The organism is Pseudomonas sp. H9, assembly GCF_004353925.1.
Taxonomy (GTDB): Bacteria; Pseudomonadota; Gammaproteobacteria; order Pseudomonadales; family Pseudomonadaceae; genus Aquipseudomonas.
This window is the reverse complement of the sequence record NZ_SMOK01000047.1, coordinates 1-228,905: the sequence shown is the minus strand read 5'-3', so window position 1 is coordinate 228,905 and position 228,905 is coordinate 1. Positions and strand designations below refer to the sequence as shown.

General features: G+C 60.2%; 212 protein-coding genes, 5 tRNA genes, 1 other RNA gene and 1 riboswitch (1 of these 219 running past the window's edge). Of the genes, 134 read left to right on the top strand and 84 right to left on the bottom strand.

The genetic code is table 11. The features are described 5' to 3' along the window. Window positions 1-92, top strand: partial view of an AraC family transcriptional regulator gene (locus tag E1573_RS25910; RefSeq protein ID WP_133217383.1) — the end only. Its footprint begins 1,000 nt before the window's first position; only the last 92 of its 1,092 coding nucleotides appear in the window; the start codon falls outside the window, past its left edge; it ends in the stop codon at window positions 90-92. Here the strand turns inward: E1573_RS25910 and E1573_RS25905 are convergent. Continuing rightward, window positions 49-1,503, bottom strand: a complete 1,455-nt coding sequence (locus E1573_RS25905) for a TrkH family potassium uptake protein (protein ID WP_133217382.1) — start codon at window positions 1,501-1,503, stop codon at window positions 49-51. The two genes, E1573_RS25910 and E1573_RS25905, sit on opposite strands and share 44 nt — an antisense overlap. 100 nt (window positions 1,504-1,603) lie before the next feature. On the opposite strand from E1573_RS25905, the gene E1573_RS25900 reads away from it, so the two are divergent. Beyond that, entirely contained in the window at window positions 1,604-2,158 is a 555-nt protein-coding gene (locus E1573_RS25900; protein WP_133217381.1) for an NAD(P)H nitroreductase, read from the top strand. Window positions 2,159-2,232: 74 nt separating this feature from the next. Here E1573_RS25900 and E1573_RS25895 read toward each other — a convergent pair whose 3' ends face one another. From E1573_RS25895 to E1573_RS25870, 6 genes are all read right to left on the bottom strand, one after another. Continuing rightward, entirely contained in the window at window positions 2,233-3,549 is a 1,317-nt protein-coding gene (locus E1573_RS25895) for a HAMP domain-containing sensor histidine kinase (RefSeq protein ID WP_133217380.1), read from the bottom strand. Between the two features lie 66 nt (window positions 3,550-3,615). Then, the gene (locus E1573_RS25890; RefSeq protein WP_133217379.1) at window positions 3,616-4,029 is read right to left on the bottom strand and encodes a Spy/CpxP family protein refolding chaperone; all 414 of its coding nucleotides are present in this window, start codon (window positions 4,027-4,029) and stop codon (window positions 3,616-3,618) included. 119 nt (window positions 4,030-4,148) lie between these two features. Then, on the bottom strand, window positions 4,149-4,826 hold the full coding sequence (locus E1573_RS25885) for a response regulator transcription factor (protein ID WP_133217378.1): 678 nt from the start codon (window positions 4,824-4,826) through the stop codon (window positions 4,149-4,151). A gap of 7 nt (window positions 4,827-4,833) precedes the next feature. Then, the gene (locus tag E1573_RS25880; RefSeq protein ID WP_133217377.1) at window positions 4,834-5,238 is read right to left on the bottom strand and encodes a translation initiation factor 2; all 405 of its coding nucleotides are present in this window, start codon (window positions 5,236-5,238) and stop codon (window positions 4,834-4,836) included. A gap of 121 nt (window positions 5,239-5,359) precedes the next feature. Next, window positions 5,360-5,659 (bottom strand): YciI family protein, encoded by a 300-nt coding sequence (locus E1573_RS25875; RefSeq protein WP_028944722.1) that lies wholly within the window; start codon window positions 5,657-5,659, stop codon window positions 5,360-5,362. A gap of 1 nt (window position 5,660) precedes the next feature. Beyond that, complete coding sequence (locus E1573_RS25870) at window positions 5,661-6,269, bottom strand: septation protein A (RefSeq protein WP_218568395.1); 609 nt, start codon at window positions 6,267-6,269, stop codon at window positions 5,661-5,663. A 66-nt stretch (window positions 6,270-6,335) separates the two neighbouring features. Here E1573_RS25870 and E1573_RS25865 point away from each other — a divergent pair, with 66 nt between their 5' ends. From E1573_RS25865 to arfB, 7 genes are all read left to right on the top strand, one after another. Beyond that, a complete protein-coding gene (locus E1573_RS25865) occupies window positions 6,336-7,199 on the top strand; it encodes a PHP domain-containing protein (RefSeq protein WP_133217375.1) in 864 nt (287 codons plus the stop codon). Window positions 7,200-7,212: 13 nt separating this feature from the next. Next, window positions 7,213-7,842 (top strand): L-threonylcarbamoyladenylate synthase, encoded by a 630-nt coding sequence (locus E1573_RS25860; RefSeq protein ID WP_133217520.1) that lies wholly within the window; start codon window positions 7,213-7,215, stop codon window positions 7,840-7,842. A gap of 86 nt (window positions 7,843-7,928) precedes the next feature. Continuing rightward, window positions 7,929-8,669, top strand: a complete 741-nt coding sequence (locus E1573_RS25855; protein ID WP_256659635.1) for a ScpA family protein — start codon at window positions 7,929-7,931, stop codon at window positions 8,667-8,669. Between the two features lie 14 nt (window positions 8,670-8,683). Next, the gene (gene scpB / locus E1573_RS25850) at window positions 8,684-9,475 is read left to right on the top strand and encodes an SMC-Scp complex subunit ScpB (RefSeq protein WP_133217374.1); all 792 of its coding nucleotides are present in this window, start codon (window positions 8,684-8,686) and stop codon (window positions 9,473-9,475) included. Window positions 9,476-9,574: 99 nt separating this feature from the next. Then, entirely contained in the window at window positions 9,575-10,642 is a 1,068-nt protein-coding gene (gene rluB, locus E1573_RS25845) for a 23S rRNA pseudouridine(2605) synthase RluB (protein ID WP_133217373.1), read from the top strand. 693 nt (window positions 10,643-11,335) lie between these two features. Beyond that, window positions 11,336-12,754: an amino acid permease gene (locus E1573_RS25840; protein WP_133217372.1), complete on the top strand. Its 1,419-nt coding sequence runs from the start codon at window positions 11,336-11,338 to the stop codon at window positions 12,752-12,754. 84 nt (window positions 12,755-12,838) lie between these two features. Continuing rightward, complete coding sequence (gene arfB / locus E1573_RS25835) at window positions 12,839-13,252, top strand: alternative ribosome rescue aminoacyl-tRNA hydrolase ArfB (protein ID WP_133217371.1); 414 nt, start codon at window positions 12,839-12,841, stop codon at window positions 13,250-13,252. On the opposite strand, the gene E1573_RS25830 is transcribed toward arfB, so the two are convergent. From E1573_RS25830 to phhA, 5 genes are all read right to left on the bottom strand, one after another. Then, window positions 13,246-14,451, bottom strand: coding sequence for an MFS transporter (locus tag E1573_RS25830; protein ID WP_133217370.1), 1,206 nt, complete (start codon window positions 14,449-14,451; stop codon window positions 13,246-13,248). The two genes, arfB and E1573_RS25830, sit on opposite strands and share 7 nt — an antisense overlap. Window positions 14,452-14,550: 99 nt before the next feature. Then, window positions 14,551-14,679: a hypothetical protein gene (locus tag E1573_RS27090; protein WP_256659625.1), complete on the bottom strand. Its 129-nt coding sequence runs from the start codon at window positions 14,677-14,679 to the stop codon at window positions 14,551-14,553. A gap of 233 nt (window positions 14,680-14,912) precedes the next feature. Continuing rightward, window positions 14,913-16,106, bottom strand: coding sequence for an amino acid aminotransferase (locus tag E1573_RS25825; protein ID WP_133217369.1), 1,194 nt, complete (start codon window positions 16,104-16,106; stop codon window positions 14,913-14,915). Further along, window positions 16,106-16,462 (bottom strand): 4a-hydroxytetrahydrobiopterin dehydratase, encoded by a 357-nt coding sequence (locus E1573_RS25820; protein ID WP_133217368.1) that lies wholly within the window; start codon window positions 16,460-16,462, stop codon window positions 16,106-16,108. Before E1573_RS25820 ends, E1573_RS25825 begins: the two co-directional genes overlap by 1 nt. Before the next feature lie 43 nt (window positions 16,463-16,505). Further along, window positions 16,506-17,294 (bottom strand): phenylalanine 4-monooxygenase, encoded by a 789-nt coding sequence (phhA, locus tag E1573_RS25815; protein WP_133217367.1) that lies wholly within the window; start codon window positions 17,292-17,294, stop codon window positions 16,506-16,508. Window positions 17,295-17,586: 292 nt separating this feature from the next. Here phhA and E1573_RS25810 point away from each other — a divergent pair, with 292 nt between their 5' ends. After that, window positions 17,587-19,146: a sigma-54-dependent transcriptional regulator gene (locus tag E1573_RS25810; RefSeq protein ID WP_133217366.1), complete on the top strand. Its 1,560-nt coding sequence runs from the start codon at window positions 17,587-17,589 to the stop codon at window positions 19,144-19,146. 119 nt (window positions 19,147-19,265) lie between these two features. On the opposite strand, the gene E1573_RS25805 is transcribed toward E1573_RS25810, so the two are convergent. Next, on the bottom strand, window positions 19,266-19,526 hold the full coding sequence (locus tag E1573_RS25805) for a DUF2790 domain-containing protein (protein WP_133217365.1): 261 nt from the start codon (window positions 19,524-19,526) through the stop codon (window positions 19,266-19,268). Between the two features lie 403 nt (window positions 19,527-19,929). Here E1573_RS25805 and acs point away from each other — a divergent pair, with 403 nt between their 5' ends. The 13 genes from acs to astE all read left to right on the top strand — a co-directional run bounded on the left by acs (window position 19,930) and on the right by astE (window position 34,522). Continuing rightward, window positions 19,930-21,891, top strand: coding sequence for an acetate--CoA ligase (gene acs, locus E1573_RS25800; protein WP_133217364.1), 1,962 nt, complete (start codon window positions 19,930-19,932; stop codon window positions 21,889-21,891). Window positions 21,892-22,427: 536 nt separating this feature from the next. Further along, window positions 22,428-23,213, top strand: a complete 786-nt coding sequence (locus E1573_RS25795; protein WP_133217363.1) for an ABC transporter substrate-binding protein — start codon at window positions 22,428-22,430, stop codon at window positions 23,211-23,213. Between the two features lie 90 nt (window positions 23,214-23,303). Beyond that, window positions 23,304-23,993 (top strand): ABC transporter permease, encoded by a 690-nt coding sequence (locus tag E1573_RS25790; protein WP_133217362.1) that lies wholly within the window; start codon window positions 23,304-23,306, stop codon window positions 23,991-23,993. Then, window positions 23,990-24,688, top strand: coding sequence for an ABC transporter permease (locus tag E1573_RS25785; RefSeq protein WP_133217361.1), 699 nt, complete (start codon window positions 23,990-23,992; stop codon window positions 24,686-24,688). The genes E1573_RS25790 and E1573_RS25785 overlap by 4 nt, the downstream gene beginning before the upstream one ends. Before the next feature lie 66 nt (window positions 24,689-24,754). Continuing rightward, window positions 24,755-25,519, top strand: a complete 765-nt coding sequence (locus E1573_RS25780; protein ID WP_133217360.1) for an ABC transporter ATP-binding protein — start codon at window positions 24,755-24,757, stop codon at window positions 25,517-25,519. Window positions 25,520-25,617: 98 nt separating this feature from the next. Beyond that, on the top strand, window positions 25,618-26,598 hold the full coding sequence (gene argR, locus E1573_RS25775; RefSeq protein WP_133217359.1) for a transcriptional regulator ArgR: 981 nt from the start codon (window positions 25,618-25,620) through the stop codon (window positions 26,596-26,598). A gap of 290 nt (window positions 26,599-26,888) precedes the next feature. Continuing rightward, a complete protein-coding gene (locus E1573_RS25770) occupies window positions 26,889-28,109 on the top strand; it encodes an aspartate aminotransferase family protein (protein WP_133217358.1) in 1,221 nt (406 codons plus the stop codon). 133 nt (window positions 28,110-28,242) lie between these two features. Then, window positions 28,243-29,262: an arginine/ornithine succinyltransferase subunit alpha gene (aruF, locus tag E1573_RS25765; protein WP_133217357.1), complete on the top strand. Its 1,020-nt coding sequence runs from the start codon at window positions 28,243-28,245 to the stop codon at window positions 29,260-29,262. A gap of 74 nt (window positions 29,263-29,336) precedes the next feature. Next, entirely contained in the window at window positions 29,337-30,362 is a 1,026-nt protein-coding gene (gene astA, locus E1573_RS25760; RefSeq protein WP_133217356.1) for an arginine N-succinyltransferase, read from the top strand. Then, window positions 30,362-31,825, top strand: coding sequence for a succinylglutamate-semialdehyde dehydrogenase (gene astD, locus E1573_RS25755; RefSeq protein WP_133217355.1), 1,464 nt, complete (start codon window positions 30,362-30,364; stop codon window positions 31,823-31,825). The genes astA and astD overlap by 1 nt, the downstream gene beginning before the upstream one ends. A gap of 24 nt (window positions 31,826-31,849) precedes the next feature. Next, on the top strand, window positions 31,850-33,199 hold the full coding sequence (gene astB, locus E1573_RS25750; RefSeq protein WP_133217354.1) for an N-succinylarginine dihydrolase: 1,350 nt from the start codon (window positions 31,850-31,852) through the stop codon (window positions 33,197-33,199). 14 nt (window positions 33,200-33,213) lie between these two features. After that, the gene (locus E1573_RS25745; protein ID WP_010226660.1) at window positions 33,214-33,504 is read left to right on the top strand and encodes a topoisomerase II; all 291 of its coding nucleotides are present in this window, start codon (window positions 33,214-33,216) and stop codon (window positions 33,502-33,504) included. A gap of 10 nt (window positions 33,505-33,514) precedes the next feature. Continuing rightward, window positions 33,515-34,522: a succinylglutamate desuccinylase gene (gene astE / locus E1573_RS25740; protein ID WP_133217353.1), complete on the top strand. Its 1,008-nt coding sequence runs from the start codon at window positions 33,515-33,517 to the stop codon at window positions 34,520-34,522. Between the two features lie 87 nt (window positions 34,523-34,609). On the opposite strand, the gene E1573_RS25735 is transcribed toward astE, so the two are convergent. Continuing rightward, on the bottom strand, window positions 34,610-35,116 hold the full coding sequence (locus E1573_RS25735; RefSeq protein ID WP_133217352.1) for a 6,7-dimethyl-8-ribityllumazine synthase: 507 nt from the start codon (window positions 35,114-35,116) through the stop codon (window positions 34,610-34,612). A 93-nt stretch (window positions 35,117-35,209) separates the two neighbouring features. After that, a riboswitch (FMN riboswitch) is annotated at window positions 35,210-35,362 on the bottom strand. Between the two features lie 293 nt (window positions 35,363-35,655). On the opposite strand from E1573_RS25735, the gene alaS reads away from it, so the two are divergent. The 8 genes from alaS to mgtE all read left to right on the top strand — a co-directional run bounded on the left by alaS (window position 35,656) and on the right by mgtE (window position 42,401). Further along, window positions 35,656-38,274 carry an alanine--tRNA ligase gene (alaS, locus tag E1573_RS25730; protein ID WP_133217351.1) on the top strand — a complete coding sequence of 873 codons (2,619 nt, stop codon included), beginning with the start codon at window positions 35,656-35,658 and terminating at the stop codon, window positions 38,272-38,274. Between the two features lie 88 nt (window positions 38,275-38,362). Next, on the top strand, window positions 38,363-39,598 hold the full coding sequence (locus E1573_RS25725; RefSeq protein ID WP_133217350.1) for an aspartate kinase: 1,236 nt from the start codon (window positions 38,363-38,365) through the stop codon (window positions 39,596-39,598). 183 nt (window positions 39,599-39,781) lie between these two features. Next, a complete protein-coding gene (gene csrA / locus E1573_RS25720) occupies window positions 39,782-39,970 on the top strand; it encodes a carbon storage regulator CsrA (protein WP_133217349.1) in 189 nt (62 codons plus the stop codon). A 72-nt stretch (window positions 39,971-40,042) separates the two neighbouring features. Next, window positions 40,043-40,133, top strand: a tRNA-Ser gene (locus tag E1573_RS25715). A 108-nt stretch (window positions 40,134-40,241) separates the two neighbouring features. Then, window positions 40,242-40,318: transfer RNA gene (locus tag E1573_RS25710), tRNA-Arg, on the top strand. Between the two features lie 77 nt (window positions 40,319-40,395). After that, window positions 40,396-40,472: transfer RNA gene (locus tag E1573_RS25705), tRNA-Arg, on the top strand. Window positions 40,473-40,549: 77 nt separating this feature from the next. Continuing rightward, window positions 40,550-40,626 (top strand) — tRNA-Arg (locus E1573_RS25700). Window positions 40,627-40,958: 332 nt separating this feature from the next. Then, window positions 40,959-42,401, top strand: coding sequence for a magnesium transporter (gene mgtE, locus E1573_RS25695; RefSeq protein ID WP_133217348.1), 1,443 nt, complete (start codon window positions 40,959-40,961; stop codon window positions 42,399-42,401). Window positions 42,402-42,465: 64 nt separating this feature from the next. Here the strand turns inward: mgtE and E1573_RS25690 are convergent, their stop codons facing one another. After that, on the bottom strand, window positions 42,466-42,792 hold the full coding sequence (locus E1573_RS25690; protein ID WP_038616878.1) for an Arc family DNA-binding protein: 327 nt from the start codon (window positions 42,790-42,792) through the stop codon (window positions 42,466-42,468). 341 nt (window positions 42,793-43,133) lie between these two features. Between E1573_RS25690 and phnN the strand changes: the two genes are divergently transcribed. Next, window positions 43,134-43,730: a phosphonate metabolism protein/1,5-bisphosphokinase (PRPP-forming) PhnN gene (gene phnN, locus E1573_RS25685; RefSeq protein ID WP_133217518.1), complete on the top strand. Its 597-nt coding sequence runs from the start codon at window positions 43,134-43,136 to the stop codon at window positions 43,728-43,730. Between the two features lie 4 nt (window positions 43,731-43,734). Here the strand turns inward: phnN and E1573_RS25680 are convergent, their stop codons facing one another. Next, on the bottom strand, window positions 43,735-43,938 hold the full coding sequence (locus E1573_RS25680) for a hypothetical protein (protein WP_133217347.1): 204 nt from the start codon (window positions 43,936-43,938) through the stop codon (window positions 43,735-43,737). 300 nt (window positions 43,939-44,238) lie between these two features. Here E1573_RS25680 and E1573_RS25675 point away from each other — a divergent pair. The 4 genes from E1573_RS25675 to arsH all read left to right on the top strand — a co-directional run bounded on the left by E1573_RS25675 (window position 44,239) and on the right by arsH (window position 46,036). Beyond that, a tRNA-Arg gene (locus E1573_RS25675) sits at window positions 44,239-44,315 on the top strand. A 132-nt stretch (window positions 44,316-44,447) separates the two neighbouring features. Next, entirely contained in the window at window positions 44,448-44,795 is a 348-nt protein-coding gene (locus tag E1573_RS25670; RefSeq protein ID WP_133217346.1) for a metalloregulator ArsR/SmtB family transcription factor, read from the top strand. A 56-nt stretch (window positions 44,796-44,851) separates the two neighbouring features. Continuing rightward, window positions 44,852-45,322 (top strand): arsenate reductase ArsC, encoded by a 471-nt coding sequence (locus E1573_RS25665; RefSeq protein WP_133217345.1) that lies wholly within the window; start codon window positions 44,852-44,854, stop codon window positions 45,320-45,322. Window positions 45,323-45,334: 12 nt separating this feature from the next. Beyond that, complete coding sequence (arsH, locus tag E1573_RS25660; RefSeq protein ID WP_133217344.1) at window positions 45,335-46,036, top strand: arsenical resistance protein ArsH; 702 nt, start codon at window positions 45,335-45,337, stop codon at window positions 46,034-46,036. Window positions 46,037-46,111: 75 nt separating this feature from the next. Here arsH and E1573_RS25655 read toward each other — a convergent pair whose 3' ends face one another. Further along, a complete protein-coding gene (locus E1573_RS25655) occupies window positions 46,112-46,618 on the bottom strand; it encodes a hypothetical protein (protein ID WP_133217343.1) in 507 nt (168 codons plus the stop codon). Window positions 46,619-46,854: 236 nt separating this feature from the next. Here E1573_RS25655 and E1573_RS25650 point away from each other — a divergent pair, with 236 nt between their 5' ends. Further along, the gene (locus tag E1573_RS25650) at window positions 46,855-47,868 is read left to right on the top strand and encodes a diguanylate cyclase domain-containing protein (protein ID WP_133217342.1); all 1,014 of its coding nucleotides are present in this window, start codon (window positions 46,855-46,857) and stop codon (window positions 47,866-47,868) included. A gap of 43 nt (window positions 47,869-47,911) precedes the next feature. On the opposite strand, the gene E1573_RS25645 is transcribed toward E1573_RS25650, so the two are convergent. Together E1573_RS25645 and E1573_RS25640 are read right to left on the bottom strand one after the other, a co-directional pair. Then, the gene (locus E1573_RS25645) at window positions 47,912-48,958 is read right to left on the bottom strand and encodes an LLM class oxidoreductase (RefSeq protein WP_133217341.1); all 1,047 of its coding nucleotides are present in this window, start codon (window positions 48,956-48,958) and stop codon (window positions 47,912-47,914) included. Window positions 48,959-48,983: 25 nt separating this feature from the next. Next, complete coding sequence (locus tag E1573_RS25640) at window positions 48,984-49,619, bottom strand: glutathione S-transferase family protein (protein ID WP_133217340.1); 636 nt, start codon at window positions 49,617-49,619, stop codon at window positions 48,984-48,986. Window positions 49,620-49,731: 112 nt separating this feature from the next. Here E1573_RS25640 and gcvA point away from each other — a divergent pair, with 112 nt between their 5' ends. Beyond that, window positions 49,732-50,664 carry a transcriptional regulator GcvA gene (gene gcvA / locus E1573_RS25635; RefSeq protein ID WP_177494602.1) on the top strand — a complete coding sequence of 311 codons (933 nt, stop codon included), beginning with the start codon at window positions 49,732-49,734 and terminating at the stop codon, window positions 50,662-50,664. A gap of 102 nt (window positions 50,665-50,766) precedes the next feature. Here gcvA and lpdA read toward each other — a convergent pair whose 3' ends face one another. From lpdA to E1573_RS25615, 4 genes are read right to left on the bottom strand one after another with little or no spacing between them, the layout of a single operon-like run. After that, entirely contained in the window at window positions 50,767-52,152 is a 1,386-nt protein-coding gene (gene lpdA / locus E1573_RS25630) for a dihydrolipoyl dehydrogenase (RefSeq protein ID WP_133217338.1), read from the bottom strand. Window positions 52,153-52,154: 2 nt separating this feature from the next. Beyond that, window positions 52,155-53,441 (bottom strand): dihydrolipoamide acetyltransferase family protein, encoded by a 1,287-nt coding sequence (locus E1573_RS25625; protein ID WP_133217337.1) that lies wholly within the window; start codon window positions 53,439-53,441, stop codon window positions 52,155-52,157. Then, a complete protein-coding gene (locus tag E1573_RS25620; protein WP_133217336.1) occupies window positions 53,442-54,500 on the bottom strand; it encodes an alpha-ketoacid dehydrogenase subunit beta in 1,059 nt (352 codons plus the stop codon). It abuts the gene before it with no gap. Between the two features lies 1 nt (window position 54,501). After that, window positions 54,502-55,734 (bottom strand): 3-methyl-2-oxobutanoate dehydrogenase (2-methylpropanoyl-transferring) subunit alpha, encoded by a 1,233-nt coding sequence (locus E1573_RS25615; protein ID WP_133217335.1) that lies wholly within the window; start codon window positions 55,732-55,734, stop codon window positions 54,502-54,504. Between the two features lie 202 nt (window positions 55,735-55,936). Here E1573_RS25615 and bkdR point away from each other — a divergent pair, with 202 nt between their 5' ends. The 3 genes from bkdR to E1573_RS25600 all read left to right on the top strand — a co-directional run bounded on the left by bkdR (window position 55,937) and on the right by E1573_RS25600 (window position 59,346). Continuing rightward, window positions 55,937-56,425 carry a Bkd operon transcriptional regulator BkdR gene (gene bkdR, locus E1573_RS25610; protein WP_133217334.1) on the top strand — a complete coding sequence of 163 codons (489 nt, stop codon included), beginning with the start codon at window positions 55,937-55,939 and terminating at the stop codon, window positions 56,423-56,425. A gap of 263 nt (window positions 56,426-56,688) precedes the next feature. Beyond that, window positions 56,689-57,930, top strand: coding sequence for a glutamine synthetase family protein (locus tag E1573_RS25605; RefSeq protein WP_165957392.1), 1,242 nt, complete (start codon window positions 56,689-56,691; stop codon window positions 57,928-57,930). Between the two features lie 93 nt (window positions 57,931-58,023). Next, window positions 58,024-59,346: an MFS transporter gene (locus tag E1573_RS25600; protein WP_133217332.1), complete on the top strand. Its 1,323-nt coding sequence runs from the start codon at window positions 58,024-58,026 to the stop codon at window positions 59,344-59,346. An 82-nt stretch (window positions 59,347-59,428) separates the two neighbouring features. Here E1573_RS25600 and E1573_RS25595 read toward each other — a convergent pair whose 3' ends face one another. The 4 genes from E1573_RS25595 to flgA all read right to left on the bottom strand — a co-directional run bounded on the left by E1573_RS25595 (window position 59,429) and on the right by flgA (window position 62,000). Beyond that, on the bottom strand, window positions 59,429-60,172 hold the full coding sequence (locus tag E1573_RS25595) for a flagellar brake protein (RefSeq protein ID WP_133217331.1): 744 nt from the start codon (window positions 60,170-60,172) through the stop codon (window positions 59,429-59,431). 80 nt (window positions 60,173-60,252) lie between these two features. Further along, window positions 60,253-60,720 carry a flagella synthesis protein FlgN gene (locus E1573_RS25590; protein ID WP_133217330.1) on the bottom strand — a complete coding sequence of 156 codons (468 nt, stop codon included), beginning with the start codon at window positions 60,718-60,720 and terminating at the stop codon, window positions 60,253-60,255. Between the two features lie 46 nt (window positions 60,721-60,766). Then, complete coding sequence (gene flgM / locus E1573_RS25585; RefSeq protein WP_133217329.1) at window positions 60,767-61,081, bottom strand: flagellar biosynthesis anti-sigma factor FlgM; 315 nt, start codon at window positions 61,079-61,081, stop codon at window positions 60,767-60,769. Window positions 61,082-61,247: 166 nt separating this feature from the next. Further along, entirely contained in the window at window positions 61,248-62,000 is a 753-nt protein-coding gene (gene flgA, locus E1573_RS25580; RefSeq protein ID WP_133217328.1) for a flagellar basal body P-ring formation chaperone FlgA, read from the bottom strand. Between the two features lie 71 nt (window positions 62,001-62,071). Here flgA and E1573_RS25575 point away from each other — a divergent pair, with 71 nt between their 5' ends. The 41 genes from E1573_RS25575 to flhB all read left to right on the top strand — a co-directional run bounded on the left by E1573_RS25575 (window position 62,072) and on the right by flhB (window position 101,669). Beyond that, the gene (locus E1573_RS25575) at window positions 62,072-63,001 is read left to right on the top strand and encodes a chemotaxis protein CheV (RefSeq protein WP_133217327.1); all 930 of its coding nucleotides are present in this window, start codon (window positions 62,072-62,074) and stop codon (window positions 62,999-63,001) included. Between the two features lie 50 nt (window positions 63,002-63,051). Beyond that, window positions 63,052-63,879, top strand: a complete 828-nt coding sequence (cheR, locus tag E1573_RS25570) for a protein-glutamate O-methyltransferase CheR (RefSeq protein ID WP_133217326.1) — start codon at window positions 63,052-63,054, stop codon at window positions 63,877-63,879. Between the two features lie 243 nt (window positions 63,880-64,122). Then, complete coding sequence (gene flgB / locus E1573_RS25565) at window positions 64,123-64,530, top strand: flagellar basal body rod protein FlgB (protein ID WP_133217325.1); 408 nt, start codon at window positions 64,123-64,125, stop codon at window positions 64,528-64,530. A gap of 3 nt (window positions 64,531-64,533) precedes the next feature. Continuing rightward, window positions 64,534-64,977 (top strand): flagellar basal body rod protein FlgC, encoded by a 444-nt coding sequence (flgC, locus tag E1573_RS25560; RefSeq protein WP_045189108.1) that lies wholly within the window; start codon window positions 64,534-64,536, stop codon window positions 64,975-64,977. A gap of 13 nt (window positions 64,978-64,990) precedes the next feature. Beyond that, on the top strand, window positions 64,991-65,695 hold the full coding sequence (locus tag E1573_RS25555) for a flagellar hook assembly protein FlgD (protein WP_133217324.1): 705 nt from the start codon (window positions 64,991-64,993) through the stop codon (window positions 65,693-65,695). A 27-nt stretch (window positions 65,696-65,722) separates the two neighbouring features. Further along, entirely contained in the window at window positions 65,723-67,042 is a 1,320-nt protein-coding gene (gene flgE, locus E1573_RS25550) for a flagellar hook protein FlgE (RefSeq protein WP_133217323.1), read from the top strand. 149 nt (window positions 67,043-67,191) lie between these two features. Continuing rightward, window positions 67,192-67,374 (top strand): hypothetical protein, encoded by a 183-nt coding sequence (locus tag E1573_RS25545; protein WP_133217322.1) that lies wholly within the window; start codon window positions 67,192-67,194, stop codon window positions 67,372-67,374. Window positions 67,375-67,540: 166 nt separating this feature from the next. Next, the gene (locus E1573_RS25540) at window positions 67,541-68,281 is read left to right on the top strand and encodes a flagellar basal body rod protein FlgF (RefSeq protein WP_133217321.1); all 741 of its coding nucleotides are present in this window, start codon (window positions 67,541-67,543) and stop codon (window positions 68,279-68,281) included. A gap of 45 nt (window positions 68,282-68,326) precedes the next feature. Further along, on the top strand, window positions 68,327-69,112 hold the full coding sequence (gene flgG / locus E1573_RS25535) for a flagellar basal-body rod protein FlgG (RefSeq protein ID WP_133217320.1): 786 nt from the start codon (window positions 68,327-68,329) through the stop codon (window positions 69,110-69,112). A gap of 54 nt (window positions 69,113-69,166) precedes the next feature. Continuing rightward, window positions 69,167-69,862, top strand: coding sequence for a flagellar basal body L-ring protein FlgH (gene flgH, locus E1573_RS25530; RefSeq protein ID WP_133217319.1), 696 nt, complete (start codon window positions 69,167-69,169; stop codon window positions 69,860-69,862). Window positions 69,863-69,874: 12 nt separating this feature from the next. Further along, entirely contained in the window at window positions 69,875-70,984 is a 1,110-nt protein-coding gene (locus E1573_RS25525) for a flagellar basal body P-ring protein FlgI (protein ID WP_133217318.1), read from the top strand. Window positions 70,985-70,994: 10 nt separating this feature from the next. Then, on the top strand, window positions 70,995-72,185 hold the full coding sequence (gene flgJ, locus E1573_RS25520; RefSeq protein ID WP_133217317.1) for a flagellar assembly peptidoglycan hydrolase FlgJ: 1,191 nt from the start codon (window positions 70,995-70,997) through the stop codon (window positions 72,183-72,185). 10 nt (window positions 72,186-72,195) lie between these two features. Next, window positions 72,196-74,238 carry a flagellar hook-associated protein FlgK gene (gene flgK, locus E1573_RS25515; protein ID WP_133217316.1) on the top strand — a complete coding sequence of 681 codons (2,043 nt, stop codon included), beginning with the start codon at window positions 72,196-72,198 and terminating at the stop codon, window positions 74,236-74,238. Between the two features lie 13 nt (window positions 74,239-74,251). Continuing rightward, window positions 74,252-75,817 (top strand): flagellar hook-associated protein 3, encoded by a 1,566-nt coding sequence (locus tag E1573_RS25510; RefSeq protein WP_133217315.1) that lies wholly within the window; start codon window positions 74,252-74,254, stop codon window positions 75,815-75,817. A gap of 311 nt (window positions 75,818-76,128) precedes the next feature. Further along, entirely contained in the window at window positions 76,129-77,070 is a 942-nt protein-coding gene (locus E1573_RS25505) for a ketoacyl-ACP synthase III (RefSeq protein ID WP_133217314.1), read from the top strand. A 312-nt stretch (window positions 77,071-77,382) separates the two neighbouring features. Beyond that, a complete protein-coding gene (locus E1573_RS25500) occupies window positions 77,383-79,107 on the top strand; it encodes a flagellin (RefSeq protein ID WP_133217313.1) in 1,725 nt (574 codons plus the stop codon). 74 nt (window positions 79,108-79,181) lie between these two features. Continuing rightward, window positions 79,182-79,526, top strand: a complete 345-nt coding sequence (locus tag E1573_RS25495; protein WP_133217312.1) for a flagellar protein FlaG — start codon at window positions 79,182-79,184, stop codon at window positions 79,524-79,526. A gap of 77 nt (window positions 79,527-79,603) precedes the next feature. Next, window positions 79,604-80,968 carry a flagellar filament capping protein FliD gene (gene fliD, locus E1573_RS25490; RefSeq protein WP_133217311.1) on the top strand — a complete coding sequence of 455 codons (1,365 nt, stop codon included), beginning with the start codon at window positions 79,604-79,606 and terminating at the stop codon, window positions 80,966-80,968. A gap of 169 nt (window positions 80,969-81,137) precedes the next feature. Next, a complete protein-coding gene (gene fliS, locus E1573_RS25485) occupies window positions 81,138-81,527 on the top strand; it encodes a flagellar export chaperone FliS (RefSeq protein ID WP_133217310.1) in 390 nt (129 codons plus the stop codon). A gap of 25 nt (window positions 81,528-81,552) precedes the next feature. Further along, window positions 81,553-81,849: a flagellar protein FliT gene (gene fliT, locus E1573_RS25480; protein WP_133217309.1), complete on the top strand. Its 297-nt coding sequence runs from the start codon at window positions 81,553-81,555 to the stop codon at window positions 81,847-81,849. A 170-nt stretch (window positions 81,850-82,019) separates the two neighbouring features. Next, complete coding sequence (gene fleQ, locus E1573_RS25475; protein WP_133217308.1) at window positions 82,020-83,495, top strand: transcriptional regulator FleQ; 1,476 nt, start codon at window positions 82,020-82,022, stop codon at window positions 83,493-83,495. Window positions 83,496-83,699: 204 nt separating this feature from the next. Further along, the gene (locus E1573_RS25470) at window positions 83,700-84,878 is read left to right on the top strand and encodes a PAS domain-containing sensor histidine kinase (protein WP_133217307.1); all 1,179 of its coding nucleotides are present in this window, start codon (window positions 83,700-83,702) and stop codon (window positions 84,876-84,878) included. Between the two features lie 13 nt (window positions 84,879-84,891). Beyond that, window positions 84,892-86,271 (top strand): sigma-54 dependent transcriptional regulator, encoded by a 1,380-nt coding sequence (locus E1573_RS25465; RefSeq protein ID WP_133217306.1) that lies wholly within the window; start codon window positions 84,892-84,894, stop codon window positions 86,269-86,271. Between the two features lie 120 nt (window positions 86,272-86,391). After that, window positions 86,392-86,718, top strand: coding sequence for a flagellar hook-basal body complex protein FliE (gene fliE / locus E1573_RS25460; protein WP_133217305.1), 327 nt, complete (start codon window positions 86,392-86,394; stop codon window positions 86,716-86,718). A 15-nt stretch (window positions 86,719-86,733) separates the two neighbouring features. Continuing rightward, window positions 86,734-88,515, top strand: a complete 1,782-nt coding sequence (gene fliF / locus E1573_RS25455; RefSeq protein ID WP_133217304.1) for a flagellar basal-body MS-ring/collar protein FliF — start codon at window positions 86,734-86,736, stop codon at window positions 88,513-88,515. Beyond that, the gene (gene fliG, locus E1573_RS25450) at window positions 88,508-89,527 is read left to right on the top strand and encodes a flagellar motor switch protein FliG (RefSeq protein ID WP_133217303.1); all 1,020 of its coding nucleotides are present in this window, start codon (window positions 88,508-88,510) and stop codon (window positions 89,525-89,527) included. The genes fliF and fliG overlap by 8 nt, the downstream gene beginning before the upstream one ends. A gap of 58 nt (window positions 89,528-89,585) precedes the next feature. Next, window positions 89,586-90,359: a flagellar assembly protein FliH gene (fliH, locus tag E1573_RS25445; protein ID WP_133217302.1), complete on the top strand. Its 774-nt coding sequence runs from the start codon at window positions 89,586-89,588 to the stop codon at window positions 90,357-90,359. Next, window positions 90,349-91,716: a flagellar protein export ATPase FliI gene (gene fliI / locus E1573_RS25440; protein WP_133217301.1), complete on the top strand. Its 1,368-nt coding sequence runs from the start codon at window positions 90,349-90,351 to the stop codon at window positions 91,714-91,716. The genes fliH and fliI overlap by 11 nt, the downstream gene beginning before the upstream one ends. 6 nt (window positions 91,717-91,722) lie before the next feature. After that, window positions 91,723-92,172: a flagellar export protein FliJ gene (gene fliJ, locus E1573_RS25435; RefSeq protein ID WP_133217300.1), complete on the top strand. Its 450-nt coding sequence runs from the start codon at window positions 91,723-91,725 to the stop codon at window positions 92,170-92,172. Between the two features lie 91 nt (window positions 92,173-92,263). After that, window positions 92,264-92,560, top strand: coding sequence for an STAS domain-containing protein (locus E1573_RS25430; protein ID WP_133217299.1), 297 nt, complete (start codon window positions 92,264-92,266; stop codon window positions 92,558-92,560). An 8-nt stretch (window positions 92,561-92,568) separates the two neighbouring features. Further along, window positions 92,569-94,269: a fused response regulator/phosphatase gene (locus tag E1573_RS25425; protein WP_133217298.1), complete on the top strand. Its 1,701-nt coding sequence runs from the start codon at window positions 92,569-92,571 to the stop codon at window positions 94,267-94,269. 25 nt (window positions 94,270-94,294) lie between these two features. Continuing rightward, the gene (locus tag E1573_RS25420; protein ID WP_133217297.1) at window positions 94,295-94,642 is read left to right on the top strand and encodes an Hpt domain-containing protein; all 348 of its coding nucleotides are present in this window, start codon (window positions 94,295-94,297) and stop codon (window positions 94,640-94,642) included. Window positions 94,643-94,832: 190 nt separating this feature from the next. After that, complete coding sequence (locus E1573_RS25415) at window positions 94,833-96,101, top strand: flagellar hook-length control protein FliK (protein ID WP_133217296.1); 1,269 nt, start codon at window positions 94,833-94,835, stop codon at window positions 96,099-96,101. A 152-nt stretch (window positions 96,102-96,253) separates the two neighbouring features. After that, window positions 96,254-96,751, top strand: coding sequence for a flagellar basal body-associated protein FliL (fliL, locus tag E1573_RS25410; protein ID WP_133217295.1), 498 nt, complete (start codon window positions 96,254-96,256; stop codon window positions 96,749-96,751). Between the two features lie 9 nt (window positions 96,752-96,760). Then, on the top strand, window positions 96,761-97,729 hold the full coding sequence (gene fliM / locus E1573_RS25405) for a flagellar motor switch protein FliM (RefSeq protein WP_045200301.1): 969 nt from the start codon (window positions 96,761-96,763) through the stop codon (window positions 97,727-97,729). Between the two features lie 48 nt (window positions 97,730-97,777). Next, window positions 97,778-98,248, top strand: coding sequence for a flagellar motor switch protein FliN (gene fliN, locus E1573_RS25400; protein ID WP_133217294.1), 471 nt, complete (start codon window positions 97,778-97,780; stop codon window positions 98,246-98,248). Between the two features lie 54 nt (window positions 98,249-98,302). Continuing rightward, window positions 98,303-98,707, top strand: a complete 405-nt coding sequence (fliO, locus tag E1573_RS25395; RefSeq protein ID WP_133217517.1) for a flagellar biosynthetic protein FliO — start codon at window positions 98,303-98,305, stop codon at window positions 98,705-98,707. After that, window positions 98,707-99,459, top strand: a complete 753-nt coding sequence (gene fliP, locus E1573_RS25390; protein ID WP_133217293.1) for a flagellar type III secretion system pore protein FliP — start codon at window positions 98,707-98,709, stop codon at window positions 99,457-99,459. Before fliO ends, fliP begins: the two co-directional genes overlap by 1 nt. A 20-nt stretch (window positions 99,460-99,479) precedes the next feature. Further along, window positions 99,480-99,749 carry a flagellar biosynthesis protein FliQ gene (gene fliQ / locus E1573_RS25385; protein ID WP_133217292.1) on the top strand — a complete coding sequence of 90 codons (270 nt, stop codon included), beginning with the start codon at window positions 99,480-99,482 and terminating at the stop codon, window positions 99,747-99,749. A gap of 7 nt (window positions 99,750-99,756) precedes the next feature. After that, entirely contained in the window at window positions 99,757-100,533 is a 777-nt protein-coding gene (gene fliR / locus E1573_RS25380; RefSeq protein WP_133217291.1) for a flagellar biosynthetic protein FliR, read from the top strand. 2 nt (window positions 100,534-100,535) lie between these two features. Next, entirely contained in the window at window positions 100,536-101,669 is a 1,134-nt protein-coding gene (flhB, locus tag E1573_RS25375; protein ID WP_133217290.1) for a flagellar biosynthesis protein FlhB, read from the top strand. 69 nt (window positions 101,670-101,738) lie between these two features. Here flhB and E1573_RS25370 read toward each other — a convergent pair whose 3' ends face one another. Next, window positions 101,739-102,008, bottom strand: coding sequence for a DUF6124 family protein (locus tag E1573_RS25370; RefSeq protein ID WP_133217289.1), 270 nt, complete (start codon window positions 102,006-102,008; stop codon window positions 101,739-101,741). A gap of 355 nt (window positions 102,009-102,363) precedes the next feature. On the opposite strand from E1573_RS25370, the gene flhA reads away from it, so the two are divergent. The 14 genes from flhA (at window position 102,364) to E1573_RS25300 (ending at window position 116,459) form a co-directional block, all read left to right on the top strand. Then, window positions 102,364-104,493 carry a flagellar biosynthesis protein FlhA gene (flhA, locus tag E1573_RS25365; protein ID WP_133217288.1) on the top strand — a complete coding sequence of 710 codons (2,130 nt, stop codon included), beginning with the start codon at window positions 102,364-102,366 and terminating at the stop codon, window positions 104,491-104,493. 11 nt (window positions 104,494-104,504) lie between these two features. Next, on the top strand, window positions 104,505-105,815 hold the full coding sequence (flhF, locus tag E1573_RS25360) for a flagellar biosynthesis protein FlhF (RefSeq protein WP_133217287.1): 1,311 nt from the start codon (window positions 104,505-104,507) through the stop codon (window positions 105,813-105,815). Between the two features lie 119 nt (window positions 105,816-105,934). Then, window positions 105,935-106,768: a flagellar synthesis regulator FleN gene (gene fleN / locus E1573_RS25355; RefSeq protein WP_016393812.1), complete on the top strand. Its 834-nt coding sequence runs from the start codon at window positions 105,935-105,937 to the stop codon at window positions 106,766-106,768. Continuing rightward, window positions 106,765-107,505, top strand: coding sequence for an RNA polymerase sigma factor FliA (fliA, locus tag E1573_RS25350; RefSeq protein ID WP_133217286.1), 741 nt, complete (start codon window positions 106,765-106,767; stop codon window positions 107,503-107,505). The genes fleN and fliA overlap by 4 nt, the downstream gene beginning before the upstream one ends. Window positions 107,506-107,609: 104 nt before the next feature. After that, window positions 107,610-107,984, top strand: a complete 375-nt coding sequence (locus tag E1573_RS25345) for a chemotaxis response regulator CheY (protein WP_036990294.1) — start codon at window positions 107,610-107,612, stop codon at window positions 107,982-107,984. Between the two features lie 19 nt (window positions 107,985-108,003). Then, window positions 108,004-108,792, top strand: coding sequence for a protein phosphatase CheZ (locus E1573_RS25340; RefSeq protein WP_133217285.1), 789 nt, complete (start codon window positions 108,004-108,006; stop codon window positions 108,790-108,792). A 12-nt stretch (window positions 108,793-108,804) separates the two neighbouring features. Continuing rightward, window positions 108,805-111,030 carry a chemotaxis protein CheA gene (locus E1573_RS25335; RefSeq protein ID WP_133217284.1) on the top strand — a complete coding sequence of 742 codons (2,226 nt, stop codon included), beginning with the start codon at window positions 108,805-108,807 and terminating at the stop codon, window positions 111,028-111,030. A 45-nt stretch (window positions 111,031-111,075) separates the two neighbouring features. Then, window positions 111,076-112,188, top strand: a complete 1,113-nt coding sequence (locus tag E1573_RS25330; protein WP_133217283.1) for a chemotaxis response regulator protein-glutamate methylesterase — start codon at window positions 111,076-111,078, stop codon at window positions 112,186-112,188. Then, on the top strand, window positions 112,188-112,928 hold the full coding sequence (locus E1573_RS25325; protein ID WP_133217282.1) for a flagellar motor protein: 741 nt from the start codon (window positions 112,188-112,190) through the stop codon (window positions 112,926-112,928). Before E1573_RS25330 ends, E1573_RS25325 begins: the two co-directional genes overlap by 1 nt. Window positions 112,929-112,931: 3 nt before the next feature. Further along, entirely contained in the window at window positions 112,932-113,819 is an 888-nt protein-coding gene (motD, locus tag E1573_RS25320; protein ID WP_133217281.1) for a flagellar motor protein MotD, read from the top strand. Window positions 113,820-113,863: 44 nt separating this feature from the next. Next, complete coding sequence (locus tag E1573_RS25315) at window positions 113,864-114,652, top strand: ParA family protein (RefSeq protein ID WP_133217280.1); 789 nt, start codon at window positions 113,864-113,866, stop codon at window positions 114,650-114,652. After that, window positions 114,652-115,521: a CheW domain-containing protein gene (locus tag E1573_RS25310; protein WP_133217279.1), complete on the top strand. Its 870-nt coding sequence runs from the start codon at window positions 114,652-114,654 to the stop codon at window positions 115,519-115,521. Before E1573_RS25315 ends, E1573_RS25310 begins: the two co-directional genes overlap by 1 nt. 61 nt (window positions 115,522-115,582) lie before the next feature. After that, window positions 115,583-116,062 (top strand): chemotaxis protein CheW, encoded by a 480-nt coding sequence (locus E1573_RS25305; RefSeq protein WP_028945467.1) that lies wholly within the window; start codon window positions 115,583-115,585, stop codon window positions 116,060-116,062. 1 nt (window position 116,063) lies between these two features. Beyond that, window positions 116,064-116,459, top strand: coding sequence for a DUF2802 domain-containing protein (locus E1573_RS25300; RefSeq protein WP_133217278.1), 396 nt, complete (start codon window positions 116,064-116,066; stop codon window positions 116,457-116,459). Between the two features lie 66 nt (window positions 116,460-116,525). Here the strand turns inward: E1573_RS25300 and E1573_RS25295 are convergent, their stop codons facing one another. From E1573_RS25295 to E1573_RS25285, 3 genes are all read right to left on the bottom strand, one after another. Beyond that, window positions 116,526-119,264, bottom strand: a complete 2,739-nt coding sequence (locus E1573_RS25295; protein WP_133217277.1) for a dermonecrotic toxin domain-containing protein — start codon at window positions 119,262-119,264, stop codon at window positions 116,526-116,528. A gap of 106 nt (window positions 119,265-119,370) precedes the next feature. After that, on the bottom strand, window positions 119,371-119,715 hold the full coding sequence (locus E1573_RS25290; protein WP_133217276.1) for an EscU/YscU/HrcU family type III secretion system export apparatus switch protein: 345 nt from the start codon (window positions 119,713-119,715) through the stop codon (window positions 119,371-119,373). Window positions 119,716-119,821: 106 nt separating this feature from the next. Next, window positions 119,822-121,390 (bottom strand): flagellar hook-length control protein FliK, encoded by a 1,569-nt coding sequence (locus tag E1573_RS25285; protein ID WP_133217275.1) that lies wholly within the window; start codon window positions 121,388-121,390, stop codon window positions 119,822-119,824. A 163-nt stretch (window positions 121,391-121,553) separates the two neighbouring features. On the opposite strand from E1573_RS25285, the gene ccmA reads away from it, so the two are divergent. The 11 genes from ccmA (at window position 121,554) to E1573_RS25230 (ending at window position 129,471) form a co-directional block, all read left to right on the top strand. Continuing rightward, the gene (gene ccmA, locus E1573_RS25280; RefSeq protein WP_133217274.1) at window positions 121,554-122,186 is read left to right on the top strand and encodes a cytochrome c biogenesis heme-transporting ATPase CcmA; all 633 of its coding nucleotides are present in this window, start codon (window positions 121,554-121,556) and stop codon (window positions 122,184-122,186) included. Continuing rightward, window positions 122,183-122,851, top strand: a complete 669-nt coding sequence (gene ccmB, locus E1573_RS25275) for a heme exporter protein CcmB (RefSeq protein WP_038616869.1) — start codon at window positions 122,183-122,185, stop codon at window positions 122,849-122,851. Before ccmA ends, ccmB begins: the two co-directional genes overlap by 4 nt. Window positions 122,852-122,894: 43 nt before the next feature. Next, window positions 122,895-123,671, top strand: a complete 777-nt coding sequence (locus E1573_RS25270) for a heme ABC transporter permease (RefSeq protein ID WP_133217273.1) — start codon at window positions 122,895-122,897, stop codon at window positions 123,669-123,671. Further along, window positions 123,668-123,844, top strand: coding sequence for a heme exporter protein CcmD (gene ccmD / locus E1573_RS25265; protein WP_133217272.1), 177 nt, complete (start codon window positions 123,668-123,670; stop codon window positions 123,842-123,844). The genes E1573_RS25270 and ccmD overlap by 4 nt, the downstream gene beginning before the upstream one ends. After that, on the top strand, window positions 123,841-124,296 hold the full coding sequence (gene ccmE / locus E1573_RS25260) for a cytochrome c maturation protein CcmE (RefSeq protein ID WP_133217271.1): 456 nt from the start codon (window positions 123,841-123,843) through the stop codon (window positions 124,294-124,296). Before ccmD ends, ccmE begins: the two co-directional genes overlap by 4 nt. Before the next feature lie 11 nt (window positions 124,297-124,307). Continuing rightward, on the top strand, window positions 124,308-126,281 hold the full coding sequence (locus E1573_RS25255; RefSeq protein ID WP_177494604.1) for a heme lyase CcmF/NrfE family subunit: 1,974 nt from the start codon (window positions 124,308-124,310) through the stop codon (window positions 126,279-126,281). Then, window positions 126,278-126,814 (top strand): DsbE family thiol:disulfide interchange protein, encoded by a 537-nt coding sequence (locus E1573_RS25250; RefSeq protein WP_133217269.1) that lies wholly within the window; start codon window positions 126,278-126,280, stop codon window positions 126,812-126,814. The genes E1573_RS25255 and E1573_RS25250 overlap by 4 nt, the downstream gene beginning before the upstream one ends. Beyond that, window positions 126,811-127,287, top strand: coding sequence for a cytochrome c-type biogenesis protein (locus E1573_RS25245; RefSeq protein ID WP_133217268.1), 477 nt, complete (start codon window positions 126,811-126,813; stop codon window positions 127,285-127,287). The genes E1573_RS25250 and E1573_RS25245 overlap by 4 nt, the downstream gene beginning before the upstream one ends. Further along, complete coding sequence (gene ccmI, locus E1573_RS25240; protein WP_133217267.1) at window positions 127,280-128,500, top strand: c-type cytochrome biogenesis protein CcmI; 1,221 nt, start codon at window positions 127,280-127,282, stop codon at window positions 128,498-128,500. Before E1573_RS25245 ends, ccmI begins: the two co-directional genes overlap by 8 nt. Window positions 128,501-128,510: 10 nt before the next feature. After that, a complete protein-coding gene (locus E1573_RS25235) occupies window positions 128,511-128,927 on the top strand; it encodes a hypothetical protein (RefSeq protein WP_133217266.1) in 417 nt (138 codons plus the stop codon). A gap of 136 nt (window positions 128,928-129,063) precedes the next feature. Further along, window positions 129,064-129,471, top strand: a complete 408-nt coding sequence (locus E1573_RS25230) for a GFA family protein (protein ID WP_133217265.1) — start codon at window positions 129,064-129,066, stop codon at window positions 129,469-129,471. Here the strand turns inward: E1573_RS25230 and E1573_RS25225 are convergent. After that, entirely contained in the window at window positions 129,464-130,357 is an 894-nt protein-coding gene (locus tag E1573_RS25225; RefSeq protein ID WP_133217264.1) for a LysR substrate-binding domain-containing protein, read from the bottom strand. The two genes, E1573_RS25230 and E1573_RS25225, sit on opposite strands and share 8 nt — an antisense overlap. 154 nt (window positions 130,358-130,511) lie before the next feature. Here E1573_RS25225 and E1573_RS25220 point away from each other — a divergent pair, with 154 nt between their 5' ends. The 3 genes from E1573_RS25220 to E1573_RS25210 all read left to right on the top strand — a co-directional run bounded on the left by E1573_RS25220 (window position 130,512) and on the right by E1573_RS25210 (window position 132,711). Continuing rightward, on the top strand, window positions 130,512-131,453 hold the full coding sequence (locus tag E1573_RS25220) for a DMT family transporter (protein WP_133217263.1): 942 nt from the start codon (window positions 130,512-130,514) through the stop codon (window positions 131,451-131,453). A gap of 46 nt (window positions 131,454-131,499) precedes the next feature. Beyond that, a complete protein-coding gene (locus E1573_RS25215; protein WP_133217262.1) occupies window positions 131,500-131,838 on the top strand; it encodes an FKBP-type peptidyl-prolyl cis-trans isomerase in 339 nt (112 codons plus the stop codon). A gap of 210 nt (window positions 131,839-132,048) precedes the next feature. After that, complete coding sequence (locus tag E1573_RS25210; protein ID WP_133217261.1) at window positions 132,049-132,711, top strand: histidine phosphatase family protein; 663 nt, start codon at window positions 132,049-132,051, stop codon at window positions 132,709-132,711. Window positions 132,712-132,809: 98 nt separating this feature from the next. On the opposite strand, the gene E1573_RS25205 is transcribed toward E1573_RS25210, so the two are convergent. Further along, window positions 132,810-133,247, bottom strand: a complete 438-nt coding sequence (locus E1573_RS25205) for an Lrp/AsnC family transcriptional regulator (protein WP_133217260.1) — start codon at window positions 133,245-133,247, stop codon at window positions 132,810-132,812. Between the two features lie 130 nt (window positions 133,248-133,377). Here E1573_RS25205 and E1573_RS25200 point away from each other — a divergent pair, with 130 nt between their 5' ends. After that, complete coding sequence (locus E1573_RS25200) at window positions 133,378-134,283, top strand: DMT family transporter (protein ID WP_133217259.1); 906 nt, start codon at window positions 133,378-133,380, stop codon at window positions 134,281-134,283. Here the strand turns inward: E1573_RS25200 and E1573_RS25195 are convergent. Beyond that, window positions 134,270-134,962 carry an alpha/beta hydrolase gene (locus E1573_RS25195; protein WP_133217258.1) on the bottom strand — a complete coding sequence of 231 codons (693 nt, stop codon included), beginning with the start codon at window positions 134,960-134,962 and terminating at the stop codon, window positions 134,270-134,272. The two genes, E1573_RS25200 and E1573_RS25195, sit on opposite strands and share 14 nt — an antisense overlap. 117 nt (window positions 134,963-135,079) lie before the next feature. Here E1573_RS25195 and E1573_RS25190 point away from each other — a divergent pair, with 117 nt between their 5' ends. Beyond that, on the top strand, window positions 135,080-136,000 hold the full coding sequence (locus tag E1573_RS25190; RefSeq protein WP_133217257.1) for a class I SAM-dependent methyltransferase: 921 nt from the start codon (window positions 135,080-135,082) through the stop codon (window positions 135,998-136,000). A 92-nt stretch (window positions 136,001-136,092) separates the two neighbouring features. Here E1573_RS25190 and E1573_RS25185 read toward each other — a convergent pair whose 3' ends face one another. The 12 genes from E1573_RS25185 to gcl form a co-directional block, all read right to left on the bottom strand. Further along, entirely contained in the window at window positions 136,093-137,556 is a 1,464-nt protein-coding gene (locus E1573_RS25185; RefSeq protein ID WP_133217256.1) for a PepSY domain-containing protein, read from the bottom strand. A gap of 10 nt (window positions 137,557-137,566) precedes the next feature. Next, on the bottom strand, window positions 137,567-139,735 hold the full coding sequence (locus E1573_RS25180) for a TonB-dependent siderophore receptor (protein ID WP_133217255.1): 2,169 nt from the start codon (window positions 139,733-139,735) through the stop codon (window positions 137,567-137,569). 99 nt (window positions 139,736-139,834) lie between these two features. After that, the gene (locus E1573_RS25175) at window positions 139,835-140,221 is read right to left on the bottom strand and encodes a DUF2946 domain-containing protein (protein ID WP_133217254.1); all 387 of its coding nucleotides are present in this window, start codon (window positions 140,219-140,221) and stop codon (window positions 139,835-139,837) included. A 43-nt stretch (window positions 140,222-140,264) separates the two neighbouring features. Further along, window positions 140,265-142,301 (bottom strand): mechanosensitive ion channel family protein, encoded by a 2,037-nt coding sequence (locus tag E1573_RS25170; RefSeq protein ID WP_133217253.1) that lies wholly within the window; start codon window positions 142,299-142,301, stop codon window positions 140,265-140,267. 128 nt (window positions 142,302-142,429) lie between these two features. Next, window positions 142,430-143,431 (bottom strand): sulfate ABC transporter substrate-binding protein, encoded by a 1,002-nt coding sequence (locus E1573_RS25165; protein ID WP_133217252.1) that lies wholly within the window; start codon window positions 143,429-143,431, stop codon window positions 142,430-142,432. A 93-nt stretch (window positions 143,432-143,524) separates the two neighbouring features. Next, complete coding sequence (locus tag E1573_RS25160; RefSeq protein WP_133217251.1) at window positions 143,525-144,349, bottom strand: ion transporter; 825 nt, start codon at window positions 144,347-144,349, stop codon at window positions 143,525-143,527. A gap of 44 nt (window positions 144,350-144,393) precedes the next feature. Beyond that, entirely contained in the window at window positions 144,394-145,281 is an 888-nt protein-coding gene (locus E1573_RS25155; protein ID WP_133217250.1) for an urea transporter, read from the bottom strand. A gap of 154 nt (window positions 145,282-145,435) precedes the next feature. After that, window positions 145,436-146,851 carry a pyruvate kinase gene (pyk, locus tag E1573_RS25150; protein ID WP_133217249.1) on the bottom strand — a complete coding sequence of 472 codons (1,416 nt, stop codon included), beginning with the start codon at window positions 146,849-146,851 and terminating at the stop codon, window positions 145,436-145,438. Further along, on the bottom strand, window positions 146,848-148,122 hold the full coding sequence (locus E1573_RS25145; protein ID WP_133217248.1) for a glycerate kinase: 1,275 nt from the start codon (window positions 148,120-148,122) through the stop codon (window positions 146,848-146,850). The genes pyk and E1573_RS25145 overlap by 4 nt, the downstream gene beginning before the upstream one ends. A gap of 171 nt (window positions 148,123-148,293) precedes the next feature. Next, window positions 148,294-149,187, bottom strand: coding sequence for a 2-hydroxy-3-oxopropionate reductase (locus E1573_RS25140; protein ID WP_133217247.1), 894 nt, complete (start codon window positions 149,185-149,187; stop codon window positions 148,294-148,296). A 107-nt stretch (window positions 149,188-149,294) separates the two neighbouring features. Next, entirely contained in the window at window positions 149,295-150,077 is a 783-nt protein-coding gene (gene hyi, locus E1573_RS25135) for a hydroxypyruvate isomerase (RefSeq protein ID WP_133217246.1), read from the bottom strand. A 57-nt stretch (window positions 150,078-150,134) separates the two neighbouring features. Beyond that, entirely contained in the window at window positions 150,135-151,910 is a 1,776-nt protein-coding gene (gene gcl / locus E1573_RS25130; RefSeq protein WP_133217245.1) for a glyoxylate carboligase, read from the bottom strand. Window positions 151,911-152,166: 256 nt separating this feature from the next. On the opposite strand from gcl, the gene E1573_RS25125 reads away from it, so the two are divergent. Next, entirely contained in the window at window positions 152,167-152,607 is a 441-nt protein-coding gene (locus E1573_RS25125; protein ID WP_133217244.1) for a heme-binding protein, read from the top strand. A gap of 62 nt (window positions 152,608-152,669) precedes the next feature. Here E1573_RS25125 and E1573_RS25120 read toward each other — a convergent pair whose 3' ends face one another. Then, complete coding sequence (locus E1573_RS25120; protein ID WP_133217243.1) at window positions 152,670-153,278, bottom strand: TetR/AcrR family transcriptional regulator; 609 nt, start codon at window positions 153,276-153,278, stop codon at window positions 152,670-152,672. 132 nt (window positions 153,279-153,410) lie between these two features. Beyond that, window positions 153,411-153,848: a DUF3757 domain-containing protein gene (locus tag E1573_RS25115; RefSeq protein WP_133217242.1), complete on the bottom strand. Its 438-nt coding sequence runs from the start codon at window positions 153,846-153,848 to the stop codon at window positions 153,411-153,413. Window positions 153,849-154,056: 208 nt separating this feature from the next. Here E1573_RS25115 and E1573_RS25110 point away from each other — a divergent pair, with 208 nt between their 5' ends. Beyond that, window positions 154,057-154,965 (top strand): DUF808 domain-containing protein, encoded by a 909-nt coding sequence (locus E1573_RS25110; protein WP_133217241.1) that lies wholly within the window; start codon window positions 154,057-154,059, stop codon window positions 154,963-154,965. 71 nt (window positions 154,966-155,036) lie between these two features. On the opposite strand, the gene E1573_RS25105 is transcribed toward E1573_RS25110, so the two are convergent. The 7 genes from E1573_RS25105 to puuE all read right to left on the bottom strand — a co-directional run bounded on the left by E1573_RS25105 (window position 155,037) and on the right by puuE (window position 161,951). Continuing rightward, window positions 155,037-155,825, bottom strand: a complete 789-nt coding sequence (locus E1573_RS25105) for an outer membrane protein OmpK (protein WP_133217240.1) — start codon at window positions 155,823-155,825, stop codon at window positions 155,037-155,039. Between the two features lie 362 nt (window positions 155,826-156,187). Beyond that, window positions 156,188-156,973 carry an outer membrane protein OmpK gene (locus E1573_RS25100; RefSeq protein ID WP_133217239.1) on the bottom strand — a complete coding sequence of 262 codons (786 nt, stop codon included), beginning with the start codon at window positions 156,971-156,973 and terminating at the stop codon, window positions 156,188-156,190. A 132-nt stretch (window positions 156,974-157,105) separates the two neighbouring features. After that, on the bottom strand, window positions 157,106-158,461 hold the full coding sequence (locus tag E1573_RS25095; RefSeq protein WP_133217238.1) for a nucleobase:cation symporter-2 family protein: 1,356 nt from the start codon (window positions 158,459-158,461) through the stop codon (window positions 157,106-157,108). 119 nt (window positions 158,462-158,580) lie between these two features. Then, window positions 158,581-159,906 carry a urate hydroxylase PuuD gene (locus E1573_RS25090; RefSeq protein ID WP_133217237.1) on the bottom strand — a complete coding sequence of 442 codons (1,326 nt, stop codon included), beginning with the start codon at window positions 159,904-159,906 and terminating at the stop codon, window positions 158,581-158,583. A gap of 51 nt (window positions 159,907-159,957) precedes the next feature. Beyond that, on the bottom strand, window positions 159,958-160,461 hold the full coding sequence (locus E1573_RS25085; RefSeq protein WP_128324414.1) for an ureidoglycolate lyase: 504 nt from the start codon (window positions 160,459-160,461) through the stop codon (window positions 159,958-159,960). A 48-nt stretch (window positions 160,462-160,509) separates the two neighbouring features. After that, window positions 160,510-161,025: a 2-oxo-4-hydroxy-4-carboxy-5-ureidoimidazoline decarboxylase gene (gene uraD, locus E1573_RS25080; RefSeq protein WP_133217236.1), complete on the bottom strand. Its 516-nt coding sequence runs from the start codon at window positions 161,023-161,025 to the stop codon at window positions 160,510-160,512. Continuing rightward, window positions 161,025-161,951, bottom strand: coding sequence for an allantoinase PuuE (gene puuE, locus E1573_RS25075; protein ID WP_133217235.1), 927 nt, complete (start codon window positions 161,949-161,951; stop codon window positions 161,025-161,027). Before puuE ends, uraD begins: the two co-directional genes overlap by 1 nt. 384 nt (window positions 161,952-162,335) lie before the next feature. Between puuE and uraH the strand changes: the two genes are divergently transcribed. Next, window positions 162,336-162,689: a hydroxyisourate hydrolase gene (uraH, locus tag E1573_RS25070; protein WP_133217234.1), complete on the top strand. Its 354-nt coding sequence runs from the start codon at window positions 162,336-162,338 to the stop codon at window positions 162,687-162,689. Window positions 162,690-162,952: 263 nt separating this feature from the next. Beyond that, the gene (locus E1573_RS25065; protein WP_133217233.1) at window positions 162,953-163,450 is read left to right on the top strand and encodes a hypothetical protein; all 498 of its coding nucleotides are present in this window, start codon (window positions 162,953-162,955) and stop codon (window positions 163,448-163,450) included. 80 nt (window positions 163,451-163,530) lie between these two features. On the opposite strand, the gene E1573_RS25060 is transcribed toward E1573_RS25065, so the two are convergent. Beyond that, a complete protein-coding gene (locus E1573_RS25060; RefSeq protein ID WP_133217232.1) occupies window positions 163,531-164,880 on the bottom strand; it encodes an NCS2 family permease in 1,350 nt (449 codons plus the stop codon). 358 nt (window positions 164,881-165,238) lie between these two features. Here E1573_RS25060 and E1573_RS25055 point away from each other — a divergent pair, with 358 nt between their 5' ends. Further along, window positions 165,239-166,006, top strand: coding sequence for a GntR family transcriptional regulator (locus tag E1573_RS25055; RefSeq protein WP_133217231.1), 768 nt, complete (start codon window positions 165,239-165,241; stop codon window positions 166,004-166,006). 61 nt (window positions 166,007-166,067) lie between these two features. Here E1573_RS25055 and guaD read toward each other — a convergent pair whose 3' ends face one another. The 4 genes from guaD to xdhA form a co-directional block, all read right to left on the bottom strand. Further along, window positions 166,068-167,372 carry a guanine deaminase gene (gene guaD / locus E1573_RS25050; RefSeq protein WP_133217230.1) on the bottom strand — a complete coding sequence of 435 codons (1,305 nt, stop codon included), beginning with the start codon at window positions 167,370-167,372 and terminating at the stop codon, window positions 166,068-166,070. Between the two features lie 10 nt (window positions 167,373-167,382). Continuing rightward, window positions 167,383-168,228: a xanthine dehydrogenase accessory protein XdhC gene (gene xdhC, locus E1573_RS25045; protein WP_133217229.1), complete on the bottom strand. Its 846-nt coding sequence runs from the start codon at window positions 168,226-168,228 to the stop codon at window positions 167,383-167,385. An 82-nt stretch (window positions 168,229-168,310) separates the two neighbouring features. Next, window positions 168,311-170,707: a xanthine dehydrogenase molybdopterin binding subunit gene (gene xdhB / locus E1573_RS25040; RefSeq protein WP_133217228.1), complete on the bottom strand. Its 2,397-nt coding sequence runs from the start codon at window positions 170,705-170,707 to the stop codon at window positions 168,311-168,313. After that, the gene (gene xdhA, locus E1573_RS25035) at window positions 170,700-172,154 is read right to left on the bottom strand and encodes a xanthine dehydrogenase small subunit (RefSeq protein WP_133217227.1); all 1,455 of its coding nucleotides are present in this window, start codon (window positions 172,152-172,154) and stop codon (window positions 170,700-170,702) included. The genes xdhB and xdhA overlap by 8 nt, the downstream gene beginning before the upstream one ends. Before the next feature lie 271 nt (window positions 172,155-172,425). Between xdhA and E1573_RS25030 the strand changes: the two genes are divergently transcribed. The 6 genes from E1573_RS25030 to ffs all read left to right on the top strand — a co-directional run bounded on the left by E1573_RS25030 (window position 172,426) and on the right by ffs (window position 181,557). Further along, entirely contained in the window at window positions 172,426-173,085 is a 660-nt protein-coding gene (locus tag E1573_RS25030) for a GntR family transcriptional regulator (RefSeq protein ID WP_133217226.1), read from the top strand. Between the two features lie 2 nt (window positions 173,086-173,087). Continuing rightward, a complete protein-coding gene (gene smc, locus E1573_RS25025) occupies window positions 173,088-176,576 on the top strand; it encodes a chromosome segregation protein SMC (protein ID WP_133217225.1) in 3,489 nt (1,162 codons plus the stop codon). A gap of 203 nt (window positions 176,577-176,779) precedes the next feature. Next, window positions 176,780-177,658, top strand: coding sequence for a cell division protein ZipA (gene zipA / locus E1573_RS25020; protein ID WP_133217224.1), 879 nt, complete (start codon window positions 176,780-176,782; stop codon window positions 177,656-177,658). 111 nt (window positions 177,659-177,769) lie between these two features. After that, entirely contained in the window at window positions 177,770-180,124 is a 2,355-nt protein-coding gene (ligA, locus tag E1573_RS25015; RefSeq protein ID WP_133217223.1) for an NAD-dependent DNA ligase LigA, read from the top strand. Between the two features lie 60 nt (window positions 180,125-180,184). Next, entirely contained in the window at window positions 180,185-181,345 is a 1,161-nt protein-coding gene (locus tag E1573_RS25010) for a putative zinc-binding metallopeptidase (protein WP_133217222.1), read from the top strand. Between the two features lie 115 nt (window positions 181,346-181,460). Further along, an RNA gene (gene ffs, locus E1573_RS25005) (signal recognition particle sRNA small type) lies at window positions 181,461-181,557 on the top strand. A gap of 224 nt (window positions 181,558-181,781) precedes the next feature. On the opposite strand, the gene E1573_RS25000 is transcribed toward ffs, so the two are convergent. Beyond that, on the bottom strand, window positions 181,782-182,261 hold the full coding sequence (locus tag E1573_RS25000; protein WP_133217221.1) for a hypothetical protein: 480 nt from the start codon (window positions 182,259-182,261) through the stop codon (window positions 181,782-181,784). A 235-nt stretch (window positions 182,262-182,496) separates the two neighbouring features. On the opposite strand from E1573_RS25000, the gene E1573_RS24995 reads away from it, so the two are divergent. Both E1573_RS24995 and E1573_RS24990 read left to right on the top strand, forming a co-directional pair. Then, window positions 182,497-182,943: a hypothetical protein gene (locus E1573_RS24995; protein WP_133217220.1), complete on the top strand. Its 447-nt coding sequence runs from the start codon at window positions 182,497-182,499 to the stop codon at window positions 182,941-182,943. A 46-nt stretch (window positions 182,944-182,989) separates the two neighbouring features. Continuing rightward, window positions 182,990-184,951 carry a hypothetical protein gene (locus E1573_RS24990; RefSeq protein WP_133217219.1) on the top strand — a complete coding sequence of 654 codons (1,962 nt, stop codon included), beginning with the start codon at window positions 182,990-182,992 and terminating at the stop codon, window positions 184,949-184,951. A 5-nt stretch (window positions 184,952-184,956) separates the two neighbouring features. On the opposite strand, the gene E1573_RS24985 is transcribed toward E1573_RS24990, so the two are convergent. Further along, entirely contained in the window at window positions 184,957-185,724 is a 768-nt protein-coding gene (locus E1573_RS24985) for an ABC transporter substrate-binding protein (RefSeq protein WP_133217218.1), read from the bottom strand. Between the two features lie 130 nt (window positions 185,725-185,854). Between E1573_RS24985 and dnaX the strand changes: the two genes are divergently transcribed. From dnaX to recR, 3 genes are all read left to right on the top strand, one after another. Continuing rightward, window positions 185,855-187,900, top strand: coding sequence for a DNA polymerase III subunit gamma/tau (gene dnaX, locus E1573_RS24980; protein WP_133217217.1), 2,046 nt, complete (start codon window positions 185,855-185,857; stop codon window positions 187,898-187,900). Window positions 187,901-187,963: 63 nt separating this feature from the next. Then, window positions 187,964-188,290, top strand: coding sequence for a YbaB/EbfC family nucleoid-associated protein (locus E1573_RS24975; RefSeq protein ID WP_075802553.1), 327 nt, complete (start codon window positions 187,964-187,966; stop codon window positions 188,288-188,290). Window positions 188,291-188,386: 96 nt separating this feature from the next. After that, on the top strand, window positions 188,387-188,989 hold the full coding sequence (recR, locus tag E1573_RS24970) for a recombination mediator RecR (RefSeq protein ID WP_133217216.1): 603 nt from the start codon (window positions 188,387-188,389) through the stop codon (window positions 188,987-188,989). Between the two features lie 536 nt (window positions 188,990-189,525). Here the strand turns inward: recR and E1573_RS24960 are convergent. The 16 genes from E1573_RS24960 to ccoN (E1573_RS24885) all read right to left on the bottom strand — a co-directional run bounded on the left by E1573_RS24960 (window position 189,526) and on the right by ccoN (E1573_RS24885) (window position 205,188). After that, entirely contained in the window at window positions 189,526-190,074 is a 549-nt protein-coding gene (locus tag E1573_RS24960) for an adenine phosphoribosyltransferase (protein ID WP_133217214.1), read from the bottom strand. Between the two features lie 53 nt (window positions 190,075-190,127). Continuing rightward, window positions 190,128-190,862: a Crp/Fnr family transcriptional regulator FnrA gene (gene fnrA, locus E1573_RS24955; protein ID WP_133217213.1), complete on the bottom strand. Its 735-nt coding sequence runs from the start codon at window positions 190,860-190,862 to the stop codon at window positions 190,128-190,130. 174 nt (window positions 190,863-191,036) lie between these two features. Beyond that, window positions 191,037-192,419: an oxygen-independent coproporphyrinogen III oxidase gene (gene hemN / locus E1573_RS24950; protein ID WP_133217212.1), complete on the bottom strand. Its 1,383-nt coding sequence runs from the start codon at window positions 192,417-192,419 to the stop codon at window positions 191,037-191,039. Between the two features lie 84 nt (window positions 192,420-192,503). Further along, the gene (locus tag E1573_RS24945) at window positions 192,504-193,187 is read right to left on the bottom strand and encodes a sulfite exporter TauE/SafE family protein (protein WP_133217211.1); all 684 of its coding nucleotides are present in this window, start codon (window positions 193,185-193,187) and stop codon (window positions 192,504-192,506) included. Further along, window positions 193,180-193,392: a cbb3-type cytochrome oxidase assembly protein CcoS gene (gene ccoS, locus E1573_RS24940; protein ID WP_028945394.1), complete on the bottom strand. Its 213-nt coding sequence runs from the start codon at window positions 193,390-193,392 to the stop codon at window positions 193,180-193,182. Before ccoS ends, E1573_RS24945 begins: the two co-directional genes overlap by 8 nt. A gap of 12 nt (window positions 193,393-193,404) precedes the next feature. After that, the gene (locus tag E1573_RS24935) at window positions 193,405-195,858 is read right to left on the bottom strand and encodes a heavy metal translocating P-type ATPase (RefSeq protein WP_133217210.1); all 2,454 of its coding nucleotides are present in this window, start codon (window positions 195,856-195,858) and stop codon (window positions 193,405-193,407) included. Window positions 195,859-195,945: 87 nt separating this feature from the next. Beyond that, window positions 195,946-196,485 (bottom strand): FixH family protein, encoded by a 540-nt coding sequence (locus tag E1573_RS24930; RefSeq protein ID WP_133217209.1) that lies wholly within the window; start codon window positions 196,483-196,485, stop codon window positions 195,946-195,948. Between the two features lie 12 nt (window positions 196,486-196,497). Next, entirely contained in the window at window positions 196,498-197,913 is a 1,416-nt protein-coding gene (gene ccoG, locus E1573_RS24925; protein ID WP_133217208.1) for a cytochrome c oxidase accessory protein CcoG, read from the bottom strand. A gap of 359 nt (window positions 197,914-198,272) precedes the next feature. Then, a complete protein-coding gene (ccoP, locus tag E1573_RS24920; protein ID WP_133217206.1) occupies window positions 198,273-199,253 on the bottom strand; it encodes a cytochrome-c oxidase, cbb3-type subunit III in 981 nt (326 codons plus the stop codon). Further along, on the bottom strand, window positions 199,250-199,447 hold the full coding sequence (locus E1573_RS24915; protein ID WP_010225992.1) for a CcoQ/FixQ family Cbb3-type cytochrome c oxidase assembly chaperone: 198 nt from the start codon (window positions 199,445-199,447) through the stop codon (window positions 199,250-199,252). The genes ccoP (E1573_RS24920) and E1573_RS24915 overlap by 4 nt, the downstream gene beginning before the upstream one ends. A gap of 5 nt (window positions 199,448-199,452) precedes the next feature. Further along, window positions 199,453-200,061 (bottom strand): cytochrome-c oxidase, cbb3-type subunit II, encoded by a 609-nt coding sequence (ccoO, locus tag E1573_RS24910; RefSeq protein WP_036994387.1) that lies wholly within the window; start codon window positions 200,059-200,061, stop codon window positions 199,453-199,455. Then, window positions 200,061-201,503 (bottom strand): cytochrome-c oxidase, cbb3-type subunit I, encoded by a 1,443-nt coding sequence (ccoN, locus tag E1573_RS24905; RefSeq protein ID WP_133217204.1) that lies wholly within the window; start codon window positions 201,501-201,503, stop codon window positions 200,061-200,063. Before ccoN (E1573_RS24905) ends, ccoO (E1573_RS24910) begins: the two co-directional genes overlap by 1 nt. Before the next feature lie 488 nt (window positions 201,504-201,991). Next, a complete protein-coding gene (gene ccoP / locus E1573_RS24900; protein WP_133217202.1) occupies window positions 201,992-202,939 on the bottom strand; it encodes a cytochrome-c oxidase, cbb3-type subunit III in 948 nt (315 codons plus the stop codon). Next, the gene (locus E1573_RS24895; RefSeq protein ID WP_133217200.1) at window positions 202,936-203,133 is read right to left on the bottom strand and encodes a cbb3-type cytochrome c oxidase subunit 3; all 198 of its coding nucleotides are present in this window, start codon (window positions 203,131-203,133) and stop codon (window positions 202,936-202,938) included. Before E1573_RS24895 ends, ccoP (E1573_RS24900) begins: the two co-directional genes overlap by 4 nt. A 5-nt stretch (window positions 203,134-203,138) precedes the next feature. Continuing rightward, on the bottom strand, window positions 203,139-203,747 hold the full coding sequence (gene ccoO / locus E1573_RS24890) for a cytochrome-c oxidase, cbb3-type subunit II (protein ID WP_038613174.1): 609 nt from the start codon (window positions 203,745-203,747) through the stop codon (window positions 203,139-203,141). Between the two features lie 10 nt (window positions 203,748-203,757). After that, entirely contained in the window at window positions 203,758-205,188 is a 1,431-nt protein-coding gene (ccoN, locus tag E1573_RS24885; protein WP_133217198.1) for a cytochrome-c oxidase, cbb3-type subunit I, read from the bottom strand. A gap of 49 nt (window positions 205,189-205,237) precedes the next feature. Here ccoN (E1573_RS24885) and E1573_RS24880 point away from each other — a divergent pair, with 49 nt between their 5' ends. Next, complete coding sequence (locus E1573_RS24880; RefSeq protein ID WP_133217516.1) at window positions 205,238-205,927, top strand: alpha/beta family hydrolase; 690 nt, start codon at window positions 205,238-205,240, stop codon at window positions 205,925-205,927. Window positions 205,928-205,997: 70 nt separating this feature from the next. Here the strand turns inward: E1573_RS24880 and E1573_RS24875 are convergent, their stop codons facing one another. Beyond that, complete coding sequence (locus E1573_RS24875) at window positions 205,998-206,282, bottom strand: pyrimidine/purine nucleoside phosphorylase (RefSeq protein WP_010225980.1); 285 nt, start codon at window positions 206,280-206,282, stop codon at window positions 205,998-206,000. Window positions 206,283-206,352: 70 nt separating this feature from the next. Beyond that, window positions 206,353-206,904, bottom strand: coding sequence for an exonuclease domain-containing protein (locus E1573_RS24870; RefSeq protein WP_133217197.1), 552 nt, complete (start codon window positions 206,902-206,904; stop codon window positions 206,353-206,355). Window positions 206,905-207,096: 192 nt separating this feature from the next. Between E1573_RS24870 and E1573_RS24865 the strand changes: the two genes are divergently transcribed. Both E1573_RS24865 and E1573_RS24860 read left to right on the top strand, forming a co-directional pair. Further along, the gene (locus tag E1573_RS24865; protein ID WP_371925234.1) at window positions 207,097-207,873 is read left to right on the top strand and encodes a substrate-binding periplasmic protein; all 777 of its coding nucleotides are present in this window, start codon (window positions 207,097-207,099) and stop codon (window positions 207,871-207,873) included. A 59-nt stretch (window positions 207,874-207,932) separates the two neighbouring features. Beyond that, window positions 207,933-208,946 (top strand): GNAT family N-acetyltransferase, encoded by a 1,014-nt coding sequence (locus E1573_RS24860; RefSeq protein WP_133217194.1) that lies wholly within the window; start codon window positions 207,933-207,935, stop codon window positions 208,944-208,946. Window positions 208,947-209,015: 69 nt separating this feature from the next. Here E1573_RS24860 and E1573_RS24855 read toward each other — a convergent pair whose 3' ends face one another. Beyond that, window positions 209,016-209,546: an RNA polymerase factor sigma-70 gene (locus E1573_RS24855; RefSeq protein WP_133217192.1), complete on the bottom strand. Its 531-nt coding sequence runs from the start codon at window positions 209,544-209,546 to the stop codon at window positions 209,016-209,018. Between the two features lie 416 nt (window positions 209,547-209,962). Here E1573_RS24855 and E1573_RS24850 point away from each other — a divergent pair, with 416 nt between their 5' ends. Further along, window positions 209,963-222,922, top strand: a complete 12,960-nt coding sequence (locus E1573_RS24850; protein WP_133217191.1) for a non-ribosomal peptide synthetase — start codon at window positions 209,963-209,965, stop codon at window positions 222,920-222,922. A 55-nt stretch (window positions 222,923-222,977) separates the two neighbouring features. Here E1573_RS24850 and dsbG read toward each other — a convergent pair whose 3' ends face one another. From dsbG to dsbD, 3 genes are read right to left on the bottom strand one after another with little or no spacing between them, the layout of a single operon-like run. After that, entirely contained in the window at window positions 222,978-223,742 is a 765-nt protein-coding gene (dsbG, locus tag E1573_RS24845) for a thiol:disulfide interchange protein DsbG (RefSeq protein ID WP_133217190.1), read from the bottom strand. Continuing rightward, the gene (locus E1573_RS24840; RefSeq protein WP_133217188.1) at window positions 223,727-224,584 is read right to left on the bottom strand and encodes a prolipoprotein diacylglyceryl transferase family protein; all 858 of its coding nucleotides are present in this window, start codon (window positions 224,582-224,584) and stop codon (window positions 223,727-223,729) included. The genes dsbG and E1573_RS24840 overlap by 16 nt, the downstream gene beginning before the upstream one ends. Beyond that, on the bottom strand, window positions 224,584-226,299 hold the full coding sequence (dsbD, locus tag E1573_RS24835) for a protein-disulfide reductase DsbD (protein WP_133217187.1): 1,716 nt from the start codon (window positions 226,297-226,299) through the stop codon (window positions 224,584-224,586). Before dsbD ends, E1573_RS24840 begins: the two co-directional genes overlap by 1 nt. 172 nt (window positions 226,300-226,471) lie before the next feature. On the opposite strand from dsbD, the gene E1573_RS24830 reads away from it, so the two are divergent. Then, window positions 226,472-227,155 (top strand): response regulator transcription factor, encoded by a 684-nt coding sequence (locus E1573_RS24830; RefSeq protein WP_133217185.1) that lies wholly within the window; start codon window positions 226,472-226,474, stop codon window positions 227,153-227,155. Then, window positions 227,152-228,471: an ATP-binding protein gene (locus E1573_RS24825; RefSeq protein WP_133217183.1), complete on the top strand. Its 1,320-nt coding sequence runs from the start codon at window positions 227,152-227,154 to the stop codon at window positions 228,469-228,471. The genes E1573_RS24830 and E1573_RS24825 overlap by 4 nt, the downstream gene beginning before the upstream one ends. Window positions 228,472-228,905 lie beyond the last annotated feature (434 nt).

Sequence of the window (228,905 nt, the reverse complement as noted above, 5' to 3'; positions counted from 1 at the left end):
GGGAGGGCACTGCCGCGCCAGCGCCCGAGCCGGACGCTGAGGCTGCGGTCAGTGACGCCAGAATGCCGGCATACACAGCACCAGCACCGTAATGATCTCCAGGCGGCCGAGCAGCATGCCGCCTGCCAGAATCCATTTGGCCGCATCAGGCAGCGTGGCGAAGTTACCGGCCGGGCCAATGGTTTCGCCCAGGCCGGGGCCGACACCGGATACCGTACTGGCGGCGCCGGTCAGCGCGGTCATCCAGTCAACCCCGAGCAGCGACAGCAGCAGCGCGATGATGCAGATGGTAATGGCGAAGAAGAACGAGAAGGTCAGAATCGAGCGGACAATCTCTTCGTCCAGGCGGTGACCGTTGTATTTCTGCTTGATCACCGCGCGAGGGTGGATCAGTTGATTAAGGTTGGCCTTCAGCAGGATGTAGGCCACCTGGAAGCGGAAGATTTTGATCCCGCCGGCGGTCGAGCCGGAGCAGCCGCCGACAAAGCCCAAGTAGAAAAACAGCATCAGCGAGAAGTTACCCCACAGGCTGTAGTCGCCCAGGGCAAAACCGGTGGTGGTCACGACCGAGGTAACGTTCAGTGCCACATGGCGCAAGGCTTCAAGCCAATGCAGTTTGGTCGTTGCCCAGTACCAGGTACCCAACACCAGCCAGGTCACCAGCAGCATCAGCAACAGGCCCTGGACCTGTTGGTCCTTGATCAAGGCTTTGCGGTTGCCACGCAAGGTGGAAACGTACAGGGCAAAGGGCAGGCTGCCGAGGATCATCACCACAACGGCGACCCAGTGCACCGCTGGTTGTTGCCATTTGGCCAGCGACTGGTCAGAAGTGGAGAACCCGCCGGTGGAGATCGCCGACATGGCATGGTTGATGGCGTCGAACGCGTTCATCCCTGCCAGCCAGAACGCCAGCCCACCTAGGGCCGTGAAGCCGACGTACACCGCCACGATCGATTTGGCGACCATGTGCGAGCGCGGCATGACCTTTTCAGAGCGGTCCGAGGATTCGGTCTGGAACAGGCGCATACCACCGATGCGCAGCAACGGCAGAATCGCCACGGCCATGGCGATAAAGCCGATACCCCCCAGCCAGTGCAGCAGCGAGCGCCACATCAGGATGCCGGGTGACATGGTGTCCAGGCCGCTGAGTACGGTGGCGCCAGTGGCGGTGATACCGGACATGCTTTCGAAGAAGGCGTCGGTGTAGCTGATGTGTTGCGTGAGCAGGAACGGCAAAGCAGCAAAGATACACACCACCAGCCAGCTGCTGACCGTCAACAGGTACATGTCCCGCGGGCGCAGGTGGACATGCTCGGGGCGCCCTTGCAGTACCAGGGCCAGCCCGGCAACGAAAGTGATCATGCTGGCCCACAGGAACGACGGCAGATCGCCCGTGCGGTCGAAGATCACCAGGGTGGCCATGGGCACGACCATGCTGATCGCCAGGGTGATCAGGAAGATGCCGATGATGAAACCAATCGTCCTTAGGGTCGGCAACGCCATGTGATCTGCTCTGACTCGTTACGGAAGGGCGCCATTCTACCTATGGACCTTTTTAAGTAAACGCTAGAATAGCCGCACATTTCTCTTTAGGGGGTAGCCGATGGAGGCTCTCGACGCATTGCTCAACCGTGTTTCCGTCCCACGCCTGGTGGAACCTGCGCCGAATGCGGCACAGCGCGAGGGGCTGTTCCAGGCTGCCCTGAGGGCGCCCGACCACGGTCAGCTACGGCCTTGGCGCTTTTTGACGATCGAAGGTGAGGGGCGGGTCAAGTTGGGTGAACTGTTTGCCGAGGCGGTCAAGGCCAAAGGCGATGCCAGTGCCGCTGACCTGGACAAAGCCCGGGCCATGCCGTTGCGCGCACCGTTGATGGTGGTGGTGATTGCGCGTTTGCAGGATCACTTCAAAGTGCCCGAGTCGGAGCAGCGTCTGGCGGCGGGCTGCGCGGCTCACGGAATCCTGTTGGCGGCCCATGCTCAGGGTATTGGAGCCGTTTGGCGTACTGGCGATATGGCGTATAACAAGCAAGTTGCTGCGGGCTTGGGGCTGAGTGATAAAGAAGAGATCGTAGCTTTCCTCTACCTGGGTACGCCACAGACCGAGCCGCGCACGGCGCCGATGCTGGCCACGGCAGACTTCGTCACTGCCTGGGGCTGATGGGCCCAATCGCGGGGCAAGCCCGCTCCTACCGGCTCGGTGGGAGCGGGCTTGCCCCACGATACGCTCTCAGATCAGCCACGCAATTCCAGGCGGGCCACAAACCCACCCTGCGGATGATTCTCCAGCGTCAGGCTACCGCCATGACGCTCTGCTGCTTTGCGTGCAATCGCCAGGCCCAGGCCATGACCTGCCGAACTTTGCCCCGGCGCGCGAAAGAACGGTTCGCCCAGCTGCGCCAGGTGTTCTGCAGCCACCCCCGGCCCATGGTCGCGCACCGTCAGCACGATACGCTCGTTGTCTTGCACGGCTGTGATTTCAATCGGCTGTCCGGGCGGGTTGAAGCGCAGGGCATTGCGCAGCAGGTTGTCCACGGCCCGTTCGATCAAGGTTGGCCAGCCTTGCAAGGTCAGGCCGCTTTGCGTGTGCAGTTGTATGTGCTGGTCAGGGGCATTGAGTTGGGTTTCTTTTTGAACAGCCTGCAAAAGCGCATCCAGGTCCACTGTTTCAGCCCGCGCCTGCTCGGCATCGACCCGCGCCAATACCAGAATTTCGCTGATCAGCGCTTCCAGGCGATCACATTCGCGGGTCAGGCGTGGCCAGAGTGCCTGGCGCTGTTCCGGTTCAGCCCGCTCGGCCAGGGCCAGGGCAATTCGCAAGCGCGCCAACGGTGAGCGCAGTTCATGGGAAACGTCGCGCAGCAGTTGGCGCTGGCTGCCGATCAGGCTCTGCAGGCGCGAACCCATACGGTTGAAGTCGTTGGCCAGTACACCGAATTCATCACGCCGGTTGGCCAGGCGCGCCAGGCTGTTTTGCTGGTAACTGGTTTGTCCAAGGTCGTGCACTGCACCGCGCAGACGGCTGAGCGGGCGGGTGATGGACAGCGTGACAAACAGGCTGAACAAGGTCAGCACCACCAGGGCAATCCCCAAGGCACTTAGCGGCCAGAGCAGGCTGTCGCGGTGCCAGGCGTCCAGCTCCGGGTGCGGAATGCGGTAGATCAGCAGGTAGGTGTCGCCGCTGTCGGGGCTGGTGTACTCCTCGGTCAGGCGGCGCCAGGGCAGGCGGCGTTCGTCATTGTGCCGGCGGGCCTCGAAGACTGCTGCCCGTCGTGGAAAGGTGCCGGGCACGACAGCTTCGCCACTGTCGTTGAGCACTTGCACGTCGATGTTGTAGTGGTGTTTGCGCCGCTCCAGAAAACGCTGGGCCGACTCCGGCCCTTGCTGTTCGTAACGCTGGGTCCACTTCGATGCCAGGGTGTTGAGGCCCGGGTGGCGACTGAGAATCCAGGCATCTTGGTTCAACATGTGCCCGAGCAGGATCGACAGGCCCGCGACCAGGGCGATGGCCAGCCAGAAACTGGCAAGGATGCGCCAGAACAATGAACGCAAGGCAGGCTCCTTCAACGACAAAAAGCCCGGCCTGCACAAAGGCAGGCCGGGTGGGTGGCTGACAGCTTACTGGGCCTTGGTGGCTTTTTCAGCTTTCCAGGTTTTGAACTCATCCCATTCGGCACGGCGTTGGTCTTGCTCTTTCTTCAGCTCATCGAACTTCTTCTGCTGATCAGGCTTGAGCAGGGCGCGGATATCGGCCTGGGTTTTGTCCTTCTTGGCTTTCAGCTCTTCTTTCAGGGCTTTCTGGTCGGCTGCCGGGAGCTTTTCCAGGTAGCGCTTGGTGATTTCCTGACGGCTTTTCATCTGCTCGCCCATCAGTTTGCCGATTTGCTGACGCTGTTCGCGGGTCAGGTCCAGCTGGGCGAAAGGCGCTCCACCGCGGTGGTGATCGCCGTGGTGCGGGCCGTCTCCTGGCATGGCCATGGCGACAGTCGGCAGTGCGGCAGCGAACATCAGGGCGATAAGGGTCTTGCGCATGGTCTCTCTCCTTTCAAAGGCCGGTGATAACCGGATGTGCCCAGTGTAGGGAGATCAAGGTCAATGGCGGTCAGGCAAGGGTAAAGCTTGCGTAAAGATGCCCAAGCGCCTTGCTGACATTACAGGCTGTAGTAGTAGCCACGGCTGCGTAGGGCCACGATGCGCGGGCGGCCGTCCGGGTGTGGGCCGATTTTCTTGCGCAGGTTGCTGACGTGCATGTCCAGACTGCGGTCATACAGGGTCAATTTGCGGCCCAGGGCGATTTGCGCCAGTTCTTGTTTATCCAGCGGCTCGCCCGGCTGCTTGAGCAGGGCTTCAAGAATTCGACTCTCGGAGAGGGTCAGGGTCATCTCATGTTCATCGAGGCTGACCACGCCGCGGGCTGGGCTGAACGACAGGTCGCCCACTTCGATCTGGCTCGGCGTGGCGCTGGGGTGGCTACGGCGCAGCACAGCGCGCAGACGCGCGGTCAGCTCGCGCGGATCGCACGGTTTGGCCAGGTAGTCATCGGCGCCCAGTTCAAGGCCCAGAATACGGTCGAGCGGTTCGCCGCGCGCCGACAGCATTACCACCGGCAATTCGGCGTGTTCGTGGCGCAGTTGCTTGAGCAGCTCCAGGCCGCTGCCGTCGGGCAGCATCACATCCAGCACCACCGCCGACGGCGCCTGTTCGGCCAGTGCCTTGCGGGCGCTCTGGCCATCGTGGCAGGCGCGCACCACAAAACCTTCCTGGGTTAGCCAGCTGCCGAGCAGCTCGCACAGTTCCTGGTCATCATCAATCAGTAACAGCTCGCTCATGACTCACTCAATTCAACCATTGCCGACGCTTTCTGTGTCCGCCGCTGGCAAAGATACCGCAGAGTGCGGCCAAGAGGGCAACTGCACCACCAATCAGGAACCATTGTTGCTGGTCGGTGATCAGGCGTTCCGGGGCGTTGGCCTGGAGTTCCTTGAGTGCCAGTTTCAAACGCTGGTTTTCCTGACGCAGGCGAGTGAGCTGGGCGCTTTCACGCTCGCTGTCGGCATTGTGCAGTTGTTGGGTCAGCGCTTCGCGCAGGCGCTCGCTTTCCTGCAGTCGTTGCTGCAATTCAGTGATCTGGCTACCCGCACTGAGTGACAACGGGGTGCTGGCAACGGCAGGTTCTTCGGCCTGGGCAAGCGGGGTCAGCAACAACAGGCACAGCAGCAGGGACAACGGACCTTGACGCATTGGAACTCCTGATTCTTGTCGATTCAGCAGGTTGTCGGCTGGCAGGCGAGAATAATGAGCAGTTGCGTCGGTAAATGCGGGGGGAGCGCGGTGCGCACAGAGGCGCACCGCGTGGAGCGGGTTACGGCAGGACTTGCTTGAACGGCTTGACCACAACCTTGTCGTAAACGCCGGCGGCGATGTACGGGTCGGCATCGGCCCACGCTTGTGCCGCGGCCAACGAGTCGAATTCGGCGACGATCAGGCTGCCCGAAAAACCGGCTGCACCTGGATCATTGCTGTCGATGGCCGGGTGTGGGCCGGCCAGCACTACACGGCCTTGTTCTTTGAGCTGTTGCAGGCGTTCGATATGCGCAGGGCGAGCGGCCAGGCGTTTTTCCAGGGAGTCGGCAACGTCGCTGGCGATGATGGCGTAGAGCATGTCAGTCCTCATGCTTCGGGGTGGAGGGCGGGGTTGTCGGGTCGCTGTCGTGCAGGTGGCGGGACAGGTAGACGCCCTGGCCCACGAGGAACAGTACGGTCATGCCCAGGCTGCCGAACACCTTGAAGTCCACCCAGATCTCCTGGAAGGTGAAGGCGACGAACAGGTTGGCGGCGCCGCAGAACAGGAAAAACCCGATCCACGCCAGGTTCAGACGGGTCCAGACGGCGTCCGGCAGGCTGATGGCGTGGCCCATGATGCGCTTGATCAGCACGCGGTCGCCGATGAAGTGGCTACCGGCGAAGGCGACAGCGAACAACCAGTTGACCACCGGTGCTTTCCACTTAAGGAAGGTTTCGCTGTGGAAGGCCAGGGTCAGGCCGCCGAACACCAGGCAGGCGACCAAAGTCAGCCATTGGCCCTTTTCCAGCTTGCGCTGGCGGATGAACAGCGCGCCGTAGACCACCACCGAGCTGATGATCAGCATCGCTGTGGCACTGAAGATGCCTCCCAGTTCGAAGCTGTGACCGGCGAATTCGACGGCGCGAGGTTCGAGTTTGAAGACAATGAAAAACAGGAGCAGCGGGATGAAATCGATGAATTGTTTCACAGTGGCAGCCAGAAGCAGGATGTGACGGCATAATAACAAACATCAATGACAGCGAAAGCGCCACCTATGAATGTTGATCTGCACTGCCACAGTACGGCCTCCGACGGCGCCTTGTCGCCGACGGCACTGGTTGCCCGGGCCCATGAGCACGGCGTGCGGATGCTCTCGCTGACCGACCACGACACCCTCGAAGGGCAACTGGAGGCCCGCGCAGCGGCCCAGGCCCTGGGAATGCAGTGGGTCAGCGGGATCGAGCTGTCGTGCACCTGGGGTGGGGCAACCATCCATGTGCTGGGCTACAACTTTGCCCTCGATGCTGCACCGTTGCTTGAGGCGGTTGAGGCGTTGCACCGCGGGCGCTGGTTGCGCGCCGAAGAAATCGACCGACGGTTGGCGCTCAAAGGCATGCCCGGCGCGCTGGAGGGCGCGCGGCTCATCCAACAGGAGCTGGGCGACAGCGGAAATGCTCCGGCGCGCCCGCATTTTGCCGAGTTTCTGGTGCGTGCAGGCCACGTGAAAGACCGCTCCGAGGCGTTTCGCAAGTGGTTGGGCGCCGGCAAGCTGGGCGACGTCAAACTGCACTGGCCTACCCTTGATGAAACCGTACAAACCCTGCGCAATGCCGATGCTTGGGTCAGTCTGGCGCACCCGATGCACTACGAATTAACGCGAAGCAAGCGCCGACGCCTGATTGCCGACTATATTCAAGCAGGCGGCCAGGCACTGGAAGTGGTTAATGGGATGATGCCGGCCGAGCAGGTGGGGACAATGTCGATCCTCACCCGTGAGTTCGGTCTGCTGGCCAGTGCTGGCAGTGACTTCCATGGCCCCGGCACCTGGGGCGAGATCGGTGCCTACCGGCCACTGCCAGAGGATCTGCCACCGTTGTGGCGTCGATTCAAACATGAGCAGCCTATCGCGGCCGACTGAACAGGAAGAGCATGTGAGTCAATTTTTCCAGATTCATGCGGAGAATCCGCAACCGCGCCTGATCAAACAGGCCGTGGAAATCATCCGCAAGGGTGGGGTGGTGGTGTATCCCACTGACTCGGCCTATGCCCTGGGGTGTCAGATCGGCGACAAGAACGCCGTGGAGAGAGTGCGTCGCCTGCGCCAGCTGGACAAGACCCACAACTTCACCCTGATGTGCTGTGACATGTCGCAGTTGGGTGTGTTCGCCAAGATCGATACCGGTATTTTCCGTATCCTCAAAGCGCATGTGCCCGGCCCCTACACGTTCATCCTCAACGGTACCCGTGAAGTGCCACGCCTGTTGTTGCACGAAAAGCGCCGCACCATCGGCTTGCGTGTACCGCAGAATCCCATTCTGCTGGCGTTGTTGGCCGAGCTGGGTGAACCCTTGATGAGCGTCAGCCTGATCCTGCCAGGCCACGAAGAGCCGATGACCGACCCTTATGAGATCCGTGAGCAACTTGAGCGTCAGGTCGACCTGATCATCGATGGCGGCTTCGGCGACCTCAAGGCGTCCACGGTGATCGACCTGACCGGCGATGAGCCGGAGGTGATCCGCGTCGGCTGTGGCGATCCAGCACCGTTCATGGTTGAAGCGTGAGCCAGGCTTCAACCACCGAACCCGGTATCGATCCGCAAGCAGGCGCCCAGCAGGAACTGCCGCTGGTATTGGTTTATGGCGAAGCCATGACCGAAATGCCGGTGGACTTGTATATCCCGCCAGACGCCCTCGAAGTGTTTCTGGAGGCCTTTGAAGGCCCGCTGGACCTGCTGCTTTACCTGATCCGCAAGCAGAACATCGACATTCTCGATATCCCGGTGGCGGAAATCACTCGTCAGTACATGGGCTATGTCGAGCTGATGAAGTCGGTGCGTCTGGAGCTGGCGGCCGAGTATCTGGTCATGGCGGCCATGCTGGCAGAGATCAAATCGCGCATGCTGTTGCCGCGTTCAGCTGAGGTCGAGGAAGAAGAGGGTGATCCGCGTGCCGAGTTGATTCGCCGGTTGCAGGAGTACGAGCGCTTCAAAGCCGCCGCCGAGGGCATCGACGGGCTGAGCCGGGTGGGGCGCGAGATCATAGTGCCGCGCCTGGATGCGCCTCAGGCCAAGGCGCGTAAGCTGTTGCCAGAAGTCAGCCTGGAAGAGTTGCTGCTGTCGATGGCCGAGGTCATGCGTCGCGGTGACCTGTTCGAAAGCCATCAGGTCAGCCGCGAGGCGCTATCGACCCGTGAACGCATGAGCGAGGTGCTTGAACGGCTCAAGGGCGGCGGTTTTGTACCGTTCGTCGAGTTGTTCAGCGCAGAAGAGGGCAAGTTGGGCGTTGTGGTCACTTTCATGGCCGTTCTTGAACTGGTGAAGGAATCCTTGATCGAACTGGTGCAAAATGAGCCTTTTGCGCCGATCCACGTCCGCGCCCGGGCCGAGTGACAACGAGCAACGCCATGAACCTGAACGAACCGCGCGACCTGGCGCCCCTGCTTGAGGCCTTTTTGCTGGCCTCGGGAAAACCACAATCGCTGGAGCGGCTGTTCGAACTCTTTGAGGAGGCCGAACGCCCAGAGCCTGCGGTGTTCAAGAAAGCCCTGGAAGTGCTGCGCAAGTCCTGCAATGGTCGTGCGTTCGAACTCAAAGAAGTGGCGTCGGGTTATCGCCTGCAGATTCGTGAAGATTACGCCCCCTGGGTCGGGCGCTTGTGGGAAGAGCGTCCGCAACGTTACTCACGTGCGCTGCTGGAGACCATGGCACTGATTGCCTATCGCCAACCCATTACCCGCGGCGAAATCGAAGATGTGCGGGGTGTGGCGGTGAACAGCAATATCGTCAAAACCCTGCTGGAGCGAGAGTGGATTCGTATTGTCGGCTACCGTGAAGTCCCGGGCCGGCCAGCGATGTTCGCCACCACCAAGGCTTTTCTCGATCACTTCAACCTGAAGAACCTCGACGACCTGCCGGCCTTGGCCGAGTTGCGTGAGATGGAACCAGAGCCGGTCCCCGGGCTTGACGATGATGCGCCGGTACCGGCTCATCTGCAGGCCTTGGCCGATGAAAGCGCCGAACCGCCAGCACCTGCAGAAGAAACCAGTTTCCGCAGCCTGCTGGTCGAGCTCGACGCGATGGAAGAAGGGCTCAAGACCGACTTTGACGACCTGCTTGAAGAAGAGACCGACGCCGAAGACGCCCAGGTGCTCGACCCGGAAGCCGAATCCGCCGCCAGCCTGAAGAATTTAAGCTAGTCTCAGGTGCGCTCGGGGCGTGATCAGCGTATGATTCGCGACCTTTTTGGCGCATGTTCGCCCAATCAGTTTTCAACCATTACACCGGGAGGTGCCCAGATGAGTGATAAAGACCTGCAAGAAACCCAACCCGTGCCACCCTCAGGCGAGAAGCTGCAAAAGGTTCTCGCGCGTATCGGCGTGGGTTCGCGCCGTGATGTCGAGGCCTGGATCAGCCAGGGCCGGATCAAGGTCAACGGTGTAGACGCCACCTTGGGTCAGCGCGTCGACCTGCATGATGCCATTTCTGTCGATGGCCGCCTGATCAAGCGTGAAGAGGCAGCCGAGACTGTACGCCGGGTGATCATGTACAACAAACCCGATGGCGAAATCTGCACCCGTGACGACCCGGAGGGCCGCCCGACGGTGTTCGACCGCCTGCCACGGCCAAAAGAAGGCCGCTGGATCAACATCGGCCGCCTGGACATCAACACCACCGGCTTGCTGATGTTCACCACCGATGGTGAATTGGCCAACCGCCTGATGCACCCGTCTTACGAGATGGACCGTGAGTACGCCGTGCGTGTGCGTGGTGAAGTCGACGAAGACATGATTGCCCGCCTCAAGGCTGGTGTCGTGCTCGAAGACGGCCCGGCACGTTTCACCGATATCCAGGAAGCCCCTGGCGGTGAAGGCTTCAACCACTGGTACCACTGCGTGGTCATGGAAGGTCGCAACCGTGAGGTGCGTCGCTTGTGGGAATCCCAGGGCCTGGTGGTCAGCCGCCTGAAGCGTGTGCGTTTTGGTCCGGTGTTCCTCAACTCCGACCTGCCGATGGGCCGCTGGCGCGAAATGAGCCAGCAGGAAGTGGACATTCTCGCGGCTGAAGTGGGCCTGACGCCGGTTGCGATGCCTGCGTTGAACCACAAGACCAAGGACAAGCTGGAGCGCCTGCAGCGCAAATCCACCCGTCCATTGGGCCGTGGTGAGCGCGTGCGTACCCTGCGCCCGGCGCACGAAGGTGCTGCTGCAACTGAACGTCCGGCTCGCCAGCCGCGTGAAGAAGCACCGCGCAAAGAGGGGGGCCGTGGTCGTAGCACCGTGGCTGAGCGCCCGAGCGAGATGAACAAGCGCGGCAAGCCAGCGCCCAAGCGCCCAGGCAGCACCCGCAACAAGCCTCGCCCCTAACGCTGTAGGAGCGGGCTTGCCCCGCGATGCGATTCTGCAGATAGATCGCCGTCGCGGGGCAAGCACGCTCCCACAGGTGAAAAAGCCAACCTTCGGGTTGGCTTTTTTTGCCTGTAATTTCATTGCCTTACAGCGCTAGCTGTCAGTCATGGAAACTATTTGAACCGCCTTGTAAATAAATCGTTACAAGTTGCCCCGATGTTTATTGGCGTTTTCATCGACTGGCGCAGCTGTAAACAGAACTTGCCGGAAAAATCCGCCAAGCGGCATTTACGCACACGTCAAGTGCTTGCCCGCAAGGCGTTGGGGCGGTGAGATGTGCCCATTGCCGTGTGCAAAGCCGGGCCGGAGAGCCGGGCATTCAATAAGAACAAATGGAGGCGCCATGTACGCCGATTACCTCCCCAGGCTTCACTCTTTCCTCAGGAACGGTGCGTTTTGTCATCAGACATTCACGCAACGTGTTGACCCCTGCGCGTCTGCAGGGGTATACAATGCGCCGCGTTTTACCTGTGACCCCAATGCGTACCGCGCACTCTTGCTGACACCCGGCTGATTCACCCACGGCTTATGCCCTGGAAGGGCAGCAGTTGTCCAAGATCTTCAAGGTAACCACCTTGTTAATTCCGCTGCGCCACGAGCGCGGTGGGTCCGATTCCGTCACAGATAAAAACAACGTAGGTGACTTCGTTCATGAGTGGACAAAACTCGCATTCAGGCGAGCTGAAGCGCGGCCTGAAAAATCGCCATATCCAGTTGATTGCCCTGGGCGGCGCAATTGGTACGGGGCTGTTTCTGGGATCGGCAGGCGTGATGAAGTCGGCGGGCCCGTCGATGATTCTCGGCTACGCGATCTGTGGTTTCATCGCCTTCATGATCATGCGCCAGCTCGGCGAAATGATCGTCGAAGAGCCAGTGGCCGGTTCGTTCAGCCACTTCGCGCATAAATACTGGGGTGGTTTTGCCGGCTTCCTGTCCGGGTGGAACTGCTGGGTGTTGTACATCCTGGTCGGTATGTCGGAACTGACCGCCGTTGGTAAATATGTGCACTACTGGTGGCCGGAGATCCCGACCTGGGCCTCGGCAGCGGCGTTCTTCATCCTCATCAACGCGATCAACCTGGCCAACGTCAAGGTGTTCGGCGAGGCTGAGTTCTGGTTCGCAATCATCAAAGTGGCGGCTATTGTTGGCATGATTGCCCTGGGCAGCTACCTGCTGGTCAGTGGCAGCGGTGGCCCGCAGGCGTCGGTGAGCAACCTGTGGGAGCACGGTGGTTTCTTCCCTAACGGTGTGAGTGGCCTGGTCATGGCGCTGGCCATCATCATGTTCTCGTTCGGTGGCCTGGAAATGCTCGGCTTCACGGCAGCAGAGGCTGACAAGCCGAAAACCGTGATCCCGAAAGCGATCAATCAGGTGATCTACCGCATTCTGATTTTCTACATCGGTGCCCTGGTTGTGCTGCTGTCGCTGACCCCATGGGATAGCCTGGTGAGCAGCCTCGATGCGTCCGGTGGTACCTACGGTGCCAGCCCGTTCGTTCAAGTGTTCTCGCTGCTGGGTAGCGATGTCGCCGCACACATCCTCAACTTCGTGGTACTGACCGCGGCGCTGTCGGTGTACAACAGCGGCACCTATTGCAACGCGCGCATGCTCTACGGCATGGCCGAGCAGGGCGATGCGCCGGCAGGCCTGGCGAAGATCGACAAGCGCGGCGTACCGGTGCGTTCGATTCTGGCGTCGGCGGCTGTAACCCTGGTAGCCGTGCTGCTGAACTACTTCATCCCGCAGCACGCTCTGGAGTTGCTGATGTCGCTGGTGGTCGCGGCGCTGGTAATCAACTGGGCGATGATCAGCTACTCGCACCTCAAGTTCCGCCAGCACTTGAACAAGACCGGCCAGAAGCCGCTGTTCAAGGCGCTGTGGTACCCCTATGGCAACTACATCTGCCTGGCCTTCGTAGTGCTGATCCTGGGCATCATGCTGCAGATCCCGGGCATCCAGGTATCGGTGTATGCGATTCCGGTGTGGCTGGTGGTGATGTATGCCTGCTACGCGCTCAAGGGTAATCGCGCTGCCCGTCGCCTCCCTGAGGCAAACACTGCAACCAAGTAAGCTGCAGTGCGTTGAACAAGCCCGGCCTTGCGCCGGGCTTTTTGTTTTTACGGTATTCTCATGGCCTTATCAGGTCTGTGACGTATGTTGATCATTTCCAATACTGTGCATCTTAGCGATCAGGAGATCGAATTGACGGCTATCCGTGCCCAGGGCGCGGGTGGGCAGAACGTCAACAAGGTTTCCAGTGCCGTGCACCTGCGCTTCGACAGCCAGGCGTCGTCCTTGCCGCCGTTTTACAAAGAGCGTTTGCTGGCCCTGCGTGACAGTCGCATTACCCGTGACGGGGTCATCGTTATCAAGGCTCAGCAGTACCGCACCCAGGAACAGAACCGCGCCGACGCGCTGGAGCGCCTGCGTGAGTTGATTGTGGCGGCAGTGAAGGTCGAGAAGGCGCGCCGACCGACCCGCCCGACCCTCGGCTCGAAAACCCGGCGCCTGGATACCAAGAGCAAGCGTGGGGCGATCAAGGCCGGGCGTGGCAAGGTCGATTACTGAGGGTGTTGTGAGGCGTGGGCGGGGCGTAAGCGTGCCTGACGGTACAGGTAAAGGCTCAGCAGCAGCCCACACAGGGCGGCAATGGCGGCAAACAAAAAGATCGAGGCAAACCCGAAACCTGCAGCAATGGCGCCGGCCAGTGGCCCGGTGATGCCCAGCGACAGGTCGATAAACAGCGAATAGGCTCCCACGGCGGCACCGCGGTTGGCGGCCGGTACCAGGTTCACTGCTTCTACACCCAAAGCAGGGAACACCAGAGAAAAGCCGAAGCCGCTGAGCGCTGCACCAGCCAGCGCCAGTTCGGCGGTAGGGGCCTGCCAGAGCAGGATCAAACCTGCGGTTTCCACCGACAGGCAGGCGATGGCCACCCGGTAGCCGCCAATGCGATTGATCAGGTTGCCGAACAGCAAGCGCGCGCCGATGAAGCAGGCGCCGAACAATGTCAGGCACAGGGCCGCGTTGTTCCAGGCGTGGCTGGCGTAGTACAGGGTGATGAAGGTGGCGATGGTGCCAAAACCGATCGAGCCCAGGGCCAGGCCGGCACCGTGACCGAATACCCGCCCAAGCACATGCAGGAATGGCAGGCGTACGCCCGACACAATAGGTGCGGCGGTCTTGGGCCAAGCCAGTGCCAGGCCAAGCAGGCACAGCAGGATAATACTGGCGCCCATGCTCCATAGCCCCAGCTGCTGCACCAGTACTACGCCTAGCGGTGCGCCAATGGCCAAGGCGCCGTAGCTGGCAATGCCGTTCCAGGAGATTACCTTGGCGGTATGTTCTGCGCCCACCCGGCCGATACCCCAACCAATCGAGCCTGAACCCACCAGGCTTTCAGCGCTGCCCAGTACCAGGCGACCGATCAACAGGCTACCCAGACTCAGCCATGGAGCCTGCTGCAGCCAGGCGGAAAGCAACATGAATACGCCACTCAGGCCGCATCCCGCCAAGCCGTACAGCACTGCGCGCTTGCTGCCGAGGTTGTCGATGATGCGGCTGGCGTATGGGCGGCTGAGTAGAGTGGCCAGGTATTGCACGCTGATGACCAGGCCGGCGACTACAGCGCCAAAGCCCAGATCGTTATGCACATAGCCAGGTAGCACGGCCAAGGGGATGCCGATGTTCAGGTAGCCAATGAAGGTGAAGAGGACGATGGAGACAACTTGCAGGGTAACCGCAAGGGGGCGCGGTGCGTGAGGCATGGGCGGGGTTTCGTCAGTGAGGATTCTTGACGGTGTGAAAACGTGTTAACGGGGTAGTCCCTGCATCAGTCGTTTTCACACAGTCTGACTGTTGCGCAGTTATTCCTGGTCGGCGCTGGAGTTTTCGTCGCCGTCGTGATCAGCCTGGGCTGCTTCGGCGCTGTGAGTGGCAGGTGTCTGCTCTTCTGGGTTCAGGCTTGGGAAGGGAAGATTCGGGATTTCATGCATCTCGTCGTTCCTCGCAAGTGGTGTGGAAAGGCTGCGCAAGGCGCGCGTGGCTTTAAAAAAGCCTGTGCAGGATACAGGAGTCTGGATGACAGAATGAATTTTCCTGCTTAATGGCAGTCTCGGGGCAAGCTCACCCCGCAGGTTGCAGTCAACCTGTGGGGTGAGCGGTGGGGGCGGGCTTGCCCCGCGATTGCGATGTGTCAGATAAACCGCATCGCGGGGCAAGCCCGTTCCTACCGGCAGACGTCAGCGATAGCGGCTGCCAGTGCGCCCAGGCGAGTGGCATCGGCGCCAGCGATGTTCGCCCGGCCTGTGCCGACCATGTACACGCTGTGCCGGTCACGCAGTTGCTTGACCTGCTCCGGCGACAGGCCGGTGTAGGAGAACATGCCACGTTGCGCGGCAATGTGTGCGAAGCGTTCGCTCAAGTCATGAGGTGCCAATGCCTCGACCAAGCCTGTACGCAGCTCGGCAATGCGTTGGCGCATGGCCTCGACTTCTTCAACCCACAGCTGTTTGAGCGCAGCATCGCCGAGAATCAGGGCAACCACCGCTGCACCGTGATCCGGTGGGGTCGACCACAGGTTGCGTGCCAGCAAGGCCAGTTGGCTGCGTACATCCAGCAGCTTCTCGGCATCGTGGCTGCACACCAGCAGCGCACCGGTGCGGTCGCGGTACAGGCCGAAGTTCTTCGAGCAAGAGCTGGTGATCAATAGCTCGGGCAGTTCGGCCGCAAATAGCCGGACGGCCCAGGCGTCTTGTTCCAAACCGTCGCCAAAGCCCTGGTAGGCGAAGTCGATCAGCGGCAGCAGCTCACGGCGGCGAACCACGTCCAGCACCGCGCGCCAGTCATCCTGAGACAGATCGAAGCCGGTCGGGTTGTGGCAGCAGGCATGCAGCAGCACCACGTCGCCCTTGGGGGCGGCTTCCAGAGCGGCCAGCATGCCGCTGACGTCGAGGCGGTTGTCCGCGCCGACGTAAGGGTAGTGGCTGACCTTGAGGCCGGCACCGGCGAAGATGGTTTCGTGAATTGGCCAGGTCGGGTTGCTCAACCAGATACCACGGCCCGGCAGGCAGTGTTCGATGAACTCTGCGGCCAGGCGCAAGGCGCCGGTGCCGCCCGGTGTCTGGGTGGCGCCTGCACGGCGGCTGGTCAGCAATGGCGATTGGCTGCCAAGCACCAGCTCACTGATCAGGCGACCGAAGTCGGCATCGCCATGACCACCGACATAGCTCTTGCTCGACTGTTGGTCGAGCAGGCGCTGTTCGGCGAGTTTGACCGCTGCCGGCACTGGCGTCAGGCCCTGGGCGTCTTTGAATACACCCACGCCCAGGTCGAACTTGTTTGGGTTGCTGTCGTTGGCGTAAGCCTCCATCAGTCCCAGAATCGGATCACCCGGTACGCGCCCAATCGCGTCAAAGTGCATTACTTGCGACCTTCGGCGGTTTTGGCGACCTCGTCGGTGCGGGCGGCCATGATGAAGTCGTTGCGGTGCAGGCCTTTGATCGAGTGGCTCCACCAGGTCACGGTGACTTTGCCCCATTCGGTCAGCAGGCCTGGGTGGTGGCCTTCAGCTTCAGAAATGTCGCCAACAGCGTTGGTGAAGGCCAGGGCGTGCTTGAAATTCTTGAACAGGAAGACTTTTTCCAGCTGCATGATGCCGTCACGGACTTCGATGTTCCAATCCGGGATCTGCTTGATCAGTACCGGCAGTTCTTCGTCGCTGACCTGTGGAGCATCGGCACGGCAGGCTTCGCAGTGGGCTTGGTTCAAGGCGTTCATAAGGTTTTCCGCAAGTGGTTTGTTATTGGTGTGCAAAGGGTGCTCAGGCAGCAACCTTAGGTGGAAATTTCGGTGCGTGCAGGCCCATCTTCATGGCTGTGTGAACCATGCCCATGATGTCTTCGTGGGCCAGGTCGAACAGGCGCTTAAGGTTCGGAAGGGCAAAGTACAGCGGCTGCAGGATGTCGATGCGATACGGCGTGCGCATGGCTTCCAGTGGGTCGAAGGCCTGGTGTTCCGGCTCGTCAGACAGGCAGTAGACCGTTTCTTTTGGCGAAGAAAGAATGCCGCCGCCGTAGATCTTGCGACCGTGCGGGGTATCGACCAGGCCGAACTCGATGGTCATCCAGTAGAGGCGAGCCAGGTACACGCGCTCTTCTTTGGTGGCTTGCAGGCCGAGTTTGCCGTAGGTGTGGGTGAATTCAGCGAACCACGGGTTGGTCAGCAGCGGGCAGTGGCCGAAGATCTCGTGGAAAATATCCGGTTCTTGCAGGTAGTCGAGCTCTTCGCGGGTACGAATGAAGGTCGCCACCGGAAAGCGCTTGCTGGCCAGCAGTTCGAAAAAGGTCTGGAAAGGAATCAGTGCAGGCACGCGGGCGACTTGCCAGCCGGTGGTGGCGCCCAGCACTTTGTTGATTTCGCCCAACTGTGGGATGCGGTCGTGGGGCAGGCCCAGTTGTTCGATGCCGTCCAGGTATTCCTGGCATGCACGGCCCTCGATCACTTTCAGTTGGCGGGTAATCAGGGTATTCCACACCGCGTGTTCTTCTTGCGGGTAGTCGATAAACCCTTGCGCATCGGGCTCGCGGGCCACGTATTGCGTCTGTTTCATACTGCTCTCCTGCTGAGGGCCATTCTTGTTATGTGTTCAAGCCGTTGCTTAAGAGATAACCCGCAGCGTTGCACTTTGCATCGCTACGGCAGGGGGTAGGACTGGCGAAGTGGGGTGTTTTCTGTAACGATTATTTTACGAATTCGGCAGAGGGCTGAAATATCGAGGGGTAATCACCCTCGGCATTAGGCTTTTTGTCACGTAATCTTTACGAAAATTCTGCCGGGTTGGTAAAAAACTGCCAGTCCGGCAGCTGCCACGCCGCGTTCCAGACCTATTTGTAGGACATTTCATGCGTATCAAAGTGCATTGCCAAAACCGCATCGGCATCTTGCGCGACATCCTCAACCTGCTGGTGGAGTACGGTATCAACGTCGCTCGCGGCGAGGTCGGCGGGGAGCACGGCAATGCCATTTATCTGCACTGCCCGAACCTGATCAATCTGCAGTTCCAGGCTTTACGGCCCAAGTTCGAATCCATTGCCGGGGTATTTGGGGTCAAGCGTGTGGGGCTGATGCCCAGCGAGCGACGGCACATGGAGCTCAATGCTTTGCTCGGAGCGCTGGATTTTCCGGTGTTGTCGATTGACATGGGCGGCTCCATCGTCGCGGCCAACCGCGCGGCGGCGCAGTTGCTTGGGGTGAGGGTGGATGAGGTGCCGGGTATTCCGCTGTCGCGCTATGCCGAAGATTTCGACCTGCCGGAGCTGGTGCGCGCCAACAAGTCGCGCATCAATGGCCTGCGGGTCAAGGTCAAGGGGGATGTGTTTCTGGCCGATATTGCGCCACTACAATCCGAACACGACGACAGCGAAGCGCTGGCGGGCGCCGTGTTGACCCTGCACCGTGCCGACCGTATTGGCGAGCGTATCTATAACGTGCGAAAGCAGGAGCTGCGGGGCTTTGACAGCATCTTCCAGAGTTCGCGGGTGATGGCGGCGGTGGTGCGCGAGGCGCGGCGCATGGCGCCGCTGGATGCGCCGTTGTTGATTGAGGGAGAGACCGGCACCGGCAAGGAGTTGCTGGCGCGAGCCTGTCACCTGGCCAGCCCGCGTGGGCAGGCGCCGTTGATGGCGCTCAATTGCGCCGGCCTGCCTGAATCCATGGCCGAGACTGAGTTGTTTGGCTATGGCCCGGGTGCTTTCGAGGGGGCGCGGGCCGAAGGCAAGTTGGGGCTGCTGGAGCTGACGGCCGGAGGCACGCTGTTTCTTGATGGCGTTGGTGAGATGAGCCCGCGCTTGCAGGTCAAGTTGTTGCGCTTTCTGCAAGATGGCTGCTTCCGTCGGGTGGGCAGCGATGAAGAAGTGTATCTGGACGTGCGGGTGATCTGCGCAACCCAGGTCGACCTGTCGGAGCTGTGCGCGCGGGGGGAGTTCCGTCAGGACCTTTACCATCGCCTGAACGTCCTTTCTCTGCATATTCCACCGCTGCGCGAGTGCCTGGATGGCTTGCCGCCGCTGGTTGAGCACTTTCTCGATCAGGCCAGCCGCCAGATCGGCTGCTCATTGCCGCGCCTGGCACCGGCGGCCATGGAGCGTCTGAGCCAGTATCACTGGCCGGGCAATGTGCGTCAGTTGGAAAACGTGTTGTTCCAGGCGGTGTCGCTGTGTGATGGCGGGGTAGTCAAGGCAGAGCATATTCGCTTGCCGGATTATGGTGCGCGTCAACCTTTGGGCGAGTTTTCCCTGGAGGGTGATTTGAGCGAGATTGTCGGGCGCTTCGAAAAGGCGGTGCTGGAACAACTGACGAGTGAATTCCCGAGCAGTCGGGCGTTAGGAAAGCGGCTCGGTGTTTCACATACCACGATCGCCAACAAGTTACGCGAACATGGTGTCGGCAAGTCGGCAGAATAACAGGGATAAAGTTTCAGGCTTATCGGCGGAAGTTGTTGCGGATAACGAGGGGATTCTGATTATTTGAACCGCGCGCCTCGGTCAGAGCGATCGAGGCGCGGCGAGCGGTAATCGTTTGATTATCCGTTGGAGCAACCGTTGCCCATCACACGGTACTCAAGAATATGCCGTTGGCCCTGCGAGTCTTCATAGGTCATGCGCGCAGGCACCACTTCGCAGACGTTCGGGACTTCGCTCATGGAGATGACTTTGGCGATGTCCAGATGTTGCGAGTAACTGTACTGTTCAACCGGAATCTGCTCGGCGTCGCCATTTGCAACTTCGTCGGCCAACGCCACGCTGCAAACACTGCCAAGTGCCAATGCCAGTAAAGCTTTCATTTTCATTTTACCTGTCTAAGGTCGTAAGGGGGTGCGCGGCACTTGTGGCGCCGCGTGTACTACTAAAGTTCAACTATCAGGGGAATCTCGGGATTAACGGCCTTCGTGGGGGCTGTATAACTAGTTAATCGCGATGCCGTTGCTGGCGAAGTGGATTTTAGAGAGGGGCGTGTGTCTTAAACAGATGACGTTTTGATAAACACTTTTAGCAAAAACTGTAACAATCGCTTTCTTGACAATAGGGAAATATATTTTTTGGTGCTGATGCCCGGTCTTGAGCCTGCGGTCAATTGCGCAGGCGCAAATGAGTCTGGTGTTACTACCAACGTCGAATGGTCGACGAGGTCTGGTACAGTTACAACGAGGTCATACAAAAACAACTATTACACCGAGGTAGATAAAGATGAGTGCGGCTCCCCTGTATCCCGTTCGTCCCGAGGTTGCGGCCACCACGCTGACTGATGAGGCGACCTACAAGGCCATGTACCAGCAGTCGGTGATCAACCCGGACGGCTTCTGGCGTGAGCAGGCTCAGCGCCTTGACTGGATCAAGCCTTTTACCAAGGTCAAGCAAACCTCCTTCGACGACCACCATGTCGATATCAAGTGGTTTGCCGACGGCACTCTGAACGTCTCCTACAACTGCCTGGATCGCCACTTGGCCGAGCGTGGTGATCAGGTTGCAATTATCTGGGAAGGTGATGACCCTTCCGAACACCGCAACATTACCTACCGCGAATTGCACGAACAGGTGTGCAAGTTTGCCAACGCCCTGCGTGGTCAGGATGTACACCGTGGTGATGTGGTCACCATTTATATGCCGATGATTCCCGAAGCGGTCGTGGCCATGCTGGCCTGTGCTCGTATCGGTGCGATTCACTCGGTGGTATTCGGTGGTTTCTCCCCTGAAGCACTGGCCGGACGCATCATCGACTGTAAGTCGAAAGTGGTAATCACCGCTGATGAAGGTCTGCGTGGAGGCCGCCGTACGCCGCTCAAGGCCAATGTCGACCTGGCCCTGACCAACCCGGAAACCGCCAGCGTGCAAAAGATCATCGTGTGCAAGCGCACCGGTGGCGACATTGCCTGGCACCAGCATCGCGATATCTGGTACGAAGACCTGATGAAGGTCGCCTCCAGCCATTGCGCACCGAAAGAAATGGGCGCCGAAGAAGCACTGTTCATCCTCTACACCTCGGGTTCTACCGGCAAGCCCAAGGGCGTGTTGCACACCACGGGTGGCTACCTGGTGTATGCCGCGCTGACCCATGAGCGTGTATTCGATTACCGTCCGGGTGAAGTCTACTGGTGCACCGCTGACGTCGGCTGGGTCACCGGTCACAGCTACATTGTCTATGGCCCGCTGGCCAATGGCGCGACTACGGTGCTGTTCGAGGGTGTGCCGAACTATCCGGACATCACTCGTGTGTCGAAGATCATCGACAAGCATAAGGTCAATATTCTCTACACCGCACCAACGGCGATCCGCGCGATGATGGCTGAAGGTCAAGCGGCGGTGGCCGGTGCTGATGGCTCCAGCCTGCGTCTGTTGGGTTCGGTGGGTGAGCCGATCAACCCGGAAGCCTGGAACTGGTACTACCAGACTGTCGGTAAAGAGCGCTGCCCGATCGTCGATACCTGGTGGCAGACTGAAACCGGTGGCGTGCTGATCAGCCCGCTGCCAGGTGCTACCGCGCTGAAGCCAGGTTCGGCGACCCGCCCGTTCTTTGGCGTAGTGCCTGCGTTGGTCGACAACCTGGGGAACCTGATCGATGGCGCTGCCGAAGGTAACCTGGTGATTCTGGATTCCTGGCCGGGCCAGTCGCGTTCGCTGTATGGCGACCACGACCGTTTCGTCGACACCTACTTCAAGACCTTCCGTGGCATGTACTTCACTGGTGACGGTGCGCGTCGCGACGAAGACGGCTACTACTGGATCACCGGTCGCGTGGATGACGTGCTCAACGTTTCCGGGCACCGTATGGGGACCGCTGAAATTGAAAGCGCCATGGTTGCCCATCCGAAGGTGGCCGAAGCTGCAGTGGTTGGTGTGCCGCACGACATCAAGGGGCAGGGCATCTATGTGTACGTCACCCTCAACGGTGGCGAAGAGCCGAGCGAAGCGCTGCGCCTGGAGCTGAAGAATTGGGTGCGCAAGGAAATTGGCCCGATTGCCTCGCCGGACGTCATTCAGTGGGCGCCAGGCCTGCCGAAGACGCGCTCGGGCAAGATCATGCGCCGCATCCTGCGCAAGATTGCCACCGCTGAGTACGATGCGCTGGGTGATATTTCGACCCTGGCTGATCCGAGTGTGGTGCAGCATTTGATTGATACGCACAAGTCGATGAACTTGGCTTCGGCCTAAGCAAGCGTCGCGGGGCAAGCCCGCTCCCACAGTCTGTAGGAGCGGGCTTGCCCCGCGATCAGGTTCAATTGACAAGCCCCGCCTGGCGGGGCTTTGTGCTTTCTGTTACTTCGACAATCATCGGTAACCCTAATTGTCACCGACGATGCCCTGCAACGGGGCCCTGGGAAACGTTTCGCCCGCAAGTGGTGCGTGCGCTCGCCCATTTTAAATCTGCTGAAACGCTACGCTTGCCGGATTAGAAGGCTTTGCCAATAATAGGCCCGCTTATTGCTTCAGTTATTGGTTATTTGTCTTTTTGCTTTTGCATATTCCGTGAAATCTGTCAATATCCCCGCCCCCGCGTTCCTGCGCTTCTGTAACTAGTTGTCGCATTGAAGAAATATCGGCTTCGGAGCTGTCGCTAAAATGCCGATCACTCACTCGTCGTGTTGTCAGAGCTTTCGACTACGCTACGCAGTTCGCGTTGTACCCATTCGCATGTCAGGCAATTGATACCCATTGCCTGGTATTGCCCTTTAACGATGGAGTTCCAGATGAAGAAACTCGCACTGCTTGGCGCACTGGCGCTGTCCGTGTTTTCCCTGGCATCGCTGGCTGATGAGAAACCGCTGAAAATCGGTATCGAGGCCGCCTACCCACCGTTCGCCTCGAAAGCGCCAGACGGCAGTATCGTCGGCTTCGACTACGACATCGGCAACGCCCTGTGTGAAGAGATGAAAGTCAAATGTACCTGGGTTGAGCAAGAGTTCGACGGCCTGATCCCGGCACTGAAAGTTCGCAAGATCGACGCCATCCTGTCGTCCATGTCGATCACTGAAGATCGCAAGAAGTCGGTGGACTTCACCGGCAAGTACTACCTGACCCCAGCGCGTCTGGTGATGAAGGAAGGTACTACTGTCAGCGACAGCCTGGCTGAACTCAGTGGCAAGAAAATCGGCGTGCAGCGCGGTTCGATCCACGACCGCTTTGCCAAGGAAGTGCTGGCTCCTCAAGGCGCCACCATCGTTCCTTACGGCACCCAGAACGAGATCTACCTGGACGTCGCAGCCGGCCGCCTGGATGGCACCGTGGCCGATGCTACGCTGCTTGAAGATGGCTTCCTCAAGACAGACGCCGGCAAAGGCTTTGCCTTCGTTGGCCCTTCGTTCACCGACGTGAAGTACTTCGGTGACGGCGTCGGTATTGCCGTGCGCAAGGGCGACAAAGCCAACCTGGATCGTCTGAATGCTGCCATCGCGGCCATCCGCGCCAATGGCAAGTACAAGCAGATTCAGGACAAGTACTTCAACTTCGACATCTACGGCCCTGAAGCCAAGTAAATCGTCGACGTTTCACCTGTGTAATGGTGCAAGCAGCAGAGACTCTGAGGTTTGCACCATTTTTTCATCCCTAAGGTCGAGGACCTCATCATGTTGAAAGGCTACGGGGCAGTTATCCTCGACGGCGTGTGGCTTACGCTGCAGCTTGCCTTGTCGTCCATGGCCCTGGCCATTGTACTCGGCCTTATCGGTGTGGCCTTGCGCCTGTCGCCAGTGCGCTGGCTGGCCTGGCTGGGCGATCTGTACTCCACGGTAATCCGCGGAATTCCCGATCTGGTGTTGATCCTGCTGATTTTCTACGGCGGTCAAGACTTGCTCAATCGTGTGGCACCGCTGCTCGGTTACGACGATTACATCGATCTCAATCCGCTGATGGCGGGGATCGGTACCCTGGGCTTCATTTTTGGTGCCTACCTTTCGGAAACCTTCCGTGGCGCGTTCATGGCCATTCCCAAGGGGCAGGCCGAAGCCGGTGTGGCCTACGGCATGAGCAACCTGCAGGTGTTCTTCCGGGTCATGGTGCCGCAAATGATTCGCCTGGCGATTCCAGGCTTCACCAACAACTGGCTGGTCCTGACCAAGGCTACGGCACTGATTTCGGTGGTCGGCCTGCAGGACATGATGTTCAAGGCCAAGCAGGCGGCAGATGCCACCCGTGAGCCTTTCACCTTCTTCCTGGCGGTCGCGGCCCTGTACCTGGTCATTACCAGTGTCTCGCTGCTGGCCCTGCGTTACCTTGAGAAGCGCTACTCGGTTGGCGTAAGGGCGGCTGAACTATGATTTTTGACTACAACGTCGTCTGGGAGGCAATGCCGCTGTACCTGAGCGGTTTGCTGACCACGCTCAAGTTGCTGGCGCTGTCGCTGTTCTTCGGATTGCTGACGGCCATTCCGCTGGGGTTGATGCGAGTGTCGAAGCAGCCACTGGTCAACCTGATCGCCTGGCTCTACACCTATGTGATCCGCGGTACACCGATGTTGGTGCAGCTGTTCCTGATCTACTACGGCCTGGCACAGTTCGAGGCGGTGCGGGATAGCTTCCTGTGGCCATGGTTGTCGAGTGCAACCTTCTGTGCGTGCCTGGCCTTTGCCATCAACACCAGTGCCTACACTGCAGAAATCATCGCCGGTAGCCTCAAGGCCACTCCGCATGGCGAGATCGAGGCGGCCAAGGCGGTGGGTATGTCGCGGGTCAAGATGTACCGTCGCATTCTGTTGCCATCGGCGCTGCGCCGCGCGCTGCCGCAGTACAGCAACGAAGTGATCATGATGCTGCAGACCACCAGTCTGGCGTCGATCGTTACCTTGATCGACATCACTGGTGCGGCACGTACGGTCAACGCCCAGTACTACCTGCCGTTCGAAGCCTACATCACCGCCGGCGTGTTCTACCTGTGCCTGACGTTCATTCTGGTGCGCCTGTTCAAGTTGGCCGAGCGTCGCTGGCTCGGCTACATGGCGCCGCGCAAGGCCTGAGGCCTGCGGTAACTTTTTTGCCCTGGGCGTGAGCTCAAGACTGACAGCTTTGTGAGAACCGACAGCATGTACAAACTTCAAGTCCAAGACCTGCATAAACGCTATGGCAGCCACGAAGTGCTCAAGGGCGTGTCCCTGGCGGCGAAAGCGGGCGACGTGATCAGCATCATCGGCTCCAGCGGTTCGGGCAAGAGTACTTTCCTGCGCTGCATCAACCTGCTTGAGCAGCCGCATGCTGGCAAGATTCTGCTCAACAATGAAGAACTCAAGCTGGTGGCAAACAAGGATGGCGCGCTCAAGGCTGCCGATCCCAAGCAGTTGCAGCGCATGCGCTCGCGCCTGTCGATGGTATTCCAGCACTTCAACCTGTGGTCGCACATGACGGCGCTGGAAAACATCATCGAAGCACCGGTTCACGTGCTGGGCATGTCGAAGAAGGATGCGCTGGAAAAAGCCGAGCATTACCTGGCCAAGGTTGGTGTTGCGCATCGTAAAGATGCCTATCCTGGACACATGTCCGGTGGTGAGCAGCAGCGTGTGGCGATTGCCCGCGCACTGGCCATGGAGCCGGAAGTCATGCTGTTCGACGAGCCAACTTCAGCGCTGGACCCCGAACTGGTGGGCGACGTGCTCAAGGTCATGCAGTCGCTGGCTCAGGAAGGTCGGACCATGGTGGTGGTGACCCACGAGATGGGCTTTGCCCGTGAGGTGTCGAACCAGTTGGTGTTCCTGCACAAAGGTCTGGTGGAAGAGAGCGGCAATCCGCGTGAGGTGCTGGTCAATCCGCAATCCGAGCGTCTGCAGCAGTTCCTGTCGGGCAGCCTGAAGTAAGATTGCTGTTTTGCACCAAAATGGGTCATGCTGCGAATCATTCGCAGCATGACCAGGCTTTGTCTTCTTGACTTCTCTCAGGTTCCGGACCGCACCCCATGACCACCCAACGCATCGGTTTTCTCATCTGGCCTAGTACCAAAGCGCTGACCCTGGCGCTGGCCGAAGAGGTCCTGCGGGTAGCCCAGCGCGTGCACCCGGACGTGGTCTACGAGTTGTCGTTCCTGCAGGCCGAGCCTCCGCTCGAGGGTGCCTGGCGCCTGCCGGGTGAGCCATGGGCCGGGCGCCTGGAGGGTTGCCAGAAGCTGCTTTTGCTCGCTGATGAACCGCCGCAGGCCGTGGCGCCAGGGCTGGCCAGTGCGCTCAAGCAATTGGCGCGTGCCGGTTGTGTGGTCGGCGGCCTGTCGGCAGGTGTCTATCCGCTGGCTCAGCTGGGCTTGCTCGACGGTTATCGCGCAGCGGTGCACTGGCGCTGGCAGGATGACTTTGCCGAGCGTTTCCCCAAGGTAATTGCCACCAGTCATCTGTTTGACTGGGATCGTGATCGCCTGACCGCTTGCGGTGGCATGTCGGTGATCGATTTGTTGCTGGCGGTATTGGCCCGCGATCATGGTGCGGAGCTGGCCGGGGCGGTGTCGGAAGAGTTGGTGGTCGAGCGTATTCGTGAAGGCGGCGAGCGTCAGCGCATTCCGCTGCAGAATCGTCTGGGCTCTAGCCACCCGAAACTGACCCAGGCTGTACTGTTGATGGAGGCCAACATTGAAGAGCCGTTGACCACCGATGAAATTGCCCAGCATGTGTGCGTTTCGCGGCGTCAGTTGGAGCGGATCTTCAAGCAGTACCTCAATCGCGTGCCAAGCCAGTATTACCTTGAGCTGCGCTTGAACAAAGCGCGGCAGATGCTGATGCAAACCAGCAAGTCGATCATTCAGATCGGTTTGTCCTGCGGCTTCTCGTCGGGCCCGCATTTCTCCAGTGCCTATCGCAACTTCTTTGGCGCAACGCCACGGGAAGATCGTAATCAGCGACGAAGCAGCAGCCCCTTCGAATTGTCATCGGTGCCTGCCGAGCGCGGTTAATCAGTTGGCGGCACTTCTGTAGGAGCGGGCTTGCCCCGCGATACCGGTGTAATAGATAGATCCCGATCGTGGGGCAAGCCCGCTCCTACAGATAGTTCTGTGCTCGTCTCCCGCACCGTTTAAACTGCGCCTTTGCGACCCTATTTGTCGCATTGCCGAAAGCCTTGGTAAAACAGGGTTGGGCGCTATAACAAGTTGTCGCTTGGCGACAATGTCAGGCGCCGATCTGTCCTTACAATCCCCCCATCGCTCGCCAGTTCCAGGCAGGCGTTCCTCTTCAGGAGACTCCGATGTCCGTTGAGCAAGCTCCGGTGCAACGCGCCGATTTCGACCAGGTAATGGTTCCCAATTACGCACCGGCGGCTTTTATCCCCGTTCGTGGTGCGGGCTCCCGAGTCTGGGATCAGTCGGGCCGCGAGCTGATCGACTTCGCGGGCGGGATTGCCGTGAACGTATTGGGTCATGCACACCCGGCGCTGGTCGGCGCACTGACCGAGCAGGCCAATAAGCTGTGGCACGTGTCGAACGTGTTCACCAACGAGCCGGCCCTGCGCCTGGCCCACAAGCTGGTCGATGCGACCTTCGCTGAGCGTGCATTTTTCTGTAACTCCGGCGCTGAAGCGAACGAAGCTGCTTTCAAGCTGGCCCGTCGTGTTGCCCATGACCGTTTCGGCCCTGAAAAGCACGAGATCATCGCCACCGTTAACAGCTTCCACGGTCGTACCCTGTTCACCGTGAGCGTCGGCGGCCAGCCGAAGTATTCCGATGGTTTCGGCCCGAAGATCACCGGTATCAGCCATGTGCCGTACAACGATCTGGAAGCGCTGAAGGCGCAGATTTCCGACAAGACCTGCGCCGTGGTGATCGAGCCGATTCAGGGCGAGAGCGGTGTGGTTCCGGCCGATGTCGCTTACCTGCAAGGCGCTCGTGAACTGTGCGACAAGCACAACGCGCTGCTGATTTTTGACGAAGTGCAAACCGGCGTAGGCCGTACCGGCGAGCTGTTCGCCTACATGCATTACGGCGTGACCCCAGACATCCTCTCCAGCGCCAAGAGCCTGGGCGGCGGCTTCCCGATTGGCGCGATGCTGACCACCGAAGCCCTGGCCAAGCACCTGACCGTTGGCACCCACGGCACCACCTACGGCGGTAACCCGCTGGCGTGCGCCGTGGCCAATGCGGTCATGGATGTGGTCAACACCCCTGAGGTGCTGGAGGGCGTCAAGGCCAAGCACCAGAAGTTCAAAGCCCGCCTGGAACAGATCGGCGAGAAATACGGCTTGTTCACCCAGGTGCGTGGTATTGGCTTGCTGATTGGTTGCGTGCTGAGCGATGCCTGGAAAGGCAAGGCCAAAGACGTGTTCAACGCCGCCGAGAAAGAAGGCTTGATGGTCCTGCAGGCCGGCCCGGACGTGGTGCGTTTCGCTCCGAGCCTGGTGGTCGAAGATGCCGACATCGACGAAGGCCTGGATCGCTTCGAGCGTGCTGCCGCAACACTGACCCAGGCCTGATTGGCGCCTGTGGTCCTTTCATCGGCCCTGCGGGGCCGGTGAATCCGAATTTCAGAGCACGTGCCCAGCGGGCGCTTGCTGTTTTTTTCTGTGCCAGCAGTGGCTGGCCTGTTTTCCCGAAAGGAGTGACACCATGCTGGTGATGCGCCCCGCGCAAATGGCTGATCTGGGCGAAGTACAGCGTCTGGCAGCGGACAGCCCCATCGGTGTCACGTCCTTGCCGGATGATGCCGGTCGTCTGAGCGACAAGATCGCCGCCTCGGAGACGTCGTTTGCGGCCGAGGTCAGTTTCAATGGTGAAGAAAGCTATTTCTTCGTCCTTGAAGACAGCGACACCGGCAAGTTGGTCGGCTGTTCGGCCATCGTTGCCTCGGCCGGTTATTCCGAGCCGTTCTACAGCTTTCGTAACGAAACCTTTGTGCATGCTTCACGCGAGCTGAAGATCCACAACAAGATCCATGTGCTCTCGCAGTGCCATGACCTGACCGGCAACAGCTTGCTGACCAGTTTCTACGTGCTGCCAGAGCTGGTTGGCACTGGTTGGTCGGAGCTTAACTCCCGTGGTCGCTTGCTGTTTATGGCGGCGCACCCTGAGCGTTTCGCCGATTCGGTGGTCACCGAAATCGTCGGTTACAGCGATGAAAGCGGCGACTCGCCGTTTTGGGATGCTATCGGGCGCAACTTCTTCGACCTCAACTATGCCGAGGCCGAGCGCCTGTGTGGCCTGAAGAGCCGGACCTTCCTGGCCGAGTTGATGCCGCATTACCCGATCTACGTGCCATTGCTGCCGGATGCCGCACAAGAGGCCATGGGCCAGGTTCACCCGCGCGCGCAGATCACCTTCGACATCCTGATGCGCGAAGGCTTCGAGACTGATCATTACATCGATATTTTCGACGGTGGCCCGACCTTGCATGCACGGGTGTCGAGTATCCGCTCCATTGCCCAGAGCCGCGTGGTGCCGGTCAAGCTCGACAGCACGGTGGTCAAGGGCGGGCGGCCTTACCTGGTTTGCAATGGCCAGTTGCAGGACTACCGCGCGGTACTGCTGGAGCTGGACTGGGTGCCGGGTAAGCCGGTAACCCTGAGTCTTGAAGCAGCCGAAGCCCTTGGCGTCGGTGAAGGCGCCAGTGTGCGTCTGGTAGCGGTTTGATCCCTGCGGTTCGATAACCGAGCACCCAGGTCGAGTTTTGCGGCAGGCCAAAGGCCGCCGCCCGAGGAGATAGCATGATCGTTCGTCCCGTACGCAGCAGCGATTTACCTGCGCTGATCGAGTTGGCGCGCAGCACCGGCACCGGCCTGACCACCTTGCCGGCCAACGAGGAGCGCCTGTCGCACCGGGTCGGCTGGGCTGAGAAGACGTTCCGTGGCGAAGCTGAGCGCGGTGACGCAGACTACTTGTTCGTGCTGGAAAACGACGAAGGTGTGGTGGTCGGTATTTCTGCCATCGCCGGTGCCGTCGGCTTGCGTGAGCCTTGGTACAACTACCGGGTGGGCCTGACGGTCAGTGCCTCTCAAGAGTTGAACATCTATCGCGAGATCCCCACGCTGTTTCTGGCCAACGACCTGACCGGCAACTCCGAACTGTGCTCGTTGTTCCTGCGTAGCGACTACCGCACCGGGCTCAATGGTCGCCTGCTGGCCAAGGCACGCCTGTTGTTCATCGCCGAGTTTGCCGAGCTGTTCGGCAACAAGATCATCGCCGAAATGCGGGGCATGTCGGATGAGCAAGGACGCTCGCCGTTCTGGGAAAGCCTGGGGCGACATTTCTTCAAGATGGAATTCAGCCAGGCGGATTACCTGACTGGTGTTGGTAACAAGGCGTTCATCGCTGAGCTGATGCCCAAGTTTCCGCTTTACACCTGCTTCCTTTCCGAAGCCGCGCGCGGCGTGATCGGTCGTGTGCATACCGACACCGAGCCAGCCTTGGCGATGCTCAAAAGCGAAGGCTTCAGCTATCAGGGCTATGTCGACATTTTCGACGCAGGCCCAGCGGTAGAGTGCGAAACCAGCAAGATTCGTGCGGTGCACGACAGCCAGGCGCTGGTGCTGGCGGTCGGCACGCCTGGTGACGATGCCACGCCGTTCATCATTCATAACCGTAAGCGCGAAGAGTGCCGCATTACTGCAGCACCAGCGCGTCTGGCGGCCGGTACCCTGGTGGTTGATCCGTTGACCGCAAAACGCCTGCGCCTCAGTGCTGGTGATCAGGTGCGTGCTGTGCCGCTGTCTGCCGCCCGGGAGGCCAAGTAATGACGACTCACTATATCGCCGGCAATTGGCAGGCAGGGCAGGGCGAAGCGCTGCAGTCGCTGGATCCGGTCAGCCAGAACGTCATCTGGGAAGGCCAGGGTGCTAATGCCGCTCAAGTCGACACCGCCGTTCAGGCAGCGCGTCAGGCCTTTGCTGGTTGGGCCCTGCAATCGCTGGAGGCGCGCATCAGTGTGCTTGAAGCCTTTGCGGCAGCGCTCAAGGCCAACGCTGATGCCTTGGCTCATTGCATCGGTGAAGAGACCGGTAAGCCGCTGTGGGAAGCCGCTACCGAAGTAACCAGCATGGTCAACAAGGTAGCCATCTCGGTGCAGAGCTACCGTGAGCGCACCGGTGAGAAAAGCGGCCCGCTGGCCGATGCCACTGCAGTGCTGCGGCACAAACCGCATGGCGTGGTAGCCGTATTTGGCCCTTACAACTTCCCGGGGCACCTGCCAAACGGCCACATCGTTCCGGCCCTGCTGGCCGGTAACACGGTAGTGTTCAAGCCGAGCGAGCTGACCCCGAAAGTCGCCGAGCTGACCGTCAAGTGCTGGATTGAGGCTGGCCTGCCAGCGGGCGTACTGAACCTGGTTCAGGGGGCACGGGAAACCGGTGTGGCGCTGGCCGCCAACCCGGGTATCGACGGTTTGTTCTTCACCGGCTCCAGCCGTACCGGCAACTTGTTGCATCAACAGTTTGCCGGCCGTCCGGACAAGATCCTGGCGCTGGAAATGGGCGGCAACAACCCGCTGGTGGTTGATGAAGTCAAAGATTTGGATGCCGCGGTCTACACCATCATTCAGTCGGCTTTCATTTCCGCCGGGCAGCGTTGTACCTGTGCCCGTCGTCTGTTGGTGCCGCAAGGTGCCTGGGGCGATGCGCTGCTCAAGCGCCTGGTAGAGGTGTGCAATAACATTTCTGTGGGCGCCTTCAATCAACAGCCTGCACCCTTCATGGGTTCGGTGATTTCGTTGGCAGCGGCCAAGGCCCTGCTGGATGCGCAGGCGCAGTTGCTGGCCAACGGCGGCGTGTCGTTGCTGGCAATGACCCAGCCGCAAGCCACTGCAGCATTGCTGACGCCAGGTATCGTTGATGTAACGGCAGTAGCCGATCGCCCGGACGAAGAGTTCTTTGGCCCACTGCTGCAGGTCATTCGTTACAGCGATTTCGATGCGGCCATCGCCGAAGCCAACAATACCCAGTACGGCCTGGCTGCCGGCCTGTTGTCGGACTCGCATGCTCGCTACCAGTACTTCTGGCTGCAAAGCCGTGCCGGCATCGTCAACTGGAACAAACAGCTGACCGGCGCTGCCAGCAGTGCGCCCTTTGGCGGTGTGGGTGCCAGCGGCAACCACCGTGCCAGCGCCTATTACGCGGCCGACTATTGCGCTTACCCGGTAGCCTCGCTGGAGACCGCCAGCCTGACCCTGCCTGCCACGCTGACGCCAGGCGTCGCCCTATAACAAAAGGTCCACGGAGCCTTGCCGATGAAATCGTTTGAAGTGAATTTTGATGGTCTGGTGGGACCGACGCATAACTACGGCGGGCTGTCCTACGGCAACGTTGCGTCGCAAAGCAACAGCCAGCAGGGGTCCAACCCGCGCGAAGCTGCGCGTCAGGGCCTGGCGAAGATGAAAGCGTTGATGGAAATGGGCTTTCAGCAAGGCGTGCTGGCGCCGCAGGAGCGCCCGGATGTAGGCGCGTTGCGCCGCCTGGGCTTCTCCGGCAGCGATGCCGAGGTGATTCAGCGCGCGGCCAAAGAAGCCATGCCGTTGCTGGTCGCCAGTTGCTCGGCGTCGAGCATGTGGGTGGCCAACGCCGCGACGGTCAGCCCAAGTGCCGATACCGCCGACGGCCGTGTGCATTTCACCGCTGCCAACCTCAATTGCAAGTATCACCGCAGCATCGAGCATCCCACCACCAGCCGCGTGCTGGGCGCGATGTTCGCTGACAACAAGCACTTTGCCCATCACGCGGCGTTGCCTGCGGTGGCGCAGTTCGGTGATGAAGGTGCGGCCAACCACACACGTTTCTGCCGTAGTTACGGCGAGGCGGGGGTAGAGTTCTTCGTCTATGGCCGCAGTGCCTTCGACACCCGTTATCCGGCGCCGCAGAAGTACCCGGCGCGCCAGACCCTTGAGGCTTCCCAAGCCGTCGCTCGCTTGCATGGCCTGAGCGAAGAGGGCGTGGTCTATGCTCAGCAGAACCCTGCGGTAATTGACCAAGGAGTGTTTCACAACGATGTGATCGCAGTGGGCAATGGCGAAGTGCTGTTCTACCACGAAGATGCCTTCCTTGAGACCGAGGCGATGCTTGGCCAACTGCAAGCTAAACTGGCTAAACGGGGCGGCAACTTCAAGGCGATCTGTGTGCCGCGCTCGGCTGTCACGGTAGAGGATGCGGTGCGTTCTTACCTGTTCAACAGCCAACTGTTGTCCCGTGCCGATAGTTCGATGCTGCTGATCGTGCCGGAAGAGTGCCGCAACAACGAGCGGGTCTGGGCCTATCTGTCGACCTTGACCGCTTCGGGCGGCCCGGTCGCTGAGGTTAAAGTCTTCGACCTCAAGCAGAGCATGCAGAACGGTGGTGGCCCGGCGTGCCTGCGGTTGCGCGTCGCACTCAATGAAACTGAACTGGCAGCGGTCAATCCAGGGGTTATCATGACGGCGTCGCTGTACGACACCCTGACCCAGTGGGTCGACAAGCACTACCGCGACCGCCTGAGCGAATCCGACCTGGCGGATCCGCAATTGTTGCTGGAGTGTCGCACGGCACTGGATGAACTGACCCAGATCCTCAAACTGGGTTCGGTCTATCCGTTCCAACTCCAACCTTGAGAGAGAATTCGACTATGTCCGACGCCCTGCAGCTGATCCTTGAAGATGACGATGGTACCCAGCTGGAAACTTCCTGCACCCGCTTTGCGGTGGTCTGGCAAGGCAAGGAGGTATGGATTCAGCAGGATGGCCGTGGTCAGCTGTTGATCGGCGTCGACGTCGAAGAAGACGACACCGAATACGCCAACCTCTTGCTGCGCCCGCTGGCCACTAACCTGGTCAGCCTGCAGCTGGAAATGGAACCGGCCGATGCCGGCGACGATGACGATCACGTCCATGGTCCTGACTGCGGCCACCATCACTAAGGAATAGCCTATGCTCGCCCTCGGCAAACTGCTCGAACTGACCCTGGCCGGTCGTGAACCGGCAGAGAAGACCCAGTTGACTGTCGAAGGCGTGCGCATGCGCTGGCTGGGTGAGGGCGCACTTGAAGTGCGTCCTCCTGAAGCGCGCGACAATGGCATGGACCTGCTGCTGTCGGCGGGTATTCACGGCAATGAAACCGCGCCCATCGAGCTGCTCGATGAGTTGCTGCATGGCATTGCCAACCGGGAAATTAAACCGCGGGCGCGGATCCTGTTTCTGTTTGGCAATCCCGAGGCCATCCGCAAGGGAGAGCGTTACGTCGAGCAGGACGTCAACCGCCTGTTCAACGGTCGGCATGAGCTGTCCAGTGGCTCGGAAGCGTTGCGCGCTTGTGAGCTGGAGCGTTTGGCCACCACCTTTTTCAGTGTTGCCGGGCGTACCCGGTTGCACTATGACCTGCATACCGCCATTCGTGGTTCGAAGATCGAGCAGTTCGCTTTGTATCCGTTCAAGGAAGGCCGCCAGCATTCGCGCCGTGAACTAGCGCGCCTGCGCGCAGCAGGAATGGAAGCGGTACTGTTGCAGAGCAAACCCTCGGTGACCTTCACCGCATTCACCTATGAACAGCTGGAAGCTGAAGCCTTTACCCTGGAACTGGGTAAGGCGCGGCCTTTCGGGCAGAACGCGCAGGTAAACCTTGATCGCCTGAAAGAGCGTCTGACACAAATCATCGAAGGTGCCGAGCCTGACGAACCCGAGGCGCTGGATGGCTTGCAGCTGTTTAGCGTCGCCCGCGAGATCATCAAGCACAGTGACAGCTTCCACCTGCACTTGCCGGCGGACATCGAGAACTTTTCCGAGTTGTCCAAGGGCTATCTGCTCGCCGAAGACCTGAGCAGCACGCGCTGGATTGTCGAGGAAGAGGGCGCGCGCATCATTTTCCCAAACCCTAAGGTCAAGAACGGCTTGCGCGCGGGTATTCTGGTCGTACCAACCACACCAGACCAACTGGCCTGAATCAATTCTGTGGGAGCGGGCTTGCCCCGCGATCGCGATCTGTCAGTTACACCGTATCGCGGGGCAAGCCCGTTCCCACAGCAAGCCTTAGCCTACGCGCTTCTGCGGCAGCTCGTTGCGACGCAGGGCGCGCAGTTTCTGCAGGGTATCGGCACAGGTTTTCGCAGCCTCGGCACCTTTGACCAGGAAGTGCTCAAAGTAGAAGTTCTGATGTTCATCACCGGCGTGGAAATGGTGCGGGGTCAGCACCGCCGAGAACACCGGCACTTCGGTTTCCAGTTGCACCTGCATCAGGCCGCTGATCACTGACTGGGCAACAAACTCATGGCGGTACAGGCCGCCATCGACCACCAGGCCTGCGGCAACAATGCCGGCATAGCGACCGCTGCGAGCCAGCAGCTTGGCGTGCAAAGGGATTTCGAAGGCGCCACCGACTTCAAAGAAGTCGATATCGCTGGCCTGATAGCCCAACACTTCCATTTCCTCGACGAAGGCTTTGCGTGCTTGATCGACAATATCCTTGTGCCAGCAGGCCTGGATAAAAGCGATGCGCTCGTGGGAAGGGTTTTTGCTATCGATAGCGGTAGGTTGCATTGAAACGGACTCCTGTTTGTATGAGAAACAGGGCATCTGGATCGAAAGGGATTTCGCTGCGCAGGTGCGCAACGACAGGCACAGGCGTGCCTATCCCGTTCTCTCTTTATCCGGACTATGACCGTCGGCCCCGGAATCACACCGGGTCTGCTGACCTTGCAAGGCAGGCTTGCAAGCGCTCGCGGGCTATGCGCACTGTGCGCAATTACCGCCGGTGGGGAATTGCACCCCGCCCTGAGAACGTTGCCACCGTAGGTCGGCGGCGGAGAATTATTAGCACATATGTGGAACAAACGTATAGGCTGCTAACGATTTTTTTGCGGATGAATGGCATTTCATCCGGGAGGCCTTGCCAATTTGACGCTGGAACCTCAGTAATAGTGCATCGGCCAAATGTCGAAGACCGTCCAATTGACGGTTTCTATAGCATAAACACACTGCATCCAAGCCTAAGGCCCGATATAATGCGGCCCTTTGCCGTCGTTTCGTCAATTTGACGCAGCATTTGCCTTCAGGCCGCCGTTTCCGTGGAAGAACCTATGAAAAGCGCAGAAATCCGTGAAGCCTTCCTTCGCTTCTTCGAAGAGCAGGGACACACCCGAGTTGCCTCCAGCTCCTTGATTCCGGGCAACGACCCGACCCTGCTGTTCACTAACGCGGGGATGAACCAGTTCAAAGATTGCTTCCTTGGCCAGGAAAAGCGCGCCTACACCCGTGCGACCAGCAGCCAGAAGTGTGTGCGCGCCGGTGGCAAGAACAGCGACCTGGAAAACGTCGGCTACACCGCCCGCCACCACACGTTCTTCGAAATGCTGGGCAACTTCAGCTTCGGTGACTACTTCAAGAAAGACGCCATCACCTACGCCTGGACCTTCCTGACCAAGGTGCTGAACCTGCCAGAAGAAAAGCTCTGGGTTACTGTCTATGCCAGCGATGACGAGGCTTACGACATCTGGACCCAGGAAATCGGCGTTCCGGCCGAGCGTATGGTGCGTATCGGCGACAACAAGGGCGCGCCTTACGCTTCCGACAACTTCTGGACCATGGGTGATACCGGTCCGTGCGGTCCTTGCACCGAGATCTTCTACGACCACGGCCCGGACATCTGGGGCGGCCCGCCCGGCTCGCCGGAAGAAGACGGTGACCGTTACATCGAGATCTGGAACAACGTATTCATGCAGTTCAACCGCACCGCTGATGGTGTGCTGCACCCGCTGCCAGCGCCGTCGGTCGATACCGGTATGGGCCTGGAGCGCATCAGTGCGGTCATGCAGCACGTGCACTCGAACTACGAGATCGATCTGTTCCGCAGCCTGCTCGACGCTTCTGCCGCCGCTATCGGCTGCAAGAACGAAGAGCAGTCCTCGCTCAAAGTGGTGTCTGACCACATCCGTTCCTGTGGCTTCCTGATTGCCGACGGCGTGCTGCCGTCCAACGAAGGCCGCGGTTATGTACTGCGCCGCATCATTCGTCGTGCCTGCCGTCACGGCAACAAGCTGGGCGCTACCGGCAGTTTCTTCTACAAGATCGTCGCGGCGCTGGTCGCCGAGATGGGCGAAGCCTTCCCGGAACTGACCCAACAGCAGGCCAACATCGAGCGCGTGCTCAAGGCCGAAGAAGAGCAGTTCGCCAAGACCCTGGAGCAGGGCCTGAAGATCCTCGAGCAAGACCTGGCCGAGCTCAAGGGCACCGTGGTGCCGGGTGACGTGGTGTTCAAGTTGTACGACACCTACGGCTTCCCGATGGACCTGACTGCCGACATCGCCCGTGAACGTGAGTTGACCATCGACGAAGCAGGCTTCGAGCGTGAAATGGAAGCGCAGCGTGAGCGCGCCCGTTCCGCCAGCGCTTTCGGCCTGGACTACAACACCCTGGTCAAGGTCGATGTGGCCACCGAGTTCACCGGTTACACCAGCACCGAAGGCGAAGCGAGCATCGTTGCGCTGTACAAAGACGGCAAAGTCGTCGAGCAGCTGGCTGAAGGCGAGCAGGGCGTTGTGATCCTTGATCGCACACCGTTCTACGCCGAATCCGGTGGCCAGGTGGGTGACACTGGTTACCTGCAGGCTGGCAACGTGCGTTTCGACGTGCGTGACACCACTAAAACCGGTGGCGCATTCCTGCACCACGGCGTGGTCGCCAGTGGCACCCTGGTGGTCGGTTCCAAGGTGAATGCCAAGGTCGATGCTGATGTCCAGCACGCCACGTCGCTGAACCACTCCGCCACTCACCTGCTGCACGCTGCGTTGCGTCAGGTGCTGGGCGATCACGTACAACAGAAAGGCTCGCTGGTCGATAGCCAGCGTCTGCGTTTCGACTTCAGTCACTTCGAAGCGGTCAAGCCGGAGCAGCTCAAGGCTCTGGAAGACATCGTCAACCGCGAAGTGCGCAAGAACTCCGAGGTGCAAACCGAAGAGACCGATATCGACACCGCCAAGCAGAAGGGCGCGATGGCGCTGTTCGGCGAGAAATACGGCGACAGCGTGCGCGTGCTGAGCATGGGCGGTGACTTCTCCGTCGAGCTGTGCGGTGGTATCCACGCCAAGCGTACCGGTGATATCGGCCTGCTCAAGATCATCAGCGAGGGTGGTGTGGCTTCCGGCGTGCGCCGTATCGAAGCGGTCACTGGTGAAGCAGCACTGGCTTACCTCAACGCTGCCGAAGAGCAACTTAAAGAGGCGGCGCAGCTGGTCAAGGGCAGTCGCGACAACCTGATCGACAAACTGTCGGCCGTGCTGGAGCGCAACCGTCAGCTGGAAAAACAGCTGGAGCAATTGCAGGCCAAGGCTGCCAGTGCCGCCGGTGACGACCTGTCCAACGCGGCGGTTGACGTCAAAGGCGTCAAGGTCCTGGCTGCACGCCTGGACGGCCAGGATGGCAAGGCGCTGCTGGCGCTGGTCGATCAACTGAAGAACAAACTCGGCCGCGCAGTGATCCTGCTCGGCAGTGTCCATGAGGAAAAGGTCGTGCTGGTTGCCGGTGTGACCAAAGACCTGACTGGCCAACTCAAAGCCGGTGATTTGATGAAGCAAGCCGCTGCCGCAGTGGGTGGTAAAGGTGGTGGTCGTCCAGACATGGCGCAAGGTGGTGGCGTTGACACCGCTGCGCTGGACAACGCACTGGCCCTGACCGTGCCATTCGTGGAGCAGGGCGTTTAAGGCGCCATTTGGCCCGTCGTCTAGTGGCGGGCCATGGTGTCGTTTGAATGTTTATTGGGTGCCCTTCATGGGCTGAGGCGGCTTTGAAATGGCGTTGATCGTACAGAAATTTGGCGGCACTTCAGTCGGCACGGTCGAGCGAATCGAACAGGTTGCCGACAAGGTCAAGAAATTCCGCGAGGCCGGCGATGACCTGGTGGTTGTGCTGTCGGCGATGAGTGGCGAAACCAATCGCCTGATCGATCTGGCCAAGCAGATCAGCGATCAGCCAGTTCCGCGTGAGCTGGATGTGATCGTGTCCACTGGTGAGCAGGTAACCATTGCCTTGCTGGCCATGGCGCTGATGAAGCGCGGCATTCCTGCGGTGTCCTACACCGGTAACCAGGTTCGTATCCTCACAGATAGCGCGCACAACAAGGCGCGTATTCTGCAGATCGACGATCAGAAGATCCGTGCTGATATCAAGGCCGGGCGTGTGGTTGTAGTAGCTGGCTTCCAGGGTGTTGACGAGCACGGCAACATCACCACGCTTGGTCGTGGTGGTTCCGACACCACCGGTGTTGCCCTGGCGGCCGCATTGAAGGCTGACGAATGCCAGATATACACCGACGTCGATGGGGTCTATACCACCGATCCGCGCGTGGTATCGCAGGCACAGCGCCTGGACAAGATCACCTTCGAAGAGATGCTGGAAATGGCCAGCCTCGGTTCCAAGGTATTGCAGATCCGTGCCGTCGAGTTCGCCGGCAAGTACAACGTTCCGCTGCGCGTGCTGCACAGCTTCCAGGAGGGTCCGGGTACCCTCATTACTATTGATGAAGAGGAATCCATGGAACAGCCGATCATTTCCGGCATCGCCTTCAATCGCGATGAAGCCAAGCTGACCATTCGTGGCGTACCGGATACTCCGGGCGTTGCCTTCAAGATCCTCGGCCCGATCAGCGCCGCGAACATTGAAGTCGATATGATCGTGCAGAACGTTTCGCACGATAACACCACCGACTTCACCTTCACCGTGCATCGCAACGACTACGACAAGGCCCACAAGGTCCTGGGCAAAACCGCTGAAGAGCTCAATGCTCGCGAAGTGGTTGGTGACACCAACATCGCCAAGGTCTCGATCGTTGGCGTCGGCATGCGTTCGCACGCTGGTGTTGCCAGCCGCATGTTCGAAGCACTGGCTAAAGAAAGCATCAACATCCAGATGATCTCTACCTCCGAAATCAAGGTTTCGGTGGTGATCGAAGAGAAGTACCTGGAGCTTGCGGTGCGCGCCCTGCACACTGCGTTCGAACTGGACGCCCCTGCCCGTCAAGGCGAGTAAGGCGTTGCCTCAAGGGCGCGGCTAAGCCGCGCCCTTCGCGTTTCTGGCTGGTGTGAGAAAGCTGTCGTTTTGCCCGCGCTAGTCAATACTTAGGCATAGGTCGATAGCCGTCATGGGCTAAAGGCTCAAGCCCTTATTTTTGCAGACTGTTATCCCTGAACTGAATTTCGTGAGGAGAAAGATATGTTGATTCTGACTCGCCGGAGCACCGAGAGCCTGATTATTGGCGACGGCGAAATCACTGTGACTGTGCTCGGCGTCAAAGGAAACCAGGTGCGAATCGGCGTAAATGCCCCTAAAGAAGTGGCCGTTCACCGTGAGGAAATCTACCGTCGAATCCAGAAAGAGAAGGACGAAGAACCAAGCCATTAATTTTTATCGATTTTTTTTCAAAAAAGAGTTTGCAAACGGGGAAAGCTCTGGTTATTATACGCCCCGTGTTGCGGAGAGGTGGCCGAGTGGCCGAAGGCGCTCCCCTGCTAAGGGAGTATACCTCACAAGGGTATCGGGGGTTCGAATCCCCCCTTCTCCGCCATTATTCATGTAGGACGCTGTAATCTGCCTGAATCGCGTAAGTCGTTGAAATTAAACGAAAAAGTGGTTGGCAAAAAGATTTAGCGGTCTATAATGCGCGGCAACAAATGCACTCATAGCTCAGCTGGATAGAGTACTCGGCTACGAACCGAGCGGTCGGAGGTTCGAATCCTCCTGAGTGCACCATACGACGAGGCGGTTTTCTTAAAGAAAGTTGCTTCAGCTTCAACCAGAGGTGATCTGGTCCATCAAGCGCCAACCCTGCACTCATAGCTCAGCTGGATAGAGTACTCGGCTACGAACCGAGCGGTCGGAGGTTCGAATCCTCCTGAGTGCACCATACGACGAAGCAGTTTTCTTAATGAAAGTTGCTTCAGCTTCAACCAGAGGTGACCTGGTCCATCAAGCGCCAACCCTGCACTCATAGCTCAGCTGGATAGAGTACTCGGCTACGAACCGAGCGGTCGGAGGTTCGAATCCTCCTGAGTGCACCATACAACAGAAAGCCCGCCTATTAAGGCGGGCTTTTTGCTTTCCGGCGTTCTATCTTTTTCTTACTGACATGTGTTTTTTTTACCGTGGTAACCGTCGCACTGATAGCGGCAGAGGTTGTCATAACAATGTCGCGCAAACGATTGTTCTAACCACGATTTTTTCAGCACCCTGACAGCTCAAGCGGTGTATGATTGCGCCCGTCAGCCCCGCCGGGGCTTGTGGAATACCACCATGGACTTACCCAGTAGTTACTCAATAGCAAGTTTTGCCAATCAAGATCTGACTGATTGATTCTCCCGGCGTGCTCCGCTGCTGGGAGTGGAGTTCGCCTATGACTGAAATCGAAGCAAAAAAGACGCAAGAGAGCTTGCAGGATCGCCTGGCTCAGGTGGTCGAGCTGCTGCAGCGTCAGCGTGTGGTCGAAGACCTGACCCACCGCCAGGAAGGTCACCACCACGACCTGGTTGAAAACCTCGTTCACCGCCAGAACCTCGTCGAGCTGCAGCGCAAGCTTGATGATCTGCACTCTGCCGACGTTGCCTACATTCTCGAGGCCTTGCCGCTGGATGATCGTCTGACCGTCTGGCAGTTGGTCAAGGCCGAGCGCGACGGCGACATCCTCCTGGAAGTATCCGACTCAGTTCGGGAAACCTTGATCGCCGACATGGACGATCACGAGCTGCTTGCCGCCGCCAAGGAGATGGACGCTGACGAGCTGGCCGACCTGGCACCTGAGTTGCCGCGTGACGTTGTCCATGAGTTGATGGAAACCCTCGATGCCCAGCAGCGTGAGCGTGTTCGCTCCGCACTGAGCTATGACGAGGAGCAAGTCGGTGCGCTGATGGACTTCGAGATGGTGACCATCCGTGAAGACGTCAGCCTGGAAGTGGTTCTGCGCTACCTGCGTCGTCTCAAAGAGCTACCAGGCCATACCGACAAGCTGTTCGTAGTCGATTACGACGGCATTCTCAAGGGCGTATTGCCGATCAAGCGCCTGCTGGTCAATGACCCGGAGAAGAAAGTCGCTGAAGTCATGGCTGATGACCCGGTAGTGTTCCACCCGGAAGAAGACGCTTACGACGCTGCTCAGGCCTTTGAGCGTTATGACTTGGTTTCGGCGCCAGTGATCGACAAGAACGATCGCTTGATCGGTCGTTTGACCATCGACGAGATGGTCGACCTGATTCGTGAAGAAAGCGAGACCGAAGTGCTGAACATGGCCGGTCTGCGCGAAGAGGAAGACATCTTTGCTTCGGTCTGGCGTTCGTTGCGCAACCGTTGGGCGTGGCTGGCAATCAACCTGATTACCGCCTTCGTGGCGTCCCGGGTGATCGGCCTGTTCGAGGGCTCGATCGAGAAGTTGGTAGCGCTGGCGGCGCTGATGCCTATCGTGGCGGGTATTGGGGGCAACTCCGGTAACCAGACCATCACCATGATCGTTCGTGCCATGGCGCTCGATCAGGTCAGCCCTGGTAATACCTCACGGCTGATGCGCAAGGAGCTAGCAGTCGCCTTGATCAACGGCCTGGTGTGGGGTGGTGTAATCGGTGCGGTGGCGTATCTGCTGTATGGCAGTTGGTCGCTGGGTGTGGTGATGACCGCAGCAATGACCCTTAACCTGTTGCTCGCAGCGTTGATGGGGGTATTGATTCCCATGACCTTGGCGCGCCTGGGGCGTGATCCGGCCATGGGTGCCAGCGTGATGATCACCGCCATGACCGACAGTGGCGGGTTTTTCATCTTCCTGGGCCTGGCGACCATCTTCCTGTTGTAAGTGCCAGGGTCCAAACGCAAAAAAAGCCAGCGAAAGCTGGCTTTTTTATTCGGGCGGGCAGGGCTCAGGAAGCGTCTGCGGCCATCTCGACATCGTGAGCGATCAGAGCCACCAAGGCGTTCTGCTGGCGGTGTGAAAGTTGGCGAAAGCGTTGCAACAGTTCGCGCTCGTGCAGCGACAGCTCCGGGCTGTCGAGGCGCATGCTCAGCTCATCACCCAGAGCTCCTTCCTGGATCAGGCTCTGTTCCAGGCGGGCGATGATTTCCGAGTTCATGCTGCGGTGATGATGGCGCGCTACCTCGGCGATGCGCTCACGCATTCCGTCGGGGAGGCGGACGACGAATTTGTCAGCGGTGCGGCTTGAGTAAACAGCCTGTTTCATTGGGCGCATATAATTGACCGGTTGTAGTTCAGGGGAAGCGGTTCTCGAAATTGGCCGCACGATCTCAGTACGACCATCACGGCGACAAAATGTTCAACCTGAATTGTGAATGAGGTGTACATCATGCCTCATTGTCGCCGGTTCCTTGGCGTCAATTCTGTGACAAATATTGAGCCGTGTGAAGGCTTTTTGCCAGTACCAATTATCAGAAATGAGCACTGGTTGGAAATTTTTCATTTTTTCATTTAACGCTCCATCGGAGGTTTTACCGCCACCTGTAAGTGGCAGGCGAAAACGCCGCGGAAAGCGCCTAGAATGCGCAGGCTTCCTTACTGATGAGCATAGTGGCTATGCAGCATGACGCAAGAACCGCGCGCCGTACAGTTCTGCCTGGGCGCCTGGTTTATTTGATGGGGCCTTCCGGTGCTGGCAAGGACTCATTGATCGACGCTGCCCGGCCTGCACTCCAGGCGCACAATGTCGCCGTCGCCAGGCGGGTCATCACCCGCTCGGCAGAGGCCAAGGGAGAAGATGCCCTGGGGGTTTCCCATGAGCGCTTTGAGCAGATGTGTGCGGCGGGTGAGTTTGCCTTGCATTGGCAGGCCAATGGCCTGTCTTACGGCATTCCGGTGCAGATTGATCGCTGGCTGGAACAGGGGCGAACAGTACTGATCAACGGCTCGCGCGGGTATTTGCCGTTGGCTCGGCAGCGTTATCCGGATCTACTGCCGGTGTTGCTCAGCGTCGAGCCACAGGTATTGCGCCAACGCTTGCTGGCCCGAGGGCGTGAGAGCCTGGACGATATAGAAAAGCGCCTGGCGCGCAGCCAGCAACTGAGCTTGCCCGAGCAAGGCATCTTCCTGCTGGATAACTCAACCCGCCTTGAAGACGCAGTGGCGCGATTACTCGACTTGCTGCGTGAGCAGGGGCTTCTGATTAGCGGCTGAGTGCTCAGAAAATCAGCCGCTGCTCGCTGCCGGCTTGCTCGCTGGGCGCCGGCGTCGACCCGGCACGGTTACCAAAATCAACCAGCCGTGGGCTCATCACAGAGGGTGTTTGGGCTTGGGCCGATACCTCGGAATTGTCTGGCTGCAGAATCAGGCCGACCAGTACGGCCAATGCCAGCGCATTGAGCAAAAGCAGTGTGCGGTTCATCAGGCATACTCCACAGAGGCAGGGCGGTTGCCGGGCACTTGTGGGTGAAGGTTGCACGCTGCATGCCAGCGGAAAAACGACGTTTAGTCTTTTAAAATCAAATAAATAGGCTGATTTTACAAAGGCTGCCCCGTGCATTCTGCAATAATGGCCCTCTGCCTTGTTGCAAAATGCACGATCTGCGCTGACGCTTGCATAAAAGCTACAGGCAAAAAGCCCCATGGATGACATGACAAATGCCAGCGTGCTGGTTAACATGCACGCCGTCCTCTGTCGCGCAGCGATCGTTGCCGGCTCTATGTCTCAGTAGCTCAATTGGATAGAGCATCCCCCTCCTAAGGGGAAGGTTGGCAGTTCGAACCTGCCCTGGGACACCATCCAACTCCAGTGTTCCTGTGTTTAATTGTCGATTGGCTGCCCCTGCGTTCGCCAGCCTGCATGCATTTCGGCTTGCCTTTTACATATGGAAATCCGTATATTCGTATTTCCATATGTTTTAGGTGTCTTCCATGCTCACTCCCCCAGAGATTTTCAAAAGCCTGGCTGACGAGACGCGAGTCCGAGCCACCTTGCTGATTGCCGACCAAGGAGAGCTCTGTGTGTGCGAGTTGATGTGTGCTCTGGATGACAGTCAGCCCAAGGTAAGCCGCCACCTCGCCCAACTGCGCAGCAGCGGCTTGCTGTTGGATCGCCGCCAAGGTCAATGGGTTTACTACCGCCTCAACCCGAACCTGCCCGACTGGGTAACCGAGATTCTGCAGGTGACGCTTCGGGCCAATGCCGATTGGCTCCACAACAATGCTTCGCGCCTGCAGCACATGGACGGACGCCCTGTTCGTGACACCGCCTGTTGTTGATCCCACTACGACCGAGCTTAAGCCCTAACGTCCGCCCGCAGCGCCAGGAGCCAATCATGCGAGTCTTGTTTATGTGCACGGCCAATAGCTGTCGCAGCATCCTTTCAGAAGCCATGTTCAACCACTTGGCGCCGGAAGGATTCGAAGCTGTGAGTGCCGGGAGTTTTCCCAAAGGCCAGGTGCTGCCACTGAGTTTGAGCACACTTCAGCAGGCCGGTATTTCTATCGAAGGTTTGAGCAGCAAGGGCAACGACGCCTTCAGGGATAACCTGCCAGATATCGTCATTACCGTGTGCGACAAAGCGGCGGGCGAAAGCTGCCCGATTTACTTCGGCCAAGCGCTGAAAGCGCATTGGGGCTTGGAAGATCCCTCTGAGGTGAGCGGAGACGAGGCTGCAATTGAAGCAGCCTTTCACAGCACACTGGCGCGTATTGAGCGGCGCTGTAATGCCTTCTTCAAACTGCCCTTCAACAGCCTTAATCGTGATCAGCTCAAGCGCGAGCTGGATCGAGTCGGCGCACTCTGATCAGGAGGACATATGTCTGCTCAGCTTCCCAACCTTGATACCTCTCTGTTTGAGGGCTCGTCAGCCCTGATTCGGCCGGGTACCCATAAGCCACGTATTTTGCTGTTGTACGGATCAACCCGCGAGCGTTCGTTCAGTCGTTTGTTGGTAGAAGAAGCCGCGCGCCTGTTGGAGCACTTTGGTGCCGAAACCCGAATTTTCGATCCTAGTGCAATGCCACTGCCAGACGATGCTCCCGTAGAGCATCCCAAAGTGCAGGAGTTACGTGAACTGGTGCTGTGGTCGGAGGGGCAGGTCTGGTGTTCGCCTGAACGGCACGGGGCGATGTCGGCAGTCTTCAAAGCGCAAATCGACTGGATTCCCCTGGCACTTGGTGCCATTCGCCCGACGCAAGGCAAGACCTTGGCAGTGATGCAGGTCTGTGGCGGTTCGCAATCGTTCAATGTGGTCAATCAACTGCGGGTGTTGGGTCGCTGGATGCGGATGTTCACCATCCCCAATCAAGCCTCGGTGCCCAAGGCCTACATGGAATTTGACGAAGCAGGTCGCATGAAACCGTCGGCGTACTACGACCGGGTCGTTGACGTAATGGAGGAGCTGGTGAAGTTCACTGTGCTGCTACGTGATCATCAAGAAACACTGGTCGATCGTTATTCGGAGCGCAAGGAGACTGCCGAGCAACTCATGGCCCGGGTCAATCAGCGTTCAATTTGAGGTTTTCGAACGGTTTGACCTGCCGCTCTCTTGAATACCTTCGACAAGGTAGATCGCCAGCAGGCCAAATGCCACTTACGTCAGTTTTGCATCCCGCTCCGCTACCAGGGAAGGTCTTTGAAGGTGAGTGCTCAGGGTCGCCAGGCTGTCGAGCTCCGTCTCTTCCTTCATCTGCTCGGCAATTTTACGTTCGATCTTGTCCTTCTCTTCAGGTGGCAAAGCATCGAATTCTTCTTTGGTCATGCCAAGTTCGTTCAGCAGTTTTTCTTTGATCTTCTCGGCAGGTGACAAGGCCATGTAATCGCGAAACTCCTGCACGGCACTGCTGGCAGGGGTGTCGGCCTCAGTGCCGGTGAACTGCTTGAGTGTTTGCAGCTGCACCTTGAGCTTGGCCATGGCTTCTTCGTATGACTGATCGGTGTTCTGCTGAGCGGTGTTGCCGCGGCTTTGCTGCTGAGGTGCGGCACCACTGCTGGCAACCGGGACGTGGAACTGCGCTTGTCGTTCCGTTATTGCATCTGCGGTGTAGCGTATAGGGTTGCTTGCTAACTGCTGCCAGCCAGCGCTGTTGATGATGTTCACTGGATCGTTCTCCTTGAGCAAATACCAGCCTGCAGTGTCGCAGCCGCAATTCCTGTGCCAGCTGGTTAAAAGCGCTCAAGGTTCTAGTATGTAAAGGCGCGCACGAGTGTGAGACGGCGTACCTTCGGTGCGCTTTTGCCCTGAAAGGGAAATCTTTTGCCGTCGACGGCAACGCCATCCGCATGACAGCGCCAATACAAGGAGGGACGTAGCCGTCCGGGACAAGGGAGAGACCCATGAGCAAAGCATCTGAATCGGCAGCACCGAAAGCGCCATTCATCGCGTTCGAGGACGCTCAACTGCAAACCCTGCTGGATCTGATCAGTGACGGTATCTGGGATTGGAATGCCAACAGTGGTTATGTCTATCGCAACCCAGGCTGGTACAAGATGCTCGGTTATGCCAGCCATTCGCTGGACAACTCGGTATTTACCTGGGAAAGCATTATTCACCCGGAGGATTACCCGCGGGTGATGGCGCACTTTGAAGCCTACATCACCGGGCAGTCTGATCAGTACCGGGTGCAATACCGCTGCAAATGTCAGGATGGCAGCTACCTGTGGATTGAAGACAGCGGTCATATCATCGCGCGCAACCCGGATGGCGCTGTGGCGCGGATGTTGGGTGCGCACCGTAACATCGATGCCAGTAAGCGCTTGCTGCAGCAATTGCAGCAACAAAATTCGTCGCTGGAAGCACTGGTGGCCGAGCGCACGCAGGAACTCTCATGGGTCAATCAACAATTGCAGCGGCAGTTGGATGAGAACCGAGACCTTACAGAGCGCGATACCTTGACGTTGATCGCCAACCGGTACCGTCTGGAAAAAGTCCTGCAGCAAGAATGTGAACGCGCCCGGCGCTTTCGTCAGTCGTTGTCGCTGATTGTGATGGATCTGGATGACTTCAAGCCGATCAATGATCGCTACGGCCATGCCCGGGGTGACAGCGCCCTGATCGACTTGGTGGCGCGGATCAGAAGCTGCCTGCGTGACACCGAGCTGCTTGCTCGTTGGGGAGGTGATGAATTTGTAGTGGTCCTGGTCGACGCATCACTAGCCGATGCTCATCGATTGGCAATCACAATCCGTCAGGCGCTGGAGCAAGCGCCGGCGATTGGCGAGCATCAGTTGACGATGAGCTACGGTGTGGTCGAGCGTCAGGAGGGGGAAGATCAGCAACATTTGCTGGCGCGCGCTGATCAAGCGTTGTATCGGGCCAAAGCGGCAGGCAAGGATCGTATCGCTGAATGAACGCCCACTGCCCTACAGCGTAAGGAAGTGGGCTGGCCTCTGGTTACCAGTGTTGCGCTAGCGGTTGTGGCCCTTCGTGGGCGGGGAACAAGGGCAGGACGTCTTCGCCGAGTTCTTGAATGATCTCGCGTGTTGGGCGGCGGGCCAGATGAATACCGAGCGCGGCGTGATTGACACCGACATCGCGCCACTCGCCGAGGAGATCAATCAGGCCTTTGCGGCCGGTCCTCAATACATAGCCGCCACGCAATGGAGTGCGCGGGTAGTTGGGGTTTTCGTCGAGGTCGATCCATTCATTGGTGACGTGGGGGCGAAAGCCTTGATCTGGAATAAGCTGGCGCCAGGCCCGGATTTTTTCCCCGAGCTGTGCCGGGCCGCTGCTGGTGTGCGTGGCGTGCGGGAAGGTCAGCCAGCCATCGGCCTGTTCGCCGAGCCACTGCATCGATTGGCGTGACGAGCCCGTAACCAACAAGGGAATTTTGCCGGTGACAGGCCTGGGCAATAGCTGCGCGCCGCTGAATTGTCCGAGTGTTGAGCGGATCGCGGGCTCAGGGTCCTGCAGCAGTTGGCGGAAATAATCCACCGCGTTGGCAAAGCGTTCACCGCGTTCACTGTGCTCCAGGCCGTAGGCGGGGAATTCGATGGGGCGGTCGCCGGAAGCGATGCCCATGACCAGACGCCCGCCGGACAATTGATCGATGGTTGTAGCTGCTTTGGCCAGATCAATTGGGTGGCGCAGTGAAAAGATCGCGCTGCCAGTGGCCAGGGCAATGCGTTGGGTTCTGGCCGCCAGATAAGCCAGATAGGTGAAGGGGTCAAACACCTGCCCGGCATCACCAAAGCCCGGGTCAAACAGGGGGACGTCACGTACCCAGGTGGCCGCGAATCCTAGGCGATCAATCTCGCCAACCAGCTCAGTTTGCCCAGCCAGAACGCTCATGTCGCCTTCATAAAAACGCAATGGCAAGAAAATGCCCAGCGTCAGTTGGTTTGCCGCAAACATTCGGTTGTAGCCTGGGTGTCCGATAAACGCTGGCGCGCTGGCGCCACAAGTGATGGCGGAGCGGGTGGGTATCGCTATCTGATTCATGCCAATTCTCTTTTTACGATGGGTGTCACGGGCCGGTTGCAGGCTGCGGCAGGCTGATGCCCCGCTGTACTGCGGGGCGCTGATTAACGCGTTCGTACCAATTGCTCAGATGGTTGAAACGGCTGAAGTCGAAATCAATGATGCGAGCAATGTGTAACCAGCCGAAGTTGGCAATGTCGGCGACGCTGAAAGTGGCGCCGGCCAGCCAGAGGTTGTCTTTGAGCTGGTTATCCAGCGTGCTGAAGGTTTCTTCGGTGAGGCGTCGATAGCGCTCGACTACGGCGTGATCTGCTGAATCTTCGAACAGCTCGTAGTGCACGCGTTGGCCAAGAATCGGGCCCATGCTCGAGGTGTGAAACATCAACCATTTGATCGCTGACCAGCGCGTGGCGGGGTCGCTTGGTAGCAGGCGCCCGGTTTTCTCGGCTAGGTACAGCAAAATTGCCGCTGATTCGAACAGGGTGACACTGGTCGCCGTGTCGACCAGTACGGGGATGCGTCCATGTGGGTTGAGCGCAAGAAATTGCGTACTGCGCTGTTCCCCCAACTCGATGTTCACATGCTTGAGGGTGTAAGGCAGGCCTAGTTCCTCAAGGGCAATGGTGATCTTGAATCCATTAGGTGAGCTATCGCTGTAAAGGATCAGTTCAGGGGTATCCATCTATCGCTTCCCGCCTTGAGTTTGTCTGGCTATCCTAGAAAACCAGTGCAGGCCTGAGAAACGATGATTTCTGGCTTGTATGTTTAGAATTTCTAACTTGAGGTTGCAGCCTGTGGGCGCAGTTTTACCGTTGCTGGCGTTGCGGGCTTTTACCGAGACGGGGCGGCTGGGCAGTTTGAAGGCAGCGGCCGAGCGTCTGGGAGTGACGCCGGGTGCAGTCAGTCAGCAGATTCGTGTGCTGGAAGAGCGCCTGGGGGTTGCGCTATTTGTGCGTGCTCACCATGGGGTGTACCTGACCGAAGCCGGTGCGCGGGTGCACGCCAACCTCATGCGTGGTTTTGAGCTGATCGAAAATGCCTATGCGACGTTGGAAAACCTGAGCGTCGAAAAAAGCCTCACTATCAGCACGGTGCCTTCGTTCGCGGCGACATGGTTGGTGCCAAGAATTGGGCGCTTCAGTGCTTTGCACCCGCAGATCGAAGTGCGTATCGAGGCGGCAGCGACGCTGGTGGATTTCAAGCACGACCGTATTGATGTCGCCCTGCGTCATGGCTTGGGTCATTACCCGGGGCTGGAGTCGATTCGGCTGATGGCGCCAGTGTTGTTGCCGGTGGCTAGTCCACAGCTGCTGGCTCAGGGTGCGGTGATCAGCGAGCCGACCGATTGCCTCAAGTATCCGTTGTTGCAAGACGGCGACCGTGCTGACTGGACGCTCTGGTTACAGGCCCACGGTGTTCAAGTGGGGGATGAGGCGCGGCGTGGAATGAGCTTTGAAGAGGACCTGCTGCTCTTGCGTGCTGCCGCTGCGGGGCAGGGTATTGCTCTGGTGCAGGACACCCATGCGCAAGAGGATATTGAGGCTGGAAAGCTGGTCGTCGCCTTGGACAAGCCCTGGCCGTCGCGATTTGCCTACTACCTGGTCAGCCGTGCCGACACCCTGCAGCGTCCTGAAGTGCGGGCGTTCGTGGACTGGATCAAGGCGGAGGCCGGTAGGAGCGGCGGTGCGGCGACCCGACTTGCCCCGCGATGCGATGAGCCTGAATGACAGCAATCGCGGGGCAAGCCCGCTCCCACTGGCGGCTGGGCAAAAAAATACCCGCTGTGCGTGAGCGCAGCGGGTCAAATCGGCCGTAGCCGCTTCAGTGTGTTACAGGTGCAGCGCGTGACCCAGGGCGCGCAAGGCCGCTTCCTGAACGGCTTCGCCAAGGGTCGGGTGAGCATGGATGGTGCCCGCCACGTCTTCCAGGCAAGCGCCCATTTCCAGTGACTGGGCAAACGCTGTCGACAGTTCCGAGACACCCACGCCGACAGCTTGCCAACCGAGGATCAGGTGATTGTCACGGCGCGCGACCACGCGTACGAAACCGCTTTTCGATTCCAGGGTCATGGCCCGGCCGTTAGCTGCGAACGGGAACTGCGCAACGATGCAGTCCAGGCCTTCTTGCTCGACGTGCTCCGGGGTTTTGCCGACCACCACCAGTTCCGGGTCGGTGAAGCACACTGCGGCAATGGCATTGGGTTCGAAACGACGGGTTTTGCCGGCAATGATTTCCGCGACCATTTCGCCTTGGGCCATGGCCCGGTGGGCGAGCATCGGTTCGCCGCTGAGGTCGCCGATTGCCCAGACGTTGCGCATGCTGGTTTGGCAGCGCTCATCGATGGCGATGGCGGCACCGTTCATTTGCAGCGCCAGGCTTTCCAGATTGAAACCCTGGGTGCGCGGTTTGCGGCCCACAGCGACCAACACTTGATCGGTCGACAGTTGCAGCAGCTCACCGGCAGGGTCACGGACTTGCAGGCGCTGAGCCTCGGTATCGAAACCTTCGACGCTATGCTTGAGGTAAAGCTTGATCCCCAGCTTCTTGATCGACTCGGCCACCGGCGCGGTCAATTCGCTGTCGTAGGTCGGCAGGATGCGTTCGCGTGCTTCAACCACGCTGACTTCGACACCGAGCTTGCGGTAGGCAATGCCCAGTTCCAAGCCAATGTAACCGCCACCAACCACCGTCAGGTGTTTGGGCAGGGCTTTGGGGGCCAAGGCCTCAGTGGAGGAAATCACCGCACCGCCCAATGGCAACATCGGTAGTTCGACGCTGCTGGAACCGGTGGCCAGCAGCAAGTGCTCGCACTGAATGCGCTGGCCATCGACGTCGACACTTTTGCCATCGAGGATCTTTGCCCAGCCGTGGATCACCTTCACCCCATGCTTTTTCAGCAGGGCGGCGACACCACTGGTCAAACGGTCGACGATACCGTCTTTCCAGGCCACGCTCTGGCCGATGTCCAGGCTCGGCGGCGAGACCTTGATGCCGAGATTCGACTGCTGGCTGTGCTGCTGAGTCTGATGGAACTGCTCAGCGACATGAATCAGTGCCTTGGACGGAATGCAGCCGATGTTCAGGCAGGTGCCGCCCAGCGCCTGGCCTTCGACCAGGATAGTGGGAATGCCCAGTTGGCCAGCACGGATGGCTGCAACGTAACCGCCAGGGCCGCCACCGATGATCAGCAGGGTGGTGTTGAGGGTCGCTTGCATGGTCACTCCACAAACAGGCTGGCAGGTTGTTCGAGCAGGCCGCGCACGGCCTGGATGAAGCGTGCGGCGTCCATACCGTCAACCACGCGGTGATCGAACGAGCTGGACAGGTTCATCATCTTGCGAATGACGATTTGCCCATTGATCACCATGGGCCGTTCAACCATGCGGTTGACGCCGACAATCGCCACTTCCGGGGTATTCACCACCGGGGTGGAGACGATGCCGCCCAACGCGCCGAGGCTGGTCAGGGTAATGGTCGAGCCCGACAGTTCTTCACGGCTGGCCTTGTTGCCTCGCGCGGCATTGGCCAGGCGCACGATCTCGCCAGCGTTGCTCCAGAGGCTGCCGGCTTCGGCATGACGCAGTACCGGGACCATCAGGCCGTTGTCGCCTTGGGTGGCGATGCCGACATGCACCGCGCCATGACGGGTGATGACTTGGGCTTCATCGTCGTAGGTGGCGTTGATCTGCGGGAACTCGCGCAAGGCGACGACCATGGCGCGCACCAGGAACGGCAGCAGCGTCAGCTTGCCGCGGCTGTCGCCCCACTTGTTGTTCAGGTGCAGGCGCAGTTCTTCCAGGGCGGTGACGTCGATTTCTTCGACATAGCTGAAATGCGCGACGCGGCGTTTGGCATCTTGCATGCGTTGGGCGATTTTGCGGCGCAGGCCGATGACCGGGATTTGTTCGCTGTCGCTGCGTTTGGCGTAACCGCCTGGTGCGCTTTGCGTGCTGCGGGTCGGCTGGGTGAGGAAGGCATCCAGGTCTTCGTGGAGGATGCGTCCGGCCGGGCCGCTGCCGTGTACGTAACGCAGTTCGATGCCGGCATCCAGGGCGCGTTTGCGCACGGCTGGGGAAGCCAGGGGGCGGTCGCTGGCTTCGCGGGGCGTGATGGCCGCTGGTTGGTGGGTAGAGGGAGTAGGTGTGGCGGGCTTGGTGGCCTCTTCGCGGGGCAAGCCCGCTCCCACTGGTGCTGCAGCTGCAGTTGGAGCCGGGGTAGCGGGTTCGGCGGGTTTTTCCGGGCTGGCCTGGAGGTTGCCGGCGCCTTCGACTTCGATGCGAATCAGTTCGCTGCCCACGGCCATGACTTCGCCGGGCTGGCCGCCCAGAGCGAGGACTTTGCCGCTGACCGGCGAGGGGATTTCGACAGTGGCTTTGTCGGTCATGACATCAGCCACCACTTGGTCTTCAGTGACGGTGTCGCCGACTTTGACGAACCATTCCACCAGTTCTACTTGTGCGATGCCTTCGCCGATGTCTGGCATCTTGATGACGTGCGTGCCCATTCAGACCTCCATAACCCGTTTCAAAGCCGCGCCCACGCGTGAAGGGCCGGGGAAGTACGCCCACTCTTGCGCGTGAGGGTAGGGGGTGTCCCAACCGGTGACGCGTTCGATCGGCGCTTCGAGGTGATGGAAGCAGTGCTCTTGAACCAGCGAGATCAGCTCGGCGCCGAAACCGCAGGTGCGGGTGGCTTCGTGAACCACCACACAGCGACCGGTCTTTTTCACCGAGGCAACGATGGTTTTCAGGTCCAGCGGCCAAAGGCTGCGCAGGTCGATGACTTCGGCGTCGACCCCGGTTTCCTCTGCCGCCACTTGCGACACGTACACGGTAGTGCCGTAGGTGAGTACGGTCACATCATTGCCGGGGCGGGTGATGGCAGCTTTGTCCAGTGGCACGGTGTAGTAACCATCAGGCACGGCGCTGGCCGGGTGTTTCGACCACGGCGTTACCGGGCGGTCGTGGTGGCCGTCGAACGGGCCGTTGTACAGGCGCTTGGGCTCAAGGAAGATCACCGGGTCGTCATTTTCGATCGAGGCAATCAGCAGGCCTTTGGCGTCATAGGGGTTGGACGGCATCACTGTGCGCAAGCCGCAGACCTGGGTGAACATCGCTTCGGGGCTCTGGCTGTGGGTCTGGCCACCGTAGATGCCACCGCCGCAGGGCATGCGCAGGGTCAGTGGGGCGACAAACTCACCGGCCGAGCGGTAACGCAAGCGCGCCATTTCCGAAACGATCTGGTCGGAGGCCGGGTAGAAGTAGTCGGCAAACTGAATCTCGACCACCGGACGCAAGCCGTAGGCGCCCATGCCCACAGCGGTGCCGACGATGCCGCTTTCCGAGATCGGCGCATCGAATACTCGTGACTTGCCGTACTTGGCCTGCAGGCCTTCGGTGCAGCGGAACACGCCGCCAAAGTAGCCGACGTCCTGGCCATAGACGACCACGTTGTCATCGCGCTCAAGCATGATGTCCATGGCCGAGCGCAGGGCCTGGATCATGGTCATGGTGGTAGTCGCCATGGCGGTTTCCAACTGGATAGAGTTGTTGTGATCGTTCATGTCAGATCCCCAGTTCCTGGCGCTGCCGACGCAGGTGCTCCGGCATTTCCTTGTAGACATCCTCGAACATGGACGCGGGGCTTGGCATCTGGCCGCCGGCCAGGGTGCCGTACTGCTCAGCTTCTTTCTGCGCGGAAATGATCTCGGCCTCAAGTTCGGCAGTGACCGCCTGGTGCTCTTCCTCGGACCAGTGGCCGATGGCGATCAGGTGCTGTTTGAGGCGGACAATCGGATCACCCAGCGGGAAGTGGCTCCAGTCATCGGCCGGGCGGTACTTGGACGGGTCATCGGAGGTCGAGTGCGGGCCTGCACGGTAAGTGACCCATTCGATCAGGCTTGGGCCCAAGCCACGGCGGGCGCGTTCAGCGGCCCAGCGCGAGGCGGCATACACGGCGATGAAGTCGTTGCCGTCGACCCGCAACGAAGCGATACCGCAACCCACACCGCGACCGGCGAAGGTGGTCGATTCACCACCAGCGATGGCTTGGAAGGTAGAAATCGCCCACTGGTTGTTAACCACGTTGAGGATCACCGGCGCACGGTAGACGTGAGCGAAGGTCAGGGCGGTGTGGAAGTCGGATTCGGCGGTGGCGCCATCACCGATCCAGGCCGAGGCGATCTTGGTATCGCCCTTGATGGCCGAGGCCATGGCCCAACCCACGGCCTGGACGAACTGGGTCGCCAGGTTGCCGCTGATGGTGAAGAAGCCGGCTTCGCGTACTGAGTACATGATCGGCAATTGGCGGCCCTTGAGCGGGTCGCGCTCGTTGGACAGCAACTGGCAGATCATCTCGACCAGCGACACATTGCGGGCCATCAGGATGCTTTGCTGGCGGTAGGTGGGGAAGCACATGTCGGTGCGGTTCAAGGCCATGGCCTGGCCGCTGCCGATGGCTTCTTCACCCAGGCTCTGCATGTAGAACGACATCTTTTTCTGGCGCTGGGCAACCACCATGCGGCTGTCGAACAGCCGGGTCTTGAGCATGGTGCGCATGCCTTCGCGCAGGATCTCAGGGCTGATGTCTTCGGCCCACGGGCCCAGGGCATTGCCTTTGTCGTCCAGTACACGAATCAAGCTGTAGGCGATATCCGCGGTATCAGCGGCTTCTACATCGACGGGAGGTTTACGGACCGTACCGGCATCGTTCAGACGCAAGTAGGAAAAATCAGTCTGGCAGCCTGGCCGGCCGGTAGGCTCGGGCACATGCAGACGCAGGGGGGCGTACTCGTTCATGCTTTTTTACGCTCGCTCTGTCTTGTGTTTTTGTTGAGCTTTGAAGCGGTCGCTGCTGAAACCCCGGCTTGTGACCAGGAAGTCAGTCTTGTCCTACATGATATGCAAGCACCTGAAGAATATTTCTCTCAAGTTCGTTGCCTTTGTTGGGGGTTGCGGATAAACATTCCCTATAAATAAAAAAAACAGGTGAAATTCTCTCATGCGCAAACTGGATCGTACCGACATCGGTATTCTCAACAGTCTTCAGGAAAATGCCCGGATCACCAATGCCGAGCTGGCACGCTCGGTCAACCTGTCGCCGACACCGTGTTTCAACCGGGTCAAAGCCATGGAAGAGCTGGGGGTGATTCGCCAGCAGGTGACCTTGCTGGCGCCCGAGGTGCTGGGCCTGGATGTCAATGTGTTCATTCATGTCAGCCTCGAAAAGCAGGTTGAACAGTCACTGCACCGTTTTGAAGAGGAGATCGCCGAACGCCCGGAAGTCATGGAATGCTACTTGATGACCGGTGATCCGGATTACCTGTTGCGCGTGCTGCTGCCGAGTATTCAGGCGCTGGAACGCTTTCTCGATTACCTCACGCGTCTGCCGGGCGTGGCCAATATCCGCTCCAGTTTTGCCTTGAAGCAGGTGCGCTATAAAACTGCGTTGCCGTTGCCGGCTAATGGCATGACCTTGCGGGGTGATTGATATCGCCATCGCGGGGCAAGCCCGCTCCCACAAAAGCCCTGGCCTGCGGGAGCGGGCTTGCCCCGCGATCGGTCCTACAGACTGCTTGATATTCTGAACACTCGGTGCCTATTTTGTAGGTATCTTCTTACACGGTTTGGCAAAACAATAAGGATAGTGTCATGACGACCAGTGGCCAGTGCGCGCTCGCAGAGCGATTGTCCGGCATCGATGAGATCGAGTGTGTTACCCCCGACCTCAACGGCGTACCGCGCGGCAAGGTAATGACCGCTGCCGGATTTCTTGAAGGCCGTCGCTTGCAGATGGCCCGGGGTGTGCTGTTGCAATGCATCATGGGCGGCTACCCACCGGCACGCTTCTACGGCAGCGATGACGGCGACCTGGCGCTGGTAGCGGACCCTGAGCAAATCCACCGCCTGCCCTGGAGTGATGAACCGCGCGCGCTGGCGATTTGTGACGCGGTTGAGCTCTCAGGTGCGAGTTCTGGTCTATCCACGCGCGGCCTGCTCAAGGCGGTCATTGCACGCTACGCCGCCCGCGGCCTGGCGCCAGTGGTGGCGACTGAACTGGAGTTCTTTGTCTTCGCCCCGAACACCGATCCGCACCAGCCGTTCTTGCCACCAGTGGGCAAGGATGGCCGGCGGGAAGAAGGGCACTCAGCGTTCAGTGTCAGTTCCAACAATGGCCTGCGCCCATTCTTCAATGAAGTCTATCGCTGCATGGAGGCCTTGGGTCTGCCGCGTGACACCTTCATGCATGAAATGGGTGTCAGCCAATTTGAGATCAACCTGTTGCATGGTGATCCGTTACTGCTGGCCGACCAGACGCTGCTGTTCAAGCATCTGCTCAAGGAAGTGGCGCTCAAACATGGCCTGACCGTGGTGTGCATGGCCAAGCCTCTGGCGCACACGCCGGGCAGTTCCATGCACATTCACCAAAGCCTGGTGGACATCACTACCCAGCGCAACGTGTTCAGCGATGCCGACGGCAAACCGACGCCGACCTTCTACCACTTCATCGGTGGTTTGCAGGCATGCATGGCTGATTTCACTGCGCTGTTCGCGCCGAACGTCAATTCCTACCAGCGCCTGTGTCACCCGTATGCATCGCCAAACAATGCCTGCTGGTCGCAAGACAACCGCGCGGCCGGTCTGCGCATTCCCGCCAGCTCACCGGTGGCGCGGCGCGTCGAGAACCGTTTGCCCGGCGCCGACACCAACCCCTACCTGGCCATTGCTGCCAGCCTTGCTGCCGGCTTGCACGGCATTGAGCAGCAGCTTGAACCGACGGCGGCGATCCAGGGTGAGTTCGAAGTGCCCGAGCACTTGAGCTTGCCGTGTACCTTGCACGCAGCCCTTGAACGCCTGAAACGCAGCGCGCTGGCGCGGGAGTTGTTTGGCAATGAATTCATCGACGGCTACCTCGCTACCAAGACGATGGAGCTGACCAGCTTCTTTGATGAAATCACCCCGTGGGAGCGTCGTGTCCTGGCGGCTCAGGCCTAGCCTTTTTTTGACCGCTGTACCTGCAGTACCGCTTTTTTCACTTATGCTTTCAAGCAGTTTTTCCACCTGCTCAAGGGGCCGTTCGGGACGCTGATGCGACAGATCTGGAAGTCTTTTCGCGCGTTGTATTTTGCCGCGCTGATGATGTTGATTGGCTCCGGCTTGTTGAGTACCTACCTGGCCCTGCGGCTGGCGGCCGATCATGTCGACAGCCTGTGGGTCGGTGCACTGATGGCGGCCAACTATTTCGGTCTGGCCCTGGGCGGCAAGATCGGTCACCGGCTGATCGCCCGCGTCGGGCACATCCGTGCCTATGCCACCTGTGCCGGTATTGTCGGTGCGGCGGTGCTGGGCCATGGTCTGGTCAGTTGGTTGCCGGCGTGGGTGGTGCTGCGGGTGATCGTCGGCCTGGGCATGATGTGCCAGTACATGGTCATTGAAAGCTGGCTCAACGAGCAGGCCGATGCCAAGCAACGCGGTGCGGTGTTCAGCGGTTACATGATCGCCTCGTACCTGGGGCTGGTGCTCGGTCAGTTGATCCTGGTGGCTCATCCGCAACTGGGCCCTGAACTGTTGATGCTGGTGGCCATGTGTTTTGCCTTGTGCCTGGTGCCAGTGGCCATGACCCGACGCATTCACCCGGCGCCCTTGCGACCGGCACCGATGGAACCACGCTTCTTTATCAAGCGCGTGCCGCAATCGTTGAGTACGGTGTTGGGCTCGGGGCTGATTGTTGGTTCTTTCTACGGCCTGGCACCGGTGTATGCGGCCAAGCAAGGCTTGAGCACCGAGTACGTAGGCTTGTTCATGGGCTGCTGTATCTTCGCAGGCTTGCTGGTGCAGTGGCCGTTGGGTTGGCTTTCGGATCGCTATGATCGAGCGGTATTGATCCGCAGTGCCGCCGTGGGCCTGGCCCTTGCCGCCTTACCTTTGGCGATCATGCCGACCGTACCCTTGGTGGTGTTGTTCGCTGCCGGGTTTGTGGTGTCGTTGCTGCAGTTCTGTCTGTACCCGTTGGCCGTGGCATTTTCCAACGACCATGTGGAGAGTGAGCGGCGTGTTTCGCTCACCGCCATGTTGTTGGTGACCTATGGCGTTGGCGCCAGTATCGGGCCGTTGGTGTCTGGGGTGCTGATGAAGTCATTCGGCCCTCAGATGCTCTATGCCTTCTTCGTATTCTTTGCCCTGGTGCTGGTCTGGCGGATTCGTCCGAAAGCGGTTACCGGTCTGCACCAGGTCGACGATGCACCGCTCAACCACGTGGCCATGCCGGCGGCGGGCTCGCCATTGTCGGCAGCACTCGACCCACGGGTGGATGAACAGGTGGTGCAAGATCAGATGCAGGCGCCGGTGGCGGCTGAAGACACTGAAGAGGAAGAGGGTGAAGGCGAAGAGGAGAAGCCGGCGCCAGTTTGAGGTTTATCGCGGGGCAAGCCCGCTCCCACAGTGGATCACACCAAACCTGTGGGAGCGGGCTTGCCCCGCGATGCTTTGAAACTCAGTAATCGTCTTTGTCGAAGCGCCGCGCTTCACGCTGCAGCTGGTACACAAAGGTTTCAACCTTGCGCTGCATCTGCCCGCTGAGGTTGTGAAAACGTACGCCGGCAAAGGTGGTGTTGAAGCGCTCTTCGAAATGCAGGTGGCGCAGTTCAACTTCAACCTGGCTCAAGCCCAGCGGTGCGCCCGCCGCGAACTTCTCGTACACCTGACCCAGTTGCAGACGTTCTTCGACATTGCCGTCGAAACGCAGCTTGCAGCCGGTGGCAGAGATGTCCAGCAACTTGCCGCGCAGTTCGCCATTGCCTTTGATCTTGTCGCCGTCGAGTTTGATGTCGACCAGTTGCGACAGCTTCAGTGCTGCGCGGAAGGCATTGCGACGCTGGTGATAAGCCACTTCGTTCGGCAATGCACCGCGGTAGCAGCGATGGCCGTCAATCTCATGGATGCTCAGCGCGGTGTTGCATTCCCAGGCAATGCGCACACCGTCATGAAAGCCCTCGACCCGGAACGGTTCGCCGTTTTCCAGGTAGCGTTCGCCGTCGCGGGGGATCATTTCATCGAACGTCAGGCGATTGTTTTCGCGGTCGACTTCAACCACATAACTCTGGAATCGCTGGCTGCGTTCGTGAAAGGTAATGATCAGCGGGTCATGGCTCTCTTGTAGCGATCGCAAGTTAGCGGCGATTTCCAAAGGGGTCGTCAACACCTTTGGCGGCTGCGGAGCTTCTGCTTCATTGAACACGGGTAATCAATCTCCAGGCAAAAACGGCACACGCAAGTAACGGCATTCTGCCAGTATGTTCCGTGCCTTGATACAGGGAATCAAACCTGGCTGAGCGTCCGAGGCTTGGCAAGAGGGGAGGTCGATCCGCGCGCGTCATAGAGCGACGGCGATTCGCCGCCCATGAGAATTCTGATCTGGTTGGCGGTGCTGTTTTGCTGAAGCTGGATCGAGCGGCCGTTGCGCTCGTTGATCGCTTGGCAGTCGGCGAGCAGCTTGCTTAGCGCGTCGAGTTGTTGCATGAGGCGTTCGCCCAGTTGCGATTGGCTGGCCAATTGCTGAACGCCCTCGCGGTCCTGGCTCAAGCCAAGACTGGCAAGCAGTTGGCTGCGGCGCTGACCTTGCTGTTCGAGAAGGATCACCAGCGATTGCTTGCGTGCCAGAAGGTTTTCCAGCAACGGCATGTCGCGGCCGAGCAGGGCGATGGCTTCGGTCTGCAGCAATTCAAGCATTTGTTGCGCTGGCGCAAAATCGTCTTCGATCAATTGCAGCAAGGTAGTGTCGTGCATGGCTGGCTCTTTGGTTCAAGCGTCCTGAAGTCAGCGCGCCAGGGGGCTAGCGCTGGGCTTCGAAATTAAGCAGTTTGCTGGCGACACGATTGCTGTCGACCTGGTAGCTACCGTCGGCAATCGCTTTTTTCAACTCCGCCACGCGGGCGCTGTTGACTACCGGCTGATCGCGCAGCTGATCGCTGACCTTTTGCAACTGCTGGGCCTCGTGGCTCAGGTGTACGGTTTCCCCGCTGGTGCCAGCCTGGCTGACCGTGTCGGCCTTGGCGGCGGTATTGCTGGCGGTGCTTTCCTGGCTATTGCCAGTGCGCACGCCGGCAACCGACGGAGAGTTATTCAAACGACTAAAGTCGATGACCATGATCAGAAAACCTCTGGGTATAGGGACGCTTGCCTTGTTTTCGGCCACACCGAGAGAAACTTTAGGCGCAATTCTTTACAAACTGCGCGCTACGTTCCGGGCACCCAATGGACACAGTTTAGGAAAAGCAGTTCCTGATCGCTAGCGTTGTTCTCGGTTTCCTCGTTTACATGGCCACTTCGACCTGGCCTGGGCCGGTGACCCTGGCCTTGACCACCCGTTTGGAATTGAGGTTGCGCACCCGGATCTGCTCGCTCTGGCCGCCTTTGCTCAAGGCTTCGCCAGGCATGCGCACACTGAGCGTGCCGCTGCGCGCGGTGATCACCACCTGATCGCCCTTGCGGATCACCTCAGCTTGTTCCAGGTGTTGCGGGGTCAGCACCTGATCCATCACGGTCGGGCGCACGACTTTGAAGCCGATTGCCTGATCAAGACTGCTGAGAAACCCCTGGTTGAGCAAGCCGACATCGCGTTCGCGCAACATGACATCTTGCTCACCCACAATGCTTTCGCGCTTGAGTGGTCGCGCCACGGTGACGACATTGCGGAACAGGCGGACCTGGGCTGGAACAAATACCGTCCATGGCGACGTGCCTTCACAGCGTACTCGCACCGTCACACGGCCCAGCGGTTGTGCCGGGCTTTCCAGGCTGGCGTCCAATTGTTGGTCGCACAGCGGCATGCGCAGGCGCGGGTCAAGGTTGTTGACCTGGATCTCGTAACGCCCTTCGGTCTGGCTGCTGGCCAGGTAGTCTTCCACGGTGAATTCAAGAAACCCCTGGGTGACACCGATAAGCTGTTCAGGCAAGGTAAAAGCGTCAGCCAGCGGGCGAACGCCAGGGACCAGCAGGCACAGCGCAGCAAGGAAGCCGGGCAGCGGGCAGGTCAGGCGTCGGAAAAATGTCGTTTTCGTGTTCATACGATTAAAAAAAGCAAAGCGCGTGCCGACACTGGGTACAAAGCTTGAAGCGTTTGGTGAAGGAGTCTGGCATGGCGGGTGTAATGGATTCGGTGAACCAGCGCACGCAACTGGTGGGGCAGAATCGTCTGGAGCTGTTGCTGTTTCGCCTCAATGGCGAGCAGCTCTACGGGATCAACGTGTTCAAGGTGCGGGAAGTGCTGCAATGCCCACCCCTGACCGTGATGCCCAAGTCCAACCCGGTAGTGCGCGGTGTCGCGAATATTCGTGGGGCAACCATCCCGATCCTCGATCTGGCGATGGCGACCGGTATGCCCGGTCTGAGTGAAGATGTCAGCAAGAGCTTTGTGATCATCACCGAGTACAACACCAAGACCCAGGGCTTTCTGGTCCATTCGGTGGAGCGCATCGTCAACATGAACTGGGAAGAGATCCATCCGCCACCCAAGGGCACCGGGCGCGATCACTACCTGACCGCGGTGACCCGGGTCGACAACAAGATGGTCGAGATCATCGACGTGGAGAAAATCCTCGCCGAAGTTGCGCCGACCTCCGAGTCGATCTCAGATGGTGTCGTCGATGCCGAGGTGCAGGACAAGGCCGTGTTACTGCGGGTGCTGACAGTCGATGACTCGTCGGTGGCACGTAAGCAGGTTAGCCGTTGCCTGCAGACGGTTGGGGTGGAAGTGGTGGCGCTCAATGATGGTCGTCAGGCACTGGATTACCTGCGCAAGCTGGTCGATGAAGGCAAGCGTCCGGAAGAAGAGTTCCTGATGATGATCTCCGATATCGAGATGCCGGAGATGGACGGCTACACCCTGACCGCCGAGATCCGCAGCGACCCGCGCATGCAAAAGTTGCACATCATCCTGCATACTTCGCTCTCCGGGGTGTTCAACCAGGCGATGGTGAAAAAGGTCGGGGCGGATGATTTCCTGGCCAAGTTCAAGCCGGACGACCTCGCCCAGCGCGTTGTCGACCGCATCAAGGCCACGCACTAACGGCCAGGGGGCAGCCCCTGGCAGTTCACATGATTTAAGAGGCGGCATCAGTGTCTACGGGTAATTTGGATTTCGAACAGTTCCGGGTCTTCCTGGAAAAAGCCTGTGGCATCCTGCTGGGCGAAAATAAGCAGTACCTGGTCTCCAGCCGTCTCAACAAGCTGATGGAGCAGCAGGGCATCAAAACCCTGACCGAACTGGTACAGCGCATTCAAAGCCAGCCGCGCAGTGGATTGCGCGAACAGGTGGTCGATGCCATGACCACCAACGAAACCCTGTGGTTTCGTGATACCTACCCCTTTGAAGTGCTGAAGAACAAAGTCTTGCCTGAGCAGATCAAGGCCAACCCTGGCCAGCGTTTGCGCATCTGGTCGGCCGCCTGTTCCTCGGGGCAGGAGCCGTACTCGATTTCCATGGCCATCGATGAGTTCGAGCGCAGTAACATTGGTCAGCTGAAGATGGGCGCGCAGATTGTCGCCACCGACCTGTCGGGTGCCATGCTCACTAACTGCAAGACGGGCGAGTACGACAGTCTGGCCATTGCCCGTGGCTTATCGCAGGAACGCCTGCAGCGCTATTTCGATGTGAAGGGGCCAGGCCGCTGGGCGGTCAAGGCGCCGATTCGCAGTCGCGTGGAATTTCGTTCGTTCAACCTGCTCGACAGCTACGCCAGCCTGGGCAAGTTCGACATCGTGTTCTGCCGCAACGTACTGATCTACTTCTCGGCCCAGGTGAAGAAAGACATCCTGCTGCGTATCCATAGCACGCTCAAGCCAGGTGGTTACCTGTTCCTTGGCGCCTCTGAAGCGCTCAACGGCCTGCCAGACCATTACCAGATGGTTCAGTGCAGCCCCGGCATCATCTACCAAGCCAAATAACCGGTGGGAGCGGGCTTGCCCCGCGACAGCGACCTACCTGGCACACCGCATCGCGGGGCAAGCCCGCTCCTACCGTAGGTAGTAATTGCCGCTTTGCTGGCGCCAGGCGGAAAGCCTTTGCCGCTTTTCTGGCATTGCCGCCGATGGCAAGACATCCAAAACCCCGTATTTACGGGGTTTTGTTTTTTGGCATGGCTCTTGCTCTAGCTCAGTCAACGAAAAACCTTCGAAGGTTTCCCCGACATGAGCATCAGCTTCGACAAAGCGCTTGGTATTCACGAAAAGGCATTGGGCTTTCGCGCTCAGCGCGCTGAAGTGCTGGCCAATAACATCGCTAACGCCGACACGCCTAACTACAAGGCGCGTGACATGAGCTTCGCTTCAGTGCTGGCCGCACAGGCTGAGCAAACCAGCAAGGGCCATTTCGCGCTGGACCGTACCAATGCCCGGCACATCGAAGCCGAGGGCGTGAGTCTCAGTGATGAAGCCTTGCAGTACCGCACGCCAATGCAGCCGTCGATCGACCAGAACACCGTCGATGCCCAGCTCGAGCAGTCGAGCTACGCGGAAAACGCCGTGGGTTTCCAAGCCAGCTTCACGCTGCTCAACAGTAAATTCAAAGGGCTGGTATCGGCCCTGCGCGGAGAGTAAGTCATGTCCCTCGCCAGTGTCTTCAACATTGCCGGTAGCGGCATGAGTGCCCAGACCACGCGTCTGAATACCGTCGCCTCGAACATCGCTAACGCTGAAACGGTGTCGTCGAGCATCGACCAGACTTACCGTGCCCGTCACCCGGTCTTTGCCACCACCTTCCAGCAAGCTCAGGGCGGTGTAAGTCAATCCTTGTTCCAGGATCAGGATGCCGCCGGGCAGGGCGTTCAGGTGCTCGGCGTGGTCGAGGATCAAAGCAACCTCGAGGCGCGCTACGAGCCGAACCATCCGGCGGCCAATAAAGACGGCTACGTCTACTACCCGAACGTTAACGTGGTCGAAGAAATGGCTGACATGATTTCTGCCAGTCGCTCGTTCCAGACCAACGCCGAGTTGATGAATACGGCCAAGACCATGATGCAGAAGGTCCTGACCCTGGGTCAGTAACAGGAGTAGCTGGATGACCACAACCAACACGACCGCGGGTGTCAGCAACGCAGTGCTGCAGTCGCTACAAAAGCCTGAGACCACGGGTAATAACCCGAATACCGGCAACGCCGGCAGCGCTTTGGGCAAAGATGCGTTCCTGCAGCTGCTGGTCACGCAGATGAAGAACCAGAACCCGCTCGATCCTCAGGAAAACGGCGAGTTTGTGGCGCAACTGGCGCAGTTCAGCAGCCTGGAAAGCATGCAGACGCTCAACGAGTCGGTTGCCACCATTGGTGGTGCATTCCTGTCGTCGATTGCCCTGCAGGCGTCTTCGCTGGTGGGCCGCAATGTGGTGGTGGAAACCGATAAAGCAGTGGTCGACACCAGCAAGGAAATGAAAGGTTCGATGAACCTGACTTCGTCCAGCACGCTGACCACGGTCGGTATCTACAACAGTGACGGCGATCTGGTGCGAACGCTTGATCTGGGCAGTCAGAAAGGCGGCCAGGTCGACTTTACCTGGGATGGCAAGGACAGCGACGGCGAAGTTGCACCTGCTGGTACCTATACCTTCAAGGCCTCAGGAACCATCGACGGCACGGCGAAAACGATGACGACCAACCTGCCAGCCTCGGTCACCAGCGTAACCATGGGCAGCAACGGTTCGGAAATGATGCTGAATCTGGCTGGGCTCGGCAGCATCGCGCTGTCGAAAATTCAATCCATTGGAATCTAGGGCCGATAAAGCGGCAGGAGTGAGCACATGTCTTTCAATATCGGTCTGAGCGGGCTTTACGCAGCAAACAAAGCACTGGGCGTCACCGGCAACAACATTGCCAACGTCGCCACCACCGGCTTCAAATCGTCGCGTACCGAATTCGCTGACCAGTATGCCTCGTCGATTCGCGGCACCAGTAGCCGCACCACCATCGGCAGTGGCGTGACCACTGCTGCGGTGTCGCAGATGTTCACCCAGGGTAACTTCAGCGGCACCGGCCAGAGCCTGGACCTGGCCATCGACGGCAACGGCTTTTTCGCCATGAGCGATAACGGTACCAAGGTCTACACCCGTGCCGGTGCGTTCTACAGCGACAAGGCAGGCAACATCGTCAACGCCCAGGGCGCCAAGCTGCAGGGCTATGGTGTGGATAGCGATGGCAAGGTCATCAAGGGCGTGCTCACCGATCTGCAGATCGACACCTCCAACCTTGCGCCCAACCCGACCGGTCGGATTACCGAAACGCTGAACCTCAATTCCAGCGCTACCGAGCCTAAGATTGCGCCGTTCGATCCGTCTGAAGTGGGTAGCTACAACTACACCTTCAACACCGACGTCTACGACAGCCAGGGTAATGCCCACCAGATGAACCAGTACTTCGTCAAAGACGCTGGTACTAACTCCTGGACCATGTACACCACCATTGATGGTCGCAACCCGGCTGACCCGTCGCTGACCACCCCGCTGGTCAACAAGCTGCCGTTCAAAACCGACGGTAGCCTGGACACTGCGGCCATGACCGCAGGCCCGGTAACCGGTGGCTTGACCATCACCGACACCAAGACCTTCCAGCTTGCAGGCTGGAAGCCAGCCGAGAAAAACGCGGCAGGTAATTGGGTTGAAAACGGTGCTACGGCCAAAGTCGGCGGCGTGACCCTGGATATGCTGGCAACCACTCAGTACAACGCTGCTTCGGCCACCACCGCGAAAAACCAGGATGGCTACGCCACTGGTGAGCTGAGCGGCCTGACTGTCGACCAGAGCGGTAACCTGTTCGCCAACTTCACCAACGGCCAAGACAAAGTGATCGGCCAGGTGGCGATTGCCAACTTCGCCAACGTTCAGGGCCTGACCCCAGTGGGCGGCACTGCCTGGACCGAATCGTACGCTTCGGGCGTGCCGATCATCGGTGATCCAGGTACCGGTACCATGGGCAAGATCTATGGCGGCCAATTGGAAGACTCCAACGTCGACCTGACTGGTGAACTGGTTAACCTGATCAAGGCGCAGAGTAACTACCAGGCCAACGCCAAAACCATTTCCACTGAAAGCACCATCATGCAAACCATCATTCAAATGACTTGATGCTTTGTGCGGTGCCAAGCCCCTGCCTGCAGGGGCTTTTTTATTTAGCTGCACCCCTGTAGGAGCGGGCTTGCCCCGCGATAGCGGTTTATCTGACATGCCGCTATCGCGGGGCAAGCCCGATCCTACGGGGAGGTTGGGAGGTAGGGGTGAAAACTTGGATCGGTGTGGTGGGGGTGCTGTTGGTCTGTGCCGCGCAGGCAGCGCCAGCGCCCTGGTATCAGTGGCAGAGTCGGGTGACCGGGCGCTTGATGTGTTCGCAAGTCGATCCCGGCGAAGGTTGGGTGCGGCATTCGGGGCCGTACAACAATGCCGGTTGCCGCACCTTGTGAAGCTGTGGTTGCCGCAGGCGGCAACAGTTCGCCGACAAACTGACGGCAGATGCCTGGCGTCATCCCTCAAAGCCCCGGAATACGGGGCTTTTCCCGTGCTGGTTCGATAATTGCTTAATGCTTGCCAAGGTGGCAGCGCGACAAGGGTTCGTGCAGAGGAGATCCTGTGGACAAGATGCTTTACGTGGCCATGACCGGCGCCAGTCAAAACGCGCTGGCGCAAAAGGCCCATGCCAACAACCTGGCGAACATTTCTACCAGCGGTTTTCAGCGTGACCTGGAACAGGCTCGCTCGATGCCGGTGTTCGGTGACAGCTTTCCGGCGCGTGCCTATGCCATGACCGAACGCCCGGCAACCGACTTCACTCCCGGCTCCTTGATGGAAACCGGCCGTGACCTCGACGTTGCCATTGGCGGTGACGGTTTTATTGCCGTGCAGGCCCCGGACGGCAGCGAAGCTTATGTGCGCACCGCCAGCATGAACATCGACGCCCTGGGTGTGCTGCGTGCCGGCAACGGTATGCCGGTGATGGGCAACGGTGGGCCGATTGCCGTGCCGCCGGAGCAGAAAATCGAAGTGGGTGAAGACGGCACCATCTCCATCCGCGCCATGGGCGAAGGCCCGCGGGTGATGGCCGAAGTCGACCGGATCAAGATGGTCAACCCCGACCTCAAGACCATGACCAAAGGTCCGGACGGCCTGATTCACACCACCACCGGCCAACCTGCGCCGGCCGATGCCAACGTCAAGCTGGTGTCGGGCTTCCTTGAGAACAGTAACGTCAATGCGGTTGAGGAAATGACCTCGGTGCTGGCGCTGTCTCGGCAATTCGAACTGCACATCAAGATGATGACCACGGCCAAAGAAGGCGACGAAGCCATGGCTCGGGTTTTGCAGATCGGCTAATCACACAGGCGTAGCGCCGGAATACAGGCGCGCGAGGAGAACGGCATGCTTCCAGCTCTATATGTCAGTAAAACCGGTCTGTCCGCACAGGACAAAAACCTGACCGTCATTTCCAACAACCTGGCCAACGTTTCGACCACCGGCTTCAAACGTGATCGTGCCGAGTTCCAGGATTTGCTCTACCAGACCCAGCGCCAGCCGGGCGCGCAATCGACTCAGGACAGCGAGCTGCCTTCGGGCCTGCAAACCGGTACCGGTGTGCGCATCGTTGGCACCCAGAAAAGCTTCATCGCTGGCAGCCTGCAGACAACCGAGAACCCGCTGGATATGGCCGTTGACGGTCGCGGTTTCTTCCAGATTCTGCAGCCCGATGGCACTGTTTCGTACACCCGTGACGGTACCTTCCACCTGAACTCCGACGGTCAGATCGTCACCGCCAGCGGCTTCGCCCTGGAACCGGCGGTGGTGGTTCCGCCTGAAGCGCAAACCTTCACCGTTGGCCGTGACGGTACTGTGTCGATCACTACCGCCGGTAACCCGGCTGCACAGGTGATCGGCAATATCCAGACCGCCGACTTCATCAACCCGGCCGGCCTGCAGGCGGTGGGCGGCAACCTGTTCCTGGAAACCGCAGCCAGTGGCGCACCGCAAATCGGTACGCCAGGTCTGAACGGTTTTGGTGTGGTGCAGCAGCAGACCCTGGAAAACTCCAACGTCAGCACCGTGGAAGAGCTGGTCAACATGATCACCACCCAACGTGCCTACGAGATGAACTCCAAGGTCATTTCCACTGCCGACCAGATGCTCTCGTTCGTTACCCAGAACCTGTAAGTGAAGCCTTGAAGGTCGCTTGATCGGCGCCTGTTACACCGTGAGGTCAGAGTCATGAGTCGTTTGTTTTCTGTACTAGCCCTGAGTGGGATCGCCGTGCTGGCCGGTTGCGTTGCGCCGACGCCCAAGCCCAATGATCCGTACTACGCGCCGGTATTGCCGCGCACGCCATTACCGGCAGCGGCCAACAACGGCTCGATCTACCAGGCTGGTTTCGACCAGAACCTGTACAGCGACCGCAAGGCGTTCCGGGTCGGTGACATCATCACCATCACCCTGAATGAGCGTACGCAGGCAAGCAAAAACGCCAACTCGCAAATCGCCAAGAACAGTAAGGCCGACATTGGCCTGACCTCGTTGTTCGGTTCGTCCATGACCACCAACAACCCGTTCAGCGATGGCGACCTGAGCCTGAGCGCCGGCTACAGCGGTGACCGTGCGACCAAGGGTGACAGTAAAGCCGGGCAGGGCAACAGCCTGACCGGTTCGATCACCGTCACTGTGGCCGATGTGCTACCCAACGGCATCATTGCCGTGCGCGGTGAGAAGTGGCTGACCCTCAACACCGGCGACGAGCTGGTGCGGATCGCCGGCATGGTGCGTGCCGATGACATTGCCACCGACAACACCGTGCCCTCGACCCGGGTGGCCGATGCGCGCATCACTTACTCGGGAACCGGCTCCTTTGCCGATGCCAGCCAGCCCGGTTGGCTCGACCGTTTCTTCATCAGCCCGCTTTGGCCTTTCTAGGTTCGAATGACCATGTTCAACTTCAAGCAGCTGATTACCGCAGCGCTTTTGATGTCAGTTGCCGTTGTCGCGCAGGCCGAACGCCTGAAGGACATCGCCAGTATTTCCGGCGTGCGTAGTAACCAGTTGATCGGTTATGGCTTGGTCGTGGGCCTCAATGGCACGGGTGACCAGACCACCCAGACGCCGTTCACCCTGCAGACTTTCAACAACATGCTCTCGCAGTTCGGTATCAAGGTGCCGGCAGGCTCGGGCAACGTGCAGCTCAAAAACGTGGCCGCAGTGTCGGTGCATGCCGACCTGCCGCCATTCGCCAAGCCGGGGCAGGTGGTCGATATCACCGTTTCATCGATTGGTAACTCCAAGAGTCTGCGCGGCGGTAGCCTGTTGATGACGCCGCTCAAGGGTATCGACGGCAACGTCTACGCCATTGCCCAAGGCAACCTGGTGGTGGGCGGTTTTGACGCCGAAGGTCGCGACGGCTCAAAGATCACCGTCAACGTACCGTCGGCCGGGCGGATTCCCGGTGGCGCCTCGGTTGAGCGTGCTGTGCCTAGCGGTTTCAACCAGGGCAACAGCCTGACCCTGAACCTTAACCGCCCGGACTTCACCACCGCCAAGCGCATCGTCGACAAGGTCAACGAACTGCTTGGCCCTGGCGTCGCTCAAGCTGTGGACGGTGGTTCGGTGCGAGTCACCGCGCCGCTCGATCCGAGCCAGCGTGTCGATTACCTGTCGATCCTCGAGAACCTGGAAATCGATCCGGGGCAGGCGGTGGCCAAGGTCATCATCAACTCGCGTACCGGCACCATCGTTATTGGTCAGAACGTCAAGGTCTCGCCAGCGGCGGTCACCCACGGCAGCCTGACCGTGACCATCACCGAAGACCCGATTGTCAGCCAGCCGGGGCCGTTCTCCAATGGCCAGACGGCAGTGGTGCCGCGCTCGCGGGTCAATGCCGAGCAGGAAGCCAAGCCGATGTTCAAATTCGGCCCGGGCACCACGCTGGATGAAATCGTTCGCGCTGTGAATCAGGTTGGGGCTGCGCCGAGTGACCTGATGGCGATCCTTGAAGCGTTGAAACAGGCCGGCGCGTTGCAAGCTGACCTGATCGTGATCTGAGGGCTGGCACATGGAAATGCCAAAAAATCCAATGGCGTCGATGTCTGACAGCGGTGCCTACACCGACCTTAATCGGCTCAGCTCGTTGAAGGTTGGTGACCGCGACAGCGAAGCCAACCTGCGCAAGGTGGCGCAGGAATTCGAATCGTTGTTTCTCAACGAGATGCTCAAGTCGATGCGTTCGGCCAGCGATGTGCTGGCCAAGGACAACCCGCTCAATACCGAAACCACCAAGCAATACCAGCAGATGTACGACCAGCAGCTGGCGGTGAGCATGTCGCGCGAAGGCGGCGGTATTGGCTTGCAAGATGTGCTGATGCGTCAGTTGGCCAAGCAGAAAGCATCCTCGGTGAACACCAGCCCGTTCCCGCGCTTTGACGTGCAGCCGCGTGCCCTTGGTGCCACAGCAGTCGGTGTGGCTGATCGCGTCAGCGATGTGAGTACGCGCAACGACGTGGCGGCACTCAACTCGCGTCGCCTGGCCTTGCCGGGCAAGCTCACTGATCGCCTGCTGGCGGGGCTGGTGCCATCTGCCGGTGGCGTTGCGGCTACCACCAACACCGCGCCGATTCCTGGTCGAGCGATCGGTGATGCGGTGGCCAAGGGTGACTGGCAGCCAGCGCAAACTTTTGCCGCACCGAGCGAGATGCGCATTTACGGCCGTGCCGTGGCCCAGCCGCCGTTGGCACCCGCCAAGCGTGCCTTCAGTTCTTCGGATGATTTCGTCGCCACCATGTTGCCGATGGCCGAGCAGGCCGCCAAGCGTATTGGCATCGACCCACGCTATCTGGTGGCGCAGGCCGCACTGGAAACTGGTTGGGGCAAGTCGGTCATGCGTCAGGCTGATGGCAGCAGCAGTCACAACCTGTTTGGCATCAAGGCCACCGGCAATTGGCAAGGCGATCAGGCGCGGGCGATTACCAGCGAGTTCCGTAACGGCCAGTTCGTCAAGGAGACGGCAGCGTTCCGCTCCTACGATTCCTATCAAGACAGCTTCCATGACCTGGTCAGCCTGTTGCAGAACAACGCGCGCTATAAAGATGCCGTGAGTTCGGCCGATAACCCGGAACAGTTTGCCAAAGAGCTGCAAAAGGCCGGCTACGCCACCGACCCTGACTACGCGCGCAAGATCATCAGCATTGCCCGGCAGTTGCAGCCAACCCCGCAATACGCCTTGGCTGGCGGTACCACGAATCTATAAGGACTGAAGAATGTCGAATCTGATCTCGATCGGGCTGAGTGGCCTGAATGCCAGCCAGGCCGCACTTGCGATTACCTCGAACAACATCGCCAACGCGGCGACGTCGGGTTATTCGCGCCAGCAGGCAGTGCAGGTCGCTGGTGGCATGCAGAACATTGGTGTCGGCTTTATCGGCACCGGTACCACGCTGTCGGATGTTCGCCGCATCTACAACAGCTACCTGGATAATCAGCTGCAAACCGCCACGTCGCTGAACACCGATGCACTTGCCTTCCAGGATCAGATCACCAGCGTCGACAAGTTGCTGGCCGACCGCGACACCGGCATCAGCTCGGTGCTCACCTCGTTTTTCTCCGCCTTGCAGACCGCCTCGGCGTCGCCCAGTGATGTTGCCTCGCGCCAGCTGCTGCTGACTCAGGCGCAAACCCTGAGCAACCGTTTCAACGCCATCTCGAAGCAGATGAGCCAGCAGAACGACAACATCAACTCCCAGCTCGACACCATGACCGGGCAGGTCAACAAACTGACCGCCAACATTGCTGAATACAACAAGCAAATCGTGCAGATGTCGGCTTCGGGCAACACCCCCAACAACCTGATCGATGCGCGCAACGAAGCGGTGCGTCAGCTCAATGAACTGGTCGGCGTGACCGTACAGGAGCGTGACGGCAACCTCGACGTCTACCTGGGTACCGGCCAATCGCTGGTCACCGGTTACCAGGCCAACACCTTGTCGGTCGGGCCGAGCCCCACCGACAAGAGCCAGTACAGCATCAGCATCAATTATCAGACCTTCAGTTCTGACGTCACCTCGGTGGTCAGTGGCGGGCAGATCGGTGGCTTGCTGCGCTATCGCGATGAAGTCCTCAACCCGTCGATGAACGAACTGGGGCGTGTGGCGCTGGTAGTTGCCGACACGATCAACAGCCAGTTGGGGCAGGGCCTGGATGCCAATGGCCAGTTCGGCAGCGGGCTGTTCTCCAGCATCAACAGCGCCGCCGCGATCAGCCAACGCAGCTTGGCGTCGTCGGGCAACAGCGCAGGCTCTGGCAACCTCAACGTGACCATCACCAACAGCGGTGCGCTGAGCACGTACGACTATGAGGTCAAGTTCACCAGCGACAAGAACTACACCGTGCGCCGCTCCGATGGCACCGAGATGGGCCCTTTCGCCATCGACCAGGACCCAGCACCGGAAATTGACGGTTTCACCCTGTCGCTCAACGGCGGCACCCTGGCGGCGGGTGACAGCTTCAAGGTCATTCCGACCCGTGCGGCAGCTGGCAGCATCGATACGGTGCTGACCGACGCCAACAAGCTGGCATTTGCCGGCCCGATCAGCGCCACTGCCGGTGGCGGCAATGGCGGTACCGGCACCATCACCCAGCCGAACCTGGGCGAGCGCCTGGATATTTACGGTGGTGCCGAGCAGGCGCAAATGCAGGAGGCGATCAAGCACTCCATGCCGGTGCGCGTGGTGTTCAGCGACGCCAGTGGCGGCACGCAAGGTTACAAGTTGTTCGACTCCAAAGGCGCCGAGATTGGCTCAGGCACCATTGTGCCGGGCCAGGACAACAAACTGTCGATCAATGTGCCGATGCGCGACGCCTCGGGTGCGCCGATCCTCGATGGTAGCGGCAACCCGCGTACCTTCAGTGTCGAAACCACCGTTGGCGGCAGCCCGGCGGGCAATGACAGCTTCACCCTGGCGTTCAACGCCGAGGGTAAATCCGACAACCGCAACGCCCAGTCGCTGCTCGACCTGCAAACCAAGGCCACGGTCGGCACCGGCGCAGGTGCAGGCACCAGCTTCACCTCGGCCTATGCCTCGTTGGTCGAGCGGGTCGGGGCCAAGGCCAACCAGGCCAAGATCGACAGCACCGCCAGCGGTGCCGTGCTGGATTCGGCCAAGGCTGGGCGCGCTTCGGTTTCCGGGGTCAACCTGGATGACGAAGCCGCAAGCCTGGTGAAGTTCCAGCACTACTACACCGCGTCGTCGCAGATCATCAAGACCGCGCAAGAAACCTTCAGCACCTTGATCAACGCCCTGTAAGGAGTAGCCGACCGTGCGTATTTCCACTGCTCAGTTCTATGAGACCAGCGCCAACAGCTACTCGAAGAATTTCTCCGACACTGCCAAAACCTCGGAGCAGGTGTCGTCGGGTATTCGCATCCAGACTGCGGCGGATGATCCGGTCGGTGCTGCGCGTTTGCTGTTGTTGCAGCAGCAAAGCGCCTTGTTGGGTCAATATGACGCCAACATGACCACCGTGAACAACGCGCTGTTGCAGGAAGAAAGCGTGCTTTCGACCATCAACGACGCGCTGCAACGGGCCGTCGAGCTGACCTTGAAGGCCGGTGACGGCAGTCTGAGCGATGCCGACCGGGCCTCGATCAGTGCCGAGATCAAAGAGATCGAAGCCAACGTCTTCGGCCTGCTTAATTCCCGTGATGCCAATGGCAACTACCTGTTTGGCGGCTCCAAGACTTCGCAGCCGCCTTACGTGCGCAACAGCGACGGTACCTACAGCTATCAGGGTGATCAGACCCAGCTCAGCCTGCAGGTCTCCGATACCCTGTTCCTGGCCACCAACGACAGCGGTTACAGCGTTTTCGATCAGGCCATCAACAACAGCCGGACCGAGACCAGCCTGCAGGCGCCACTGCCTAACGACGGCCGTGTCGGCTTGTCTCAGGGCCTGATGACCTCGGTCAACACCTATAACAGTTCGTTTGGTAAAGGTCAGCCGTATACCATCACCTTCACCAGCGCAACGCAGTACAGCATCAAGGATGCCAACGGTAACGACGTCACCAGCGAAACCGCTACCAACGGCACCTTCGACCGCAACGCTGAAGGCGGCAACATGATCTCCTTCCGCGGTGTCGATCTGGAGATCAACATCGCCCTCAAGGACGGTGATGATCCTGACGCCGTCATTGCCGGGCATGAGTTCACCTTCGGTGCGCGCCCCGACACCATCAACGCCTCGCGTGGTGCCGGTAACCCGTCTACGGCGCAGGTCACCGGTACCAGCATCAGCGATAATGATGACTATCGCAGCACCTTCCCCAGTGGCGGGGCGCTGCTCAAGTTCACCAGCGATACTGATTACGAGCTGTATGCCCAGCCTTACACCGCTGACAGCAAGCCGGTGGCCAGCGGCACCATCGGGGCTGGCAACGCCCTGACCGTCGCCGGTGTTACCTATCAGTTCGACGGCCCGCCAAAGGCCGGTGATCAGTTCGGCGTGACGGCCAATACCCACAAGACCCAGAACGTGCTTGATACCCTGGCGCAGTTGCGTACCGCGCTGGACAAGCCAGTGACCGATGGCGAGACATCGATTGCCCTCAAGCAGGCGGTAGATTCGGCGATTTCCAACATCGCCAGTGCCCGTGAGCGCATGGACATCACGCGTGGCTCGATCGGTGCGCGGGGTAACTCGCTGGAAATCCAGAAGCAGGAGAACATCAGCCTGGACCTGGCCAACAAGAGCACCCAGGCGGCTATTGGTAATACCGATATGTCGACGGCGGCGATCACCTTGACCTTGCAGCAGGCGATGCTGGAGGCCTCACAGTTGGCCTTTGCACGCTTGTCGCAGCTGAGCTTGTTCAACAAGCTCTAAGCCGCCCAAAACACCCTCCGGTGGGAGCGGGCTTGCCCCGCGATTGCAATGTGACTGACACACCGCAATCGCGGGGCAAGCCCGCTCCTACCGGTTTTTTTTGCCTGTGAGAATGCCTGTAGCCCTCGACTTATGGTAATTGAGTGTGACCAATGAGTCGGATCGGGCATCTTCCCTGTATCCTGTTGGTGGCATTTGCAAGAATTTGTTGCCGATTTTTAGTGTGTAGCTTCAGGGCAGTGCAGGCCCGGTTTTTGGCGCCCTCAGTTTAGCGAGCGGCGGTCTTTGGCTGTTTTGATTGGGAAGCCAGAATGATTGGCATTAAAAGTATCGCGAGTTACGTGCCCCCCGCTGGCCTGGACAACTATGCCCAGGGTGCGAAGTTCGGCAAGGATGAGACCTTCATCTTTGGCAAGATCGGTTCGACCTTTCTGCCGCGCAAGGACGATGAGCAAGAAACCTCAGACCTCTGCGTAGAGGCCGCCAAGGCGTTGTTTGCCAACAACCCAAGCCTCGACCCGCAATCCATTGATGCGCTGATCGTGGTCACCCAAAACGGTGACGAAGAAGGTTTGCCGCACACCGCCGCCATCGTCCAGGACAAACTCGGCCTGTCGACTCGGGTGGCAGCGTTTGACGTATCGCTGGGCTGCTCGGGGTATGTCTATGGCCTGTATGCAATCAAGGGCTTCATGGAGGCCGCAGGCCTGAAGAACGGCCTGCTGATCACCGCCGACCCGTATTCGAAAATCGTTGATCCGGAAGACCGCAACACCACCATGCTGTTCGGTGATGCCGCCACCGCCACCTGGATGGGCGAAGATGCCACCTGGCAGCTGGGGCAGGCGCGCTTCGGTACCGACGGCTCCGGTGCTGCGCACCTGAAAGTCACTGATGGCAATTTCTTCATGAACGGCCGTCAGGTATTCAACTTTGCCTTGGTCAAAGTGCCTGCGCACCTGAACGAACTGCTTGATGCTTCGGGGCTGACCGCCGCAGATGTCGATGCGTTCTGCATCCACCAGGGCAGCGCCGCGATTGTTGATGCCGTGGCCCGTCGTTTTGACGAAGATCCGGAGTCGACGGTGAAGGACAAGTTCATCAAGGACATGCTCGAAACCGGCAACACCGTGTCGTCCAGCGTGCCGCTGCTGCTGGAGAAACACATGCTCGACGGCAGCTGGAAGCGCGTGGCCATCAGTGGCTTTGGTGTCGGCCTGTCGTGGGGCTCGGCAATCCTCTATCGCTCGTAAGCCTTACGCTAGAGGGCCGGTGGGAGCGGGCTTGCCCCGCGATGCGGTGTGACTGCCAGATCGCGTTCGCGGGGCAAGCCCGCTCCCACCGGATGACTTCGGATTACTGGCGTCAGTTTTTGCGCAATGCCCCGTTTTTATTGGCGTTCAAGCCCTTGAATTACAAAGGGTGGCACGGTGCTAGTAAAAATTTTCAAAAAAACCCTCAAGCAACCTGTTTTCACGACGATAACCATTACGAAGGTTCTCTAGGCCACACCCGGCGGTTGCCAGGGCCGGAAGCCGCAGTATCCATCCAACGAGGATTTCGTAATGGCATTATCCGTAAACACCAACATCACTTCCCTGGGTGTCCAGAAGAACCTGAACAAAGCTTCCGACGCCCTGAGCCAGTCGATGAACCGTCTGTCTTCCGGCCTGAAAATCAACAGCGCCAAAGACGACGCCGCTGGCATGCAGATCGCCAACCGTCTGAACAACCAGGTCAAAGGCCTGAACGTTGCCATCGCTAACGCCAACAACGGTGTTTCGATCGCCCAGACCGCTGAAGGCGCAATGCAGGAATCCACCAACACCCTGCAGCGTCTGCGTGAACTCGCCCTGCAAGCAGCGAACGGTGATAAATCCGACGCTGACCGTGTTTCCCTGCAGCAAGAATTCACCGCTAAAGTCGGCGAACTGAACCGTATCGCCAGCACCACCACCTTCGGTGGTCGTAACCTGCTGGACGGCTCGTTCAGCAACGTTGCGTTCCAGATCGGCGCCAACGCCAACGAAACCATTTCGTTCGGCATGACCGACATCAGCGCCACTGCGCTGAAAGGTACTTACAGCGAAGCTTCGGTTAATGGCGATGCACCCAAAGGCCTGGCTGCTACCACTACCGGTTCGGCATTCGGCGATGTCGCTAAAAAGGTAGGCGGTGCGGCCGCTGGTGCCACCCTTGCTACTGATGAGCTGGTGATCAACGGTGTAACTGTCAAGCTGACTGCTGCTGCCGCTGGTGCTGCCGCTGGCGCCGCTGCAGTCACTGAAATCAACAAAAAGACCGCTGAGACTGGCGTTACTGCAAGTGCCGACGCTGCTGGCATTGTGACCCTGAAGTCGAGCAGTGACATCACGCTGGGTACCAACCCTGGTCCTGCAACCAACGGTTTGGCCTCGCTTGGCCTGGGCGCAGCAGGTACTACAGCAGCCGTACCTGTTACCACTGCTAGCACAATGGATGCTACCGGCTCCATTACTGTCAATGGCAACGCTGTTAGCTGGACTGCAACCAGCACCATTGCCAACGTACTGACCGCCATGGAAACCGCTGCAGGTGGCACGGCTAACGGTGCTAAAGCCGAGCTCGTCGATGGCCGTGTCAAGCTGACTTCGGGCAACGGTGCTGACATCAAGCTGGCTAACACTTCTGCCGGTTCGCTGTCGCAGCTGGGTCTGTCGGCTGGTACTACTCAAGCCAAACTGACTGCTGACACTTCCATCGACCTGAACGGCGTTGAAGTCAAGTTCAAGAAAGGCGACACCATCGATGCCGTTGTTGCTTCGATCAACAGCGCCAGCACCGGCGTTATCGCCAGCAAAAACACCGACGGCACCCTGAACCTGTTCGCTGACAAAGACATCACCGTCAAGGACGGCGCTGCCGGTACCGGTCTGGCTGCTCTGGGTCTGACCGCTGTTGCCGCCGCTGGCACCAAGTCTGCCACCACCATGGAAACCAGCGTTTCCGACCTGAACATCCTGACTGCCGCTTCTTCGCAGCAGGCCATCCAGGCTCTGGACGACGCCATGCAGCAGATCGACAGCCAGCGTTCGCAGCTGGGTGCGGTGCAAAACCGTTTCGCCAGCACCGTCGCCAACCTGCAGAGCATTTCGCAGAACTCCTCGGCTGCTAAAGGCCGTGTAGAAGACGCTGACTTCGCTTCTGAAGCTGCCGAGCTGACCAAGCAACAAACCCTGCAACAGGCTTCCACTGCGATCCTGTCCCAGGCCAACCAGCTGCCATCGTCTGTTCTGAAGCTGCTTCAGTAATAGCGTTTAGCGGTTAGTTAACGGAAGGGCGCGTATACGTGCCCTTTCGTTTTTTTCAGTTTCGAGGTGATGACATGGACATGAGTATCAAGCTGAACACGTCGTACCCGGCCGCTGTCACCCAGGCCCAAGGCGCTCAGGCGGCCCAGGCTAAGCCTGCAGAAAAGACTGAGCCCGCAGCAGCCGAAGAGTCGCAGCGTGCGGCGCTGGAAAAAGCTGTAACCGAGATGCGTGAATTTGTACAGGCTACCCACCGTAACCTGGACTTTTCCATCGATGAAACCACCGGCATTGTGGTGGTCAAAGTGATCGCCACCGACAGTGGTGAAGTAGTTCGCCAGCTTCCATCAGAAACCGCGCTGAAGCTCGCGCAGAATCTGAGCGATGCCAGCAGCCTGTTGTTCAACACCAAGGCTTGAGTTGGCACGAAACCTGTTTCAGATTGCCGCTTAGGCGTTTTTCGCCAAGAAAGCGGCAGCCGCAAGGAGAGTAGCAAATGGCTAGTTCAACGATTTCCGGCCCAGGTTCGGGCTACGACACGCAAGGCATCGTCAAGGCGCTGGTCGGGGCAGAAAAGGCACCCAAACAGGCGCAAATCACCGCTCAGCAAAAAGACGCGACCATCAAACTGTCGGCAGTCGGCTCGGTAAAGACGGCGCTCGAAGCGTTCCAGGCGGCAATCACCAAGTTGAACAATGCCGCCGCCTTCAACGGCCTGGCTGCTACCACCTCCGAAGAAAAGAACGTCAAGGTCACCCTCGGTGAGGGGGCGTCCAGCGGTAAATACACCGTGGTCGTCGACAGCCTGGCGACTTCGTCGAAACTGACCAGCAAGGTGTACGCCGATGGCGCCACCAGCAAGGCCAACAGCACTGACGAAGCACAGACGCTGACCATTACCCAGTCGGGTAAAAGCTATGACGTGATCATTCCTGGCGGTGCGACCCTGCAGGAAACCCGTGAGCAGATCAACACCCAGCTTTCGGCCCAGGGCATCACCGCCAACATTCTCAATGACGCCAGTGGTTCGCGTCTGGTCATCGGTTCGACCACTACTGGCGAAGGCACGGATATCACCCTCAGCGGTGACTCCGAACTGGCCACCGCCTTTACTGCAGGTGCTCCGGCGCAGAACGCCAAGTACAGCATCGACGGCATTGCCATGGAGTCGAAAACCAACAAGATTGACTCCGCCATCAGTGGAGTGACCCTTGATCTGGTCGCTGCGGAAAAAGACAAGCCGATCACCATCACCGTGGCCAGCAACACCGACACCTTGAAGACCTCGGTGCAGTCGTTCGTCACTGCGTACAACGCGCTGATGACCGCGATCAATACCCAGACCAAGGTCACCTCTACCGGTGATGCCTCCACCACCACGGCAGGTGCTTTGACCGGCGATGCATCGATGCGTCAGCTGGTTTCCAGCCTGCGTGGCGAACTGACCAATGGCAAAGGCTCGGGTAGCATTACCAGCCTCGCGGCAATGGGCATCACCACCGACCAGAAAACCGGCCTGCTGAGCCTGGACGATAAGGCGTGGGACAAGGCGGTAGTCAAAGGCGCAGGCGATATCGCCAAGCTGTTTACCGGCGACACTGGCCTGATCACCCGTATGAACAAGGCCACCGCCAGCTACGTGGGTACCACCGGCAGCCTGGCCACCCGTGCCACCGACCTCAACAACAAGTTGACCGACCTGACCACCGAGCAGGCCGATCTGGACCGGCGCATGGAGGCGCTGACAGACTCGCTGACCAAGAAGTACACAGCGATGGACACCATGATCGCGCAGCTCAACGCCAGCGCGTCGAGCATGATGACTACCCTCAACTCGCTGAACAACGCTAAGTCCGAGTGATCGGTTACACGCCCGCGCACCCGGTGAGGGGGCGCGGGTGCTGGATTAAAGTTTTTTGCCACACAGTCGAAACCTTGGTTAGGGTTTGTAAGAAAAGTCTCCGAGCGGCGACTTTTCTACAAACCTTAGAGCCCACTTATTCGCCTGAGGCCTTTAACGAGGTAGCAACATGAACCCAATGAGAGCCCTTCGCCAATACCAGAAGGTCAATTCCCACGCTCAAGTCTCTGAAGCCAGCCCGCACCGTTTGGTGCAAATGCTGATGGAAGGCGGGTTGGATCGCATGGCTCAGGCCAAAGGCGCCATCGCCCGTGACGACATCGCGCAAAAAGGCCTGATGCTGGGCAAGGCAATCGACATCATCACCGGCCTGCGCGACGGCCTGGATGCTGAAAAAGCCGAAGATCCTGCAGCCGTGCATCAACTGGATGCCCTGTACGGCTACATGGCCAACCGCTTGGTGGAAGCCAACAGCACCAACAACGTCGAGATGATCGACGAAGTTGCGCGTCTGCTGATCACGGTTAAATCCGGCTGGGATGCCATCGCTCCCCAATAAAGCCGTTGGCATTGAGGTAAAGATCATGAGCCAAGCACTGCAAAGGATTGAGGAAACACGCGAAGCCTTGCTGGGTGCCCTGAATAGTCGTGACTGGGGGGCAATCAGCGAGCTCGACGTGAGTTGTCGCTCGTGTGTCGACGAAGTGCTGGCCGAAGCATCGGTCAATGAAGAAAGTCTGCGCAGCAGTCTGGAGGAGTTGCTTGGTGTTTACCGGCAACTAATTGCCGTTGCAAGTGACGAGCGTCAATCAATAGTCGATGAGATGTCGCAGATCCGGCATGCCAAAAACGCGGCGAAGGTATACCATTTGTTCAGCTGAAGCTGGGCAAAACCATAAACAGGGCGCCATAAATTTGACTCTGTGCGGTTTTTTGACTTAACTAGTAGCTGTTTTCAAATTTCAGACGTCCGAACACTGACCGTTCAGTCGGAATGATGTCGAGCTTGCCCTGAAAAGGGTGCCGAGATGACTAGGGAAGTTGCTATTGCATGTGGCGTGAAACCAAAATTCTGCTGATCGATGACGATAGCGCCCGCCGCCGCGATTTGGCGGTGGTTTTAAATTTTCTTGGCGAAGAAAATATCACTTGCTCAAGCCATGATTGGCAGCAGGTGGTTGAGTCGTTGTCATCCAGTCGAGAAGTACTGTGTGTCTTGATCGGGACCGTTAACGCTCCAGCAAGTCTTTTGGGCGTGCTTAAGACAGTGGCAGCGTGGGATGAGTTCCTTCCGGTTCTGTTAATTGGTGAAATTTCTTCTGCCGAGTTGCCAGAAGAGCTGCGCCGTCGCGTTCTTTCCAGCATCGAGATGCCGCCGAGCTACAGCAAGTTGCTCGATTCGCTGCACCGTGCCCAGGTTTACCGCGAAATGTACGACCAGGCGCGTGAGCGCGGTCGCCAGCGCGAGCCGAACCTGTTCCGCAGCCTGGTGGGCACCAGCCGTGCCATCCAGCATGTGCGCCAGATGATGCAGCAAGTGGCCGATACCGATGCCAGTGTGCTGATCCTTGGTGAGTCGGGCACAGGCAAGGAAGTGGTTGCGCGTAACCTGCATTACCATTCCAAGCGCCGTGAGGCGCCGTTCGTGCCGGTCAACTGCGGCGCGATCCCGGCTGAGCTGCTGGAAAGCGAACTGTTCGGCCATGAGAAGGGCGCCTTTACCGGGGCGATCACCAGCCGTGCCGGGCGTTTCGAGCTGGCCAATGGCGGTACGCTGTTCCTCGATGAAATCGGTGACATGCCGCTGCCGATGCAGGTCAAGCTGTTGCGTGTGCTGCAAGAGCGGACCTTTGAGCGCGTGGGCAGCAACAAGACCCAGGGCATCGATGTGCGCATCATCGCTGCGACCCACAAGAACCTGGAAAGCATGATCGAGGCGGGCACCTTCCGCGAAGACCTGTACTACCGCCTCAACGTGTTCCCCATCGAGATGGCCCCGCTGCGTGAGCGTGTCGAGGACATCCCGCTGCTGATGAACGAGCTGATCTCGCGCATGGAGCACGAGAAGCGCGGTTCGATCCGCTTCAATTCGGCGGCAATCATGTCGCTGTGCCGACATGGCTGGCCGGGCAACGTCCGTGAGCTGGCCAACCTGGTCGAGCGCATGGCGATCATGCACCCGTATGGGGTGATTGGCGTCTCGGAGCTGCCGAAGAAATTCCGCTACGTCGATGACGAAGACGAGCATCTGGTCGACAGCCTGCGTTCCGACATGGAAGAGCGCGTGGCTATCAACGGTGGCATGCCGACTTTCTCGACGCACGCCATGCTGCCGCCGGAAGGCCTGGACCTCAAAGACTACCTCGGTGGCTTGGAGCAAGGCTTGATCCAGCAGGCGCTGGATGATGCCAACGGCATCGTGGCGCGCGCTGCTGAACGTCTGCGTATCCGCCGTACCACCCTGGTGGAGAAGATGCGCAAGTACGGCATGAGCCGTCGCGACGGTGAAGATCAGGCGGAGGATTGACGCTTGATTGACGACAACGGGGCGCTCAGGCGCCCCGTTGTGTTTTATATCCCTACGAAGTGCAAGGCTGTAACCCCCGTCCTGCCTGCTTTGTGTGGCGTGCAAGGCAACCCGTCGCAACCTTCGGCCAAGTATCCGGCACGTCTATTGCTATATCGCTGGCAACATACCGTTTTATGACGGTCAGCCACGCGAGAGAGCACGATGCCCCAGGCCGCCCCCATCCGCAGTGTCCCTAATCTGAAGGGGGCGAACGCCGCCGAGCAGGAAACTCGCCTGGGTTTGTTCGATCAGGTTTCCAGCCAGCTCAGTGAGTCGTTCAATCTGCTGGAAGCACGGGTCACCGAACTCAAGGGTGAGCTGGCGGTGGTCAGTGCCCAGCGTATGGCTGAGCTGGCCGAAAAAGAACGCCTGGCCAATCGTCTGCAAAACCTGCTCGACCTGCTGCCGGGCGGCGTCATTGTCATTGATGCGCAGGGGCGGGTGCGTGAAGCCAACCCGGCGGCCTGTGATCTGTTGGGTGAGCCGTTGGTGGGTGAGCTGTGGCGTCAGGTGATTGCGCGCAGCTTTGCTCCGCGGGTCGATGACGGTCATGAAGTGTCGCTGCGTGATGGTCGGCGCTTGTCGATTGCCACTCGCTCGTTGGATGCCGAGCCGGGGCAACTGGTGTTGCTCAACGATCTGACTGAAACCCGTCACCTGCAGGGCGAGCTGGCGCGGCATGAACGCCTGTCGTCGTTGGGGCGGATGGTAGCTTCGCTGGCGCATCAGATCCGTACACCGTTGTCGGCGGCGTTGCTTTACGCCAGCCACCTGGCCGAGCAGGCGTTGCCGCAAGACACCCAGCAGCGCTTCGCCGGCCATCTCAAAGAGCGCCTGCACGAGCTGGAGCATCAGGTGCGCGACATGCTGGTGTTTGCCCGCGGCGAGCTACCGTTGACCGACCGTATCACCCCCAAGGCGTTGTTTCAGGCGCTGCAGCAAGCGGCGCAGGTGCATGTTCAGGGGCATGCCGTGCGTTGGCAGTGCGACAGCCATCTGGGTGAGCTGCTGTGCAACCGCGACACTCTGGTCGGTGCCTTGCTCAACCTGATTGAAAATGCCCTGCAAGCCGGTGGCGAGTCGGTGCGCCTTAAAGTGCACCTGTACCGCCGCGGGCAGATGCTGCGCCTGTGCATCAGTGATGCCGGTGCGGGCATTGATAGCGCCTTGCTGGCGCGCTTGGGTGAGCCGTTCCTTACCACCAAAGCCACCGGCACCGGGCTCGGCCTGGCGGTGGTCAAGGCAGTGGCGCGGGCGCATCAGGGCGCCCTGCAATTACGTTCGAAGCCGGGTCGTGGCACCTGTGCGCTGGTTACTTTGCCGTTGATAGACGCGCTGTAAAGGGAGAAATGCAATGAAGGCAATCAAGGTGCTGCTGGTCGAGGATGATCGGGCACTGCGTCAGGCCTTGGGCGATACCCTGGAGCTCGGTGGTTTTGCCTATCGTGCCGTCGGTTCAGCCGAAGAGGCGTTGGAAGCCGTTGCTGAGGAGGCCTTCAGCCTGGTGGTCAGCGACGTCAACATGCCTGGCATGGACGGGCACCAGCTGCTCGCCTTGTTGCGCGCGCGTCAGCCGCAGTTGCCGGTGTTGTTGATGACCGCCCATGCTGCGGTGGAGCGTGCCGTTGAAGCCATGCGCCAGGGCGCGGTGGATTACCTGGTCAAACCCTTCGAGCCGCGCGCGTTGCTTGAGTTGGTGGCGCGTCATGCCCTGGGCGTTGTGGCGGGTGTGGTCGATGAAGGGCCGGTGGCCTGTGAGCCGGCCAGTGCGCAATTGCTTGAGCTGGCTGCGCGGGTAGCGCGCAGCGATTCCACCGTGTTGATTTCCGGTGAGTCGGGTACCGGTAAAGAAGTGCTGGCGCGCTTTATTCACCAGCAATCGAACCGCGCCGATCAACCGTTCGTGGCGATCAACTGCGCAGCGATTCCCGACAACATGCTTGAGGCGACCCTGTTCGGTCACGAGAAGGGCTCGTTCACCGGCGCCATTGCCGCGCAGGCCGGTAAGTTCGAGCAGGCTGATGGCGGCACCTTGTTGCTCGATGAAATCTCCGAAATGCCCCTTGGGCTGCAAGCCAAGCTGCTGCGGGTGTTGCAGGAGCGGGAAGTGGAGCGTGTCGGTGGGCGTAAGCCTATCGCCCTGGACATCCGTGTGGTGGCCACCACCAACCGCGACCTGGCCGGCGAAGTGGCGGCGGGGCGCTTCCGTGAAGACTTGTTCTATCGCTTGTCGGTGTTTCCGCTGGCCTGGCGACCGCTGCGCGAACGAAGCGCCGATATTCTGCCGCTGGCTGAGCGTTTGCTGGCGCGACACGTCAATAAAATGAAGCATGCGCCGGTGCGCCTGTCTTCTGGCGCTCGGGCCTGCCTGCAAGGCTATGCCTGGCCGGGTAATGTGCGCGAACTGGATAACGCCATTCAGCGGGCGTTGATCCTGCAGCAGGGCGGGGTGATCGAGGCGGCGGATTTTTGTCTGGCCGGGGCCGTGCCGATGTTCACTGCGACGCCGCCCAAGGTTGCACCGTCGCCAGCGGTGGCCGAGATATCTGCAGGGCTGGGCGACGACATGCGTCGCCACGAGTTCCAGATGATCATCGATACCTTGCGCGCCGAGCGCGGACGCCGCAAAGAAGCGGCCGAGCGCTTGGGCATCAGCCCGCGCACCCTGCGCTACAAACTGGCGCAAATGCGTGATGCCGGGATGGATGTTGAGGCCAGCTTGTACGCCAGCTGAAGGCTGTGAATAATCGCGGGTTTGCACGGTCTGTGCGCAGAGCTGGCACCTTTGTTGCTAAGTCCTGCGTATCCGCTGCGTGAGTGTCAAAAAAATGCGGGCCGTCGGAGAGAGAAGTCCATGAGCCAAGGTGTTGAATTTAATCGATTGATGTTGGACATGCGGGCCATGCAAATGGACGCCATGTCGATGCCTAAAGCGGCAGCCGCACCTGAGCTCGGTTCGAGCGATTTTGCCGACATGCTGGGGCAGGCCATCAATAAGGTCAGCGCCACTCAGCAGGCTTCCACGCAACTGTCCAACGCCTTCGAAATTGGTACCAGCGGCGTTGACCTGACCGATGTGATGATCGCCTCGCAGAAGGCCTCGGTATCGTTTCAAGCCTTGACCCAAGTGCGTAACAAGCTGGTCCAGGCCTATCAAGACATCATGCAGATGCCGGTATAAGGGCGAGATTGAGTCATGGCCGAAGCAGTCGTCGATAACGTGCCCGCCAAAGGCGGTGCGCCAGCGCCCAAGCCGCCGTTGTTCGGCATGTCGTTTCTGGAAAACATCTCGCAGATGCCCATGCTGCGTCAGGTCGGCCTGCTGGTCGGGTTGGCCGCCAGTGTCGCTATCGGCTTTGCCGTGGTGCTCTGGTCGCAGCAGCCTGATTACCGGCCGCTGTACGGCAGCCTGGCCGGCATGGACACCAAGCAGGTCATGGACACCCTGGCCGCTGCCGATATCCCTTACAACGTTGAACCGAATTCCGGCGCCTTGCTGGTCAAGGCTGAAGACATTTCCCGTGCGCGCCTGAAACTGGCCGCTGCCGGTGTGGCGCCAGGTGATGGCAATGTCGGCTTTGAGATCCTCGACAAGGAACAAGGCCTGGGCACCAGTCAGTTCATGGAAGCCACCCGCTATCGCCGTGGCCTTGAAGGTGAACTGGCGCGCACTGTTTCCAGCCTGAACAACGTCAAGGCTGCACGTGTGCACCTGGCGATCCCGAAAAGCTCGGTGTTCGTTCGCGACGAGCGTCGCCCTAGTGCTTCGGTACTGGTTGAGCTGTATCCGGGCCGCAGCCTGGAAGCCGGTCAGGTGATGGCGATTGTCAACCTGGTGGCCACCAGTGTGCCGGAACTGGACAAGTCTCAGGTCACCGTGGTGGACCAGAAGGGCAACCTGTTGTCCGATCAGGTCGGCAACTCTGAGTTGACCATGGCCGGCAAACAGTTCGACTACAGCCGCCGCATGGAAGGCATGCTCACCCAGCGTGTGCACAACATCCTGCAGCCGGTGCTGGGCAATGATCGCTATAAGGCTGAAGTGTCGGCTGATGTCGATTTCAGCGCGGTCGAATCCACCTCCGAGCAATTCAACCCGGATCAACCGGCACTGCGCAGTGAGCAGTCGGTCAATGAGCAGCGCTCCAGCAGTAGCAGCCCGCAGGGTGTGCCGGGTGCCTTGAGCAACCAGCCGCCAGGGCCGGCCTCTGCGCCGCAAACCACCGGCGGTGCCCAGACGGCAGCTTCGGCCATCCAGCCAGGCCAGCCCCTGGTAGATGCCAACGGTCAGCAGATCATGGACCCGGCCACCGGCCAGCCCATGCTCGCGCCGTACCCGGCCGACAAACGCCTGCAGTCGACCAAGAACTTTGAGCTGGACCGCTCCATCAGCCACACCCGTCAGCAGCAGGGTCGCCTGAATCGCCTGTCGGTAGCGGTGGTGGTCGATGATCAGGTCAAGATCGACCCAGCCACTGGCGATACCACGCGTGCGCCGTGGGCCGCTGAAGATTTGGCGCGCTTTACCCGCCTGGTGCAGGACGCCGTGGGCTTCGATGCCAGCCGTGGCGACAGCGTCAGTGTGATCAACGTACCGTTCGCCGCCGACCGCGGTGAAGTGATCGCCGAAATTCCGTTCTACTCGCAGCCGTGGTTCTGGGACATCATCAAGCAGGTCATGGGCGTACTGTTCATCCTCGTGCTGGTGTTCGGCGTGCTGCGCCCGGTACTCAACAACATCACCGGCCATGGGAAGCAACAAGCCGGTGCCGATGGCGACATGGAACTGGGCGGTATGCTCGGTCTGGATGGCGAACTGGCCAACGACCGCGTGAGCCTGGGTGGTCCGCAAAGCATTCTGCTGCCAAGCCCGAGTGAGGGTTACGATGCGCAGCTCAATGCAATCAAGAGCCTGGTGGCCGAAGACCCGGGTCGTGTGGCCCAGGTCGTGAAAGAGTGGATCAACGCCGATGAGTGATAACCGCGCCCTTACCGCGAAACTGAGCCGGGTCGACAAGGCTGCGATCCTGCTCTTGTCCCTGGGTGAAACCGATGCTGCACAAGTGCTGCGGCACATGGGCCCTAAAGAAGTTCAGCGCGTTGGCGTGGCCATGGCGCAGATGGGCAACGTCCATCGCGAGCAGGTCGAGCAGGTGATGAGCGAGTTCGTCGAGATCGTCGGCGACCAGACCAGCCTGGGCGTCGGCTCCGACGGTTACATTCGCAAAATGCTTACCCAGGCGCTGGGTGAAGACAAAGCCAACGGCTTGATTGACCGCATTCTGCTCGGTGGCAACACCAGCGGTCTGGACAGTCTCAAGTGGATGGAGCCGCGTGCCGTGGCCGACGTCATCCGCTACGAGCACCCGCAAATCCAGGCCATCGTTGTTGCCTACCTGGACCCGGACCAGGCCGGTGAAGTATTGGGTAACTTCGACCACAAGGTGCGCCTGGATATCATCCTGCGCGTGTCGTCGTTGAACACCGTACAACCGGCAGCACTCAAGGAACTCAACCAGATCCTTGAAAAGCAGTTCTCCGGCAACTCCAACGCGGCACGTACCACCCTGGGTGGTATCAAGCGTGCTGCCGACATCATGAACTTCCTCGACAGCTCGGTGGAAGGCCAGCTGATGGACGCGATCCGCGACATCGATGGCGACTTGTCCGAGCAGATCGAAGACCTGATGTTCGTGTTCAACAACCTCGCCGATGTCGACGACCGTGGCATTCAGGCACTGTTGCGCGAAGTCTCCTCCGATGTGCTGGTGGTGTCGCTCAAAGGTGCCGACGAGAAGGTCAAAGACAAGATCTTCAAGAACATGTCCAAGCGAGCCTCGGAACTGCTGCGCGACGACCTCGAGGCCAAGGGGCCGGTACGGGTCAGCGACGTCGAAGCGGCGCAGAAGGAAATCCTCACCATCGCCCGCCGTATGGCCGAAGCCGGAGAAATCGTGCTCGGTGGCAAGGGCGGCGAAGAGATGATCTAAAGCCTGTATCCCCCTGTGGGAGCGGGCTTGCCCCGCGATATTTTGAGTGCGTGCAATCATGTCAACCAACGAGCACCTCAGTGAGCTGATTCGCGCCGACGACGTCGAGGCTTTCGATCGCTGGGCGTTGCCTAGCTTCGATCCGGAACCCGAGTTCGTACCCGAGCCAGAGCCTGAGCCCGAACCTGAAGTGGTGCAGGACGAAGTCGAGGAGGTGCCGCTGGAAGAAGTCCAGCCGCTGACCCTCGAAGAACTCGAAAGCATTCGTCAGGAAGCCTACAACGAAGGCTTTGCCACCGGTGAGCGCGAAGGTTTCCACAGCACCCAACTCAAAGTGCGTCAGGAAGCCGAAACCGCGCTGAAAGCAAAACTGGCCAGCCTTGAAAAGCTCATGAGCCATTTGCTGGAGCCGATTGCCGAGCAAGACAGCCAGATCGAAAGAGCCCTGGTGAGCCTGGTGGCGCACATGACCCGCGAGGTCATTGGTCGTGAGCTGCGCACCGACTCCAGCCAGATCGGCCAGGTGCTGCGTGAAGCCCTCAAGCTGCTGCCGATGGGCGCGGAAAACATCCGTATTCATATCAACCCGCAAGACTTCGAACAGGCCAAGGCCCTGCGCGAGCGCCACGAAGAGCGTTGGAAACTGCTTGAAGACCAGACGTTGCTGCCCGGTGGCTGCCGTATCGAGACTGACCACAGCCGCATCGATGCGAGCATGGAAACGCGCATCGAGAAGGCCCTCGCGCAGTTGTTCGATCAATTGCATGATCAGGGCCTGCATCCCGCCGCGCCCGATCTGAACGTCGATCTGGACGCTGTCGATGCGCCTTGACCGCACCAGCTTCGCCAAACGCCTGGGCGGTTATGCCGGCACCGTGAAGTTGCCGGCTCAGCCTGTGGTTGAAGGCCGCCTGCTGCGCATGGTCGGCTTGACCCTTGAGGCTGAAGGCCTGCGGGCACCGATTGGCAGTCGCTGCGTGGTGATCAACGACGACAGCTACCATCCGGTGCAGGTCGAAGCGGAAGTCATGGGCTTTGCCGGGAGCAAAGTGTTCCTCATGCCGGTCGGCAGTGTCGCCGGAATCGCGCCGGGTGCGCGAGTCGTACCGCTGGCTGATAACGGGCGCTTGCCGATGGGCATGAGCATGCTCGGCCGCGTACTCGACGGCGCCGGGCGAGCGCTGGACGGTAAGGGCGGGATGAAAGCCGAAGACTGGGTGCCGATGGATGGCCCGACCATCAACCCGCTCAACCGTGATCCGATCAGCGTGCCACTGGATGTCGGTATCCGCAGCATCAACGGTTTGCTCACTGTAGGCCGCGGCCAGCGCTTGGGCCTGTTCGCCGGTACCGGCGTGGGTAAGAGTGTGCTGCTGGGGATGATGACCCGCTTCACCGAGGCCGACATCATTGTCGTGGGCCTGATCGGCGAGCGGGGCCGTGAGGTCAAGGAGTTTATCGAGCACATTCTCGGCGAAGAGGGTATCAAGCGCTCAGTGGTGGTCGCTTCACCAGCGGATGATGCGCCGCTGATGCGCCTGCGCGCCGCCATGTATTGCACGCGTATCGCCGAGTACTTTCGCGACAAGGGCAAGAACGTCCTGTTGCTGATGGACTCGCTCACCCGTTTTGCCCAGGCCCAGCGGGAAATTGCCCTGGCCATCGGTGAGCCGCCAGCGACCAAGGGCTATCCGCCTTCGGTGTTTGCCAAGCTGCCCAAGCTGGTGGAGCGCGCCGGTAACGGTGAGGCCGGTGGCGGTTCGATCACCGCGTTCTACACCGTGTTGTCGGAAGGTGACGACCAGCAAGACCCGATTGCCGACTCGGCGCGCGGGGTGCTTGACGGTCACATCGTACTGTCGCGGCGCCTGGCCGAAGAGGGGCATTACCCGGCTATCGATATTGAAGCTTCGATCAGCCGGGTCATGCCGCAGGTGGTCAGCCCCGAGCAGATGCGTGAAGCGCAGCAGTTCAAACAGCTGTGGGCGCGCCTGTCGCAAAGCCGTGACTTGATCAGTGTGGGCGCCTACGTCGCCGGCGGCGATGCCGAAACCGATCTGGCCATTGCGCTGCAACCGAAGCTGGTGCACTACCTGCGCCAGGGCTTGCACGACAATGTCAGCATGCAGCAAAGCCGCGAGCACTTGGCGAGCGTGTTCGCTCAGCCTAACCCTGACGCTGGCGGTTGATAGGTTATGGCCCAGCCAAGCCGTGCGGCGCGTCTGACACCTGTGGTGGAAATGGCTGAAAATGCCGAGCGCCAGGCTGCGCAGCGCCTGGGGCAGTTCCAGCAGCAGGTCAACCTGGCGCAGGCCAAACTGGCGGAGCTGGACCGCTTTCGTGAAGACTACCAGTTGCAATGGATCAACCGTGGCGGGCAAGGTGTGTCCGGCAGTTGGCTGGTGAACTACCAGCGCTTTCTCGGCCAACTGGAAAGCGCCATGACCCAGCAGCGCCAGAGCCTGGCCTGGCATCAGAACAACCTCAACAATGCCCGGGGTACCTGGCAGCAGGCCTACGCTCGGGTTGAAGGGTTGCGCAAACTGGTGCAGCGCTATATCGACGAAGCGCGGATGATCGAAGACAAGCGCGAGCAAAAGCTGCTCGATGAGTTGTCCCAGCGCCTGCCGCGCCTCAATCGTTGACCTGCAACCATTGCGCCTGCTTGCCGCTAAGCCGATGGACTGCTAAACCTTCTGGTTGTCTGTGTTCGTCTTAATCGAAGGAATCGCCTAGATGGCAGTTGAATCCATATCCCAGGACGGGAAGTTGACGATCAAGGTCAAGGGTCGCTTTGACTTTGGCAAGCACCAGGAATTTCGCCACGCCTATGAGGGTGTCGGTCATCCGGATCTGGTCGTTGTCGACCTCAAGGAAACCACCTATCTCGACAGCTCGGCATTGGGCATGTTGCTGATGCTGCGTGATCACGTAGGCGGGGATGATTCGGAGGTTCAGGTCATCAATACCAGTACGGATGTCCGCAAGATCCTCGCCATTTCCAATTTCGACAAGCTGTTCGACATCAGTTGATCCAGGCCATGCCTGAAGCACGCTTGACTGTGCTCATCGCCGAAGACAGTGCGGTGGACCGGCTGTTGCTGGCGCGAATCGTCAACAAGCAGGGGCATGCCGTGCTCACCGCTGAAAACGGTGAGCAGGCGGTGGCGTTGTTTGCCGAGCAGCGTCCGCAACTGGTGCTGCTCGATGCCCTGATGCCAGTGATGGACGGATTCGAGGCGGCGCGACACATCAAGGCGTTGGCCGGTGAGGCGCTGGTGCCGATTATTTTCCTCACTTCGCTGAGTGAGGAAGAGGCGTTGGTGCGCTGCCTGGAAGCCGGGGGCGACGACTTTCTGGCAAAACCGTACAGTCCGGTGATTCTGGCGGCGAAGATCAAGGCGATGGATCGCTTGCGCCGCTTGCAAGCCACGGTGCTGGAGCAGCGTGACCAGATCACCCGCCATCACCACCACTTGCTCAATGAGCAGCGGGTCGCCAAGGCGGTGTTCGACAAGATCGCGCATGCCGGTTGCCTGAGTGCGTCGAACATTCGCTACCTGCAGTCCCCATATGCGCTGTTCAACGGCGACCTGTTGCTGGCAGCGTACGCCCCTTCGGGTGATATGCATGTGTTGCTCGGCGACTTCACCGGGCATGGCTTACCGGCTGCGGTCGGGGCGATGCCGCTGGCAGAAATTTTCTATGGTATGACGGCCAAGGGCTACGGCCTGGCGGAAACACTGCGCGAGATGAACGCCAAGCTCAAGCGTATCCTGCCTGTGGACATGTTTTGCTGCGCACTGTTGCTGAACCTGAGTTTCCAGCGCCGTACGGTCGAGGTGTGGAACGGCGGCATGCCTGACAGCTATCTGTTGTCTGCCAATGGCAGCGCACCGTTGCCGCTGGTTTCCCGGCACTTGCCGCTTGGCGTGCTGGCGGTGGAGCGTTTCGACGATACAACCCAGGTTCTGCCGCTGGCCTTGGGCGAGCGTCTGTTTTTGTTGTCTGACGGAGTGGTCGATACCAGTGATGAAAACGATCAGCTGTTCGGCGTTGAGCGGCTGCTGCAGGTAATCGGCGCCAATCGTCAGCCTGATCGGTTGTTTGAGGAGGTGCTTCAAGCGCTCGAAGCGTTTCGCGGGCGGTGCCGTGATGACGTCAGCCTGCTGGAGGTTACAGTGGTTGAGCCGGAAGCCCTGGCGGCACCAGCGGTGATCTACTCTGACAGCGGGCAATCCGCCCCGCTGGACTGGTCGGTGAACTTCGAGTTTCGTGCAGAAACACTTAAACGCTTTAATCCATTGCCTCATCTGTTGCATCTTCTTCAGGACATTCATGGCCTGCGTACGCAAAGCGGGGCCTTGCATTGTGTTTTGACCGAGTTGTATTCCAACGCCCTGGAACATGGGGTGCTGGCGCTGGATTCCGGGCTCAAGCGCGATGCCCAGGGCTTTGGCGAGTACTACCGTCAGCGTAATGAACGCATGCAAGCGCTGAGCAGCGGCTATATTCGAATAGGCTTGCGGGTTGAACCCCAAGGCTTGGGAGGGCGTCTGATCATTGAGGTTGAAGACAGTGGCAACGGTTTTAACGTGAGTAAAGTGCTTGCACGCCCGCTTGCCGAGCAAGGTTTGTACGGGCGCGGGTTGAACCTGATACGCCGGCTGAGCCGACGTGCCGAGTGGGCTGACGAGGGGCGCCGCGTACACGTGGAGTTCGCTTGGGAGGCTCTGGCATAATTGAACTTGATCAAGGAGTGAACAAGTGTCCGATATCCATATCGATCAAGCGGTGTTGATCAGCCTTCAGGAGGTCATGGAGGATGATTATCTGACGCTGCTGGATACCTTTCTCTGCGACTCCGAAATCCGCCTCAATCAATTGCACGAGGCGACCAGCCCGGAAGCGCTTGGTCGTGCTGCGCACAGCTTCAAAGGCAGTAGCAGCAACATGGGCGCCAAAGCCCTGGCCGAGTTGTGCGGGCGGCTGGAAGAGCGGGTCAAAACCCCTCCGCTGAACAACATCGAAGACCTGATCAATCAGATCGACATCGAGTACCAGGCGGTGCGTCAGCTGTATACCGAAGAGCGCCAGCGCGTCCTGATCGGTTAACACCGTGGGGCGTGGTAGGGGCAACTGTCTTCAGTTTGTGGGAGCGGGCTTGCCCCGCGAAAACGTAGTGACGGGTAGGTCGCTATCGCGGGGCAAGCCCGCTCCTACTGAACAGTCCCTAACTTGGCGCGACTCTTGCTAATCCATTGGCTAGCTAACGTTCAAGCCCTACTGTCGCGGAGAGTTCCTCATGCCGGTCGCTTCCAATCCCTTGCTGCAAGTCGGTACCGCGAGCAACGCCTCCCGTGCTGCCAGCCAGGCGGACAAGTCGCCGCAGCCCGCGAACGACAAGGACTCGGGCTTTTCCAGTGTGTATGCGCAGCAGTCTCGCCAGGCGTCGGCGGCAGCCGAGGTGCCTAAGCGCGACAAGGCGGTAAAAGAAGGCAAGGACCCTGCCGCCAAAGAGGCAAGCGTTGCCGAAAGCGGCAACAACTTGCCAGAAGAGCAGGACGATTCCCTGCCGGCAGCGGGTGATAGCCAAGAGCCGACGCTGCTCGACCCGAACCTGGTAGCCGGTCAGGTGACCGATGCGCAGCCGGGGGCACAATTGATCCAGGCCCAGGCCGAAGCCGTGGCGCCGGTGGTGCAGGCGGCGCAGTTGCAAGCGCAGGTCGCGCCTGCTGCCGTTGTCGAAGAGCCCGCGTTCGATCCCGAAGCTGATCCGCTGGCCGATATGCCAGCCTTGCGCATGGCCCTGGAACAAACGGCGCAGGCCCAGGGCACGACTTCGGCTCACACTGCCAGCAAACCGACGACCGCGCAGCCGGAAGCAACGCCGACGCAACCTGCCGTCAATACGCTGGCGGCTGTGCTCGACAAGGCGGGTGCCGAGGCCGAGCACGGCGAGGCGGGGGAGAAAGCATTTTCCGGCTTGCTGGATGACGGCCTGAAAGACCTCAAAGGCGCCGCCAGCGATACCCGTGTGGATAACTTTGCCGAGCGCCTGAGCGCGCTGACCCAGGCCGCCACGCCGAAAACCGCCAACGCCGTGCCGGTGGCCCCGGCGCCGTTGCATCAGCCATTGGCGATGAATCAGGGTGGTTGGACGGAAGGCCTGGTCAGCCGGGTGATGTTCCTGTCCAGTCAGAACCTCAAGTCTGCTGACATTCAGCTGGAGCCGGCAGAGTTGGGGCGCCTGGATATCCGTGTGCACATGGCGCCGGAGCAGCAGGCGCAGATTACCTTCACCAGCGGTCATGTTGGCGTGCGTGAAGCCTTGGAAAACCAGGTGCACCGCCTTCGGGAAATGTTCGCCCAGCAGGGGCTTGGCCAGCCGGATGTGAACGTGGCCGACCAGTCTCGTGGCCAACAGCAGCAGGGCAATCCTGACGCGCCACGCCTGAGCGGTGTAGCAGCACGGCGCAATGCGGCAGGTGAGGAGGGCGAAGTAGCGGCAAGCACTGCGCCCATCGAACAGCAGACCGTAATCGGCACCAGCGCCGTCGACTACTACGCCTGACCCTCCTGTAGGAGCGGGCTTGCCCCGCGATAGCGTTCAGACTGACACACCGCTATCGCGGGGCAAGCCCGCTCCTACGGCACAGGTTGGCATAACACTTGCTCAAAGCACGCCATGTGACTGAATTCTCCGATGAATGACGGAATATTGGCATGGCGAAGAGCGACGCAGACAAAGACCCCGCCGCTAAAGGCAAACTCAAGCTGATCTTGTTGGCGGTGCTGGCATTGCTGCTGGCTATCGGCCTGTCGGTAGGTGCTACCTGGTTCTTCCTGCACAAGTCCGAAGACAAGCCGGCAGCCGACACGGCACAGGCCAGCAACCTCAAGCCAGCCGCCATCTATGAGCCGCTGACCCCGGCTTTCGTGGTCAACTTCAACCAGAACGGCCGCCAGCGCTACATGCAGGTGAGCATTACCCTGCAAGGGCGTGATCAGGCCGCGCTGGATGCCTTGAAGGTGCACATGCCGGTCATTCGCAACAACCTGGTGATGCTGTTCTCCGGGCAAGGTTTTGACACCCTGGCCAGCCCCGTCGGCCAGGAAATGTTGCGTCAGAAAGCGACGGCCAGCGTTCAGGAAGTCGCCCAGAAAGAAGTTGGCAAACCGGTCGTCGACCAGTTGCTGTTCACCAATTTCGTATTGCAGTAGGAGCCACCGATGGCCGTGCAGGACCTGCTGTCCCAGGATGAAATCGATGCCTTGTTGCATGGTGTCGACGATGGGTTGGTACAAACCGAGAGCAACGCCGAGCCGGGCAGCGTCAAAAGCTATGACCTGACCAGCCAGGACCGCATCGTCCGCGGACGCATGCCGACCCTGGAAATGATCAACGAGCGCTTTGCCCGCTACACCCGTATCAGCATGTTCAACTTGCTGCGTCGCTCGGCGGACGTGGCGGTGGGTGGCGTACAGGTGATGAAGTTTGGCGAGTACGTGCATTCGCTGTACGTGCCGACCAGCCTCAACCTGGTCAAGATCAAACCGCTGCGCGGTACGTCGCTGTTCATCCTTGACGCCAAGCTGGTGTTCAAGCTGGTGGATAACTTCTTCGGTGGTGACGGTCGTCACGCCAAGATCGAAGGGCGTGAATTCACCCCGACCGAACTGCGCGTGGTACGCATGGTGCTGGATCAGGCTTTCGTTGACCTCAAAGAAGCCTGGCAAGCGATCATGCCGGTCAACTTCGAGTACATCAACTCCGAGGTCAACCCGGCCATGGCCAACATTGTCGGGCCAAGCGAAGCGGTGGTGGTGTCGACCTTCCACATCGAACTCGATGGCGGTGGCGGCGACCTGCACGTGACCATGCCGTATTCGATGATCGAGCCCGTGCGCGAAATGCTCGACGCCGGTTTCCAGTCCGATCTGGACGACCAGGACGAGCGCTGGATCAAGGCTCTGCGCGAAGACGTGCTGGATGTCAGCGTGCCGCTGAGCGCCACCGTTGCCCGCCGTCAGCTGAAACTGCGCGACATCCTGCACATGCAGCCCGGTGATGTGATTCCGGTCGAGCTGCCTGATGAGCTGATCCTGCGGGCCAACGGCGTGCCGTCGTTCAAGGCCAAGCTCGGATCGCACAAAGGCACTCTGGCCCTGCAGATTATCGATCCGATCGAACGCCGCTGAGCGGCGTCGGTTGATCCAACCCCGAATTGATTGCCCGTCGAGGACAAAATGGCTAACGAAAACGACATCACCTCCCCGGAAGAGCAGGCGCTGGCCGATGAGTGGGCGGCTGCCCTGGAAGAAACCGGCGACGCCGGTCAGGCCGATATCGACGCCTTGCTGGCGGCCGACAGCGGTAATGGCAGCGGCGGCTCCAATCGTCTGCCGATGGAAGAGTTCGGCAGCTCGCCACGCAGCAACGAGCCTGTCAGCCTGGAAGGCCCGAACCTGGATGTAATTCTGGATATCCCGGTGAGCATTTCCATGGAAGTGGGTAGCACCGAGATCAACATCCGTAACCTGCTGCAGCTCAACCAGGGTTCGGTGATCGAGCTTGATCGCCTGGCCGGTGAGCCGCTCGATGTGTTGGTCAACGGTACGCTGATCGCCCACGGTGAAGTGGTGGTGGTAAACGAAAAATTCGGTATTCGCCTGACTGACGTGATCAGTCCGAGCGAACGCATCAAGAAGCTGCGCTGAGTGAAGCGCTTTGCCTGCCGCAGCCTGGCGTTGCTGGGTGCGCTCTCTGCAAGCATGACGCTGGCTGCGGCCACGGTGCAGCCTGCCGCGGCCGTCGTTGCACCGGCCAGTTCTGGCAGTGCGGTCGGTCAATTGGGGCAGTTGGTGCTGGGCCTGCTGCTGGTGTTGGGGCTGATCTTTCTGCTTGCCTGGTTGTTGCGCCGGGTGCAGAACGCGGCTCCGGGCAATGGTCAGGTCATCGAAATCCTCGGCAGTCGCACCTTGGGGCCGCGGGATCGCCTGTTGCTGATTCAAGTCGGTAAGGAGCAGATCCTGATCGGTCACACGCCGGGCAGCATCGAGGCGTTGCACGTGCTGGCCGAGCCGGTCGAGGTGCCGACCAGTGCGCGTCAGGCCACACCAGAATTCGCCCAGCGCCTGTTGGAGCTGATGGGCAAGGATCAGAAGGGTAAGTCGTAATGGGCGCTTTGCGCATGATGTTGACGCTGCTGTTGCTGTTGGCAGCGCCACTGGCGCTGGCCGCCGATCCGTTGTCGATCCCGGCCATTACTCTGTCCAGCGGTGCGGACGGGCAGCAGGAATATTCGGTCAGCCTGCAGATTCTGCTGATCATGACAGCGCTGAGTTTCATTCCGGCGTTCGTCATTTTGATGACCAGCTTCACCCGCATCATCATTGTCTTCTCCATTCTGCGTCAGGCGCTGGGCCTGCAGCAGACGCCATCGAACCAGATCCTCACCGGTATGGCGCTGTTCCTGACCATGTTCATCATGGCGCCAGTGTTCGACCGGGTGAACAAAGACGCCCTGCAGCCGTACTTGAATGAGCAAATGGTGGCCCAGGAGGCGATTGCCAAGGCGCAGGTGCCGCTCAAGGACTTCATGCTGGCCCAGACCCGGCAAAGCGACCTGGACCTGTTCATGCGCCTGTCCAAGCGCACCGATATCGCCAGCCCTGATCAGGTGCCATTGACCATCCTGGTGCCAGCCTTTGTCACCTCGGAGCTGAAAACGGCATTCCAGATCGGTTTCATGATCTTCATTCCCTTCTTGATCATCGACCTGGTGGTGGCCAGTGTGCTGATGGCCATGGGTATGATGATGCTCTCGCCGCTGATCATCTCGCTGCCGTTCAAGATCATGTTGTTCGTGCTGGTTGATGGCTGGGCGCTGATCATGGGCACCCTGGCCGGCAGTTTTGGCGGCGTCTGACGCCTCAAGGAGATCCCGACATGACCCCTGAAGTTGCCGTCGACCTGTTTCGTGATGCGCTGTGGCTGACCACCTTGATGGTCGCCGTGCTGGTGGTGCCGAGCCTGTTGGTGGGCTTGATCGTGGCGATGTTCCAGGCAGCGACGCAGATCAACGAACAGACCCTGAGCTTTTTGCCGCGCCTGCTGGTGATGCTGCTCACCCTGATTGTGGTGGGGCCGTGGCTGGTGCAGAAGTTCATGGAATACATGCTGTCGTTGTACGGCAGCATCCCGCAACTGATCGGCTGACGGTTCGATGCTTGCGTTGACCGATGCGCAGATCAGCACCTGGGTGGCCAGCTTCATCTTGCCGCTGTTTCGTGTCGCGGCGGTGTTGATGACCATGCCGGTGATCGGTACCACCTTGGTTTCGACGCGCATTCGCCTGTACATGGCAGTGGCGATCACTGTAGTCATCGTGCCCGGTTTGCCACCGATACCCGAGGTCAATGCGCTGGACCTTCGTGCGCTGCTGCTGATCGCCGAGCAGATCATCATCGGTGCGCTGTTCGGTATGGCGCTGCAGCTGTTCTTCCAGATCTTTGTGATTGCCGGGCAGATTGTCGCGATCCAGATGGGTATGGCGTTCGCTTCGATGGTCGACCCGGCCAACGGCGTCAACGTGGCAGTCATCAGCCAGTTCCTGACCATGCTGGTGACCTTGATGTTCCTGGCAATCAACGGCCACCTGGTGGTGTTCGAGGTGTTGACTGAAAGCTTCACCACCTTGCCGGTGGGGGGCGGTTTGCTGGTCAATCACTTCTGGGATCTGGCCGGGCGGCTGAGCTGGGTGCTGGGCGCAGCCTTGCTGCTGGTGCTGCCGGCGATCACCGCCTTGCTGGTGGTTAACATTGCCTTTGGTGTGATGACCCGGGCAGCACCGCAATTGAACATCTTCTCCATCGGTTTCCCGCTGACCCTGGTGCTGGGCCTTGGCATTTTCTGGGTTACCCTGGCTGACCTCGTACCGCATTACCAGGAGCTGGCCTCCGAGGCCTTGCAGTGGTTGCGTGAACTGGCACGGGCGAACTGAGCATGGCTGAGAGCGAAAGCGGTCAGGACAAAACAGAAGACCCCACCGAGAAACGCAAAAAGGACGCCCGGGAAAAGGGTGAGATTGCGCGCTCCAAAGAACTCAATACGGTGGCGGTTACCCTGGCCGGTGCCGGTGCCTTGCTGGCCTTTGGTGGTGGTATTGCTCAGTCCATGATGGAGCTGATGCGCAGCAACTTCGTGCTGTCGCGCGAGGTGATTACCGATGAACGCTTTATGGGGATTTTCCTCATGGCGGCCGGTAAGTCGGCGATGCTCAGCATCCAGCCGGTGTTGCTGGTGTTGCTGGTGGCCTCGATCATCGGCCCGGTCGCCCTTGGCGGTTTCTTGTTTTCTGGCAGCTTGCTGCAGCCCAAGTTCAGTCGCATGAACCCCATGGCTGGGATCAAGCGGATGTTCTCGGTCAATGCCCTGTCTGAGCTGCTCAAGGCGCTGGCCAAGTTCTTCATGATTTTGATCGTGGCGCTGGTGGTGCTCTCGGCTGATCGCGATGACTTGCTGGCCATTGCCAACGAGCCACTGGATCAGGCCATCATCCACGGCGTGCAAGTGGTGGGTTGGAGCGCCCTGTGGATGGCTGCCGGGCTGCTGTTGATTGCGGCAGTGGATGTGCCGATCCAGCTGTGGCAAACGCATCAGAAAATGCTGATGACCAAGCAGGAAGTGCGCGACGAATACAAAGACAGCGAGGGTAAGCCAGAGGTCAAGCAACGCATCCGGCAGTTGCAGCGCGATGCGTCCCAGCGGCGGATGATGGCGGCTATTCCTGATGCCGATGTGATCATTACCAACCCGACCCACTACGCCGTGGCCCTCAAATACGACCCGGAGAAGGGTGCTGCACCGTTGCTGCTGGCCAAAGGTGCGGACTTCCTCGCCCTGAAGATTCGTGAAATCGCCAAAGAGCACAAGATCCAGGTGCTGGAGTCACCGGCGTTGGCGCGTTCGATCTACTACTCCACTGAGCTTGAGCAGGAGATCCCGGCGGGCTTGTACCTGGCCGTGGCCCAGGTGCTGGCCTACGTGTACCAGATCCGTCAGTACCGTGCTGGCAAAGGCAAACCGCCTGAACCGCTCAAAGACCTGCCGATTCCGCCCGACCTGCAGCACGACTGATAAACCGCATCGCGGGGCAAGCCCGCTCCCACCGGCCCGGTGGGAGCGGGCTTGCCCCGCGATGTTCGATTACATGCCAAACTGCTTGGCGTTTAGCTGTCGCTCCTCTATCCCGTCCAGCAGGGCGTCAATCAGTGCCTTGGCCATCTCCACTGAATGCTGAGTTGACCAGGCAAAACCCCGGCCCGGCTCTTGAGTGTATTGCACTGCCTTGGGAATCGTGGCGCTGGCACACTTGAGGTAAAGCGAGGCATGTACCAGAGCGTCTTCTGCGCGAATGCCGGCGCGGACGTTAAACAGGGGAGGGTGTTTAAGAATCCACCACGCTTTCGTCGCCAAACGAAAAGGGTGGCAGCTGTACGCGGGTTGGCGAACCGGTAAGTTAGGAACCCGGCAGGGTCGAAGCCCTCCCGCTCACTGAACATTCAGTGGTCGAGTGAGCCTAGTGTGAAGACCTTCCCTGGGCAAGCTGCTGGAGCCGACAGACTGCATAGGATAGATCTTAGGAAGGGGCACTCGGTAGGAGCGGGCTTGCCCCGCGATGCGCTGTGTCTGATAGGCCTCAATCGCGGGGCAAGCCCGCTCCTACCGGGTATCCGTAGCGGCTAGTGCAAAGTTGGAAGGCTTTTTGCAGAGGCAGCGCTGCGCGCGTCAAACGCGTCAAAGTTTTGCTTGAGCTAGACGAGGAATACCGGTGGATCGCTCTCAGTTAATCAACAGTGCCCGTAACAACCTGGCCGGCTTAGGTCGGGGGAATCTGGGTGTGCCGCTGTTGCTGCTGGTGCTGCTGGCAATGATGATGTTGCCGATCCCGCCGTTCCTGCTCGATGTGTTCTTTACCTTCAACATTGCCTTGTCGATTGTGGTGTTGCTGGTCTGCGTTTATGCCCTGCGGCCACTCGACTTCGCCGCGTTCCCGACGATTCTGCTGGTGGCCACGCTGTTGCGTCTGGCCTTGAACGTGGCTTCCACGCGGGTGGTCATGCTTCACGGCCACGACGGCCATGCGGCGGCCGGTAAGGTGATTCAGGCCTTCGGTGAGGTGGTGATCGGCGGTAACTACGTGGTCGGTATCGTGGTCTTCGCCATCTTGATGATCATTAACTTTGTGGTGGTGACCAAAGGTGCCGGGCGTATTTCCGAGGTGAGCGCGCGCTTCACCCTCGATGCGATGCCGGGCAAGCAAATGGCCATCGACGCCGACCTCAATGCTGGCTTGATCGATCAGGCCCAGGCTAAGGCGCGCCGTACCGAGGTGGCGTCAGAGGCCGAGTTCTACGGTTCGATGGACGGTGCCAGCAAGTTCGTCCGCGGCGATGCCATCGCTGGCCTGTTGATCCTCTTCATCAACCTGATCGGCGGCATTCTGGTCGGTATGTTCCAGCACAACATGAACTTTGCCGACGCAGGCAAGGTGTATGCCTTGCTGGCGATTGGTGACGGTTTGGTGGCGCAATTGCCATCGCTGCTGCTGTCCACCGCCGCAGCGATCATGGTGACCCGTGCTTCTGGCTCCGAAGAGATGGGGCAGCAGATCAATCGGCAGATGTTCGAGTCGCCCAAAGCGCTGGCGGTGTCGGCGGGTGTGATGATCGTCATGGGCCTGGTGCCGGGCATGCCGCATATCGCCTTCCTGAGCCTGGGTGCGCTGGCCGGTGGCGGCGCTTACTTGCTGTGGCGCAAGCAACAGCAGGCCAAGATCAAAGCGCAGGAAGAAGTGCAGCGTCAGCAGGATCTGCTGCCTTCGCCGCAGCGTGCTATCGATACCAAGGAGCTGGGCTGGGACGACGTCACCCCTATCGACATGATCGGCCTGGAAGTCGGCTACCGTTTGATTCCACTGGTGGACCGCAACCAGGGTGGGCAATTGCTGGCACGGATCAAGGGCGTGCGCAAAAAGCTCTCCCAGGACCTGGGCTTTCTCATGCCTACCGTGCACATCCGTGACAACCTTGACCTGGCGCCCAGCGCCTACCGCCTGACCCTGATGGGCGTCATTCTGGCCGAGGCTGAGATTTATCCGGACCGCGAGCTGGCGATTAACCCGGGGCAGGTTTTCGGTACCCTCAATGGAATTGCCGCGCGAGACCCGGCTTTCGGTCTGGAAGCAGTGTGGATCGACGTCAGTCAGCGCAGCCAGGCGCAATCGCTGGGGTACACCGTGGTGGACGCCAGTACCGTGGTTGCCACCCATTTGAACCAGATTCTGCACAAGCACTGCCATGAGCTGATCGGGCACGAAGAAGTGCAGCAGCTGCTACAGGTATTGGCCAAGGCTTCGCCGAAACTTGCCGAAGAGTTGGTGCCGGGCGTCATTACATTGTCAGGCCTGCTCAAGGTCTTGCAGGCGTTGCTCGCCGAGCAAGTGCCGGTGCGTGACATCCGCAGCATTGCCGAGGCTATCGCCAACAACCCGGCCAAGAGTCAAGATACCGCCGCGCTGGTCGCGGTGGTGCGCGTCGGATTGTGTCGCGCAATCGTGCAAAGCATTGTCGGCGTTGAGTCCGAGCTGCCTGTGATCACCCTTGAGCCAAGGTTGGAACAGATTTTGCTCAATAGTCTGCAAAGGGCCGGGCAAGGTCAGGAAGACGGTGTTCTTCTTGAGCCAAGCATGGCTGAAAAACTTCAGCGTTCGTTGATCGAGGCAGCCCAGCGTCAAGAGATGCAGGGGCAACCGGCGATCCTGCTGGTCGCAGGACCAGTACGTGCAATGCTGTCGCGCTTCGGCCGCCTGGCTGTACCGAATTTGCATGTTTTGGCGTATCAGGAAATACCTGACAACAAGCAAGTTACCATCGTTGCCACAGTAGGCCCCAACGGCTGAGGTAGTGGGTTATGCAAGTTAAGCGTTTTTTCGCCGCCGATATGCGTCAGGCCATGAAGCTGGTTCGCGATGAGCTGGGGGCTGATGCCGCCATCATCGGCAACCGACGGATTGCTGGCGGTGTCGAGCTGACGGCCGCGCTCGACTACAAGCTGTCTGCCCTGGCGCCACGGGTTCCGAATGTCGAGCTCGAAGATGAGCTGCGCAAGACCCAGTCGCGGATTGTCACCGCGCAGGCCGAGCTCAGCAGCCGCTCCGAAAGCGAAGAGGGCAACCGTCAACTGTTTGCCGGTTTGCCGCTGACCGCTTCCGAGCCGCTGGTCGAGCCACAGGTCGAAGCGCCTGTTGCCCCGCTGGCCGCTGCAGCGGCGCCGGTAGACCCGCGTCTGTTCGATGCCATGCGCAGCGAGCTGTCGGGCCTGCGCGAATTGCTCGAAGTTCAGCTTGGCTCGTTGGCCTGGAGCCAGCTGCAAGGTAATCAGCCACAGCAAGCCAACCTTTGGCGGCGTTTGCAGCGTATCGGCCTGTCTGGCCCGATCTCGCGTGAACTGCTCGACCTCACCGCTGGCATCGAAGAGCCGCGGCATGCCTGGCGCATGCTGCTCGCACACCTGGCGCGGCGTATTGACGTGCCGGAAATCGAGCCGATCGAAGAAGGCGGCGTGATTGCCATGGTCGGCCCGGCAGGCATGGGTAAAACCACGACCCTGGCCAAGCTGGCGGCGCGTTATGTGCTCAAGTACGGCGCGCAGAACCTGGCGCTGGTGAGCATGGACAGCTTCCGTATCGGTGCCCAGGAGCAACTGAAAACCCTCGGTCGCATCCTCAATGTCTCGGTAACCCATGTCGATCCGGGGCAATCCCTGGCGCAGGCACTGGACCCGTTGCTGCGCAAGCGCGTGGTGCTGATCGATACTGCGGGCCTGCAGGCCAGCGATCCGGCCCTGCGCATGCAGCTGGAAACCCTTGCCGGGCGTGGGATTGCGTCTAAAAATTATCTGGTACTGGCGACGACCAGCCAGAAACAGGTGCTCACTGCCGCCTATCACAGCTACAAGCGCTGTGGGCTGGCCGGGTGCATCCTGACCAAGCTTGATGAAACGGCCAGCCTCGGTGAAGTCTTGAGCCTGGCCATCAGTCACGAACTGCCTGTGGCCTATCTTACCGATGGTCCGCGCATTCCTGACGACCTGCACCTACCGCGTCGCCACCAGTTGGTGAGCCGCGCCGTGAGTGTGCAGATGCAGGACGAGCCCAGCGAAGAGGCGATGGCCGATATGTTCGCTGATCTCTACCACAGCCCCGGCAAGCGAGTTGGCTGAGGTGATTGTGAAGACGTTGCAAAGTATCTGCATTGATGGACTGCCAGGCATTTTTCAGGTGTTCAAAGCGCAGCCGGTCATGTGGCCTCGGTCTAAGCAAGACAAGGTAATAAACAAATATGGGTAGCATGCATCCCGTACAGGTGATCGCCGTAACCGGCGGTAAAGGTGGCGTCGGCAAGACCAATGTGTCGGTGAACTTGTCATTGGCGCTGGCAGAGCTTGGCCGTCGGGTCATGCTGCTTGATGCCGACCTGGGCCTGGCCAACGTTGACGTATTGCTGGGCCTCACGCCCAAACGTACCCTGGCCGACGTCATCGAAGGGCGTTGCGAGCTGCGCGACGTGCTGCTGCAAGGGCCCGGTGGTGTACGCATCGTGCCGGCGGCCTCAGGCACGCAGAGCATGGTGCATCTGGCGCCTGCCCAACACGCTGGCCTGATCCAGGCGTTCAGCGAGATCGGTGACAACCTCGATGTACTCGTGATCGATACCGCTGCGGGTATTGGTGACTCGGTAGTCAGTTTTGTTCGTGCGGCACAAGAAGTGTTGCTGGTGGTGTGCGACGAGCCCACCTCGATCACTGACGCCTACGCGTTGATCAAACTGTTGAACCGCGATTACGGGATGAACCGTTTCCGCGTGCTGGCCAACATGGCGCAGAGCCCGCAGGAAGGGCGCAACCTGTTCGCCAAGTTGACCAAGGTCACAGATCGCTTCCTTGACGTCGCCCTACAATACGTCGGCGCGGTGCCTTACGACGAATGCGTGCGCAAGGCGGTGCAAAAGCAGCGAGCGGTCTATGAAGCCTTTCCGCGTTCCAAGTGCGCGTTGGCCTTCAAGGCCATTGCTCAGAAGGTCGATAGCTGGCCGCTGCCAGCCAATCCGCGTGGTCACCTGGAGTTTTTTGTCGAGCGCCTGGTGCAACCGACAAGCGCGGGACCGGTGCTATGAACGCCAGCGGCTATCGGATGTACAGCAAGGCTTCGCGCGATGGCCAGTACGAGTTGATCGAGCGCTACGCACCGTTGGTCAAGCGTATCGCCTATCACCTGCTGGCGCGTTTGCCGGCCAGTGTGCAGGTGGAGGATCTGATTCAGGCCGGCATGATCGGCTTGCTCGAAGTCAGCAACAAGTACGACGCGAGCAAAGGTGCCAGCTTTGAGACCTACGCCGGTATCCGCATCCGCGGGGCAATGCTTGATGAAGTACGTAAAGGGGACTGGGCACCGCGTTCGGTTCACCGCAACACCCGCATGGTCAGCGACGCGATTCGCGCAATTGAAGCAAAAACCGGCCGTGACGCTAAAGATCACGAGGTTGCTGCCGAACTTCAATTGAGTCTCGATGATTACTACGGGATTTTGAATGACACCTTGGGCAGTCGCCTGTTCAGTTTCGACGACCTGTTGCAGGACGGCGAGCATGAAGGCCTGCACGAGGACGGCGCCAGTGTCCAGCTCGAGCCTTCGCGCGATCTGGAAGACGAGCGTTTTCAGGCAGCCCTGGCCGATGCCATCGCCAACTTGCCTGAACGTGAGCGTCTGGTGCTGGCGCTGTACTACGACGAAGAGCTGAACCTCAAGGAAATCGGTGAGGTCCTGGGGGTTAGTGAATCGCGCGTCAGCCAGTTGCACAGCCAGTGTGCGGCGCGCTTGCGCAGTCGCCTGGGGGAATGGCGGGCGCGTTGAACGCAGGTTCAATGCAGTCGCGAAATGTGGTGCCCGAATTGATTGAATGCGCGTTCAGCGCTGAACGCGTTAAAGACTGCTTGGAGGTCTAATTGAACAAAGACATGAAAATCCTCATCGTCGACGACTTTTCGACGATGCGGCGGATCATCAAGAACCTGTTGCGTGACCTGGGCTTCACCAACACTCAGGAAGCTGACGACGGCAACACGGCGCTGCCGATGCTCGAAAGCGGCCATTTCGACTTCCTCGTGACTGACTGGAACATGCCAGGCATGTCGGGTATCGACCTGCTGCGCAAAGTGCGTGCCGACGAGCGTCTCAAGCACCTGCCGGTGCTGATGGTTACCGCCGAAGCCAAGCGCGAGCAAATCATTGAAGCTGCACAGGCCGGCGTGAACGGCTATGTGGTCAAGCCATTCACTGCGCAAGTGCTGAAAGAAAAGATCGAGAAGATCTTCGAGCGGGTCAATAGCTAAGACACGCCACGGGGGCGCTATGGAGCAAACACATTCATCACTGGACGGCTTCGAGTCGACGCTGAAGAAGCACGCGCTCGAACTGGTCGACAGTCTGGAGCGCGGCAAATTCGGCGACGCGGTGCAACTGATCCATCAGCTGAACCAGACCCGTGACCGTGGCCTGTACCAGGAAGTGGGCAAGCTCACGCGTGAGCTGCACAGCGCGATCGTCAGCTTCCAGATCGACCCGCAGATGCCGCAGGCCGAAGAAGTCTCGCAGATCACCGATGCTACCGAGCGTCTGTCCTATGTGGTCAAGCTGACCGAAGGGGCAGCCAACCGGACCATGGACCTGGTTGAAGAAAGTACGCCGGTGATGCACGCACTGAGCGACGAAGCTCGCGACCTGCGCGCCGATTGGCAGCGCTTCCTGCGTCGCGAAGTGGCGGCGCCGGAGTTCCGCGAGCTGATGCATCGCATCGACCGTTTTCTGGAACGTAGCGAGGAGGGCAGCCGCAAGGTCGCGGGCCACCTCAATGACATTCTTCTGGCTCAGGACTATCAGGACCTGACCGGTCAGGTGATCAAGCGTGTTACGGCACTGGTCACCGAAGTAGAAAGCAATCTGCTCAAGCTTGTGCTGATGGCCAGTCAAGTCGACCGCTTTGCCGGTATCGAACATGACCACCAACAGCTGCGCGCTGAGAAAGATCAAGAAAAACATCCGACTCGGGGTGAAGGTCCGCAGATTCATGCCGATAAGCGTGAAGACGTTGTGTCCGGTCAGGACGATGTCGACGATCTGCTGTCCAGCCTGGGTTTTTAGGGAGCACGTTTAATGAGCTTCGGCGCCGATGAAGAGATCCTTCAGGATTTTCTGGTAGAAGCCGGCGAGATTCTTGAGCAACTGTCCGAACAACTGGTCGAGCTGGAAAGCCGCCCGGATGATGCCGACCTGCTCAATGCAATCTTTCGCGGTTTTCACACTGTAAAAGGGGGCGCCGGCTTCCTCCAGCTCAACGAGCTGGTGGAGTGCTGCCACATCGCCGAAAACGTCTTCGACATTCTGCGCAAGGGTGAGCGTCGGGTCGATGCCGAGTTGATGGACGTGGTCCTGGAAGCCCTGGACACGGTCAACAGCATGTTCGGTCAGGTGCGTGAGCGCACCGATATCACGCCGGCTACGCCTGAACTGCTGGCTGCCTTGTCGCGCCTGGCTGAGCCTGCCGGTGCCGAGCAAATCGCCGCAGCGGCGCCAGCCGCCGAGCCTGAGCCGGCGCCTGAAGCCGAAGCCAGCGCCGACATTACCGACACCGAATTCGAGCAACTGCTGGACTCGCTCAATGCGGTCAAGGCCGAAGCCGAAGCGCAGGTGCAGGCACCGGAAGCGGCCAGTGATGAAATCACTGACGCCGAGTTCGAATCGCTGCTCGATCAGTTGCACGGCAAGGGCCAGTTCGCCCCCGACAGCATCAGTGCACCGGCACCGGTAGCAGAGGCCCCGCAAGGGGCTGCTGACGAAATCACCGATGATGAGTTCGAGGCACTGCTTGATCAACTGCACGGCAAGGGCACCTTTGCCGTCGATGCGTTGCCGGGTGCTGCTGCGCCTGTCGCCCAGGCCCCTGAGGCGGCGTCGGGCGATCATATCTCCGAGCATGAGTTTGAAGCGTTGCTCGATGAGCTGCACGGCAAAGGCAAGTTCACTCCCGACAGCGTTGCTGCGGTTTCGGCTGTGGCCGCAGCGCCAGCAGCAGCGGTTGCCGCCAAGCCCACGCCAGCCCCAGCCCCAGCCGCGGCGCCAGCACCTGCTAAACCGGCTGCGGCAGCGGCCAAACCGGCAGCGCCAGCACGTCAGGCGGCACCTGCGGCTGACAAGCACGCGGTCAGCGAAACAGAAACCACCGTACGGGTCGACACCGCGCGCCTGGATGAGATCATGAACATGGTCGGCGAACTGGTGCTGGTGCGTAACCGCTTGGTGCGCCTGGGCCTGAACAGCGGCGATGAGGCCATGTCCAAGGCGGTGTCGAACCTCGACGTGGTCACCGCCGACCTGCAGACCGCGGTGATGAAAACCCGCATGCAGCCGATCAAGAAGGTCTTCGGGCGTTTCCCGCGCTTGGTTCGTGACCTGGCCCGGCAGCTGAAAAAAGAGATCAACCTGGAGTTGGTCGGTGAAGAAACCGACCTCGACAAAAACCTTGTCGAGGCCTTGGCCGATCCGTTGGTGCACTTGGTGCGCAACGCCGTCGACCACGGTGTTGAAACCCCGGAAGAACGCGAAGCGGCAGGCAAGCCGCGTGGCGGTAAAGTGGTGCTGTCGGCCGAGCAAGAGGGCGATCACATCCTGCTGTCGATCTCCGACGACGGTAAGGGCATGGACGCCAACGTCCTGCGTGCCATCGCGGTCAAGCGCGGGGTAATGGACAAGGACGCTGCCGACCGCCTCAGCGAAACCGAATGCTACAACCTGATTTTCGCCCCCGGCTTCTCGACTAAAACCGAGATTTCCGACGTGTCCGGCCGTGGCGTCGGCATGGACGTGGTGAAAACCAAAATTTCCCAGCTCAACGGCTCGATCAATATCTATTCGACCAAGGGTCTGGGCTCGAAGATCGTCATCAAGGTGCCGTTGACCCTGGCGATCATGCCGACCCTGATGGTCATGCTGGGCAATCAGGCGTTCGCTTTCCCGCTGGTCAACGTCAACGAAATCTTCCACCTCGACCTGTCGCGCACCAACGTGGTCGACGGCCAGGAGGTCGTGATCGTCCGCGACAAAGCCTTGCCGCTGTTCTACCTCAAGCGCTGGCTGGTCAGTTCTGCGGCTCATGAAGAGCAACGCGAAGGGCACGTGGTGATCCTTTCTGTCGGCACTCAACGTATTGGCTTTGTCGTCGATCAGTTGGTGGGCCAGGAAGAAGTGGTCATCAAACCGCTGGGCAAGATGCTCCAGGGCACGCCAGGCATGTCGGGCGCCACCATTACCGGTGACGGGCGCATTGCGCTGATCCTCGACGTTCCGAGCATGCTCAAGCGTTACGCTGCCCGGCGTATTTGATTCCGGTGGCGCGGCCCGCACGCCGCGCCCCCTAATGGAGTGTTTATGGCAGTCAAGGTCCTGGTGGTGGATGATTCCGGTTTCTTCCGCCGCCGTGTCTCGGAAATTCTTTCAGCGGACCCGACTATCCAGGTCGTGGGTACCGCGACCAACGGCAAGGAAGCGATCGACCAGGCACTGTCGCTCAAGCCCGATGTCATCACCATGGACTACGAAATGCCCATGATGGATGGCATCACCGCTGTTCGCCACATCATGCAGCGTTGCCCGACCCCGGTGTTGATGTTCTCCTCGCTGACCCATGAGGGCGCGCGGGTGACCCTCGACGCTCTGGACGCCGGTGCTGTCGATTATCTGCCGAAAAACTTTGAAGACATCTCGCGCAACCCTGAGAAGGTCAAGCAGATGCTGTGCGAAAAGGTGCATACCATTTCGCGCAGTAACCGCCGCTTGGGCAGCTATGCCGCCCCGGCGCCGCAACCGACTACGCCGGCCCAGCCAAGTGTCAGCAGCCTGGGGGCCAGCCCGGCACCTCGTGCTACGGCTCCGGTGCGCGCCGCAGCAGCGGCTTCGACTTCGCCTGCACCTAAGCGCAAGCCCTACAAGTTGGTCGCCATTGGTACTTCGACCGGTGGCCCGGTGGCGCTGCAGCGGGTGCTGACGCAACTGCCCGCCAGTTTTCCGGCGCCGATCGTGCTGATTCAGCACATGCCGGCAGCGTTCACCAAGGCCTTTGCCGAACGCCTCGACAAGCTGTGCAAGATCCGCGTCAAAGAGGCCGAAGACGGTGACATGCTGCGCCCAGGCCTGGCGCTGTTGGCGCCAGGTGGCAAGCAGATGATGGTGGATGGCCGCGGCGCGGTGAAAATTCTGCCGGGCGATGAACGCCTGAACTACAAACCCTGCGTTGACATCACCTTTGGCTCGGCGGCCAAGTCCTACGGCGACAAAGTGTTATCGGTGGTCTTGACCGGTATGGGCGCTGATGGCCGTGAAGGTGCGCGCCTGCTCAAGCAGGGTGGCAGCACGGTCTGGGCCCAGGATGAAGCCAGTTGCGTGATTTACGGTATGCCGATGGCCATCGTCAAAGCCAACCTTGCCGATGCGGTGTACAGCCTCGATGAAATCGGTAAGCACCTGGTTGAGGCGTGCGTCTGATGGATGTCTTGAGCTTAATCGGGATCATCCTGGCCTTTGTTGCCATTGTCGGCGGCAATTACCTTGAGGGTGGTCACCTGTCGGCCCTGATCAACGGCCCTGCGGCCCTGATCGTGCTGGGGGGTACGCTGGCAGCGGCCCTGTTGCAGTCGCCGGTGAGCGCTTTCAAGCGCGCCTTGCAGATTGTGCGCTGGATTATCTTTCCGCCACGGGTCGACCTCGCCGGCGGCATCGACCGAGTGGTCAACTGGAGCCTGACGGCGCGCAAGGAAGGCCTGCTGGGCCTGGAAGGGGTGGCCGACGCCGAGCCTGACCCTTACGCGCGCAAAGGCCTGCAACTGTTGGTCGATGGCGCTGAACCGGAAGCCATTCGCAGCATTCTCGAAGTGGATTTTCTCACCCAGGAAAGCCGCGATATTCAAGCTGCCAAAGTCTTTGAGTGCATGGGCGGGTATGCCCCGACCATCGGCATCATCGGTGCGGTGATGGGTTTGATCCACGTGATGGGCAACCTGGCCGACCCTTCGCAGCTGGGCAACGGTATTGCTGTGGCCTTCGTTGCCACCATCTACGGTGTGGCCAGTGCCAACTTGATCCTGCTGCCGATTGCCAACAAGCTCAAGGCGTTGACCCTGCGCCAGTCGCGTTACCGGGAAATGTTGCTGGAAGGGTTGCTGTCGATTGCCGAAGGTGAAAACCCGCGCTCGATCGAGCTGAAGCTTCAGGGCTTCATGGAGTAACACATGGCCCGTCGTCGACAACCTGAGGAACATGAAAACCACGAACGCTGGCTGGTGTCCTACGCGGACTTCATCACCTTGCTGTTTGCCTTTTTCGTGGTCATGTACTCGATCTCCTCGATCAACGAGGGCAAGTACAAGATCCTCTCCCAAGCTTTGATCGGGGTGTTCAACGACCCTGAAAAAAGCATGCGGCCGATACCCATCGGTGAAGAACGACCCTTGACGGTCAAACCGGCCGAGCCGCTGATCAAGGACAGCGACCAGGTAGACGCCGGCCTTGCGCAAACCAGCAGCGATCCGCTGAAAACCATCACCGATGATGTGCGCGATGCCTTCGGTGACCTGATCAAATCTGATCAGATGACCGTACGCGGTAATGAGCTGTGGGTAGAGATCGAACTGAACTCCTCGCTGCTGTTCGGCAGCGGCGATGCGATGCCCAGCGATGTCGCCTTCAACATCATCGAGAAAGTCGCAAAAATTCTGAAGCCGTTCGCCAACCCGGTGCACGTCGAAGGTTTTACCGATGACTTGCCGATTCGTACCGCGCAGTACCCGACCAACTGGGAGCTGTCGTCGGCGCGGGCAGCCAGCATTGTGCGGTTGTTGGCGATGGAGGGGGTCAACCCGGCGCGCATGGCCTCGGTCGGCTACGGCGAGTTCCAGCCGATTGCCAGCAATGACACGGCTGAAGGGCGTGCGCGTAACCGGCGGGTGGTACTGGTGATTTCCCGAAACCTGGAAGTACGCCGCAGCCTGACCGGTACCGGCAGCGCCAATGCCACGCCGGATGCGGCGATGAAGCGGGCTGGCACACAAACTGCACCGCCAGCGGTATCACCGACGGGGGGCGGCAATCGCGTCAATCCTCCGTCACCGACCCTATAACCGTTCCCGGTGGGCAGGTCGCTTTGCCGGGAGGAAGCAACGTAATGAGAGTCTGGGCAGTAGCCAATCAAAAAGGTGGCGTCGGTAAGACCACCACATCCATCGCCCTGGCCGGCCTGCTGGCCGAAGCGGGCAAGCGCGTGGTTGTGGTTGACCTTGACCCGCATGGCTCGATGACCAGCTACTTCGGGCACAACCCGGATACGCTGGAACACAGCAGCTACGACCTGTTCCTGCACAAAGGTGCGGTGCCTGAAGGCCTGCCCGGGCAATTATTGCTGCCGACCAGTGACGACAACATCTCCTTGCTACCATCGAGCACGGCGTTGGCAGTGCTTGAGCGCCAGTCGCCGGGGCAGAGTGGGTTGGGCCTGGTGATCGCCAAGTCTCTGGCGCAGCTGTGGCAGGATTTCGACTACGCGATTATCGACAGCCCGCCGTTGCTCGGCGTGTTGATGGTCAACGCTTTGGCGGCCAGCCAGCAGTTGGTGATCCCGGTGCAAACCGAATACCTGGCAGTCAAGGGCCTGGAACGCATGGTCAGCACCCTGGCGATGGTCAATCGCTCGCGCAAGCAGGCCTTGCCCTATCACATCGTGCCCACCTTGTTCGACCGCCGTACCCAGGCCTCGATGGGCACCTTGCGGGTGCTGCGTGATGCCTACCCCGAGAACATCTGGCAGGGCTACATTCCGGTCGATACCCGCCTGCGTGATGCCAGCCGTGCCGGGCAGACGCCATCGCAGTTCGATGGCAAGAGCCGTGGTGTGGTGGCGTACCGGGCGCTGCTCAAGCACCTGTTGACGCACAACCTTGCCCAGCAGGTGGCCTGATGAATCGCCCGCAGAAGCTTGCCTCAGCACCACAATTGGCTTTGCAGTCGTACCTTGACGGCTTGCTGCACGAAGCCACTGAAGTGTTTGAGCAGGTCGAGCCTTCGGTCGAGATCGACGACGAGTTCCAGGCCGCCGTGCGAGAAGAGCAGGCACATGACGCTCAGATCGCCCAGGCGCAACGGCCGGTGGTCGTGCAACTGGCGCCGTTGCCGTTTGCCGAACCTGCTCCGGTGGTGCTACCGACGATGATGCCGGTGGTGGCAGCCGAGCCTGCGCCTGAGTCCGCCGTTGTCGAGGTGGTGGCGGAGCAGCCTGAGCCGGTTGAGCCCTTGGTCCAGGTGCACCTGCCTGCGGCTCCCAACCAGCCGTTGCCGCCGCAGACCGTTGACGGTCGCCCGGCCTGGGCCGCTGAGCCGTTCGAATGCCTGCTGTTCGATGTGGCCGGTTTGACCCTCGCGGTGCCCCTGGTGTGCCTGGGCTCGATCTATTCACTGGCCGGGCATGAGCTGACGCCGCTGTTCGGTCAGCCGGACTGGTTCCTCGGCATCCTGCCGAGCCAGAGTGGCAATCTGAAAGTGCTGGATACCGCGCGCTGGGTCATGCCTGACCGCTATCGCGAAGATTTCCGCCAGGGTTTGCAGTACGTCATTTCGGTTCAGGGTTACGAGTGGGGGCTGGCAGTGCATCAGGTCAGCCGTTCGCTGCGCCTGGATCCGAACGAAATCAAATGGCGAAGCCAGCGTGGCCAGCGACCCTGGCTGGCTGGCACGGTCATCGAACACATGTGCGCGTTGCTCGACGTTGCCGAACTGGCCGAGTTGATCGCCAGCGGCGCTGTCAAACAACTGCACGTCAGCCAAAAATAATCGGTCGCGCCTGCGGCCGCACAGAGCACTCCGCCGAAGGCGGTTTTTGAGGGATAGGGGAATGAAAAAGTCGTCTGCGCAAGGTTCCGAAGATCCGATCCTGCAATGGGTAACCTTCAAGCTGGACAATGAGTCCTACGGCATCAATGTGATGCAGGTGCAGGAAGTGCTGCGCTACACCGAGATCGCCCCGGTCCCGGGTGCGCCAAGCTACGTGCTGGGCATCATCAACCTGCGTGGTAACGTGGTGACGGTGATCGACACCCGTCAGCGCTTCGGCCTGATGTCCAGTGAGATCACCGACAACAGCCGGATCGTCATCATCGAGGCCGACAAGCAAGTGGTCGGCATTCTGGTCGATAGCGTTGCTGAAGTGGTGTACCTGCGTCAGTCGGAAATCGAGACGGCGCCGAATGTCGGCAACGAAGAGTCGGCCAAGTTCATCCAGGGTGTGTGCAACAAGAACAACGAACTGTTGATTCTGGTCGAGCTGGACAAAATGATGACCGAAGAAGAGTGGTCCGAGCTGGAGAATATCTGAGTTGATCTTTGAGGTTGCAGTCCTATTGCTGGCGCTGCTCTGGGCGCTGAGCGTGTGGTACTTCCTGAACTACAGCAAGCGTCAGCGCGAGCTGGCTGCTCAGCAAGCCCAGGCTGATGCGCTGCGCGACCAGCGCATCAAAGACCTGGCCAAGCGTCTGGATGACTATCAGAACGGCACCGTGCGTATGGGTGAAGCGCTGCATGAGCTGCGTGCAACGGTGGCGCCGTTACCGGACAAGCTGCTGCAACTGGAACAGCGTGACCCCAACAGCCTGTCGTTCGCCCAGGCGGCGCGGCTGGTGGGCATGGGCGCCAGCGTCGACGAATTGACCCAGACCTGCGGGTTGACGCAGGCCGAGGCCGAGTTGATGAGCAAAGTGCACCGCAGCGAGTAGTAGGAGCGGGCTTGCCCCGCGATTTGCAGTGTGCCAGTCACACCGCATCGCGGGGCAAGCCCGCTCCTACTTCGCCCAGCTTTGCGCAGCTCCGATTTTGGCGATGCGGTCTAGCGGCAGCAGCCTGTTGATCGCATCGAGTAGCGCATCCTTGTCCAGATACGCCAGGGCGTTGATCTGCCGCATCGCAAACAGGTTGTTGACCTGGCGCAGCGTATGCAGGGCTGGCAATTGCTGGTCGACGATGTCAGTGAGTACACCGGGGCCGGTAAGACGGCAGAGTTTGCTGGCATAGCTGTAGAACGCCTGCGGGTCTTGTTCGAGGGACGGCCGGCTGGTGTAAAACTCAGGCTCGTTGCGATAACGCGCAAGAATTTCGTCGGAAATGGCCGTGAGTGTCGGGTTGTTGGCGTGACTGCCTATCAGGCTGTTGTTGTACAACCAGTTCATGTTCATCTTCTGGTTGGACGCAGGTGGGAACAGCAGCAGGCCATCTGGGCTGGTGGCCAGTTCTACCTGATCAATGGCTTCACCTGCCTGACCTCGGGGTTGGCCATCGATGGTGCAGGGGTATTCACCCTCAGCCAGTAGGGTGTCATCGACATCCATGTACAGGCCACCCTGATAATCAAGCAAGCGATACCGCAGGATATCGGCAGCAGAGGCTGGGTTGCCGCCTTCCAGTGCGGCTTGATACTGGGCGTGGTAGGGGCTTTGCTGGAACGCCTCGAAGAGCGCTTGTTGCTCCAGTGGCAACACTTCAAGGGTAGGCGCATGTTCAGCCAGCAAGCGCAGGTTTTCTTCAAACGCTGAAGTATGAGCGTTCGATAAGTACAGCTGAAAGGTGTATTCCGTGTTGCTGAGCTGTTTAGCGTTACGGGCGATATTGGCCAGCAAATCCTCGTTGATGACTTGGTCGCCGACCCAGATGCCCATGAACCGCTTGGGAATCGACTGCAGCGGCTCGGTAGGTGGCGGCGGCAGTTCGACGGGCAAGTGCAGGTCTACCCCCAGGCCGCGCAGGCTGGCCATGCGCATTTCATCTGTCACCACGCGTGAACCAGGGTCTCGCAGCGGCTGCAAGTTGGTGCCCGACTCAGGGGCGAGGTAGTACCTGGGTTCAACATCGTTCAGGGCAGTTGCACGCAAAAAGGCGTCACGTTCCAAGTCGTAGACGACATCTGCGTTATAGCCACCGATACTGGCCGTGAGGCGGTCGGGGGTGCCGTCGTACGTTGGCAGCCGGAGTACGTTGTCAGCGACCGCCGAATTTGCTTCGGGCAGCGGCGCGATGGGATCGGCGTCGACAAAAAACGGTGGCATTTCGCTGCCGGGCAAGCGGGGAGGGCTGTCCGGGCCCATGGGGTAGCCCAGTTGGCCGTTGATGCGGCGTGGCGCGACGAAGTCTTCGTTCTTGAAGCGGAACAGCAGGGGGCGTTCGCTGGCCAGTGCATGCGCCAAAGGCGCCGCATTGAGCAGGCCGAATATGGCGTCACTGACGCCGGCGGCCTGTTGCTCCTGGCTTTTACCATTGATGGCCTGGTCAAGCCCCAGGCCGAACTGGGCGATGCCGCCGAGGGCGAACAACGGGGCAAGCTCCGGCAACACCAGCGCCAGTGGCGAGAGGTAGTTGATCGCCGAGCTGATATAGCCGCGCCATTTGGCTTTGCTCACATCGCTGTCGCTGGTGATGACCGAATCGGCGTCGCTGTCGCTGCGACGGCGCTGGCGCTCGGCCAGAGCGCGAAACACGTCACCGCGCAACGGTGGGCTGTACGTGCCCATTTTGTAATTGACGTAGGTGCGTGGCGTCCAGATGCCCTCGGTGGTGAAGCCTGGCCGATTGCTGTCCAGGTGCAGGCGTTGCGGGTACACCGCCAGCCCTTCCAGCGCGGTGGCCAGGCCGCTGAAACTCAGGCCGTCGGGGTCATCCTTGCGGGGGAAGTGATCCATCAGCGCCTGGCGTTTTTCCGGGTCTTTGCACTGCTCTGCAAACCAGTCTTGCAGCTGGCCTTGGCTGGTAAATTCGTGCAACGGGGACGCATTGCCAGGAATGTAGAGCAGCATCAGCGGGTTGTCTTTGCTCTTGAAACACAGCAGATCGGTCGCAGCGTAGCCATACACATTCAAGGGCCGAACCTGGGTCTGGATGCCATCGGCCAGTATCCCTATGGCACGCCAGGCGAGTTGCACGCCGGCCCGGCTGAGTTTTCCTTCGCTTGCCTGGCGGTTACAGGCGGCCAGAAAGTTCAGCTTTGCGCTGGTGGCGTAGGTCTCCAGATGTGAGGACCAGTAGTCCTTCAATTCGGCTTTGAAAACCGTATGGAAATCCAGGTTCCAGACAAAATCCTCAAATGCACTGATCGGCAGATCTACGTGGTTTTTGTCGCTGTACTGTTCGGGGTGAGTGCGACGGAAGATCCCGCTGTAGACGTAATAGTTCTGAGCACCCGCGTGAGCTGGTGGGCGCAGCGCGGAGACCAGACGAATCTCACGGTCAGTGTTGATCGGCTGTTGGTCTTCAAGAAAGTGCGGGACGGCGTTGTTGTTGGCTTCGGCCTGCCAGTTGCTCAGCAGGGCCTGGGTAAGGCTGATTCGCTGTGCGACGATCCCCGTCCAGCCATAGTCTGAGCCGGTCTGGTAATGCAAGGTCACGACGTCCAGCTCGTTGGGGTCGATGTGTATACCCCGGCCTGTCAACAGGCGCTTGAGCTCATCGGTGGCGGCCCGGTCGGGCCGGGGGAAGTGGACGAGATGATCGCGGACGATCTGGACGCCTGCGGTATTGAGGTGAGTGGCGCTCATGTGAATTACCTTTGCCGTGGAGTGGAGTGGCAAAGGTGAACCCGATATCCCGACGGTTGGGCCTACATAGTTATCCGTCGAAGATAGTCCGGTAGGAGCGCCATAGTTAATGCCTGTCGGTGGTGTGCGCAATCAGCAGGCCGTTTGTGCTGATATCCCTTTCCTGTGGCCCTTCATCGGCGAAGCCCACCGGCACTTTGCCTTTGAGTTGCCAGGCGAAGGCGATGATTTCGGCAATGCTCAGGTACAGCGCCTCGGGAATCTGCTCACCCAGTTCCATGCGGGCCAACAGGCGTACCAGTTCGGCATTTTCGTAGATCGGTACTTCGTGCTCGCGGGCAATGGCGAGGATGGCTTCGGCCAGTGCGTCGTCACCTTTGGCGGTCAAGGTCGGGGCTTGCTGGCCGTCGTAACTCAGGGCAATGGCCTGACGTGGATGCTTCTCGATCATGGATGTTCACCCAGCCTGTAGGAGCGGGCTTGCCCCGCGATGCGATGTGTCTGGCCGAGCGCGATCGCGGGGCAAGCCCGCTCCCACAAGGATTGTTGGCAAGTCTTCATGCGGTTTCATCCACCCAGCGTTGTTCAAGGCGTGTGCGCGGGCCCTGCGGCGGCGTGCCGTGATGGCAATGCAGCTCGGTGACCGTCAAACCGCGCGCCTGCAGCCGCGTGCGCAAGGCGCCGAGCTGGCTGTCGATCAATTGCGCGGTATGCGGCAGTTCAGCCCACAGTTGGCTGCTCAGCGCGCCTTGGCTGAGCTGTGCTTGCACCTGCAGTGGCCCCAGCGGATGCAGGTCGAACGACAATTCGATACGCCAGAGCATTTCCAGCGGGTCACGGCGCTCACGTTCCGGGTCGGTTTGTTGCTCCGGGGTTTCTTCACGCTGCAGCTTGACCTGCAAGGGCATGAAGTCCTGGCCGCTGCGCAGCGGGATTTCCAACTGCCAGGTAGTTTGTAAGTTGCCATCGGCGGTGGTGCCGGTTTGTTCCAGGCTGGCCAGCTGATGGCTTTGCAGGCGCGAAATGGCCGCTGCCGCGAGGCGCAACAGGTGCTCAAGGTCGCCTTCGCCGTCCGCGCTTTGCAGTAAACGCGAGGGCAGGGGAAAGCCGCCAGGGTGCGCACGCGGGCTGACCTGGCCGAGCATGCCCAGGGCCGTGCGGACCATGCCCGGCATTACTTGGGCGAGGGTGCTGGCCGTACTGGCCGGATTGAACGGGGCTGTGCCAGGTGGCCCCGGTAGCAATTGCGCGACCAGGCGGATCACCTGGGCCTTGAGGTCGGGTGCAAGGCTGGCGGGCCCGCCTGCCAGTAGTTTGGCTTCGAGGAACACACCGCTGTTGTGCAGGGCTTGAGCCAGGCCTTTGGGGTCAGTGAGCTGGCGCACGTCCGGCAGGCTGGCCAATAGTTTGTCGACGCTGGTGCGCACTTCAGGGCGCGTATTATCGGCGTCGCGTAGTTGTTGCAGCCCGGCCAGCAAGCCTTGTAACGACGCCTGACGGCTCTGCTGGGCGCTCAGCTGCTGGCTGATTGCCAACTGCTCATGGCGCCCGCTCAGCAGTACGAAGGTCAACGACTGGTCGCCTTGCACCCGTGCGCTGAGCAAACTGCCCACCGGCAGTGGGCGGGGGCTGTCGATAGTCAGGGTGGCGCCTGTCTGGGGGCCGCTGAGCAGGCTGACCAGGGAACGAAACTGCGCCAGTTGCCCGGCGGTCTGGGGCAACGCCTGACTGGTCAGGACCTTGCCTTGCAGCAGGGTACCCACCGGCATTTGGCGGGTGTCGATCTGCGTCAGGCTGGCAACATTGCGGGCAATCGCTTGCTGCACGGTGATGGTCAGATTGGCAGTGCTGCTCTGGCTGACGGCCAGTTGGCTGCCTTGCGCCAAGGGTTGGTTGCTGCTGGTCTGGACGTTGAACTGCTTGCCGTTTTCCTGCGTCAGTCGCAGCAACATCTGAAAATCCTGGCCGATCTGACGCAGGGTCAATACTTCGGCTTTGGCAATCTCTCCAGGTGCAAGTAACCCCGCTTGCGGTTGCAGCAGACGCAACAACTCACCGGTCATCGCTGAACGCAGTTGGGTGGGCGTCGGCATCTGCGCGCCAAGGGTGTTAATTTCGCCTGTCATCTGCTGGCAACCTGTTGAAATAGCCCTCTTTGCAGTAGGACATCGCATGTATAATGCCGCCCGATCTTTCGCGATCAAAGCGGCCGGGCTGTAGCTCCAATGCCAGTATAACGGCAGGGCCAGGGCCGACTTGAGACAGGTATCCCAAGCATAAGGCGAAACTGTGACCCCTCATCTCGAAGCTGTGGGCCTGGCCTGCGAGCGCGACTGGCGCATGCTGTTCGAAAACCTCGAACTGCACCTGGCTGCGGGCGACATGCTGCAAATCAGCGGCCCCAACGGCAGCGGCAAGACCAGCCTGCTACGCTTGCTGGCCGGCCTCATGAGCCCGACCGCCGGGCAGATTCGCCTCGATGGCAAACCCCTGGCCGAACAGCGCAGCGAGCTGGCGCGGATTCTATTGTGGATCGGCCATGCCGCCGGCATCAAAGACTTGCTCAGCCCTGAAGAGAACCTTGCCTGGTTGTGTGCCCTGCACCGGCCCGCCGAACCCAAGGCGATCTGGAAAGCCCTGGAGGCCGTGGGCTTGCGCGGGTTCGAAGACGTTCCTTGTCATACCCTGTCGGCCGGTCAGCAGCGTCGTGTGGCGCTCGCCCGGCTGTATCTGGACAGCCCGCCCCTGTGGATTCTCGATGAGCCCTTCACCGCCCTCGACAAGCAGGGCGTGGCTCAGCTTGAGGCCCACCTGGTGGCCCATTGCGAGCAGGGCGGGATGGTCGTGCTGACCACCCATCACACACTTGAACGCAAACCGTCGGGTTACCGCGAACTGAACTTGGGGCAGTGGGCCGCATGAGTGTTTTTGTTTTGTTGTTGCGTCGCGAAGCGCGCCTGTTGTGCCGACGACCGGCAGAGCTGGCCAACCCGCTGGTGTTCTTTGCCATTGTCATCGCCTTGTTCCCACTGGCGGTCGGCCCTGAGACTCAATTGTTGCAAACCTTGTCTCCGGGACTGGTCTGGGTAGCGGCCCTTTTATCGGTTTTACTCTCGCTGGACGGGCTTTTCCGCAGTGATTTCGAGGATGGATCACTGGAACAGTGGGTCCTTTCGTCGCACCCCCTGCCTCTTCTGGTGCTGGCAAAAGTGCTGGCACACTGGGCCTTTTCCGGCCTGGCACTGGTATTGTTGGCACCGCTGCTGGCTCTGATGCTAGGTTTGCCATCGGCATGCCTGCCGGTGCTGCTGGCATCGTTGTTGCTCGGCACCCCGGTACTGAGCTTGTTGGGCGCCGTGGGGGCCGCCCTGACAGTCGGTCTGAAACGTGGTGGCCTGCTCTTGGCGCTACTGATCTTGCCGTTATATATCCCGGTATTGATCCTTGGCAGTGGCGCCTTGCAGGCGGCGTTGCAAGCTATGCCGGCGACCGGTTATCTGCTCTGGCTTGGCAGCCTGACCGCCTTGGCAGTAACTCTGGCACCCTTTGCAATAGCGGCTGGCCTGAAGATCAGCGTCGGCGAATAATGAGGTCTGGGCCCTGCCCAGCAAAGACCCTGGATGTACCGTGATGAAAAGCAGCGTAATCAGCTGGACGTGGTTTCATAAACTGGGCTCGCCCAAGTGGTTCTATGCCATCAGTGGCCGCATGTTGCCGTGGCTTACGGTGGCGGCGATCCTGTTGATTGGCATCGGTGTGATCTGGGGCCTGGCCTTTGCACCCGAGGATTATCAACAGGGCAACAGCTTTCGCATCATCTACATTCATGTACCGGCCGCCATGCTGGCGCAGTCCTGCTATGTGATGCTGGCTGTAGCCGGTGTGGTGGGGCTGGTGTGGAAAATGAAAATCGCCGACGTCGCCCTGCAGAGTGCCGCGCCAATCGGTGCCTGGATGACCGCCGTAGCGCTGGTTACCGGCGCCATCTGGGGCAAGCCGACCTGGGGTAGCTGGTGGGTCTGGGACGCACGCCTGACCTCGATGCTGATCCTGCTGTTCCTGTACTTCGGCCTTATTGCTTTGGGTCACGCCATTACCAACCGTGAGAGCGCTGCCAAAGCCTGCGCGGTGCTGGCGATTGTCGGTGTGATCAACATCCCGATCATCAAGTACTCCGTGGAATGGTGGAACACCCTGCACCAGGGCGCCACCTTCACCCTCACCGAAAAGCCGGCGATGCCAGCGGAAATGTGGCTGCCGCTGCTGCTCACGGTACTGGGGTTCTACTGTTTCTTCGGCGCTGTGCTGTTGCTGCGTATGCGTCTTGAAGTGCTCAAGCGTGAAGCACGCGCCAGTTGGGTCAGGGAGGAGGTATTGAACAGCCTGGGTCGGGGGGTGGCACGATGAGTTTCGCCTCCTTCAGTGATTTTCTCGCCATGGGCCATCACGGCCTGTATGTCTGGTCGGCCTACGGCATTTGCCTGTTGGCACTGGCCATCAACGTTGCCTTGCCCCTGCTGGCCCGGCGCCGTTACCTGCAAGATGAGGCGCGTCGTCTGCGCCGGGAGAGCAAGCCGTGAATCCGCAACGCAAAAAGCGCCTGTTTATCATCCTCGGCCTGCTGGCCGGGGTCGGCATCGCTGTGGGCCTGGCCTTGAGCGCCCTGCAGCAGAACATCAACCTGTTTTACACCCCGACCCAGATCGCCAACGGCGAAGCACCGCTCGATACCCGTATTCGTGCCGGTGGCATGGTCGAGAAAGGCTCGCTGCAGCGTTCGGGCGATTCGCTCGATGTGCGCTTTGTGGTGACTGACTTCAACAAGTCGGTGCCGATTACCTACCGCGGCATCCTCCCTGACCTGTTCCGTGAAGGCCAGGGCATTGTCGCCCTGGGCAAGCTCAACGCCGACGGCGTGGTGGTGGCCGATGAAGTGCTGGCCAAGCACGACGAGAAGTACATGCCACCGGAAGTGACCAAGGCCCTTAAAGAAAGCGGCCAGGTAGCGACTGACGCGGGAGCCAAGCCATGAACGCGGCGTTGATCATTCCCGAACTCGGCCAACTGGCCATGATTCTGGCCATCTGCTTTGCTGCCGTGCAGGCCACCGTGCCGTTGCTCGGCGCCTGGCGCGGTGACAGCCTGTGGATGAGCCTGGCGCGGCCAGCAGCGTGGGGGCAGTTCGCTTTTCTGGCGTTTTCCTTTGCCTGCCTGACCCACGCCTTCATGACCGACAACTTCTCGGTCGCCTACGTTGCCAACAACTCCAACAGTGCCTTGCCCTGGTACTTCAAGTTCAGCGCCGTGTGGGGCGCCCACGAGGGTTCGCTGCTGCTGTGGGCGATGATCCTCGGCGGCTGGACCTTTGCGGTGTCGGTGTTCTCGCGGCAGTTGCCGCAGGTGATGCTGGCCAGGGTGCTGGCAGTTATGGGCATGATCAGCGTCGGCTTCCTGTCGTTCCTGATCGTTACCTCTAACCCGTTTACCCGTTTGTTGCCGCAAGTGCCGAGCGACGGCGCCGACCTCAACCCACTGTTGCAGGACATCGGCCTGATCGTTCACCCGCCGATGCTGTACATGGGCTATGTAGGCTTCTCGGTAGCCTTTGCCTTCGCCATTGCCGCCTTGCTCGGCGGGCGTCTGGACGCCGCCTGGGCGCGCTGGTCGCGGCCCTGGACTCTGGTTGCCTGGGCCTTCCTCGGCATCGGCATCACCCTCGGCTCCTGGTGGGCGTATTACGAGCTGGGCTGGGGCGGCTGGTGGTTCTGGGACCCGGTAGAAAACGCTTCGTTCATGCCATGGCTGGTGGGCACTGCGCTGATTCACTCGCTGGCCGTGACCGAAAAACGCGGTGTATTCAAGAGCTGGACGGTATTGCTGGCCATTGCCGCGTTTTCCTTGAGCCTGCTCGGCACCTTCCTGGTTCGTTCCGGGGTGCTGACCTCGGTGCATGCGTTCGCCTCGGACCCAGAGCGTGGCGTGTTCATTCTGATTTTCCTGCTGTTTGTCGTCGGTGGTTCGCTGACCCTGTTCGCCCTGCGCGCGCCAGTGGTCAAGAGCCAGGTCGGCTTTGCCTTGTGGTCGCGTGAAACCCTGCTGCTGGCCAACAACATTGTGTTGGTGGTGGCTGCCTCGATGATTCTGCTCGGTACCTTGTACCCGCTGATTCTCGATGCCCTGACCGGCGCCAAGCTGTCGGTGGGGCCGCCGTACTTCGACGCGCTGTTCCTGCCGCTGATGGCCTTGCTGATGGTGGTGATGGCCATTGGTGTGCTGGTGCGCTGGAAAGACACCCCGGGCAAATGGCTGGCAGGCATGCTGACCCCCGTGCTGATCGGCACTGTGGTGTTGGCACCGGTCGGTGGGCTGCTGGTTGACGACTTCGACTGGCCGGTATTGACCACCTTCGCGCTGGCCGCGTGGATCGTGCTGGCCGGCCTGCGCGACATCCTCGACAAAACCCGTCACAAAGGCTTGATCAAGGGCGTGCGCGGCTTGAACCGCAGCTATTGGGGCATGCATGTTGCGCACCTGGGCCTGGCGGTCTGTGCCTTGGGTGTGGTGCTGTCGAGCAACAACAGTGCCGAACGCGATCTGCGCCTGGCGCCGGGCGAGTCGGTTGAGCTGGGTGGTTATCAGTTCATCTTTGAAGGCGCCAAGCACTTCGAAGGGCCGAACTTCACCTCCGACAAAGGTACGGTACGGGTGGTTGAAGATGGCCGCGAAATCAACGTGCTGCATCCGGAAAAACGCCTGTACACCGTGCAGCAGTCAATGATGACCGAAGCCGGTATCGATGCCGGTTTCACCCGCGACCTCTACGTAGCCCTCGGTGAACCGCTGGACAACGGCGCCTGGGCGGTACGCGTGCATGTCAAACCCTTCGTGCGCTGGATCTGGCTGGGCGGTTTGCTGACCGGCCTGGGCGGCCTGCTGGCGGCCATGGATGGGCGTTATCGAGTCAAGGTCAAAGCCCGAGTGCGTGAAGTACTGGGCATGTCGGGAGCAACTGCATGAAGCGTTGGATCATGGTGCTGCCACTGGCGGTGTTTTTGCTGGTGGCGGTGTTTCTCTACCGGGGCCTGTTCCTTGACCCCACCGAGTTGCCTTCGGCAATGATCGGCAAACCGTTCCCGGCGTTCTCGCTCAAGTCGGTGCAAGATGGCAAGACCCTGACCCAGGCCGACCTGATCGGTAAGCCTGCCTTGGTCAACGTCTGGGCCACCTGGTGCCCGTCGTGCAAGGTCGAGCACCCGTACCTGAACAAGCTGGCAGAGCAGGGCGTGGTGATCCATGGGGTCAACTACAAGGATGACAACGCCGCTGCGGTCAAGTGGCTGGCCGAGTTCCACAACCCGTATCAGCTCAACATCGAAGATGACCAAGGCAGCCTCGGGTTGAACCTGGGCGTCTACGGCGCCCCGGAAACCTTCGTGATCGATGCCAAGGGCATCATCCGTTACAAGCACGTCGGCGTGGTGGACGCCACGGTTTGGCGTGAGCAGCTGGCGCCGCTGTATCAGGGCCTGGTCGATGAGGCCAAGCAATGAAGCGCTGGCTGGCAGCCGCCGTTCTCGGCCTGGGGTTGGCCGGGATGACCCAGGCGGCCATCGACACGTACCAGTTCGCCGATGAAGCCGAGCGCGCGCGTTATCACGACCTGACCAACGAGCTGCGTTGCCCCAAGTGCCAGAACCAGGACATCGCCGACTCTAACGCACCGATTGCGGCTGACCTGCGCCGGGAAATTTTCCGCATGCTCGGCGAAGGCAAGAGCAATGAGGAAATCATCGACTTCATGGTCGATCGCTACGGTGATTTCGTGCGCTACAAGCCTGAACTGACGGCACGTACCTGGCTGCTCTGGTTTGGCCCGGGCGTGTTGCTGGTGGGTGGCTTTGGCCTGCTGGCGCTGATTGTGCGCAAGCGTCGGGCACAAGCCGCTGCTGGCAACGCCGACCTTTCCTCCGAGGAGCGTGAGCGCCTCGCCAAATTGCTGGACAAAGAACAGAACCATGACTGATTTCTGGCTTGCTGCAGGCCTGCTGTTGTTGGTAGCCCTGAGCTTTTTGCTGATCCCGGTGTTGCGTGGCCGTCGTGCGCAACTGGAAGAAGACCGTACCGCCCTGAACGTTGCGCTGTACCAGGAGCGGGTCGCTGAACTGACTGCCCAGCACGCGGCCGGTGTGCTGGATGACGCTCAGTTGACCAAAGGCCGCGATGAGGCGGGCCGGGAGCTGCTGGCCGACACCGAAAATGCCGAACCGCAGCGTTTCGGGCGTCTGGGCAAGCCGTTGCCGTTGCTGGCTGCAGTGCTGGTGCCGTTGATGGGCCTGGGCCTGTACCTGCACTTTGGCGCCAGCGAAAAGGTTGAACTGACCCAACAGTTCGCCCAGGCTCCGCAGTCGATGGAAGAGATGACCACACGCCTTGAGCGTGCGGTCGAGGCGCAACCGGATTCGGCCGAAGGCCTGTACTTCCTCGGCCGTGCCTATATGGCCCAGGAGCGTCCAGCCGATGCGGCCAAGGTTTTCGAACGGGCCGCGACCCTTGCCGGGCGCCAGCCAGAATTGCTCGGGCAGTGGGCCCAGGCGTTGTACTTTGCCAACAACAAGCAATGGACAGCGCAACTGCAGGCGCTCACTGACGAAGCGCTCAAGGCCGACCCTAACGAAGTCACCAGCCTCGGTCTGCTGGGGATTGCTGCCTTCGAGAGCGAACGCTATCAGCAAGCCATCGACTACTGGAACCGCCTGTTGGCACAGCTGCCTGAAGGCGACGCCTCGCGAGCGGCCCTGCAAGGCGGTATCGAACGCGCCCAGGAGAAACTCAACGCGGGTGAAGGCAAGGTCGCGGCAACGCCAAGCGCACCGGCTGCACCTGCCGCCACCACTGGCGCTCGCCTGAAAGTACGGGTGGAGCTTGCTGCAGCGCTCAAAGACAAGGTCAAGCCTGACGACACGGTGTTCATTTTCGCCCGTGCCAGCTCCGGCCCACCCATGCCGCTGGCGGCCAAGCGCGTGACGGTGGCGCAGTTGCCGATTGATGTAGAACTCAGCGACAGCGATGCGATGATGCCGGACATGAAACTGTCGAGCTTTCCTGAAGTCCAACTGGTTGCGCGCGTCTCACGCGCTGGCCAGCCGACCCAGGGTGAGTGGATCGGTCACAGCAGCCCGCTGGCCAGCAGCACCACCGCTGCGCAGCACCTGACCATCGACAGCCCGGACCAGTAAGAGAGTTTTTATGAACAGCATCGCACGCCTTGCCCTCCTTTCCCTGGCCGTGGGCCTGAGCGCGTGTACTGTTCATCAGCCTTACGAACCGACAACACCGCCGATTGAATCCTTGCCACCGGGGCCGAGCAGCAAGCCGGCCCCGCGCCCGAGCACGGTGCCGAGCAAACCGGCGGTGGGCACGCCAGCAGCCAAGCCGATGCCGCGTACCTCGGCCAGCTTCGCGCCACCGCCCGGCGGTGCCAGCCACTGGGACCCGCGCTTGGGCGTGTATGTGCTGGAAGGCAAGACCAACACCTTCTACCGCCAGCGTACCTACTACCGCTGGAACAACGGCTGGAGTTGGTCGACCAACCTCAATGGCCCGTGGCAGGAAACCGACAGCAGCGGTGTGCCGGGTGGCCTAGGCCGGGCGTTCGCCCAGTAACGGTGGGAGCGGGCTTGCTGTTGGAGCGGGCTTGCCCCGCGATGCGATGTGTCTGATACACCGCAATCGCGGGGCAAGCCCGCTCCCCCCAGATGCTAGACTCAACGGCTACCTTTCCCCGCAAGGAGCCTTGATCATGTCCCTGGAAAAACACGGCAGTTGTCTGTGTGGCGCCGTCAAACTCAGCGTCCGCCTGGATAACGCCAGCGTTAACACCTGCCATTGCAGCATGTGTCGCCAATGGGGTGGCGGGCCTTTATTTTCTGTGCACTGCGCGGAGCCTGTTACTTTCACTGCCGGGCAGCCGGTGGTGTATGACTCCTCCGCGTGGGCGCAGCGCTGCTTCTGTGGCACCTGCGGTACGCACCTGCTGTACCGCATGAAAGACGGCAGCTTCGATTCGGTGTCGGTGGGGGTGCTGGAAGGGGATACCGATTGGGTCTTCGACCTGCAGGTGTACATCGACGAAAAGCCAACGTATTACTGCTTCGCCAACGATACGCCAACCATGACTCGTGCCGAAGTCGAAGCCCTGTTCAACTGAGCGCCAGCAGCCAGGCGGCGAAGACCTGCGCTGCGGCAGAGCAGGGGGCTTGTTTGTCGTGCACCAGATAGTCGGCTTGCCCGGTGTGCACAACAAACGGCGATATCGGGCGAATTGTGCCTTGCTCAATGCGCTCACGGGCCATGAATTCCCAGCCAAGCCCGACGCCCATCCCTTGCAGCACGGCTTCAAATACCAGGTTGACCTGATTGAAGGTCACTGCATCGGCGGGCGCCTGGTAGCGCAAGCCCTGATGGCTGAACCAATCCTGCCAGTCGAGACAGTTCCAGGCTGAAGCATCCAGCTGAATCAGCGGCAGGCGTTGCAATGCCTCCAGCGAAGTGACGACAGGCAAGCTGCGCTTGACGCTGGCGATTGGGTAGATAGTTTCGTCGAACAGCTTGTCGGCCGACAGCGAACTCCAGCGGCCATGACCGTAGAGGATGCCGAAATCGTAGTGGGCGATGTCACTTTCACTGATCTCGTTACTGGCATGAATGTTCACGGTCAGTTCGGGGTGCTGTTCGTTGAAGCGCAGCAGGCGAGGGAACAGCCAGTATTGCGCTACGGCGTGGGTGCAGATGACGCTGACATTGCGGCTGCTGTGGCCAGCCTTCAGGCGCAATACATTAGCCAGCAGGCTTTCTAGCATGGGTTCGACAATTGCGTTGAAACCTTCGCCGGCTGCCGTCAGGGCAATGCCCCGGGCTCGGCGTTCAAAGAGCACGGCGCCAAGGTGTTCTTCGAGCAGTTTGATCTGTTTACTCACCGCGCTTTGGGTCAGGTACAGCTCACTGGCTGCACGGGTGAAGCTGCCGTTGCGCACCACCGCCTCAAAGGCGATCAAGGTGTCCAGTGGGGGCAAGTGGCGGCTGAAACGACTCATGCGGGTGATCCTTTCTGGGGAATGGCTGCATCATAGGGTTGTTGCTTTCAAGCTGAAAGGCATTCCATAGGGGAATGCCTGCATGCCGAATGATCTTTTGTCCAGACACCGACCAATGGGTAGCCTGCGCTCTTCTTTGAACAGGAGCGGGCACGTGAAACTGGGTGTGGCCTACGCCGGGGTAGCCGGGGCGATGTGGGGGTTGGTGCTGATGGTGCCGCAGTTGTTGCCGGAGTTCAGCCCGGTACTGCTCAGCTGTGCACGCTTTGTGTTGTTCGGGGTGGTTACCCTGATGCTCGCGGTACCGATGCGTCAGGCGCTCAAGCAGCTGACCCTGACCGATGTGTGGATGCTGGGGCGCCTGGCGCTGGTCGGTAACCTGCTGTATTTCATTTGCCTGGTGGCAGCCATTCAGCGTCTGGGTGTGGCACCGGCGTCATTGATTGTCGGCGTATTGCCTCTGACGATCACCTTGTATGGCCGCCATGACAGTGGCGGCGTAGCACTCAAGCAGTTGCTGGCACCGTTGCTACTGATTCTGAGCGGCATGCTGTGCATCAATCTGCAGACCTTTGCGCTGGAGCCAGGGGCAGTGGGCGACAAGGTAGCCGGGGTGCTGTACGCCCTAGCAGCGCTGGGGTGCTGGACTTGGTATGCGGTCAACAACAGCCGTTACCTCAAGCAATGCGGGCATTTCGACAGCCATCAGTGGTCGGTGCTGTGCGGGGTGATGACCGGGGTGTTCAGCCTGGCATTGCTGGCGTTCATCGCGTTGTGGCAGCCGGCACAGTTGCAGGTGGATGCTTCGGCCGAGCGTTGGGGGCTGTTCTGGGTGTACAGCCTGGGTTGCGCCATTTTCGGTTCGTGGCTGGCGGCACTGTTGTGGAACGCGGCTTCCAAGCGTATGCCGTTAACTTTGAGTGGCCAATTGATAGTGTTTGAAACACTGTTTGCCTTGCTCTATGCCTTTATATGGCGGCAAAGCGGGCCGACGCTGCTGGAGGCTGCGGCGATCATCCTGGTGATTGGTGGGGTGTGCTGGTCAATGCGCCAGCACGCGCCGCAGGCAAGCCTTGCCAAACCGGTGCATTCTTGAGAAAAGGCTGGCTCGAAACACCTTTCACGCTTCAACGAGGTCAAGCATGAGCAGCGAACTGCAAATCACCGATATCCAGCTGGGTGAAGGCAAAGAGGCGGTCAAGGGCGCGCTGATTACTACCCAGTACACCGGTTGGCTGGACGACGGCACGAAATTCGACTCGTCTTATGACCGGGGCAAGCCGTTCCAGTGCGTGATTGGCACCGGGCGGGTGATCAAGGGCTGGGATCAGGGCCTGATGGGCATGAAAGTCGGTGGCAAGCGTAAGTTGGTGGTGCCCTCGCACTTGGCCTATGGCGAGCGCAGCATGGGTGCGATTACGCCGCATTCGAACCTGACTTTCGAAATCGAGCTGCTGGAAGTCCTCACGCGCGATGACTGAGTTGCACGTGTCTTAATTCGGCAACATCACAGGGTTACAGTGAATCGTGCTCAGGGTAGAGCACTCAGGGATCGAACCAATCGGGCTCAGCGCACTCTCAGATAGCCCGCGCCACGGAAGGTACGACAGACAGGGAAGACCCGCGGCCTCGGCCGCGGGTGTGTCGCATGCGGGCATGCCTTATCCCTATCGCCGTAAAGAGCCCGCTTCATGAAGTTGTTGACCCTGTTCAAACGCCACCGCCATGCCTGCTGTTCACTGGCGCTGCTCGGCGTTGTCACGCTGTTTGCCGCAGAGGCGCTTGAAAGCCGCGCCGAGCCCGTGGACGGCACCCAGACCCTGGTGTTCCTGCGCCATGCCGAAAAGCCTGGTGAAGGCTTGGGCCAGCTCAATTGCCAAGGGCTCAACCGCGCCCTGGACCTCGCCACGCTGCTCCCGGAAAAATTCGGCAAGGCCGACTATGTGTTTGCCGCCAACCCGTCGCGCCATGTTGAAGAGGGCAGCAAAGACGACGCCTACAGCTACATTCGCCCACTGATGACCATCAGCCCCAGTGCGATCAAGCTGGGCTTGCCGGTGAACATCGACTTTGGTGCCAACGATACCGGTGCACTGGCCGATGAACTGCTGCAAAACAAATACCGCAACGCTACCGTCTACACCGCCTGGTCCCATGGCTATCTGCCCGAGTTGATCAACACTGTGGCCGGCAAGGCGGTGGGCAAAAAGCAGGAAATAACCAAAGACTGGGATGGTGAGGATTTCGACTCACTGTACGTGCTGACCCTGACCTGGCATGACGGCAAGGCCAGCCTGCTTAGCCGGAACTACAAACAAGGGCTGAACAACGGCGAGCACAGTTGCCCGAGTTGATCAGGTGGGATCCGGCCTCTGTGGGAGCGGGCTTGCCCCGCGATGCGATTTGACTGACACGCCGCAATCGCGGGGCAAGCCCGCTTCTACCGGTGGTGTTATGCCATTGGCGGTAAACGGCGTTTGACTGGGGTTTTTTTGACAATGGCGGTGTTGGTTTCGGCATGGCCATTGAGTTTGTCCAGCAGGGTGTCGAGCTGCTCCATCGAGCGCACATGCAGGCGGGCGATGAAGCAGTCATCACCGGTGACTTTGTCGCACTCGGTGAATTCGGGGATGGCGATGATCTGCCGTTCGACCTCGTGCAATTGGCCCGGCAACGGTCGGATGCGCACGATGGCCTGCAGCTGATAGCCAAAACAGCGCGGGTCGATTTCCACCGTATAGCCTTTGAGCACGCCGCGTTCTTCCAGGCGGCGCAGACGCTCGCTGACGCTTGGTGATGACAGGCCGCTGAGTTGCGCCAAGGCCTTGAGTGAGCGGCGGGAGTCTTCCATCAGCGCTTTTATCAATAGCTGGTCGATGTCGTCGGTCATGCAGGCCTCGTTAGGCTAATTTCCAAATTCGCCTTGATAGTAAAGGTGTATTGTCAGTTTAGCCTGTGTAATCCACTGGAGTGGTCAGGTGCAGGCTCGCATACTTTAGCCATCGTCAAGGAGGTGAGTGATGGACAGTTCAATACGCCGTGGTTCGCTGGAGATGGTTGCCGCGATGCTCATATCGGGGACCATCGGTTGGTTTGTGCTGGTTTCCGGGCAACCGGTGCTGGACGTGGTGTTCTGGCGCTGTGTGTTCGGCGCGGCCACCTTGCTGTTGATTTGCCTGGTCATGGGCTTTCTCAAGCCCGGTATCCTGACCCTGACCACCTTCGCCCTGGCAGTGCTCAGCGGCGTGGCAATTGTCGGTAACTGGGTACTGTTGTTCGCCTCCTATTCGCGTGCGTCGATTGCCATCGGCACGGCGGTGTACAACGTCCAGCCGTTTATGCTGGTGGGGCTGGCGGCGGTGTTTCTGGGTGAGAAAATCACCCTGCAAAAGATGGCCTGGCTGGCGGTGTCGTTCGTCGGGATGCTGGCCATTGTCAGCGCCCATGGCAGCCAGAGCGGTAGCGGTACTGACTACCTGTTGGGGATTGCGCTGGCGCTGGGGGCGGCATTTCTGTACGCCGTGGCGGCGTTGATCATCAAGCGCCTGAGTGGCACGCCACCGCACCTGATCGCCCTGATTCAAGTGTGCACCGGCATCCTCTTGCTGGCGCCCTGGGCCAATACGTCGGGCCTGCCCACCGATCTCAGTGCGCTGGCGTCGTTGGTGACACTGGGGATCGTGCACACCGGGGTCATGTATGTGCTGCTGTACGGTGCAATCCAGAAACTGCCAACCGCGTTGACTGGGGCGTTGTCGTTCATCTACCCGATTGCGGCAATCGCAGTCGACTGGGTTGCCTTTGGCCACCGCCTTGAGCCGCTGCAGTGGTTGGGGGTGGCGGCGATCCTGCTGGCCGCCGCCGGGATGCAACAAGGCTGGTGGTTCAAGCCTGCGGCAAAAGCTGCGGCGCTCAAGTCAGACTAAGTGCCGCACGGTCGATCAGGGCTGCCACTTCGGCGGCCCTTGAGGCCAGCGAAGCATGGCTGGCCTCAAGGCGCAGCACTTCCCTGGGGTTCATTCGTTTCGCCATGATTTCCTGATTGGCCGGCGCGATCATCCGGTCGTGACCCGACAGCTGGTACCAGCTCGGTTTGTGCTTCCATGCCGGGTTGCTGATGGTGTCGCCGAAGGTGCTGGCCAGCGGCGCCTTCTGCGTCACACTCATGATCAGGCCTTCGTCTTTGCTCAGGTCCTGGCAGAAGCTTTCGTGCATTCGCTCCGGTTTAATCCACAGGTACCCGTCGTTGTCAGGCTGCAGGTTGGCGGCTGCCTCAGGTGGGTTCCGTGCGGTAATACTGCCTGGGCTTTCGCCATCGTCGGGGGCGAAGGCGGCGATGTAGACCAAACCGACGACATTGGGTTGATTGCCCATCTGGGTAATGACCGCGCCACCATACGAGTGGCCGACCAACAACACGTTGTTGGCAATGGAGGCGACCATCTTGCGCGTACGTTCAGCATCATCGGCCAACGAGGTCAGTGGCATTTCCACCGCATGCAGACTGCGGTGGCCCAGGCGTGACAACTCCAGAATGACGTGGCTCCAGTGCGCGGCACCGCCCCAGAAGCCGTGGACCAGAACTATGGTGGGTTTCGCTCTCATAAAGGGTGTCCTGCATAGAGGGTGGGAGTTGCAGTGTAGATGCTGCAGGTGATTGCTGAGGCAGCAAAGTGGGGCGGTCGGGTTACAATAGTCGGCTTTCCCTGATTGAACCTGCCCATGACTTCTGTGATCGACACCCTTGCCCAGCACCTGCGTGCGTCCCTCGACCCGGCACCGACCGAAACCCGTCGCTTGTTCCATGGTCGCGGGCGCTGCTGGCCTGGGCTTGAGCAGATTACTGTGGACTGGCTGCAGGGTGTGCTGCTGGTGTCGTTGTTTCGCGAGCCGCCGAGCGGTCAGTTGACGGAACTGGAGCAGATGTTGATGGCGTTGGCCCAGACACCCTGCTGGAGTGGCCAGGCCATCTTGATTCAGCATCGTTACCTGCCGGACAGCCCCGGCCAGTGGTTGCTCGGCGAGCCCTGTGAGCACTGGCTGATCGATGAAGATGGCTTGCGCTATCAGCTTGATCTGGGCTTGAAGCAGAACACCGGCCTGTTCCTCGACATGCGCTATGGGCGGCGTTGGGTGCGTGAGCAGGCGGCGGGTAAACGGGTATTGAACCTGTTCGCGTACACCTGCGGGTTTTCGCTGGCTGCGATTGCCGGCGGTGCCGAACAGGTGGTTAACCTCGACATGGCGCGTTCAGCCCTGAGCCGTGGGCGCGACAATCATCGGCTCAATGGCCACGACCTAGGGCGTGTGAGCTTCCTTGGCCATGAGCTGTTCAAGTCATGGGGCAAGGTGCGTAAATCCGGGCCTTACGATTTGATCATCATCGACCCGCCGACCTTCCAGAAGGGTAGCTTTGTCCTGACTCAGGATTACCGCAAGATTCTGCGGCGCTTGCCTGAGTTGTTGACGGCGGGCGGGACGGTGCTGGCGTGCGTCAATGACCCGGCCATCGGCCCGGCCTTCCTGATTGAAGGCATGGCCGAAGAGGCACCGGGGTTGACCTTTGTCGAGCGTCTGGCCAACCCGCCGGAGTTTCCCGACAGTGACCCGGAAGGCGGGCTCAAAGCCCTGGTGTTCCGGTAGCACCGTACTGTGGGAGCGGGCTTGCCCCGCGATAGCGGTGTGCCTGTTAGGTCGCAATCGCGGGGCAAGCCCGCTCCCACAAGTGACCGCCGTTATTTCCGTAAACGTCGCCAGCCTAGCACCGCAGCGCTGATGCTGAGGATCAGGCCGCCCACACTGAGCGCGATCATCCAGGCGTCCCACAATGGTCGCCGTTGCAGCAAGGGCAACCAGTCCCAACTGTGCAACAGCGAGAACAACCAGCGGGAGACGCGTTTAGGCTGATCCAGCGAGCTCAACACCTCGCCGGTGTACAGGTCCAGGTGCAACCAGGTCGCGGCGGGGTCGTCAAAGCGCACGCGCAGCACGGGCAAAGGCTTTTCCAGGTGCCCGAGCATGCTGTGTTCATCCCGGGCGTAGTAGTAAAAGTCGTAGGTGTGCAGCAGTTCAGTGTGTACAGATCCTTGTGGCCACACCGCTTGTGCTGCGCGTTCCAGTAATGCCTGGGGCAAGCGCTTGCGCACTTGCCCGTCAGTCATCGACAGCACTTGGGTGCGACCGCTGCGGTCATGGCCGATGAGGTAGCCCTCACCGGCAATCAGCCGCCACTCCAACTCCCTGACCACCAGGCCGTTATCGGCAAACCGCGCCAATGCCTGCTGCGCGGAGATTGGAAAGGCTTGCGCCTGCAGCGGTCCACCTTGATAGGGTGCTACCGGCAGTGGCACCGAACTGTTGAAGACCCGCCACGGATTCATCGACATCAGGCCACTGAAGATCCAGGTAATGGCCAATACTCCAAACAACAAGCCACCGATGTGGTGCCACCGTGCAAACCCGCGATAGGGGGAGCGCGAGCCGCTGCGGTAAGGCGCCTTGAAACGCCAGCGCAACACACCGATTACCGCCCCCAGCACGGCCATGAAGGTAGCCGCCAGCGACAGGTAGATCACCAGGTTGCTCCACAGGCCATCCAGGCCGATGCCACGCAATGGATACAGCCAGTGCAACCAGGCGCCGACCAGGTTCCAGCCACGCTCCAGGGCCGTGGCATCACGCACCACTTCGCCGCTGTGTCCCGAGATATACAACAGCGTGCCGTCGGCGTCTGCCAGCTGTACGCGGTGCAGGGGACGCTCTGCATCCAGGGCGCGGGAGTGGCTCCACAGGTCTTCCTCCACGGCACCACGGTATTGCGCGAAGGCCGTTGGATCGTACTGCCGGGCTGCGGCCAGGGCCTGTTCATGCTCAATCGGGGCCAGGCGCTCGCCGCTGCGTGCATCGACGGCCACTGTGCTGCGGCCGGGATAACTCAATAGGTAGCGTGGTTCGCCGGCGACCGTACTGAGGCGAATGCTGGCTGGCGCACGTTCGCCATCGGCATTGTGCAAGGCCGTCGCCAGATCGATACAGCAGCCTTGCAGGTCGAGTGCTGGCAGGTGCGCAAGGTGTTCACGGGGTGTCAGCTTGGGGTAGCCGACGTACAACATGACCACGCCCGAGAAAAACCACAGCGCCATGAACAGGCACAGGCCAATGCCCAGCCAGCGGTGCCAGAGGTACAGGTAGCGTTTCATCGACAGTGTCCTAGAAGCGCGTCTGCACGGCCAGCTCTACGGTTCGCGGTGCGCCGAGGTAGAGCATGCTCGAACTGGTCCAGCGGGCGTAGACTTCGTCGGTCAGGTTGCGGACCCGGGCGGTGATGCTGGTGTCGTTATCAACCTTGTAGCCGGCGAAGGCGCCAAACACCGTGTACGACGGCGCATGGCGGGTGTTGGCGGCATCGGCGTACACCGACGACACGTAACGGCTGTCGGCGCCCACCTGCCAATTGGGGTCGATGTCGTAGGTCAGCCAGAAGTTGGCCACCCGTTCCGGGATGTTGGTTGGTGTATTGCCTTTGCGTGAAACGCTGGTGCCGCCGACGTTTTCGTTGAACTCATCGTACTGCGCATCGACGTAAGCAAAGTTGCCTTCGGCCAGCAGCTGTGGGGTGACGCGCAGCGACGCCGCCAGTTCAACACCGTGAGACGACTGCTTGCCCACAGGTTGGGTGAAGCCGGGGTTGTTCGGGTCAGCGGTGGCGAGGTTTTTGCGTTCGATATGATATGCGGCAACGGTGGCAGCGCCGCGACCGTCAAGGAAGTTGAACTTGCTGCCCACTTCAACCTGCTTGCCGGTACTCAGGTCAAAATCGCGCACCTGGGCGAAGGTCGCGGTGGTGAGGATGCCGGCAGGTGGGTCGGCGGCGGTGCTGTATTGCACGTAGACGTTGGCCGCCGGGGTCAGTTCATAGACCAGGCCGATACGCCCGGTGGTCGGTTCGTAGTTGCGTTTGAATTCCAGCGGGTTGCTAGCGGTGACTGTGCGGTAGTTATGCACCTGCAGGTCGATATGGTCGTAACGCAGGCCCGTCAGCAGCGACAGGCGCTCGGTGAGCTGCAGGCGGTTTTCCAGGAATGCCGCCCAGGTGTCGACAGTGTTCTGCCGGTTTTTCTGGTAGCCCGGCACCATGCCGTCGAGGTCGTAGAAATGCCCGGGGTCGAAGTGCGCCGGGTCGACGCTGTCGAACGGCCCGCTGACCGAGCGCGGGTAGTTCATTTGTACGTTGTGGCTGTAGTCCAGGCCGCTCGACCACTGGCTGTTCATGCCGAACAAGGTGCCCTGGTGCAGCAGCTCCAGGCGGTTGCCGTTGAGTTCCTGATCATGGCGCTGCAACAGCGCGTTGGAGCGGATGACCTGGCTGTTGTCGGCGTTATAGGCGTAGGTTTCGAGGTTACGGAAGTTACGTTCGGTGTTGTAGTGGTAGAGGGTATTGCGCAGTGACGTGTCGTCGTTGAAACGGTACTCGGTGATCGAGCGTAGCCAGCGTACGCGCTGTTCGTACCGTCCGTCTTCGACGTTGTAGTTTTCAAAGCGTCGGCTTTCATCGACCTTCATTTCGCCACCCAGTGGATTGAGCACCGGGCTGCCCCAATACGGGCTGTCGACGCTTTCGTTCTGGTACTCCAGCGCCAGGGTGTGTGAAAGCTGGTCGTTGATGTCGGTCAGCAGTGAGAAGGCCACGCTCCAGGCATCGCGTTCTTCGCGGTCGACATAGCCGTTGCTGTGGGTATGGCTGAAGTCGAGGCGGGCGTAGTTGCGAATACCGTCACCGTCGTTGAGGGCGTGGTTGAAGCCGAATGAGGTTTCGCTGCTGTCGTAGGAGCCGTACTTGATCCGGCCTTCGTTGAAGTTTTCGTCGCGGCTGGCCAGTTTGGTGATGTAGTTGATCGAGCCGCCGACCGCGCCTGCGCCGAACAGAAAGCTCGAAGGCCCGCCGATGGCTTCGACGCGGTCATAGATCCAACTGTCTACAGGCCGTGCGGCAATCGAGTCGTATTGCACGCTGATGCCGTTGAACAATTGAGTGATCTGCGGCCCGGAAAAACCCCGGTAGGCTACCGAACCGGCCGAGCCGGGCGGTGAGGCGGCGGTCATGCCGGGCACGCCGGTGAGCATGTCTTGTGTGTTTTGCGCGCCGCGCTGTTCGATTTGCTGGCGGTTGACGATATTCACCGAAGCGGGGGTTTCCCGCGGGGTCAGGCCGAGGCGTGAGCCGGTATTCGACGGCGTGTCGAGCAGCACGCCATCGTCGGATTCTGCGCGTTCGCTGATACGCGTGTCGGGCAGGGTCAGCGGCGCTTCGGCCGAGGCATTCAAGGACAGCGCACACAGCAGCGCCGCGCAACCGGAAAGGCGATAGGAGTAGGGCATGAATCACACTCTGGAATTTGAGCCAGCGGCCAGCCGCGCCTGGCGGGCAGGCGCAGCACAATGGCCGGTTACCGGCAGCCGGGCAGGCTGCCGCAGGGATCAAGCCAGCAGAGGGGAGGCGCGGGGGTTGGCGGCTGGCCAGCAATAGCGTGGTGGTGCCTTGCTGCGCAGTTCACGGTGGTAACGGCGGGTGCGGGCGGCGGCCAGCAGCCAGCCGATGGCCAGCATCAGGCCCAGGCACACCACGGCTGCGGCACATACCGGGCAGGTTTGCATGCTGTCCCAGCCGGACACCGACTGGTCGCTGAAGTCGCTTTTCAGCGTTGGCCCGGCGCTGCCCATGGCCGAGCAGTAAGCACCCCCCAGGCCATTGAGTTTCAGCCCCATCATCTGCCCATGACCGATACCGCAGGCGAACAGATTGAACAGGACGCAGAAATAGAGCGTCCAGGCAATCAGCGGGCGGTGGGCGGAGGATGGATTCATGGTCGCGACTTTATCATTGATGGCCAAAGGCTAGAAAGCCACATCACGCGTTGCCGTCTGTCAGACGTGCAGGCGGTGGATTGTATTGAGCAAAGCTCACATCGTCGGTTTGGTCCACGCGCTTTTTCAGCCGTTCATTGAAGGCGCGGTTGACCGCGTATTGCCCACCGGAAGTGGTGCGAAATTGTGCGGTGAGGGTAATGCCGTTGAGGTTCATGCTATCGACGCCAAACACTTGCAAGGGGCCTTGCAAACTGTGGCGCAGCATGGGGTCTTCAGTGATCGAGTGGCCCACTTCACGAATCAAGCGCAAGGCGCTGTCGACGTCAGTTTCATAACTGAACTGCACGGAAAAAAACGCATAGGCGAACTGCCTGGACTGATTGGTGACGGCCTTGATCTGGCCGAACGGCACCGAGTGCACGAAGCCTTTGCTGTCACGCAGGCGCAAGGTGCGGATGGTCAGGCTCTCGACCGTACCGGCGTGGCCGGAGTCGAGCACTACCCAGTCGCCGATGGCGATGGTGTCCTCGATGAGAATGAACAACCCGGTGATGACGTCTTGCACCAGTTGCTGGGAACCAAAGCCGATGGCCAAGCCAACCACCCCGGCACCGGCCAGAAACGGCGCGACATTAATCCCCAGGTTGGCCATGGTGGTGATGGTGCAGATCACCACCAGCATGACTTTGATTGCGTTGCGTACCATCGGCAGGATGGTGCGCACCCGCGTACTGGGCTGGCGTGCGGCCCGGCGCCCGACGGTGGGCTTGAGTGCTTCCTGAATGGCCGTGTCGATCACCACCCAGAGCAGCCAGGTCACCAGCAGGATCAGGCCGATGCTGCTCAACGAATCGCTGATCGCCCGGCCGAGGCTGTTGCGCAGGGCAAAATCGAGCACGGAGAAGCCCCAGATGCGCCCCAGCAGTTCAATGAATGCCACTGCGATGACGATACGCAGCAGGGCATGGGCGAGGTTGCGCAACAACTCCTTGTAAGGGCGTAGACGGGCCTTGGCCTCTTCTTCGTCCTGATGTTTGAACATGCGCTGCAGCACCGTGCTGATAAACACGGTACCGATCAGCAGGATCGAGGTCAGCAGGGCTTTTTGCAGGGCGCGCTGGCTTTCTTCGCCGGCACCGATCAGGTTGATGATCGACACCAGAATCATCATCAGGATCGGCAGAATCCACATCGCTGAGAAAATCCGCAGGGTTTCCTGCAAGGCATGGTGCTGCAAGCGGTCGCGCAGGGCGCGGTTACGAATCAGGTGGGCCACCGGCCGCCGCAGTTTCAGCACCACGACGGCAAACGCCACAGAGGCCAGCAAGCCGGTCAGGGCGGCGACACTGCTGGTGATATTGCCGCCCAGGTAGCGGGCAATTTGCGGGCTGGTCAGCGCATCGCTCCAGGCGGCCAGAAAGCCGATCATAAACAGCGGGCGCGGTGCTACCTGGCGAATGATGCGCACCGCCGTGCGTTTGTGGCCAGCGTCGAACAGGGTGATCAGGCAGAGAATGATTGAGGTCGAGAAAATCCCACTGCTGGTGGCGTAGGCCAGGCTCATGCCCAGTGCGCGACCGGCCGAGAGCGCCATGAAGTGGCTGACGTAGAGGGTCACGATCAAACTGAGCAGCGCGGGCAGGGTATAGGCCAGCAGGTACTTGATGACTTGCCGGGGCCGAGGCCGGTCGCGCAGCAGGCGCGCGTGGTTGCTCTTGCGTGCCAGCAGGCGGCCGGCGTTGGTGAGTGCGGCAAAGGCCAACAGCCAGGTGACGGTCAGTAACGCGAAGTCACGCCACAGCTGCAGGGGGGTTAGGCCTGAATGGTGAGTGACCAGTTCATCGACTTCTTCGGCGGCGCGATCGGCGCGCAGGCGCCAGTTATCGATGACGTGATTATCGACATCCAGTTGTCCACTGACATTGTCCAGGCCATCGGCAATTGCACCGAGCAGCCCGCCTTGAACCACAGGCTCTGCCGGTTCAGCCGGTTTGGCGGTGGGCACCAGTGCGGCGGCGCTGGCCAGTTGCACGCTCAACAGGCAGGCGAGCAGGAAGATGAACAGGGACCGGATCACTGGATACTCCTTGAGCCGTGGATGACGGAAAGGGTAGTCAATGAACGGATGAGCGGGGGAAACGATCGCGGGGCAAGCCGCTCCCACAGAGGCACCTGTGGGAGCGGGCTTGCCCCGCGATGAGACTGTTACTGCCCGGTATAGATCTGGTCGAACACGCCACCGTCATTGAAGTGGGTCTTCTGCACGGTGCGCCAGTCGCCAAAGGTTTTTTCCACCGAGAGGAAATCCACTTTCGGGAAACGGTCGGTGTACTTGGCCAGCACGGCAGGATCGCGTGGGCGCAGGTAGTTGTTGGCGGCAATTTCCTGGGCCTCTGGCGACCACAGGAACTTCAGGTATTCCTCAGCCGTGGCACGGCTGCCTTTCTTGTCCACCACCTTATCGACCACGCTCACCGGTGGCTCGGCTTCAGCGGAAACGCTTGGGTAGATCACTTCGAACTGATCGCGGCCGAATTCACGGGCAATCATCTCGGCTTCGTTCTCGAAGGTGACCAGGACGTCACCGATCTGGTTGGTCATGAAGGTCGTGGTGGCGGCGCGGCCACCGGTATCGAGTACCGGCGCTTGTTTGAACAGCTTGCCGACAAAGTCCTTGGCCTTGTTCTCGTCACCACCGTTTTTCAGCACATAGCCCCAGGCCGAGAGGTAGGTGTAGCGACCGTTACCGGAGGTTTTCGGGTTCGGCACGATGACCTGGACGCCATCTTTGAGCAGGTCAGGCCAGTCTTTGAGCGCTTTGGGGTTACCCTTGCGGACGATGAACACGGTGGCTGAGGTGAACGGTGCACTGTTGTTCGGCAGGCGGGTTACCCAGTTTTCCGGTACCAGTTTGCCGTTGTCGGCCAGGGCGTTGATGTCGGTGGCCATGTTCATGGTGATGACGTCAGCCGGCAGGCCATCGATCACCGAACGAGCTTGCTTGCTCGAACCGCCGAACGACATCTGTACGGTGATTTTCTCTTTGTGCTCGGCTTCCCAGTGTTTCTGGAACGCGGCGTTGTAGTCTTTGTAGAAGTCGCGCATCACGTCATAAGAGACGTTCAGCAGCGGGGCGGGTGCGGCGTGGGCCAACGAGCCCAGAGCAAGGCCGGCGGCCAGAAGCGAGGCACTAAAGAGTTTTTTCACTGCGCATTCCTTGTTCGAATTAGCGTTAAAAGCATTATGCCAGCGACTATAACGGTTAGGCCTTAGGCGCTAAAAGATTAAAAAGTACTTTGCTTATTCTGTTTTCTTGAACAGTGCATTGCCGCAACGGGAGCAGAAGGCGGCGCCGTGTTCATGGTGACCTTTACGGCACACCGGGCAATCGTGCTTGAGCTGTTCCCCGCGCATGGCATTGGCAAGTTCTGCGGTGAAGATCCCGGTGGGTACAGCAATGATCGAATAACCGGTGATCATCACCAGCGAGGAAATCACCTGGCCGAGTGGGGTCTTGGGCACGATATCGCCGAAGCCGACGGTGGTCAGCGTCACGATTGCCCAGTAAATCCCCTTGGGGATGCTGGTAAAGCCATGCTCGGGGCCTTCGACCACGTACATCAGGGTGCCGAACACCGTGACCAGGGTCGAGACGCTGAGCAGAAATACTATGATCTTCTGTTTGCTGCCTTGTAGCGCCGAGAGCAGGTAATGCGCCTGCTTGAGGTACGGGCTGAGCTTGAGCACGCGAAAGATCCGTAGCATCCGGATGACACGGATGATCAGCAGGTACTGGGCATCGCTGTAGTACAAGGCAATGATCCCCGGCACGATTGCCAGCAGATCGACCAGGCCGTAGAAACTGAAGGCGTAGCGCAAGGGCTTGGGTGAGCAGTACAGGCGCGTCAGGTATTCGGCCAGAAAGATCGCGGTAAAGCCCCATTCGATCGTGGCCAGCAGCCCGGCGTAGTTCTGGTGAACCTCATCGATGCTGTCGAGCACCACGGTGATCAGGCTGGCCAGAATAATTAACAACAGGATGCTGTCAAAGCGTCGGCCCGCGACGGTGTCGGTTTGAAAAACGATAACGTAGAGCCGCTCGCGCCAGCTCGAAGGGGTGTCCATGCTCAACTCCATTTCACAATGGAGCTGAGCCTAGGGGCAGCCTCTCAGCTATGCAAGCGGCTGGCACGACGGGCCAGTGGCTGGCGGCTCAGGCGCTGGCCAATCAGCACCAGCCAGCAGGCGAGGATGAACGGCGCGGTCAAGCCCGGCACCGGCAGCTGTGCGACCACAGGCTGCAGGACGATGGCCAGGAGCATTGCCAGCAGCGGCAGCCAGGGTTGTTTGCGGGTCTGGCTGAAGGCCAAGGCGGCCAGTGCGGCGTTGAAGCCGTAAAGGCCGGCATAGGCGGCACTGGCTTCGCCACCGAGCAGGGCAACGCTGCCACCGAGCGCAGCGCCGAGCAGGGCCCAGGCGGCGGCATAGCGGTTGGCAATCAGCAAGCCGATGGCGATCAGCAGGCCGGCCAGCGGGTTATCCAGCAAGAAGATCTGGCCCAGCCCGCGTGCCAGGGCGTAGAGCGCATTGGGTTCTACTGCGCTGGCGGCACTGGTAGCCGGTTGGCTGACGATCAGCACGGCCCAGCCGATCAGTACGAACGGTGCGGTGTAGGCTGGCAGCAGCAGGTTGGAACTGGCGCGTTTGAGCCACTGGTGCACAAACATGCTGCTCAGGCCAGCGGCGGCGATGATCAGTGGCGGCAGAATTGCTGACCAGGGCAGGGCGTAGCTGAGCAACAGGCCGATCAATACGCCGTTGTAGCTGTACAGGCCAGCCTGGCGGTCGGTGCGGTTGTAACCGCGGCGTTGGGCGGTGAGCAGGCCGGCGAGGGCGCCAAGCAGGGCGCCGCCGATCAGCTCGGGCGCGGTCAGGGTGATGGCCAGCAGGCAGAACAATCCACACAGCGGGCTGCGCTGCAGCAGAACCTGGCTGAAGCCATTGAGCAAGGCCGTGGCCCAGTCGGGGCACGGGTTGACGAAATTCTTGGTGTACATGGGGGCAGTCTGGGTTGATGTGGAGTGGGGCAGCCTCTGTCGGGCCGGGTTTTCCCACGTGGGTGTGGTGGTGATTCTATCGCGGGGCAAGTCCGCTCCCACAGGATTTCTACCATCCCTGTGGGAGCGGGCTTGCCCCGCGAAGTGTTCTACATCAGATCAACGTCTCGATCCGCAGCGTGTTAGTCGACCCCGGCTTGCCAAAAGGCACACCGGCGGTGATCAACAGGGTGTCGCCGCGGCTGGCCATGCCTTGGGCCTGGGCGATTTCCAGTGCCGTGGAGCAGATTTCATCGACCTGACGCAGGCGATCGTTGACCACCGAGTGCACGCCCCAGGCGACGCTCAGGCGACGCGCGGTCGCCAGGTTGGGGGTCAGGTTGAGAATCGGCGCCCGTGGCCGTTCGCGTGCGGCACGCAAGGTAGAGGCACCCGATTCGCTGTAGTTGACCAGCACCGCCACCGGCAGGATGCCGCTGATGCGACGGATCGCGCAGCTGATGGCATCGGACACGGTCGCTTCGGCTTTTGGCCGGCCCACATCCAGTTGTGCCTGGTAGTCCGGACCGTTTTCGACCTGGCGGATGATCTTGCTCATCATCTGCACCGCTTCGAGCGGGTAGTCACCCGAGGCGGTTTCGGCCGAGAGCATGACCGCATCGGCGCCTTCGGCGACAGCGTTGGCGACGTCGGTGACTTCGGCGCGGGTCGGTGCTGGTGAGAAACGCATCGATTCGAGCATCTGTGTGGCAACTACCACCGGCTTGCCCAGCTCGCGGCAGGTATTGATGATGCTTTTCTGGATCTGCGGCACGCTCTCGGCCGGTACTTCCACGCCCAGGTCACCACGGGCCACCATGATCGCATCGCTCAGTTCGGCAATGGCGCGCAGTTGGGTGACCGCCGAAGGCTTCTCGATTTTCGCCATCAGGTAGGCGCGATCACCAATCAATTGGCGAGCTTCAACGATATCTTCCGGGCGCTGCACGAACGACAGGGCCACCCAGTCGACACCTAACTCCAGGCCGAAGGTCAGGTCGCGGCGGTCTTTGGCGGTCAGCGGGCTGAGGTCGAGCACTGCTTGCGGGACGTTGACGCCTTTACGGTCGGACAACTCGCCGCCGTTGAGCACCTCGGTCTCGATCGCATCGCTGTGCTTGGCGGTTACACGCAGGCGCAGCTTGCCGTCATCGAGCAGCAGGTCCATGCCCGGTTCCAGCGCAGCAATGATTTCCGGGTGCGGCAGGTTAACCCGCTCGGCGGTGCCGGGAGTGGTGTCCAGGTCCAGGCGCAGGGCCTGGCCGCGCTGCAGTTGCACCTTGCCTTCGGCGAAGCGGCCAACCCGCAATTTCGGCCCTTGCAGGTCCATGAGAATACCCAGCGGGTAGTTCAGCTGGCTCTCGACTTCACGGATCCACTGGTAGCGCAAGGCGTGGTCTTCGTGTTCGCCGTGGCTGAAGTTGAGGCGGAAGATGTTGACGCCCGACTCGACCAGTTGGCGTATGTCCTCGACGCCTTTGATTGCAGGGCCGAGGGTAGCGAGGATTTTTACTTTTTTATCAGGCGTCATGGTTTGGCACTCTCAAGGATCAGAATGGCGCGAAAATCGTTGACGTTGGTTCGCGTCGGCTCCGTGACGATCAAGGCATCGAGCGCGGCGAAGTAGCCGTAGCCATTGTTGTTGTCCAGTTCATCGCTGGCCGACAGCCCCAGGGCCTCGGCGCGCGCGTAGCTGTCCGGGGTCATCAGGGCGCCGGCGTTGTCTTCCGAGCCGTCGATGCCGTCGGTGTCACCGGCCAGGGCGTAGACCCCAGGCAGACCTTTGAGGCTTTCGGTCAAGCTCAGGAGGAACTCGGCGTTGCGTCCGCCACGGCCATTGCCGCGAACGGTCACGGTGGTTTCACCACCAGACAGAATCACACAGGGTGGCGACAGCGGCTGGCCGTGCAAAACGATCTGCCGGGTGATGCCGGCATGGACTTTGGCCACTTCCCGCGATTCGCCTTCCAGATCACCCAGGATCAGCGGGCTGAAGCCGGCCTGGCGGGCTTTGACCGCTGCTGCTTCCAGCGACTGCTGCGGACGGGCGATCAATTGAAAGTGGCTGCGCGCCAGGGCTGGATCGTCGGCCTTGACGGTTTCCGAGGCCGGATTGTTCAGCCAGGCGGTGACCGCTGCAGGCGCTTCGATGTTGTAGCGCTTGAGGATCGCCAGGGCTTCGGCCGAAGTGCTTGGGTCGGCTACGGTCGGGCCGGAGGCGATGACCGTGGCCAGGTCGCCCGGTACATCGGAAATGGCATAGGTGTAGACCGTGGCAGGCCAGCAGGCCTTGGCCAGGCGGCCACCCTTGATTGCCGAGAGGTGTTTGCGTACGCAGTTCATCTCGCCGATGGTGGCGCCCGACTTGAGCAGCGCCTTGTTGATCTGTTGCTTGTCGGCCAGGGTCAGGCCCTCGGCCGGCAGAGCCAGCAGGGCAGAGCCGCCGCCAGACAGCAGGAAAATCACGCGGTCGTCTTCAGTCAGGTTGCTGACCATCTCCAGCACACGTTTGGCCACAGCCAGGCCAGCGGCATCAGGAACCGGGTGGGCGGCTTCGACCACTTCGATCTTCGAGCAACTGGCGCCGTGCCCGTAACGGGTCACGACCAGGCCAGAGACCGGGCCTTTCCAACTGCGTTCAACCACTTCGGCCATGGCCGCTGCGGCTTTACCGGCGCCAATGACGATCACGCGACCGCTGCGGTCGCTGGGCAGGTGTGCTTCAAGAACCTGGCGAGGGTGCGCGGCGTCAATCGCCGTGGCGAACAGCTCGCGCAGAAAGTGTTGCGGATCGAGCGACATGGCAGGCTCCAATCTTATTATTCTGCAGAATCGAAAACGCCCCTGGATCTGCCTCCGTGCAGGCCGATCCAGGGGCGCTGAAAGCTGCAAGCTTCAAACTACAAGCTGTAAGAGACAGCCGATCGATGCGCGGCCTGCTTTCTCTTGCTGCTTGAAACTTGCTGCTAACTCTTACTCTTCGCCTCTGATCGAGAAGTTGGCCATGTGCTCCAGGCCTTTGATCAGTGCCGAGTGGTCCCAGTTGGCGCCACCGATGGCCGCGCAGGTGCTGAACACTTGCTGGGCATTGGCGGTGTTGGGCAGGTTGATGTTCAGTTCCTTGGCACCTTGCAGGGCCAGGTTCAGGTCTTTCTGGTGCAGGCTGATACGGAAGCCTGGGTCGAAGGTGCCTTTGATCATGCGCTCGCCGTGCACTTCGAGGATCTTCGAGGAGGCGAAGCCGCCCATCAGCGCTTCACGTACCTTGGCCGGATCGGCGCCGTTCTTGGCAGCGAACAGCAGGGCTTCAGCAACAGCCTGGATGTTCAGGGCAACGATGATCTGGTTGGCGACCTTGGCGGTCTGGCCGTCGCCGCTACCACCGACGCGGGTGATGTTCTTGCCCATGGCCTGGAACAGCGGCAGTGCGCGTTCGAAGGCGTTCGGGCAACCACCGACCATGATGCTCAGGGTGGCGGCTTTGGCGCCGACTTCACCGCCGGATACAGGGGCGTCGAGGTAAGTGGCGCCAGTGGCTTTGATCTTCTCGGCGAAGGCCTTGGTGGCAGTCGGGGAGATCGAGCTCATGTCGATCACGACCTTGTTCGGGCCAACGCCCAGGGCTACACCGTTTTCACCGAACAGTACGCTTTCGACCTGTGGGGTGTCTGGCACCATGACGATGATGAATTCAGCTTCCTGAGCCACTTCTTTCGGGTTGGCCAGGGCGACTGCGCCAGCGGCAACCAGGTCGGCCGGGGCAGCATCGTGGTGGGTGGACAGGAACAGGCTGTGGCCGGCTTTTTGCAGGTTCTGCGCCATTGGGTGGCCCATGATGCCGGTGCCGATAAATCCGATTTTAGCCATGAGAAATGCCTCTTGTAATTGTTTGGGTAGGAGCGGGCGTGCCCCGCGATAGCGGCAGTGCGGCCACTATCAAATCGCGGGGCAAGCCCGCTCCTACAGGAGGATGCTTAGATTGCGTTGTGGGTCTTCAGCCAGCCCAGGCCTGCTTCGGTGGTGGTCAGCGGCTTGTATTCACAGCCCACCCAGCCCTGGTAGCCGATGCGGTCCAGGTGTTCGAAGAGGAAGCGGTAGTTGATTTCGCCCGTACCCGGCTCGTTGCGGCCCGGGTTGTCGGCCAGCTGGATGTGGTTGATCTTGGCCAGGTTGCTTTCCATGGTGCGGGCCAGGTCGCCCTCCATGATTTGCATGTGGTAGATGTCGTATTGCAGGAACAGGTTGCTGCTACCCACTTCAGCCTGGATTTCCAGCGCTTGCTTGGTGTTGTTCAGGTAGAAGCCCGGAATGTCACGGGTGTTGATCATTTCCATGACCAGCTTGATCCCGGCAGCTTGCAGCTTGTCGGCGGCATACTTGAGGTTGTCGACGAAGGTTTTGCGAACGGTGGCGCAATCCGGGCCTTGTGGGCGGATACCGGCCAGGCAGTTGACTTGGGTGTTACCCAGTACCTGAGCGTAGGCGATGGCCAGGTCAACACCGGCGCGGAACTGCTCGACACGGGCCGGATCGCACGCGATGCCACGATCACCGTTGGCCCAGTCACCGGCTGGCAGGTTGAACAGCACCTGAGTCAGGCCGTGGGCATCGAGCTGCTGCTTGATTTCAGCCGAGCTGAAATCGTACGGGAACAGGTATTCGACACCGCTGAAGCCAGCGTCGGCTGCAGCCTTGAAACGGGCGAGGAAGTCCTGCTCGGTGAACAGCATGGACAGGTTAGCGGCAAAGCGTGGCATGGTTGTCTCCTTGCAAAAGTGGGCCCTGTGCCTGACGCAACAGGGCCTTTGCTACGTTCAGTCGAGCAGGGAAATCGCGGTTGGCGCGTCGTTGCCGACCAGGGCCAGGTCTTCGAATTCGTTGACCGCGTTGATTTCGGTGCCCATGGAAATGTTGGTCACGCGCTCGAGGATAACCTCGACCACCACCGGAACCTTGAACTCTTCAGCCAGTTTCTGCGCTTTGAGCAGGGCCGGGGCGATTTCGCCTGGCTCGGTAACGCGCAGCGCCTTACAGCCCAAGCCTTCAACCACGGCGACGTGATCGACACCATAACCGTTGAGCTCTGGTGCGTTGACGTTTTCAAAGGCCAGTTGCACGCAGTAGTCCATCTCGAAACCACGCTGAGCCTGACGGATCAGCCCCAGGTAGGAGTTGTTCACCAGCACGTGGACGTACGGCAGGTTGAACTGCGCGCCCACTGCCAGTTCTTCGATCATGAACTGGAAGTCATAGTCGCCCGACAGTGCAACGACTTTGCGAGTTGGGTCAGCTTTGACCACACCCAGTGCAGCAGGGATGGTCCAGCCCAGTGGGCCGGCCTGACCGCAGTTGATCCAGTGACGTGGCTTGTACACGTGCAGGAACTGGGCACCGGCGATTTGCGACAGACCGATGGTGCTGACGTAGCAGGTGTCTTTGCCGAACACCTGGTTCATTTCCTGGTACACGCGCTGTGGCTTGACCGGTACGTTGTCGAAATGGGTCTTGCGCTGCAGGCTGGACTTGCGCTGCTGGCAGTCTTCCAGCCAGGCGCTGCGGTCCTTGAGCTTGCCAGCGGCTTTCCACTCGCGGGCGACTTCCAGGAACACGTCCAGGGCGGCACCTGCGTCGGAAACGATACCCAGGTCTGGGGTAAATACTCGGCCGATCTGGGTCGGTTCGATATCGACGTGGATAAAGCGACGGCCTTCGGTGTAAACGTCGACCGAACCGGTGTGGCGGTTGGCCCAACGGTTACCGATACCCAGCACCACATCGGACTTGAGCATGGTCGCGTTGCCGTAGCGGTGCGAGGTTTGCAGGCCAACCATACCGACCATCAGCGGGTGATCGTCAGGGATGATGCCCCAGCCCATCAGGGTCGGGATGACTGGAATACCGGTCAGCTCTGCGAACTCCACCAGTTTGTCGCAGGCATCGGCGTTGATGATGCCACCACCGGCAACCAGCAGCGGACGCTCAGCGGTGTCGAGCATGGCCAGGGCCTTCTCGACCTGGATGCGGTTGGCGGCAGGCTTTTGTACTGGCAGCGGCTGGTAGGCGTCGATGTCGAATTCGATTTCGGCCATCTGAACGTCGAACGGCAGGTCGATCAGCACAGGGCCTGGACGGCCGGAACGCATTTCATAGAAGGCTTTCTGGAACGCGTACGGTACTTGGCCTGGCTCCAGAACAGTGGTTGCCCACTTGGTCACTGGCTTGACGATGCTGGTGATGTCGACGGCCTGGAAATCTTCTTTGTGCATACGGGCACGCGGCGCTTGGCCGGTGATGCACAGAATCGGGATCGAGTCGGCAGAGGCGCTGTACAGGCCAGTGACCATGTCAGTGCCGGCAGGGCCGGAGGTGCCGATGCACACGCCGATGTTGCCGGCCTTGGTGCGGGTGTAGCCCTCGGCCATGTGCGAGGCGCCTTCAACGTGACGAGCGAGGACGTGATCGATACCGCCGACTTTCTTCAGGGCCGAGTAAAGCGGGTTGATTGCAGCACCCGGAATACCAAACGCGGTTTCAACACCTTCGCGGCGCATCACCAGAACGGCTGCATCAATTGCTCTCATTTTGCTCATGGTTTTGTGCCTCTTTGATTTTGTAATTGTATACAAATGGCTTTTCGTCAGAGTGTATTCACGCCAGGCGACTCTGGTCAATCCATTTTCATCAGCGATGGGTGCTTTCGTCGGGAAGGCCTGAAAAAAGGCGTTTCGTCAGAATTGGTTTATCGCGTTCGAATTATTGTATACAAAAAAATTCGCCATTGTGTTCTATTTGTTCTATTGCTTTCACACCTGCCCTCAGGGCTTCTAACAACAAGAGGACCTTTCCATGAACACATTGACCCTGAAAGTCGCTGTCAGCCTGGTGAACGCCGCGCTGGCTGCGGGCCGCAAGATCTCTGCCGCACCCTTGACGGTGGCGGTGCTCGACAACGGCGGGCACCTGCTGGCCTTGCAACGTGAAGACGGCGCCAGTTTGCTGCGCCCACAAGTAGCCACGGGTAAAGCCTGGGGTGCTATTGCTTTGGGCAAGGGCTCGCGCCTGCTGGCGCTGGACGCACAGCAACGCCCGGCGTTCTTCGCCGCGCTCAATGGTCTGGGCCAGAGTCCAGTGGTGCCGGCGCCGGGTGGGGTGCTGATTCGCGATCAGCAGGGCGTGGTGCTCGGGGCGATCGGTATCAGTGGCGATACCTCTGATATCGATGAGCAGTGCGCGATCAGTGCGATCGAAGAGGCAGGGTTGACGGCGGATGCTGGGGTAGCGGCTTAAGGCCTATCGCGGGGCAAGCCCGCTCCTACAGGCGTAGGAGCGGGCTTGCCCCGCGATCATTACTACGCGTCGGGCTCGCAGCCCTTGAGCACCAGACGAATGATGGTCTGTGCGGCTGCCTCATAGTCGCTGTCTTCCAGCTTGGCTTTGCCGGTAACCACCGATATCTGCCAGTCGAAGTCCGCGTAGGTCTGTGTCGCCGCCCAAATGCTGAACATCAGGTGATGCGGGTCAACTGTGGCGATCTGGCCGCGGTCGATCCAGGCTTGGATGCACTCGATGTTGTGCCGGGCCTGTTCGTTAAGCTGTTCGACCTGGCTGCTGCTCAGGTGCGGTGCACCGTGCATGATCTCGCTGGCAAATACCTTGGAAGCGAAGGGCAAGTCACGGGAAATGCGCACTTTGGAGCGGATATAGGCGCTTAATACCTCTTTCGGGTCGCCATTGGCATTGAACGGCGTGGAGGCCTGCATGATCGGCTCGATGATGCTTTCCAGCACCTCGCGATAGAGGTTTTCCTTGGATTTGAAGTAGTAATAGACGTTCGGCTTGGGTAGCCCGGCCTTGGCCGCGATGTCGCTGGTCTTGGTGGCGGCGAAACCTTTGTCGGCGAATTCTTCACTGGCCGCGCGCAGGATCAGTTCTTTGTTGCGCTCGCGAATGGTGCTCATGGTGCTGGACGGTCCTTTGACGCTGCGAGCGCGGATGGTAGCACCGAAAATCATTCGAGAACATGCAGCCTGGCGCTTTCCCCCGCCGGAAGGGGGCGGATACAAGAGAAAGCGGGCCAGCGCTCAGACACGTCAGGGGCGCGCTTCCACGAAGGCGCAGGCCAGCTCAATGGGGCTGTCGCATTCGTAGTAAGTGATACCGAACGGGCCCGACTTCTGCACCCAGTTTTCAGTGCGTTTCAGTTGCACGCGAACATCCGGTGTCACTTCCGGACGGTAGTGCAGGGCAATGTGCTTGCCTTCTGCGGTTTGGTAGGTGCACTTATTCAGGGTGCCGGTTTCACTGTTGTTGTCGGGAAAGAACAGGGCGCTGTGGAATTTGACCAGCACCCCCGCATCAGGCCCTTGTGCTGCGCCAAACCATTCGCCCTGGCCGCTCACGGTAGACGCCGAGTATTGCCCATCCAAATGGCTGATAGCCGACACTTTGGGGCAGTATTCGACAGTGCTTGCCATCGAGTTGCCTGCGTACAGCGCAAGCACGAGCAGGCCCATTTTTGCGGTCAACATGTTGTAACTCCATTGGTTAGAAAGTGGTTGCCACGTTGAACGTGTGCAGCAAATGGGATGCTAACCAGTGGTAAAACAGTCGAAAGCAGGCGGTTTTTCCGATTGCTGAAGGAATAGACTACTGCGTACGCGGGAATCGGCAGTGAGTGCGATAACCTGTGTTTCGAGATAAACGCCACCTGAAATTTCAGGGTTCAAGGGGAGTCCCATGGCAGGAAGCAGTCTTCTGGTATTGATCGACGACATCGCCACCGTACTGGACGATGTCTCGGTTATGACCAAGGTCGCGGCAAAAAAGACCGCAGGCGTATTGGGTGACGACCTGGCGCTCAATGCCCAGCAGGTCACCGGGGTGCGTGCCGAGCGGGAAATCCCGGTGGTCTGGGCGGTGGCCAAGGGCTCGTTCATCAACAAGCTGATTCTGGTGCCGACCGCGTTGCTGATCAGTGCCTTCATCCCGTGGGCGGTCACACCGTTGCTGATGGTCGGCGGTGCGTTCCTGTGCTTTGAAGGGTTTGAAAAGCTCGCCCACAAGTTTCTTCACAGCAAAGCTGAAGACCAGGCCCAACACGAGGTCAGAAGCGAGGCGCTGGCAGACCCTGCAGTCGATCTGGTGGCGTTCGAGAAAACCAAGATCAAGGGTGCAATTCGCACCGACTTCATCCTCTCGGCAGAGATCATTGCGATCACCCTGGGCACAGTAGCAACTGCACCGCTGACCCAGCAGATCGTCGTGCTGTCGGGCATTGCCATTATCATGACCATCGGTGTTTATGGTTTGGTGGCCGGAATCGTCAAACTCGATGATCTGGGGCTGTGGCTGACCCAGAAAGCCTCGCGTGCCGCGCAGGCACTAGGTAACGGCATTCTGCGCGCTGCGCCGTACATGATGAAGAGCTTGTCGGTGATCGGTACTGCTGCGATGTTTCTGGTCGGTGGCGGGATTCTGGTGCATGGCGTGGCGCCGCTGCATCATGCCATCGAAGCGTTCAGCGAAGGGCGGGGCGGGGCGCTGACTGGTGCCTTGATCAATGGCGGGCTGGGTATTGTTGCCGGTGCCGTGGTGCTGGCGGTCGTGGCTGTTGTCGGTAAGGTTTGGCGTTCAGTTAAAGGGTAAGGATTTGATCGCGGGGCAAGCCCGCTCCCACCGGTTTTGGTGGGAGCGGGCTTGCCCCGCGATCGCTTCAATCAGAAGTGATACTTGAGCAGGAAGCTTGCAGTGTTCTGGTCGGTATCAAACGCATCGCTGTCTTTGATCCCGTACTTGTTCTTCCAGTAGTCGTATTCGAAACCGACGTACAGCTGCTTCTCACCCCAGTTCAGCGCTTTACCCAGGTCGTATTTGACCTGTGGGTTGAAGTGCAGGTTGGCGTGGTAGGTGCCACGACGGCTGGTGGCATCGTTGTCGACCACCCAGTCCATGAAACCATCGATGAGAATGTCGGACTTGCCCACTGGGATGGTGTAGGACCAGACCGGAGTGATCTGCCAGACATTGTCACCGGCACGGCTGCCTTCGGTGTGGCGCTGGTAGAAGTTCAGCTGGAAGTAGTCGAAGCCCGGGATGTTCAGGTCAAAACCAGGACCGATCAGGTAGGACTCGGTGTCGCCCTCACCGAACTCGTAGGTCATGGCCAGCAGCACGTCTTTGATCGGGCCGAATTCCAGCTTCTGGTCGAAGATCTTGCCGAACGACAGGCGTGGGCTGAACTCACCGTAGTAGGTGTTATCGCCGTTATTAAAGTCCTTGTCGCCGTTGTAGAAAATCTTGTCGACGAAGAAGAAGTTGTCGCCGTACTTCCAGCCATCGGCGTGCTCGAAGGTCACGGTTTGCTGAATTTCCGGGTTCACCGCGAAATTCTTGCCCCACAGGTAGGTCAGGCTGTTGTTCTGCCATTGCAGCAGATCACCGGCGGTAGCGGCGGTGCTGGCCGCCAACAGGCCGCCAGCCAGAATCAGGCTATTGGTAATGCGCATCGCTGTGTTGCTCCCTTGATTGAATCTGTTGTCGGCACTCTGAGTGGTGCCGTTGGGGTTAAATACTTGTCTTTTGAGTCAGTTTTTTTCGATTGTCCACAACTGTTTGGCAAGTGTTGCGCCAACTTTTTGGAGGCGGTGCAACAGTCCTGCTCGACGTCTTTCTGAACAAATGAAAAAGGTGTTTCAGGTTGGCGTGACGCCTGCCAACCGCCCGAATTCATTGACTGAGCGGTCAGCAAACGCAGACAGGATCCGTCCTGCCCTGAGCGAGGGGGCGCGCAGATTACTGGCTTGCGCGCGGGGCCTCAAGTGCTCCGTCCTGGAGCAGGTATCACTAAAACTGTGCGTTTGGTCAGGTTTTAGAAGTGAACCTTAACCAGGGCGCTGGTGACGCTCTGGTTGGTGTCCATACGTCCGCTGTTCTCGATACCGTATTTATCTTTCCAGTAGCTGTACTCAATACCCACGTACAACTGCTTGGCGCCCAGGTTCAGGGCCTTGCCCAGGTCGTATTTGACCTGTGGGTTGAACTGCAGGTTGGCGTGGTAGGTGCCGCGTCGGGTCTCGTCGTTGTCGACTACCCAGTCCATGTAGCCATCGATGAGGATGTCGGAGCGGCCCACCGGAATGGTGTAGGAGAAGCTTGGCGTAATTTGCCAGACGCCGTCACCCGGGCGGCTGCCCTCGGTGTTGCGCAGGTAGAAGTTCAGGTTGAAGTAGTTAAAGCCGGGAATGTTCAGGTTGAAACCCGGGCCGATCAGGTAGGCCTCGTTGTCGCCTTCGCCTGACTCATAGGTCATGGCCAGCAGCACGTCTTTGATCGGGCCGAATTGCAGGTTCTGGTCAAAGATCTTGCCAAACGACAGACGCGGGCTGAATTCACCGTAGTAGGTGTTGTTGCCTTTGTTGCGGTCGGTGCCGCCGTTATAGAAGATCTTGTCGACGAACAGGAAGGTGTCGCCGTATTTCCACTGGTTGGCGTGTTCGAAGGTAATCGTCTGCTGGATTGCAGGGTTGACCTGGAAGTCCTTGCCATAGAGGTAGGAGAGGCTGTTGGTGTGCCAAAGCAACAGATCCCCTGCGCTGGCTGGCACGGCGGCCAGCAGACTGCTACCCAACAGAAGGGAAGTGGTGATGCCTTTCATGTTGTGATTCCCGGCTTTGTTATTGTTGGTTTTGGGTTTTTCGGCGCGAAGCGCCCCGGCCAGCCCGCTCCTACGGGCTGACGGTCTTGCGTGTTACCTGGGTGATACTGGGCGGCAGCGCCGCCCCAAAACTCAGTGCTGGTGGGCGGCGTCGTTATGAACGGCGCGTTCGGCGCCACCGAGGATGTTGAACAGCAGGTTGAGGATCAATGCGCTGACCGTGGCCATGGCAATGCCGCTGTGGGTGATCGGTTCCATCCACTGTGGCATTTGTGCGAAGAACTCCGGGCGAACGACTGGGATCAGCCCCATGCCGACGCTGACGGCCACCAGCAGTTGGTTGCGGCGATCGGAAATATCGGCTTCTTGAAGAATCTTGATCCCGGTGGCTGCGACCATGCCGAACATGGCAATCGAGGCGCCACCCAGGACTGCAGGCGGAATCGAGGCGATCAGGAATGCAGCCTTGGGCAGCAGGCTGAGCAGGATCAGAAAGCCCCCGGCAACCACGGTCACGTAGCGGCAACGCACCCCGGTCATTTGCACCAGGCCGATGTTCTGGGCGAAGGAGGAGTGGGTGAAGGTGTTGAAAAATCCGGCCACGAACGAAGCGCCAGCGTCGCACATCAGGCCGCGGCGTAGCATGCCTGGGGTGACTTCACGGTCAGTCACCTTGCCCAGGGCCAGGAACATTCCGGTGGATTCAACAAAGATGATCACCACCACCAGGCACATGGACAGGATCGGCGCCAGGCTAAAGGTCGGCATGCCGAAGTGCAGCGGCGTTACCACCTGAACCCAAGGCGCTTCGTCGAGGCCGGACAGGTCAACCATGCCGATGGAACCGGCCAGGATGTAACCCAGGCCCATGCCGATCAGTACCGAAACATTGACCCAGAAGCCGCGCATGAAGCGGTTGACCAGAAGGATGGTGCCCAGTACCAGCGAGGCGACGAGCAGGTAGATGGGCGAGCCGAAAGTTTCAGCTTCAGCACCGCCGCCGGCCCAGTTCACAGCAACTGGAAACAGCGACAGACCGATGGAGGTAATGACCGTGCCGGTCACCAGCGGAGGGAAGAAACGTACCACTTTGGACATGAAGGGGGCGATCAGCATGCCGAAGAAACCGGCGGCGATGGTTGCACCAAAGATTCCTTGCAGGCCGACGCCGGGCATACCGGCCATGGCCACCATGCTGCCGACGGCAGCAAAGCTTGCACCCATCATTACCGGCATACGGATGCCGACTGCACCAATGCCGAACGACTGGACGATGGTGGCGACACCAGCGACCAGCAGGTCGGCATTGATAAGGAAAGCGACTTCTTCACGAGAAAGGCCGGCGGCCTGGCCGATGATCAGTGGCACGGCAATCGCGCCTCCGTACATCAGCAAGACATGCTGTAGACCCACCAGGAACAGTTGGAGCATTGGCAGTGGCTGTCGTGGCGGCGCAACAGGGATGTACGCCTTGCGTGACTCGGACATGCAACACCTCGGTTTTGTTTTTATTCTTTGAGCTGCAAGCTTCAAGCGCCAAGCTTCAAGAAGAAGCAGGACATCGCGCTTGGCTTGCAGCTTGTAGCTTGCCGCTTGAAACGTATTGCTTAGTTCGTTGGAGCGCCTTTGGCGATCCAGGCACCAATCAGTTCACGTTCTTGCTGGGTCATCTGAGTGATGTTGCCCAACGGCATGATCTGAGTGGTAACCGCTTGTGCCTGAATGCGAGCGGCTTGTTGCTGGATCTGTTGCGGGGTGTCGAGCATGACCCCGGCAGGTGCAGCACTGAACAGTGGGCTGGTCGGCTTGGCCGAATGGCACACGGCGCAACGTTCCTGGATGACGCTGTGAATCTTGTCGAAACCGGCATCGTCGAGTTTGGCAACGGCGGCCGCTGGCGCTTCGGCAGGTGCGGCAGCCTGGGCAGGTTCGGCAGCTTTTTCAGCGGCTTTCTCTGCGGCAGTTTTGCCACCCAGCGCGGTTTCCGGCAGTGGTTGGTATTCAACTTTGGCGGCTGCTTGTTCAGGGGCAGTCGGCATCGGCGCAGGGCCAGTTACGTAAGCCAGGCAGATCATCGACAGCGCGCCGACGGGCAGGGTCCAGGCGTACTTGTTGCTGTCGTGACGGGTGTTGAAGTAGTGACGAACCAATACCGCCGCTACCGCGATGCCCGCCAGGATCAGCCAGTTGTACTGGCTACCGTAGGTGCTCGGGAAGTGGTTGCTGATCATGATGAACAGCACCGGCAGGGTGAAGTAGTTGTTGTGACGCGAACGCAGCAGGCCCTTGGCTGGCAGTACCGGATCAGGAGTCTGGTTGGCTTCGATGGCGGCTACCAGTTGACGCTGAGCCGGCATGATGATGCGAAATACGTTACCGACCATGATGGTGCCGATGATTGCACCAGTGTGCAGGTAGGCACCACGACCGCTGAATACCTGGCTGAAGCCGTAGCAAGCAGCAATAACCAGCACGAACAGCACCAGGCCGAGCAGGGCAGGGCGTTTGCCCAGTGGCGAGTCGCAGAGGAAGTCGTAGATGAACCAGCCAGCGATCAGCGAACCAACGCCGATGGCGATACCTTCACCACCGCTCAGGGTGCTGCCAGGGGCCAGCAGGTAGAGGGTCGGGTTCCAATAGAACACCAGGCACAGCAGGGCAATACCCGACATCCAGGTGAAATAGGCTTCCCATTTAAACCAGTGCAGGTTCTCCGGCATTTTTGGCGGAGCCAGCTTGTACTTCTCCAGGTGGTAGATCCCGCCACCGTGAATCGCCCAGAGATCGCCGGACAAACCATCGCGCGGATTGGCGCGGTTGAGGTTGTTTTCCAGCCAGACGAAGTAGAACGACGCGCCAATCCAGGCAACGCCAGTGATCATGTGAACCCAACGCACGCTCAGGTTCAGCCATTCCAACAGATGTGCTTCCACAGTCTTTACCTCTTACCCTGGCACGCTTGTATCCGCGTGCTCAGTCTTCTCTTATTGGTGGGGGGCGAGGATCAATTGCTCATCCTCATTGAAAAAATGCTCATCGCAGTTGTTGCCAGTACCACTGCGATCAACCACCAGGAAGTCATCCCGCTTTTCGATCGTCAGCACCGGGTGGTGCCAGACGCCGCGATGGTAATTAATGCCCTGCTTGCCATTGCTGACAAAAGCACGGACCAAGCCTGATACAGGTGCATCGCCAACGGGCGCGACCACGATCAGAAAGGGGTTGCCGAGCAGCGGAATAAACGCCTGGCTGCCCAGCGGATGGCGCTCCAGCATGCGAACGGTCAGCGGCATGTCCTGCGCGTCGGCGCGGAAGATGCTGATGATCGCGTTGTCCTCGGGCTGGGCGGTTTGTACCGTCGCCAGCTTGTGGAAGCGCATGGTCGAACCGTTGTTGATCATGAAGTGGTCGCTGCCGTCGGTTTCGATCACGTCACCGAAAGGGGCGAAGGCTTCTTTGGTCAAGGGCTCAATCACTAAAGTGCGCATGCGGATTCTCTTTATTCTGTGTTGTGGAGGGTAAGGCTGGCCTTGCCCTTAAAGTTGCAGCAGGCGGAACAGGGCAATCAGGTTGATCTGCGCCAGCGCTTCCTTGAACTCGGCCTCGACCGAGTTGTGGATGCGCTTCTCGAACGAGGCGAGGATCTGGTGCCGGTTGCTGCCTTTGACCGCCATGATGAACGGAAACTTGAACTTGGCCTTGTAGGCGTCGTTGAGTTCGGTGAAGCGTGCGAACTCTTCGGCGGTGCACTGGTGAATACCGGCGCCGGCTTGTTCGTTGGTGCTCGACTCAGTCAGTTCGCCCTGGATCGCGGCTTTGCCAGCGAGGTCCGGGTGAGCGTTGATCAGCGCCAGCTGAGCGGCGTGATCGGCGCTGAGCAGAATGTCGCTCATGCGCTGATGCAGGGCTTCGATCTGGTCGACTTCCTGCAATTGGCCCAGGTCGTAGGCTTTTTCGGCGACCCACGGCGAGTGCTCGTAGATGTCAGCGAAGGCTTCGACGAACGCGCTGCGCTCCAAGGACGAAGGCGTGAGGGTTTTGAAAGCGGTCATTAGGCGTTCTCGGCTTTGTAAGGGTGGGTGGCATGCCAGTGACGGGCGATGTCCACGCGCCGGGTGAACCAGACTTGATCGTGGCTCTTGGCGTATTCAATGAAGCGCTTGAGTGCGGCCAGGCGTGCTGGGCGACCGATCAGGCGGCAATGCAGGCCAATGGAAAGCATCTTCGGCGCTTCGGCACCTTCTTCGTAGAGTACATCGAAGGCGTCTTTGAGGTACTGGAAGAACTGCTCGCCGCAGTTGAAGCCCTGAACCTGGGTGAAGCGCATGTCGTTGGTGTCCAGGGTGTAAGGGATCACCAGGTGCGGCTTGCCGGTCGGGTTGTTCGGTTCCCAGTAGGGCAGGTCGTCGTCGTAGGTGTCGCTGTCGTAGAGAAAGCCACCTTCCTCCATCACCAGGCGACGGGTGTTCAAGCCGGTGCGGCCGGTGTACCAGCCCAGCGGACGTTCGCCGGTCAGTTCGGTGAGGATGCGGATCGCTTCGAGCATGTGCTCGCGTTCCTGGGCCTCATCCATGTTCTGGTAGTCGATCCAGCGGTAGCCGTGGCTGCAGATCTCGTGACCGGCTTCAACCATGGCGCGGATGACATCGGGGTGACGCTGGGCGGCCATGGCCACGGCGAAGATGGTGAGCGGTACGCCGGTATCCTTGAACAGCTTGAGCAGGCGCCAGACACCGGCGCGGCTGCCATATTCGTAGAGCGATTCCATGCTCATGTTGCGGGCGCCCGGCAGTGGCTGGGCAGCAACCATTTCCGAGAGAAAGGCTTCCGACTCTTTATCCCCGTGAAGAATGTTGCGTTCACCGCCTTCTTCGTAGTTGAGCACGAAAGACAAAGCGATGCGGGCATTCCCCGGCCAGCGCGGATGGGGTGGGGTATTGCCGTAACCGATCAGGTCGCGAGGATAATCAGCGCTCACTGCAGTCTTCCTTCTTATTCGTGTAAACGGATGGCGTGGAGCCCTTGTAGGGAATCGGCCACGTCGATGAGGTGATTGTATACAACTTTGTTTGCGGTTTGTAAGCCTGTTTTTTCGTATTTCTTTCTGTTTTCACCCCGAAATCCCTCTGCAAGAAACCTGCCTGACTGGTCAGCTAATGACGCGTTCGTCGGCCAGTAGCGTGGTTTTGCGACTGATGGTGTATTTACAGGGGGTGGCGGGTGTGCCAGGAAAGAATACCGAATTATTGTGTACAATTTTACAGAAAAATGTCTTAATAATCCGACAGCCGTATGCTGCCGTGTGTTGAGCCGGTTTCGTACGGGATTTTTTGCCCACAGATAGAACAGAGGCGAGCAAGCAATGGGACGTTTGACCACGCATGTACTGGATGCCGCTCACGGCTGCCCTGGCAGCTCGATCAAGGTTGAGCTGTATCGGGTTGAAGGCCAGCAATTGGAGCTGGTGAACACCGCACTGACTAACAGCGATGGCCGTTGCGATGCGCCTTTGTTGCAGGGAGATGATTACCGCAGCGGTGTTTATCAGCTGCAGTTCAATGCTGGCGACTATTACCGCGCCCGTGGCGTGAAGTTGCCTGAGCATGCGTTCCTGGATGTCGTGGTACTGCGTTTCGGCATCAGCGCCGAGCAAGATCACTATCACGTGCCGCTGTTGATCTCGCCGTACAGCTACTCGACCTATCGTGGAAGCTAGTTGGTCGCTAGAAGAATCTTCGTAGGTCCTTGCCCGCTCACACTGGCGGGCTTTTTTTTGGGCGATTGTTTTGTACGGGCTTAAACAACCGGCCGGTAGGAGCGGGCTTGCCCGCGATAGCGATGCATCAGGCTAACCGCTATCGCGGGGCAAGCCCGCTCCTACTGATCGTGAGGAACACCTTCTGGTTCGATTGAGCAGGGCCTGTCTGCGTATGCTCCCGTCTGGATGCATTTATTCAATCAGGCAGTGAGGCGATTCAAATGGATTTGGAGTCGGTAGGTTCATTCCAGGCAAGCTTGCGTTCCTTGGCCCCGGGCTGCACCGGGTTAGTGGTATGCACGCAAAAATTGGTGGAATTTGATTCGGGCGGTTGGCTCGTCGTTGACAAGCACAATAGCGGTGGAGACGTGGTGCGGCTGAATTTTCAATTCATCGAGCGCAAGGGAAATCGTCTGCACTACAACATTGGCTGTAATGCACCGAAGGCTTATCAAGGCGCAAAATTGGGCGTCAGTACCAACGGATTTCTTGGCCTGTATCAGCTGGCGTCTGTAACCGATTTCTGGAAAATCGAGGTGCTGGGGGAGGGGGCAAACGGGCCGCTGATCTACCTGCGCGATCATCTGGGATCAAGAGTTGGCTACAAGGACCGTCGGGAGAATGTCTCTAACACTTCAATGAAGTTGGTAGAGCGCAGCTTTTTGTCGGTGAACGGCAGTGTGGTGCAGTTCTGCCTTGAAGACATCGTCGCGCTGTAAGCCCGGGCGAAGGCCTGCGATTGCTGAAAACGACAGGGCCCCACCTGACGATGGGGCCCTTTGTGATTGCGCGGTGAGTGTTACAGGAACACAAACTTGGCAATGAAGATCGCCGTCAGCACCCACAGGCTGGCCGAGATTTCGCTGAAACGACCGGTACCGGCCTTGAGTACCACGTAAGTGATAAAGCCCAGGGCAATACCGTCAGCGACCGAGAAGGTCAGCGGCATCATGATTGCGGTAACGATCGCCGGAATGCTGTCGGTGGCTTCGTCCCAATGGATGTGGGCCATGCTACCCATCATCAGCATGGCGACATAAATCAGCGCACCAGCGGTAGCGTAAGCCGGGATCATGCCAGCCAGCGGGGCGAAGAACATCGCAGCGACGAAGAACAGGCCGACCACCACCGCCGTCAGGCCAGTACGCCCGCCTGCGGCTACACCGGCAGCACTTTCCACATAGCTGGTCACGGGCGGTACACCGACCACTGCACCGAACACGCTCGACGCACTGTCGGCTTTCAGCGCGCGGGAGAGGTTTTCGATACGCCCGTCGGCATTCACCAGGTTGGCCCGCTGAGCGACGCCCATCAGCGTACCGGCGGTGTCGAACATGTGCACGAAGAGGAAGGCGAACACCACGGCGATCATGCTGACGTTGAACACGCCTGCCACGTCCATGGCCATCCAGGTGGGTGCCAGGCTAGGTGGCAGCGAGAACAGGCCGCCGTATTCAACCAGGCCCAAACCCCAGCCAGCGAGGGTCACGCTGATGATGCTGATCAGGATCGCACCGAACACACGGTGGTAGCTGAGCACTGCGATCATCAAAAAGCAGATGGCCGCCAGCAGCGGGCCAGGCTCGTGCAGGGAGCCGAGCTTGATCAGGGTGGCCGGGCTGTCGACGACAATCCCGGCAGTTTTAAGACCGATCAGTCCGAGGAACAATCCGACGCCGGCACCCATTGCATGACGCAAACTGACAGGGATGCTGTTAAGCAGCCACTCGCGCACCCGCGAAAGCGTCAGCAGCATGAACAGCACCCCGGAAACGAACACCGCGCCCAGCGCGGCTTCCCAGGTGTAGCCCATGGTCCCGACCACGGTGTAGGTAAAGAAGGCGTTGAGCCCCATGCCCGGTGCCAGGCCGACCGGCCAGTTGGCGTACAGGCCCATCAACAGACAGCCCAGGGCGGCGGCGATACAGGTGGCGACAAACGCTGCGCCGTGATCGATACCGGCATCGGCCATGATGTTGGGGTTAACGAAGATGATGTACGCCATGGTGATGAAGGTGGTCAACCCGGCGATCAATTCGGTCTTGACGGTGGTGCCATGTAGCTTGAGTTTGAAAATCCGCTCCAGCCAGCTCGTTTCGAGCGGTGGGGCAAGATCCAGCGTAGGGGCTTCGGATTTGCGGCTTTCCACAGCGAGTACTCCTCAAGTCTTTTCTTGTTGTTCAGAGCCTGTCCTGCGCACGCACTGGGTGGCTCTGTGAGGCGGATGGGATGGCAGGCGTCCAGACCGTTAGTTGACTTCTGGGTCAGGAAGTTGCACGACGGATTATGCGTTTGTATACAAAGAATGCAAATAATGTTTTCGTTGCTGTGCGCAAATAATTTCGCCGCGTCGCTATAAAGGCCATCATCCCCTGCAGAAATCGCTGCGGCTGTGTACAATGTGTCCATACCTTAATCGTTTAATTTTCTTATCAAGACTTGCCTTCGCCCTACTGGCTGGTATTACAGTCAGGGTCCGATAGGCCGATCCCCGTGCTCGAGTGCCCATGAACGAACAGCTGCAACCTCTCAAGAAACCAGTGCGTACCGGCAAGGCCGGGCGCAGCGGAACCCAGGACGACATCGTCTACGCGCACATTTTCGAGGCCATTCTTGAACAGCGTCTGGCGCCGGGTACCAAGTTGAGCGAGGAGGCCCTGGGCGAGATCTTTGGCGTCAGCCGAACCATTATTCGTCGCGCGTTGTCGCGCCTGGCCCATGAAAGCGTGGTGCTGCTACGCCCCAATCGTGGTGCGGTAGTGGCCAGCCCTACCGTCGAAGAAGCTCGCCAGGTGTTCTTCTCCCGGCGCCTGGTCGAGCGTGCAATCACCGAGCTTGCGGTCGAGCACGCCACGGCTGAGCAGCTCAACGAGTTGCGCCAGATGGTGCGTGAGGAGCGCGACAGTTTTTCCCGCGGGGATCGGGGTGCCGGTATTCGCCTGTCTGGCGAGTTCCACTTGAAGTTGGCTGAAGCTGCAGGCAATGCGCCGTTGATCAGCTTCCAGCGCAGTCTGGTCTCGCAGACCTCGTTGATCATTGCCCAATACGAAAGCGGCAACCGCTCGCATTGCTCCTACGATGAGCACATGCAACTGATCGATGCGATCGAAGCCCGTGATGCCCATCAGGCGGTGAGCCTGATGATGCACCACATGGATCACATCGACAGCAAACTCAACCTCGACGAAGACAGCGCCTCTGATGATTTGCATGCGGTGTTCTCGCACCTGCTGCAGACCAAGAAGCGCGGTAGTTCGGTACCGGTCAAAGGCTGACACAATCGCGGGGCAAGCCCGCTCCCACAGCCTGTGGGAGCGGGCTTGCCCCGCGATGCTTTTAACGCTGGTGAACGCAGCGGCCGGCGGCAAAGGTCTGCTTGACGGTACGATCATCGCCCAGGGTCATCAGCACGAACAGCGTCTCATCAATGCTGTTGGACTGCTGAATGCGGTAATCCATCAGCGGCGTCGCCTTGTAGTCGAGCACCACGAAGTCAGCATCGTTGCCTGGCTTGAGGCTGCCGATGCGGTCGTCCAGACACAGCGCTTCGGCGCCGCCGAGGGTCGCCAGGTACAGCGACTTGAACGGGCTCAGGCGCGCGCCTTGCAGCTGCATGACTTTGTAAGCTTCGTTAAGGGTATTGAGCAGCGAGAAGCTGGTGCCTGCACCCACGTCGGTACCCAGGCCAACTTTGACCTTGAACCGCTCGGCCTGCGGCAGGTTGAACAAGCCACTGCCGAGGAACAGGTTGGACGTCGGGCAGAAGGCCACCGCCGAACCTGTTTCAGCCAGACGCTGGCATTCGTCGTCGCACAGGTGCACGCCGTGGGCGAACACCGAGCGCTCGCCAAGCAGCTTGAAGTGGTCGTAAACATCCAGGTAACCCTTGCGCTCCGGGAACAGTTCCTTGACCCAGTCGATCTCCTTGAGGTTTTCGCTCAGGTGGGTGTGCATGTACAGGTCAGGGAACTCGCTGAGCAGTTGCCCGGCCAGGGCCAGTTGTTCCGGTGTGCTGGTCGGGGCGAAACGCGGCGTCACCGCATAGTGCAGGCGCCCCTTGCCGTGCCAGCGCTCGATCAGCGCCTTGCTGTCTACATAGCTTGATTCGGCGGTGTCGGTCAGATAGTCCGGGGCGTTGCGGTCCATCATCACTTTGCCGGCAATCATCCGCAGGTCCAGGCGTTCGGCTTCTTCGAAGAAGGCATTGACCGACGCCGGGTGCACACTGCCGAACACCAGCGCCGTGGTGGTGCCGTTGCGCAGCAGTTCTTCGATGAAGATCTTTGCCACCTTGTCAGCATGTGCCTTGTCGGCAAATTGCTTTTCGCACGGGAAGGTGTAGGTGTTGAGCCAGTCGAGCAGTTGCTCGCCGTACGAACCGACCATGCCGGTTTGCGGGAAGTGGATATGGGTGTCGATGAAGCCCGGGGTGATCAATGCGTCCTGATAGTGCTGTACTTCGATGTCTGCCGGCAGGGTCGGCAGCAGTTCGCTGGCATGGCCCAGGGCGCTGATCTTGCCGTTGTCGATCAGCAACAGGCCGTCTTCGAAATACTGATAGGAAGCTTCGATGCCCACTTCGGCGGGGTCGGCGACACTGTGCAAGATGGCAGCACGATAGGCTTTGCGGGTTGCGCTCATAGGGCTCTCGTCATTGGGCTTGGCTGCGCCGCGAGGGCGGCAGCAATTGGGCAATGGGGCCGGCATTGGCAGCATTGTCGTGCTGGCCGAAGCTGGCGTTGTAGGTGGCAATGATTTCGGCGGCAATGGACACGGCGATTTCAATCGGCAGCTTGCCTTTGACTTCGGCCAGGCCCATCGGGCAGCGCATGCGTTGCAAGCGCTCGTCGCTGTAGCCGCGTTCACGCAGGCGGTGTTCGAATTTGACGCGCTTGGTTTTCGAGCCAATCAGGCCGAACCAGGTGAAGTCATTGCGTTTGAGGATCGCGGCGGTCAGTTCCAGATCGAGCTGGTGGTTGTGGGTCATGACGATGCAATAACTGCCTGCGGGCAGGTCGTCGACTTCATCGACCGGCTCTTCGCTGACAATCTTGCTGACCCCGGCCGGTATCTGCTCGGGAAACTCCTGCTCGCGCGAATCAATCCAGCGCACCCGGCAGGGTAGCGCTGCGAGCAAGGGTACCAGAGCACGGCCAACATGGCCCGCGCCGAACACGGCGATTTGCGCCTGCACCTGGCCCATCGGCTCGAACAGCAGCACAGTGGCACCGCCGCAGCACTGGCCAAGGCTGGCGCCCAGGCTGAAGCGCTCCAGGTGGGGTGACTCGCGGCGTTCGGCAAGCATCTCGCGGGCGATTTTCATTGCTTTGTATTCAAGGTGCCCGCCACCAATGGTGTCGAACAACTGCTCGGCGCTGACCACCATCTTCGAGCCGGCATTGCGTGGCGTCGAGCCGCGCTCCTCGATGATGGTTACCAGTACACAGGCTTCACCGCGGGCTTGCAGGTCGGCGAGGGCGTTGATCCAGGTGTGCATAGTTCACTTGCCTCTTTGATCGCGGGGCAAGCCCGCTCCTACAGGGTCTCTGTGGGAGCGGGCTTGCCCCGCGATGGACACTTCAAGGTGTCACTGTCTCAACTTCGGCAGCCAGCTGTTGCGCCGCCACCGCCTTGCGCATCTGCTCGCACCCCCACAGCACCCGCTCAGGCGTTGCCGGTGCATCGATCTTCGGATGCAGGCGGTAATCGGCGAGGCTGGCGACCGCGTCCTTGATTGCACACCAGGCAGCGATGCCCAGCATGAACGGAGGTTCACCCACGGCTTTGGAGTGAAACACGGTGTCTTCCGGGTTCTTGCGGTTCTCCACCAGCTTCACGCGAAAATCGATTGGCATGTCGGCCACCGCCGGGATCTTGTAGCTGGCCGGGCCGTTGGTCATCAGTTTGCCCTTGGCGTTCCACACCAGCTCCTCGGTGGTCAGCCAACCCATGCCTTGTACGTAGCCGCCTTCGACCTGGCCGATGTCGATGGCCGGGTTCAGTGAGGCACCGACGTCATGCAGGATGTCGGTACGCAGCATCTTGTATTCGCCGGTCAGGGTGTCGACGATCACCTCGGTGCAAGCCGCACCGAAGGCAAAATAATAGAACGGGCGACCACGGGCCTGGCTGCGGTCGTAGTAGATCTTCGGGGTCTTGTAGAAGCCGGTGCTCGACAGCGAAACCTGGGCAAAGTAGGCCTGTTGGATGAGCATGTCGAAGCTGATGATTTCGTCACGGATTCGCACATGGTTATTGCGGAACTCGACGTCTTCTTCGGTCACTTTGTACTGCCGTGCAGCGAACTCCACCAGGCGTTTCTTGATGGTCTCTGCAGCGTTCTGTGCCGCCTTGCCGTTCAGGTCGGCACCGGAAGAAGCGGCCGTCGGCGAGGTGTTGGGCACTTTCTCGGTGTTGGTCGCGGTGATCTGCACGCGCTGGAAATCCACCTGGAAGACTTCGGCCACCACCTGCGCCACCTTGGTGTTCAGGCCCTGGCCCATCTCTGTGCCGCCATGGTTCAGGTGAATGCTGCCGTCGGTGTAGACGTGTACCAGTGCACCGGCCTGGTTGAGGAAGCTGGCGGTGAAGGAGATACCGAACTTCACCGGGGTCAGCGCCAGGCCTTTCTTGAGAATCGGGCTGTGGGCGTTGAAACGGCGGATCGACTCGCGACGTTCGTGGTAGTCGGCGCTGGCTTCCAGCTCGGCGGTCATTTCTTCGAGCATGTTGTGCTCGACGGTTTGGTAGTAATGGGTGACGTTGCGCTCGGTCTTGCCGTAGTAGTTGGCCTTGCGCACCGCCAGCGGGTCGAGTACCAGGTGGCGAGCGATGTGGTCCATCACCTCTTCAATGGCGACCATGCCCTGCGGGCCGCCGAAGCCGCGGTAGGCGGTGTTCGATGCGGTGTTGGTTTTGCAGCGATGGCCGTTGACCGTGGCGTCGCCCAGGTAATAGGCGTTGTCTGAGTGGAACATCGCACGGTCGACGATCGACGCCGACAGGTCCGGTGAGTAGCCGCAGTTGCCGGCCAGTTCCAGGTTGATACCGTGCAGGCGGCCGCTGTCGTCGAAGCCGACGTCATACTCGACGTAGAACGGATGACGTTTGCCGGTCATCAGCATGTCTTCAACGCGTGGCAGGCGCATCTTGGTCGGCTGGCCGGTCAGGCGGGCAATCACCGCGCACAGGCAGGCCGGGCTTGCGGCCTGGGTTTCCTTGCCACCAAAACCACCGCCCATGCGGCGCATGTCGACCTGTACCTTGTTCATCGGTACGTCGAGCACCTCTGCCACCAGCTTCTGCACCTCAGTCGGGTTCTGGGTTGAGCAGTACACGATCATTCCGCCATCTTCGGTAGGCATCACCGAGGAGATTTGGGTCTCCAGGTAAAAGTGCTCCTGACCACCGATGTGCAGGGTGCCTTGCAAGCGATGCGGCGCGCTCGCCAGGGCCGTGGCCGAGTCGCCGCGTTTATGGGTGTGACTTTCCAGTACGAAATGGCGTTTGCGCAGGGCTTCGACCACATCCAGCACCGGCTCCAGGTCTTCGTATTCAATGATCGCGGCCATCGCCGCGCGGCGGGCGGTGTCGAGGTCGCGGGCGGCCACGGCAAGCACCGCCTGGCCAACGTACTCGACCTTGTCGATCGCCAGCAGCGGGTCGCCGGGCATGATCGGGCCGATGTCCTTCAGGCCTGGAATGTCTTCATGGGTGATGGCAATGCGCACACCTTCGAAGGCGTAGCAGGGGCTGGTGTCGATCTTCAGCACCCGCGCATGAGCGCGATCGGACATGCGCGCATACACGTGCAGCTGGTTGGGGAATTCCAGGCGGTCGTCGATGTACTGCGCTTCGCCGCTGACCTGCTTGTCGGCGCTGTCGTGCTTGAGGCTGCGACCCACACCGGTGGTCAAGTCCTGGCTGAACAGCTCGGCCATTTCTGCCTGGCTTTTGGCGACGTGATGATTAGACATAAGCGGTCACCCGAGTCTCGATGTGCGGCGTTTGCAGTTCGATGAAGTATTTGCGCAGCAGGTTTTGTGCGCTGAGCAGGCGGTATTCCTTGCTGGCGCGGAAGTCCGACAGCGGGGTGAAATCTTCCGCCAGAGCCTGACAGGCACGTTCGATGCTGGCCTGGTTCCAGGCTTTGCCCACCAGCGCGGTTTCACAGGCGCGGGCACGTTTCGGAATGGCTGCCATGCCCCCGAAGGCGATGCGCGCGGCCTGCACTACACCGTTCTCGATCTGGAGGTTGAAGGCGGCGCAAACGGCAGAAATGTCGTCGTCCAGACGTTTGGACACTTTATAGGCGCGGAACGTCCAGGCATTGCGCGCCCGCGGCACAATGATTTTCTCGATGAACTCACTTTCCTGGCGGGCAGTGATCCGGTAATCGATGAAATAGTCTTCCAGGGCCAGGGTACGGCTGCTTTCGCCCTTGCGCAGAACAATCTGCGCATCCAGAGCAATCAGCAGGGGCGGGGAGTCGCCGATGGGCGAGGCGTTGCCAATGTTGCCGCCCAAGGTGCCCTGATTGCGGATTTGCAGCGAAGCGAAGCGGTGCAGCAGCTCGCCGAAGTCCGGGTATTCGCGGCTCAGGGCGTCGTAGCAGTCGGTCAATGGGGTAGCAGCGCCGATTTCCAGGTGCTCATCGAAGCTGTCGATACGCTTGAGTTCGGCCACGTTGCCGACGTAGATCATCACCGGCAGGGTTTTGTGGAACTGGGTCACTTCCAGTGCCAGATCGGTGCCACCTGCCAGCAGGCGTGCTTCGGGGTGTGAGCCATACAGATCAGCCAGATCGGCCACGGTCAGCGGTACCAGGCAACGTTTGTCGCCGCTGTTAAGCTCGCCGGTTTCGCTGGGCGCAATGGCTTTAAGGCGGGTGATCGTCTGTTCCTGGCTGTTATCGAACTGGTCGGGTTGGGCGTTGCAGCACGATTGTTCAGCAGCGGCGAGAATCGGCCGGTAGCCAGTGCAGCGGCAGAGGTTGCCAGCCAGTGCTTCCTGAGCTTTGTGCAGATCGGGTGCATCGCTGTTCTTTTGCAGGGCAAACAGCGACATGACAAAGCCTGGGGTACAGAACCCGCATTGCGAGCCGTGACAGTCGGCCATGGCTTGCTGCACGCTGTGCAATTGGCCTTGGTGCTTGAGCCCTTCGACGCTAATCAACTGCTTACCGTGCAATGACGATACAAAGGTCAGGCACGAGTTCAGGCTGCGGTAGCGAATGTGTTCGCGGCCGTTGTCGTCTTCGGCCAGTTCGCCGACCACTACGGTGCAGGCACCGCAATCGCCGCTGGCGCAGCCTTCCTTGGTACCGGACTTGCCCAAGTGCTCGCGCAGGTATTGCAGCACTGTCAGGTTGGGATCCAGGGCATGCTCACTGCGCAGCTCCTGGTTGAGTAGAAACTGGATCACGGAAGGCCTCACACGCGGTTTATTGTTGTTGAGCGGACTGTAAGCAGACTTGATTTTCAGGTCAACAAATTTCTGACCTTTGGGTCAGGAAAATTCACGCAACATAACCCACCTGCTTCAGGCGCTTCTCTATAGAGCATAGTTGGCGCTGGGCCTGGCGAATCTTTTGCGTCATTCGTGCCAACTTCCGCACCTAGGCCCCTGCGCGGCGCAAGGGCAAGTGCGCTACAATTGCGCCCTCTGTACAGATCAATGATTTTGAAGGAAAACCATGACGTTCAAGGCGCCGGACAGCCTCTCCGAGCAAATTGCCCACTACCTGGCCGAACGGATTATCCGCGGCGAGCTCAAGCCTGCTGAGCGCATCCAGGAACAGAAGGTTACCCAGGCCTTGAACGTCAGTCGTGGCTCGGTGCGTGAAGCATTGCTGATCCTTGAACGCCGACACCTGATCACCATCCTGCCGCGCCGTGGCGCCCACGTGACCGAACTCGACGCCCACGGGGTGCGCAGCCTGTGCACCTTGATGGGCGAGCTGTACATCCTGCTCGGCAATGCGGTTGCCCAGCACTGGCGCGTCGAGTCTGACCTGCTGCCTTTTCTGGCCATCCAGCAACGCTTGAATGCCGCCCTGGCGCGCCAGGACATCAAAGCCTTTGTCGAAGAAAGCTTTGCCGTGATGCGCGCCGCGTATCCGTTCGCCAACAATCCTTACCTGCAGGAAACCGTTGAAAACCTGCAGCCGGCCATGAGCCGTGCCTATTACCTGGCACTGGACCAGCGCAAAGCCGAGATGAGCGACTTCCTGGCCTTGTTTGCCAACCTGCTTGAGGCAGTGGTGGCGCGCGATATGGTCCGCATCCGCACGGTGTTGACCGAATACTGCCAGCGCAGCTGTGAGCTGGTGCTGGCGGCGCTGGCGACTGCCTGAGCATGCGCCTCAAGTGCATTCGTCTGGCCGGGTTCAAGTCGTTCGTCGACCCGACCACGGTCAACTTCCCCAGCAACATGGCGGCGGTGGTGGGGCCCAACGGTTGCGGCAAGTCCAACATCATCGATGCGGTGCGCTGGGTAATGGGCGAAAGCTCGGCGAAAAACCTGCGTGGCGAGTCGATGACCGACGTCATCTTCAACGGCTCGACCAGCCGCAAACCTGTGAGCCAGGCCAGCATCGAGCTGGTGTTCGACAACTCCGACAGCACCCTGGTCGGTGAGTATGCTGCCTACGCGGAAATCTCTATCCGCCGCAAAGTGACCCGCGACGCACAGAACACTTACTACCTTAACGGCACCAAATGCCGGCGTCGGGACATTACCGACATTTTCCTCGGTACCGGCCTGGGCCCGCGCAGTTATTCGATCATCGAGCAGGGAATGATCTCCAAGCTGATCGAAGCCAAGCCGGAAGACCTGCGCAACTTCATCGAAGAGGCGGCAGGGATCTCCAAGTACAAGGAGCGCCGGCGCGAGACCGAGAACCGCATTCGCCGCACCCACGAAAACCTCGAGCGTCTGACCGACCTGCGCGAAGAGTTGGAGCGCCAGTTGGAGCGCTTGCATCGCCAGGCCCAGGCGGCGGAGAAGTACAAGGAATATAAAGCCGAGGAGCGTCAGCTCAAGGCGCAACTGGCAGCCTTGCGGTGGCAGGCCCTGGATCAGCAGGTTACGCAACGCGAACTGGTGATCGGTGACCAGGAAGTGGCCTTCGAGGCCCTGGTAGCCGAGCAGCGCAATGCCGATGCCAGTATCGAACGGTTGCGTGATGGCCATCACGAGCTGTCTGAGCGCTTCGGGCAGGTGCAGGGGCGCTTCTATTCGGTTGGCGGCGATATCGCTCGGGTCGAGCAAAGCATTCAGCATGGCCAGCAACGCCTGCGCCAACTTCAGGATGACTTCAAAGAAGCCGAACGTGCGCGCCTGGAAACCGAGTCGCACCTGGGGCACGACCGCACCTTGCTGGCCACCTTGGGTGAAGAGCTGGAAATGCTCGAACCTGAGCAGGAAATGACACTGGCCGCCGCCGAGGAGTCCGCCGCCACCCTGGAAGACGCCGAAAGCACCATGCACGGCTGGCAAGAGCAGTGGGATACGTTCAACACCCGCTCAGCCGAGCCGCGCCGTCAGGCCGAAGTGCAACAAGCGCGTATCCAGCAGTTGGAGCAGGCCCTGGAGCGCCTCGCCGAGCGCCAGCGCAAGCTGACAGAAGAGCGCGACCAGCTCAGCGCCGACCCTGAAGACCTGGCGATTCTGGCTTTGGCCGAGCAAGTGGCCAGCAGCGAACTGGTGCTCGAAGACCTGCAGATGCAGGAGCAACAGGCGGTTGAACAGTTGGAGGCGTTGCGCGAGCAGTTGCAACAGACCACTCAGGCGCAGCAACAAACCCAGGGCGAACTGCAGCGCCTGGGTGGGCGCTTGGCGTCGCTTGAAGCCTTGCAGCAAGCCGCGCTCGATCCGGGCGATGGTGCCGCGCAATGGTTGCGCGAGCAGGGGCTGGAGCAGCGCCCGCGCCTGGCTGAAGGCCTGCGGGTCGAGCCGGGATGGGAGTTGGCGGTCGAAACCGTGTTGGGCGCCGACCTGCAGGCGGTGTTGGTGGATGACTTCAACGGCCTGGACCTGGCGACGTTCAACCAGGGCGATCTGCGTTTGCTGGATGCAAGTGCCGAAAGCGTGCGCGTAGCGGGCAGCTTGCTCGACAAAGTCGAAGGACGTGTCGACCTGGCCCCCTGGTTGGGCCAAGTGTTGCCGGTGGACAGCCTGGAGCAAGCGTTGGCTCAGCGCAGCCGCTTGAGTGATGGCCAGAGCCTGGTCAGCCGTGATGGCTATTGGGTGGGGCGGCACTTTCTGCGGGTCAATCGGGCCAGTGATGCCCAGGGCGGAGTGCTGGCCCGTGGCCAGGAGCTGGAGCGCCTGGGTCTTGAATGTCAGGAACAAGAGGCTGCCCTCGACCTGTTGGACGCCCAACTGCTAGAGCAGCGCGAACAGCAGCAGGTGCTGGAGCAGCAGCGCGAGGCGCTGCGTCGCCGGGCTCAGGACGAAACACGCCAGCAGAGCGAAGCCAACGCACGCTTGTCCGCCGGTAAAGCGCGAGCCGAGCAACTGAACCTGCGGCGTCGGCGTCTGGAAGAAGAACTGGCCGAACTGCTGGAGCAGCGCAGCCTGGAAAGCGAACACCTCGGCGAATCGCGTTTGTTGCTGCAAGAAGCCCTTGATGTGATGGCTCAGGACACCGAGCAGCGCGAAGTGCTGCTGGCCCAGCGCGATAGCTTGCGTGAGCGCCTGGACCGGGTGCGTCAGGAAGCGCGTCAGCACAAAGATCATGGCCATCAGTTGGCGGTGCGTCTGGGTTCGCTGCGAGCCCAGCACGATTCCACCCGTCAGGCCCTGGAGCGCCTGGAGCTGCAATCCGAGCGCCTGACTGAAAAACGTGAACAGCTCACCCTGAATCTGGAGGAGGGCGAAGCGCCACTGGAAGAGCTGCGCCTCAAGCTTGAAGAGTTGCTGGAAAAGCGCATGAGCGTCGACGACGAGATGCGCCAGGCACGCCTGCATATGGATGAAGCAGACCGCGAGTTGCGCGATGCAGAAAAACGCCGTACGCAAGCCGAACAGCAAGCGCAACTGCTGCGCGGCCAGCTGGAGCAGCACCGCCTGGAGTGGCAGGGGCTGAGCGTGCGGCGCAAAACCCTGCAAGAACAGTTGTTGGCCGATGGTTATGACCTGCAAGGCGTGCTCGCCACGTTGAACGAAGCGGCCAGCGAGCAGGAGGCCGAGCAGGAGCTGGAGCGCATCGACGCCCGGATCCAGCGCCTGGGTGCCATCAACCTGGCAGCCATCGACGAGTATCAGCAGCAGTCTGAGCGCAAGCGCTATCTGGATGCGCAGGATGCCGACCTGGTCGAAGCCCTGGACACCCTGGAAAACGTTATTCGCAAAATCGACAAAGAGACCCGCAACCGTTTCAAAGATACCTTTGATCAGATAAATGCCGGATTACAGGCACTTTTCCCAAAAGTTTTCGGTGGCGGCAGTGCTTACCTGGAACTGACGGGCGAAGATTTACTCGATACAGGGGTAACGATTATGGCGAGGCCGCCGGGCAAGAAGAACAGCACCATCCATTTGCTCTCGGGTGGAGAGAAGGCGCTGACTGCACTGGCCCTGGTATTTGCCATTTTCAAATTGAACCCGGCACCGTTCTGCATGCTCGATGAAGTCGATGCGCCACTGGACGATGCCAACGTCGGACGCTACGCCCGGCTGGTCAAGGAGATGAGTGAAACCGTGCAGTTCATCTATATCACCCACAACAAGATCGCGATGGAGATGGCTGATCAGCTAATGGGGGTTACCATGCATGAACCGGGGTGTTCGCGTCTTGTTGCCGTGGATGTGGAGGAGGCAATGGCCATGGTCGACGCTTGAATGGAGGCGAATAAGCGTGAACCTGCGGTAAATGCCCCTGTCAGTTGCGACAGACGGTGTAAAGTTATCTTTGGTCGTGCTAGCTTTATGTCACTTATTTTTCGCGTGGGTAAAACGCCTGTCAGAACATAGAGTTGGCGCCACGTTTTAAAGGGGTTTAAACCCTTTATTTTTCAGCATTTTTTACAGAGGCACAGGATTACATGGAAATCGGTCTGCGCGAGTGGCTGATCGTCATCGGCATTATTGTCATTGCCGGTATTCTTTTCGACGGCTGGCGTCGTATGCGCGGTGGCAAGGGCAAGCTGAAGTTCCGCCTGGATCGCAGCTTCTCCAATGCCCCGGACGACGACAGCAGCCCCGAACTGATCGGTCCGTCGCGGGTATTGGATACCCACAAAGAGCCCGAGCTGGACGAGCACGACCTGCCGTCGCTGAGTGCCGCGCGTGAGCGTGACAGCAGTAGCAGCAAGCCCAAAGCTGGCAAGCGCAAGCGGGGTAATGAGCCGCAGCAAGGCGACTTGAACCTGGCGGCCGAGCCACGTGAGCGTGAGCCTGATCTGTTTGCTAGCGTTGAAGAAGACTTCCCCGATGAAACCCGTGCCAATGGCAACGCCTTCAACGGTGCCGAGAGCCGTGACCTGCCGCCGGTAGAAGAAGTCCTGGTGATCAGCGTGATTTCCCGTGACGAAGGCGGCTTCAAAGGCCCGGCCCTGCTGCAGAACATCCTTGAGAGCGGCCTGCGTTTCGGTGAGATGGATATTTTCCACCGCCACGAAAGCATGGCCGGTAATGGCGAAGTGCTGTTCTCGATGGCCAACGCCGTCAAACCGGGCGTGTTCGATCTGGACGACATCGACCACTTCAGCACCCGTGCCGTGAGCTTCTTCCTTGGCTTGCCAGGGCCGCGTCATCCGAAGCAGGCCTTTGATGTCATGGTGGCTGCTGCGCGCAAGCTTGCCCATGAACTCAATGGCGAGCTCAAAGATGACCAGCGCAGCGTCATGACTGCACAAACCATTGAACACTACCGTCAGCGCATCGTTGAGTTCGAGCGCCGCGCGCTGACTCAGAAGCGCTAACCGCATCGCGGGCTGTGGGAGCGGGCTTGCCCCGCGATGATTCCCTCAACGCCGACCCGAACACGCAAGAGCAGCCCCGGCTGCTCTTTTGCTTTGCAAGAGAATCCGCAAATGACCGCCGAATCCCGAATCCTTGAACTGCGCGCCGAACTCGATCAGCACAACTATCGCTACTACGTGCTCGATGAGCCCAGCGTGCCGGACGCCGAATACGACCGCCTGTTCAACGAGCTCAAGGCCCTGGAAGCCGAGCATCCCGAGCTGGTGACGGCAGACTCGCCGACCCAGCGCGTGGGCGGCGCTGCCTTGTCGGCCTTCAGCCAGGTGCGTCATGAAGTGCCGATGCTGAGCCTGGGCAACGCCTTCGAAGAAAACGACCTGCGTGAATTCGATCGGCGCGTGGTTGAAGGCCTGGACCTGCCAGCCGGCGACCTGTTCGGTGATGGCGCGTCGGTGGATTACAGCTGCGAGCCCAAACTCGATGGTCTGGCAGTCAGCCTGTTGTACCGTGACGGGCAACTGGTACAAGGCGCCACCCGCGGTGACGGCACCACGGGCGAAGACATCAGCGTCAACGTGCGCACCGTGCGCAACATCCCGCTCAAGCTGCAGGGCGAGGGCTGGCCTGCAGTGCTTGAAGTGCGCGGTGAGGTGTACATGTCCAAGGCTGGCTTCGAGCGCCTGAACCAGGCGCAGATCGAGGCGGGCGGCAAAACCTTCGCCAACCCGCGCAACGCGGCAGCCGGCAGCTTGCGTCAACTGGACTCGAAAATCACCGCCAGCCGCCCGTTGGAGTTCTGCTGCTATGGCCTCGGTCAGGTGTCGGCGCCTCTGGCGGACACCCACATCGGTACTCTGGAGCAACTCAAGGCCTGGGGCCTGCCGATCAGCCGCGAACTGCGCCACGCTGCCGGTGTGGCTGAATGTCTGGAGTACTACCGTGATATTGGCGCACGGCGTAACGACCTGCCTTACGAGATCGATGGCGTGGTGTTCAAGGTCAACAGCCTGGCCTCTCAGCGCGAGCTGGGCTTTCGCGCGCGTGAACCGCGCTGGGCCATTGCCCACAAGTTTCCGGCCATGGAAGAACTCACCGAAGTACTGGACGTTGAGTTCCAGGTCGGGCGTACCGGTGCGGTGACCCCGGTAGCGCGCCTGAAGCCTGTGAAGGTGGCGGGGGTGACTGTATCCAATGCCACCCTGCACAACATGGACGAAGTGGCGCGTCTGGGGCTGATGATTGGTGATACGGTGATCATCCGTCGTGCGGGCGATGTGATTCCGCAGGTCATGCAAGTGGTCAGCGAGCGTCGGCCTGCCGACGCCCGGCCGGTGCATATTCCCACCGAGTGCCCGGTGTGTGGCTCGCACGTCGAGCGCACGCAGTTGATCAAGCGCAGCAAAGGCAAGGAAACCGTCAGCGAGGGCGCGGTGTACCGCTGCGTCGGTCGTCTGGCCTGTGCTGCCCAGCTCAAGCAGGCGATCATTCACTACGTCTCGCGTCGGGCAATGGACATCGAAGGGTTGGGCGAAAAAAGCGTCGAGCAACTGGTCGATGAGGGGCTGATTCGCTCTCCGGCCGACTTGTACCAGCTGACCTTCGAGCAGGTCGTGGACCTCGAAGGTTTTGCCGAACTGTCGAGCAAAAACCTGTTGGCGGCCATTGCTGCCAGCAAGCAGCCGGGCCTTGCGCGATTTATCTATGCCCTGGGTATTCCTGATGTGGGCGAAGAGACCGCCAAGGTGCTGGCGCGCTCGCTGGGCTCATTGCAGCGCGTTATGGAGGCTTTGCCACAAGTGCTCACCTACTTGCCGGACATCGGCCTGGAAGTGGCGCACGAGATTCACAGCTTCTTCGAAGACGATCACAACCGCTCGGTGATTGCCCAGCTTCTGGAACATGGCTTGCAGCTTCAGGACGAAGGTGAGCTGGGCGCCGAATTCGCTGCCAGCACCACCCTGGCCGGGCTGATCGCCAAGCTGGACATTCCTTCCGTGGGGCCGACCGGTGCTGAAAAACTGGTGGCCAAGCTCGACAGCCTGGAAAAGATCATCGCCGCCGATGGTATCGACCTGCGCCAGGCGCTGGCGGCCAAGCAGGCCGATGCGGTGCGCAGTTACTTTCAGGTGCCGGAAAACGCGGCGCTGGCGCAGGCCATCGAAGCGCAATTGCGCGCCTTCGGCATGCACTGGACCAGCGAAAAGAAAGTCGCTGCCGGCCTACCGCTGGCGGGTCAGACCTGGGTGCTGACTGGCTCTTTGGAACGCATGAGCCGCGATGTGGCCAAAGACAAACTGGAAAGCCTGGGGGCCAAGGTTGCCGGTTCCGTGTCCGCCAAGACCTATTGCGTGGTGGCAGGGCCGGGCGCCGGATCGAAGCTGGCCAAGGCCAACGAGCTGGGCCTCAAGGTGCTCGATGAAGATACCTTTGTGAGTTTTCTCGGCGAGCAGGGCATCAGCGTCTAATCCAACAACGCGCAGCGGTAGACATGGTCTAGTCTAGGCAAGCAGCCAGGAGGGAGCGCCATGTATCGCTTTTTCGAGCAACTGGGCGCCAGGATTGCGGCGTCCTTTGTCAGTCGAACACAACGCCCGGACCGCGTTTGGCAATGCCGCTGCGGTCAGTCGGTGTTTTTCCGCAACAGCCAGTGCCTGGCCTGTCAGGCGGCGCTGGGTTACTGGCCGCAGGGTAATCAGGTGGCCAGCCTGTCGCCTGGGGCTGCTGAAGGTCTGTGGTTGCTCGATGGTGAGCCAGAGCTGGGCGCCTTGCGTCGGTGCGCCAATCTCGATACCCCGGCAGCCTGCAACTGGCTGCTGGCGGCTGACGCTCCCCATGGCCTGTGCCTGGCCTGCCGCTTGAACCGGACCATCCCCGATCTGTCAATTGCGCAAAACCTGCCACGCTGGCGCAAGCTGGAAACCGCCAAGCGGCGTTTGACCGCTCAGTTACTGCACCTGGGGCTTGCCGTCGAACCGAAAAGCGAAGCACACCCACAAGGCCTGGCTTTCGACTTCATCGGCGTAGACCTCGCCGGCAACGCACCGATCACCGGCCACGCCAACGGTTTGATCACCCTCGATGTGCGTGAAGCCGACGATGACTGGCGCGAACGCGTGCGTGTGCAATTGCACGAGCCGTACCGAACCCTGCTCGGCCACCTGCGCCATGAAGTTGGGCATTACTATTGGGATCAACTGATCGCCGAGTCGACATGGCTGGGCGCGTTTCGCGCACTGTTCGGCGACGAACGCCAAAGCTACGCCGAGGCGCTGGAGCGTCACTACCAGCAGGGTGCCCCCAGTGATTGGGCGCAGCGCCACGTCAGTGCCTACGCCACCATGCACCCTTGGGAAGACTGGGCCGAAAGCTGGGCACACTACCTGCACATGACCGACGCCCTGGACACCGCCCTGGCCCTGGGCATGAACGCCAGCAGCCTTGACCTGGACTATCCACCGTTCCAGCGCCAGGACCTCTACCAACCTGACGACCCGCAAGGCGAGCGCTTCCTGGCATTCGTCAACGCCTGGGTCGAACTGTCGGCCATGCTCAACGAACTGTCGCGCAGCATGGGCCAGGCGGATTTCTACCCCTTCGTTCTCAGCCAACCAGTGGTCGCCAAGCTGCACTTCATCCACCTGTGCATCACCCAGCCGCCACCGCCAGCACCTGAAGAAACCGCGTAGGGCAGCGCCAAGTCATTGAGTGTTGATGGTTTTTTTTGAAATAGAGGTTGTATCTTCACTTGATGCCGGTACAATGGCGCGGCTCATCGCCAGATGAGTTGCGTTATGGTGACCCCATCGGTCCCCCCGCATTGATTACCCGTTAACCTGGTCAGGCCCGGAAGGGAGCAGCCATAGCGGGAACATCGAGTGCCGGGGTGTGGCTGGTGGGGTCGCCACCCAATTTCAAGTCCTTGGATCCTCAAGGCGTTCTCAGTCAAAAATCTCGAAGCGTGGCAGCGTATAGGTTCACCTAAGTGGTGCGCTGAGTTCTGCGTGTTGAATTCTCTGCCTACTTCAAGCTAATCCTGTGTGGCCTAATGTCTTAAAGTAACTAAACCCTGGCAGACAAAGTCTTTGAGCCAGAGTTTAGTCAGGCGCGATATCAGGGCGAACTTCAGTTCATCAACGAAACCTGCTTGGCTTCGATTTTCAGGTCGCTCAAGCGCTTAAGGATAGTTGTGATGTTCGCCCGTGCCGACCCTTCATTGGCCAGACGCAGGCGTTTGATGCCAATCACCGAGTCACCCAGGCCAGCCGTGTAAGGCGCACGGATAATTTCCCGGAAGATGACTTGGTTGGTGGTGGTCTCAGTCAAGGTGTATTCAACTTCGCTGGTGACTTCGAAGTTCAGGCCGAAAATCGGTTGATCGACACGCAGCAGGTTGGCACGCAGTGCATAAGGGGCCGATGTGCTGCCGAGCAATTTGGCGTTGGCAAGCGATTGCTCCAGCGCTGCGCGGAAATCCGGGCCGTCGATTTCCGATGTCCACAGTGGGTTGGTTTTGTCTCCGCCATTTACTTCAGAAAGCTGGACGTTGTTTTGCAGTTTGGCGTCGTAGGTGTTTGCGGTCGCTTGGTCAGTGGTGACTGACATGCCGGAAATTTGAGCCGGCGAAGCACAACCTGTAGCAAGTGCAATGATTGCTGAAGCGAAAAGCAGGCGAAGGTAAGTCACTCGATCAGTCCTTTTGAGGGTGAGGTGCCAAAGGGCGATCGGATGGTAGCACTGTGCCATTCATGCAGCCAGAAGCTGCTCCTGCATGTTGCCGTCCTGCCAGGGGCGTCAGAAGTTGGCATACTTCAACCCCAGGCCCCGAGAGATAACCCACGTGGACGAAATAGACGACCTGACCAAAGAAAAGCTGCGCGAATGGCAGATCCGTCGTTTGGACATCAAAGACCAGATGCAGTCGCATCCGGAAAAGACCCTGGAGCTGTCGCGGGTGCTCGACCTGATGGATGATGAGCATGCGCAAATTCTGGCGGCGGCGGTGAGGGTTGCGGCTAAAGCAGAGGAGCCTGAGGTCGTGACGGCTGAACATTGGCAGCCGCCAATGGCCGCTCGGTTTGCTCTGCAGCTTCAGGTGGCCGCGAACAGCTCGGAAGACTTGCGCAAGCTGCTGGAAATGGCCGTTTATGAGTTGCAAGGGCTGATCGACGCACAAGATGGCGAAGCCCGCACGTGCCCGGGCGGGATGTCTGGCACATTGGGCAGTTATCATTTTGAGCTCGGCGTTAGCGACAAGCCGGCGCCCCAGGCTCCCTCAATTGAATGAAGTGTATGGCCAGGGCCGAACCTGTTTACCCTGGCTGTGAGGTTGTATGCATCCGGAACATGTTGATTTATCCAGCCCGCTGTTTTTGCCAATCACCGATCAAACCTGTGCTGGTTTGTTGGAGGCGGACGGCGTTCAGGCGCTGAGTGGCCTGTCTGACCCCGAGCTGGCTGCGGTGCTGGTTGTCCAGAACCTGGCGCAAGCAGCAGAGCAAGACCTGAACGCCGATGCGCTCGAGAAAATTCTCGCTCGGCTGATTGCCTGGGCGGTTGAGGGGCGGCATTCGGCAGCAGTGGGGCTACTGTCGGAAGCGCAGCGGCTGTTCGACCCGCGCAAGTTGTACTTCGGCCTCAACGCACTGAAAAGTCTGAACGTACGCTTTCTGCTGGCCGATGAAGTGGCGGCACGTGACTACCTGTTGCCGGGTGGCCAGTGGGATGTGGGTTACCGGGTTCGCCATCATCAGCGCAACAACCCGTTCAGTCAGCAGATGGTCACGCCCCGGCACCGTGAGCGCTGGTTGAGCGCCGCGCAAGACAAACTGGTCAGAACCTTTCGCGCCAATCTGGACGAAGACCTGCATGTGCAGGGCTATGCGGGCATTGGCAAGAGCCACCTGCTAGGCACGTTGCTGGAGTGCCTGTCGCCGGAGAAAACGCTGGTGCTGGCGCGCACGCCGGAAAAACTGGTGGCCCTGCGTCAGCGTATGGGGCGTGCGGGCCACGACAACGTCGGGCGCACCTTCATGGCCTTTGCACGGGCGCTGATGCAAGTCGGGCGACCCCAAGCTGCAGGCGCCCAGGCCCGGCAGCCGAGCAAGCAGGCAGTGGCGCAGACGCTGAATATTCTTGGCTTTCGCGGCCATGAGGAGGCTGCGACGCTTGATGTCTGTCTTGAGGTGATCGAGTGCTATTGCCGCTCCCGTGATCACAGCCTGTCGGCCAAGCATCTGCCGCATTTCAAGCAGGCACTGAGCGCTGTGGATACCAAGGTGCTGCTGGAGTATTCGAGCCGCCTGTGGACGTACCTTGAGGCCAATCCGTCCTGGGGCAGTCGCACCGGGTTTGAAGCGTTGCTGATGATCAAACGCGCCAGCCTGGCAGGTTGTGTGGTGCCTGGCCGCTATACCCATGTGCTGATCGATGAGAGCCAGGACATTCCAGCCTCCCTGCTGCAGATCATCGAACGCGGTCGCCAGGTGTTGATTACCCTTGGCGACGAGTATCAGCAAGCCAGTGGCGAGCGGGTCAAGCGTTCACGGCTGGTACGCCAGAGCGATGTCAGCTATTCCGTTCGCTCGGGCCGTAATGTCGAGCGCCTGGTCAATCCACTGATCGACCAGCACACCGAGAAGGGTAAGGTGCCCTTCGAGGGTGCGCGTGATGCCGACGTTGTTATCGAACATTATCCACAGGGCTTTGTGCCGCCCGAGGGCTGCGTAGTACTCACCGCATCGCACTGGGACACGATCAAATGGATGATCGAACTGCACGATGCCAATTGCCCGTTCAGCTTCCCGGATAAAGCGCTACAGGCGGATCTTGAGCGCTTCATGACCACCGCGATCGCCTTGTTCAATCCCCGTCTCTACAGTGTCGAGCACAGCGCAGAAGGGCCGCATGCGTATTTCAGCGAGATGGCCGATTGGCAACAGGTGCGCGATGCCAACCGCTTCGATGAGGCGTTCCTCTGGGTCGAGCACGTGTTGGAGAAAGGCTTCAAAGTGGCCGACCTGACCCACCTGAACCGCATGCTTGGCGCCCCCGGTAAAAGCTGCTTGTTGATGAGGGCGCAGACAGCAGGTGGGATGGAGTTCGACCGGGTGCTGCTGACGCCCGAGCTGCTGACCAATGTGATGTTCAAGGATGCCTACGCCTTCGACGAGCGGATTTGTGCGGTGTACATCGCACTGTCACGTGCCCGGCAACAGCTCTACCTGCCTTACGATGTGGTCGATTGGATCGAATTCCACAAGCAGCAGAAATTCCGCGAGTCGCACGGCTACTGATCACGTCAGGGGTTGTGCCCCATCAGCGGCGCGGTGGCCGGTTGGGTGTAGCGGGCAAAGGCTCGCTCGATTTCCCCACTCTGCTTCATGCGTGCCAGCGTGCGCAGGATCGCCTGCGTCGGAACTGCCGGGTCGTTGCGCACCATGCAGCCCAGCGCCTGCTCTTCAAGCATAACCAGAGGGTGAAGGCGTTGCTCGGGCGGCAACTGGCTGTTGAACCAGTCCAGGCTCCACTGGCTGCTGACCGCGTAGAGGTTGCGCCTGGCTTGTAGCTTTTGCAGCACTTGCAGTTGGTTGCGGGCGTCGTCGCGGTCAAAGTAACCGCTGTCGAACTGCGGCTGCAGGGCCGGGTAGTAAAAACCCAGCACTGTGCCGATGGTCTGACGGGGCAGGCTGGCCAGATTGACAGGCGTGCTTGGTTTCTCGTGAGCTACCAACCAGTCGCGCTGTTGGAACAACGGCGGGCTCCAGGTGTACTGGTTCGACGGGTCGTTGGCCCAGGTGGGTATCACGAAGCAGCGTACATCGATGGTGCCGCGCTCCATGGCTGACTGCAGGCGCAAGCGTGGCAGGACGTGAAAATCTGCGCGCATCCCCAGCTGGCTGGCCAGGCTGTTCATCAGGTCGGGCAGGGCGCCTTCGACCGGGTAGTTGTTCTCGAACTGCGCCAGCGGCATGGCCCAGCTATCCAGAAGGGCAACGCGTAACAAGGGTGGTTGCTTGGCGGGCAGGTAGCCCACGTACAGCATCAATAGACTCAACAACCAACGCATCGACTTCTCCCTGTGCAGCATTCGCATCCTGGCGAGCGAAGCTTACAGGGTTGGACGGTATAGCGGATGCAATTTCGGGCCTGCTCCGCTAGGATTAGCGGTCTTTGGTCTATCTATTTGACGGTTTTCGATGAGTTATCAGGTTCTTGCACGTAAATGGCGTCCGCGCTCGTTCCGCGAAATGGTCGGCCAGACCCATGTGCTCAAGGCATTGATCAACGCCCTGGATAACCAGCGTTTGCATCACGCCTACCTGTTCACCGGCACCCGCGGTGTGGGCAAGACCACCATCGCGCGGATCATCGCCAAATGCCTGAACTGCGAAACCGGTATCACCTCGACGCCATGTGGCACCTGCTCGGTGTGCCGGGAAATCGATGAAGGCCGGTTTGTCGACCTGATCGAGATCGACGCCGCCAGCCGCACCAAAGTCGAAGACACCCGTGAGCTGCTCGACAACGTGCAGTACGCGCCGAGCCGTGGGCGCTTCAAGGTCTACCTGATCGACGAAGTGCACATGCTCTCCAGTCACTCCTTCAACGCCTTGCTCAAGACGCTGGAAGAGCCGCCGCCCTACGTCAAGTTCATCCTGGCGACCACCGACCCGCAGAAGTTGCCTGCCACCATTCTGTCGCGCTGCCTGCAGTTCTCCCTGAAGAACATGACCCCCGAGCGGGTGGTCGAGCACTTGAGCCATGTGCTGGGTGCCGAGAACGTGCCGTTTGAAGACGATGCATTGTGGCTGCTGGGCCGTGCCGCCGATGGTTCGATGCGCGATGCCATGAGCCTTACCGACCAGGCCATTGCCTTTGGTGAGGGCAAGGTCCTGGCCGCTGACGTGCGTGCCATGCTCGGTACGCTTGATCATGGCCAGGTTTACGGCGTGCTGCAGGCGCTGCTCGAAGGCGACGCCCGTGCCCTGCTTGAGGCGGTGCGCCACTTGGCCGAACAAGGGCCGGACTGGAGCGGCGTGCTCGCAGAAATGCTCAACGTGCTGCACCGCGTGGCAATTGCTCAGGCCCTGCCTGAAGCCGTGGACAATGGCCAGGGCGATCGTGAGCGGGTGCTGGCGCTGGCTCAGGCGTTGCCTGCCGAAGACGTGCAGTTCTACTACCAGATGGGCTTGATCGGTCGCCGCGACCTGCCATTGGCACCCGATCCGCGTGGCGGCTTCGAAATGGTCTTGCTGCGCATGCTGGCGTTCCGTCCGGCCGATACCGATGACGCACCGACGCCGGTACTAAAGTCGGTGGGGATCAGCCAGGCCACAGCTGATTCGGCGAGAGCGGTGGCAGCAGCGAATGTCGCTGCGCCAGCCGTGGCGGCTGCGCCGAAGGTCGAGCCCGTAGCTGTTGTGCCTGCACCCGAGCCTAAGCCCGAGCCCGTTGCTGAGCCTGAACCAGCGGCGGTCGAGGTAGCGGTGGAGGTCAAGGCAGAGGAGCCGGTGGTTGATCTGCCGTGGAATGACCCGGTCCCAGCGCCTGCTGAGCCGGCGCCCGAACCCGAACCTGAACCCGTCGCGGTGGCAGCGCAACCAGCTCCGGCGCCGGTTCAAGCGGTGCAACCAGAAGCGCCGCCCTACGATGACTCGATCGGTTACAGCCCGGCGGGCATGGAGCGCGACGACGAGCCGCCGCTGGACGAAGATTACTACGAGCCGGAAATGGATCCGGCCAGCTACAGTTATCTGGACGAACTGGCAATCGAGCATGTGCACGAGGATGCACCGGTGCTGGCGCCGGAGCCTTTGCCGGCAGCCAAGCCGGCTACCGGGCTGGCTTTGCAATGGCTGGAATTATTCCCGCAGTTGCCGATCTCCGGGATGACCGGCAGTATCGCCGCCAACTGTACGCTGATCGCCGCTGACGGCGATGACTGGCTGCTGCACCTGGACCCGGCCCACAGTGCCCTGTTCAATGCCACCCAGCAGCGACGTTTGAACGATGCGTTGAACCAGCACTTCGGTCGCACGCTCAAATTGTCCATTGAATTGATCCGCCCGGAGCAGGAAACCCCGGCTCAGGCGGCAGCCCGCAAGCGTGCTGAGCGCCAGGGCGAAGCGGAAGCGTCGATTGAGGCAGATCCGCTCATCCAGCAGATGATCAAGCAGTTTGGCGCCATGGTTCGACACGATACCATTGAGCCTGTAGATGCCCCGGTAGCCCAGGGCGAATAAACACAAAGCGGCCAGGGCCCGGCCCTCGCCGCACCCCGTAAGTCTAAATTTGAGGTGATCCCCATGATGAAAGGTGGCATGGCCGGCCTGATGAAGCAGGCCCAGCAGATGCAGGAAAAAATGGCCAAGATGCAGGAAGAGCTGGCCAACGCCGAAGTGACCGGCCAATCCGGCGCCGGTCTGGTGAGCGTGGTGATGACCGGTCGTCACGACGTCAAGCGCATCAGCCTGGATGACAGCCTGATGCAGGAAGACAAAGAAGTACTGGAAGACCTGATCGCTGCCGCCGTCAACGATGCCGTGCGCAAGGTTGAGCAGAGCAGCCAGGAGAAAATGGGCGGTATGACCGCTGGCATGCAACTGCCACCAGGTTTCAAGATGCCGTTCTAAGTCATCTGTTGTAGTACCTGCGATGGGAGCGCGGCTGTGTGGTCGTTGCTCCCATCGTCGTTTTTCCCGCTTATTTGAAATTTCAGGCTAATGACCATGAGCTTCAGCCCACTGATCCGCCAACTGATCGATGCCTTGCGCACCTTGCCCGGCGTTGGCCAGAAAACCGCCCAGCGCATGGCCCTGCAACTGCTTGAGCGCGACCGTAGTGGCGGTACTCGCCTGGCGCAGGCGCTGAGCCAGGCCATGGAAGGTGTTGGCCATTGCCGCCAGTGCCGAACCCTGACCGAGCAGGAGCTGTGCCCACAGTGCGCCGATCCGCGCCGTGATGACACGCTGCTGTGCGTGGTCGAAGGGCCGATGGACGTCTATGCCGTGGAGCAGACCGGCTATCGTGGTCGTTACTTCGTGCTCAAGGGGCATTTGTCGCCGCTCGATGGCCTGGGGCCTGAGGCAATTGGTATTCCGCAATTGATGGCGCGAATTGAAGAGCAGGGGACCTTTGCCGAGGTGATCCTGGCGACCAACCCGACGGTGGAAGGTGAAGCGACGGCCCATTACATTGCGCAGTTACTGGCTGACAAAGGCCTGGTGGCTTCGCGCATTGCCCATGGTGTGCCGCTGGGGGGCGAGCTGGAACTGGTGGACGGCGGGACGCTGGCGCATTCGTTTGCCGGACGTAAGCCGATTTCGTTGTAATTCGCGGGGCAAGCCCGCTTGTGTCTTGAGGAAGGAACAGAATCTGGAGTGAGAACGGTGAATGGCAAGTTGATAGCCCGAGGTGCCTAGAGCACGTGTGGGAGCACAAACTGCCATTCACCGTTGCGCTTTTGCCAGAGCTGGGGTGGACGGTCGAAGGTGAGGCGAGTGCTGTACATAGCCTGCTGGGTGGTAATCCGGCACAACCAGGATTTCAGCGCGCGCTACAGTGCGCTGCTCAAAAGTGGAGCGCCTTGGCGAGAGCAGCTGGCTTGAATGTGCTTCGCTAGCAGCAGGGTAGACACGGTGGGAGCGGGCCTTGACCCGCGATCGGCTGCGCAGCGGCCGTAAACACAGCTGCTTGCAAGGCAACTGACATACCGAGGCGACTGAATTGCTGCCGCTTCGCGCCAGATCGCAGGGCAAGCCAGCTCCCACCGGGAGCTGGCTTCAAGATCGATGGTCACTTCGGGCAAAGCCCTGCAAGACAGCTGCTCCCACAATCTGTGGGAGCGGGCTTGCCCCGCGATCAAATCTCAGTACTCGCTCAGCGAGAACTCAGTCAGGCAGAAGGTCGGAACGCCTGCAGCATTCAGGCGCTGGGAGCCGCTGAGCTCCGGCAAGTCGATAATCGCCGCCGCCTCGAACACCTGCGCCCCCATGCGCCGCACCAGATTGGTGGCTGCCAGCAAGGTGCCGCCGGTGGCGATCAGGTCGTCGAAAATCAGCACCGAATCGCCTTCACACAGGCTGTCGGCATGCACTTCCAGGAACGCTTCACCGTATTCGGTCTGGTAGCCTTCGGCGAGCACATCGGCAGGCAGCTTGCCCTGCTTGCGGAACAGGATCAGTGGTTTGTTCAGTTGGTGGGCGATGATCGAGCCGATCAGAAAGCCGCGCGCGTCCATGGCGCCGATGTGGCTGAACTCGGCCTCGACATAACGCTCGATGAAGGCGTCAGCCACGTGGCGCAGGCCACGGGGCGACTGGAACAACGGCGTGATATCGCGAAAGATCACGCCGGCTTTCGGGAAGTCCGGTACGGGGCGGATCAGGGCTTTGAGGTCGAAGGCGTCGCTGTGCATGAGGCGGGTATCCTGAAATCGAATGCCCGCCAGTATACCCTTATCCTGCGGCCTCAGCTCTCCAGCGCACCGCCGGCCAGCGCACACAGCTGAATCGGGTCAAGGATGTGGATTTCCTTGCCTTCAGCGGCGATCAGGCCATTTTGCTGGAAGCGGGTGAAAACCCGTGAAACAGTTTCCACGGCCAGGCCCAGGTAGTTACCGATTTCGTTGCGCGACATGCTCAGGCGGAACTGGTTGGCCGAATAGCCACGAGCCCGGAAGCGCGCGGACAGGTTGACCAAGAAGGTGGCGATCCGCTCATCGGCGGTTTTCTTCGACAGCAGCAACATCATCTGCTGGTCATCTCGAATCTCGCGGCTCATGACGCGCATCAGCTGGCGACGCAGTTGAGGCAGTTGTACCGACAGCTCATCAAGGCGTTCGAAGGGGATTTCACAGACCGACGTAGTTTCCTGAGCCTGGGCCGATACCGGGTAGGTTTCGGTGTCCATGCCGGACAGGCCGACCAGTTCGCTGGGCAGGTGGAAACCGGTGATCTGCTCTTCACCACTGTCGCTCAAGCTGAAGGTTTTCAGAGCGCCGGAGCGCACCGCGTAGACCGAAGCGAAGTCGTCACCCTGGCGGAACAGAAACTCGCCTTTTTTCAGCGGTCGCCCGCGTTTGACGATCTCATCCAGTGCATCCATGTCTTCCATGTTCAACGACAATGGCAGGCACAGAGGCGCCAGGCTGCAATCCTTGCAATGGGCCTGGTTATGGGGGCGCAGTTTAACTGGCTCGGACATTTCTTCATTCCTTGCTGGAAAGCACACATAAGCCGTAAGGGTAACTCAGGGCATGGGGTTTCGGCCAGCCCGTGTCCGGATAGGGTGGGCTGGTAGAGGTGCGGCTTATCGTCCGACCTCTGTTAAACATAGTGTGCTTTACATTTATTACTGTAAACCGTGTCCGAAGCTGGATCAGATGACGCGGGAAAATTTTTGCTGATTGTGTAGGCCAAGGTAGGCATCAAACACCATACATACCGAACGTACCAGCAGGCGGCCAGCGGGCAGTACCTGGATGCCCTGAGTGCTGAGGTTGATCAGGCCGTCATTGTGCATGGCTTGCAAGTCGGGCCAGAGGTCTTTGAAGTAACCGCGAAAGTCGATGGTGAACTCTTCCTCGATGCTGTCGAAGTCCAATTCGAAATGGCAGATCAGCTGTTGGATCACAGCACGGCGCACGCGGTCGTCAGCGGTGCAGATCAGGCCACGGCTGCTGGCCAGTTGGGCGCTGGACAGGGTGTCCTGGTAGGTATTGAGGTCACTGCTGTTCTGGCAATACAGGTCACCGATCTGGCTGATGGCCGATACGCCCAGGCCAATCAGGTCGCAATGACCGTGAGTGGTGTAGCCCTGAAAGTTACGTTGCAGCGTTGATTCTTCCTGGGCGATGGCCAGTTCGTCGTCGGGCAGAGCGAAATGGTCCATACCGATGTAGCGATAACCGGCTGCGGTCAGTTGCTCGATGGTGCGCTGCAGCATTTCCAGCTTGGCCGAAGGGGCTGGCAGGTCGTTGCTGTCGATGCGTCTTTGCGGCATGAAGCGCTCGGGCAGGTGGGCATAGTTGAACACCGACAGGCGGTCGGGTTGCAGCTTGATGACTTCTTCCACGGTACGGGCAAAGCCTTCCGGGGTTTGTTTGGGCAGGCCGTAGATCAGGTCGAGGTTGATCGAGCGAAATTGCAAGGTGCGGGCCGCGTCGATGATTGCCCGGGTCTGCTCCAGGCTTTGCAGGCGATTGATCGCGCGCTGTACGGCCGGATCGAGATCTTGCACGCCGAGGCTGACGCGGTTGAAACCCAGTTCACGCAGCAGGCCCATGGTCGGCCAGTCGGCTTCACGTGGGTCAATTTCGATGCCGTAATCACCGGAGTCATCGTCGAGCAGGTTGAAGTGCTGACGCAAGCTGGCCATCAGCTGACGCAGTTCGACGTGGCTGAGAAAGGTCGGGGTGCCGCCACCAAAATGCAATTGCTCGACGGTCTGCTTGGGGTCAAGGTGACAGGCGATCAGCTGAATTTCCTGCTCCAGGCGCTGTAGGTACGGCTGGGCGCGGGCGCGGTCTTTGGTGATGACTTTGTTGCAGGCGCAGTAGTAGCAAATGTTGGCGCAGAACGGCACGTGCACGTACAGCGACAACGGGCGCACGGCACGGCGGCTGTCGCGCAAGGCGTGCAGGAGGTCAAAGGAGCCGACTTCGCTGTGCAATTGCACCGCAGTGGGGTAGGAGGTGTAACGTGGGCCAGACAGGTCGTAGCGACGGATCAGGTCGGAGTCCCAACGAAGTGCGTCGAGCATGTGGGCAATCCCCAGAATGAGCAGCAGTGTGCAAAATTCTAGGCGGACATCAGATTTTACATCTTGATTTGCATCAACGTGGCTTCAGTGCCCCATGAGCCAGTGCTGGTGCGGGCCGGGCAGGGTCCAGATACCGAACAGGATCACCAGCAAACCACCGGCGACGCGGATCTGCCGTTTGCGCAGCAAGGCACTGGTACGTTCGGCGGCAAGCCCGGTGGCCAGCAGCACCGGCCAGGTGCCGAGGCCGAAGGCCAGCATCAGTAGGGCGCTGTCGACGGCATTACCCTGGCTGGCGGCCCATAGCAGGGTGCTATAGACCAGGCCACACGGCAGCCAACCCCACAGTGCGCCGAGCAGCAGAGCGCGCGGCCAGCTCGACACTGGCAGCAAGCGGTTGGCGACCGGCTGGATATGCCGCCACAAGCCGCGGCCCAGGCCCTCGATGCGGGTCAGGCCGCTCCACCAGCCGGCCAAGTACAGGCCCATGCTGATCAGCAGTAACCCCGCGACCACACGCATGCCAAGGGCCACCGTGCTGTTGGCCACGGCCCAGCCGGCCAGGCCGAGCAGCAGGCCGGCCAGAGCGTAGCTGGCGATACGCCCCAGGTTGTAGGCCAGCAGCAGGCGGAAGCGACGGCTGCGTTGCTCTTGAGGGATGGCCAGGGTCAGCGCGCCCATCAGGCCGCCGCACATCCCCAGGCAATGGCCGCCGCCCAGCAGGCCGAGGATCAGCGCCGAGCTGAGCAGGGGGAGCAGTTCAAGCACGAGGTGGTGCGCCGTCGTCGGGTTTCTTGCCGTCGGCTTCGTCCATCGCCGCAGTGTGTTGTGGGTCCTGGTCGTCGAACAGGATGCTGTGGGCCGGGCCGTCTAGGTCGTCGTACTGGCCGCTGTCTACCGCCCAGAAAAAAATGTACACAGCGATGGCGACGATCAGCAGCGCGGCCGGAATCATGACGTAAAGCGCAGGCATGTGGGCTCCTGATCAGGCCGTGGCAGGGTCAGAGGTGTGGGTTGCCGGGTCGTTGCTGGCCAGTGCGCTGATGCGGGTCAGGCGCAAGGCGTTGAGCACGACGATCAGCGAACTCACCGACATACCGATCGCGGCCCAGACCGGCGTAATCCAGCCCAGTGCAGCGAACGGCAACATGAGGCCATTATACAGCGCTGCCCACAGCAGGTTTTCGATAATGATGCGCCGCGTGCGTCGGGCCAGGCTGAAGGCCTGGATCAAGGCATCCAGGCGATTGGACAGCAGCACGGCGTCGGCGCTGGTCTTGGCCAGGTCGGTGGCCGATCCCATGGCGATACTGATGTCGGCGGCGGCCAGCACCGGTACGTCGTTGACGCCGTCGCCAAGCATCAGCACTTTGCGTCCCTGTTGTTGCAGGGCCTTGAGTTTTTCCAGCTTGTCGTCGGGGCGCAAGCCGCCGATCGCCTGGTCAATCTGCAGTTCGCTGGCCACGCTGTACACCATGGGCGAACTGTCACCGGACAGCAGCAAAGTCTGCCAGCCGCGGGCGCGGCAGGCAGCGAGCAGGTCGGCGGCGTCGTGGCGCAGGCGGTCATCGAGTACCAGCCAGGCCAGCGCGCCCTGGCTATTGCCCAGCAACAGCCATTGGCCGGGCTCGGCGGGCATCGGCGGTGGTGCTGTGCCGCTCAGGGCGCTCACGAAGCCGGGTTCGCCGATGCGCAGGCGCTGCCCTTGCACCACGCCTTCAAGCCCGAGACCGGGTTCGGCGTGTACTTCATCGGCGGGAATGCTGGCACGGCCGAAGGCGCGGGCAATCGGGTGTTCGGAGCGGTTTTCCAAGGCGGCGGCGAGCATCAGGCACTGATCGGCGTCGGCCTCGGCCAGAGGGCGAATAGCGCGTAACGTCAGACGCCCTTCGGTCAGCGTGCCGGTTTTGTCGAAGATCACCGTGTCGATCTGGTTCAGGCCTTCGAGGACATGGCCGCGGGTCAGCAGCAGGCCGAGTTTGTGCAGGGTGCCAGTGGCAGCGGTGAGTGCCGTCGGGGTGGCCAGCGACAGTGCGCAAGGGCAGGTGGCAACCAGCATCGCCAGTACGATCCAGAACGCCCGTGACGGGTCCAGCTGCCACCACAGCAGGCCAATCCCGGCAGCGGCCACCAGCGAGAACAGCAAGAACCATTGCGAGGCACGGTCGGCGATTTCAGCCAGGCGCGGTTTCTCTGACTGCGCGCGCTCCAGCAGGCGGACGATCGCCGACAGGCGCGTGTCTTGCCCCAGGGCCTGTACTTCGACGGTCAGAGCGCTTTCGATGTTCAGCGTGCCGGCGGTCACGGCATCGCCCGCACGGCGCGGTTGCGGCAGGTATTCGCCGGTGAGCAGCGATTCATCGACACTCGACTGGCCGTTGACGATGCGTCCATCGGCCGGCACTACATGGCCGGGTTGGATCAGCACGCAATCACCCAGTTGCAGCTCGCTGAGCAAGATCCGCTCGCTTTGCCCTGCCGCCCCCAGGCGCAGGCACGAGGCAGGCAACAGGTTGACCAGTTGCGCGGTGGCGGCGGCAGTGCGCTCACGCGCGCGGCGTTCCAAGTAGCGGCCCGTCAGTAGAAACAAGGCGAACATGCCCACTGCGTCGAAATACAACTCGCCACTGCCAGTGATAGCGGTCCAGATACCGGCGCCATAGGCCAGGCCGATCGCCAGCGAGACCGAGACATCCATGGTCAGGTGGCGGGTGCGCAGGTCGCGGGCGGCGCCACGGAAGAAGGGGGCGCAGCTATAGAAAACAATAGGGGTAGTGAGGAACAGTGCGACCCAGCGCAGGATGGTGTGCAACTCCGGGCTCAGGTCGATGTTGAATTCGGGCCAGGTGGCCATGGTCGCCATCATCGCCTGGAACCATAGCAGGCCGGCGACGCCTAGTTGGCGCAGGGCGGTACGGTTTTCGTTGGCCAGTTGTTCGGCGGCACGATCGGCCTGATAAGGGTGGGCGGCATAGCCGATATGGCGCAGCTCGGCCAGCAGGGCGGATAGCGGCAACTGACTGTCGGCCCAGTTGACCTGCAGGCGATGGTTGGACAGGTTCAGACGTGCCTCGGCGACGCCGGGCAGGTTGCGCAGGTGCTTTTCGATCAGCCAGCCACAGGCGGCGCAGCTGATGCCTTCAATCAGCAGGGTGGTTTCGGCCAGTTCGCCACTGTGGCGTACGAAGGGTTTTTGCACGTCGGCGCGGTCATACAGCGCCAGTTCGTCGACCAGTTGCTGGGGCAGGGCCTCGGGGTTGGCGCTGGCTTCGCTGCGGTGCTGGTAATAGCTTTCCAGGTTTCCGGCAACAATGGCTTCGGCCACCGCCTGGCAGCCTGGGCAGCAGAACAGCCGGGGCTGGCCGAGTACCACGGCGGTGAAGTGGCTGCCAGCAGGGACGGGCAGGGCGCAGTGATAGCAAGGCGTGGGGCTGGTCATGGCGATCTATCGTAAGGTCTGAGGAACTGATCGCGGGGCAAGCCCGCTCCCACGTGGGAGCGGACTTGCCCCGCGATCAATGACGACTCATTTTTCGAGGTGTTCAGCCCCTTGCAGCGCTTCATCACCCAGCTGCAGGGTGACGTCATGGCCTACCTGTTCTTCTTCGAACAGGCGCCAGACATGCTCGTTCTCACTGCCGAGCAGTTCGACGAAGCGACGCCCTTCGACCCTGTCGGTCAGCTGACCAACATAGCGTCCGGCTTCGCTGGCGCTCTGGGCCAGGATGACCCGGCGGTCCTTCTCTGGCTGCGTTGGCGAGATCAGGTTCAGCTCCAGGGTTTTCGGCTGGCTGTTGCCGCTCAGGCGCAGTTCAACTTCACCGGTCAGCTCGTCAAGGTGCACGCTGGCCTTGAGGTTGAGGTTCTGGGCCAGCAGTTCACGGTCGAGCGAGCGGTTGATGCCTTTGCCCGCCTCGTAGTAGTTGTCGTTGACCAGATTGTCTGGGTTGTTCACCGCAATAGTGACCATAGTCAGGCTCAGGGTCACCGAGGTGGCCAGCACCCCGATGATGATCCACGGCCAGAGGTGCTTGTACCAGGGGCTTGCGGCGGTTGCAGAAGGCATAGGCTCAGTCTCTTATCGAATTTGTGGGCCGATGAAACGGCTCTTGGCTTCAACCTGGGTGGCGCTGTCGTCGGCGTCCTTGAGGATGAAGGTCACTTCGTTGGTGCTCGATGGCAGTTTTTCCGGGGCCATCGACAGTTGTACTGGCAGGCTGACAATGTCGCCGGCCGCGACGCGGATTTCTTTCGCGCCTTCCAGCTTGAGGTCCGGCAGGCCGGCCGCTTCAAGCACGTAAACGTGGTCGCGTTGGTCTTTGTTCATGACCTTCAGGCTGTAGACGTTTTCGATCCGGCCCATCGCGTTTTCGCGGTACAGCACGCGGTCTTTGCTGACATCGAAGCCTACCAGCGGACGCAGGATGAAGGCGCTGGTGAGCAGGGTAATCATGGCCAGCAACACCACCGCATAGCCGATCAGGCGCGGGCGCAGCATATGGGTCTTCTGCCCCGACAGGTTGTGTTCAGTGGTGTAGCTGATCAGGCCTTTGGGGTAGTTCATCTTGTCCATGATCGAATCGCAGGCGTCGATGCAGGCGGCGCAGCCAATGCACTCGATCTGCAAGCCGTCACGGATGTCGATGCCGGTCGGGCACACCTGGACGCACATGGTGCAGTCGATGCAGTCACCGAGCCCTTTGGCTTTGTAGTCGATGTCTTTTTTGCGTGGGCCGCGGGTTTCGCCACGACGCGGATCGTAGGAAACGATCAGGGTGTCTTTGTCGAACATCACGCTCTGGAAACGGGCATAAGGGCACATGTAAATGCACACCTGCTCACGCAACCAACCGGCGTTGCCGTAGGTAGCCAGGGTGAAGAAACCGACCCAGAAATAAGCCCAGCCGTCGGCCTGGCCGGTGAAGAACTCGACGACCAGCTCGCGGATTGGCGAGAAATAGCCGACGAAGGTCATGCCGGTGACAAAGCCGATCACCAGCCACAGGCTGTGCTTGGCCAGCTTGCGCAGGAACTTGTTGGCGCTCATCGGCGCCTTGTCGAGTTTCATGCGTTGGTTACGGTCACCTTCAGTGACCTTCTCGCACCACATGAAAATCCAGGTCCATACACTCTGCGGGCAGGTGTAGCCGCACCAGACCCGGCCTGCGAATACGGTGATGAAGAACAGACCAAAGGCGGCAACGATCAACAGGCCTGAAAGCAGGATGAAATCCTGGGGCCAGATGGTCGCGCCAAAGATGTAGAACTTGCGCTCTGGCAGGTTCCACCAGACCGCCTGGTGATTACCCCAATTCAGCCACACCGTACCGAAGTACAGCAGGAACAGGACAGCGCCACCGACCATGCGCAAATTGCGGAAAATGCCGGTGAAGGCTCGGGTGTAGATTTTTTCCCGAGACGCGTAAAGATCGACGCCGTCTTTATTCTTATTGGCAGGCGGGGTGACATCATGTACAGGAATCTGCTTGCTCATCATTGAGTCCCACGGCAGTGGAAGAGTGCCACGATCAGTACGTGCCGATCGCAGTCAGACGTTTATGCTGCTCTAGGTCGGATAATACGCCTGTAGTGGCAACATGGGGCACGGCTGCGACTTTTAGTCGCGTTGGGTTTGCCTGATGATTAGTGTAGTGGGCGTGTCAATTGATCTGGGTCATGCAGGCAGCTTGCCAGTGGTTTGTGGGAGCGGGCTTGCTGTGGGAGCGGGCTTGCCCCGCGATGCGGTGTGACAGATCAAACCGCAATCGCGGGGCAAGCCCGCTCCTACAGATACAAGTTGTATAAAAAAGCCCCGGCAGTCTGCACTGACGGGGCTTCGCGCTACCGGACGAATTACTTCGCTTCGGTAGCCTTATCTTCTTGGTGCGACAGGCTGTAGACATAGGCGGCCAGCAGGTGGACCTTGTCATTGCCCTGGATCGCTTCCTGAGCAGGCATCTGGCCTTGACGGCCGTAACGGATGGTCTGCTGCAGTTGCGCGAAGCTCGAACCGTAAATGAACGCCTGCGGATGGGTCAGGTTAGGTGCACCCATGGCCGGGGTACCTTTACCTTCAGGACCGTGGCAGGCCACGCAGTTGGCGGCAAACAGCTTCTGGCCATTGGCTGCGTCAGCTTTGGCGCCTTCTGGCAGCTTGCGGCCGTCCAGGTTGGTCAGCACGTAAGCGGCGACGTCGGCAACGCCTTGTTCGCCGATTACTTCCGCCCAGGCCGGCATCACGCCATGGCGACCACCCATGATGGTGGCTTTGATGGTTTGCGGGTCGCCGCCCCAGCGCCAGTCGTTGTCGGTCAGGTTAGGGAAGCCGTAGGAACCCTTGGCATCGGAACCGTGGCACACCGAGCAGTTGGAAGCGAAAAGACGGCCGCCCATTTTCAGGGCTTGCGGGTCTTTGGCGACTTCTTCAATCGGCATGGCTGCAAATTTGGCGAAAATCGGCCCAAATTTGGCATCTGCACGGAGCATTTCCTTTTCCCACTCGTGCACGCCAGTCCAGCCTTCCTGGCCGTTGGCGAACTCGGTTTTCTTCTCGTTATCCAGGTACTGGTAGCCTGGCAACACGCCTTTCCAGTTACCCAGGCCTGGGTACAGCACCAGGTAGCCGAGGGCGAAAACGATGGTGCCGACGAACAGCCAGAACCACCACTGGGGCAGCGGGTTGTCGTACTCTTCGATGCCATCGTAGGCATGGCCTACGGTTTCTTCGGTGATATCGCTGCGTTGTCCCTTGCGGGTGGACAGCAGCAGCCAGGTCAGGGCGAAGATGGTGCCCAGACTCAAAACGGTGACGTACAGACTCCAGAAGGTAGTCATTCGTTGTTACTCCTAGACGCTTTCGCTTGCGCTTGCTCGACGTGCTTGCTGGCTTCGGGATCATCCGCGAAGGGCAGCATGGTCGCTTCGTCGAACTCGGACTTGCGCCGAGAACTGAACACCCACAACGCCAGGCCGATGAAGGCCACCATCACGACGACGGTGCCCAGGCCACGAATCATCCCGATATCCATCAATGTCACCGTTTGCTTTTGATGATGGTGCCCAGGCCTTGCAGGTAGGCAACCAGGGCGTCCATTTCAGTCTTGCCCTTGACTGCGTCGCGGGCACCGGCGATGTCTTCATCGGTGTACGGCGTGCCGAGGGTGCGCAGGACTTCCATCTTCTTGACCGTGTCTTTGCCGTCGAGCTTGTTTTCTACCAGCCATGGGTAGGCCGGCATTTTCGACTCAGGCACGACGTTGCGCGGGTTGTACAGGTGAGCACGGTGCCAGTCGTCGGAGTAACGACCGCCAACACGGGCCAGGTCCGGGCCGGTACGCTTGGAACCCCACAGGAACGGGTGGTCCCAGACGCTTTCACCGGCCACCGAGTAGTGGCCATAGCGCTCGGTTTCAGCACGGAACGGACGAATCATCTGCGAGTGGCACTGAACGCAGCCTTCACGGATGTAAATGTCACGGCCTTCCAGTTCCAGCGCGGTGCGCGGCTTCATGCCTTCGACCGGCTTGTTGGTAACGTCCTGGAAGAACAGCGGGACGATTTGGGTCAGGCCGCCGATACTCACGGCGATGACCATGAAGAAGGCCAGCAGGCCGATATTCTTCTCGACTACTTCATGCTTCATCAGTGGGCTCCCACGACAGCGATCTGAGCGGCGGCTTCAGCTTCGGCCGGCTTCGAGGCGCGGACGGTGCGGAACACGTTGTAGGCCATCAGCAACATGCCGGAGGCGAAGAACGCACCACCCAGGGCGCGGACCATAAAGCCCGGATGGCTGGCTTGCAGCGCTTCAACGAAGGAGTAGGTGAGGGTGCCGTCGTCGTTGATTGCACGCCACATCAGGCCTTGGGTAATGCCGTTGACCCACATCGAGGCGATGTACAGAACGGTACCGATGGTAGCCAGCCAGAAGTGCGCGTTGATCAGGCCGATGCTGTGCATCTGCTCGCGGCCGTAGACTTTCGGGATCAGGTGGTACAGGGCGCCGATCGAGATCATTGCTACCCAGCCCAAGGCGCCGGCGTGTACGTGGCCAACGGTCCAGTCGGTGTAGTGCGACAGCGAGTTGACGGTCTTGATCGCCATCATCGGACCTTCGAAGGTCGACATGCCGTAGAACGCCAGCGATACCACGAGGAAACGCAGGATCGGGTCGGTGCGCAGCTTATGCCAGGCGCCCGACAGGGTCATCATGCCGTTGATCATGCCGCCCCAGCTTGGTGCCAGCAGAATGATCGACATGGCCATGCCCAGCGATTGTGCCCAGTCTGGCAGGGCGGTGTAGTGCAGGTGGTGCGGGCCAGCCCAGATGTACAGAGTGATCAGTGCCCAGAAGTGCACGATCGACAGGCGATACGAGTAGATCGGACGCTCAGCCTGCTTGGGTACGAAGTAGTACATCATGCCCAGGAAGCCGGTGGTCAGGAAGAAGCCCACGGCGTTGTGGCCGTACCACCACTGGATCATCGCGTCGGTTGCACCCGAGTAAGCCGAGTACGACTTGAACAGGCTGACCGGCAGCGACATGTGGTTGACGATGTGCAGCATCGCAGTCACGACAATGAAGGCACCGTAGAACCAGTTACCTACATAGATGTGCTTGGTCTTGCGCTTGACGATGGTGCCGAAGAACACCACACCGTAGGTGACCCAGACAATGGCCAGCAAAATGGCGATCGGCCATTCCAGCTCGGCGTATTCCTTGGTCGTGGTGTAACCCAGTGGCAGGGTAATGAGCGCACCGACGATCACCGCTTGCCAACCCCAGAAGGTGAAGGCCGCGAGGCTATCGGAAATCAGTCGCGTCTGGCAGGTACGCTGCACCACATAATAGGAAGTGGCAAACAGCGCACAACCACCGAAGGCGAAAATCACCAAGTTGGTGTGCAGTGGGCGAAGGCGTCCAAAACTCGTCCATGGCAGGTCCAGGTTCAGCTGGGGCCATACCAATTGCGAGGCGATGAAGACTCCAAGCCCCATGCCAAGGATCCCCCAGACCACCGTCATGATGGCGAACTGGCGGACGACCTTATAGTTATAAGCAGTCGGACTGATTGCTGTGCTCATTCTAAGGTTCCACGGTTTGGGTGTTTTTGTAGGTTAAAAAATCGGCGCAAGTATGTATAAACCGTGTGGTTATTGCAACGCGATGGCTCCCGCGCCGACCCTTGCCAAAGCCCGGTTTACTGCTGTTCCGGGCTCTGTTGGCGGACAAAGTGTACACAATTATCTGATTGATATGTGTACTGTTATTCATCTTTTCTTGTCCAATCGGTCAGGCTTGTTGTGCCCCGTCTCCGTTTCCGGCCACTGGGGTACAAAGAGGTCGAGCCGATCCCATCTGCCTTTGCACGCATTCTTCAACAGTCACGACCGATCAAGGGATTTCACGGTCCCTGGCTGACGGTCGCTGTGGCAACAAGCTTAGTTCCGATCAGGGCGGCTGCAAGGCGGGGCGGCGGGGGAGGTGCGACACTTGGTCGCAAGGGGGAAAGGGAACCGCCGCATCCGGAGGGATGCGGCGGTTTGAGTCAAGGCTCAGTTACGCGGTCGTTTTACTTGGCAGACAGGTTTTCGCTCTGGCCTGCTTCATCCTGCGACAGGCTGTAGACATACGCGGCCAGCAGGTGGACTTTATCGTTGCCTTGGATCGCTTCCTGCGCAGGCATCTGGCCTTGACGGCCGTAACGGATAGTCTGTTGCAGCTGGGCGAAACTCGAACCGTAGATGAACGCTTGCGGGTGAGTCAGGTCCGGTGCGCCCATCGCCGGTGTGCCTTTACCTTCAGGGCCGTGGCAAGCCACACAGTTGGCTGCGAAGAGCTTCTCGCCATTGGCCACATCGGCCTTGGTACCTTCCGGCAGTTTGCGGCCATCGAGGTTGGTCAGAACGAAGCCGGCGACGTCAGCCACACCTTGCTCGCCAATCACTTCGGCCCAAGCTGGCATGACGCCGTGGCGGCCGTTCATGATCGACTGTTTGATGGTGTCCGGGTCACCGCCCCAGCGCCAGTCCTTGTCGGTCAGGTTAGGGAAGCCGTAGGCACCCTTGGCGTCGGAGCCGTGGCACACCGAGCAGTTGGAGGCGAACAGGCGGCCACCCATTTTCAGCGCTTGCGGGTCTTTGGCTACTTCCTCAACCGGCATGGCGGCGAACTTGGCGAAGATCGGACCAAACTTGGCATCAGCCCTGTCCATTTCCTTTTGCCATTCGTTCACCTGAGTCCAGCCGTCCTGATAGCCCGGCAGGATGCCTTTCCAGTTACCCAGGCCCGGGTAGAGGATCAGGTAGCCCACCGAGAACACCAGGGTGCCGACGAACAGCCAGAACCACCATTTGGGCAGCGGGTTGTCGTACTCCTCGATGCCGTCGAAGCTGTGGCCCATGGTCTGGTCGCCGCCGTTGGGCTTTTCGCCCTTGCGCGTGGCCAGCAGCAGCCAGGTCAAGCCGATCAGGCTGCCGATGGTCAGTACGCTGATGTACGTACTCCAGAAGGTGGTCATTGCCCGTTACTCCTCGGTGCGGGTTCGTTGGCGACAGGTGCCAGGCGGTCATCGGCGAATGGCAGCAGGCTTGCCTCGGCAAACTCGCGGTCACGCCGCCGGTTGAACACCCACAGCGACAGGCCGATGAAGGCGATGGCCACCAGGAGGGTGCCCAGGCCGCGCAGCTGGCCGATATCCAGTGTGAAGTCCATGGCCCTTACCTCTTGTTCTTGATCGCGGTGCCGAGCACCTGCAGGTAGGCGACCAGCGCATCCATCTCGGTCTTGCCCTTGATCGATTCCACGGCACCGCTGATATCGGCGTCGGTGTAAGGCACGCCGAGGGTGCGCATGGTGCGCAGCTTGGTTTCGGTATGGCTGCTGTCTACCGGGCTTGCGACCAGCCATGGGTAAGCCGGCATCTTCGACTCAGGCACGACGTTGCGCGGGTTGTACAAGTGAGCGCGGTGCCAGTCATCGGAGTAGCGGCCGCCGACACGGGCCAGGTCCGGGCCGGTACGCTTGGAACCCCACAGGAATGGGTGATCCCAAACGCTCTCACCGGCGACCGAGTAGTGGCCGTAGCGCTCGGTTTCAGCGCGGAACGGACGGATCATCTGCGAGTGGCACTGCACGCAACCTTCACGGATATAGATGTCGCGGCCTTCCAGTTGCAGCGCGGTGTACGGCTTCATGCCTTCGACCGGCTTGTTGGTGACGTCCTGGAAGAACAGCGGGACGATCTGGGTCAGGCCGCCGATGCTCACGGCAAACACCATCAGCAGCACCAGCAGGAAGACGTTCTTCTCGATTACTTCGTGTTTCATCTCGATCTCCTCAGGCCAGTTGCGCGGCGGCAGGGGCAGGCGCAGTCGCGGCCACCGGGGCACGCACAGTGCGCCAGGTGTTGTAGGCCATCAGCAGCATGCCAGCGAGGAAGATCGCCCCGCCGACGAAGCGCACGATGAAGCCAGGGTGGCTGGCCACCAGGGTTTCGACGAAGGAGTAGGTCAGCGTGCCGTCGGCGTTGACTGCGCGCCACATCAGGCCCTGGGCAATACCGTTGACCCACATCGAGGCGATGTAGAGCACGGTGCCGATAGTGGCCAGCCAGAAGTGCGCGTTGATCAGGCCCAGGCTGTACATCTGCTCGCGGCCGAAGACTTTCGGGATCATGTGGTACAGGGCGCCGATCGAAATCATCGCTACCCAGCCCAAGGCGCCAGCGTGTACGTGGCCGATGGTCCAGTCGGTGTAGTGCGACAGGGCGTTGACGGTCTTGATCGCCATCATCGGACCTTCAAAGGTCGACATGCCGTAGAACGCCAGGGAAACCACGAGGAAACGCAGGATCGGGTCGCTGCGCAGCTTATGCCAGGCGCCCGACAAGGTCATCATGCCGTTGATCATGCCGCCCCAGCTCGGAGCCAGGAGGATCAGCGACATGATCATGCCCAGCGACTGCGCCCAGTCTGGCAGAGCGGTGTAGTGCAAGTGGTGCGGGCCGGCCCAGATGTACAGGGTGATCAGCGCCCAGAAGTGCACGATCGACAGGCGATAGGAATACACCGGACGCTCAGCCTGCTTGGGCACGAAGTAGTACATCATCCCCAGGAAGCCGGCGGTCAGGAAGAAGCCCACGGCGTTGTGGCCGTACCACCACTGCACCATGGCGTCAGTGGCGCCGCTGTACAGCGAGTAGGACTTGGTCAGGCTGACCGGTACTTCCAGGTTGTTGACGATATGCAGGATCGCCACGGTGATGATGAACGCACCGAAGAACCAGTTACCGACATAGATGTGCTTGGTGGTGCGCTTGAGCAGGGTGCCGAAGAACACCACGGCGTACGCGACCCAGACGATGGTGATCAGGATATCGATCGGCCATTCCAGTTCGGCGTATTCCTTGGAGCTGGTATAACCCAGTGGCAGAGTGACTGCAGCGAGCACGATCACCAATTGCCAGGCCCAGAAGGTGAACGAGGCAAGGCGTGGTGAGAACAGGGTGGTCTGGCAGGTTCGCTGGACCGAATAGTACGAAGCGGCAAACAGCGCGCAACCGCCAAAGGCGAAGATTACTGCGTTGGTGTGCAGCGGGCGTAGACGTCCGAAGCTGGTCCAGGGGAGGTCGAAGTTGAGCGAAGGCCAGACGAGTTGCGCGGCAAGAAAAACGCCGAGCCCCATCCCGACGATTCCCCACACCACCGTCATAATGGCGAATTGGCGGACCACCTTGTAGTTGTAGGCGGTACTGCTGGTTGTGTTCATGTATGGGTTCCCATCCACGGTTATAGGCAGGCTAAATAGCGAGGCAAGCATGAGTAATGGGCAATTGGCCGGTATTGACGGGGATCAATGGCGGCACTTGATCGAACGGCACGGCTGGCGCTGGAATGCCCCGCAAAATCAGGAGGATGGCGCGCATTTGTGTTGCCTGATCTTGGCCCATGGCGCGGGTGCTCCGATGGACAGCGCGTTCATGGAAGAAATGGCGCAAAGGCTGGCGGCACAAGGGCTGGGGGTGTTGCGCTTTGAGTTTCCTTACATGGCGCAGCGCCGTCTTGATGGTGGCAAAAGGCCTCCAAATCCACAGGCAAAGCTGCTGGAATGCTGGCGTGAGGTGTATCAGCAGGTGCGACCATTGGTCACTGGGACGTTGGCCATTGGTGGCAAGTCAATGGGCGGGCGGATGGCCAGTTTGTTGGCTGATGAGTTGGGGGCAGATGCACTGGTGTGTCTGGGGTATCCCTTCTATGCCGCGGGTAAACCGGAGAAGCCGCGCGTCGCGCATCTGGCCGAGCTGAAAACGCCGACGCTGATCGTTCAGGGCGAGCGGGATGCGTTGGGCAATCGGCAGGCGGTGGAAGGTTATGTGTTATCGCCGGCGATTGAACTGTGTTGGCTGGAGGCGGGGGACCATGACCTGAAGCCATTGAAGGCTTCGGGGTTCAGCCATAGTGATCACCTGCAGACGGCTGCAGATCGAATCATGGCATTTGTGTGCTAATGCATCGCGGGGCAAGCCCGCTCCCACAAAGCCTGTAGGAGCGGGTTTGCCCCGCGATGGGTTTAACTGATCAGCCGCGATACTCGCACAGGTAAGCAGTATCGACCGCCACTTTCAGTTGGAACTTGCTGTTGGCCGGCACATTGAACTGGCTGCCTGCCGAAAAGGTTTCCCAGTTGTCGCTGTCGGGAAGTTTGACGGTCAGGGCGCCAGACACCACGTGCATGATCTCGCGTTGGGCGGTGCCGAATTCGTACTCGCCGGGGGCCATCACGCCGACTGTGGCCGGCCCTTCGGCGGTGCCGAAGGCGATCGACTTGACGGTGCCATCAAAGTACTCGTTGACCTTAAACATGGGCGACTCCTGAAAAGGGGCTGAAAAGGTTGGCCAGTATGCCCAAGGCGCCTGGCGCCGTCATCCGCTTTCAGGTGCCGTTGGCGGGCAGGCTCAGTGGCAGCAAGCGTGCGGTATTGCGGGCATCTTCCAGGGCGCGGTGTTGCTGCCCGCAAAACTGCAGGCCAGCCAGTTGCAAGGCGCCGTTGAGGCCCAGTGGACGTTGGAGTTGGCGGGCTTTGGCAAAACGCTGCTTGAGGTTGATGTGCGGCAGGTCGGCGAGCAGGCTGTGCAGTTGATGCTGTTGCCACTCTTGCAGCAGTTGCTGGCGGTCGTAGTCGCCCCAGCTGACCCAGGCTTGCAGGTGCCCCCGGTGATGGCTGATCCAGCGCTCGAACTGCCCCCAGACTTCGCTGAAGGGGGCTGCGGCGTCGACGCTGGCCTGGCTGATATGCGTCAGTTCCCGGCAGAAGGGGGTAAGTTGCGGGCGCCGCCGCGGTTTGACAAAACGTTGAAAATGATCGACCTCCCGGCCTTGTCGATTGACCAGCGTTGCACCAATTTCGATGACTTCCATATCTGTGACCGGCCAACCCCCATCATCTGTGGTTGCTTCCAGGTCGATCACCAGCCAATGCCCCATAGTTAGTTTCCTTGCAAGACTCGCTAGAGCGTAGCCAAACTTGAGCGCTTGGGGTATCCCTGGCGTATTGCCAGTGGCAATTTGGCATAATCGATAGTTGTGCCGCGTCTTGAAAACGCCTAGCTTAGGCGCAACCCGGTTCAAACCCGCAAAGAGTGTGTAGCTTTGAGTCCAACGCCCACGCCGCAGACTATGCCATTGCTGTTGATGCTCGCCATGCTGTGGCTGGCGCCGATGGCCCAAGCGTTCGACGAAATCGAAGTCAAGATCGGGGCGGCGCATTTCCCTCCTTATACTGTACGTCCCGAAAAGGGTGCCGAGACCGGGCTGTTGCCACAGTTGGTCGAGGCGTTGAACAACTCCCAGCAACACTACCGTTTCGTCCTGGTGCCCACCTCGATCCCGCGGCGCTTTGGTGATTTGCGTCAGGGGCGTACCGACATGGCGATCTTCGAGAATCCGCAGTGGGGTTGGCAGGGGATCGAGCACGAAGCGGTCGACATGGGCCTGGAAGACGCCGAAGTGTTTGTCACCCGAAATCAACCGGACCGTGATGAGCGTTATTTCGCCGACCTTCGTGGCAAGCGCCTGGCCTTGTACAGTGGCTTTCACTACGCCTTCGCCGACTTCAACCCCGACCCGCAGTTTCTGGCCGAGCATTACAACGCCACACTGACCTATTCTCACGACAGCAACCTGCTGATGGTGCAGCGCGGTCGGGCGGATATCGCCTTGGTCACGCGCTCCTACCTCAGCGAATTTTTGGTGCGTAACCCGAAAAGCAGCGGGCAGTTGCTGACCTCTCAACGGATCGATCAGGTTTATCACCATTACGCCTTGTTGCGTCCGGGAGCGCCGATCAGTGCTCAGGCTTTCGCCGACCTGATGCAGCAGCTGCGTGACAACGGCGAACTGCTGCGTATTTTCCAGCCCTATCGCATCAGCGTGATTACCCCACCAGCCCCCTAAATTTCCGGCTCACGGTCACGTTCACAAAGGTGAGCACCTTTCCTTCGTGAGCCAAGTCCATGCCGTTCGACACTGCTTCGCAACCCTTGTCTTTACCCCGCTGGCGCAGCCTTCATGCCGATGAAGGTGATTGCCACCTGAGCCTTGTATTGGAAGGCCGTCCGTTGATTCGCGTACGCCTGACGCGCGGCGAAACCTTGCATGTTCACCTTGAAGAGCTTGCCCAGGAGCGCGCGCAGCAGGCTCTGTGGGCGGCGTGCTATTGGCTGTTCGCCCGAGACCCGGCTTGTCAGCGGCTGACCTGGCACCTGAACACAGCACCGACTGATGTGCTGCTCAGCGGTTTGTTGGTGGCTCAAGCCGAGGCCGGTGTGTATCACTGTGAGCGGACGCAATTCTGGCAATTGCCGCAGCCTTGGTTGGGCCAGGCCTATGCAGGTGTTTATCCACAACAGATGCAAATGACGGAGGGTAAACGCCACCCGCGCCGGGCACCGAAACCGCGTGGGGAGGTCTACCGGCGTTTCGATGCCCGCCTGGGCGCCTGGGTGTCGCTGCGCACCTTGGAAATCGACAGCGACCTGGAGCGCTTCAACCGCTGGCAGAACAACCCGCGGGTGCTGAACTTCTGGCAGGAGGGCGGCAGCCTGGAACAACACCGCGAATACCTGAGCAAGCTGCAGGCCGACCCGCACAGTTTGACCTTGATCGGTTGTTTCGACGACCAGCCCTTTGCCTATTTCGAAGCCTACTGGGCCAAGGAAGATCGCATCGCGCCGTTTTACCCGGTCGACGATTATGACCGTGGCATTCACATGCTGGTCGGCGAAGAGCATCACCGCGGCCCGCACAAAGTCGCCAGTTGGCTGTCAGCCCTGGTGCACTACCTGTTTCTTGATGACCCGCGCACCCAGCGAGTGGTGGCCGAGCCGCGCGCTGACAACAGCAAAATGATCGGCTACATGCACGACCAGTGTTTTCACTGCGAAAAGGAATTCGACTTTCCACACAAGCGAGCGGCCTTGATGCTGCTGGGGCGTGAGCGCTTTTTTGATGGTTGCAAGCTCGCCTAAGGGCGAGCAGTCACAAGTTTAAAGCTGCAAGCTGCAAGCGGAGTACACGCTACTTGCAGCTTGCAGCTCTCAAGCCTTCTGACTTGAGACCTTGCGACAATGAACCATGGCATCGCGGATCATGAAGTTGACCAGTGTGGGCGAAACACCGAGTTCTTTGGCAATGTCTTTTTGTGCAACGCCATGCAGGCGGTACATCTCGAAGGCATAACGGGTGCGCTGTGGCAGCTCGTTCAAGGCGTCGGCGATGTGTTCGAGGGTGGCGAAGTTGATGTGCGCAGCCTCTGGTGAGGCGCCATGAACCACCACGTTCAAGCCTTCTTCTTCGCTGCCTGAGTACTTCAGCTCCATCGACTGCTTGCGGTAGTGATCGATGGCCAGGTTGCGCACGATCTGAAACAAGTAGCTCAGTTGAGCCTTGAACGAGGAGGTGATGTTCGGCGCGGAGCCCAGCCGAAAGAAGGCGTCTTGCACTACATCTTCAGCGCGGGAGCGACAGCCGGTAATGCGGGCAGCGATCTTGACCAGAATGCTGCGGTTGTCGACAAACGCCTTGAGTAACGGTGAATCGCACTTACTTGTGGATAGCTGTTCCGCCATGGAAATCACCTTGTCTCGAAGAGGGAGGGGAAGCGCTCCTGGGCTGGAGGCTGGCTGCGACGAGCGACAAATTATTCGTAATGATAATTATTGTCAAATGTGAAAAGTAATGAGTATCAAGATATTTTGGTTATAAGCCTCAGGCTGTGACGCACTTCAAAAATCACTCGTTTGCGGTAGGAGCGGGCTTGCCCCGCGATGCGGTGTGCCAGGCAACCCGCAATCGCGGGGCAACCCCGCTCCTACAAAAATCCGTCGTTTCCCGGCAATCGGAGAAGCATCTAATTATTTGCGCGGGCCATCCGTTCCTCTGAGTACATCCCCCGGTGCCCGACACGCGCCAGCTGCGACCGAGTACCGGTCCGCGCCCCTGTCGAGCCCTGATTTCACGTACAGACTCTGGCAGGAACCTTCCCATGACGGACGCCTTCGAACTCCCGGTTACGCTGGTCCAGGCACTGGCACAACGTGCGGCGCATACCCCGGAGCGGGTTGCCTTGCGCTTTCTGGCCGACGACCCGCAAGAGCAAGCCGTGCTCACCTACCGGGAGCTGGATCTGCGTGCGCGTACTATCGCTGGTGCTTTGCAGGCGCGTACCGAGTTTGGCGACCGGGCCATTTTGCTATTCCCCAGCGGCCCGGATTACGTCGCGGCGTTTTTTGGCTGCCTGTACGCCGGTGTGATTGCCGTGCCGGCCTATCCGCCGGAGTCTTCGCGTCGACATCACCAGGAGCGTTTGCTATCGATCATCGATGACGCCGAGCCGCGTCTGTTGCTGACCACCCGTGCCTTGCACGACAGCCTGCAGTCCCTTGAAGTGCTGGCCGTGGACACGGCACCGCAATTGCTGGCGGTCGATGGTCTGAACACGACGTTGGCCGATGCCTGGCAACTTCCCACGCTGCACGCCGATGACATTGCCTTCTTGCAGTACACCTCTGGGTCTACCGCGTTGCCCAAAGGCGTGCAGGTCAGCCACGGCAATCTGGTGGCCAATGAGGTGCTGATTCGTCAGGGGTTCGGTATCGACCTGAACCCGGACGATGTCATCGTCAGCTGGTTGCCGCTGTATCACGACATGGGCCTGATCGGTGGTTTGCTGCAGCCAATCTTCAGCGGCGTGCCGTGCGTGCTGATGGCGCCGGCCTACTTCCTCGCCCGTCCGCAACGCTGGTTGCAGGCGATCAGCGAGCATGGCGGTACCATCAGTGGTGGCCCCGACTTCGCCTACCGCCTGTGCACAGAGCGGGTCAGCGAAGCTGCGCTGGGCAACCTCGACCTGAGCCGTTGGCGTGTGGCGTACTCCGGCTCTGAGCCGATTCGCCAAGACAGCTTGCATGCCTTTGCGGAAAAATTTGCTGGCTGTGGCTTTACCGCCGACAGCTTCTTCGCCAGCTATGGCCTGGCCGAGGCGACGCTGTTTGTCAGCGGTAGCCAACGTGGCCAAGGCATTGCTGCGCTGACGCTGGATGCCGGTGCATTGGCCCGCAACAGCGCCGAACCGGGCCGGGACACGGTGCAGATGAGCTGTGGACGCAGCCAGCCCGAGCACGGTGTGCAGATCGTCGACCCACAACAGCTGACGGTACTGGCAGATAATCAGGTCGGTGAGATCTGGGCCTGTGGCCCGAGCATTGCCAAAGGCTACTGGCGTAACCCGCAAGCCACAGCGCGGACTTTTGTCGAACACGGCGGGCAGACCTGGTTGCGCACCGGTGACCTGGGCTTTGTGCGTGAGGGTGAGCTGTTCGTGACCGGTCGGCTCAAGGATATGCTGATTGTCCGCGGCCACAACCTTTACCCGCAGGATCTGGAGAAGACCCTGGAGCGTGAAGTCGAAGGCTTGCGCAAGGGGCGCGTGGCGGTGTTTGCCGTCGATGACCAGGGTGAGGAGGGCATCGGTGTTGCCGTTGAGATCAGCCGCAATGTGCAGAGGGTGCTCGCCCCGGCAACGCTGATCAAAGGCGTGCGTCAGGTGATTGCCGATGCCTGTCAGCAAGCCCCGGCCGTGGTCTTGTTGCTCAATCCGGGGGCGCTGCCGAAAACCTCCAGTGGCAAATTGCAGCGCTCGGCCTGTCGTCTGCGGATGCATGACGGCAGCCTGGATTGCTACGCGCGTTTCCCGGATGCCGTGCCAGCCCAGGCGGTTGTTGCCAGCTCGCAAGACGAGCCGTTGCACCGTCTGGTTTCGCGTTTGTGGTGCGAGCAACTGGGCGTAGCCCAGGTGGCTCTGGATGATCACTTCTTCTTGCTGGGCGGCAACTCGGTGGCCGCCACCCAGCTTACTGCGCGGCTGAACGATGAACTGAGCTTGCACCTGAGCGTGCGGGTGTTGTTTGAAGCGCCGGTGCTGGGCGATTTTTGTGCGGCACTGGCTGCCGCGCAGCGGAGCGGCATTGCCAACCGGGCGATTCAGACCGTTACACGTGCCCAGGCCGTGCCGCAGTCGCTGGCACAGAACCGCCTGTGGCTGCTGTGGCAACTGGAGTCGCACAGTGCGGCCTACAACATTCCGGGGGCGCTGCGTTTGCGCGGCGAGCTGGACGCGGATGCCCTGCAATCCAGCTTCCAGGCTCTGGTTGCACGGCATGAATCGCTGCGCACGGTGTTCTTCGAAGAGCAGGGGCAGGCATTGCAGCGCATCCTGCCTACGCTGGCGTTGGCTGTGCAGCACGTGGACCTGAGCGATGTTGACAGCGCAGAAGTGGAGGCACGACGCGAAGCCGAAGCGCGGCAGCCGTTTGATTTGCAGTTCGGCCCCCTGTTGCGTGTGACGCTGGTTCGACTCGACAGCGAGGAGCATCAGCTGTGGGTGACTTTGCACCACATCATCGCCGATGGCTGGTCGATGAATATCCTCATCGACGAGTTCTCGCGCCTGTATGCCGCCCACAGTCAGGGCCAGCAAGTCGAGTTGCCAGCGTTGACTCTGGGCTATGCCGACTACGGCAGTTGGCAGCGGCAGTGGCTGGCCGACGGCGAAGCCGCGCGGCAATTGCAGTACTGGCAAGCGCAACTGGGGGACGAGCACCCGGTGCTCGACCTGGCCACCGACTACCCGCGCGCCAGCCAGTTGCACAAATCGGCGGCACGCCTGAGCCTGCGCGTGCCGGCAGCGCTTACCGATGCACTGCGCAGCACGGCTCGTCAGCACGACAGCACGCTGTTCATGCTCTTGCTGGCGGGCTTCCAGAGTGTGTTACATCGCTACAGCGGGCAAACCGACATTCGTGTCGGGGTACCGAATGCCAACCGTCCGCGCCTGGAAACCCAAAGCCTGGTCGGCTTCTTTATCAACACCCAGGTACTGCGGGCTCAGCTCAACGCGCGTTTACCGTTTGTTGAACTGCTGGCTCAGGTGCGCCAGGCCACGGTGCAGGCGCAAGCCCATCAGGACCTACCGTTCGAACAGTTGCTCGCAGCTTTCCCAGAGGCCCGTGAGCAGGGGCTGTTCCAGGTCATGTTCAACCACCAGCAACGTGACCTGAGTGCACTGCGCCGCCTGCCGGGGTTGTTGGCTGAAGAACTGCCGTGGCACAGCCGCGAGGCCAAGTTCGACCTGCAACTGCACAGTGAGGAAGATCACCAGGGGCGTTTGACGCTTGCGTTCGATTACGCCAGCGAACTGTTCGACGCGGCGACGGTGCAGCGTCTGGCCGCAGGCTTACTCAGCGTACTGGAGCAGGTCTGCGCAGCACCGACGATGTTGATCGGTGATGTGCAACTGCTCGACGATAAGGCACGTGAACAGCTGCAGCAGTGGGGGCAGGCGCCTGCGCCGCAGGCCCGACAGTGGCTGGTCGAGCAACTCAATGAGCAGGCACGGTTGACGCCGCAGCGCACAGCGCTGCGCTGGGACGGCGGCTCACTCGACTACGCCAGCTTACACCAGCAGGCCAACCGCCTGGCCCATTACCTGCGTGACAAAGGTGTCGGCCCGGACGTGTGTGTGGCGATTGCCGCCGAGCGTTCACCGCAGTTGCTGATTGGCATACTGGCGATTCTCAAGGCCGGCGGGGCTTACGTGCCGCTGGACACCGACTACCCACGCGAGCGCCTTGCCTACATGCTGGCTGACTGTGGCGCGAACCTGTTACTCAGCCACAGCGATGTGCTGGAGCGCTTGCCGCAGGTGGAGGGTGTCAGCGGCATCGCCATGGACCGGCTCAAACTCGACAGCTGGCCGTGCCAGCCGCCGGGCCTGCACCTGCACGGCGATAATCTCGCTTATGTGATCTATACCTCGGGTTCGACCGGGCAACCCAAAGGCGTGGGCAACACCCATGCGGCACTGGCCGAGCGCCTGCAGTGGATGCAGGCGCAGTACGCGTTGGATGAGCACGATGTGCTGATGCAGAAAGCGCCGATCAGTTTCGATGTGTCGGTGTGGGAGTGCTTCTGGCCGCTGGTGACCGGCTGCAGCCTGGTGCTGGCCGGCCCGGGCGAACATCGCGATCCACAACGTATCGCGGCGCTGGTACGCGAGCATGGAGTGACCACTTTGCACTTCGTGCCGGCCCTGTTGCAGGTGTTCATTCAAGAGCCACTGGCAGCACGGTGCAGCAGCCTGCGGCGTTTGTTCAGCGGTGGGGAGGCGTTGTCAGCAGCGCTGCGGGACCGGGTGTTGAGCGTGTTGCCGCAGGTGGCCTTGCACAACCGTTATGGCCCGACCGAAACCGCTATCAACGTGACCCATTGGCAGTGCGCCGAGGCCGATGGCGCGCGCTCGCCGATTGGCCGGCCGTTGGCCAACGTCGAGTGCCAGGTGCTTGATGCTCAGTTGCAGCTCAGCGCGCCTGGTGTACCGGGTGAGTTGTACCTGGGAGGTGTCGGCGTGGCGCGCGGCTACCTGGGGCGCCCCGGGCTGACTGCTGAACGTTTTATCCCGCATCCGCAAGGCAATGGCCAGCGGCTGTACCGCAGTGGCGACCGTGCACGCTGGGTGGCGTCTCTGGGCGCCCTGGAATACCTCGGGCGTCTTGACCAGCAAGTGAAGCTGCGCGGCTTTCGCGTGGAGCCGGAAGAAGTCGAAGCCTGCTTGCTGAGCCAGCCGAGCGTTACCCAGGCGTTGGTAGTGATTCGCCAGACAGTCGCCGGTGCGCAATTGGTCGGCTATTACAGCGGAGTGGAAAACAACGACGGGCTGATGACCGCACTGGGCGAGCAATTACCGGCCTATATGGTGCCAGCACTGTTGATGCACCTGGCGCAGATGCCTTTGGGCCCAAGCGGCAAGATTGATCGCAAGGCGCTACCGGAGCCGGTGTGGGCCACCCGTACGCACATCGAACCGAGCACGGCGTTGCAACAGCAGATCGCCACGATCTGGCGCGAAGTGCTGGGGTTGCAGCAGGTCGGCTTGCAAGATGATTTCTTCGCCCTCGGTGGCCACTCGCTGTTGGCGACCCAGATCATTTCCCGCACGCGCCAGGCATGCAATGTCGAGTTGCCGTTGCGGGTGTTGTTCGAGGCCAGTGAGCTCGGTGCATTTGCCCATGAGGTCGAACGCATTCAACACAGTGGCGCGCATAACCTGCAAGGCGAAATCGCCCGCATCGATCGGCGCCAGGCCGTGCCGTTGTCGTTTTCCCAGCAACGCATGTGGTTCCTCTGGCAGATGGAACCAGACAGCCCGGCCTACAACGTCGGCGGCATGGCGCGCCTGCGCGGGGTGCTGGATGTCAGCCGCTTCGAACAGGCGTTGCAAGCCCTGATCGTGCGCCATGAAACCCTGCGCACCACGTTCCCGAGCATCGACGGTGTGCCGTACCAGTGCGTGAACAGTGACAGCACGCTGCAGATGGACTGGCAGGATTTTTCCGCCGACACCCCCGCTGCACGCGAACAGCGGCTACAGGCTTTTGCCGATGAGCAAGCGCATCAGCCGTTCGACCTGGAGCGCGGCCCATTGCTGCGTGCCTGCCTGGTCAAGGCGGCGGAGCACGAACACTACTTCGTGCTGACGCTGCACCACATCGTCACCGAAGGCTGGGCCATGGACATCTTCGCCCGTGAACTGGGCGAACTCTATGAAGCCTTTGTCGATGAGCGCGACTCTCCGCTGCAACCCTTGCCGGTGCAGTACTTGGATTACAGCGTTTGGCAGCGGCAATGGCTGGAGGGTGGCGAAGGGCAGCGCCAGCTGGCGTACTGGCAGGCCAAACTGGGTGACGAGCATCCGGTGCTGGAACTGCCTGCTGACCGGCCTCGGCCCGCAGTGCAAAGCCACCGTGGCGAACTCTACCGTTTTGACCTGAGTCCACAACTGGCAGCACGGGTGCGGGCGTTCAATGCCGAGCGCGGCCTGACCTTGTTCATGACCATGACCGCGACCCTGGCGGTGCTGCTCTATCGCTACAGCGGCCAACACGACCTGCGCATCGGCGCGCCAGTGGCCAACCGCATCCGCCCGGAAAGCGAAGGGCTGATTGGAGCCTTCCTCAACACCCAGGTATTGCGTTGCCAGCTCGATGGGCAGATGCGCGTTGCCCAGCTGATCGATCAGGTGCGCCAGACTGTGATCGAAGGTCAGTCCCATCAAGACCTGCCGTTCGATCACTTGGTCGAAGCCCTGCAGCCGGCGCGCAGCAGCGCTTACAACCCGCTGTTCCAAGTGATGTGCAACGTACAACGCTGGGAGTTCCAGCAGAGCCGACAACTGTCGGGTATGCAGGTCGACTATCTGGTCAACGATGCCCGCGCGACCAAGTTCGACCTCAACCTTGAGGTCACTGATCTGGACCGCCGACTGGGTTGCTGCCTGACCTACAGCTGCGACTTGTTCGACGAACCGCGAATCGCCCGGATGGCCAAGCATTGGCAGCAATTGCTGGCGGCCATGCTCGACAACCCTGAGCAGCGGTTGTGCGAGCTGCCGATGCTGGCCAGCGATGAACAGCAGCAGTTGCGCAACAGCCTTGTCGGAGAGCGTGAGGTCGATCTGGTGCAGACCATTGAAGGTCTGTTCAGCGCGCAAGCGGCGCGCCAACCGCAGGCGCTGGCGTTGACCTTTGCCGGCCAGCACCTGAGCTACGCCGAGCTGGACGCCCGCGCCAACCAACTGGCGTGGGTTCTGCGTGAACGCGGTGTCGGCCCGCAGGTGCGAGTGGGCCTGGCCCTGGAACGCTCGCTGGAGATGGTGGTGGGGCTGCTGGCGATTCTCAAGGCCGGCGGCGCCTATGTGCCGCTCGACCCGGAATACCCGCTTGAACGCTTGTACTACATGATCGAAGACAGCGGCATCAGCATCTTGTTGGGCCAGCGCAGCTTGTTCGAGGCATTGGGCGAATTGCCCGCTCAGGTGACGCGATGGTGCCTGGAAGACGACGGCCCGGCGCTGGTCGCAGTGAGCCGCGAGCCACTGGCTGACGTGAGCCTGCCAGGGCATCAGGCCTATTTGATCTACACCTCCGGCTCTACCGGCAACCCCAAGGGTGTGGTGGTCAGCCGCGGCGAAATCGCCATGCACTGCCAGGCGGTAATCGAACGCTTCGGTATGCGCAGCGACGACTGTGAGCTGCATTTTTACTCGATCAACTTCGACGCTGCCACCGAGCGCCTATTGGTGCCGTTGCTGTGTGGCGCACGGGTGGTATTGCGTGCGCAGGGGCAATGGGGGGCGGAAGAAATCTGCAGCCTGATTCGCGAGCAACAGGTGTCGATCCTCGGCTTTACCCCAAGCTATGGCAGCCAGCTGGCGCAGTGGCTGGCCAGCCGCAGCGAGACCCTGCCGGTGCGCTTGTGCATCACCGGGGGGGAGGCGTTGACCGGCGAGCACCTGCAACGAATTCGCCAGGCCTTTGCGCCGCAGCAGTTCTTCAATGCCTACGGGCCGACGGAAACCGTGGTCATGCCGCTGGCGTGCCTGGCGCCAGCGCAACTGCCCGCAGGGGCTGCCAGTGTGCCAATTGGCAGTGTCGTCGGCGCGCGGGAGGCTTACATTCTGGATGCCGACCTGGCGCTGTTGCCGCAGGGTGGCGTGGGTGAGTTGTACATCGGCGGTGCAGGGCTGGCTCAGGGTTACCATGAGCGGCCGGGGCTGAGCGCAGAACGTTTCGTCGCCGATCCGTTCAGCCAGAGCGGCGGGCGTCTCTACCGCACCGGCGACCTGGTGCGTCAGCGTGATGACGGCCTGGTCGAGTACGTGGGCCGAATCGACCACCAAGTGAAAATTCGCGGTTTCCGCATTGAACTGGGCGAAATCGAAACGCGCCTGCTGGAGCACCCGGCGATCCGTGAAGCGGTGGTGCTAGCGCTGGACATGCCGGGTGGTAAACAACTGGCCGCCTATCTGGTGTGCGACCAGGCGCAGGCCGAGGCCAGCGTACAGGCTGCGCTGCGAGATGCACTCAAGGCGCAACTGCGCCTGCACCTGCCGGACTACATGGTGCCGACCCACTTGCTGTTGCTTGAGCAGATGCCACTGACTGGCAACGGCAAGCTTGACCGTCGGGCCCTGCCAATGCCGGATCTGGAGCACGGGCGTGAACGCTATGAAGCGCCGCGTAACGACCTGGAGCAGCAACTGGCCGAGCTCTGGCGCGACGTGTTGAACGTGGCGCGGGTTGGTGTACAGGACAACTTCTTCGAGCTGGGTGGCGACTCTATTCTGTCGATCCAAGTGGTCAGCCGTGCGCGTCAGGCGGGGCTGCATTTCACCCCACGCGATCTGTTCCAGCACCAGACCATCCAGACTCTGGCCACTGTGGTGAGCCGCAGTGATAACAGTCAGGTCGATCAAGGGCCGTTAAGCGGTCGCGCCGCGCTGACACCCATTCAGCACTGGTTTTTCGACAGCGATGTCGCGCAACCGCAGCACTGGAACCAGGCGGTATTGCTGGCACCGGTCGAACGGTTGAGCGCCAAGGCGCTGGAGCAGGCTATGCAACAGCTGGTCACGCACCATGATGTGCTGCGCCTGCGCTTTAGCCAGCAGCAAGGGCAGTGGCAGGGCGATTATGTGCAGGGCGACAGCCGTGAGTTGCTCTGGCAGGTGTCGGTCAACAGCTTTGCCGACTGCCAGCCGCTGTTCAGCGATGTGCAGCGTAGCCTCGACCTGCACAACGGCCCGTTGCTGCGAGCCTTGCTCGTCGAAGATGCCGAGGGTCGGCAGCGGTTGTTGCTGGCGATCCATCACTTGGTGGTGGATGGTGTGTCGTGGCGCGTACTGCTCGAAGACCTGCAAGCGCTTTATCGCGGCCAGAGCGTGGCCGCTAAAACCCGCGCGGCCAGTGATTGGGCAACGCGCCTGCAGGCCTATGCCAGCAGCGACTCGTTGCGTGAGGAACAACACTGGTGGCAGGCGCAATTGAGCACCGCGCACCGCGAGCTGCCGTGCGATCACCCGCAAGGGGCGAACTTGCACAAGCAAGCGCAGACCTTCAGCGTGCGCCTGGACAGCGGGCAAACCCGGCAATTGCTCAAGCAAGCCCCGGCGGCCTATCACACCCAGGTCAACGACCTGTTGCTGACCGCCCTGGCGCGCGTGCTGTGCCGCTGGAGTGGCGATACGTCGGTGTTGGTGCAACTGGAAGGTCATGGCCGCGAAAACCTGTTCGACGACATGGACCTGACCCGCAGCGTCGGCTGGTTCACCAGTGCTTACCCACTAAGCCTGAGCCCTGTACTTGATGCCGGTACCGCCGGGCAGGCGGCATCGATCAAGGCGATCAAGGAGCAATTGCGTCAGGTGCCGCACAAAGGTCTGGGTTATGGCGTGTTGCGCTACCTGGCGGATGCTGGCGTGCGTGAACGCATGGCGGCTTTGCCGCAGGCGCGAATCACCTTTAACTACCTGGGCCAGTTCGACCAGCAGTTCCAGGCCGATGCCCTGTTCCAGCCCGTGGACGAGCCGGTAGGCGAGGCCCATGACCAAGACGCGCCGCTGCCCAACTGGTTGAGTGTCGATGGCCAAGTGTTCGCCGGTGAACTGCAACTGCGTTGGACCTTCAGCCGCGAGCGCTACAACGCACGTACCATCGAGCAGTTGGCTGAGGCTTACAAGGCCGAACTGCTGGGGCTGATCGAGCATTGCCTGACGCCGGGCAACGGTAGCTTCACGCCCTCGGATTTCCCGCTGGCGCACCTGACCCAGGAGCAAATCGACAGCCTGCCAGTACCGGCGGCGCAGATCGAAGACGTCTACCCGCTGACACCGATGCAAGAAGGGTTGCTGCTGCATACCTTGCTTGAACCCGGCACCGGCATCTATTACATGCAGGACCGTTACCGTATCAACAGCGCCTTGGATCGGGAGCGCTTTGCCCAGGCATGGCAGACTGTAGTGGCCCGCCATGAGGCATTGCGTGCTTCCTTCAGCTGGAACGCTGGCGAGGCCATGCTGCAGATTATCCATAAGCCGGGCAGCACTGAGCTGGACTACCTCGACTGGGCCGACCTTGCTGAAGACGAGCAAGAGGCGCGCCTGCAGGCCTTGCACAAGCAGGAGCGCGAAGCCGGTTTTGATCTGTTGCAGCAGGCGCCGTTCCACCTGCGTCTGATTCGGGTGGGTGCCGACCGCTACTGGTTCATGATGAGCAACCACCACATCCTCATTGATGCCTGGTGCCGCTCATTGCTGATGAACGATTTCTTCGAACTGTACATGGCCCTCGGCGAAGGCCGCGAAGCGCAGTTGCCGGTGCCGCCGCGTTACCGCGACTACATAAGCTGGCTGCAGCACCAGGACCTGGACGCCGCACGTCAGTGGTGGCGCGACAACTTGCAAGGCTTTGAACGCAGCACCGCAGTGCCCAGCGACCGGCCACTGTTGCGTGACCATGGTGGCGAAAATGCCGGGATGATTGTCGGTGACTGTTACACCCGTCTTGAGGTCAGCGACGGGGCGCGCCTGCGTGAGTTGGCCCAGGCCCATCAGTTGACCATCAACACCTTTGCCCAGGCGGCGTGGGCGTTGGTGTTGAGCCGTTACAGCGGTGAACGCGACGTACTGTTCGGGGTGACCGTTGCCGGTCGGCCGGTGAGTATGCCGCACATGCAGCGCACGGTCGGGCTGTTCATCAACAGTATCGCCTTGCGGGTGAAACTGCCGGCAGCCGGTGAGCGTTGCTCGGTGCAGCAATGGCTCAAAGGTTTGCTCGACCTCAACATGCAACTGCGCGAGTACGAGTACCTGCCGCTGGTGAGCATCCAGGAGTGTAGCGAGCTGCCTAAAGGCCAGCCGCTGTTCGACAGCTTGTTTGTGTTCGAAAACGCGCCGGTAGAAGTGGCGGTACTGGACCGGGCGCAAAGCCTGAATGCCAGCTCCGACTCTGGCCGGACCCACACCAACTTCCCGTTGACTGCGGTCTGCTACCCAGGGGATGACCTGGGGCTGCACCTGTCGTTCGATCAGCGCTATTTCGAGACCGCGACTGTTGAACGCTTGCTAGCCGAGTTCAAGCGCTTGCTGCTGGCCCTGGCCGATGGCTTCCACGGTGACATGAGCGCGCTGCCGCTGTTGGGTGAACAAGAACGCCAATTCCTGCTGCAAGGCTGCAACCACAGTGAGCGGGTGTATCCACTGGAACAGAGTTATGTGCAGCAGTTCGAGGCGCAGGTTGCTGTCCAACCGCAACGCACCGTAGCGCGCTGCCTTGAGCGGTCGCTCAGCTATGCGCAACTTAACGCGCAGGCTAACCGTCTGGGGCATGCCCTGGTGGCTGCCGGGGTGAGCGTCGACCAGCCGGTCGCGCTGCTGGCCGAGCGTGATTTGCCGTTGTTGGGCATGATCATCGGCAGCTTCAAGGCTGGCGCCGGTTACTTGCCGCTCGACCCGGGCCTGCCGACAGCACGTCTGCAACGTATTGTTGAACTCAGCCGCACGCCGGTGCTGGTGTGCAGCCAGGCGTGTGCCGAGCAAGGGCGGGCGCTGCTCGATGAGCTTCCCTGTGCGGGGCGCCCGAAGTTACTGATTTGGGAGCATGTGCAGGGCGGCGAGTGGCCTGAGACCAATCCGGGTATCTACAGCGCGCCTGACAACCTCGCCTACGTGATTTACACCTCTGGTTCCACCGGCTTGCCGAAGGGGGTGATGGTCGAACAGCGCGGCATGCTCAACAACCAGCTGAGCAAGGTGCCGTACCTGCAACTGAGCGAGCAGGATGTGATCGCCCAGACGGCCTCGCAGAGCTTCGATATTTCGGTTTGGCAGTTCCTGGCCGCGCCGTTGTTCGCAGCGCAGGTGGTGATTGTGCCGAATGCGATTGCCCATGATCCGCAGGGCTTGCTTGAGCATGTTCAGGCCTGTGGTATCACGGTGCTGGAGAGCGTGCCGTCACTGATTCAGGGCATGCTTGCCAATGAGCATCAACAACTGGATGGTTTGCGTTGGATGTTGCCTACGGGGGAGGCGATGCCACCGGAACTGGCTTCGCAATGGTTACAACGTTATCCACAGATTGGCCTGGTCAATGCCTATGGGCCGGCTGAGTGCTCCGATGATGTGGCGTTTTTCCGCGTCGATGCGGCCTCGACCCGTGGCAGCTACCTGCCTATCGGTACGCCAACCGACAACAACCGTCTGTACCTGCTCGGTGAAGATCAGGAACTGGTGCCGCTGGGCGCTGTGGGTGAATTGTGTGTGGCTGGCACCGGCGTGGGCCGTGGTTATGTCGGCGATCCGCTGCGCACCGCGCAGGCGTTCATTCCGCATCCGTTCGGGGCGCCGGGCGAGCGGCTGTACCGCACCGGTGACCTGGCACGGCGACGGCTGGACGGGGTGCTCGAGTACGTCGGGCGCATTGACCATCAAGTGAAAATCCGTGGTTACCGCATCGAGCTGGGTGAGATCGAAGCGCGGTTGCACGAGCAGGCTGAGGTGCGCGATGCGGCGGTGGGCGTGCAAGAAGGCGCCAACGGTAAACACCTGGTGGGCTATCTGGTGGCCAGTGATGCAAGCGCGGATACTGATGCCTTGCTCGAACGGATCAAGCAGCGCCTGCGCGCTGAGTTGCCCGAGTACATGGTGCCGTTGCACTGGGCCTGGCTCAAACAATTGCCGCTTAATGCCAACGGCAAACTCGACCGCAAGGCCTTGCCGACAATTGACTTCAGCACTGCGCAACGCCAGGACTACCTGGCGCCGCGCAGCGAGCTGGAGCTGACCCTGGCCACGATCTGGGCCGAGGTGCTCAAGGTCGAGCGGGTTGGGGTGTGCGACAACTTCTTCGAGTTGGGCGGGCATTCGCTGCTGGCCACCCAGATTGCTTCACGGGTGCAGAAGGCGCTGCAACTGAACGTGCCGTTGCGAGCCATGTTCGAGTGCAGCACCGTCGAGGAACTGGCGATTTATGTGGAAGGCTTGAAGGCCAACGTGTTGAGCGACGACAAGGTCGACCGGCTCAGTGACCTGATGGCAGAGCTTGAGGCACTGTAGGGCCTGAGTATCACCGTGCGTGCCGCTGTGGCTGGAGGCACGCACGGTCGCTGAGTCAGCGTTTACCCAGAATTTTCCCGAGCATGTCTGGGCGTGGTGCACCTTGCTGCGTCTGCAGTTGTTGCTGCTCGTCCAGATAGAAAATCGCCGGGGTGGCCGACAAGCCCAATTCCTCCATCAGCGCCAGGTTGCTGTCGAGCTTGGCCTGTACGGCTTCTGGAATCTTGTCCAATGCCTTCAGGGTACTGGCTTTGCCGGCGCTCTCGTGTTTCATCAAGGCCTGGACCGGGTCTTTGCTGGCCAGCAACGCCGCCGATTTGCCTGGGCTGTCTTCACGAATGATGCCAACCATGATGTGGCGCAACTGCACCTTGCCTGACTCGACCCACGGCCGCGCCTGCTGCCAGAACATGTTGCAGTACGGGCAGTTCGGGTCGCTGAACAAGTAGACCACGCGCGGGGCGTCAGCTTTGCCGTCGGCAATCCAGGCGGTTTTTTCCATCTTCGCCCAGACTTCCTTGGACATCGGTGCATACACCAGCTTTTGCAGCGGTGCTTCACTCAAGTCTTCGCCTTTCTCATCGAACAGGCTACCAACCAGCACATGCTTGCCATCAGGTGTCAGGTACAGCGCCATGCCGCGGTTCTGGTATTCGGCGGCATAACCGCGCAAGCCATCGGGCGCATCGAAGGTGCCCTTGATTTTTACCCCCTTGGCTTCGATCTGCTGCACGGCTTTGGGCAGCGCTTCGGCCAGGGCGGCTTGGCTGGCCAGCAGGCCGAGGGTGAGGCTCAGTGGCAGTTTCAACAAAGGGTGCATGCGTCGTTCCTTGCAGTGTTGGTGACGGCGGGCGCTGGGGCGCGCTCGAAGGATTCCAGGGCGTGGGTGAGGCTGGCCCGTGACAACTCGCCCAGGTGGCTGCCGACCAGGCGACCGTCGGCGTTGTAGAACAGCGTAGTCGGCAGGGCCATGGAGCCGACTTTCTGCGCCAGTTGCCCAGCGCCGTCAAACAGCACGTGGGACAGGTTCAGGCCGGTGGTGGCAAGAAAGTTACTGACCGTCTGCGGGGTTTCTCCCTGATTGACGAACAGGAAGGTGATATCCGGGTGGTCGTGCTGCGCTTGCTGCAGCACCGGCATTTCCCGTCGGCACGGTGGGCACCAGGTGGCCCACAGGTTGATCACCAGCGGTCGTCCCTGGTAGTCGGTGAGTTGCACAGCCTGGCCGTTGGCTTTGTACAGGCTCACCTCGGGCAGTTGCGTGCCTTGCTCATACAAGTGGCTGGCCAAGCTGCCGAGCGCCCAGAACAGCACGCCACTGAACAGGCCCCAGCCCAGCGGGCGGCGCAGAGTCGGGCGTCGCCAGCCGCGCCACAGGGCGACAATGGCGACCACCAGCAGCCCCGGCCAGAGCAAGAAGCCGCCATCGCGCAGGTCGACGATCTGGATCGGGTCGTCGCGATACATCGGCCAGTAACTGAGCACAAACCCCAGGCGCGCGCCCAGCAGTCCGAGCAAGAACAGGCCGAACAGCACCGATTCAGGGTTGTCGCCCTCGCGCTTGGCCACCCGCCAGCCCACCAGCGTGGCCAGGGTCAGCGCCCCCAGGAGCAGCAGATGATCGACGGCCATGGTCAGCGGCCCGAGGTCTACAGTCAGCATCAGCCTTGACTCCGGGTTTGGGCCCATTGTTCGAGGAAGTTCTTCGCATCGATTTCACCGGTGATGCGCCGGCTGCGCCGCTCGTTGCCTTCTGGGCCGATCCAGATAATGCTCGGCGGGCCGGGCACCTGGTAGCGTTGCATCAACGCGGTGCTGGAGGGAGCATCGGCGGTGACATCCAGGCGGATCAAGCGCACGCCATCAAGCGCTGCCAGTACATCGGCGCGGCCGAACACCTGCTTTTCCATGACCTTGCACGACACACACCAGTCGGCATAGTAGTCGAGCATTACCCACTGGCCCTGCGCTTTGGCAGTGTCCAGTTCACGCTGCAGTTCAGCCGGTTGGGTGACGGTAATGAACGCATCGCTGTGGGCCACGCTGGCAACCGTGGCAGTGCCGGCGCGGAACGGTTGCAACGGTTGCCAGAGGTCGCTGCCGCCAGCGGCAGCGCCGATCACCAGCAGGCTGCCCCAGAACCCGGCCAGCAACGGCAGCGCGCGGATTGGTCGTAGTGCGTGCAGTGCAGGCCACGCCGCCCAGGCCAAGGCGATCAACCAGGCGCCGCCCAGGCCCAGCCACAGCGACGGCTCCAGCACAGTACGCAAGGTGTACAGGGCCATGGCCAGGAAGACAAAGCCAAACAGACCTTTGACCAGGTTCATCCACGGCCCAGGGCGTGGCAGGTAGCGATTGCCCAGGGTTACCAGCAGCAACAGCGGTAAGCCCATGCCCAGGCCGAGGGTGAACAGCACCAGGGCGCCATGGACCGCATTGCCGCTTTGCGCGATATACAGCAGAGCGCCGGCCAGAGGTGCGGTCATGCACGGGCCCATGAGCAAGCCCGAGAGGGCGCCGAGCAGGGCGGCGCCATACAGGTTGCCTCCGCGGGTACCGTGGCCGGCACGTTCCAGGCGGTCGCGCAGCCAGGCGGGCAGCTGCAACTCGAATGCCCCGAACATCGGCAAGGCCAACAAGACAAACAGGCCGGCCAGGGTGCCGAGCAGCCAAGGCTGCTGCAACCAGGCCTGCAGGCTGCTGCCAAGCAAGGCGGCGATCACCCCGAGCGCGGCGTAGACCAAGGCCATACTCAAGATATAAACGCTGGCCAGAAGCCAACCACGGCGGGCGGTGACGCCGTTACCCAACACCAGCCCGGCCAGAATCGGCAGCATGGGCAGCGAACATGGCGTAAAGGCCAGTAGCAGACCGAGGCCGAAGAAGGCCAGCAGGCTCCAGGCCAGGGTCGACTGTTGCAGGCCGCCGGCCAGGGCTTGATCGGCAGCCTGCACATCGGCGGGTGCAGCGACAGGCATGTCGCTCAGGCTGACCAGGTTGGTTTGCGGCGGGTAGCACAACCCGGCATCGGCACAGCCTTGCCAGCCCATGCGCAGTTGGCCGGTGGCGTCGGCTGGCAGTAGCAGTTCCAGTTCACCGCGGTACACCAGGGTGTCGCCGTAGTATTCATCGTGATGGGGCAGGGCTTGCGGCAATGCAGGATGCTGTTCGGCGGGCAGGCCGTCGAACTTCAGGCGCTTCTGATAGAGGTAGTGGCCTTCGGTGATTTTCCAGTGCAGACGCATCTGCCCGGACGCCAGCCGTTCGCTGCTGAACACGAAGGCTTTGTCCACCGGCAGAAAGTCGGTTTGGGCAAAGGGGTTGGCCTGGGAAAGACCGCTGAACAGAAGCATCAGGGCAATTAATAAAGTGCGCATCTCGAAGCCTTGGTAGTGCAGTAAGCGCCTGATCCTGGCCGAGCGCGATTAACCGAGTGTTAACCAAGACGCGTCGGTTGTCGCCCGAACCGCGACGATCCGGCGCTGGCGCGGCATAATCCTGCGTTAATCCGCTTGCGATTCACTGCCACTTTTAGTTGCGAGACCCACCATGCACGTACTGCTCTGCGAGGATGATGACCTGATTGCCAGCGGCATCGCTGCGGGGCTGACCGCTCAGGGAATGACCGTGGACCGGGTGGCCAGCGCCGGAGCGGCTCAGGCCATGTTGCAGGCTGCCAGTTTCGACGTCATGGTGCTGGACCTGGGCTTACCCGATGAAGATGGGCTCAAATTGCTGCAGCGCCTGCGCCAGCAGGGCGAAGTGCTGCCGGTGTTGGTGCTCACCGCTCGCGACGCGGTCACCGACCGGGTCGATGGCCTGCAGGCCGGGGCCGACGATTACCTGCTCAAACCGTTCGACCTGCGTGAGCTGGCCGCGCGCCTGCACACTTTGTTACGCCGCTCGGCCGGGCGCGCGGTCAACATCATTGAGCACGGCCCGCTCAGCTACGACCCCAGCAGCCGCGAAACCTGTCTGGGGGGCGTGCCGGTCGACCTCTCGCGGCGTGAGCAGGCGTTGTTACAGGCACTGTTGCACAACCGTGGTCGGGTGCTGTCCAGTGAACAGCTCAAAGACAGCGTGTACGGCTTCGGTGACGAGGTCGAGAGCAATGCCTTGAACGTGCATATCCATCACCTGCGGCGCAAGCTGGGTAACGGCATTGTCGAAACCGTACGCGGTCTGGGCTATCGCCTGGGGCCTGCACAGCTGCCCGAGGTTGAGTCTCCATGAGTTTGCGTGTACGCCTGACGCTGATCCTCGGCGCCGCCTTTGTGCTGATCTGGGCCCTGGCCGCAGCCTGGATGCTGCGCGACCTACGCTTCCAGATGATGTTCTCCCTCGACCAGCGCCTGGTGGCGTCGGCGCGCATGGTGGCTGGGTTGATCGATCAACTGCCACAACCGCTGGTGGCCAAGGGTGGCGGCACGCAACTGAGTGCCGACCAGCTCAGCGTGCCGGATGGCATGGCCTGTCAGGTCAGCTCGCTGCGTGGCGAGATCATTGCCCGCAACCACAATCAAGAACACAACCTTGAGGATGATCGCAGCGGTTTTCGCGATCAAACCATTGAGGGCGCACGCTGGCGAACCTTTACCTATTACCGTGGTGACGTACGCATTACCACCGCTGACCGTCATCAGGAACGCGAGGCCCTGAACCGTTCGATTCTGCTGGCCGCGTCGGCACCGGTGCTGGTGGCGTTGCTGGGCAGCCTGGGCTTGTTGTGGATTGGCATCGGCAAAGGCCTGGCACCGCTCAACCGCATGCGTGACGCCTTGCGCAGGCGTCGCCCGGACGCCCTTGAACCCTTGCAGGTGCGTGGTTTGCCCAGCGAACTGCAGCCGTTGCAGGACGCCCAGAATCAGCTATTCCTGCGCATTGCCCAGACCATCGAACGCGAGCGTCGTCTCACCGATGACGCCGCCCATGAGCTGCGTACGCCGTTGACTGCGATCAAGACCCACCTGCAAGTGGCACGTATGACCGAGGGGGCCACCCGTGAACAGGCCCTGGAGTGTGCCGAGCAGGGCGCCGACCGCATGCACAAAACTTTGGAGCAACTGCTGCTGTTGGCGCGTGTTGAAGGCAGCCTGTCGTTCGAGGACGGTGTACAGAGCAGTGCCGAACAGGTCGCGCGCCAGGCCATCCAGGACACCGGCCTTGCCGATGCGCAGCGGATCAATCTGCAGTTGGCACCGGACGCGGCCCAGGCTTATCTCGGCATGCCTTCGCCCCTGGCCGTGACTGCCTTGCGCAACCTGTTGGACAACGCCTTGCGCCATACCCGTGGAACCGAGCCGGTGGAGTTGGCGGTGCAGATGGACAAGGGGCAGGTAGCCTTTCTGGTGCGTGACCACGGCCCGGGCATTGCCGAGCAAGACCTTGAACGCCTTACCGAACGCTTCTGGCGCAATGACCAGAGCGGTGGCTGCGGTCTGGGCCTGGCGATTGTCCAAGCCATCGTACAGCGCTGCGCCGGCTCGTTGCGATTCGACAGCCAGAGCGATGGCCTGCGCGTACTCATGCACATCCCCCTGCGCCGGTAGGAGCGGGCTTGCCCCGCGATTACGATGTCACTGACACACCGCAATCGCGGGGCAAGCCCGCTCCCACCAGAATCAGCAAGACAGCTGCTCCAACAGATTAAAAACGCCGCTTTGGCTAAATCCTCGCAACGCTGAAGCTTTCTTTAGCGATAGCATCCGCTTGCTTGCCTGTTGGACAACGCCTTGCGCCATACCCGTCGGTGGGAGCGGGCTTGCCCCGCGATTGCGATTTCACTGACACACCGCAATCGCGGGGCAAGCCCGCTCCCACCAGAATCAGCAAGACTGCTGCTCACACAGATTAAAAACGCCGCTTTGGCTAAATCCTCGCAACGCTGAAGCGTTTTTCAAGCGATAGCATCCGCTTGCTTGCCTGTCGGACAACGCCTTGCACCATGCCCGTCGGTGGGAGCGGGCTTGCCCCGCGATTGCGA

Coding starts and splice junctions, on each gene's coding strand:
- flhB (WP_133217290.1), top strand. CDS start 100,536: ATGGCTGAGAGCGAAAGCGGTCAGGACAAAACAGAAGACCCCACCGAG.
- E1573_RS25500 (WP_133217313.1), top strand. CDS start 77,383: ATGGCATTATCCGTAAACACCAACATCACTTCCCTGGGTGTCCAGAAG.
- E1573_RS25215 (WP_133217262.1), top strand. CDS start 131,500: ATGAGCAGCGAACTGCAAATCACCGATATCCAGCTGGGTGAAGGCAAA.
- ccoN (WP_133217204.1), bottom strand. CDS start 201,503: ATGAGCACAGCAATCAGTCCGACTGCTTATAACTATAAGGTCGTCCGC.
- ccoS (WP_028945394.1), bottom strand. CDS start 193,392: ATGCCTGCGCTTTACGTCATGATTCCGGCCGCGCTGCTGATCGTCGCC.
- fnrA (WP_133217213.1), bottom strand. CDS start 190,862: ATGTCCGAGCCAGTTAAACTGCGCCCCCATAACCAGGCCCATTGCAAG.
- flgB (WP_133217325.1), top strand. CDS start 64,123: ATGAGCATCAGCTTCGACAAAGCGCTTGGTATTCACGAAAAGGCATTG.
- E1573_RS25325 (WP_133217282.1), top strand. CDS start 112,188: ATGGATGTCTTGAGCTTAATCGGGATCATCCTGGCCTTTGTTGCCATT.
- mgtE (WP_133217348.1), top strand. CDS start 40,959: ATGACTGAAATCGAAGCAAAAAAGACGCAAGAGAGCTTGCAGGATCGC.
- E1573_RS25335 (WP_133217284.1), top strand. CDS start 108,805: ATGAGCTTCGGCGCCGATGAAGAGATCCTTCAGGATTTTCTGGTAGAA.
- E1573_RS24990 (WP_133217219.1), top strand. CDS start 182,990: ATGCATCCGGAACATGTTGATTTATCCAGCCCGCTGTTTTTGCCAATC.
- uraH (WP_133217234.1), top strand. CDS start 162,336: ATGGGACGTTTGACCACGCATGTACTGGATGCCGCTCACGGCTGCCCT.
- E1573_RS25670 (WP_133217346.1), top strand. CDS start 44,448: ATGCTCACTCCCCCAGAGATTTTCAAAAGCCTGGCTGACGAGACGCGA.
- ccoO (WP_036994387.1), bottom strand. CDS start 200,061: ATGAAGCATGAAGTAGTCGAGAAGAATATCGGCCTGCTGGCCTTCTTC.
- E1573_RS25805 (WP_133217365.1), bottom strand. CDS start 19,526: ATGAAAGCTTTACTGGCATTGGCACTTGGCAGTGTTTGCAGCGTGGCG.
- E1573_RS24935 (WP_133217210.1), bottom strand. CDS start 195,858: ATGACCAGCCCCACGCCTTGCTATCACTGCGCCCTGCCCGTCCCTGCT.
- flhF (WP_133217287.1), top strand. CDS start 104,505: ATGCAAGTTAAGCGTTTTTTCGCCGCCGATATGCGTCAGGCCATGAAG.
- alaS (WP_133217351.1), top strand. CDS start 35,656: ATGAAAAGCGCAGAAATCCGTGAAGCCTTCCTTCGCTTCTTCGAAGAG.
- fliQ (WP_133217292.1), top strand. CDS start 99,480: ATGACCCCTGAAGTTGCCGTCGACCTGTTTCGTGATGCGCTGTGGCTG.
- astD (WP_133217355.1), top strand. CDS start 30,362: ATGACGACTCACTATATCGCCGGCAATTGGCAGGCAGGGCAGGGCGAA.
- E1573_RS25055 (WP_133217231.1), top strand. CDS start 165,239: ATGAACGAACAGCTGCAACCTCTCAAGAAACCAGTGCGTACCGGCAAG.
- fleN (WP_016393812.1), top strand. CDS start 105,935: ATGGGTAGCATGCATCCCGTACAGGTGATCGCCGTAACCGGCGGTAAA.
- acs (WP_133217364.1), top strand. CDS start 19,930: ATGAGTGCGGCTCCCCTGTATCCCGTTCGTCCCGAGGTTGCGGCCACC.
- E1573_RS25905 (WP_133217382.1), bottom strand. CDS start 1,503: ATGGCGTTGCCGACCCTAAGGACGATTGGTTTCATCATCGGCATCTTC.
- E1573_RS25495 (WP_133217312.1), top strand. CDS start 79,182: ATGGACATGAGTATCAAGCTGAACACGTCGTACCCGGCCGCTGTCACC.
- E1573_RS25285 (WP_133217275.1), bottom strand. CDS start 121,390: ATGACAGGCGAAATTAACACCCTTGGCGCGCAGATGCCGACGCCCACC.
- dsbG (WP_133217190.1), bottom strand. CDS start 223,742: ATGCACCCTTTGTTGAAACTGCCACTGAGCCTCACCCTCGGCCTGCTG.
- fliI (WP_133217301.1), top strand. CDS start 90,349: ATGCGCCTTGACCGCACCAGCTTCGCCAAACGCCTGGGCGGTTATGCC.
- guaD (WP_133217230.1), bottom strand. CDS start 167,372: ATGAGCGCAACCCGCAAAGCCTATCGTGCTGCCATCTTGCACAGTGTC.
- E1573_RS25865 (WP_133217375.1), top strand. CDS start 6,336: ATGAATGTTGATCTGCACTGCCACAGTACGGCCTCCGACGGCGCCTTG.
- E1573_RS25160 (WP_133217251.1), bottom strand. CDS start 144,349: ATGGACACCCCTTCGAGCTGGCGCGAGCGGCTCTACGTTATCGTTTTT.
- E1573_RS24915 (WP_010225992.1), bottom strand. CDS start 199,447: ATGGATATCGGGATGATTCGTGGCCTGGGCACCGTCGTCGTGATGGTG.
- fliP (WP_133217293.1), top strand. CDS start 98,707: ATGGGCGCTTTGCGCATGATGTTGACGCTGCTGTTGCTGTTGGCAGCG.
- E1573_RS25210 (WP_133217261.1), top strand. CDS start 132,049: ATGAAGTTGTTGACCCTGTTCAAACGCCACCGCCATGCCTGCTGTTCA.
- E1573_RS25230 (WP_133217265.1), top strand. CDS start 129,064: ATGTCCCTGGAAAAACACGGCAGTTGTCTGTGTGGCGCCGTCAAACTC.
- fliJ (WP_133217300.1), top strand. CDS start 91,723: ATGGCCCAGCCAAGCCGTGCGGCGCGTCTGACACCTGTGGTGGAAATG.
- E1573_RS24865 (WP_371925234.1), top strand. CDS start 207,097: ATGCCATTGCTGTTGATGCTCGCCATGCTGTGGCTGGCGCCGATGGCC.
- E1573_RS25875 (WP_028944722.1), bottom strand. CDS start 5,659: ATGCTCTACGCCATCATCGCCAGCGACGTTGCCGACTCCCTGGAAAAA.
- E1573_RS25810 (WP_133217366.1), top strand. CDS start 17,587: ATGCGTATCAAAGTGCATTGCCAAAACCGCATCGGCATCTTGCGCGAC.
- E1573_RS24825 (WP_133217183.1), top strand. CDS start 227,152: ATGAGTTTGCGTGTACGCCTGACGCTGATCCTCGGCGCCGCCTTTGTG.
- phhA (WP_133217367.1), bottom strand. CDS start 17,294: ATGAAACAGACGCAATACGTGGCCCGCGAGCCCGATGCGCAAGGGTTT.
- E1573_RS24840 (WP_133217188.1), bottom strand. CDS start 224,584: ATGCTGACTGTAGACCTCGGGCCGCTGACCATGGCCGTCGATCATCTG.
- E1573_RS24895 (WP_133217200.1), bottom strand. CDS start 203,133: ATGGACTTCACACTGGATATCGGCCAGCTGCGCGGCCTGGGCACCCTC.
- dsbD (WP_133217187.1), bottom strand. CDS start 226,299: ATGCGCACTTTATTAATTGCCCTGATGCTTCTGTTCAGCGGTCTTTCC.
- E1573_RS25245 (WP_133217268.1), top strand. CDS start 126,811: ATGAAGCGCTGGCTGGCAGCCGCCGTTCTCGGCCTGGGGTTGGCCGGG.
- motD (WP_133217281.1), top strand. CDS start 112,932: ATGGCCCGTCGTCGACAACCTGAGGAACATGAAAACCACGAACGCTGG.
- E1573_RS25085 (WP_128324414.1), bottom strand. CDS start 160,461: ATGCGCACTTTAGTGATTGAGCCCTTGACCAAAGAAGCCTTCGCCCCT.
- E1573_RS25155 (WP_133217250.1), bottom strand. CDS start 145,281: ATGTACACCAAGAATTTCGTCAACCCGTGCCCCGACTGGGCCACGGCC.
- E1573_RS25200 (WP_133217259.1), top strand. CDS start 133,378: ATGGACAGTTCAATACGCCGTGGTTCGCTGGAGATGGTTGCCGCGATG.
- E1573_RS25305 (WP_028945467.1), top strand. CDS start 115,583: ATGAAAAAGTCGTCTGCGCAAGGTTCCGAAGATCCGATCCTGCAATGG.
- E1573_RS25140 (WP_133217247.1), bottom strand. CDS start 149,187: ATGGCTAAAATCGGATTTATCGGCACCGGCATCATGGGCCACCCAATG.
- ccoP (WP_133217202.1), bottom strand. CDS start 202,939: ATGACCACCTTCTGGAGTACGTACATCAGCGTACTGACCATCGGCAGC.
- E1573_RS25825 (WP_133217369.1), bottom strand. CDS start 16,106: ATGCACTTTGACGCGATTGGGCGCGTACCGGGTGATCCGATTCTGGGA.
- E1573_RS25830 (WP_133217370.1), bottom strand. CDS start 14,451: ATGCCTCACGCACCGCGCCCCCTTGCGGTTACCCTGCAAGTTGTCTCC.
- aruF (WP_133217357.1), top strand. CDS start 28,243: ATGCTGGTGATGCGCCCCGCGCAAATGGCTGATCTGGGCGAAGTACAG.
- ccmD (WP_133217272.1), top strand. CDS start 123,668: ATGAGTTTCGCCTCCTTCAGTGATTTTCTCGCCATGGGCCATCACGGC.
- E1573_RS25820 (WP_133217368.1), bottom strand. CDS start 16,462: ATGAACGCCTTGAACCAAGCCCACTGCGAAGCCTGCCGTGCCGATGCT.
- E1573_RS24855 (WP_133217192.1), bottom strand. CDS start 209,546: ATGGCGGAACAGCTATCCACAAGTAAGTGCGATTCACCGTTACTCAAG.
- ccmI (WP_133217267.1), top strand. CDS start 127,280: ATGACTGATTTCTGGCTTGCTGCAGGCCTGCTGTTGTTGGTAGCCCTG.
- E1573_RS25180 (WP_133217255.1), bottom strand. CDS start 139,735: ATGCCCTACTCCTATCGCCTTTCCGGTTGCGCGGCGCTGCTGTGTGCG.
- E1573_RS25640 (WP_133217340.1), bottom strand. CDS start 49,619: ATGGATACCCCTGAACTGATCCTTTACAGCGATAGCTCACCTAATGGA.
- E1573_RS24985 (WP_133217218.1), bottom strand. CDS start 185,724: ATGCGTTGGTTGTTGAGTCTATTGATGCTGTACGTGGGCTACCTGCCC.
- E1573_RS25030 (WP_133217226.1), top strand. CDS start 172,426: ATGACGTTCAAGGCGCCGGACAGCCTCTCCGAGCAAATTGCCCACTAC.
- ccmB (WP_038616869.1), top strand. CDS start 122,183: ATGAGTGTTTTTGTTTTGTTGTTGCGTCGCGAAGCGCGCCTGTTGTGC.
- E1573_RS25295 (WP_133217277.1), bottom strand. CDS start 119,264: ATGAGCGCCACTCACCTCAATACCGCAGGCGTCCAGATCGTCCGCGAT.
- rluB (WP_133217373.1), top strand. CDS start 9,575: ATGAGTGATAAAGACCTGCAAGAAACCCAACCCGTGCCACCCTCAGGC.
- E1573_RS25290 (WP_133217276.1), bottom strand. CDS start 119,715: ATGATCGAGAAGCATCCACGTCAGGCCATTGCCCTGAGTTACGACGGC.
- E1573_RS25125 (WP_133217244.1), top strand. CDS start 152,167: ATGAACACATTGACCCTGAAAGTCGCTGTCAGCCTGGTGAACGCCGCG.
- E1573_RS25425 (WP_133217298.1), top strand. CDS start 92,569: ATGCCTGAAGCACGCTTGACTGTGCTCATCGCCGAAGACAGTGCGGTG.
- fleQ (WP_133217308.1), top strand. CDS start 82,020: ATGTGGCGTGAAACCAAAATTCTGCTGATCGATGACGATAGCGCCCGC.
- flgM (WP_133217329.1), bottom strand. CDS start 61,081: ATGGTCATCGACTTTAGTCGTTTGAATAACTCTCCGTCGGTTGCCGGC.
- E1573_RS25880 (WP_133217377.1), bottom strand. CDS start 5,238: ATGCGTCAAGGTCCGTTGTCCCTGCTGCTGTGCCTGTTGTTGCTGACC.
- dnaX (WP_133217217.1), top strand. CDS start 185,855: ATGAGTTATCAGGTTCTTGCACGTAAATGGCGTCCGCGCTCGTTCCGC.
- E1573_RS25470 (WP_133217307.1), top strand. CDS start 83,700: ATGCCCCAGGCCGCCCCCATCCGCAGTGTCCCTAATCTGAAGGGGGCG.
- uraD (WP_133217236.1), bottom strand. CDS start 161,025: ATGACCGCTTTCAAAACCCTCACGCCTTCGTCCTTGGAGCGCAGCGCG.
- E1573_RS25890 (WP_133217379.1), bottom strand. CDS start 4,029: ATGCGCAAGACCCTTATCGCCCTGATGTTCGCTGCCGCACTGCCGACT.
- lpdA (WP_133217338.1), bottom strand. CDS start 52,152: ATGCAAGCGACCCTCAACACCACCCTGCTGATCATCGGTGGCGGCCCT.
- ccoO (WP_038613174.1), bottom strand. CDS start 203,747: ATGAAACACGAAGTAATCGAGAAGAACGTCTTCCTGCTGGTGCTGCTG.
- E1573_RS25190 (WP_133217257.1), top strand. CDS start 135,080: ATGACTTCTGTGATCGACACCCTTGCCCAGCACCTGCGTGCGTCCCTC.
- E1573_RS24975 (WP_075802553.1), top strand. CDS start 187,964: ATGATGAAAGGTGGCATGGCCGGCCTGATGAAGCAGGCCCAGCAGATG.
- E1573_RS25225 (WP_133217264.1), bottom strand. CDS start 130,357: ATGAGTCGTTTCAGCCGCCACTTGCCCCCACTGGACACCTTGATCGCC.
- E1573_RS25000 (WP_133217221.1), bottom strand. CDS start 182,261: ATGTCAGTCACCACTGACCAAGCGACCGCAAACACCTACGACGCCAAA.
- E1573_RS25205 (WP_133217260.1), bottom strand. CDS start 133,247: ATGACCGACGACATCGACCAGCTATTGATAAAAGCGCTGATGGAAGAC.
- E1573_RS25105 (WP_133217240.1), bottom strand. CDS start 155,825: ATGCGCATTACCAATAGCCTGATTCTGGCTGGCGGCCTGTTGGCGGCC.
- E1573_RS25605 (WP_165957392.1), top strand. CDS start 56,689: ATGACCGCTGCCGGATTTCTTGAAGGCCGTCGCTTGCAGATGGCCCGG.
- pyk (WP_133217249.1), bottom strand. CDS start 146,851: ATGACGCCTGATAAAAAAGTAAAAATCCTCGCTACCCTCGGCCCTGCA.
- ccoP (WP_133217206.1), bottom strand. CDS start 199,253: ATGACTACCTTCTGGAGTCTGTACGTCACCGTTTTGAGTCTGGGCACC.
- astA (WP_133217356.1), top strand. CDS start 29,337: ATGATCGTTCGTCCCGTACGCAGCAGCGATTTACCTGCGCTGATCGAG.
- hemN (WP_133217212.1), bottom strand. CDS start 192,419: ATGCTCGACGCACTTCGTTGGGACTCCGACCTGATCCGTCGCTACGAC.
- E1573_RS25690 (WP_038616878.1), bottom strand. CDS start 42,792: ATGCGCCCAATGAAACAGGCTGTTTACTCAAGCCGCACCGCTGACAAA.
- E1573_RS25345 (WP_036990294.1), top strand. CDS start 107,610: ATGAAAATCCTCATCGTCGACGACTTTTCGACGATGCGGCGGATCATC.
- arfB (WP_133217371.1), top strand. CDS start 12,839: ATGTTGATCATTTCCAATACTGTGCATCTTAGCGATCAGGAGATCGAA.
- E1573_RS25330 (WP_133217283.1), top strand. CDS start 111,076: ATGGCAGTCAAGGTCCTGGTGGTGGATGATTCCGGTTTCTTCCGCCGC.
- csrA (WP_133217349.1), top strand. CDS start 39,782: ATGTTGATTCTGACTCGCCGGAGCACCGAGAGCCTGATTATTGGCGAC.
- E1573_RS25110 (WP_133217241.1), top strand. CDS start 154,057: ATGGCAGGAAGCAGTCTTCTGGTATTGATCGACGACATCGCCACCGTA.
- E1573_RS25575 (WP_133217327.1), top strand. CDS start 62,072: ATGGCGGGTGTAATGGATTCGGTGAACCAGCGCACGCAACTGGTGGGG.
- E1573_RS25120 (WP_133217243.1), bottom strand. CDS start 153,278: ATGAGCACCATTCGCGAGCGCAACAAAGAACTGATCCTGCGCGCGGCC.
- E1573_RS25270 (WP_133217273.1), top strand. CDS start 122,895: ATGAAAAGCAGCGTAATCAGCTGGACGTGGTTTCATAAACTGGGCTCG.
- astB (WP_133217354.1), top strand. CDS start 31,850: ATGAAATCGTTTGAAGTGAATTTTGATGGTCTGGTGGGACCGACGCAT.
- xdhC (WP_133217229.1), bottom strand. CDS start 168,228: ATGCACACCTGGATCAACGCCCTCGCCGACCTGCAAGCCCGCGGTGAA.
- E1573_RS25100 (WP_133217239.1), bottom strand. CDS start 156,973: ATGAAAGGCATCACCACTTCCCTTCTGTTGGGTAGCAGTCTGCTGGCC.
- E1573_RS25185 (WP_133217256.1), bottom strand. CDS start 137,556: ATGAAACGCTACCTGTACCTCTGGCACCGCTGGCTGGGCATTGGCCTG.
- E1573_RS25195 (WP_133217258.1), bottom strand. CDS start 134,962: ATGAGAGCGAAACCCACCATAGTTCTGGTCCACGGCTTCTGGGGCGGT.
- E1573_RS25340 (WP_133217285.1), top strand. CDS start 108,004: ATGGAGCAAACACATTCATCACTGGACGGCTTCGAGTCGACGCTGAAG.
- E1573_RS25665 (WP_133217345.1), top strand. CDS start 44,852: ATGCGAGTCTTGTTTATGTGCACGGCCAATAGCTGTCGCAGCATCCTT.
- E1573_RS25065 (WP_133217233.1), top strand. CDS start 162,953: ATGGATTTGGAGTCGGTAGGTTCATTCCAGGCAAGCTTGCGTTCCTTG.
- fliR (WP_133217291.1), top strand. CDS start 99,757: ATGCTTGCGTTGACCGATGCGCAGATCAGCACCTGGGTGGCCAGCTTC.
- recR (WP_133217216.1), top strand. CDS start 188,387: ATGAGCTTCAGCCCACTGATCCGCCAACTGATCGATGCCTTGCGCACC.
- E1573_RS25250 (WP_133217269.1), top strand. CDS start 126,278: ATGAAGCGTTGGATCATGGTGCTGCCACTGGCGGTGTTTTTGCTGGTG.
- fliM (WP_045200301.1), top strand. CDS start 96,761: ATGGCCGTGCAGGACCTGCTGTCCCAGGATGAAATCGATGCCTTGTTG.
- E1573_RS25115 (WP_133217242.1), bottom strand. CDS start 153,848: ATGTTGACCGCAAAAATGGGCCTGCTCGTGCTTGCGCTGTACGCAGGC.
- E1573_RS24930 (WP_133217209.1), bottom strand. CDS start 196,485: ATGCCTTCTGCAACCGCCGCAAGCCCCTGGTACAAGCACCTCTGGCCG.
- argR (WP_133217359.1), top strand. CDS start 25,618: ATGACCACCCAACGCATCGGTTTTCTCATCTGGCCTAGTACCAAAGCG.
- flgK (WP_133217316.1), top strand. CDS start 72,196: ATGTCGAATCTGATCTCGATCGGGCTGAGTGGCCTGAATGCCAGCCAG.
- E1573_RS25310 (WP_133217279.1), top strand. CDS start 114,652: ATGAATCGCCCGCAGAAGCTTGCCTCAGCACCACAATTGGCTTTGCAG.
- E1573_RS24870 (WP_133217197.1), bottom strand. CDS start 206,904: ATGGGGCATTGGCTGGTGATCGACCTGGAAGCAACCACAGATGATGGG.
- E1573_RS25900 (WP_133217381.1), top strand. CDS start 1,604: ATGGAGGCTCTCGACGCATTGCTCAACCGTGTTTCCGTCCCACGCCTG.
- flgH (WP_133217319.1), top strand. CDS start 69,167: ATGAGTCGTTTGTTTTCTGTACTAGCCCTGAGTGGGATCGCCGTGCTG.
- E1573_RS25780 (WP_133217360.1), top strand. CDS start 24,755: ATGTACAAACTTCAAGTCCAAGACCTGCATAAACGCTATGGCAGCCAC.
- E1573_RS25235 (WP_133217266.1), top strand. CDS start 128,511: ATGAACAGCATCGCACGCCTTGCCCTCCTTTCCCTGGCCGTGGGCCTG.
- E1573_RS25735 (WP_133217352.1), bottom strand. CDS start 35,116: ATGCAACCTACCGCTATCGATAGCAAAAACCCTTCCCACGAGCGCATC.
- flgG (WP_133217320.1), top strand. CDS start 68,327: ATGCTTCCAGCTCTATATGTCAGTAAAACCGGTCTGTCCGCACAGGAC.
- fliF (WP_133217304.1), top strand. CDS start 86,734: ATGGCCGAAGCAGTCGTCGATAACGTGCCCGCCAAAGGCGGTGCGCCA.
- E1573_RS25315 (WP_133217280.1), top strand. CDS start 113,864: ATGAGAGTCTGGGCAGTAGCCAATCAAAAAGGTGGCGTCGGTAAGACC.
- ccoG (WP_133217208.1), bottom strand. CDS start 197,913: ATGAGCAAGCAGATTCCTGTACATGATGTCACCCCGCCTGCCAATAAG.
- E1573_RS24960 (WP_133217214.1), bottom strand. CDS start 190,074: ATGCACAGCGACGCCTTCGACCTCAAAGCCCTGATCCGCCCCGTACCG.
- fliS (WP_133217310.1), top strand. CDS start 81,138: ATGAACCCAATGAGAGCCCTTCGCCAATACCAGAAGGTCAATTCCCAC.
- zipA (WP_133217224.1), top strand. CDS start 176,780: ATGGAAATCGGTCTGCGCGAGTGGCTGATCGTCATCGGCATTATTGTC.
- fliH (WP_133217302.1), top strand. CDS start 89,586: ATGTCAACCAACGAGCACCTCAGTGAGCTGATTCGCGCCGACGACGTC.
- E1573_RS25650 (WP_133217342.1), top strand. CDS start 46,855: ATGAGCAAAGCATCTGAATCGGCAGCACCGAAAGCGCCATTCATCGCG.
- fliO (WP_133217517.1), top strand. CDS start 98,303: ATGACGCTGGCTGCGGCCACGGTGCAGCCTGCCGCGGCCGTCGTTGCA.
- E1573_RS24880 (WP_133217516.1), top strand. CDS start 205,238: ATGAGTAATGGGCAATTGGCCGGTATTGACGGGGATCAATGGCGGCAC.
- E1573_RS25795 (WP_133217363.1), top strand. CDS start 22,428: ATGAAGAAACTCGCACTGCTTGGCGCACTGGCGCTGTCCGTGTTTTCC.
- E1573_RS25770 (WP_133217358.1), top strand. CDS start 26,889: ATGTCCGTTGAGCAAGCTCCGGTGCAACGCGCCGATTTCGACCAGGTA.
- fliL (WP_133217295.1), top strand. CDS start 96,254: ATGGCGAAGAGCGACGCAGACAAAGACCCCGCCGCTAAAGGCAAACTC.
- ccoN (WP_133217198.1), bottom strand. CDS start 205,188: ATGAACACAACCAGCAGTACCGCCTACAACTACAAGGTGGTCCGCCAA.
- E1573_RS25620 (WP_133217336.1), bottom strand. CDS start 54,500: ATGAACGATCACAACAACTCTATCCAGTTGGAAACCGCCATGGCGACT.
- E1573_RS25785 (WP_133217361.1), top strand. CDS start 23,990: ATGATTTTTGACTACAACGTCGTCTGGGAGGCAATGCCGCTGTACCTG.
- scpB (WP_133217374.1), top strand. CDS start 8,684: ATGAACCTGAACGAACCGCGCGACCTGGCGCCCCTGCTTGAGGCCTTT.
- E1573_RS25615 (WP_133217335.1), bottom strand. CDS start 55,734: ATGAACGAGTACGCCCCCCTGCGTCTGCATGTGCCCGAGCCTACCGGC.
- E1573_RS25095 (WP_133217238.1), bottom strand. CDS start 158,461: ATGTCCGAGTCACGCAAGGCGTACATCCCTGTTGCGCCGCCACGACAG.
- E1573_RS25010 (WP_133217222.1), top strand. CDS start 180,185: ATGTATCGCTTTTTCGAGCAACTGGGCGCCAGGATTGCGGCGTCCTTT.
- flgJ (WP_133217317.1), top strand. CDS start 70,995: ATGGAAATGCCAAAAAATCCAATGGCGTCGATGTCTGACAGCGGTGCC.
- E1573_RS24830 (WP_133217185.1), top strand. CDS start 226,472: ATGCACGTACTGCTCTGCGAGGATGATGACCTGATTGCCAGCGGCATC.
- fliE (WP_133217305.1), top strand. CDS start 86,392: ATGAGCCAAGGTGTTGAATTTAATCGATTGATGTTGGACATGCGGGCC.
- E1573_RS25855 (WP_256659635.1), top strand. CDS start 7,929: ATGACCGAAATGCCGGTGGACTTGTATATCCCGCCAGACGCCCTCGAA.
- flgC (WP_045189108.1), top strand. CDS start 64,534: ATGTCCCTCGCCAGTGTCTTCAACATTGCCGGTAGCGGCATGAGTGCC.
- E1573_RS25590 (WP_133217330.1), bottom strand. CDS start 60,720: ATGCACGACACTACCTTGCTGCAATTGATCGAAGACGATTTTGCGCCA.
- flgA (WP_133217328.1), bottom strand. CDS start 62,000: ATGAACACGAAAACGACATTTTTCCGACGCCTGACCTGCCCGCTGCCC.
- E1573_RS25505 (WP_133217314.1), top strand. CDS start 76,129: ATGATTGGCATTAAAAGTATCGCGAGTTACGTGCCCCCCGCTGGCCTG.
- smc (WP_133217225.1), top strand. CDS start 173,088: ATGCGCCTCAAGTGCATTCGTCTGGCCGGGTTCAAGTCGTTCGTCGAC.
- E1573_RS25430 (WP_133217299.1), top strand. CDS start 92,264: ATGGCAGTTGAATCCATATCCCAGGACGGGAAGTTGACGATCAAGGTC.
- E1573_RS25790 (WP_133217362.1), top strand. CDS start 23,304: ATGTTGAAAGGCTACGGGGCAGTTATCCTCGACGGCGTGTGGCTTACG.
- ligA (WP_133217223.1), top strand. CDS start 177,770: ATGACCGCCGAATCCCGAATCCTTGAACTGCGCGCCGAACTCGATCAG.
- E1573_RS25840 (WP_133217372.1), top strand. CDS start 11,336: ATGAGTGGACAAAACTCGCATTCAGGCGAGCTGAAGCGCGGCCTGAAA.
- E1573_RS25600 (WP_133217332.1), top strand. CDS start 58,024: ATGCGACAGATCTGGAAGTCTTTTCGCGCGTTGTATTTTGCCGCGCTG.
- E1573_RS25465 (WP_133217306.1), top strand. CDS start 84,892: ATGAAGGCAATCAAGGTGCTGCTGGTCGAGGATGATCGGGCACTGCGT.
- xdhB (WP_133217228.1), bottom strand. CDS start 170,707: ATGTCTAATCATCACGTCGCCAAAAGCCAGGCAGAAATGGCCGAGCTG.
- E1573_RS24860 (WP_133217194.1), top strand. CDS start 207,933: ATGCCGTTCGACACTGCTTCGCAACCCTTGTCTTTACCCCGCTGGCGC.
- E1573_RS25175 (WP_133217254.1), bottom strand. CDS start 140,221: ATGAATCCATCCTCCGCCCACCGCCCGCTGATTGCCTGGACGCTCTAT.
- fliA (WP_133217286.1), top strand. CDS start 106,765: ATGAACGCCAGCGGCTATCGGATGTACAGCAAGGCTTCGCGCGATGGC.
- flgE (WP_133217323.1), top strand. CDS start 65,723: ATGTCTTTCAATATCGGTCTGAGCGGGCTTTACGCAGCAAACAAAGCA.
- fliG (WP_133217303.1), top strand. CDS start 88,508: ATGAGTGATAACCGCGCCCTTACCGCGAAACTGAGCCGGGTCGACAAG.
- fliN (WP_133217294.1), top strand. CDS start 97,778: ATGGCTAACGAAAACGACATCACCTCCCCGGAAGAGCAGGCGCTGGCC.
- E1573_RS27090 (WP_256659625.1), bottom strand. CDS start 14,679: ATGCATGAAATCCCGAATCTTCCCTTCCCAAGCCTGAACCCAGAAGAG.
- gcl (WP_133217245.1), bottom strand. CDS start 151,910: ATGAGCAAAATGAGAGCAATTGATGCAGCCGTTCTGGTGATGCGCCGC.
- E1573_RS25145 (WP_133217248.1), bottom strand. CDS start 148,122: ATGTCGCTCGATCCGCAACACTTTCTGCGCGAGCTGTTCGCCACGGCG.
- arsH (WP_133217344.1), top strand. CDS start 45,335: ATGTCTGCTCAGCTTCCCAACCTTGATACCTCTCTGTTTGAGGGCTCG.
- E1573_RS24875 (WP_010225980.1), bottom strand. CDS start 206,282: ATGTTTAAGGTCAACGAGTACTTTGATGGCACCGTCAAGTCGATCGCC.
- phnN (WP_133217518.1), top strand. CDS start 43,134: ATGCAGCATGACGCAAGAACCGCGCGCCGTACAGTTCTGCCTGGGCGC.
- E1573_RS24850 (WP_133217191.1), top strand. CDS start 209,963: ATGACGGACGCCTTCGAACTCCCGGTTACGCTGGTCCAGGCACTGGCA.
- fliD (WP_133217311.1), top strand. CDS start 79,604: ATGGCTAGTTCAACGATTTCCGGCCCAGGTTCGGGCTACGACACGCAA.
- E1573_RS25885 (WP_133217378.1), bottom strand. CDS start 4,826: ATGAGCGAGCTGTTACTGATTGATGATGACCAGGAACTGTGCGAGCTG.
- E1573_RS25625 (WP_133217337.1), bottom strand. CDS start 53,441: ATGGGCACGCACGTCATCAAGATGCCAGACATCGGCGAAGGCATCGCA.
- E1573_RS25555 (WP_133217324.1), top strand. CDS start 64,991: ATGACCACAACCAACACGACCGCGGGTGTCAGCAACGCAGTGCTGCAG.
- E1573_RS25745 (WP_010226660.1), top strand. CDS start 33,214: ATGTCCGACGCCCTGCAGCTGATCCTTGAAGATGACGATGGTACCCAG.
- bkdR (WP_133217334.1), top strand. CDS start 55,937: ATGCGCAAACTGGATCGTACCGACATCGGTATTCTCAACAGTCTTCAG.
- astE (WP_133217353.1), top strand. CDS start 33,515: ATGCTCGCCCTCGGCAAACTGCTCGAACTGACCCTGGCCGGTCGTGAA.
- E1573_RS25525 (WP_133217318.1), top strand. CDS start 69,875: ATGTTCAACTTCAAGCAGCTGATTACCGCAGCGCTTTTGATGTCAGTT.
- E1573_RS25645 (WP_133217341.1), bottom strand. CDS start 48,958: ATGAATCAGATAGCGATACCCACCCGCTCCGCCATCACTTGTGGCGCC.
- E1573_RS25725 (WP_133217350.1), top strand. CDS start 38,363: ATGGCGTTGATCGTACAGAAATTTGGCGGCACTTCAGTCGGCACGGTC.
- hyi (WP_133217246.1), bottom strand. CDS start 150,077: ATGCCACGCTTTGCCGCTAACCTGTCCATGCTGTTCACCGAGCAGGAC.
- fliT (WP_133217309.1), top strand. CDS start 81,553: ATGAGCCAAGCACTGCAAAGGATTGAGGAAACACGCGAAGCCTTGCTG.
- E1573_RS25415 (WP_133217296.1), top strand. CDS start 94,833: ATGCCGGTCGCTTCCAATCCCTTGCTGCAAGTCGGTACCGCGAGCAAC.
- E1573_RS25680 (WP_133217347.1), bottom strand. CDS start 43,938: ATGAACCGCACACTGCTTTTGCTCAATGCGCTGGCATTGGCCGTACTG.